Below are 227,508 nucleotides of genomic sequence, written 5' to 3' on the forward strand. Positions count from 1 at the left end.
CTTGATTTTGGCCAGGGTGTCGGTGGCTTGGGCGAATGCGCTGCCTGCAGCCAGGGCGGTCACGGCAACCGCGAGCAAATGCTTCTTCATTGGGATCTCCTTGTGTGAAACGAAAAGGGGGGGATTTTAGAGATTTACCCGGCCCGCACGGGCCGGTGGGCAAAAAACCAAAAAGGGAACCACGCGACCAGCGATATTAGTCAGAACGGGACCTGGTCGGTAGGGTATTTCCAGAAGTCCCGCAACAGATAGCTGACCGGAAGGTTCAGCGTGGTGCTGTTGGGGGGAATCGGTTTGGCAAACCACTTCTCATATATGGGGTAGATATCCCGGCTGTTGATGAGGCGACGCATCTCCTCGTCCACCAGCTTCTTGAATTCGGGATCGTTCTTGGGCAGCATGATGGCCAGCGGCTCGGTGGTCATGAAGCGACCCACCACCTTCAGGGCGCCCGGGTTCGGCCGGCCTGCGGCCAGGCCATAGAGCAGCACGTCGTCCATGACGAAGGCATCGGCCTCGCCCTTCTCCACCATCTCCACGGCCTTGGCGTGGTCTGGCGCCTCCAGGATGGTGATGCCCATCAGGCGCTCGCGGTTGGCCTGGTCGGCCGCCTTCAGCGGCGTCGTGCCCTTGGTGGACACCAGCTTCTTGCCGTTGAGGTCTTCGACCTTGTCGATGGTGCTGCCCGATTTCACCAGCAGGCGGGCCCCGGTGATGAAATGCGGCACGGTGAAGGCCACCTTCTGGCGCCGTTCGGCATTGTTGGTGGTGGAGCCACACTCCATGTCGGCCTTGCCCTGCTCGATCACGGCAATGCGGTTGGCCGGGGTGACGGCCAGGAACTCGACCGGCATGTCCTTCTTTCCGGTCTTCTTCCTCACCACCTCGGCCAGGCGCAGGCACAGGTCCACGGCATAGCCGACCGGCTTGCCACTCTTGCTGTCGATGTAGGAAAACGGAACCGAAGACTCCCGGTGCGCAATCACCAGCTTGCCGCCGCCGCTGACGCGCTCGAGCACCCCCTGGGCAGACGCCGCGGATGCACAGCACAGGGCCGCAAGGCCCCACGCCAATCCCCAATGCTGAACTTTCATGCGGTGTCTCGGTAAGTAGGAAGTGGAATCAGATCTGCAATCTTCGTGCCACCCTGGCTCCAAAGAGACTACATCGCCATCGCTGATCCAGCAATGGGGGCGACTGTACGTGTCGTTACCATGAAACTCCAATGCCGTTTGCGCGGACAACTATGCAAACTGTTTATATCCGTATTTACCCTAGGCATGGCCCTGCTCAGCCGACCTGCGCCTGCAGATAGGTCCACAGGGCCTGGGCCGTGCCCTTGGGCGCCTCCTTGCCCGAGGGCTTTTCGCGGTAGGCACGCACGTCCATGGTCATCTGCAGGCCTTCCGTGTCCGCCGGGGCGGCACTGACCAGCTTGCGCGTGCGCAGCTCCTTCTTGACCGCGCTGTGGGGCAGGAAGGCCACGCCGTGGCCTTCGAGCGCCATGGCCTTGAGGCCTTCGGCCATGTCGGTTTCATAGACCCGGTCCAGGTGGATCGGGGTGCCCGACTCCTTGAGGATCAGCTCCGTCACCCGCCCCAGGTAGGCGCCAGGCGCATAGCCCAGGTAGGGCAGTGGCTGGCCCACGCGGCCCGGCAGCCGGAACAGGGGCTGGCCGTCGGCATCGGCCTTGGAATACGGGGACAGCACCTCCTGGCCCAGGCTCACCATCTCATAGCGATCGGAGTCGAGCTGGAACGGCTGCGAGGGATGGTGGTAGGCGATCAGCAGGTCGCAGCCGCCTTCCACCAGGCGCATCACGGCGTCGTGCACGTTCAGCGCGATGAGCCGGCTCTTGAACGGGCCGAACTTGTCGTGCAGGCTCGACACCCAGGCCGGGAAGAAGGTGAACGCCAGCGTGTGCGGCACGGCGAACTCGATCATGTCCTTGCCCGCACTGGTGTGCGCGCGCAGCATGGCCCGGGTGTTCTGCAGCGCCTGCAGCATCTCCAGCGCCTGGTCGTACAGGGTCTTGCCGGCCGGGGTCAGGCGTGTGGGGTAGGAGCTGCGGTCCACCAGATCGGTGCCGGCCCAGGCCTCCAGGGCCTGGATGCGCCGCGAAAAAGCGGGCTGCGTCACGTGCCGCAACTGGGCAGACCGGCTGAAGCTGCGCGTTTCCGCAAGACTGACGAAATCTTCAAGCCACTTGGTTTCCATCGGTGCATTATCGGTGGCGGCCCCGCAGCGTGCCGGGCTGTCATGGAAAGCCTGTACAAGGGTTTATCCATAGCGCACCATTGGTGTGCACACATAGCAACGCACCGCATAATAGGGAAAGTTGCGTCCAAAGCGCGCTCCCGCGTCACGGCCCCAGGTGCACAACACCGGCGGGCAGAGCGACCGGCCCCGTCCTGTTTGTTCTCCTGTACCGCCGCTCCGATGTCCTCCACCCCTCCCCAAGGGCCGGTGACCGACGCCTCCGTGCCCGTCGCCGCCCCTGACTCCGACGAACCCCGCTCCCTGCGCATCGAGGACTGGCTCACCGTCATCGTGATGGCCGCGCTCGCGCTGATCACCTTTGCCAACGTGCTGGTGCGCTACTTCACCAGCTCTTCCTTTGCCTGGACGGAGGAGATCTCCGTCTTCCTGATGATCGTGCTGGCCCTGGTGGCGGGCTCCGCCGCCGTGGCGCGCGACCAGCACATCCGCATCGAATACTTTGCCGAAGGCGGCTCGGCCGCCCGCCGCAAGCGCCTGGCGCAGCTGGGCGCCGTGGCCGTGGCCCTGCTGTTCGGGCTGATCGCCGTGCTCAGCGTGCGCGTGGTCTGGGACGACTACCGCTTTGGCGAGACCTCGCCAGGCATTGGCGTACCGCAGTGGTGGTATTCCATCTGGCTGCCCCTCATCTCCGCGCTGATCGCTGCGCGGGCCGTGGGCCTGCTCGTGCGCCGAAGCCGCGAAACACCGGCGTCCGACGACCCCGCCAGGGACGCCCAGCCATGATCGCCACGCTGCTGTTCGTGGCCTTCCTGGGCCTGATGTTCGTGGGCGTGCCCATCGGCGCCGCCCTGGGCCTGGCCGGCGCCGCCGCCATCGCCCTGGCCAATGCCGACAGCCAGTGGTTCGGCCTGCTGGCCGTGCCGCAGAACTTCTATGCCGGCCTGGGCAAGTACCCGCTGCTGGCGATCCCGATGTTCGTGCTGGTGGGCTCCATCTTCGACCGTTCGGGCGTGGCCTTGCGCCTCGTGAACTTCGCCGTGGCCATCGTCGGGCGCGGCCCGGGCATGCTGCCGCTAGTGGCGATTGCCGTGGCCATGTTCCTGGGCGGCATCTCGGGCTCGGGCCCGGCCAATGCCGCCGCCGTGGGCGGCGTGATGATCGCTGCCATGTCGCGCGCGGGCTACCCGCCCTCGTTCTCGGCCAGCGTGGTGGGGGCCGCGGCCGCCACCGACATCCTGATCCCGCCGTCGGTGGCGTTCATCATCTACTCGGTACTGGTGCCCGGCGCCTCTGTTCCCGCCCTGTTTGCCGCCGGCATGATTCCCGGCATCCTGGCCGGCATCGCGCTGATCGTGCCCGCCGTGTGGATGGCGCGCAAACACAAGATGGGCGCGCTCGAATCCACCATGCCCCGCCCGCCGTTCTGGAAGAGCCTGCGCGAAGCCCTGTGGGGCCTGGCTGCGCCGGTGCTGATCCTGGGCGGCATGCGCGCAGGCTGGTTCACCCCGACCGAAGCCGCCGTGGTCGCGGTGTTCTATGGCCTCTTCGTGGGCATGGTGATCCACCGCACGATCAAGGTGCGCGATCTGTTCCCCATCCTGCGCGAATCGGGCGAGCTGTCGGCGGTGATCCTCATCGTGGTCTCGCTGGCGGGCATTTTTGCCTACTCCCTGTCCACGCTGGGCGTGATCGACCCGGTGGCCAAGGCCATCGTGAACTCGGGCCTGGGCGAGTACGGCGTGCTGGCGCTGTTGATCGTGCTGCTCATCACCGTGGGCATGTTCCTCGACGGCATCTCCATCTTCCTGATCTTCGTGCCGCTGCTGCTGCCCATCATGCAGCACTACCAGTGGGACCCCGTCTGGTTCGGCGTGATCCTGACCCTCAAGGTGGCGCTGGGCCAGTTCACCCCGCCGCTGGCCGTGAACCTGATGGTCTCGTGCCGCATCGCGGGCGTGCGCATGGAATCGACCGTGCGCTGGGTCGGCTGGATGCTGTTCGCCATGTTCCTCGTGATGGTGCTGGTGATCGCCTTCCCGCCCCTGGCCCTGTGGCTGCCCGCCCGCCTGGGCTACTGAGCCCGGCCGAATCTGCCCCCTACCGTAGTACCGACAACGATCCCAAGGAGACTGAAACCATGAAATTGCGCACCTTCCTGACCTCTGCCGTCGCGGCTGCAGCCGCCCTGGCCTTCACCGCACCTGCCGCCATCGCGCAGACCGCCTACAAGAGCGAATACCGCATGTCCCTGGTGCTGGGCACCGCCTTCCCCTGGGGCAAGGGCGGCGAGCTGTGGGCCAACAAGGTGCGCGAGCGCACCCAGGGCCGCATCAACATCAAGCTGTATCCCGGCGTCTCGCTGATCCAGGGCGACCAGACGCGCGAGTTCTCGGCGCTGCGCCAGGGCGTGATCGACATGGCCGTGGGCTCGACCATCAACTGGTCGCCCCAGGTCAAGCAGCTGAACCTGTTCTCGCTGCCCTTCCTGATGCCCGACTACGCAGCCGTGGACGCGCTCACCCAGGGCGAAGTCGGCAAGAGCATCTTCGCCACGCTGGACAAGGCCGGCGTGGTGCCGCTGGCCTGGGGCGAGAACGGCTACCGCGAGATCTCCAACTCCAAGAAGGCCATCAAGACCCCCGAGGACCTCAAGGGCCTGAAGATCCGCGTGGTGGGTTCGCCCCTGTTCCTGGACACCTTCACCGCCCTGGGCGCCAACCCCACGCAGATGAGCTGGGCCGACGCCCAGCCCGCCATGGCCAGCGGCGCCGTGGACGGCCAGGAGAACCCGATTGCCGTCTACATGGCGGCCAAGCTGCACACCGTGGCGCAAAAGCACGTGACCATGTGGGGCTACATCAACGACCCGCTGATCTTCGTGGTGAACAAGGACATCTGGAATTCCTGGACCCCGGCCGACCGCGAGATCGTCAGGCAGGCCGCCATCGACGCCGGCAAGGAAGAGATCGCCATCGCCCGCAAGGGCATGGTCGAGGCCGACAAGCCCCTGCTCAAGGACATTGCCGCCAACGGCGTGACCGTGACCCAGCTCTCCCCCGCCGAGCGCGAGGCCTTCGTGAAGGCCACGCGCCCCGTGTTCGAGAAGTGGAAGGGCCAGATCGGCGCCGACCTGGTGACCCAGGCCGAAAAGGCGATTGCCGCGCGCAAGCAATAAGCGCATAAGTACATACCGGCAGCCGATAAGGGCGGCCCGCACAATCCAAGGCGCTCCCTGTGACAAGGGAGCGCTTTTTTGTGGGCGGCCGCCTGCTGGCCCGATGCTTGCAAGTGCCGCCCCAGTGCGGGGGAACGCATCTGCCTGGGAAAAAACCCGCCGACAGGCTCTGGCTTTGCCAACTTTATCGTGCGTACACATATGGCCCCCACAATGCCTTCAACTCTGACTCACCGTCCCCCATGCCGTTCCTTCTGAATGCCATCCGCCCGGCTGCCACGGGCTCGCTGACGCTGGCTTCCTCCCCTGCCCGCCCCGCCCGTCCCATGTCCCGGCTGAACCCGGCCTGGGTGCGAAGCTGCATCGCGGCCCTGTGCATCGGCGGCCTGGTGGCCTGCTCCGGCAAGGACCAGCCGGCCCAGGCCGGCCCCGGCAACAAGCCCGCAGGCGAACCGGCGGTGGGCGTGGTGGTGTTGGCCACCGAGAGCCAGACCCTGAGCACGGAGCTGCCGGGCCGCACCGCGGCGTTCCAGAACGCCGATATCCGCCCGCAGATCAACGGCATCATCCAGAAGCGGCTGTTCACCGAAGGCGCACTGGTCAAGGCCGGCCAGCCGCTGTACCAGGTGGACCCGGCCACCTACGAAGCGGCCCAGGCCAGTGCCCAGGCGGCCCTGGCCAAGGCGCAGGCCACGGCGCGCACGGCCCAGGTCAATGCCAAGCGCAATGCGGAGCTGGTCGAGATCGATGCCATCAGCCGCCAGGTCTTCGACGAAAGCCAGGCCGCGGTGCAACAGACGCAGGCCGACGTGGGCGTGGCGCAGGCTGCGCTGGACGCTGCACGCATCAACATGCGCTACACACGCCTGCTGGCGCCCATCTCCGGGCGCATCGGGCTATCGTCCGTGACGGCCGGTGCCCTGGTCACGGCGAACCAGGCGAATGCCCTGGCCACCATCCAGCAGCTCGACCCGATCCAGGTGGACATCACGCAGTCCAGCTCGGACCTGCTGCAGTTGCGCAGACAGTGGCAAGAGGGCAAGTTCACGCGCGTGGATTCCAACCAGGCCAAGGTGAAGCTCATTCTGGAAGACGGGTCCACCTATGAAAAGGAAGGCACGTTGCAGTTCACCGGCACCGCCGTGAACCCGACGTCCGGCGCGATCACCCTGCGGGCGACCTTCCCCAACCCCGACCACCTCCTCATGCCCGGCATGTACGTGCGCTCCCAGCTGGCCACCAGCGTGGCACCGCAGGCGCTGCTGCTGCCCCAGGAGGCCGTGATCCGCAACCCCGCCGGCGAGCCCAGCGTGCAGGTGGTGGGCGAGGACAACAAGCTCACCAAGCGCCCGGTGGAACTCGGCCAGGCCGTGGGCAACCGCTGGCTCGTGATCTCGGGCGTCAAGGCCGGGGAAAAGGTGATGGTGGACGGTTTCCAGAAGGCCCGAGTGGGCCAGACGGTCAAGCCCACGGTGGTCAAGCCACGTGACAAGGCTGCGCCCGCGGCGGCCACGGCCTCATCGGCCGCAGCCAGTTCCTGAGGTGCGCGCTGCGCGCACCGCCCCACCCGACCGACCTGCGACCCCACCCCGACGCTGATCCATGGCCCAGTTCTTCATCAACCGCCCGGTCTTCGCCTGGGTGCTGTCCATCGTCATCATGCTGGCGGGGGCGATGTCCATCTTCACGCTGCCGCTGGAGCAGTACCCCGACATCGCGCCACCGCGCGTGACCATCAACACCACCTACACCGGCGCCTCGGCCGGCACGGTCGACAACTCGGTGACCCAGGTGATCGAGCAGCAGCTCAAGGGCATCGACAGCCTGCTGTACATGGGCTCGACCAGCGACTCCGCAGGCCGCTCGCGCACCACCCTGACCTTCGCCCCCGGCGCCAACATCGACGTGGCCCAGGTGCAGGTGCAGAACAAGCTGCAGGCGGCCATGAACCGCCTGCCCGAGGCCGTCAAGAGCCGCGGCGTGTTCGTGAACAAGGGCGGCCAGGACTTCCTGGTGACCTATGTGTTCACCTCGCCCGATCCCACCGTGACCCAGGTGGCCATTGGCGACTACATCTCCAGCAACGTAGTCGACGTGATCGCCCGCCTGGACGGCGTGGGCGACGTGACCGTGTTCGGCACCTCCTATGCCATGCGCATCTGGATCGACCCGGCCAAGATGGAGAAGTTCGCGCTCATGCCGTCGGACCTGATCAATGCGCTCAATGCCCAGAACGCTCAGGTCTCGGCCGGCCAGCTCGGCCAGCAGCCTGCCCCCGCAGGGCAGATGCTCAACGCCACGATCACCGCTCGCACCAAGCTGCAGACAGTGCCCGAGTTCGAGAACATCGTCCTCAAGTCCGGCACCGATGGCTCGGTGGTCACCATGGCCGACGTGGCCCGGGTGGCGCTGGAGGCGGACAACCTCACCGTGAAGTCGCGCCTGAACGGGCAACCGGGCGCCGGTATCGGCATCGTTCTGGCCGACGGCGCCAACGCCATGGACGTGGCCGACGCCGTGGCGCGCAAGATGAAGGAGCTCGAGCCCTTCTTCCCCGACGGCATCAACGGCGTGGTCAGCTCCGACTCCACGCCCTTCGTGCGCGCCTCCATCGAGGAGGTGGTCAAGACGCTGGCCGAGGCCATGCTGCTGGTGGTGATCGTGATGTTCATCTTCCTGCAGAACTTCCGCGCCACGATGATCCCGGCCATCGCCGTGCCCGTGGTGCTGCTGGGCACCTTCGGCGTGCTCTCTGCGCTGGGCTACTCGATCAACATGCTGACCATGTTCGCCATGGTGCTGGCCATCGGCCTGCTGGTGGACGATGCCATCGTGGTGGTGGAAAACGTCGAGCGCGTGATGAGCGAGGAAGGCCTGCCTCCGAAGGAGGCCACGCGCAAGTCCATGAAGGAGATCACGCCGGCACTGGTGGGCATCGGCCTCACGCTGTCGGCGGTGTTCATCCCCATGGCCTTCTTCACGGGCTCCACCGGCGTGATCTACCGCCAGTTCTCGATCACCATCGTCTCGGCCATGGCGCTGTCGGTGTTCGTGGCCCTGACGCTGACACCGGCGCTGTGCGCGACCCTGCTCAAGCCCATCGAGAAAGGCCACCACGCAGCGCACGACGGCCCGCCGCGGCGCGGCCTGCTGGGCCTGAACGACCGCTTCTTCGCCTGGTTCAACCGCAGCTTCGACAGCACGGCCAACCGCTACCAGCGCGCCGTGGGCGGGCTGCTCAAGCGCAGCCTGCGCATGGTGGTCATCTACCTGGTGATCCTGCTCGCCGTGGCCTTCCTGTTCAAGAAGCTGCCCACCTCCTTCCTGCCCAATGAGGACCAGGGCTTCGTCTCGGCGATCATCACGCTGCCCTCAGGCGCCACCGACGAGCGCCTGGGTGTGGTGCTCGATGAGATCAAGGACTACTTCCTGGCCAAGCCCGAGGTGCTGCGCGTGAACTCGATCGCGGGCAACAACGGCAACCAGAACTCGGGCAACATGTTCATCCGGCTCAAGCCCTGGGCGGACCGCCCGCTGCGCAGCCAGTCCGCCGAGGTCATCGCGAGCCAGGCCACCAAGGACCTCGCCAAGATCCGCGACGCCCGCATCTTCGTGACCCTTCCTCCCGCCGTGCGCGGCCTGGGGTCGAGCGCGGGCATCAATTTCATGATCAAGGACCTCAACGGACTGGGGCAGGACGCCCTCGTCGCTGCCAAGGACCAGTTGATCGAGCTGACCCGCCAGAACCCGATCCTCACCAATGTGCGGACCACCAACTTCGACAACACCTCGGAGCTCAAGGTCACCATCGACGACCGCAAGGCTGCGGCCCAGGGGTTGTCCACGGCGGACATCAACGGCGTGCTCTCCAGCGCCATGGGCGGCACCTATGTGAACGACTTCGTGCACCAGGGCCGCGTCAAGCGCGTGTATGTGCAGGGCGATGCGCCCTACCGCATGCTGCCGCAGGACATCGGCCACTGGAGTGTGCGCAACCGCAGTGGCGAAATGGTGCCCTTCTCGACCTTTGCCAGCACCTCGTGGACCAACGGCCCGCCCCAGCTCATGCGCTACAACGGCAGCCCCGCCCTGGAACTGCAGGCCGAGACCGCGCCAGGCGCCAGCTCGGGCGACGCCATGGTGGCCATCGAGGAAATCATGAAGAAACTGCCGCCCGGCATCGGCATGGAGTGGACGGGCGCATCGCTGCAGGAGCGCCGCTCGGGCTCGCAAGCGCCGCTGCTCTACGCCGTCTCCATCCTCTTCGTGTTCCTGTGCCTGGCGGCCCTGTACGAAAGCTGGAGCGTGCCGTTCTCGGTGATGCTGGCCGTGCCGCTGGGCGTGATCGGGGCCCTGCTGGCCACCTACACGCGCGGCATGACCAACGACGTGTACTTCCAGGTGGGGCTGCTCACTACCGTGGGGCTGGCGTCCAAGAACGCCATCCTGATCGTGGAGTTCGCGGTGCAGCTGCAGGAGCAGGGCAAGAGCCTCTACGACGCCACGGTGGAGGCCGTGCGCATGCGCCTGCGCCCCATCCTCATGACCTCGCTGGCCTTCGGCTTCGGCGTGCTGCCCCTGGCCATCGGCACGGGCGCGGGCGCGGGCGGCCGCCAGGCCATCGGCACCGGCGTGCTGGGTGGCATGGTCGCGTCCACGGTCCTGGGGCTGTTCTTCGTGCCGGTGTTCTTCCTGCTGGTGCGCTCATGGTTCGCCTCGCGCAAACCCGTTCCACCCCAGCTGCCTGCCGAGGTGAAGGAGGTGCAGGCATGACCGTGCAGACCCCCCTCGCAGCCCGATCTGGATCAGCTGTTTCCTACGGCATGCATAAAGCCCTGCTGACCCCGCTGTGTGCCCTGCTGCTCCTGGCCGGCTGCACCAACCTGGCCCCCGGCTACGACCGCCCCGCGGCCCCGGTGCCCGCCGCCCTGGACAACACCGCCACGGTCGCGGACGCCAGCGCGGCCACCTATGCCCCGCTGGGCTGGGATGCCGTGGTGCAGTCCGGGCAGTTGCGCGACGTGATCACCCTGGCGCTGCAGAACAACCGCGACCTGCGCTCCGCGGCCCTGGCCATCGAGCGCGCCCAGGCCCAGTACGGCGTGAGCCGCGCCGACCGGCTGCCCAGCGTGGGTGGCACGGCCCAGGGCAACCGCACGCGCACCGCCGCCGACCTGACCACGGCCGGCCGCTCGCAGATCGGCGAGCAGTACAGCGCGCAACTGGGCATCACCAGCTACGAGCTCGACTTCTTCGGCCGTGTGCGCAACCTCAACGAGGCCGCCCTGCAGGAGGTGCTGCGCGTCACCGACAACCAGCGCAGCGTGCAGCTGAGCCTGGTGGCCGAGGTCACCAGCGCCTGGCTCAACCTCGCCGCCGACCAGGCGCGCCTGGAGCTGGCGAAGGAGACCCTGCGTTCGCGCGAGGCGTCGTACTCCCTGACCGAGCGCACGCACCGCCTGGGCGGTACCTCGGGCCTGGTGCTGGCGCAAAACCAGACCACGGTGGACAGTGCGCGCGCCGACGTCGCCGCCTTCACCAGCCAGGTGGCACGCGACCGCAATGCGCTGCAGCTGCTGGTGGGCTCGCCCGTTCCAGCCATATTGCTGCCTGCGGTGCAACCCGCGCCCGCTGTGCCGACAGCCGCCAAGGTGCCGGACGAACGGCGCAGCGAGCGCGTCACCCAGGCGGCCGCACCCGTGCCCATGCTGCGCGAAAGCGCCCTGCAACTGCTGGCCGTGCCCGCGCAGATCCCCTCGAGTGTGCTGCTCACGCGCCCCGACGTGATGGCAGCCGAGCGCAGCCTGCAGGCCACCTATGCCAACATCGGCGCTGCGCGCGCGGCCTTCTTCCCCAGCATCTCGCTCACGGCCAGCGTGGGCACGGCGAGCACCGAGCTCTCGGGCCTGTTCGGCAGCGGCAACCTGCTGTGGAGCTTCGTGCCGCAGATCCGCCTGCCGATCTTCGACGGCGGCCGCAACCAGGCCAACCTGGACGTCGCCCAGGCCAACCAGCGCATCGCCCTCACGCAGTACGAGAAGGTCATCCAGACCGCCTTCCGCGAAGCGGCGGACGCACTCGCCGAGCGCGCCACCCTGACGGACCGCATAACCGCGCAGACCTCGCTGCTGGCCGCGACGGAACGCGTCTACGCCCTGTCCGAAGCCCGCTTCAAGGCCGGTGCCGACAACTACCTCACGGTGCTCGACGCCCAGCGCTCGCTGTACGCGGCGCAGCAGACCTTGCTGAGCCTGCAGCTGGCCGAGCAGACCAACCGCATCACCTTGTACAAGGTACTCGGCGGGGGCTGAGCCCCCGACGACCTGTCCATTGCTGGTGGGGGCCGACTCAGATGGGCGATACCGGTGCCTCGCCCGCGAGGTGGCGGCGCGCGTTCTCGACAAAGCGGTCCACCGAGGCCTGCACCGCTTCGGGTGACCAGCCGCCCACATGGGGGGTGAGCACCACGCTGGGCAGATCCAGCAGCTCGGCCGGTGGCGCGGGCTCGCTCTCGTACACATCCAGGCCCGCGCCCGCAATGCGGCCGTCACGCAAGGCGCTGGCCAGCGCCGCGGTATCGATCACGCTGCCGCGCGCGATGTTGACCACATAGCCGCGCGGTCCCAGGGCAGCGAGCACCGAGGCGTTGACCAGGTGCTTGGTGCCCGGGCCGCCGGGCGTGGCCACGACCAGGAAATCCGCCCATTCGGCCAGCGCTGTCACATCGCCGAAGTAGCGGTAAGGCACATCGCTGCGCTCGCTGCGGTTGTGGTAGCCGACCTGCAGGTCGAAGCCCAGCGCGCGCTGCGCGATCTTCTTGCCGATGGTGCCCAGGCCGACGATGCCGATGCGCTTGTGCGACACATTGGGTGGCAGCGGCAAGGCCGTGCGCCACACGCCCTGGCGGGTGGCGACGTCGAGTTGGGGAATGCCGCGCACGGCGGCGATCAACAGGCCGAAGGCGTGGTCGGCCACGCAATCGTCGTTGGTACCCGCACCATTGGCCAGCACGATGCCGCGCGCCTTGGCATGGGCCACGGCGATGTTCTCGTAGCCCGCACCCAGCGCACAGATCAGCGTGGCGGCCGGCAGCGCATCGATCTGCGCCGGCGTGATGCCGATGGAGCCGATGGTGAGCACCACGCGCACGCGGCTGCCATGCTCGGCAATGGCCTTCGCATGCTGGGCGGCGTCGGGCGCGTAAACCAGCTCGAAGGTTTCCGACAGCTGGGCGCAATGTTCCTCGGCAAGGAATGAGAGGGCAAGCAGGACAGGTTTCATGGCAGTGGAATCAAAAGGAAATCAAAAGCGATGGTTGTCGTGGCTGGAGGCAAGGTTCATGCCGCGGCGTCGCTCTGCTGCAGCGCCCACATGCTGGCGTAGCGCCCGCGCTGGGCCAGCAGTTCGGCATGGGTGCCGCGCTCGATGATGCGGCCGGCGTCCATGACCAGGATCTCGTGCGCATCGACCACGGTGGACAGGCGGTGCGCGATCAGCAGCGTGGTCTTGTTCTGGGCGGCACTTTGCAGCTCGGACTGGATGGCGCGCTCGTTGGCCGAGTCGAGCGCCGAGGTGGCCTCGTCGAAGATCAGGATGGGCGGGTTCTTGAGCAGCGTGCGGGCGATGGCCACGCGCTGCTTCTCGCCGCCCGAGAGCTTGAGCCCGCGCTCGCCCACCATGGCCCCATAGCCGGCCGGCGTGCCGGCGATGAAGTCGTGGATGCGCGCCGAGCGGGCGGCCGCTTCCACCTCGGCCTGGCTGGCGCCTGGGCGGCCGTAGGCGATGTTGTAGGCGATGGTGTCGTTGAAGAGCACCGTGTCCTGCGGCACGATGCCGATGGCCTGGCGCACGCTGGCCTGGGTCACCGCGCGGATCTCCTGCCCGGCGATGGTGATGCGCCCCTGCTGGATGTCGTAGAAGCGGTACAGCAGCCGCGCCAGGGTCGACTTGCCCGAGCCCGAGGGCCCGACCACGGCCACCGTCTTGCCGGCGGGGATTTCGAAGCTCACGCCCTGCAGGATGGGCCGGCCGGCGGCCAGGCCCTCTCCCTTGCGCGTGTCGTAGGCGAAATGCACATCCTCGAAACGCACTGTGGCCTGGTCGAGGCCCGACAGCGGCAGCGCACCGGGGGCATCGGCCACCTCGCGCTCCTTGTCCATCAGCACGAACATCTTGTCCAGGTCGGTCAGGCTCTGCTTGATCTCACGGTAGATCACCCCGAGGAAGTTGAGCGGTATGTACAGCTGGATCATGAAGGCGTTGACCATGACCAGGTCACCGAGCGTCATGCGCCCGTCGACCACACCCTGCGTCGCGCGCCACAGCATGGCCACCAGGCCGATGGCGATGATCAACTGCTGCCCGGCGTTGAGCATGGACAGCGTGGTCTGGCTCTTCAGGCGCGCATGGCGCAGCCGCTCCAGGCTTTCGTCGTAGCGGCGCGCCTCGAAGCCTTCGTTGTTGAAGTACTTGACGGTTTCGTAGTTGAGCAGCGAATCCACCGCCTTGGTGTGCGCGGCCGAGTCGAACTCGTTGGCCTCGCGCCGGAACTGCGTGCGCCACTCGGTCACCAGCACGGTGAACAGGATGTAGAACGCCAAGGCCGCCAGCGTGATCCAGGCAAACCACGCGTCGAACTTGACGGCCAGCACGGTGAGCACCAGGGCCACTTCGACCAGCGTGGCCACCACGTTGAACAGGGTGAAGGAGATCAGCGACTCGATGCCGCGCACGCCGCGCTCGATGTCGCGCGTCATGCCGCCGGTCTGCCGCTCCAGGTGAAAGCGCAGGCTCAAGGCATGCAGGTGCTCGAAGGTCTGCAGCGCAATCGAACGCGCGGCACCCTGCGTGGCCTTGGCGAACACCAGTTCGCGCAATTCGCTGAAGATAGAGGTGGACAGGCGCAGGGCGCCGTAGGCCAGCAACAGCCCCACCGGCACCACCAGCAAGGTGGCCGGCTCGCCCAGCTTCAGGTCCATGGCATCCACCAGGGTCTTTAGCAGCACGGGCACGCCCACGTTGGCCATCTTGGCGCCCACCATGAAGACGATGGCCGCGACCACACGCCACTTGTACTGCCACAGGTAGGGCAGCAAGCGGCCGATGGTGGCCCAGTCGGAGGGAGGGGTTGCAGCGGCCAAAGCCGGTGCCTGGGCAGGGTGGGGTTCGCCGACAGGGCGCATGGGGGACAATTCCGGTTGTTGTTTTTACCGACCCGGCTGGCGCCTGGGTGGTTTTCTCGGGGCGTGCCCTGGAGTCCACCCGTGGTGTCCCCCAGCATCCGTGCCAGCCCCAACCGAGATTGTGCCCATGTCCGAGAATTTCAGCCCACCCGCCGCCCAATTGCCCACCGACAAGGAACTGGTGCTCAAGGTCATCCCCATGCCGGGGGACACCAATGGCAATGGCGACATATTCGGCGGCTGGGTCATGGCACAGGTCGACCTGGCCGGCTCCGTGCTGCCGGCGCGCTACATGCAGGGCCGCATGGCCACCGTGGCGGTCAACGAGTTCATCTTCAAGCAGCCCGTGCGCGTGGGCGACATCCTGTCGTTCTTCTCGTCGATCACGCGCGTGGGCAACACCTCGGTCACCGTGCAGGTGGAGGTATATGCCGAGCGCTTTGCCGACCAGGGGCGCTACGTCAAGGTGACGGAAGCGCGCCTGACCTACGTGGCCATCGACGACGAAGGCCGTCCGCGCCCCGTGCCGCGCCCGAAGAAGGAAGGCGAGTAGTCAGCAGACAAGAAAGACCGACCGGGCCCCGGCAGGGCCCCGGTCGTCCGCAGGCGGTCGTTCAGGCCGCCAGCGCGGTCGGTTCGGCACGCACCGGCTGCTGCGCAGGCAGCGCGCTGCGCAATGCCGACGAGGCGCTGCCCGAGCCGATGCCGGATTCGATCTCGCCAGCGAGCTGGCCGCCCTCTTCCACCACCAGCTTGCCGTAGCGGATCTTGCCATTGACCTTGCCGGTGCTGTAGATCACGAGCTTCTGGCGCACGGTAAGCGTGCCATTGAACTCGCCATGGATTTCGGCGATATCGATCTCGGCCGAGCCGCGGAAGGCCCCGTGCTCGGAGATCTGGATCACGCGCGAGTCCATGGTGGCCTCTACCGTGCCTTCGACCACGAGGGTGTCGCAATCGGTGATTTCCACGCCCTTGAGCTTGATGTTGGGGCCCACCGTGAGCTTGCTGCCGGTGGAATCCGCGGCCGACGACGGCTTGGCCAGGGCCGGGCTGACCGGTGCCGATGCCGGCACGGCACCGCTGGCGGACGAACTGGCCACCGGGCTGCTCAGGCCGGTGGAGTTGGAAGGACTGTGGCGGGGCTGAAACGACTCGGGTTCACGCTTGCCAAAGAAGGGGTTTTGCACGGCCATCGGTACTCCTTGAAAAGAGATTTCATCGTAGGAGTCCACCTACGTGACGGATGCGTGCATTGCGCAAGAACGGTAACCAAACGGTTCATCCGTAGCATGCGCTTGCAATGTTTGCGGGCACTCACATCCGGCGCATTACATCCTCGACGGGATATCCTGCTTTTTTCGATCCCGCATCAGGAGACGATGTAGGCCGCCGCCCCTGCGGACATGATCTCCCCGTTCGGCCCCTTGAACTCCATGCGCGTGGTGGCCACGCGCGAGCCCAGGCGCAGCACCTCGGCGTGCAGCGTGAAGTGGCTGCCGATGCCCGGGCGCAGGTAATCGATGCGCAGGTCGATGGTGCCAAGTTTGGCAAAGCGGTGCAGACGCTGCTCGGGCGCTTCGTCCATGTGGCGCCCGCCGATGGCCGCCATCACGGCCAGGCCGCCCATGGCATCGAGCCCGGCGCTGATCACGCCGCCGTGCACGCGGTTGTACGCATAGTGGCCCACCAGCTCGGGCTTCATCTCGATGCGCCCCTCCACCCGGTCGGGGTGCAGGGCGGTGATCTTCAGGCCCAGCACCTGGTTGAAGACGATCTTTTCCTCGAAGATGGATTTCAGGCCGGCCACGAATTCGGGCTCGAATTCCTGCGGCAGTGCGGTGCTGGTCTTGCTCATGGTGTTCCTGTTCGGTGTCTCCGTGCGCTCTGCAATGGATAGCGGGCCATGCCATCCAAGTAAGCATTTCAGGCCATTTTCAATCAAAACTTTCCATGCCGCCCCTGGCCCGCGGTGAAGCGCTCCGCGCCCTGCAGCGCATCGGCCAGGCAGGCCCGCCCGCCCTGCCACTCCTGCAGCAGCGCTTCGGCCAGCGGCAGGCCCTCTTGTGCGAAGGCACTGGCGCGGTCGGCCCGCAGCGTGGCCTGCGGAAAGGCGGCGATCGCGTGTGCGAGTGCCAGCGCGGCCGCCAGCGCCTGGCCGGGTGGCACCACGCGGTTGCACAGGCCCATGCGCAAGGCCTCGGGGGCCTCGACCTTGCGGCCCGTGAGGATCAGATCGAGCGCCTGCGACAGCCCGATGAGGCGCGGCAGGCGCACCGTTCCGCCGTCGATCAGCGGCACGCCGAAGCGGCGGCAGTACACGCCGAAATAGGCGCCCTCCTCCATCACACGCAGGTCGCACCACAGGGCCAGCTCCATGCCGCCGGCCACGGCCGCACCGCTGACGGCGGCCACCACGGGTTTGGACAGCTGCAGCCGGCTCGGGCCCATGGGAGCGGCGGGGTCCGGTGCGCCGGCCGCATAGTCGAGCGATTGCGCCAGGGCCTCGGGCGACGTACCCTCGGCCTGCTGCCGCGCGCCCGATTGCAGGTCCCAGCCCGCGCAGAAGTGGCCACCCGCGCCATGGAACACGGCCACGTCGGCCGTGTCGTCGCGCTCGAACGCCAGGAAGGCCGCGTGCAGCGCACGGGCCGTCGCCGCATCGACCGCGTTGCGCACCGCGGGCCGGTGGAGTGTCACCAGCGTGACACGGCCTTGCTTTTCTACCTCGATGGACATGGACTCCTCCACGCGCCGCATAGGACGCAACCCTTATTGCGCGCCCCCTGGCAAAGGGACAACATGCGCGGTGCCCTGGCAGTGCCTGCACTCAGGGTTAGCCCCGAGTGCGGCAGGGGCCGCGCGCAGGCACCATTATTTATGCAAAGCAATTGCTTTGTATAAATATTCCGGAGGGCCAGTGTGCAATTCGTGCAACTGTTGATCAGCGGTATCGCCCAGGGGTGCATCTACGGCCTGATCGCGCTCGGCTTCGTTCTCATCTACAAGGCCACGGAAACCGTGAGCTTCGCCCAGGGCGAGCTCATGATGCTGGGCGCCTTCTGCGGCCTGGCGCTGATGACGGTGCTCGGCTTTCCCTTCTGGGTGGCGGTGCTGGCCAGCATCGCAGCCATGGGCCTGTTCGGCACCGTGCTTGAGCGCGCGGTGATCCGCCCCATCCTGGGCCAGCCGGCCTTCTCCATCGTCATGCTGACCATCGGCATCGGCTACGTACTGCGCGGCCTGGTGACGATGATCCCCGCCATCGGCACCGAGACCCACACCCTGCCCGTGCCCTACAAGGATCTGTCGTTCAAGCTTGGCGCGCTGGTGCTCAACGCCGAGCAGCTGGCCGTGATCGGCGCCACCGGCGTGCTGTGTGCGCTGTTGTTCGCACTGTTTCGCTACAGCAAGCTCGGCATCGCCATGCAGGCCTCGTCGCAAAACCAGCTGGCGGCCTACTACATGGGCATTCCCGTGCAGCGCCTCAACGGCCTGGCCTGGGGCCTGGCCGCCGCCGTGGCGGCGGTGGCCGGGCTGCTGCTGGCGCCCATCACCTTCGTGCACGCCAACATGGGCCTGATCGGGCTCAAGGCCTTTCCGGCCGCCGTGGTCGGAGGCTTCGGCAGCCTGCCGGGTGCCATCGTCGGCGGCCTGGTGATCGGCATCGTGGAGTCGTTCTCGGGCTTTTACCTGCCCGACGGCTTCAAGGACACGGCCGCCTACATCGTGGTGCTGGTCATGCTGATGGTGCGGCCCAACGGACTGTTTGGCGAAAAGCTCAGAAAGAAAGTCTGACCCCATGCGCTTTCTTTTCAAGACTTCCTACGAGCAGGACCTGCGCCTGGCCAAGCACGGCGGGCATGTGTTCTGGTACGGGCTGCTGTGCCTGGCCCTGGTGGCGGCGCCCTGGGTGGCGCCCGAGTACTGGTTGGCGCAGCTGACCTTCGTGCTCATCTACGCCATCGTCGGCCTCGGACTGATGCTGCTGGCGGGTTTCACGGGGCTGTTCTCGCTCGGGCATGCGGCCTTCCTGGGCGTGGGGGCGTACACGCAGGCGGTGCTCACGGGCATGGGCTGGCCGTTCGCACTGTCGCTGGCATGCGCTGCGGGGCTGTCGGCCGCGGTGGGGGTGATCGTGGGCCTGCCGGCACTGCGGGTGAAGGGCATCTACCTGGGCATGGCCACGCTGTCCTTCGGCTTCATCGTCGAGGAGGTGTTCGCGCGCTGGGAGTCGGTCACGGGTGGCAACTCGGGCAAGCACCTGGTGCCACCCGAGATCTGGGGCTTCAAGTTCGAATCCACCGAGTCCTTTTACTTCCTGTGCCTGGTGATCGCCGTGGTCAGCACCCTGGCCATCCTGAATCTGCTGCGCTCGCCCACGGGCCGGGCCTTCGTGGCCATCCGCGATTCGGAGATCTCGGCGCAGAGCATGGGCATCCATCTGGCGCGCTACAAGACGCTGTCGTTCTCGTTGTCGGCGGCGTTGGCCGGCATCGGCGGCGCGCTGTACGCGCACAAGCTGCAGTTCATCTCGCCAGACCAGTTCAACATTTTGCAGTCCATCGACCTGCTGCTCATGATCGTGATCGGCGGGCTGGGCTCGGTGCATGGTGCCTTCCTGGGCGCCATCTTTTTGATCTCCATGCCGCAGCTGATCTCGCTGGGCAAGGACTGGCTGCCCGCCGCCATCGGCCAGGCCCCGGGCCTGCAGGCCGTGGTCTACGGCGCCGTGCTGATCCTCTTCGTGCTGTTCGAGCCCATGGGCCTGTACGGCCGCTGGCTCAAGGTGCGCACCTGGCTGCAGCTGTTCCCGTTCTACCGCAAGGGCCTGTTCAAGCGGCAGAAGTCCTTCCAAAAATCGGACAGGCTGAAATGACCGACGACATCCTGCTCAGCGCCCAGAACCTCAGCGTGCGTTTCGGCGGCGTGCTGGCCGTGAACAATGTGGGCTTCGAGGTGCGCCGCGGCGAGGTGTTCACCCTGATCGGGCCCAATGGCGCGGGCAAGACCACGGTGTTCAACCTCATCAGCCGCATCTACACGCCCACCGCCGGCACCATCCACTATGCAGGCCCGGACGGCCTGCTGCCGCTGACCGACCAGCCGCCGCACAAGGTGGCCGGCCTGGGCATTGCGCGCACCTTCCAGAACATCGAGCTGTTCGAGCACGCCAGCGTGCTGCACAACCTCTTGATCGGCCGCCACACGCGCCGCGATACCGGGCTGTGGGCCGACCTGCTTTTCACCCGCCGCGTGCGCGACGCCGAGGTCCGCGCGCGCGAGAAGGCCGAGGAAATCATCGACTTCCTGGACCTGCAGCACTACCGCGACACGCTGGTGGCTGGCCTGCCCTACGGCGTGCGCAAGGTGGTGGAGCTGGCCCGGGCGCTGTGCACCGAGCCGCGCCTGCTGCTGCTGGACGAGCCCTCCTCGGGCCTGAACGTGGAGGAGACCGACGACATGGCCTTCTGGATCCAGGACATCCAGCACGAGCTCGGCATCACCGTGCTGATGGTGGAGCACGACATGTCGCTGGTGTCCAAGGTATCGGACCGGGTGCTTGCCATGAACCAGGGCGAGGTGGTGGCCATGGGCACGCCGCGCGAGGTGCAGGCGCACCCCGGCGTGATCGAGGCCTACCTGGGCACCATCGACGATGTGAGCAACCTGCGCCGCCCGGCGGGCAGCGCATCGGCAAGGATGGCACGATGACCGTCATTCCGTTCCCCGGCCCATCCGGCCCCGGCAGCACCGCAGAGGGAACGCCGCTGCTGCGCCTGCAGAACGTGGAAAGCGCGTACGGCCCCATCAAGGCCATCCGCGGCGTGAGCCTGCAGGTGCAGCGCGGCGAGATCGCGGCGGTGCTGGGCAGCAACGGCGCGGGCAAGACCACCATCCTCAAGACCATCTCGGGCATCATCGACCCGCGCCGGGGTTCCATCGAATTCCAGGGCGCCCACATCACGGCAAACGATCCGGCCGCCATCGTGCGCCGGGGGCTGGTGCATGTGCCCGAGGGGCGCGAGGTGTTCGCACTGCTCTCAGTGCGCGACAACCTGCTCATGGGCGCCTACACGCGCAGCGACGCCGATGCGGTGGCCCGCGACCTGGAGCTGGTGTACGCCTACTTTCCCATCCTCAAGGAACGCGCCACGCAGGACGCTGGCCTGCTCTCGGGCGGCCAGCAGCAGATGCTGGCGATCTCGCGCGCACTCATGGCCAACCCCGAACTGATCCTGCTCGACGAACCCAGCCTGGGCCTGTCGCCCAAGCTCACCAAGGAGATCTTCGAGATCGTGGTGCGCATCAACCGCGAGCGCGGCACCACCATCCTGCTGGTGGAGCAGAACGCCAACATGGCACTCAATGCCTCCGACTACGGCTATGTGCTGGAGAACGGCCGCATCGTGATGGAAGACAGCTGCGAGCGCCTGCGCGAGAAGGACGACATCAAGGAGTTCTACCTGGGCATGAAGGACGCCGGCGTGCGCGGCGAGCGGCGCTGGAAAAAGAAGAAGAACTGGAGGTGACCGGCATGTCCAATCTATGGGACCTCTCCCACATCCAGCCGGCCGGCACCGACGTGCTCGCGGGCGACACCATGGCCGCCATGTTCTGGAATGGCGTGGCGCAGCGCGGCCCCAAGGTGTGGCTGCGCCAGAAGCAGTTGGGCATCTGGAAGAGCTGGACCTGGGACCAGACCGCCGACGCCGTGCGCGAGATCGCGGGCGGCCTGATGGCGCTGGGCTTTGCTCCAGGCGACTGTGCGTCCGTGCTGTCGAGCACCAACATCGAATGGGTGCTGGCCGACCTGGCCGTGCTCAGCTGCGGCGGTGTCTCCAATGGCATCTACCCCACCGACGCGGCCAGCCAGGTGCACTACCTGTGCGAGGACTCGCGCACCAGCGTGCTCTTCGTCGAGGACGACGAGCAACTGGACAAGGCACTGGAAGTGCGCGCGCAATTGCCGCTGCTGCGCAAGATCGTGGTCTTCGACATGGAAGGCCTGCGCAGCCTCTCGGACCCGGGCATCATCAGCCTGCAGGCCCTGCGCGCGCTGGGCCGGGACTGGAACGCGCAGCACGCGGGCGCGCTGGAGCGCCGCGTGCAGGGCTGCAAGCCCGAGGACGTGGCCATCCTGGTCTACACCTCGGGCACCACCGGCAAGCCCAAGGGCGCCATGCACACCCATGCTGCGCTGGCCTACACCGTGCGCGGCTACAACACGCTGATCTCGCGCACCGAGGACGACGAGGCCATGTGCTTTTTGCCGCTGTGCCACATCGCCGAGCGCATGGGCGGCGAGTACTTTTCGCTGTACACCGGCTCGCGCCTGAACTTCGTGGAGAACCCGGACACCGTGCCCGAGAACGTGCGCGAGATCGCCCCCACCGTGTTCACCGCCGTGCCGCGCGTATGGGAAAAGTTCTATTCGGGCGTGATGATCGCGCTCAAGGAGTCCACGAAGCTGCAGCAGGCGGCGTACGCCTGGTCCATCGGTGTGGGCACGCGCATTGCCGAGCAGGTGCTGGCCGGGCAGCCCGTGGGCGCCGGGCAGAAGCTGCAGTTCCAGCTGGCACGATGGCTGGCGCTGGACAACGTGCGCAAGCTTATCGGCATCCACCGGGCGCGCTTTCTGGTCACGGGTGCGGCACCGATCTCGCCCGACCTGGTGAAGTGGTACCTGGCGCTGGGCGTACCCATGCTGGAGGTGTGGGGCATGACCGAGACCTGCGGCGCCGCCACCGGCGTGCCGGCCAGCCGCATCAAGCCCGGCTCCATCGGTCCCGCCGCGAGCTACAACGAGGTGCGCGTGGACCCGGCCACGGGCGAGATCCAGGTGCGCGGCCCGAACGTCTTCAAGGGCTACCTGAACCAGCCCGAAAAGACGGCGGAGACCATCTCCCCCGACGGCTGGCTGCACACCGGCGACGTGGGCGTGATCGACGCCGACGGCTACCTGCGCATCACCGACCGCATGAAGGACATCATCATCACGGCCGGTGGCAAGAACATCACTCCGAGCGAGCTGGAGAACGAGCTCAAGTTCAGCCCCTACGTGACCGACGCGGTGGTGATCGGCGATGCGCGGCCCTACCTCACGGTGATCATCATGATCGACCAGGAGAACGTGGAGAAGTACGCGCAGGACAACGACGTGCCGTTTTCCAACTACGCCAGCCTCACGCGCGCCCCTGAGGTGCAGGCCCTGATACAGGCCGAGCTGGACCGCGTGAACACCCGCTTCGCGCGCGTGGAGCAGATCAAGAAGTTCTTCCTCCTGGACACGCAGCTTTCTGCCGAGGACGAGGAGCTGACCCCCACCATGAAGCTCAAGCGCAAGCTCGTGCAGCAGAAATACGCGGCCCAGATCGAGGCCATGTACCGCTGACCCGCCCATAGGGAAAGTGCTGGTGCCCGGTACCGGGCATCGTTCTATAACGACGAATCCGATCCATCCAAGGAGACGTGCCATGAAACTTCATCACCTCGCTGCGCTGGCCACCGTGGCCCTGGCCGGCACCGCCGCGCAGGCCCAGACGCAGGGCGTGGCCAAGGACAGCATCACGCTGGGCTCCATCCAGGATCTGTCGGGGCCGCTCGCGGGCTTCGGCAAGCAGGTGCGCCTGGGGATGATGCTGCGCGTGGACGAGGCCAACGAGCAGGGCGGCGTGAACGGCCGCAAGATCGACCTCAAGGTCGAGGACTCGGGCTACGACCCCAAGAAGGCGGTGCTGGCGGCGCAGAAGCTCGTCAACCAGGACAAGATCTTCATGATGGTGGCGCACATCGGCACGGCGCAGAACCTGGCGGCCATGCCGGTGCAGTTCAGCAAGAACGTGATCAACTTCTTCCCGGTGACGGCCGCGCGCGAGATGTACGAGCCCTTCCACAAGCTCAAGTACTCGTTTGCCGCCACCTACTACGACCAGATCCGCCTGGCCGCACCCAAGCTCATCAAGGAAAAGGGCGCCAAGAAGATCTGCACCATCTACCAGGACGACGAGTTCGGCCTGGAGGTGATGCGCGGCGGCGAGGCGGCCCTGAAGGCCATGGGCATGGACTTCACCGAGAAGACCTCGTACAAGCGCGGCGCCACCGACTTCTCGTCCCAGGTGGCGAAGATGAAGGCCGCGGATTGCGACTTCGTGGTCCTGGGCACCATCATCCGCGAGACCATCGGCACCATCGGCGAGGCGCGCAAGACCGGCTTCAACCCCACCTTCCTGGGTTCGAGTGCGGCCTACACCGACCTCATCCACAAGCTGGGCGGCAAGCCCATGGACGGCCTGTACGCCACCATGACGGTGCAGCACCCCTACTTGGACGAGGCCTCGCAGCCCATCCGCTTCTGGGCCACCAAGTACAAGACCAAGTTCAACGAGGACCCCACGGTGTTCTCGGTCTACGGCTATGGCGCCATCGACGCCTTCATCCGCGCGGCGCAGAAGGCCGGCACCTCGCTGACCACCGAAAGCTTCATCAAGGCCATGGACACCATGGTGATCCCGCCCGACATGTTCGGCAGCGCCGAAGCGTCCTACGGCCCGCAGAAGCGCCTGGGCAGCGACCTGTCGCGCCTGTCGCAGATCCAGGACGGCAAATGGAAAGTGGTGTCGGACTACGTCAAGTGAACGGCACCTGAAGCGCAGCCGGGCCGCCCTTTCGGGGCGGCCTTTTTCTTGGTGCCTGTCCATGGCAGAATTTTGAAAAGCACCCGCTTTGCAAAATAACACCGGAGACGAACACCATGATCGAACGCACCCTCTTCAGCGCCGACCACCAGGCCTTTGCCGAAAGCTTCGCGCGCTTCCTCGACAAGGAGGTCGCCCCCCACCACGCAGCCTGGGAGGAACAGGGTTACGTGGACCGTGCCGTATGGGCCAAGGCAGGCGAGAACGGCTTTCTGTGCATGAGCCTGCCCGAGGAATACGGCGGCGCGGGCGCCGACCGGCTCTACTCGGTGGCCCAGATGGAGGCCATCGCGCACGCGGGCTTCACCGGCCTGGGCTTCGGATTGCACAGCGAGATCGTGGCGCCCTACGTCCTGCACTACGGCACCGAGGACCAAAAGCGCCGCTACCTGCCGCAGCTGGCCAGCGGTGCCATGGTGGGCGCCATCGCCATGAGCGAGCCGGCTGCCGGCAGCGACCTGCAGGGCATCAAGGCCACGGCCGTGAAGAGCGCCGACGGCTCGCACTATGTGCTCAACGGCAGCAAGACCTTCATCACCAACGGCTGGCATGCGGACCTGGTGATCGTGGTCGCCAAGACCGACCCGGCGGCGGGGGCCAAGGGCACCAGCCTGTTCCTCGTGGAGCGCGGCATGCCGGGGTTCGAGAAGGGCCAGCGTCTCAAGAAACTGGGCATGAAGGCGCAGGACACCTCCGAGCTGTTCTTCACCGACGTGAAGGTGCCCGCCGAGAACCTGCTCGGCGGCCCTGCCATGGAAGGGCGCGGCTTCATCTGCCTGATGGAGCAATTGCCCTGGGAACGGTTGCAGATCGCCATCACCGCCGTGGCCGCCTCCCAGGCGGCCATCGACTGGACGGTGGACTACGTCCAGCAGCGCAAGGTCTTCGGCCAGCCCGTGGCCGCCTACCAGAACACCCGCTACACCCTGGCCGAGCTGCAGACCGAGGTGCAGGTGGCACGCGTCTTTGTGGACAAATGCTGCGAGCTCATCGTGGCCGGCCAGCTCGACACCGCCACGGCCAGCATGGCGAAGTACTGGACCAGCGACCTGCAGTGCAAGGTGATGGACGAGTGCCTGCAGCTGCACGGCGGCTATGGCTACATGTGGGAGTACCCCATCACCCGCGCCTACGCCGATGCCCGGGTGCAGCGCATCTACGGCGGCACCAACGAGATCATGAAGGAAGTGATCACCCGCGCGATGGGGCTGGGCAAGTAGCCCGGGCCGCAGCCTGAAGCTGCGCTTACAGCAGCCAGGTCTCGCGGATCTCTTCGGGACTGAGCTTGCGCGGGGCCGGTGCAGCGCCGCGCACCTGCAGCCAGTCGCGCACGCCGTCGCGGCCGCTGAGGCCACGCACCAGCAGCACCCCGGCGGCGAGGCCGCGCACGGCGGCCGCACTGCGGCTGGGCGCCATCAGCGCGGACACGGCCAAGCCCGCGCCAGCGGCCAGGGCCAGGTGGTGCTCGAGGAAAAAGCCGGAGCGCGCGTCGTCGTATTCGATGGCGTCGCGCGCCAGGCGCTGCAGGGATTCGGAAAGGGTTTTTGCCATTGTTCTGGTGGGGGCGGTCAATAAGCAGCCCCGTTTTCGCAGGATAAGGCCATCCAGGCCCAGCCCACAAGAATCTGTTCAAAGACGACAGGATAGCGCGTTGCCAGCGCCTTTCCTTGCAGGCCGATTCCTACAAAAGCCGCTTACCAAATCCCACGTGCTGTTACATGGCAGCCGCCTAAATTGGAAGTCAGGCGGCCTGCGTGTGCGGGTGCCAAAAACGGTGTCCTTATCGCGGGAGACTTCCATGAGGCATGCACGGCGCAGCAGCACTTCCCCCTGGCTCATTGCCGCCATCGGCGGCGCGCTTTTCGGCGTCGTGTGCGGCGTGGCGCGAGCGCAGGCCCCTGCCGACGTATCTCTGCCTTCCTCCAGGTCCGTCCTGCCCTTCACCCAGGCCGGCTATGTCGGCCTGTCGGGCGGGCGCTCCCGGTACGACCTGTACGCGGGGCCGACCGGGCTGGCCTACGACGACAGCGATACCGCCTGGAAGCTCAGCACCGGCGGCTACTTTCACCGCAACTTCGGCGTCGAGGTGGGCTACCTCGATTTCGGCCGCGCTTACCGGCTCGATGGCCGGACCAAGGCCCGGGGACTGAACCTGAGCCTGGTGGGGCGTGCCCCCATCGGCGACCGCCTGGAGCTGTTTGCCAAGGCCGGCACCACCTACAGCCGGACCTTCACGTCCGCAGAGCCCGTCTATGGCCTGCGCACCGGCAGGAACAGCGGCATGGGCCTGTCCTTCGGCCTGGGTGCCAGCTGGGGCTTCACGCCCAACATCGCCGCCGTGCTGGAGTGGGAGCGCCACCGCCTGCACTTCTCGGACGACACGGCACCCGCCGACCTGGCCACCGTGGGCGTGCGCTACCGGTTCTGAGGTGGCCCGACGGGGGCGCACCCAGCGCCCTCCGCATGTGCCCTGTCCGGGCCCTTGCGGGCGCCATCGTCCACCTTACCCTGCCCGATCAGGCTGCTCGTAGTGGTCTTCCCACCGCAGCGGGTTGGACACGCCAGGTTCGCGCCAGACGAAGAACAGCGTGGCAAGCACGATCAGCGCCGCCATACCCATGAACGGCCCCAGCAACCAGAAAGCCACCAGCACCGCGAGCAGGCCCCCGGCGCTGAAGCGGATCGCGTGCTGGTCCATGGGCCCAGGCCCGGCGCGCGCTGGGGTCGGCATGGCTTTGCCGTCCGACGAACCTGCCCCGCTGCGCTGGATGCTGTTGCTCATGGTTCACCTGGATGGAATGTGGGATGGATGAGGCGTGCCGCAATGAGTTTCGAAGGCTTTGTGTACGCCGGCCGTCAGCCAAACCGGGGAGCCGCTGCCATCCTGCTCCTACACCAGGAGGACCGCGCGTCTGGTCAGGTGTCACCATTTATACAAAGCAGGTGATCTGCATAAAGCCGTCCCGCCCTATACTGCGGCGACAAACTGGAGACACGCCATGACACAAGCCTATGTGTTCGATGCCATCCGCACGCCGCGGGGCAAGGGCAAGAAGGACGGCAGCCTGCACGAGGTCAAGCCCATCAGTCTGCTCACCGGCCTGCTGGCCGAGCTGCAGCGCCGCCACCGCTTCGACACCGCTGCGGTGGACGACATCGTGATGGGCATCGTCTCGCCCGTGGGCGAGCAGGGCTCGGTGTTGCCCAAGGTGGCGGCACTCAAGGCGGGTTGGGACTTCCGCGCTTCGGGCCTGCAGGTCAACCGCTTTTGCGCGTCGGGCCTGGAGGCCGTGAACCTGGCCGCGCAGAAGGTGCGCTCGGGCTGGGAAGACCTGGTGGTGGCCGGTGGCGTGGAGAGCATGAGCCGCGTGCCCATCGGCTCGGACGGCGGCGCCTGGGCGCAGGACCCGGACACCAACTCGGCCACGCTGTTCGTGCCCCAGGGCATCGGCGCGGACCTGATCGCCACGCTCGATGGCTTCACACGCTCCGACGTCGACGCCTATGCGGTCGAATCGCAGCGCCGGGCCGCCGCCGCGCGCGCGGCCGGCTACTTCAAGCAATCGGTGGTTCCCGTGCAGGACTTCCTGGGCCTGCCCATCCTGGAAGAGGACGAGTTCATCAAGCCGCAGACCACGCTCGAAGGCCTGGCCGCGCTCAAGCCCTCGTTCGAGCAGTTGGGCGGCATGGGCTTCGACGCGGTGGCGCTGCAGCGCTACCCGCAGGTGGAGCGCATCCACCATGTGCACCATGCGGGCAATGCCTCGGGCATCGTCGATGGCGCCGCAGCGGTGCTGATCGGCAACGAATCCGCGGCCACGGCCCATGGCCTCACGCCGCGCGCGCGCATCGTGGCCACCGCGCTCAGCGGTGCCGACCCGACCATCATGCTCACCGGCCCCGTGCCGGCCGCGCGCAAGGCACTGGCCAAGGCCGGCCTGGACATCGGCCAGATCGACCTGTTCGAGGTCAACGAGGCCTTTGCCGCCGTGCCCATGCGCTTCATGCGCGAACTGGGCGTGCCGCACGACAAGGTCAACGTCAACGGCGGCGCCATCGCCCTGGGCCACCCCCTGGGCGCCACGGGCGCCATGATCCTGGGGACGCTGATCGACGAGCTGCACCGCCGGCAACTGCGTTACGGCCTGGCCACGCTGTGCGTGGGTGGCGGCATGGGCATTGCCACCATCGTGGAACGCGTGTGATGACGACGACGGAGAACACCATGCAGACCATCCGCTACGAACTCCTCGATGCCGCCGACGGCAAGGTTGCGCTGATCACCTTCGACGAACCGGACTCCAGCGTCAACACCATGTGCCGCCAGTGGCAGGCCGACCTGGGCGAGGCCACGGCGCGTGTCGTGGCCGATCGCGCCCAGCTCAAGGGCGTGGTGCTGGCATCGGCCAAGACCAGCTTCTTCGCGGGCGCCGACCTCAAGGCCACCATGCGGCTCACGCCTGCCGATGCGCCCACCGCCTTCGGCGAGATCGAGCGCATGAAAAAGCACTTTCGCACGCTGGAAACCCTGGGCATCCCCGTGGTCAGCTGCCTCAACGGTGCGGCCCTCGGCGGCGGCTGGGAGGTGGCGCTGGTGGGCCACTACCGCATTGCCGTGGACAACCCGCGCATCCAGTTCGGCCTGCCCGAGGTGACCCTGGGCCTGATGCCCGGCGCCACGGGCATCACCAAGATGACGCGCCTGCTCGGTCTTATGGGTGCCCAGCCCTACCTGCTCGAAGGCCAGCTCTTCAATCCGCGCGAGGCGCTGGAGCTGCAGCTGGTGCACGAACTGGTGGCCACGCCCGAGCAGCTGCTGCCAGCAGCACTGTCCCGCATCGCGACCCATCCGCACTCCGTCCAGCCCTGGGACGACAAGAACCACAGGATGCCCGGCGGCACGCCCGCCAACCCCAAGGTGGCCGGCGCACTGAGCGTGGCACCCGCCATGCTCAAGAAGACCACGCGCGGCCGCTACCCGGCGCCCGAGGCCATCCTGGCCACCATGGTCGAAGGCGCCCTCGTCGACTACGACACCGCGCTGCGCATCGAAAGCCGCTACCTGGCCCGCCTGATGACCGGCCCCGTGGCGCGCAACATGATCAACACGTTCTTCTTCGACATGAATGCGATCAAGAGCGGCCAGTCACGACCCGGCAGTTCCCCGCGCTACAAGCCGCAGAAAGTCGGCATCCTGGGCGCCGGCATGATGGGCGCAGGCATCGCCTGGGCCCAGGCCAGCCGGGGCATTGCCACCGTGCTCAAGGATGTGAGCCAGGAAAAGGCCGAGGCTGGCAAGGCCTACAGCGCCCAGCTCTCGCAGGCACGCGTGGACAAGGGCCGCATGGAGGCCACTGCGCAACAGACACTGCTCGCCAGGATCACCCCGACCGCCGATGCCGTCGACCTGGCCGGCTGCGACCTGGTGATCGAAGCCGTGTTCGAGAACCGCGAGCTCAAGGCGAACGTGACGCGCGAGGCCGAGCCCCAGCTCGCCGAGGGTGGCTTCTTCGCCAGCAATACGTCGACCCTGCCTATCAGCGGCCTGGCGCAGGCCAGCCGCCGGCCCGCGAAATTCGTCGGCATCCACTTCTTCAGCCCGGTGGACAAGATGAAACTGGTGGAGATCATCCGCGGCCAGGCCACGGACGACGAGACCGTGGCGCGTGCCTTCGACTACGTGCAGGCCCTGGGCAAGGTGCCCATCGTGGTCAACGATTCGCGCGGCTTCTATACCAGCCGCACCTTCGGCACCTACGTGATGGAGGGCGCGGCCCTGCTCGGCGAGGGCGTGCCTGCGGCGCTGATCGAGAACGCGGCCATGCAGGCCGGCATGCCCGTGGGGCCGCTGGCCGTGCTCGACGAGACGGCGCTGACCCTGAGCGTGCACGTGCTCGACCAGACGCGTGCCGACTATGCGGCCGAGGGGCGCACCTACCTCGCCACGCCCGGCGAGCTGCTCGTGGAGCGCATGGTCAAGGAGTTGAAGCGCCCTGGCCGCGCGGGTGGCGGCGGGTTCTATGACTACCCCGCGGGCGGCAAGAAGCAGTTGTGGCCTCAGCTGCCGTCGCTGTTCGGGCGCCCCGCCGACACTTCAAGCCCCTTGAGCGTGCAGGAGATCCAGGATCGCTTGCTGTACCGGCAGGCGGTGGAGACGGCACGGTGTCTGGCAGAGGGGGTGCTCACGAGCGTGCACGATGCGAACATCGGGTCGATCTTCGGAATCGGGTTTCCGGCGTGGACCGGGGGGGCGATGCAGTTCATCTATGGAACGGGGGTGGAGGCGTTCCTTGCGCGGGCAGATGAATTGGCGCAGAGGTTTGGGACGGGGTTTGCGCTGGATGCTGCGGCGCGTGATGCGATTGCGCGGTTTCAGCCTCGGTACTGAGTGCTGCGTGCAGTGGCCCAATCGATCAATTTGCTTCATTGAAGGGCGGAGGCCGGGATGTGCGCCCGGCGGCGCACCTTCTTTCTTTTGCGTCGCCAAAAGAAAGAAGGCAAAGAAAAGGCGACCCCGCTGCCCGTGTCCCCCTCGCACTGCGTACGAGGGGGCAGCCTGCGATGCTCGAAGCTGGGGTGCGCCTCGCAACTCACTGCGTTCCCCCTTCGGGCGAACTCCGTTCAGACATCTGCGGCGAGTCAGATGACGAAGCGCGTGTGTCCTTCGGCACACGCGCCACCCCAGCTTCTGCGCTTCTCGGCACGGTCAGAAGGGGGTGGATACCAACACGGGCCATTGCTTCGCTCGGCCTGTGGTCCTTCGCTGCGCTCGGCTCGCCAGCGCGATCGCGCCAGTTTCGTCGGCAGCGCGCAGCGCGAACCGACCCCAGGCGCAGCTGCGCAGCAGCCGGGTGGTACCCGGTCCCCACCCCTTCTGGATGCGCCGAGAAGCGCAGGGCCTGGGGTGGGTGCGTGTGCCGAAGGACACACGCACTTCGTGATCTGACTCGTCGCAGCTGTTTGAGCGGAGTTCGAAGAACGCAGCGAGTTCTGCGACGCCACCCCAGGACCGAGCACCGCAGGCTGCCCCCGTTCGCCCGACAGGACGAACGGGGGACGCAGACTGGGGGTCGCCTTTTCTTGGCCCACCTTCTTTTGGCGACGCAAAAGAAGGTGGGTGCGCCGCCGGGCGCACATCCCGGCTCCCGCACTCAGCTAAGGCATGCGGTCATCATCGCGCCGACGACCGCACAGCAGGCTCAAGAAATCAAACCTTGCTGAAGTCAGGCTTGCGCTTCTCCATGAACGCCGAGAACGCTTCCCGAGCAGCCGGCTCCCGCAGCATGCGCCCAAAGCTCGCGCCCTCCTCGCCCATGCGCTCCAGCACCGGCTGCGTCTGCCCCTTCTTCATCAAGCGCTTGGTCTCGATCAGCGCAGACAAGGGCTTGGCCGCCAGCTTCTTCGCCTGTGCCTGCGCCACACCATTGCATTCCGTGGGAGGCACCACGCGATTCACCAGGCCCACTTCCAAGGCCGCTTCGGCCATGAAAGGCTCGCCCAGCAGCAGGGCCTCGGCCGCACGGTGGTAGCCCATCATCTGTGGAACCAGCAGGCTCGACGCCGCCTCGGGGCACAGGCCCAGGTTCACGAAGGGCATGGAAAACGCCGCGTTGTCACCGGCGTAGACCAGGTCGCAGTGGAACAGCAAGGTCGTGCCGATGCCCACGGCCGGGCCGCAGACGGACGCGATGAGGGGCTTGGGGAAGGCGGCGATGCCGTGCAGGAAGCGGAACACGGGCGAGTCCTGCGTGGCGGGCGGTTGCTGCAAGAAGTCACCGATGTCGTTGCCGGCGCTGAAGATCGCCACATCGCCCTGAAACACCACCACACGCACGGCAGCGTCCGCCTCGGCGGCAACCAGTGCATCGGCCATGGCGGCGTACATGGTGGTGGTAATGGAGTTCTTCTTGTCCACCCGGTTGAAGGTGATGGTGGTGACACCGGCTTCAGTGTGGACGAGGATGTCTTGGGTGGATGCAGTCATGGCTGGAATCTCGGGGGTTTGGGATGATGAATCGGGCATCGAAGGACGGATGATGCGGCAGGCGAAGGATGCTGGTCCCCTGCCGGCCTTCCATCCATCATTCCTTGTAGTAAACGATCTGGTGGCTCGTGGCCAGCATGGTGCCGGCCTCGTTCCACAACTGGGCGGTCTGGTCGAAGAAACCGTTGCGGAACTCCTGGCCGCGGGCCTGGCCCAGCAGGTGGCCGGTGCCAGTGGCCTCGAGCTGCTCGGCACCGGCATGGAAGTACACGGTGATGGACACCGTGCCGGCCGGCACGCGGCGCGCGCGGCGCAGCCAGACACGCGGGTAGAACACATCGGCCAGGGCGGCGAGCGACAAAAAGTCCAGCGGCCGCGGTGGCGCATCGCGCATCCACAACTGCGTGGTGCTGTGGTCGCCACTGCCATCCCAGGTATTGGGGATGGGGCCTTTCAAAGGGCGCATTTCGTAGCGGTTGATCCACTCCACCCCCTGCCGGGCAATGGGCGCCAGCTCGGCAGGCGGCGTCACCTCGGGCATGGGCAGGTCGCCCACACTCCAGGTCTCGCGGCGCACGGCCGTCACTGCCGTGCCGGTGGTGGTGACCACCAGCGCACCCTCGGCATCGGCCTGCAGGATGGACAGTGTCCAGTGCTGGGTGGAGCGGTTGGTGCGCACGGGCACGGCCTGGATGGTGAAGGCGCCCTCCACCAGTGCGCCCGCATAGTTGACCGTGAGCGACAGGGGGTCGCCGAGCCGGTCCGGGTGCTGCAGGATGGCCGTCAACAAGGTGGCTGCCGTGACACCGCCGAACGGGCCGACCATGTTCCAGTAGCCAGGATGGGTCTGCCCCTGGTACTGCCCCGGGACATCGGCGCTGGCGGACAGCTGCAGGGCCTCGTCGAGCGGGTGGGGGGCGGCGGCGGCAGCAGGAGGGTTGTCGCTGCCTTGCGGGGTCTGGGTGCTGCGGGTCATGCGCTGAGTGTGCCGCGAATTGCCGGACTACACCGTCGTGCCGGTGACTGTTGCCGCAGCGCTGAACCCGGACAGCAGGGCCGCCGCGCGCGGCCACAGATTGCCGCTGAACTGGTCGCGAAAGAAGCCGAAGTGCCCGATGCGGCGCACATGCAGGTCTGCCGGGGTGATGCTCTCCACGCGGCGCTCGGTGTTGGCATACAGGTTGACGAGGTTGTGCGTGCCGCGCAGCGTCATGAGCTCATCGTCGCTCATCGACAGGGCCAGCACCGGAAAGCGCACCGCCCCATAGCTTTGCGCCACGGCAGCCCCTTCGGCCCCCACGCTGTAGGCGGGGTTCAGGCACCAGCGCCGCCACTGCAGGATCACGCCGGCCGGCAGATCGCCGACCTTCTTGAGCGTGCGCCCGGGAAAGTACCCGCACAGCCGCGTGGCCAGCGGCACCAGTACCCACCAGAAATACGGCACGATGCGCTTGAGCTGCGGCGCATTGTCGCGCCAGTAGCCACTGCCTGCGGCAATGCTGAGCAGCCCGTCGACCTGCGCCGGGTTGCGCAAGAGCCCCGGCAGCTGCGCCCCCAGGCTGTGCCCCAGCAGGTACAGCGGGGACGCCGGTAGCGCAGCCTTGGCCGCTGAAATCACGGCCTCGTAGTCCTGCGCCCAATCGAACAGATCCGCCTTTACGGCCCGCATAGGGCCCTGCAGCGAATCCCCATGCCCGCGGTAATCGAACGTAGTGACCCGAAACCCCTGCTGCGCCAGCCAGCGCGCAAACGCCTCGTAGAACGCCTGCCGCACCCCCATGGCCCCGCCGATCACGACACTGGCGCGCGCGGCGCCAGCCCCACCTTCGGGTTCGTACACGCGCAGCGCCAAAGACACCGCGTCCGTCACCTGCAAAGTCTGCTTGTCCATGTTCGTCTCCTGTAAAGACCGATCTGCGCCGGCTCGATGGAAAACACTTCAAACAATCCCGCTCTTCACACCCCGCCCTCAAGGGCGTAGCGAGCGGGATGAGCTGCTAGGCGAACGGAGCACAGGAACCGCAACGTATTTCCTGTACGTGAGGATTCCGAGCACCGCCCAACGACGCCTGAAGGCCGCGCAGTAGCCTCAAACAGATTCAAATATGCCGGCGGCGCCTTGGCCCATGCCTACGCACATCGTGACCATGCCGTACTTGAGCTTGTTGCGCTTGAGCGCATGCACCACCGTGGCCGAGCGGATCGCGCCCGTCGCACCCAGTGGGTGCCCCAGCGCGATCGCGCCGCCCATGGGGTTGACCTTGGAAGGGTCCATGCCCAGCGTGTTCATCACCGCCAGCGACTGCGCCGCAAAGGCTTCGTTCAGCTCGAACCAGTCGATGTCCTGCTGGTTCAGGCCCGCATAGCGCAGGGCCGCCGGGATCGCCTCGATCGGGCCGATGCCCATGATGTGCGGCGGCACGCCCTTGGAGGCATAGCTCACGAAGCGCGCCAGCGGCGTCAGGCCGAAACGCTTGACGGCGGCCTCGCTGGCCAGGATCAGCGCACCGGCGCCGTCGCTGGTCTGCGAGCTGTTGCCGGCGGTGACGGAGCCGCGCGCGGCGAACACCGTCTTCAGCTTGGCCAGGCCTTCGAGCGTGGTGTCGGGGCGGGCGCCCTCGTCCAGGCTCACGGTGCGGCTCTTGGCGATCGACTCGCCGGTTTCCAGGTTGGCCGTGCGGTCGGTCACTTCGATGGAGGTGATCTCGTCGGCGAAGTAGCCGGCCTGCTGGGCGGCCAGGGCCTTCTGGTGCGACTGCAGCGCGAACTGGTCCTGCGCATCGCGGCTGACCTTCCACTGCTGGGCCACCTTCTCGGCCGTGAGGCCCATGCCGTAGGCAATGCCCACGTCGCCTTCGCGCTCGAAGATCGAGGGCGACAGCGAGGGCGAGTTGCCCATCATGGGCACCATGCTCATGCTTTCCACACCGGCAGCGATCATCACGTCGGCCTCGCCGACGCGGATGCGGTCGGCCGCCATCTGCACGGCCGACAGGCCCGATGCGCAGAAGCGGTTGACGGTGATGCCGCCCACGCTGGTGGGCAGGCCGGCCAGCACGGCGCCGATGCGCGCAACGTTCAGGCCCTGCTGGGCTTCGGGGATCGCGCAGCCGCAGATGATGTCCTCGATGGCCTTGGGGTCGAGACCGGGCGCCGCGGCCAGCGCTGCCTTGAGCGTGGTCGCCAGCAGGTCGTCGGGCCGGGTGTTGCGGAAGAAGCCGCGGTGCGAGCGCCCGATGGGCGTGCGCGTGGCAGCAACGATATAGGCTTCCTGGACTTGTTTGGCCATGGTGGTGAACTCCTTCAATTCTTGGCGGGGCGGCTGGAGGGAATCCAGGCCCACGTAAATGCACATTCGACCGGCTCGGCGCCAGCCTCATCGGTCACGGTGACGGTGACCTGGACCTCGCCCTTGTCGCTGGCCTGCATGGCCGCGCGCTGCTCGGCGCTGAGCACGGCCACGGCCTTGAGGCCGCCCGTGGCGCGCTTGCGAAAGGCCATGCTGAACTCCTTGGCCAGCGGCAGGCAGTCGTCGCGCACGTTCATGCCCACGACCATGCCGGTGGCCGTCTCGGCCAGCAGGTTCATGGCCGAGGCGTGCACGCCAGCGATGTGGTTCTGCACGCGGCGCTCGTTGGCCAGGTGCACCTCGACCCGCTCGGGCGTGAGCGACACGAACTGCACTCCGGCCGTGCCCGTGAAGGGCACGGCGCGGCGCAGGATGATGTTCTGCACGAAGCCGCGCATGAAGGCCGGGGCTTCGTCCAGCCGCATCAGCGAGCGCTGCAGCTTGTTCGGCGGGCGGGTGGTTTCGCTCATGGTGGACAAGGGCTCTGTCAGTTGCGCACCGGCTTGCCGGTGGACAGCATGCCCAGGATGCGCTCCTGCGTCTTGGGGTGCTCGATGAGGGCGCAGAACGCCTTGCGCTCCAGCGCCATCAGGTACTCCTCGCTCACCAGGGTGCCGGCATCCACGTCGCCGCCACAGACCACTTCGGCGATCAGGCCGGCGATGTGGAAGTCGTGCTGGCTGATGAAGCCGCCGTCGCGCATGTTGACCAGCGAGCCCTTGATGGTGGCGATGCCGCTGCGGCCGGCCACCGGGAACAGCCGCTTGGCAGGCGCGCGCCAGCCGCCCTTGGCCAGGGACCTGGCTTCGTTGATGGCCACATAGAGCAGTTCGTCCTTGTGCGGCACGATCACGTCGCTCTCGAGCAGATAGCCGAGCTTGCGCGATTCCAGCGCGCTGGTGCCCACCTTGGCCATCGCGGCAGCCGTGAAGCCTTCGGTCAGGAAGGGCAGGATGTCCTTGCCCGTGGAGGTAGCGGCGTTCTCCGCCGCGCGGCGCGCGATGTAGGTCAGGCCGCCGGCACCGGGCACCAGGCCCACGCCGACTTCCACCAGGCCGATGTAGCTTTCCATGTGCACCACGCGGCGCGCCGAGTGCACGGCCAGTTCGCAGCCACCGCCCAGCGCCAGGCCGCGCACGGCAGCGACGACCGGCACGTTGGCATAGCGGATGCGCAGCATGGTGTTCTGCAGTTCGGCCTCGGCCCCTTCGATGGCGCTCACGCCGGCCACCATGAAGGCGGGCAGCATGGCCTGCAGGTCGGCGCCGGCGCTGAAGGGCTCGTCGCCCGACCAGATCACCAGGCCTTCGTAGTCCTTCTCGGCCAGGTCCACAGCCAGCGTGAGGCCTTCGGCCACGTCGGGGCTGATGGCGTGCATCTTGGTCTTGATGCTGGCGATCACGACGCCGGTGCCGGGAGCGCGGTCTGCACCCTCCAGCGTCCACACGCGCAGGGAATCATCCTCATGCAGCGTGGTGCCGGCGGTGGTGAAGTCGGGCAGCGAGGTCTCGCCCAGCAGCTTTTCGGGGAAGTGCTGGCGCTCGTACACCGGCAGTGCGCGGCGTGCGATGAACTTCTGCGCCGATGCGCTCCACGAACCTTGGGCGGTGTGCACGCCACCGGCCTCGGCCACGGGGCCCTTGAACACCCACTCGGGCAGCGGCGCCTTGGACAGCGCCTTGCCGGCGTCGATGTCTTCCTGGATCATCTTGGCCACGTCGAGCCAGCCGGCTTCCTGCCACAACTCGAAGGGGCCCTGCTTCATGCCGAAGCCCCAGCGCATGGCCTGGTCCACGTCGCGCGCGTTGTCGGCAATGGTGGCCAGGTGCACGGCGGCGTAATGGAAACTGTTGCGCAGGATGGCCCAGAGGAAGCGGCCTTGCGCGCCTTCAGAATTGCGCAGCAGGCGCAGGCGCTCGGCGGCAGGCTTCTTGAGCATGCGGCCGTACACCTCGTCGGCCTTCTGGCCGCCAGGCACGTACTCTTCGCTCTCGAGGTCGAAGCGCAGCACGTCGCGGCCGAGCTTCTTGTAGAAACCGGCCTTGGCCTTCTGGCCCAGGTTGCCCAATTCCAGCAGCTTCTTGAGCACGGCGGGGGTGCCGAAGCTGGCGTAGAACGGGTCGCTGCTCTCGTCCAGGTTGTCCTGCAGCGTCTTGATGACGTGGGCCATGGTGTCGAGGCCCACCACGTCGGCAGTGCGGAAGGTACCGCTCGATGCACGGCCAAGCTTCTTGCCCGTGAGGTCGTCCACCACGTCGAAGGAGAGGCCGAAGTTCTCGACTTCCTTCATGGTCGCCAGCATGCCGGCAATGCCCACGCGGTTGGCCACGAAGTTGGGGGTGTCGTGCGCGCGCACCACGCCCTTGCCCAGGCCACTGGTGACGAAGGCTTCGAGCTGGTCGAGCACCTCGGGCGAGGTGGTGGGCGTGTTGATCAGTTCCACCAGCACCATGTAGCGCGGCGGGTTGAAGAAGTGGATGCCGCAAAAACGCGGCTTGATGCTCTCGGGCAGGGCCTCGGAGAGCTTGGTGATCGACAGGCCCGAGGTGTTCGATGCCACGATGGCATGCGGCGCGACGAAGGGCGCGATCTTCTTGTACAGGTCAAGCTTCCAGTCCATGCGCTCGGCGATGGCCTCGATGATGAGGTCGCAGTCGCGCAATTGCTCCAGGTGCTCTTCGTAGTTGGCCTGGCCGATCAGGGCGGCGTCGTCCGCCACGCCCAGGGGCGAAGGCTTGAGCTTCTTGAGGCCTTCCACGGCCTTGGTGACGATGCCGTTCTTCGGGCCTTCCTTGGCCGGCAGGTCGAACAGCACCACGGGCACCTTGACGTTGACCAGGTGCGCAGCGATCTGCGCGCCCATCACGCCCGCGCCGAGCACGGCGACTTTCTTCACTTGGAATCTTGACATCGGTGTTTCTCCATGAGGACGACGGCGACGCGGCGCCCAGCCCTCGTTGTTGCCTGCACCCGGCGTGGCCGGTGCATGCGGTTGTCTTGTTTACTGCACCCGCACCCAGGTCTGTGTGCGGCCGAAGGGGCCGAAGGAGCCGCGCACCTCGAGCTTCTTGCCGCCCTCGACAGGCGTCATGCGCAGCGTGTAGTTGCGGCCGTTCTCGGGGTCGAGGATCTTGCCGCCCTCCCACACGTCCTTGCCTTCAGCCTTCTTGGCACCGCGGATCAGCTCCAGGCCCACGAGCGGCTTGCCCTTGCGGTCATCGCTGCACTCGTCGCAGACCTCGTCGGGCTTGGCGTCCTTGGACAGGCGCTTTTCGAGCACGCCGTTCAGGGCGCCACCGCCCGCATCGCGGATGCGGATCTCGGCCTTGGCCTCGCCGGTCTTGTCGTCGATGTTGCGCCACAGGCCTTCGGGCGTCATCTGCGCCCAGGCCGGTGCCGCGGCGGCGGCGAACAAGAGAACGGCTGCGGTGGTTGCTGCATTGACCATGGTGGTGGCTGCTCCGTGGCTGAGGGGTCGGGATCCGCTGGCGGGGGCGCCGATCAGGCCAGGGCCAGGTCGGTGTCCATCAGCACCTTGCTGCCGGCGCGGGCCGTGCGCATCAGCGTCGCCGTCTCGGGGAAGAGCTTGGCGAAGTAGAAGCGCGCGGTCTGCAGCTTGGCGGCATAGAAGGGGTCGGTGTTGCCGGCGGCGATCTCGCGCAGGGCCACCTGGGCCATGCGGGCGAACAGGTAGCCGAATACCAGGTGGCCGGCCACGCGCAGGTAGTCCACGGCGGCAGCGCCCACTTCGTCGGGGTTCTGCAGGCCCTTGAAGCCGATCTCGGTGGTGAACTTGGTCATCTGGTCGGCCAGGTAGGCGACGGGGTTGATGAACTCCGCCATCTTCTCGTTCACGCCTTCTTCTTCCACCAGCTTGCCCACCAGCTTGCCGAACTTCTTGAGCGAGGCGCCGTTGTTGCCCAGGATCTTGCGGCCCAGCAGGTCGAGCGACTGGATGGTGTTGGTGCCTTCATAGATCATGTTGATGCGGTTGTCGCGCACGTATTGCTCCATGCCCCATTCCTTGATGAAGCCATGGCCGCCGAAGACCTGCATGCACGCATTGGTGGCGATGTGGCCGTTGTCGGTGATGAAGGCCTTGACGATGGGCGTGAGCAGGGCCACGAGTTCCTCGGAGTCCTTGCGCACCTTTTCGTCGGCGTGGCCGTGGGCCTTGTCCAGCAGCAGCGTGCAGAAGATCTGCAGTGCGCGGCCGCCTTCGGCGTAGGCCTTGGCCGTGAGCAGCATCTTGCGCACGTCGGGGTGCACGATGATGGGGTCGGCTTCCTTGTCCTTGGCCTTGGTGCCCGACAGGCTGCGCATCTGGATGCGGTCCTTGGCGTAGGCCAGGGCATTCTGGTAGGCCACTTCGGTCAGGCCCAGCGACTGGTTGCCCACGCCCAGGCGGGCGGCGTTCATCATCACGAACATGGCGGCCAGGCCCTTGTTGGGCTGACCCACCAGCGTGCCGATGGCGCCATCGATGGCGATCTGCGCCGTCGCATTGCCGTGGATGCCCATCTTGTGCTCCAGGCCGGTGCAGAAGATCGGGTTGCGCTCGCCCAGGGAGCCGTCGGCCTGGATGTTGAACTTGGGCACGACGAACAGGCTGATGCCCTTGCTGCCCTTGGGCGCATCGGGCAGGCGGGCCAGCACCAGGTGGACGATGTTGGCGGCCATGTCGTGCTCGCCAGCCGAGATGAAGATCTTGTTGCCGGTGATCTTGTAGGTACCGTCGGCCAGGGGTTCGGCCTTGGTGCGCAGCAGGCCCAGGTCGGTGCCGCAATGCGGTTCGGTCAGGCACATGGTGCCGGTCCACTCGCCGCTGGTGAGCTTGGGCAGGTACAGGGCCTTCTGTGCGTCGGTACCGTGCGCGTGCAGGGCTTCGTAGGCGCCGTGCGACAGGCCTGGGTACATGGTCCAGGCCTGGTTGGCCGAGTTCATCATCTCGTACAGGCACTGGTTGAGCACGAAGGGCAGGCCCTGGCCGCCGTAGGCGGGGTCGCAGGAGAGCGCAGCCCAGCCGCCTTCGACGTACTTGGCGTAGGCGGCCTTGAAGCCCGTGGGGGTCTTCACTTCGTGGGTGGCCTTGTCCAGCACGCAGCCTTCGGTGTCGCCGCTGATGTTCAGCGGGAAGGTGACCTCGGCAGCGAACTTGCCCGCCTCTTCGATCACGGCATTGATGGTGTCCACATCCACCTCGGCATGGGCCGGCAGGGCCTTGAGTTCGTCGCTGACCTTGAGCACTTCGTGCATGACGAATTGCATGTCGCGCAGGGGCGGCGTATAGCTGGGCATGGGGTTACTCCTTGGAGATGGTGGTTTGGTTGGAAACTTTGCGGCGTGCAGCAGCGGGTGCGGCTGCGGCCACCGGGGTGCGTGGTGCGCTGTAGCGCGCCAGGATGTTCTGAAAGCCCGTGACGGAGCGCGCCATGGAGCCGGGGGTGCGCAGGAAGCGCGCTTCGTAGTGCAGTGCGAGGATCAGGCCGTGGATCTCGAAGAGCATCTGCTCCTCGTTGGTGTCCGGGCGCAACTCGCCGCACTCCTTGCACTGCTCGATGGCGCGGCGCATGGCGGCCAGCCAGGTGAGGACCGAGCTGGCCAGCGCGTCGCGCACCGGGCCGTTGCGGTCATCGAATTCGACCGCACCGCTGATGTAGATGCAGCCCGAATCGATCTCGATCGAGGTGCGCTTCATCCAGTTGTCGAACAGCGCGCTCAGGCGCGCCACGCCGCGCGGCGCCGACATGGCGGGGTAGAACACCTCCTGCTCGAAGCGGGTGTGGTATTCGCGGATCACGGAGATCTGCAGTTCCTCGCGCGAGCCGAAGTGGGCGAACACACCCGATTTGCTCATGCCCGTGACATCGGCCAAGGCGCCGATGGACAGGCCCTCGAGCCCGATGTGCGTGGCCAGGCCCAGCGCCGCCTCGACGATGACCGCCTTGGTCTGCTGGCCTTTTTGCAGGGCACGACCCGTGCCGGTGCGGGGGCGCGGGATGCGGGTGACCGGAGTAGAGTCGGGGATGGCGGGCATGCGGGCAAATAAAAACGAACGTTCGTACTATTCTGCAGCAAATTTGCCCGCCCACCAAAGGCCTCTCCAAAAATAGGGAGACCGTACCAAAACTTTGTTGCATGGCAGCGACCCGCCGCGCGCGGGGGCTGGAGAGAAGCGCGCAGGCCCGGGCGGCCTGCGGCAAAAGGGAGCCGCTAGGGCCGGCTCCTAGCGCGCAAACACATTCACTCTTAGAGCATCAAGGCCAGGCTGGCGTCCAGGTGCTCGCTGGGCATGCGGCGAAAGCCCGAGCGCGCATAGCGCTGCAGCCGCCCCAGCGCGAAGGCTGTGAGCACGCTGGCAGCCACCTGGGCGTCCACGGTCGGCGTGGCCGAGTCCGCATTGGCAGGCCGCAGGCACTGGCGCAGCGTGGACTCGATGCGGTCGAAGAACTGGTTCATGCGCTGCTGCAGGCGCTCGTGCTCGAACACCAGGGCATCGCCGACCATCACGCGCACCATGCCGGGATTGCGCTCGCCGAACTGCAGCAGCACGGCGACGATGCGGGCCGCCTGGCGCCGACCCACGTCGGCGGGCTGGGCCGGGTCGGGAACCTCTCGGCCGGTGATCTGCTGCACCAGGGCGAAGACCGACTGCTCGATGAAATCGATCAGGCCCTCGAACATCTGCGCCTTGCTGGCGAAGTGGCGGTAGAGCGCGGCCTCGCTGACGGACAGGCGCGACGCCAGCGCCGCAGTGGTGATGCGCTCCGCTCCCGGCTGCTCCAGCATGGTGGCCAGCATCTGCAGGATCTGCACCCGGCGCTCTCCGGGCTTGGGCCGTTTGCGCGCCGCAGGGCTGTCTTCTGCGTCGGCAGTGCTGGCTGGCTCGGGAAGCGGCGAAAGATCGGACATGCGCAAGAAAGGAATGGAGGGCATGCAGGGCTGGCGGCCCGGCGCCCTGGGGGCCGTGGTCCCTGCCACCTGGACGCATGCCGGGTCTCGGCATGCCCCGGGCTTGCGGCAGGGCGTAAATCATGTGTGGAAATGATTCTCGCACAGGCCTCGGCGCCCGCCGCCGTACTGCGCAGGCTACAGCGGAAACACCACAGTCACCATCAGGCCGCGTCCCTGCGCCCCGGTGCCCAGGGTCAGCGACGCACGGTGCACACGGGCGATCTCATCGGCGATCGCCAGGCCCAGGCCCGTGCCCTCGCCCACCGTGCCCGGCACCCGGTAAAAGCGCTGCATCACCCGGGTGCGCTCGGCGTCGGGCACGCCCGGGCCATCGTCCTCCACCTGCAGGAAAACCCGCGGCGGCCCGCTCTTGCCCTGGCGCATGCCGCAGCGGATGGTGACGATGCCCGAGGGCGGTGTGTACTTGATGGCGTTGTCCACCAGGTTGGACAGCAGCTCGCGCAGCAGCCAGCCGTGACCGGTGACGTGCACGGGCTGCACCTCCAGGCCCAGGTCCAGGCCCTTGCCGGTGGCGGGGTCGAGAAAGGTTTCCAGCAGGGTCTCGCACAGATCCTTGAGGTCCACGCGCTGGGGCTGCTGGGCGTCGAGGCTGCGCGCATCGGCCCGCGACAGGGCAAGCAACTGGTGTGCGAGCTGCGAGGTACGGCGTGTGGCGTTGCGCAGCTTTTCGATCTGGTCGACACCCAGCACGATGGCGCCCTGCGTACGCCCGTCTGTGGACACCGGGCCCTTCTTGTCATGGCCGGACGGCGACTGCCGCTGGGGCGCCGCCGCCTTGGCCATCATGGCCCAGGCTTCGACCTGGGCCTGCAGCCCGGCGAGCGGGGTGCGCAACTGGTGGGCGGCATCGGCCACGAAGCGGCGCTGGCCCTCGGCCTGGGCATTGACCAGGGCGAACAGGCGGTTGAGCGAATGCACGAGCGGTCGCACCTCGGAGGGCGAGGCGGCTTCGTCGATGGGGCTCAGGTCGCGCGGCGAGCGGTGCTCCACCGCCTCGGCCAGGTCCACCAGCGGTTTGAAGGCCTGGCGCACCGCCCAGTGGATAGCCAGTGCGGCAGCCGCCACCAGCACCAGGTTGGGCAGCAGCACGCGCAGCAGCAGTTGCTGGGCCCATTGCTGGCGCGGGTCGGAACCATCGGCCAGGGCCACCACCATCTCGCCGGCCCCGGTCCGGCCGCGCTGCACGGCCACGCGGTAGGTCACGCCGCTGTATTCCATGCTGTGGAACTCGGGCGCCTGGGTGGTGGGCACCGCGCTGTGCACCCAGTCGTCGCCCAGCAGCAGCTTGCCCGACGGGTCGCGCACGCTGTAGCCCGAGAAGCCGGCGTTCTGCCGCAGGAAGTCCTCCAAGGGAGGGGCCAGCAGCAGCAGGGGCGGGTCGTTGTCGCGGATGGCCGGCGCCAGCACCGAGTCGGACAGGGCCGGCAGCAGGCGCAGCAGGCGCTGGTCGTGCTGGCCGGCGGCCTCGTCCGCCGACCGGTAGTCCAGCCAGACCCCGATGGTCGCCAGCACGCACAGGGGCAGCACCAGCAGCAGCAGCAAGCGGTTGCGCAGGTCCGAGGTCATGGCCCGCAGTCCGGGCCGTCGCACAGGAGGGATCCGGGTTTCCATGGTCAGGGCCGCGAGAAGAAGAAAGGGGGAGGTTTCAGCCGGCCTGGAGTTCCAGCCGGTAGCCAAACCCCCGGATCGAGCGCAGTGCCACGCCGTGCGGCTCGAGCTTGCCGCGCAGGCGGGACACATACACCTCGACCGCGTTGGGGGTGATTTCCTTGTCCCAGCCGGTGAGCGCCTGCAGCAGCTTGTCCTTGCTGGCGGGCTTGGGCGCATTGATGAGCAGGTACTCGAGCACCGTCCACTCGCGTGGGCCGAGTTCGATGACCTGCTCGCCGGCGTCGGAGCGCACGCTTGCGCGCCGGCCCGCGGTGTCGAGCTCCAGCGGGCCGAAGCTGAGCACGGCCGTGGTGGCGGCCTGCGAGCGGCGCAGCAGGGCCCGCAGGCGGGCCAGCAGCTCAGGCAGCTCGAAGGGCTTGACCATGTAGTCGTCGGCCCCAAGATCCAGGCCCTGCACCCGGTCATGCAGGGCGTCGCGCGCGGTCAGGATCAGCACCGGCATCGAAGGGCTGGCCATGTCCGGGCGGCGCAGGCGCCGCGTGAGCTCGAGCCCATCCATCGCGGGCAGGCCGATGTCGATGATGGCGGCGTCGAAGGATTCGACGCGCAGGACTTCTTCCGCGCGTTCGCCGCTGCCTACCCAATCGACTGCATAGCCGGCATCGGACAACCCCAGCTTGATGCCGCTGGCCACCATCACGTCGTCTTCGACCAGCAGCAGTCTCATTCCATCACCAGGTTCAGTGGCTGCGGATCATCGTGCCGTAGGCCTGGTCGGTCAGGATTTCGAGCAGCATGGCATGCGGCACCCGGCCGTCGATGATGTGCACCGCGTGCACGCCGGCCTTGGCGGCGTCCAGCGCACCTGCGATCTTGGGCAGCATGCCGCCGGAGATGGTGCCGTCGGCAAACAGCGCGTCGATCTCGCGCGCCGTGAGGTCGGTGAGCAGGTTGCCCTGCTTGTCCAGCACGCCAGGGGTGTTGGTCAGGAGCATCAGCTTCTCGGCCTGGAGCACGGTGGCCAGCTTGCTGGCAACCACGTCGGCGTTGATGTTGTAGCTTTCGTTGTTCTCGCCGAAGCCGATGGGGCTGATCACGGGGATGAAGGCATCGTCCTGCAGCGCCTTGACCACGCTCGGGTCGATGGAGAGGATGTCGCCCACCTGGCCCACATCGTGTTCGATGCTCGGGTCCTTGGAATCGAGCAGCTTGAGCTTTTGCGCCCGGATCATGCCGCCGTCGCGCCCGGTCAGGCCAACGGCCTTGCCGCCGGCCTGGTTGATCAGGCCCACGATGTCCTGCTGCACTTCGCCAGCGAGCACCCACTCCACCACTTCCATGGTCTCGGCATCGGTCACGCGCATGCCCTGGACGAACTCGCCCTTCTTGCCCAGACGGTTCAGGGCCGTCTCGATCTGCGGCCCGCCACCGTGCACCACCACAGGGTTCATGCCCACAAGCTTGAGCAGCACCACGTCTTCGGCGAAGTCGGCCTGCAGGGCCGGGTCGGTCATGGCGTTGCCGCCGTACTTGATGACCATGGTCTTGCCATGGAACTTGCGGATGTAGGGCAGCGCCTGGGCCAGAATTTCAGCCTTGTCGCGGGGCGCAATCGAGAGAAGATCAGTCATGGGGGCGTGCCATCAGGAGAAAACGAGGATGCGCAAATTGTGCCGCATTCGCGGGCCGGTCTTGCAAGCATTACCCGCGCGGAGCCCAAGAAACTGGCCCGGCCCTACCAGCGCTCCCGCGCAAGGGCCGCCCCGCCGCGCCGGGAGCGTCCCCCTCTGGGGGGGATGGCGCGAAGCGACTCAGGGGGGATCATCTCCTCAACCAATCCGGCACCTTGAACCGCACGATGGCCAGGTAGGCCACGACGTAGCTGATCACGAAAAGCCAGCAGAAGCCCATCAACACCAGGGTGTTGTTCCAGAACAGGATGGCAGGAACCACGGTGAGCAGGGTGAAACCCCACAGGTAGGGCGAGGTGCGGTTGTTGCGCATGAGCACGCGGCGCGACTCGTCGTCGTGGAACACGCCGCGCACGATGCGCCGGTAGATCAGCTGGTGGAAGTGCAGCGCATCGGCCACCCCAGGGGACACCCCCCGCACCGCCTTGCGGTAGATCGAGAAGACCGTTTCCCAGACCGGGTAGATCAGGAGCAGCATGGGAAACCAGGGAGAGACATCGGCATTGCGCTGTACCAGGGAGATACTGGCCAGGGCAATGACGACGCCCCACACATAGGCCCCACCATCCCCTGCAAACAGCATGCCCCGCGGGTAGTTCCAGACCAGAAACCCTCCCGTAGCGGCTGCCGTGGTCACCAGCAGGGCCGCCAGGGAACGGTCTCCCACCTGCAGGGCCACGTGGGCCAGCGCGAGGCAGACGATGATGGCGACCATGCCGGCCAGGCCGTTGTAGCCGTCGATGATGTTGAAAGCGTGGGGCAGGCCCGCCACCGCCAGCACCACGATGGCCAGGCCCAGCCAGGGGCAGGCCGACAGCAGCATGTCGACCCAGGGCAGGCCGATGCGCGGAACGGAAAGATCCAGGAGGAAGATGGCCAGCAACCCTGAAGCGCCCGTCAGGGCCAGGCGGTAGCGCACGGCCAGTCGCTGGGTCATGTCCTCGGCAATGCCGCCGAGCACCGCCGGCAGCAGCACCAGCAGCCAGCTGCCGACCCACCACCCCAGGCGCAGGGAACCGGGGTCTCCCAGGAAGGACTGCAGGATGCCCAGGCCCCAGGCGCTTGCCAGGCCCAGCAGCAGGGCAGCGCCTCCCAGGCGCGGCACATCCCCCATGTGGAAGCGCTGTGGCATACCGTTTCCATAGGCTGACGCATGTCCCCGCACCCAGCGTACGACGAACCCTGCAGCCATCGCCGCCACCAGAAAACCCACCACGGACAACCAAATCATGAGGCGCCAATCGTAACTGCAGGGCCTGTATCGGCAAGTAACCTCATGTACCCCTGCGTGCGGCTGGTCACACAAAAAGCGCCAAGGGGCAACAACACGAATGCATCTCGATTGCATTCATATACCCGAGCACCCTCCCCACCCCTGGCCGCCAACGACCTGGAGAAGCCGTTCGAGGCAGTGGCGCGCGCCCGAATCAAAGGGCCAGCCAGGCGTTGATCTCCGTCACGCTGGCAGCACGCTCGTCCCCAGCCAGGGACTGCAGGCGCAGGCGCGACGCCACATACAGGTAGCGCGCCTGGGCCAGGTCGCGCAGCGCCGTGGTCTTTTGCTGCTCGGCGTTGAGCACGTCCAGCGTGGTACGGGCACCGGCCTTGAAGGACATCTGGTTGGACAGCACGGCCTGCTCGGCCGAGCGCACAGCCTGCTCCAGGGCACTGATGCGCAGCACGCCCTCGGTCATGCCGCGGAATTCGCGGTGCACGCGCACACTGAGGTCCAGGCGCAGGGCCTCCAACAGCTCGCGGGCCCGCTCGGCACTGGCCACGGCCTGGCGCACGGTAGAGTTGACATAACCGCCGGCATAGATCGGAACCGTGAGCTGCAAGCCAATGGACTTGTTGTCATAGCGCGAATTCACGTTGGTCACGCTGTCGCTGCTGTTGCGCGACCACTGCGCGACGGCATCGAGTGTAGGCTTGTGCCCCGCCTTGGCCTTGTCGATCTCGAAGGTCGCGGCCTCCAGTCGCGCGCGCAAGGCCTTGACGTCGGGGCTCGCCTGCTCGGCACGGGCAATCCAGTCATCCACCAGGTTCGGCGTGGGCGCCCCAGGGGTGAAACGCGCCAGGTCCAGCCGCGCAAGGGTTCCCACCGGCTGCCCCGTGATGGTCTCCAGCTTGCGGCGGGTGAACTCCACGTTCTGCTGGACCTCCAGCTCCTGGGCATAGGTCAGGTCCAGCCGTGCCTGTGCTTCGTCGATGTCCGTGCGGGTGCCGCTGCCTGCCGCAAAACCTTTCTTGGCCGCATCGAGCTGGGTGGTGTAGGTACTCTTCTGCGAGCTGATGAGCGCCAGCTGCTCCTCGGCCAGCAGCGCCTCGAAGTAGGCTTCGCCCACGCGCACCACGAGGGTTTGCTCCGCGCTTTCCAGCGTGGCATCCGCATCCTGCACCACGGCCTCGGCTTGCTTGACCAGCGCGCCAAGGAAGGGGCGGTACAGCGGCTGGCGAATGGTGAGTGCCTGGTTGCCGCTGTAGTACTTGTTCTCCGTGGTGACGGGTTGACCCAGAGCGCTCTGGGTTTCGCTGGTGAGGTCGTTCTTGTTGCGACCCGCAGAGAAAGAGACGTTGGGTAGCCGCTGCGCCTTCGCCTGCGGCAGTTGCTCGCGGCTGGCATCGGCTGCCGCGCGCGAGGAGCGGATGGTCGCATCGTTGGCCAGGGCGGCCTCATAGGCCTGGCGCAGGTCGATGGACCAGGCCGGCGCCGCCGCCAGCAATCCGGCCACTGCAGCGGCCAGAAGGCCCAGACGGGCTACCGGCCCGCGTCGGGTGCTGCCCGCAGGCAGGATGGCATGTCGTTGCGGGGTCATGGCTTTACTCCTCGGTCATGGACGCAGCCAGCCGCTTGGTCAGCGGATGCAGCAGGTAGGTCAGCATCGAGCGCTCGCCCGTCTTGAAGATGACTTCCACGGGCATGCCCGGTTGCAACTGGCGCTTGCCCAACTTCTTCATGCCTTCCGGCGTCACCTGGATGCGCGCCAAGTAGTAGCTCACATTGGTCTGCGGCTCGACCAGCAAGTCGGCGGAGATGGACGCCACCTTGCCGTCCACCACCAATTGGGGCGAGTGGGCGAAGGAGGAGAACCGCACATCCACCGGCAGCTCAGAATGCACGCGGTCGATCAGGTGCGGGGCCACATGCGCCTCCAGCAGCAGCGAGGCATCTTTGGGCACAATGTCCATGAGCTTTTGCCCGGGTGCAATCACACCGCCCACGGTCTGGATGGCCAGACTCACCACCTGGCCAGAGGCTGGCGCCTTGATCTCGGTGCGCCCCAGGTCGTCGGTGACGGCATGCAGCTTTTCATTGTCCGAGAGCACTTCGCGGCTCACTTCAGCCAGACTGCTCTCGACTTCCTTGCGATATTCCTGCTGGCGCGACAGGGCGCGCTGGCGCAACTCACCAATGGTGCGGCGCGCGCGGATGGTATTGCCCTGAAGATCGGCAATCCCCGTCGTGGAGTCGGCGACCATGCGCTCCATCTCCAGTTGGCGGTTGCGTGGTGCATAGCCTTCCTTGACCAGACCACGCAGATTGCTCAACTCTTCATTGATCAGCGACAACTGGCTCTTGCGGCTGGCCAGCATGCCGTCATAGGCCTGCAGCAGGCCTTCCTGGCCCTGGATGCTTTCCTCAATGGATTGCAGGTCGGAACGCAACAGGCTGCGCCGCGTCATGAACAGCTGCTCTTGGTTCTGCATCTGCTGGCGGATGAGCGGGTCGGAGCCTGCGGCCTGCAGGTCGGCATGGAAACTGATACTGGCCAGGCCGCCCTGCTCTGCCAGCAGGCGCCCCTGCATGGCGCGCAGTCCCAGGTAGCGTTGGCGCACAGACTCGTAGTTGGCCCGTGCCACGGCCGAGTCCAGGCGGATCAGCAACTGACCTTCCTTCACCTCATCGCCTTCGCGCACCAGCACCTCCTTGACGATGCCGCCACTCAGGTGCTGTACCGCCTTGCGCTTGGTGTCGATGGCGACGATACCGGCAGCCGGCACCCCTTCATCCAGAGGAGCCAGAGACGCCCACAGCAGGAACCCGCCAAAACCGATGGCCAGCGCCCACAAGCCCATGCGCCCGGCACGGCCGGGGTCCCCGGCTGCGGGAAGCGCCACGGCTTCGTTGCCGTCCAGCGATGGATCCGGCTTCTTATTCAAAGGAAACAATGATTTGACCATGTCAGTACCCGACAGAAAGAGGCATCAATAAAACGGAGTGCGGCGTTGGCGCCGCGCTCATACGGGCGCGGGCTGCAGCCCGCCCGATGTCGCAGCCGGAGGCGAAGACTGCGCAGCTGCAGCGGCGGCATGGCCCGCGCGCAGGGCGTCGAGCACCGCGTCACGCGGCCCGTCGGCCACCACAGCGCCGTCCTGAAGGACCAGCAGCCGGTCTGCAACGGCCAGGATCCCGGGCCGGTGGGTGATCAGGAATACCGTGCACCCCTTGGACTTGAGTTCCTGCACCGCGCGAACCAGGGCGGCTTCGCCCACGTCGTCCAGGTTGGCGTTAGGCTCATCGAGCACCACCATCACCGGGTCGCCATACATGGCCCGCGCCAGGCCCACGCGTTGGCGCTGGCCGCCGGAGAGGAGGTTGCCCGCCTCGCCGATGGGCGTGTCATAGCCCTTGGGAAAGCGCAGGATCATTTCGTGCAGGCCCGCGCTACGCGCTGCGGCAATGACTTTTTCGGGGTCGACCTGCCCGAAGCGCGCAATGTTCTCGGCAATGGAGCCCTCGAAGAGCTCGATGTCCTGCGGTAGATAGCCCAGGTACGGCCCCAGTTCCATGCGGTCCCAGCCATCGAGGGGCAAACCATCGAGCAGCACCTCGCCCGACGCACCGGGCCAGATGCCCATCAGGCAGCGCGCCAGGGTGGACTTGCCCGACCCCGAAGGGCCCAGGACAACGGTCACCGTTCCCGCTGGGGCTGCCGTACTCACGCCCTTGAGAATGGGCAGCGGCCGACCGGGAGCCGTTGCCACCAGCCCGCGCACCAAAACATCCCCCTTGGGCGCGACACGAGACAGTGCGGCATCACGTTCGGGGTGTGTGCGCAGCAGATCCTCCAGGCGCTCGAAAGCGCTGCGCGCACCGATGAAGCTGCGCCAGGTGCCGACCAGCATGTCGATGGGCGCCAGTGCACGCCCCATGAGCACGTTGGCGGCAATCATGCCGCCCGGCGACAGCTGGCCGTCGATCACCAACAAGGCGCCAATACCAAGTGCAAGCGACTGCTGGCTGTAGCGAATGAGCTTGCTCCAGGCACTGATACGGTGCGTGAGCGCCTGGGCTTGGCCATGCAACTCCAGGGCCTTGGCATGGCGCTTGGCCCAGTGGGGGCGCAGGTTGTGCACCATGCCCATGGACTCCAGCGCCTCCGCATTGCGCAGCTTGCTTTGCAGATAGGCACCCGATTCCGATGTGGCCTTGGATGCGGCTTCCGATGGCGCTACGGTGTGGCGGTGGCCAAACCATGCCAACGCACCCTGGATCGCTGCGAAGACCAGCGCCGCATAGCCCAGCACGGGGTGCAGAAAGAACAGCACGGCCAGGTAGATAGGAGCCCAAGGAATGTCGAAGAACGCCAAAATGCCATTGCCCGTGAGGAACTGGCGGATCTGGATGAGGTCCATGAATGCGCGCACCACCGAGGCCCCGGTCTGGCTCAGGCGGGCCTCGAAACTGGCGTTGAAGACACGGGTGCTGAGCACCCCATCCAGGCGCAGGCCGGCATGCACGAGCACGCGCGATCGCATCCACTCGGCAAACGCCATCACGATGAAAAAGAACAGCGTGATGAGCGACATGACGATCAGGGTCAGTTCGCTGCGGCTGGACATGACGCGGTCAAAGACCTGCAGCATGTACATGGTGGGCGCCAGCATGAGCACATTGGCCACCATGCTGAAGATGCCAACCACGATGAACTCCCGCCGGAAGGTCCACAGCGCCTCGGTGAGCTCGCTGCGGTGGAAAAAACCAGTTTTCTTCATGAATGGACTCGCGTGGATATCAGGATGCAGCCAGCGCAGGCGCCGAACCTTGCGGCGTTGCCTGCCGTGCTTGTGCCGCCTGGGCCTGCTGTTGTGCAGCCTGGTTCAAGGCTGCAATGACCTCGTCGCGCGGTCCGAAGACCTGCTGCAGTCCGTCGCGCAGCACCAGCATCTTGTCGGCCACGGCCAGCACGCTGGTGCGGTGGGTCATGATGACGAAGGTGGTGCCGCGCGCCTTGGCCGCCTGGATGGCCTGCGCCAGCGCCGCATCGCCCTGTTCGTCGAGACTGGAATTGGGTTCGTCCAGCACCACGAACACCGGGTCGTCGTAGAGTGCGCGGGCCAGCCCCACCCGCTGGCGCTGGCCACCCGATAGCCGGGCACCATCGGAACCCACGGGATTGTCGTAGCCGTGCGGCAGGGAAAGGATGAACTCGTGCAGGCCGACCGCGCGGGCTGCAGCTTCCACCTTGACCATATCGACCTTGCCAAACCGGGCGATGTTCTCGGCCAACGTGCCTTCGAACAGTTCCACGCCTTGGGGCAGATAGCCCATGTACGGGCCCAGTTCCGCCTTGTTCCAGGTGTACACGTCAGCGCCGTCGAGCCGTACCTTCCCCCCGGCCGCAGGCCACAAGCCCACCAGCAAACGGGCCAGTGTGGTCTTGCCCGAGGCCGATGGCCCCACCACCACCAGAACTTCGCCGGGATTCAATGCGAAAGCCACTCCGCGCAGGATATGGGCAGGGTTGCCAGGCGCCGATGCAATCAGCTGCTCGACCTGGAGCGCGCCCCGTGGTGCAGGCAGGGCCATGTTCACCGAAGCAGCAGGCAGGGCTGTCAGCAACTGGTCCAACCGCATCCAGGCATCCCGCACGTTTACGACCGTCTGCCACTGCGTCACCACCTGGACCAAAGGAGCCAGCATGCGCCCGCCCAGGATGGATGCGACGATCATCATCCCCGCGCCGCCATTGAGTTCGTTGCGCAAAAGCAGCCAGGCACCCAGCCCCAGCAGCAGCGAACTCAAGGTGTTCTGCACGAACTTGGAGAGCGCCTGAAAGCCGCCTGCGCGCTCGGACGCCAGCGCCTGCAAGCGCAGGAAATCGCGCTGCTTGTTCTGCCAGCGCTTGTGCGTGTCGCGCAGCATGCCCATAGACTCGATCACCTCGGCATTGCGCAGGGCGCCGTCGGCATACTGCTGTGCAGCAATCGAACTGCCATTGGCCTGCATCAGCGGCGGCTTGGTGGCACGCTCGTTGAACCAGGCCACGATCACCTGCAATACCCCGAAGGCGAGCGCCGCCCATCCCAACACCGGGCTGATCATGAACAGGAGCACCATCATCACCAGTGCGATAGGGGCCTCCATGACGGCCAGCAGTGCTGGAGAGTACAGAAAGTCGCGCACCATCCGGAAGTCATTCAGCGGCTGCTGAGATCCCCCGGGCAGGCGCTTGAGGCTGGCTTCGAAGATGGCGCCGAAGACACGCCCGCTCATGCGGTGATCGAGCTCTACGCTGGCAGAGCGCATCACCTCGCTGCGCGCCCATTCCAGCACCTCCATCAGCACGTAGGCCCCCAGCACCAGCAGCGTGAGCATCACCAGCGTAGTGTGGTTGCGCGTGTTTACCACCCGGTCATAGACTTCCAGCATGTACACGGAAGGCGCCAGCACCAGCAGACTGGAGAAGACGCTGAACCAGCCGGAACGCACGAAAAATGGCCTCAGCGAGGAAATTGCCTGACGCAGTTCAGAGGGAGGGAGGTTGGGTTTCATACTGTCTCGTGGACCATGATGTATTCGGGGATCTCGCCGTCGGGCATGGCCTGGTCAGAGGCCAATACAGCGCCGTTGGATTCGCTGCCCAGTAAAAAAGACAATTCATAGACGCCATCAGCCCGCCGCGACAGGACGATTTCGCGCAACTTGCGCGCGTGAAAGCTCTCTTCGTCCGCTGGACGCAGCGCCAGCTGGAAGCGCATGCGTCCGTCCAGCGTGAACATGGACAGCTGACCACCCTTGACGCTCAGGGTGTGGCGGTCAAAGTACACCGGGCAACTGTCTGCAAACTGCAACAAGGGCAGCGGCTTGTCGCCCAGCCGCGAAAGATGGAAGGGGCTGGCCGGGTGCTGAAAGATCAGGCGCCCCGTGCGCGATACCGAATAAATGGCATTGCACACCATCTGCGAGCCCATTTCCGGGAACTGCTCGCGCAACGGGCGGTAGGTCAGGTGGTGCAGCGCCACACGATTCCATGTCCGGGTCTGTTGCACCACGGGCGAAATGGCATTGCACACCCTGGAAAAACCCACCTGCAATGCACGCAGCCGCTCCACCTGCTCGGGTGTGGCGTTGAGCGGAATGCGCAAGAGAGAATTCATATAGGAAGCGGAGTCTACCAGTTCCTATATGAATTTTTTCACCGACACCCCAGGCACCCGTCTTGTCGGAGTGATCCGAATCACAGGCAGCAGAAGATGCAGCCCGGATTGGGGCTGCCACAGGCGGAGAAAGCCGGCTTCAGGGCGCCCGGGGCCCGGCCGGGTCAGGTGTAGTCAAGACCCCGCGCGCTCAGCCCCACCAGATCGATGTGGGCGGCATTGATGTCCAGGTTGGCCACCGCCACCGTGAATGACGCATTGGTGTAGGCACCTGACCGGATCAGGCCGGCCAGCGACTGCACGGTGGCAGCGTCTGCGGAAGCCCCCACCACGTTGCCGAACAGCAGCGCCACCACCTGCTCCGGCGTGGCCGAGGCGCCCAGCAACGCATTCAGGCCCAGTTGCGCCAGTTGCAGCTGCGACGCACCCGAGTCCACCACGCCCAGCACCGCCCCCACGAGTTCCCGGCTGGAAAGCCCCGCCGGGCCGACCAGCGCGCCCAGCAGGCGCGCTGTCGTGCCCGCCGCGCCATCGAGGTCCAGCGCCACGGAGCGGTCGGCAAAGCGCACGCGCTCGATCTGCAGCAAGGTGTCGGTACCATCCCGCCCCGCCGTCCCATCGGCCAGTTGCCAGCCCCCGTCCTTGCGCGTCAGCGAATAGCCACCCCGGGCACCCTGGGCCACGAGGGTGTCCACGCCCCCGGCGCCATTGAAGGCCTCATTGGCCTGCGTGCTGGTGAATACATCGGGGCCCGCCGTGCCGCTGGGCTGGCTGGAGAAATTCAGCGTCGGGCCATTCGTGGAATTCATGCCCCAGGTGCCGCCCAGACCGTCCCGCCCGTAGATCCAGTCCAGGGCCAGCAGGTCGAAGGCCTGGAAGGTGGTCTTGTAGGGGCCGGCCCGCGTGTACGACATCACCGTGTTGTTGGTGTTGTCCTGCGAAACGGGCAGCGGCCTGGCGGAGTCAAAAGGGTGCGCCAGCCCCAGCGCATGCCCCACTTCGTGCAGCAGCACCTCATACCCGGCGCCGCCTGCCGTGGGCTGGTTGTTGATGCCGGCATGCTCCACGTTGTCCAGGTAGACCACCGATTCCGCGTTGAGCCGGGTCAGCGTCTGGCTGCCGTTGTAGCTGTAGTTGTAGAACGTGGACGCCAGCCCGGCCGTCGACGCCCCTGGGATATTCGTCGCGACGAAATGGAGGTCCGCCTGGGCGGAACTGCCCACCTCGGTGAAGGTAATGCCAGTGACCGCCGCGGCATGCTGCAGTATCTGCCGCGTGGCCTGCTGTTGCGCCGTATTGAATGCGGTGATCGCACGTCCCGCATCGGTGGCGGCAACGCTGCCGGGGCTGGCATCGAAGGTGTAGTACAGCACCTTGCGGCCATCGGGAAAGAAGTTCCACGGCGATGGGTTGTCCAACAGGGCGTCGGCCTGCGGGTTGCCGGAGTACACGACATTCTGGAGATCGGAAACGGTGGCCATGGTCGGGCTTTCTTCTTTCAGGCAGCCCCATCCGCCGAGACCCCATCCATCCCGCCCCTACGGACGGGCAGTGAATTGGGGTCGAAAAACGGATCTGGCCGCGGGACAGACAGGTGCCGCACCACTTTATCACCGGAGCCCGTTCGCAACCGATATGGAAAACCAATGGTCGCCACTTTGCAGTGGGCTGCCGTTATCAACCGCCCCGCATGGCAGGTCACCAAGAAAAACGCCGCCCACCCGCAATGCGGGCCGGCGGCGTCGCGCGGCTTTCGGTTCCTTACTTGCCAGCAGGCTTGTCAGCAGCGGACTTGTCCTGCGGCGGCGCGGCCTTGCGAAGCAGGTTTGCGAGGTCGCTGCGCATCTTTTCCGGGTCAAGACCGGATGGCGAGGGCGTGGGGGTTTGGTTCGGTGTGTTCATGCCTTTACCTTATCACCGGCACTCCTGCCCGCTGCCATTAACCCTGCAAATGTCTCTGTTAAGCAAGGATGCCAGTGCCTGCAGGCGGCCCATCTGCCGCATGCGCAGCAGCGCCAAAATGGCCTGAAGAGCGCATGCAACCGTGCTTTTCTGCTATCAAAGTCACACTCGCGTGAACCGACCTCGGAGGGCGGGGCCTTACATACGCTCACCTCTCATACCTCCGCGATGCAATGCCGCGCGCCAGGGGCACCCGCGCGCGGCAGCGGCTTCACCCGCCTACTTGGCCAGGTTCCGGAACGTCGAGGGGCTTTCCGCCTGGCCCAGCCCGGTGCCTTCGGCAATCGGCAGTTCGCGGGCCACGCTGCCCGACGATACATTCGCCATCACCGAGTTGACCGGCGCCACGCCCACCGAGCCATCGGCCAGCACCGTCAGCTCGTACACCGTCCAGACATTGTTGGAGCCGGTGTAGGGCGCCGCCGGCGGCGTGAACGTGTAGGCCTGGCCATTGGAGAGCTCCAGCCGCACGTTGGCATTCGATGTGCCCAGGTTGCCCGAGCCCGCATAGTGGTGCACCGAATAGCGGTAGACGCCCGGACGCAGTGCGCCAGCCCCCGCACTGCCCGTGCTGGCCGTAGGCGGGCAGGTCACCGTCTCTGGCCCGTAGGAGGAGATGTCATCCACGTCCAGCGCACACATGTCGCCCGCATTCTTGCCGGCAAAGTACACATGCCAGCGCGCAGCCCCGCTGGCCGAAGGCCCTGTCAGGTGCGAATCCAGGTCGCGCGGGTTCTCACCCCAGGTCAGGATGGTGCGGAACTGGCCGGCAACCAGACCTCCCGCACTGCCACTGGCTGGCGACAGGGCCACTGCCACCTGGTTGGGTGCGGCGCAGTTGAGCAGCACGGTCTGGTTGGCGGGCGAGTAGTTGGGCGCCGTCGTGGTCACCGTGAAGAAGCCCTGCGCCAGCCCCGCGAAAGAGGCTACGCCCTGCGCATTGGTGGTGGCCGAGCGCGTGCCCAGCGTGACCGACGCGTTGGCCAGGGGGAGGTTCGCGCCCCGCAGCGCATCGAACACCGTCACCTGGGCTGTGGCGCACTGCACCGCGCCCGACCCACCGGTCTGCTGAAGGCCCACAGGCACCAGGTGCAAGGTGGCCGGATCGAAGCGGAACAGGATGTTGTAGTTGGACTCCACCGTGGTCGTGGTGCCAGGCTGCTGCGGGTTGGCCACCGGCACCAGCAGGCGCAGGTTTTCCAGCAGCACATCCGTCTGGTTGACGCCCGCGCCCCGGGTGCCGGAAAAATCAATGACCTGTGCCTGCACCCCCAGCACCAGGGTGGCGGATGCGGCGGCGACGATGGCGCCACGCGCCCAGCGGGCGATACCGAATGTGTTCATGAAACCTGCCTCTCGTTGGATGGAACGCGAAGCGTAGGGCATGTGCACAAGCGTCCCCAAAACCACTCCCTCACCAAAGAACGCTTTTAAAGACAGTTGGCAGCCAAAGAAGCAAATAGGCCAACGAACCATTCATTTTCTGCTTCCGGCTGTTTCAACTTGATGGACGAATCAACGATTGGGAACAATTTCGGCCGCCGCGCAGGCCAAACCGCCCTGGCGACCCGGCTTTGGACCACTCCGACAGGGGTCAGTATTTTCACAAAGCACCCGCTTGCTAAAAATAAAACCCTTTGCTATCGTGCAGCCCATGGAATCCCCTGCAACCCGGCGCAAACGTCCCGCCGCCCCCAAGGCCCCTGTGCCCCTCACGGCGCCTGCTGCCCGCGCCCGCAAAGCCCCGGCAATTGCTGCCAATGAACCCCGGCGCCCACGCGGTCGCCCGCGCAAGACTGCGGAAGAAGTCGATGACGGCAACCGCCGCCGCAAGCTCATGGACGGGGCGGCCAGGCTGTTTCTGACCAAGGGCTTTGCGGCCACCACCACGCGCGACATCGCGGCGGCCGCAGGCATGCACAGCGGCTCGCCCTTCTACCACTTCGAAAGCAAAGGGGCCCTGCTCCACGCCGTCATGAACGAAGGCATGGTCATGGCTTTGCAAAGCCAGCAGCAGGCGCTCGCCGCGCTCCCCCCCACTGCCACGCCACGTGAACAACTGCGGGTGCTGATCCGCCACCATTTCGAGATCCTGCTGGGCCCACGCAGTGGCTTCATCCCGGTGATGCTGTACGAATGGCGCTCGCTGACGCCCGCACAGCGCAAGGGGATAGCCCGCGTCAAGGACGCCTACGAGGCCGCCTGGATGCCCACGCTCGAAGCGCTGTCCCGGCAGGGCACGCTGCAGGCCGCCCCCCGCCTGGCACGCCTGTTCCTTTTTGGCGCCCTCAACTGGGCCGTGCAGTGGTTTGCCCCCAAGGGCGGCAAGTCGCTGGACGAGCTGACCGGTGAGGCGCTGGCACTGTTCATACGGGAGGCGTGAGCCATGTACCAGAGCGTGTTTGCACCAGGTCTTTTCGCAGGATGGGTGGCCATCGTCACCGGCGGCGGCTCGGGCATCGGCCGCTGCACGGCGCACGAGCTGGCCCGGTTGGGTGCGCAGGTGGTGCTCGTCGGGCGCAAGGCCGAGAAGCTCCAGGCCGTGCAGGCCGAGATCACGGCCGACGGCGGGCAAGCCTCCTGGCATGCCTGCGACATCCGTTCCGAGGAGGCCGTGGGCATCGTCGTGCAGCAGGCCCTGGCCGAGCACGGCCGCATCGACGCCCTGGTGAACAACGCGGGCGGCCAGTTCATGGCGCCGCTGGCCAGCATCTCCGCCAAGGGCTGGGAGGCGGTGCTGAACACCAACCTGACCGGCGGCTTCCTGATGGCGCGCGAGTGCCACCGGCAGTGGATGCAGGCCCAGGGCGGCGCCATCGTCAACATCGTGGCCGACATGTGGGGCTCCATGCCGGGCATGGGCCACAGCGGCGCGGCGCGCGCCGGCATGGTCAGTTTCACCGAGACAGCCGCCCTTGAATGGGCGGGCAGCGGCGTGCGCGTAAATGCCGTGGCACCGGGCTACATCGCATCGAGCGGCATGGACAACTACCCGCCCGCCGCCGCCGACATGCTGCGCGCCATGCGCCACACCGTGCCGCAGGGGCGCTTCGGTACCGAGGCCGAGGTTTCGGCGGCCATCGTCTTTTTGCTCAGCCCTGCTGCCAGCTTCATCAGCGGAACCACCGTGCGTGTCGACGGCGCCCGCCCCCAGGCCCGCCTGGGCTGGCCCATGCAGGTGCCCGACGCCGCAGCGCAGCAACGGCCTGCCGTGCGGCCGTTCGAGGGCTTCCACCGCGCCCAGGTGCCGCGCGTGTTTGCAGCCCAGCCGCAGCAACCGCCGGAGGCAGCGCCATGACCGTCTTCGCCTCGCGGTTCAATGCCTTGGCGCCCGACGCGCAGCGGCGGCGCAGCGCCCAACTGGCGCGCCTGGACGCCCTGCGCGCCCTCGAGGACCGCGCCGCGGCCGCTTCGGCCCGCTCGCAACCGCAGTTCGACAAGCGCAACCAGTTGCTGCCGCGCCAGCGCGTTGCGCTGCTGCTCGATGCCGGCACGCCCTGGCTGCCCCTGGCCACGCTGGCGGGTTACCTGCAGGACACCAAGGACCCCGCGAAGTCCGTTCCCGGTGGTGGCATCCTCGCCGGCATCGGCACGGTGTCGGGTGTGCGCTGCATGGTGGTGGCCAGCGACTCGGGCATCGAGGCCGGCGCCATCCAGCCCATGGGCCTCGAGAAGATCCTGCGCGTGCAGGAGATCGCGCTGCACAATCGCCTGCCCTTCGTGCACCTGGTGGAGAGCGCGGGCGCCAACCTCATGCGCTACAAGGTGGAGGGCTTCGTGCACGGCGGCAGCCTGTTCCGCAACCTGGCGCGGCTGTCGGCGGCCGGCATTCCGGTGATCACGGTGCAGCACGGTTCGGGCACGGCAGGCGGTGCCTACATGCCGGGGCTGTCGGATGTGGTGATCATGGTGCAGGGGCGCTCGCGCGCCTTCCTGGCCGGGCCGCCGCTGCTCAAGGCCGCCACGGGCGAGATCGCCACCGAGGAGGAGTTGGGCGGTGCCGAAATGCACACCAGCATCTCGGGCCTGGGCGAGTACCTGGCACAGGACGACCGCGAGGCCATCGGCATGGCGCGCGCCGTGGTGGAGGCCTCCGGCTGGGCCAGCATGCGCCCGGCATCCGCAGCCCCGGCGCCGACCCTCAATGCCGAGGACCTGCTGGCCCTGATGCCCGACGACCTGCGCCAGCCCGTGGACATGCGCGAGGTGATCGCGCGCATCGCCGATGGCTCCGAGCTGCTCGAATTCAAGGCCCGCTACGGCATGGCCACCGTGTGCGCCCAGGCGCGCATCGATGGCCGCCCCGTGGGGTTCATCACCAACAACGGCCCCATCGACGTGGCGGGTGCCAACAAGGCAGCGCACTTCATCCAGTGGATGTGCCAGCTCGGCCACCCCATCGTCTACCTGCAGAACACCACCGGCTACATGGTGGGCAAGGACAGCGAGCAGGGCGGCATGATCAAGCACGGCAGCAAGATGATCCAGGCGGTATCGAACGCCACCGTGCCGCAGATCACCATCCAGTGCGGCGCCAGCTTCGGCGCCGGCAACTATGGCATGTGCGGGCGCGGCTATGCACCGCGCTTCCTGTTCAGCTGGCCCGGCGCCAAGACCGCCGTGATGGGCGGCGAGCAGGCCGCGCGCACCATGCAGATCGTGACCGAGGCAGCGCTGGCGCGCAAAGGCATCGCGCCCGACCCGGCCGAGTCGCAGGCCCAGTTCGACAAGATCGTGGCCATGTTCGAGGCGCAGGCCGACGCCTTCTACACCAGCGGCCTGCTGCTGGACGACGGCGTGATCGACCCGCGCGACACACGCGCCGTGCTGGCCCTGTGCCTAGCCACCTGCGCCGACGCCCAGACACGCCAGGTGCACCCCATGCAGTTCGGGGTGGCACGCATGTAGACCCCTTTCCCCTTTCTTGCACTGGTCCACACAAAAATCAACGGAGACACACCATGCAGTTCACGCACGAGCACCGCGAGATCCAGAAGACCCTCAAGCGCTTCATCGACGAGGAGATCAACCCCCATGTGGACGAGTGGGAGGCAGCCGAGATCTTCCCGGCGCACGAGGTCTTCAAGAAGATGGGCAAGCTTGGCCTGCTGGGCCTGTGCAAGCCCGAGGAATACGGCGGCTCGGGCCTGGACTATTCGTACTCCGTGGCCATGGCCGAGACACTGGGCCACGTGCACTGCGGCGGCGTGCCCATGGCCATCGGCGTGCAGACGGACATGTGCACCCCGGCGCTGGCGCGCCACGGCAGCGAGGAGCTCAAGCGCGACTTCCTGGCCCCAGCCATCGCAGGCGACACGGTGGGCTGCATCGGGGTGAGCGAGCCCGCAGCGGGCAGCGATGTGTCCGGCATCAAGACCACGGCGCGCAAGGATGGTGACGACTACGTGATCAGCGGCCAGAAGATGTGGATCACCAACAGCCTGCAGGCCGACTGGATGTGCATGCTGGTCAACACCGGCGAGGGCCCCGTGCATCGCAACAAGAGCCTGGTGATGGTGCCCCTGCGCGACGGCCCCGGCGGCCAGCTCACCAAGGGTGTGGAAGTGGCGCAGAAAATCCGCAAGATCGGCATGCACAGCAGCGACACCGGCCTGCTCTACTTCGACGAAGTGCGCGTACCCCAGCGCTACCGCATCGGTGCCGAGGGCCAGGGTTTCATCTACCAAATGCAGCAGTTTCAGGAGGAGCGGCTGTGGTGCGCCTCCAGCACGCTGGAATCGCTGACCAACTGCATCGGCTGGACCATCGAATGGGCGCAGGAGCGCAAGCTCTTCGGCGGTGCGCTGGCCGACCAGCAGTGGGTGCAGTTCAAGCTGGCCGAGCTCAAGACCGAAGTGGAGGCCCTGCGCGCACTGACCTACCGCGCCTGCGAACTCTACGTGGGCGGGCAGGACGTGCTGGAGCTGGCCTCCATGGCCAAGCTCAAGGCCGGGCGCCTGAACCGCGAGGTGCCCGACACCTGCCTGCAGTTCTGGGGCGGCATGGGCTTCACGCTGGAGAACAAGGTCTCGCGCATGTTCCGCGACGGGCGCCTGGCCTCCATCGGTGGCGGGGCCGACGAGGTGATGCTGGGCATCCTCGCCAAGACCATGGGCATCGCCAAGCGCCCCACCGCCCACTGAACCAGGACACAGCATGCCCGACGCCCTGCTGATCGACCGCGCGCCGCTGGGCAGCGGCCTTTTCCTGGAGACCTGGACCCTCAATGACCCGGCCAGCCGCAATGCGCTGACCGATACCATGGTGGACGCCCTGCTGAGCGCTTGCACGCGTGCGCGCAACGATGCCGCGCTGCGCGGCGTGGTGCTGCGCGGCGCGGGCGGGCACTTCTGTGCGGGTGGCAGCCTGGGCGGCTTTGCCAAGGCCATCGGCCAGCCGCTCGGTGCGGGCGTGCCCGATCCGCTGGTGCCGCTGAACCGCCGCTTCGGCACGCTGCTGCAGGCCTTGTGCGGCCTGCCCCAATGGCTGGTGATCGCGGTGCAGGGTGCAGCCATGGGCGGCGGCCTGGGCCTGGCCTGCTGCGGCGACCTGGTGCTCGCGGATGCGGATGCGCAGTTCGGTGCGCCCGAGGTCACGCTGGGGCTGGTGCCTGCGCAGATCGCACCCTTCGTGGTGCGGCGGCTCGGGCCGGCGGCGGCCCGGCGCTGGCTGCTGTCGGGCGCGCGCAGCGGTGCGGCTGCCGCGCAACAGTGTGGGCTGGTGGATGAAGTGGTCGACGGCGCGATGGACGAAGCCGTGCAGGCAACCATCCAGCGCCTGGCGGCCACTGCGCCCCAGGCGATTGCCGCCACCAAGCACCTGCTCCTGCAGGTGCAGGGCACGCTGCCCTTGCCGGCCCTGCTGGACGACGCCGCCCACCTGTTTGCCCATGCCTTGCGCGGGCCTGAGGCCCCAGAGGGGCTCGCCGCATTCACGGCCCGCAAGGCCGCCCCCTGGAGCGTGGTGGCATGAAAAAGATACTGATCGCCAATCGCGGCGAGATCGCCCGGCGCCTCGTGCACACGGCACAGGCCATGGGCATTGCCACCGTGGCCGTGTACTCCGACCCCGATGCCCAGGCCCTGCATGTGCGCGAGGCCACCCAGGCCGTGGCACTGGGCGGCAGCGCCAGTGCCGACAGCTACCTGCGCATCGACAAACTGCTCGCGGCAGCACACGCCACGGGCGCCGACGCCGTGCACCCTGGCTATGGCTTTCTCAGCGAGAACGCCGAGTTCGCGCAGGCGGTGGTGGATGCCGGCCTTGCCTGGATCGGCCCGCCGCCCGCCGCCATACGCGCGCTGGGCAGCAAGGCCGGCGCCAAGGCACTCGCGCAGGCCCAGGGCGTGCCCTGCCTGCCCGGCTATGCGGGCAGCGACCAGGGCGATGAACGCTTTGCGGCCGAAGCAGACCGCGTCGGCTTTCCGCTGATGGTGAAGGCCGTGGCCGGCGGCGGCGGGCGCGGCATGCGGCTGGTGACCGAGGCCGCGCAGTTGCCCGCAGCATTGGCCAGCGCGAGGTCGGAAGCGCTGGCAGGCTTTGGCTGTGGCGACCTGTTGATCGAGCGCGCATTGCTCAGTCCACGCCATGTGGAGGTGCAGGTGTTTGCCGATGCGCACGGCCACTGCATCCACCTGGGCGAACGCGATTGCTCGGTGCAGCGGCGCCACCAGAAGCTGGTCGAGGAATCACCCAGCCCCGCCGTGGATGCCGCGCTGCGCGAACGCATGGCCGCCTGCGCGGTGGCGCTGGCCCAGGCGGCAGGCTATGTGGGTGCGGGCACCGTGGAGTTTTTGCTCGATGAAGACCAGCCCGGCGCCTTCTTCCTCATGGAGATGAACACCCGCCTGCAGGTGGAGCACCCGGTGACCGAAGCGCTCACCGGTCTGGACCTGGTGGAGTGGCAGATCCGCGTGGCACGCGGCGAGCCCCTGCCCCTCAAGCAGGACCAGGTGGCCTTGCAGGGCCATGCCATCGAGGTGCGGCTGTGCGCGGAAGACGCTCACTTCACGCCGCACACAGGACGGGTGCTGCACTTGGGCACACCGCAGGCCACGGCCTTCCAGCGTGCTCCGCTGGGCGGTCTGCGCTTTGACCATGCGCTGGAAGAAGGCACTGAGGTCACGCCCCACTACGATGCCATGCTGGGCAAGCTCATCGTGCATGCCGCCACACGCGGCGATGCCATCGATGCGCTGGTGCGCGCACTGCACGGCACCTCGCTGCTCGGGCTGCCCAGCAACCGCGACTTTCTGGCCGCCTGCCTCGACCACCCGCAGTTCCGCGCCGGGCAGGCGCGCGTGCCCTTCCTCACGGAGAAAGGCGATGCCCTGCGCGCGTCCCTGCGCCAGCAGCAGCAGGCCGCCCTGCTGCCCGGCGCCATGGCGGCCCTGTTCCCGCCCCGCGCCACCACCCTGCCCTGCAGCTTTGCGCGCCCCATGCGGCTGCGCCACCAGGGTGAGGTGCAGCCGATGGCCGTGCGTGAGATGGGCCAGGGGTGCCTGCACATCGAACAGATGGCTGGAGAAGAATCCATCGCCATCCAGCTGGTCCCGCAGCCCGATGGCCGCGTGCAATGCACCCTGGGTGGGGTGACGCATGCCGTGCGCACGGTGGCAGTGGGGCCGCACCGCTGGCACTGGCAGACCGGTGGTGCAGACGGCTGGGTGGAAGACGCGTCATGGGAGCCTGCCGCACGCGCAGGCGCAGCCCACGGCGCGAACGAACTGCGAGCCCCCTTCAACGGCCGCGTGGTGGCAGCGCCCGTGGCCGTCGGCGAGGCCTTGCCGACAGGCGCCACGGTGGTGGTGCTCGAATCCATGAAGCTGGAACACAGCCTCACCTGCCCTGCCGCCGTAACGGTGGTCGAGCTGCTGGTGGCGCCCGGCCAGCAGGTTGCACCGGGCCAGGTGCTGGCGCGCTTTGCGGCGCAGGAGGCGTAAGGCCATGCCGCTCCCAACGAAAGACGATGGCCTGCGCGCCGACCGCGCAGCCCTGACCGACACGGTCACGCGCTTTGCCCGCACCGAGATCGCCCCGCATGTGGATGCCTGGGACGCGGCGGGGGAGTTTCCCCGCACGTTGTACCGGCGCGCGGGAGACCTGGGCCTGCTGGGTCTGGGCTACCCCGAGCAGTACGGCGGCACGCCCGCCAGCTATGCGCTGCGCCTGCCGCTGTGGCAGGCCTTGTGCCGCTACGGCACCAGTGGCGGCGTGCTGGCCAGCCTGCTCTCGCACAACATCGGCCTGCCACCGGTGCTGGCACATGGCAGCGATGCGGTGCGCGATGAGGTGATACCGCCCGTGCTGGCGGGCGAGCGCATCGCGGCCCTGGCCATCACCGAACCTGGCGGCGGCTCCGACGTGGCGCAGCTGGCCACCACCGCGCGGCGCGAGGGCGACGAGTATGTGGTCAACGGCGAGAAGGTGTTCATCACCTCGGGCATGCGCGCCGACTGGATCACCGTGGCCGTGCGCACGGGCGAGGCCGGCAGCCGGGGCAGCGGCGGCATATCGATGCTGCTGGTGCCGGGCGACAGTGCCGGCCTGTCGCGCAGCCCACTTTCCAAGATGGGCTGGCTGTGCTCCGACACCGCGCACCTGCGCTTCGACAACGTGCGCGTGCCCGCGCGCTACCTGCTGGGGGCCGAGGGCGATGGGTTTCGCACCATCATGGGCAACTTCAATGGCGAGCGCTTTGGCCTGGCGGCATCGGCCCTGGGGTTTGCGCAGGCCTGCTACGACGAGGCCCTGGCCTGGGCGCGCCAGCGCAAGACCTTTGGAGCGCCGCTGGTGGCACACCAAGTGATACGCCACAAGCTGGTGGACATGCAGATGCGCATCCACTCCACCACCGCCTGGCTCGAATCGGTGGCCGCGCAGGCCGATGCAGGCCACACCGGCGCCGAATGGGTGGCCCAGGTCTGCCTGCTCAAGAACCACGCCACGCAGACCATGCAGTTCTGCGCCGACCAGGCCGTGCAGATCCTGGGCGGCATGGGCTACATGCGCGGCACTGTGAGCGAACGCATCTACCGCGAGGTCAAGGTCATGATGATCGGCGGCGGTGCCGAAGAGATCATGAAGGACCTGGCGGCCCGCCAGCTCGGAATCTGAGGACACCCACCATGACGACGACCCACTCCGACAAAGCCATCATCACCTGCGCCATCACCGGCGTGCTGACCGATCCCACGCAGCACCATGTGCCCGTGACGCCCGAGCAACTGGCGCGCGAGGCACGCCGCGCGGTGGATGCCGGCGCCGCCGTGGTGCACGTGCACTTTCGCCAGCAGGAGGCGGGCAAAGGCCACCTGCCCTCGTGGGACCCGCAGGTGGCGCGCGACTGCGTGCAGGCCATGCGCGAGGAATGCCCCGGCCTCATCATCAACCAGACCACCGGCGTAGTGGGCCCGCACTACCAGGGCCCGCTCGACTGCCTGCGCGCCACCCGGCCCGAGATGGCGGCCTGCAACGCCGGCTCGCTCAACTACCTCAAGGTGCGCAGCAACGGCACCTGGGCCTGGCCACCCATGCTGTTCGACAACCAGCCCGCCAAGGTGAAGGACTTCATCGACGTGATGCTGGAGACCAACACCCTGCCCGAATTCGAATGCTTTGACGTGGGCATCGTGCGCTGCGTGGAGATGTACGTGCAGACCGGCATGTACACCGAGCGCCTGCCCGAATACAACTTTGTCATGGGGGTCGAGTCGGGCATGCCGGCCGACCCGGACCTGCTGCCCATCTTGCTCAGGCTCAAGATCAAGGACGCCCCCTGGCAGGCCACCGTGATCGGCCGGCAGGAGATCTGGCCCGTGCACCAGCGTGTGGCCGAACTGGGTGGCCACCTGCGCACCGGGCTGGAAGACACGTTCTACCTGCCCGATGGCAGCAAGGCCACCTCGAATGGCCCGCTGATTGACCAACTGGCCCAGGTCGCGCGCGATGCAGGCCGCAGTGTGGCCTCACCGCAGGAAGCGCGGGAGCTGCTGGGCCTGCACACCGCCACCGCTTGATGGGGCTGGCCGGCCGCCAGCGGCCCGGCAGCGACACACACCTCCCTCAGGCCAGCAACGCTCCGGTGTCGACACCGACCAGTTGCACGGCTGCAGCAGCGTCGGCCGGCTGGTGCTCCACGGCGGAACTCCAGCCTGCACTGGCTGCGAAGGCACCCTTGGGCGAAGGGCTGCCGTTGGCCGAGTTGGTGGAGTACATGTACGACTCGGCAACCTCCTTGGCCCAGGCCGCGGCGGGGGCGTTGAAGACCTCCATGTCGCCGGTGGCATGCTCCAGTCCCAGCAGGATGTGGCCCAGTTGCACGGCAACGATGCCCACATTTTCCTTGCCCACGGCGTCCAGGTACGAGAGCAGCGCGCCCTGCACGCCCAGGTTGGACCCCAGGCCCATGTTGGTCGCGATCTTCAACGCCAACTCCCCCGACGTCAGGTTCTGGTAGTTCGAACCGAACTGAAAGGCATAGTCCAGCCAGCTCTGGGGGGTGGAGCCGGCAGCCATCTTCTGCTGGTAGAAAGTCGTGCTCGAAGGGGATTGGTCGTTGAACGCACGGTTCAGGATGGTGACTTCAAGTTCTGCAGAGAGGGCGACGGCCACAAACAGCTCCAACAATAGGGAAATGTGCAGAGCATAGAGCCTATGTGCCAATGGATTCAAGAAAACATTGCTCGCCAATTTGGGGCATGGACATTTCCTCGCTTGGTCACCCCAACCCTCGGAGGTGGGCTTTTGTAAATGCTCCGTCCTGCCCCCCGCTCTGACCTAACCCACCAACCCTCCCAGGATGGCCGAATTGCCAATCGCTACCCCGCGCGTTCCCGGCGGAGTGGCAGCTCGCCGGTCGAAGGCCGGGCCGCTGAACGACTGTGTCGATACGAACTTTCCGGCCGTCGCTACACGCACCAGGGCACCGGGCACCGCAGGCTCTTGCGCGATACCCAGGATGGAATACGCCTGGGGCGTAGAGACGAAAAGACGCGCTGCTCCAAACGAAGAGTTGCCCATATTGACCCCAACCACCAGCCCGTTGGAAAGAACCTCAAACCACGCATAGGACAAGGCATAGCCGAGCGAGTCAACAGTGATGCCCTCTGCCACCGTCAACTCCGTGTTCCAGGCAATCAAATGGGTAGTGAATGCGCCCGCCAGGTACACTGCCATCAGCGGCCCGGTGCCCGCTCTGTCAAAGAACATGAAGGGTGTGTTACCGGGCACTGAAGACTGTCGCAGGCAGTTGCCTGCATTGTCGTATTCATATAGCTGCCCTGCCACCGTCAGCCAGAAACCGCCAAGCTGGCGCGGACAGATACACACGGTATTTGGCATTCCCGCAGCGCCTGTGGCAGCCAACACCGCAGAGAGAAAGTTGCCTGCAGCGTCGTACAGACGTACGGCAGCGCTGGTATTGCTGGCGGGATCAACAAAGACCAGATTGCCATTGCTCAGTTCCATGGCATTGCGCTCGGCGGGACTCACGGAGCGATTGGGGGCACCCGTTGCCAGCGTGTTCAATACCCCTTGCTGCGTGCCATTGGCCGCAAAGCGTGCAAACTTGTAGGCAGTCGCGGCCGTGTACCGGTAATAGTGCAGTACAAAACCGCCCGACGCCAGTGCCAGCACACCTATGTGCGTGGGCGATGACCCCGCCTCCGCCACGACCTCAGCGCCCTGCAGCGCACCTGCCGCGTTGAAGCGTTTGAAAGCGAAATCATTGGACCCGTTTTTGCCATAGGCCACCACCACGTCACCCCCGGTCAAGGTGACGACGTTCCAATTGGATATGTCGCTGCTCGCCAGAAGGGCCACAGTCACCTCGGGTGCCACGACTGCCCCGGTGGCCGCCGAATGGATTGCCAGCTTGAGCGTTGCACCCTCGACCCACACCACGGCCATACTGTCGGCGCCTGCCCGCGCGAGGCGAGCTCCCACAACCCCAGTCGCCGCCGCCACCCCCACCCGAGATGACAAAGGCACTCGGAGGGGGCCGTAGATACGCAGGTTGACCCCAGTGTCCGACTGAGAGCCGTTTCCGCTATACACCACCGCAAAATTGCCATTGTCCAGGGCGACTATCGAGCGGAATATCTGCGCGTTGAAACCGCTGCGCCCCCATGCAGTGCCACTGGCCTCCACGGCCGCCGGTGGTACCAGCGCAGTCACCCCGCTGGCAGAGTTTTGCAAGGCCAGCGGCACACCGTCGGCGGCGCGCCGCACAAACCCACCCGATCCCAGCTTGGCATAGTCGCCAGCGGCCAATGCTGTTTCGGCCATGACCGTTACCACCTGGTTTTGCGCATCCACACCCGATACGAGATGACGTCCCATGCTGCACATTTCCTTTCCAGGGCATTGCCCGCAACCCGGGCACACCGCCCGTAAGGCAATGTCCGCGAGGGCGCGTTGCGTTGAAAGGAGGGGCATATATGCGGCACCGGGCCCAAGGCCCGATTTTGCTGCCCGCCATGCCTGGCAGGCGCGCAGGCGGGTCGGCTACGCCCTGACACAGCGTCTCGGTCAGATCACCTGCAGAGCCTTCAGCATGGGCACCTGCTTCTGTGCGAAGGCATTGGCCATTTCCGCCAGCTCGACCAGGTTTTCTTCCGGGGTTTCCAGCGCCTTGCCGGACTTGACCAACTTCTGCCCTTGCAAGCTCAGAATCTGCCACGCCAGTTGGGCCCACTCGGCCGGTTGCTTCTTGCCCTGGGCCAGCGCCAGCAAAAAGAACTGGTGCGTACGGCTGACTGCAATGCCACCGCCCGTCACCGGGCTGGCCAGAAAGCCCACATCGTTGCTGCCCCGCGATTGGTTGGCCAGCCAGGTGTTGAGCTTGTCGGTGGCCTTGCGCAGCTTGGGCGCCACCGCGTCGTCCTGCGCGGGGGCCAGGTGCCCGGCGCCAGCCAGCACCATCACGCTCTGCTGAATTTGCGCAAAACTGATGCCCTTGCCCTGCAACGCCTGCTCAATTTGCCCCAGAGTGCGCGGCTTGTGGTCGGCCAGCAGGTCGAGCAGGGGGGCATAGATCGCTTCAGTCAGCGTGACCTCGCCCACCCCGCCGGTCATCTTGAGGGACACGTCCGGGCGATAGGCTACCAGCACCACCTTGATCAGGCGCAGCGCTTCGGCCTGGTCAATGGCATTGAGCTTGCGCGCGCCCTTAACCCAGTAGTCACGCCGAAACTGCTGGTTGACGATGAAATCCCGCGTGCTCTCGCGCAGGTTGGCATCGGGAATGTTCTTCAAAAACTGCTGCTGCTCGGCATTGAGGTTGAGCGCGTCGACCTGCTCCGAGGGGTGGGCCGTGCAGGCAAATTGCAGCTTGGCGGGCTCCAGCCACTCGGCCATGGTGGCAAAGTGCATGGGTACCCAGTCGCGGTTGAAATACTCGTGCGCGAGGTACTGCTTGGGCATGGTCTTGAGGCGGGTCATGCGGTCCGCGATACTGGTGTTCACCCGGCTGTAAAGCGGGTTGGTGGCCAGCAGCTTCTCGGCAAAATCCACTGCTCCGTCGATGCGGTTCAGGGTGCCATTGCCCTCGGCCCCCATCACGGCCGCATGCTGCGACAGCAGGTGGCGCATGGGCGCAAAGGCCGCCCAGCCGGGCAAGGTGTTGTAGCTGATGTACAGCACACCGCCCACCTTTAGGCGAGTGCGGATGAACTCCACAATCACGGCCCGGTTTTCGTCACTGATCCAGCTCCAGATGCCATGCAGCCCGATGTAGTCGAACTGCGGCAGGTCGGTGCGGCGGGCAAATTCATCAAAGGCCTGGTCGTACAGCCGTGCGCCGGAGCCCGACACCGCGGTCAGTTGCTGTGCGTAACCGGCTTGCGCCGGATTGAAGTCGGTACCATGCCACTCGACCACGCTGGCCGCCGCGTGCATGCCCACGCTCAGGCCCTGGCCAAAGCCGAGCTCGCAGGCCGTGCCCACTTCGGGGAACACCAGGCCCTGGTTCAAGAAAGCCAGTTTGACCCGCAGCGGGTTGAGTTCGGGATAGTAGCCGTAGGTATAGCCAATGTCGGCCACATAGCCGGCGGTCCAATCTGACATGCGGTGCCTCTCCTTGTTGAAGCTCGCATTTTTACATGTCCCCTCATCGCTCCACTGCAGCGTGTAGCAGCGAGGCTCGCGCGGTCACCATTGCGTGCATGGGTTCGTCAGGCAAGCGAAGGGAATGCAGCTTGGAGCCCCTGACGGTGGCGTTCGAACATGCGTGTGAAAGCCCCCTCCACCGCACGGGTGAAGCCGGCCTCGTCCATCAGGGCGCTGGCCTCCAGCTGTTCACGCAAGGTGGCACGCACCTGGACCAGCCGTGGCAGGTCGCTGGCCAGTGCCACCACCTTCTCTACATACTCTGGCACAGTATGGGCCACCCATTCGGGTCGGCCTGCGCCGTGCAGGATGGCCGAGCCCAATCGCCCCACCCCTGGTCGGCCGCTCAGCGTGACATAGGGCACACCCATGTACAGCGACTCAAGCAGTGTGGTGCCGCTGTTGTGGGGAAAGCAGTCCAGCGAGATATCCACACCGCGCAGCACATCCCAGGGCGGGCTGTGAAAGCCGCAGACAACACGTTCGGGCGCAACCCCCAGCGCTGCAACCCGCGCCTGGGTCTGGCGCGCCAGTTCGGCATCGCGCATGTTCTTGCTGTCGATACGCAGCACCGACCCGGGTACGCGCAGAAGAACCTGGGCCCAGGCAGCGAACAGATCGTCGTTGAAGCGAATCGAGCGGCTCAGCGTGGCAAAGGTCACATGGCCGGTCGCTAGCGCCGGCAGAGGCCCCGGGTCCCCCATGCATGGCGCCGGCCGGTAGGTCAGAAAAGAGCGCCCCAGCCGCCAGGGCCGCTCGGCAAAGTACACATCGTCCGGCACGGGCACGGCATGCGCGTCGGTCAGAAAGTAGTCGATCGCGGCAAAGCCCGTGGAGGATCCGAACCCCAGCCAGCTCACCGACACCGGTGCCGGCTTGAGTGCGAACACATCGAGCCGGTTGCCTCCCGTGTGGCCCGAGAGGTCCACCAGCACGTCGACCCCGCTGGCGCGCACCAGGTCAGCCACCTCATGCTCGGTCAGGCCCTTGATGAAGTGCCAGTGGTCCACCATGGTTTGGTAAGCCGGCAATACCTCCGCAGGGCCTGAAAGATTGGCAAAGGCCGATACCTCGAAGCGCGTGTGGTCGTGGTGGGCCAGCAGGGGCTGCAGGAAAAGCCGCACCGGGTGCTGCGTGAAGTCGGCCGACACGTAACCGATATGGATGCGCCGGTCTGGGCGCTCCGACAGGGGGGGCACTGCAGCGGCAGGTGATGGCGGCGCAGCACCAAAGCAATGGGCCGCGAACGCCTGATACTGCTCCAGGATCTGCTGCGGGGTTTTGTGCGGGTGGTTGTTCAGCGCAAACAGCCATTTGCCCCAGTATTTGCGCTCGTACGGTCTGGCGGCCAACACCTGTTGGAACAGCGCCTCGCTCGCCGCATGCTCGGCCAGGGTGGCATGCAGGGATGCCAGCTCGACCATGGCGTCCAATCGCTGATGCTCCGTTGCTCCCGGAGATGCCACGGCTTCGGAGAGGTAGCGCCGCGCCTCTGCCAGGGCCTGGGTTTCATGGCACAGCTGCCCCATGGCCATGAGCCCCGTGGCATTGCCTGCTTCGATCGACATCGCGTGCCGGAAGGCCGCCACTGCCTCGTCAAGCCGGCCCTGTGCGCGCAGCACGTTGCCCAGATTGATCCAGCCGCTGACGTCGTGCGCCAGGAGCGCCAGCTTGCGGCGTATCAGCGCCTCGGCCTCGGCCAGCAAGCCCAGGTTCTGGCTGGCAATGCTGAGGTTGTTGAGCACCATGGTGTCCTCGGGTTGCAGCGCGAGTGCCTGCGACAACGCGGCGTGGGCCTGACGGTGCGCCCCGAGCTCCATGAAGACGGCTCCCAATGCCGACTGCACCTGTGCGGGCGGGTGGCCATGGGCCAAGGCCTGCGCCAGCGGTGGCTGTGCCTCGGCATACTGGCCCAACGCCATGTGGGCAATGCCCAGATGGAACCACGCTTGGCCAAAACGCGGAGCGAGGTGGACCGCCTGCCCAAAGGCTTTGTGTGCCGGCTCGAATCGCCCCTGTGTGTAGAGCACATCGCCCACCTTGTTGGCAAGCACGGCAAGCACCGCCTGCGACTGGCCTGTGGGCGGCGCTACGGCTGACACCAGTTGCAGCGCGTGCTGAAAGGCCACCAAGGCCTCGTCCAACTGCCCCAAGTGGCGGCGCACATCACCCAGTGTGGTCCAGGCCTGTGCATCGCCGGGCGCCAACTCGCATACCCGCTGGGCTGCCTGCAGGGCCTGGGTGCCATGGCCCAGCGCGAAGGCAGCGCGCACCACCCAGCCCCAGGCCATGGCGTCCTGTGCGTGCTGCGCCACATGCGCCTGCGCCTGGCCCAGGCACTGTGCAAACGCGCGCTCCTGAAATAGCTGCGCAAGGCGGGCGTGGATCGGATGGGCGGCGGTGGACGACATGGGCTGGAATCAAACGGCGAGGGAGCACAGCGTACCAGCCTCAACAACAAACACCGGGCTACGGCTTCAGAGCCACCCATGAAAAAAGTCCCCCAGGCTTTCGCCTGGGGGACTTTGCAGAAAGCGGCTTGCAGTGGTTCAGCGAAACGCCAAGCCTTGCATGCTGCCTTCTTGACCTATTAGGCCACGGTCCACGAAGCGCCCGACAGGGTCGCCACACCGGTCAGCTTGATCAGGCTGTCGTCTACGGTCAGAGCAGCGGCAGCATCGTTCACCAGAATGTAGGTGTCAGCGCCGTATTGGAACGCGATAGCCTTGGAGGCACCAGCGGTGGTAGCAGCCAGTTGGGCGGCGGTCAGCAGCGTCGACGATGCGGCGATGTTGGCCAGTTGCGTGCCGGTAGGAGCAGCCTTGGTCGTGGCAGCAGCCGCGGTCAGGTTGACCACGTCAGTACCGCTCACGAAGTCGGTCACTTCCACAGCGGACGAGCCCAGCTTGGCAGCCGTGCTGATGTCCAGATCCTTGGCGCCAGCGCCAGCCAAAGCGGTGATGTTCAGCGTGTCGGCGCCAGCACCCAGGGTGATCTTGTTGGCAGCTTGTGCGTTGATGTTGACCGTGTCAGCGCCATCGCCAGCAACCAGGGTCACCTTGGCGTCCAGCGTGCCGGTGATGTTGAACGTGTCAGCGCCCACGCCGCCGGTGATGGCCACAGCCGTCGTGCCGGTGGTGGTGAACGTCAGGCCCAGGGCCTTGGTCAGTGCCGATGCGTCGATCACGGTGGCGTTGGCAGCCGTCACGGTGGTGGTCAGGCCTTGGTCGCCAGTGATGACAATCTTTTCAGCCAGAGCAGCCGTGATGTTGGCAGCGTTAACGGTCGTGGCAGCCACGGTACCGGCCGTGCTCTTCACGTTCAGGGTTTCGATGTTGGTGACGATGACGTCATCAGCGCCGGTCGCATCAGCGAACACGATGCTGGCGGAGTCAGCAGCGCCAGTAGCACCTGCGAAGTTGACGGTCAGAGCACCACCAGCAGCGGAGTTCTGGATACCAACGGTGGTTGCCAGGTTCACGCCAGCGAACGTAGCGGCACCAGCAGCGACGTCAACCCACAGCTCGGTCAGGCCGGTAGCGCCGGTAGCCGTGAACTGGGAAGCAGCACCTGCAGTGACGAACACCTTTTCGATGTTTTGCAGCGTAGGAGCAACCGTAGCGGCAGCTGCCAGCGTGGCCTTCAGCGTGTCGACGCCAGCGCCGCCGTCAACCACGTCGGTAGCCGACAGGAAACCAGCGGTGGTTGCCAGGATGGTGTCGTTGTTGCCGGTGGTCTTGAACTTGGCTTCCGAAGCGGCTGGCGAGATGAAGTCGTCGCCGGCAGTCAGGGCCAGGGTCACGCCGGTCACAGCGGTGTCGGTTGGGCCGACAGGCGATGCGGTGGTGTTGGCTGGGTTGGCCGAGTAGGTGTACGAAGCGGTCACTTCGTTGTTCCATGCCACAGCAGCTGCAGCGAAGCCAGCTTGGTCGCCAGTGGCGTTTTCCAGGTTGGCAAGGATTTCGCCCAGTTGCATTGCAACGATACCGACGTTGGCCTTGCCCACTTGAACCAGGTAGTCCTTCAGTGCGGTCTGCAGAGCAGCGTTAGGCAGCACGCCCAGGTTCGTCAGCAGCTTGGTCGACAGTTGGTCTTCGGTCAGGCTGGTGAAGCCAGAGCCGAACGACAGAGCGAACTGGGTGGCGCCGACCGAGGTGGCTTGGGCCACTTGGTTGTTGTACACAGAGTTGGCAGGAGACTGGTCGTTGAACGCGCGGTTCAGCATAGTCACAGTCGCGTCGACACCAAAAATTTGCTTAGGCATTTGAAACTTCCTATTAACAGTTAAAAAATGAAAACAAGTTGCTAAAGCAAGGCCAGCCCGTCTAGTGCACCACGCTTACCTGCCGTGCGTGCCCGTTCAGCCCCATCTTTACAAGTTTGCTCTGGCATTATCACACGCACTTTTAAAAAAATGCCAGTGGTCAAGAGCAATGCCTAGCCAACTTGGGATGAAGTGTAGCAAGCATCCCACCGGACGGGGCGTGACGCGGATCACAAGTACCGTGCGCTTGTGAGCGACGCCGGTCTGAGCCTCCCGATGTTGCAGCAGGCCAACATTCAGGGGGATCTTCTACAAAAATCATTGGCTGACGACCAATAAGCCTGTTTCGCCCGACACCTTCTGGCGCGCAGGCTTTGGCCCGTGGCGCTACCACTGCCCGCGAATGGCGATGTAGGGCCCGCTGCTGCGGATGGCGAACAGGGACAGGTTGGCGGTCTGCTTGAAGCCTTCGAAGCCGAACACCGCCACGGCGCCCGGCGCAAGGCTGGGCAGGGGGTGCTGGTACTCGGCGCGCAGGGACAGGCGGGTGGTGTTGCGCACGCGCCCGTTGTCCAGGATGGCGCTGTAGGCGGTGGTGTCGCGGTTGTGGCCCAGTTCTGCGTCCAGGTACCAGCGGGGCCCCAGGTGGGTGGCGGCGCGCAGGCTGTACTGCTGCTGGCGGCCACCGGGGCGGGTGGCATCGGTGGGCGAGTCGACGCCAGCGCGCACGCCGATCTGCCACTGGCTGAATGCCAGGCCCGCGCCATCGGCCAGCACCTGCTGGGGCTGTGCATTGCAGCTCCACAGCACGGCCAGGCCCACATAGCGGCCCGACAGCACAGGGTTGCTATATAGATTGCGCAACTGCGCCTCGGCACCCACCCGGGTGTTGCATATTGCCGACAACCCTTGCGGGCCCAGTGGGCCCGAGCCATTGGTCGGCATGTATTTGTCTTGCAGTTGCAGGCCCGTGCCCAGATGAAAGCTGGCGTAACGTGTGCCACCGCGTGTGTGCAGGCTGGCCACCGCAGCGCCGGTGTAGTGCTGCAGCAAGGTCGTATCACCGGCAGAGCCGATTTCACCCGCCAGGCGGGAGTACTCGCCGGCGAGTTCGGCTTGCGTGGTTCCGGTCTGCGAGGCCCGGGGGGCAGAGCGGGCCAGCACGGCGGCAGCCACCTCAACGCGCTGGCCGTCGGCCCATTGGCGCGCCAGGTCCATGCGCAGGTCAGCACGGGTGTAGGCGCCGGGGCGGGGCAGGCTGCTCTCTTCCACTGGCAGGGTGATGTTGCCGGTGGGCAGTGTCAGCGTGAGGCTGGTGATGCTGGGGGCGCCGAGCAGGTTGCTGTCGCGCCCCAGCCGCAGCCCGGCGTGGCGGCGCCATTGCCAGCCGGTGCTGGCACGGCCCGCGGCCGCATAGCGCTGCTGGGCCTGGGCCAGGCTGGCGCGCAGGGTGTCGGGCAGGTCGGGGCGGGCCAGCCACTGGCCCAGCAGCTGGGTGGCGCTGAGCAGGTCGCCCACGCCAGCCAGTGCCACGGCGTAGTCGAGCCCGGCCTGGATCTGGTCGGGAGCGAGCATGAGCGAGCGCTCCAGGTGCTCGGCAGCTTCGTCGTAGCGGCCTTCCTTGTTGAGCAGGGCACCCAGCTGGGCCAGCCATTCGGGCACGCGCTGGCAGGTGATCACATAGGGGGTCAGGCGGTCGGCGGGCGTGCCGTCGGGCACCGGGATGCACACGGCAGCCACGGCCGCCTCTGCAGCGCTGGGTTGTGCACCGGCTGGTGGAACCTGGGGGACATTGAACGCGGGCGCTATCTCCTGGGCCGGGGCTGCCAGGGGAGGCAGGGCCTTGCCCGGCCTTGCGGCGGGTGACGCCGGGGACTGTGCCTGCGCGGCTGTTGCCGCGCACATGGCCATTGCAAGCAGCCACACCGTGCGGGGCATTGAACCCGAAGGGGCGGATGCTGCGCAGGCTTCGGCAGGGAAATGGTAGTGCCGCCTACGCTGTGCCATGGGCTGTGAGTTGGGCCGCCTGGCTGTCTCCCGGTTCAGGCGGGTGCTCGGCCGCCAGGGTGTCCAGGGGCACAGCATATATATGGTGGGGTACGCGCAGGCCTTCCAGCAGGAAGGTGCCCATGGACTGCAGGTGCTGCGTTTCCGGCGCGCCGCGGCCATCGGTCCGCGCCCCCAGGGAGAACTGTCCACCCAACTGCGCCGCCATGCCCTCACCCACCAGGATGGGGTGGGCGAGGTCCACCGTCAGGTCGACCAGGCGGCTGGCAATGGTGATGGTGCGGCCCATGACCGTGTGGGTGCGGCGGCTGGCCAGGCCGAAAGACCCCACCATGGCGGGGCCGGTTTCCAGGCCCAGACCCAGGCTCAGCGGCTCCAGGCCGGCGGGGGCGGGGTCGGGCAGCAGCTTGAAGGATTCCGTGAGCAGGTCGAGCGCGGCGGCGACCGCCTGCCGTGAATGGACCTGCGCGTGCTGGTCATCGGCCGTTGAAGGCGGGGGCACATCGTCCGCACCATTCCACACGGCGACGACGGCATCGCCCTGGAAGGACTCGATGACGCCACCGTGCGCCTGCACGATGCGGCTCGCGGCAGAAAAGAAGGCGTGCAGCACGGCTGCGGCCTCTTCCGGCGGACGGGCTTCGCAGTAGGCCGAGAAATTGCGGATGTCTGCCAGCAGCACGCTGACCTGCCGCGTGCTGGCGCGGATGGCGCTCGATGGCGGCTGCAGCGCCAGTGCGGCCGCCACGGGCGCCGGCAGGTAGCTGGCCAGGTGCTGGTAGAGGCGGTCCCGCTCGCTGCGGCTGCGGGCATGCTCGATGGTGCCGGCAAACACCCCGGCCAGCAGTACGAAGACGGCTGGCAGCAGCCAACCCACCCACACATCGGCCAGCCACAGTGCCAGGGCATGTGCCACCACCAGCGCCAGCGCATAGGCCAGGGCGGCCACGGGCAGCAGGTATACCGGCATGCGCAGCATGGGCGAAGGCGTGGGCGCCTGGGCGTCGCGCGCAGCCGCCCCCCCCTGCCCGGCCAGCCGCACCAGCAGCCACAACAGCAGCGCGCCCAGTGCGGCGGCGATCGCCTGCAGGGGCAAGGCGGCGCGCGGGGTATAGGGTGTATGCCCGTCCACCAGGGCGCTCAGGATCTGGGCGTGCGCAAGCAGCCCGGCACTGGCACCACTGTAAGGAGTGGCGATGGTGTCGTTCATGCCGAAGGCGCTGGCACCCACCAGCACCCAGGCGCCGGTCATGATGTCGGTCGGCACACGGCCCGCCAGCACGTCGGCGGCAGGAATGCTCACGAAACTGTCGGGGTGCAGGCGCCAGGCCACCCGCATGTTGCCCCGCTCATCCAGAGGCAGTGCGGGCAATGCCTGGCCGGCGCTGCCCAGGGTCCAGGGTGCGTCCCACCAGCCGCCGCGCTGCAGCAGCAGGCTGGTTTCGGAGGTGGCGCGCAGCAGCGAGGCGATGGCCAGCGAGGGGTAGGACTTGCCTTGCCAGCAGATGATGGCCGGCTGGTGGCGCACCACGCCATCGTCTGCGATGCGGGGACTGATGTGGCCGGTGCGCCCTTGGGGCATGTCACCGAGGGCCGCCAGCGCGGGAAAATTGGACAGGTGCCCCAGGGCTTCCGAGAAGGGTGCCGGGCAGCTGGCCCAGTCCAGTGCACCCGCGGGCTGACCCACGCGCGGCGCCGCCTGCTCGCTGAGCTGCGGCAACCCCGTGCCGGGGCCGGATGCGCCCAACGCAAAGACCTGGGCAAGGACCGGGCGGTGCTCTGCCACTGCGGCGAGCAACGACGCGTCATCGTCACGTGGGTCGGTGAAGACCACGTCCAGGACTTGCTCGCGCGCGCCCATCTGGGCGATCTGCTCGATCAGGCGCGCCTGCGTGCTGCGCGGCCAGGGCCAGGGGCCGACTTCGGCAAGCGATTTTTCGTCAATGTCGACGACGAGGACACGGCGCTCCTCGGTCTTCTGGGAGCCCAAGCGCCAGACCCAGTCCCCCACCCGCTCTTCAACCGCCTGCAGTGCAGGGCCGAAGAGCAGCGATAGCAACAGGCTGACAATGGCAGCGGCCGCCAGTCCTGCCAGCAGCGCCCGGTGTCGTCCTACCGGACGTCTGTCCGCTGGCGGCTGGCGTGGCGTCAATCAGCGCCCCCAAAGGGTTACGCCGCTGAGCGAGCCCTGGGACAGGGGTTTCTCGAAGGCATAGGCAGCCTCGGTGCCGTTGGCATTCAGGTGGCCCGTGAGGTTGGCATTGGATGCGGTGGGGACGAACTGCCCTGTGGCATTGACATTGCCCGATGCCTGGATGTTCTGCGAGCCCACGCTCTTGCTGGCCATGTACAGCGAGGTATTGAACAGCGAGCGGCCGAAGTCCACCTGCAGGGCCCCGCTCTGCACTGCCACCGCCTCGATGGCGGTTTGCGCATCCTTGTAGAACTGGGCGCTGGCATTGGCCAGGCGGAAGTTGACCACCCCTTCCTGGGGCAGCTTGCCCTGGGCGTCCGGATTCTGGAAGAGCGCGTAGGACGGGTTGCCGATCACCCGGTTCCAGCCCGATTTCAATGCGGTTTCGTAGTCCACCACGAAGCTGTCGCCCTCGGCGCGCGAGGTCCAGGGGTTGCGTGCCCATGCCAGCTGGGTTACCTGGGGTGGCAGCACCGGCACCGAGGGTTCGACCACGGAAGGGGGCGGCGCAGGGGTGGGAGCCGGTGCGGGCGCAGGGGGTGGTGGCGGCGCGACCGTCACCGGGGGTTCCGGTGCCGGCGGGGGCGCCACAGGCGCCACTGGTGGGGTATAGACGGCCACTTCCACCGCCTTTTGCTCGCTCGTGAGCGACTTGACGGGTGTAGGCTCGGCGCGCAGGTCGTCCAGCGTCTGGGGTTGCGCCTTGTCGGTGCGCGCGGTGATTTCCACGGCACGGGCATTGCGTGTCACGGCGTCGGTGGCCACCAGCAGGGGCGTGGCATCACGGCGGCTGTACTCGAGGATCTGGCCCTTCATGTCGTCCGACAGCAGCTTTTCGTGGCCGCTGATGCAGGGGCCGACACTCGCGCCGCAGCCATTGTTGGCCAGCGGGGTGAGCGTGATGGCGCCGGTGTAGACCGAGGCAGCCGTGCGTTCCATGTCCGATCGCACGACGAAGTCCGTGCCTTTGACGCCAATGGCGGCCACGGGCGTGTTCAGGCGGAAACGCTCGCGCGCGGCCTCGCCCCAGCTGCCGGTGATGGAGCGCACCACGCCTTCATCGAGGCGGAACTTGATGGCCCCCAGCTGCGGCTGCTGCGCAGAATGGCTGTAGCTTTCGATGTGCAGGCGGCTGGCCGGCCGCACGCTGAGGCGACCACCGTCCACAAAGCGCAGGTGCACATGGCCACCGGCCTTGGTTTCGATGCGGTCGCCGACACGCACGGCGGCGCCACGGTCCAGCACGCGGCTGCTGCCGTCTTCCTGGAGAATGGCGGCCGCCCCGATGACAAAGGTGGCTTCACCCACGACAGCACCCAAGGGTTGCCCGGGTGTAGAGGCAAGCGCGAGGCCACCCATCCCCATCAAGGGGAAGGCTAGGCAGGCGGCAATGGGGTGCAATCGGTGGTTCATGGTGTGCCTTTCGGACAGCAGAGAATGCCTGGCGGCGCCAAAACAGGCGCAGGCCAGGAAATAGCTCTGGTCCCTATTTTCGCTCATGTCTGTTTCACAGTGTGTGAGCACGGTCACACACCACTTGCCGCAGCACTGGCAATATGCTGGGAGCGTTGCCAGTGGTGTAATGCCGCAATGCGCTGCTCGGCGCAGCCCGGCAAACATCCCATGGGTGCATGGCACGATCCAACCCTGGATCTGCATCTCCTGGCGCCCGTTGGGCGCCGTTTCAGCGGCTTCGTATTATCGGCTCAAGCCGCGTTTTTCCCTATCTATGCCCGTTTCCGTTCAGTTGTTGAGCCAGTTCCCTTTGCTGCAGCCGTTGGCGCGCGAAGCCCTGGAACCACTGTCGGCACGCATGGCGCTGCGTTCTTTTGCCCGCCGGGCCATGGTGATGGGCAAGGAAAACCCGACCCAGGAGCTGGGTTTTCTGGTGGAAGGACGGCTGCAGGGGGTCGATTTCACGGTGGACGGCCGCAGCGTAGGCATGTATTTCGTGGATCCGGGGGACTATTTCGGCGAGCTGGCCCTGGTGGATGGCAAGCCGCCCTCGGAATTCGTCATTGCCGCGGTGAAATCCACGGTGGCATTTCTCGACGGTGCCGCAGCACGCGAGCTGATCCTGGGGCACCCGGCGCTGGCACAGGCCGTGATGACCCGGCTGGCGCAGCGGGTGCGCACGGTGATGGCGCAGCGCACGCTGCTGAGCCTTCCCAACCCCTTTCAGCGGCTTTGCGTATTGCTTTTACAATTGCCGCAGCGCCCGGTCGACGGGGTGGCCGAGGTCGCACAGGCCCCCACCCACCAGGAGTTGGCCATCATGATCAACGCCAGCCGGGAGACGGTTACACGGGCGTTCCAGGTGCTGTTCCTGCACAAGGTGCTGGTACGGGAAGGCAACATCCTCAAGCTGATGCAGCCTGAGCTCATGCGCGATATTGCAGAAGGACGCGCGGACCCTCCCAAAGCCTGACACCTCCTGCCATGGGCGCCCCCACCGGATCGCCGCTGGCGCTCTCCCTCGTTTTACGGTTATTGCCTTGAGATTCCTTCTGTCTTATCTGTGGCCCTGGCGCCATCTGTCCCTGGTGCTGCAACTGGCGCGCCGCGAAGTGCATGCTCGCTACCGGCAGTCGTGGCTGGGCATGGTGTGGGTGGTGCTCACGCCGTTGCTGATGCTGGGGGTCTACACGCTGGTGTTCCGCCACGTCATGCGTGTGCGCTGGCATGGTGGCGTGGACGAAGGCAATCTGGCCTTTGCGCTGCGCATCTATGCGGGCCTGGCCGTGTTCGGCTTCTTCGCGGAGTGCGTGAACCGCTCGCCCAACCTGGTGCTGGAGCAGCCCCACCTGGTCAAGAAGGTCGTCTTTCCGCTGGAGATCATGCCCTGGGTGAACGCGGCCAGCGCCTGCGTGGGTTTGGCGGTGTCAGCGCTGCTGCTGGTGGGCATGGCGGTGTTGAGCGGCCATGGACTGACCATCACCGCCCTGGCATTGCCCCTGGTCTGGCTGCCGCTGCTGCCGCTGGTGCTCGGCCTGGGTTGGTTCCTGGCCGGAGTGGGCACTTATGTACGTGACGTGGCGCAGCTGCTGGGCATGGTGGTCGCTGCATTGATGTTCCTGAGTCCGATCTTCTTTCCGGTGGAGGCCCTGCCCGAGGCGGTGCGCCCCTGGCTGCTGCTCAACCCGCTGGCCTGGGTGATGACGGGCACGCGCGAGGTGCTGCTCAATGGCCGTTGGCCCGACTGGCAGGCCCTGGCCGTGTTGTTGGCCGCCTGCACTGCCGTGGCAGCGGCAGGCGCAGCCTTCTTCCACAAGGTTCGCACGGGGTTTTCCGATGTCGTTTGATAGCCCTGCAGACACCCTCCAGACCCTGGCCATCGAAGCCCGCGGCGTGGGCAAGCGGTTTTCACTGTTCTCACAGCCCAGCGACCGCCTCAAGCAGCTCCTGTGGGGCCGTTACAAGCAGTACAGCCGGGATTTCTGGGCACTGCAGGATGTGAGCTTCGATATCCGCCGCGGCGAAGTGGTGGGTCTGGTGGGCCGCAACGGCGCCGGCAAGTCCACGCTGCTGCAGATGGTGTGCGGCACGCTCACCCCCACGCACGGCACGTTGGCAGTGCGCGGGCGGGTGGCCGCGCTGCTGGAACTGGGCGCCGGTTTCAGCCCCGATTTCAGCGGGCTCGAGAATGTGTACATGAACGCCGCCATCCTGGGCATGGGCCGGGCCCAGGTGGACGAGCGACTGGACAGCATCCTGGCGTTTGCCGACATCGGCCAGTTCATCCACCAGCCGGTCAAGACCTATTCCAGCGGCATGTTCGTGCGCCTGGCATTTGCCGTGGCCACCAGCGTGGACCCGGACATCCTGGTGATCGACGAGGCGCTCTCGGTCGGCGATGGCGCCTTTGCACGCAAGTCCTTCGACCGCATCATGGACATGAAGGACCGGGGTGCGACCATTCTGTTCTGCTCCCACTCCATGTACCACGTGCAGGCCCTATGCTCGCGCGCGCTCTGGCTCGAGGGCGGGCGCATGCGCATGTGGGACGAAGCACCCAAGGTGACTGCAGCCTACGAGACCTCGCTGGTGATGGAGGACGCACCCCTCAGAGAGGGCGACGCCAGACCAGCCCATGCGGATGCCGCCACGAATGCGATGGCAGACAGCTTCGAGGCCGACTCCCTGGCCCACGGCGCCAAGGTGCGCAAGGCGCCCGACGGCACGGCCGTGATCACCGATATCCAGGCACTGGCCGACGGCGTGGCCGGGCGCGAGCTGGCCATCCACTCCGGCCGCACGACGCTGGAGTTGCGCGTGCAGTTCGACAGCGACCCGGCCCTGCCCTGCCCGTCGGTGGCCATCGGCATTGCCCATGCCAATGGCACGGTGGTGGCCAGCGCCGGCAGCGCCAACGACGGCGTGGAGCTGTCCCGGGACGCCGTTGGCTCTGGCATCGGCACCCTGACACTGCCAAAGCTGCCATTGCTGCAGGGCGACTACACCATCTCGGTGATCCTGGCGTGCGAGCGTGGCCTGCACCCGTATGAGATCGTGGAGCGCGCCATCACGCTGCGCGTGGTGCAGACCGGGCTGGAGCAAGGCCTGGTGAGCCTGCCCCGCCAGTGGACAGCCAAGGTGGCGGCATGAACGCAAGATCCTGGTACGCAGTCAACCTGGGCCCCGCCGAATCACCCGAGGTGCGTGCCCTGTTTGCCCAGGTGTTCGGCTCCAGCATGAGCGATGCCCTGTGGCAATGGAAGTACGCGGACGGCCGGGGCCAGGCCACCGGCACGCGCGACCACGAAGGCAAGCTGATCGCACACTACGGCGGCACGGCCCGCACACTGCTGTGGGACGGCAGGGAACGCGCCGCGGTGCAACTGGGCGACGTGATGGTGATGGAGCAGGCGCGGGGTGTGCTGTCGCGCAACGGCGCCTTTGCCACGGCGGCCCAATCGTTCTTGCAGCAGCACATCGGCGCGCAGACCCGCTTTGCCATCGGCTTCGGCTTCCCGAACGAGCGCGCCGCCCGGCTCGGCAAGGCACTGGGTCTTTATGAAACGCTGGGTGAGGTCCTTGCCCTCGCGTGGCCCAGCCCGCCAGCCGGCCACAACGGCGGCAAGCTTCGCCTGTGGGCAACAGCGCCGCTGGACTGGACAGACCCGCACACGCAAGGCCGGCTGGACACGCTCTGGCAGGCATTGCGCAGCGACGCGCAAGGCTTTGTCTTGCCCCGGCGCGACGCCGACTGGTGGCGCCACCGTTTCGCCCGCCACCCCGACGGGCCTTACCAGGCCTGGTGGGTGCGCCACCGGCTCACTCGGCGCATCCTGGGCGCGGTGGTCCTGCGACCGGGCCCTGGCACCTGGGAAATCGTGGACTGGCTGGCACCCTTGCGCCACACCGCAACCGTGCTGGTGGCTGCCCGCGCCCTGGCGGCCTCTGCCGGCGCAACGGCGCTCACCGGGTGGTTCAGTGCACCGCTGGCGGCGCGACTGGGCGCCATGCCGGCACTGGCGGACGCCAGTTCGCAACTGGCATGCACCAACTGCGTGACGGTAGCCCGCGACCCTGCGATCACCGGCGATCTGCTCCAACGCCCCTGGTGGCTTACCGGAGGGGATACGGATTTTCGCTAAGCTTGGCCCTTGAGGCCTGCGCGCAGCCATCGGCCCTCTGTTGGCCCCTGCGCTGATTTCCACGATGATGGACAAGAGCCCCCTGCACTGGGCCCGTGCCAATCCTTTTTACCGAATTTTATGAACAGCGCACACGAAGTTTCAGATTTTTACGCACAGAACCGCGATTACTGGATCGCTCTGGGCAGCAAGGCCGCCGCAGCGCCCACCGTGATGCTCAACTTCGGCTATTGGTCGGATGGCGTGAACCACCTGTACGAGGCACAGCAGTCGCTGGTGCACCGCATCATCGCCTCCATTCCCAAGGACGGTGCCCAGGGGGTGGAAGTGGGCTGCGGCATCGGCGGCATCAGCATCAACGTGCTCAAACAGTTGCCGAACGCGCGCATGACGGGTGTGGACATCGCCGAAGGCCAACTGGCCCTTGCGCAGGCCAATGCCAAGGCCCATGGGGTGCTGGACCGCTTCCAGGCGCAGCAGGGCAATTCCATGGCCTTGCCGCTGCAGGACAACGCGTTCGACTTTGGGCTGTGCATCGAGTCCTCGTTCCACTACGACGACAAGCCCTCGTTCTTCGGCGAGATCTTCCGCACCTTGCGGCCGGGGGGCTACGCCGTGGTGGCCGACATCACCTGCTCGCGCGTGGAAGGTGTGCGCTTTCGCCAGGGCAACTACTACGAGAGCGCGAAGACCTACCACGCGCTCATCCGCGATGCCGGCTTCGAACTGGTGTCGACCGAAGACATCGGACCGCAGGTGTATGGCCCGCTGTACCACCACGTGCATGAATTCAATGCCGGCCAGCCCGGCAACCGCAGCCGCATCTCCAAGTACTGGTCCCTGGTGCTGAACAACTACCGTGAACTCGCCCAGGACGGTGACATGGGGTACCACATCTTCGTGTTGAAGAAGCCGGAAGCCCCGGCACCAAGCCGTTGAAGCAGTTTCCGCGCTGGCTGTCGCGGGGCGTGGCGCGGCTGGACTACGGCCTGGTGCTGCCCCTGCTGGCGCGGCTGCCGCGGTGGCTTGCCCGCCCGCTGTGGATACTGCGCGGCTGCATCAACTATGCGATGGACTGGGACTGGCGCACCTTGTCGCTGGGCCACGGCTATGTGCGCGAGGCCACGCAGCACGCCATGGCGCAATTGCGCCTGCAGGCCCAAGAAGGCACGCTGCCGCGCCGGCTGACGCTGCGGCGCTTCGTATGCATGTCGCGCGAGGAGGTCGAGGCCGCCAGGCTGAGCCATCTGGACCGCAAGAACATCCAGGCCAGGATCATCGGGCTGGAAGCGCTGGTCAAGGCGCGCGACAGCCAGCAAGGCGTGGTGCTCATGACGGCGCATTTCGACAGCCTCTACGTGGGCCTGGCGGCACTTGCCGAAGCCGGCCTCACGGTCAACCTCATGTCCACCAAGCTCACGGACGATGCCATGGTGCCGCCCGCCATCAGCCAGCACTTTGCCACCAAGGCGGTGGCACTGAACCGGCTGCTGGCCCCCGGGCGGGTGACGCACTTCGAGGACAGCATGCGCTTTTTCGTGAGCGCGCTGCGCCGCGGAGAGATCGTGGTCATCGCCTGCGATGGCCCCTCCACCTCGCAGGACCGGTCGCAGCCCGTGGACTTTCTGGGCGCACAGCGCCGGATGGCGTCGGGCCCGCAATTTCTGGCCCGGGCGGGCCATGCGCCGCTGGCGCTCTACACCTGCCAGGAGGGGCCGGGAGGGCACTTCACAGTGGAGGTCACCGAACCCGTCACCCTCGAAAATGGCGGCTTGCAGCAGGCCTACTCGGCACTCGAACGCCATCTGCTGGCCCATCCCTGGCAATGGTGGGCGGCCGACCTGTACCGCACCTACGTGGCCGCCGAGGCCACGGGCGCATGATGGCGGCTGGTGCCGCTCCAAGGATTGTTGACCGTGTCTGATTTTCTGTTTGTCAGTGCCGTGAGCAGCTTCGACATCGTGCGCGAGCGCTTGTTGGCGTCCCCCTGCATGGCGGCCGGCCGGCAGCCGCTGGTGCTGCGCTGGAACGCCCCGTCCGCAGCCCAGGCGTTCAACGCCGTGATGGACTCCCGGCCCACACAGGAGTGGGTGGTGTGGGTGCACCAGGATGTGGTGCTGCCCGGGGGCTGGGACAGCTTGTTCGCCCAGGCCATCGCACAGGCAGAGCAGCAGCTGGGGCGCCTGTCCGTCGTCGGAACCTACGGCGTGGTGGGTGCAGGAGCAGCCGCCGTTCACGCAGGCCACGTGCTGGACCGCGGCCAGGTGCTGCGCGGCGCGGCACCCCTGCCCTGCCTGGTGGACAGCCTGGACGAACTGCTGGTGGCCGTGCGCAGCGACAGCGGCCTGCGCATGGACCCGGCGCTGGGTTGGGATTTCTACGCCACCGACCTGGTGCTGCAGGCCCAGGCGGCGGGCTTGCAGGCCGCCGCCGTGGATGCGTTTTGCGAACACTGGTCCAACACCCCGCAGCACCCGCCCCTGTCCCGCCCCACGGCGCAGCGCATCGCGCGCAGCGGAGCGGCGTTCGAGGCCAAATGGGAACAGCAATTCCCCCTCACAACCACCTGCGTGGCCATCCACCAACGTGGTGACGTGCGCGCCCTGGCGCAGTCGATGCTCGCAGCAGATGCGCAGCCCCTGGACCAGGACGCGCCATGACACCCATCGCACTGGTCATCGTCTCCACCGCATCGAGCCCGCTGTCGTCGGAAGAATTCCGCTACGGCTGGGACCAGTTGCACCGCATGTTGCCCGCGCCCACGGTGTGGCAGGAGATGCCCGAGCCGGCCAGTCCGCAGGCGTGGAGCCAGGCGCTGGAGCGGGCATCGGCCGCCGCACCGCTGGAAGAAAATGCCCGCGTGCTGCTGCTGCGCCATGGCCATGTCATGGTGGGCCCCGACGTGCTGGACCGGCTGGGCCGGGCGCTCGACGGTGTGCAGGGTACGCCCACGGCCGTACACGCATTCGACCCGGGCTTTCCGCCTGCCCTGGCCCCCGACTACTGCACCGTGCGCGGCATGGAGCGCTACCTGGAGCAACTGGGGACCAGCGAGCTCCCGCTGCTTGCAGACAGTGGCCAGCATGTACCACTGGTGACGCTGACCACCGTGGCCGCCGTGCATGCCGGCACCGTGCGCAGCCACGCCCGGTGGGTGCCCGGTGCCTTCGTGCACGACTTCGCCAGCTACCACCAGGCACGGCGCGAAGACATGCTGCCCCTGCTGCCTGCCGGCGTGGCCCGCATGCTGGACGTGGGTGGCGGAGAGGGGGGCTTCCTGCAGGCGGTCAAGGAATTGCGCGGCAGCGAAACGCATCTGGCCGAGTACTCCGAGGAGGCCTGCCGCACCGCGCGCACCCAGGTGGACCATGTGTGGCAGGGCGACTTTCTAACCCAGCCGTTTGCCGGCTTGCCGAACCAGGGCGACGGCGCATTCGACTGCATCAGCTTTCTGGATGTGCTGGAGCATGCCAATGACCCACAGGCCTGGCTGGCCCGTGCCCGCAGCCTGCTGGCGCCAGGTGGATCGGTCCTCATCTCCATTCCCAACGTGGGCCACTGGGGGGTGGTGGCCGATCTGATCGAAGGGCGCTGGGACTACTGCCCGCTGGGCATCCACTGCGTGACCCATGTGCGCTTCTTCACCTGGAAGACCCTGCAGGATTTGCTGGCGACTGCAGGCTTCCAGGTAGAGCACCTGGAGCGCGTGCAGGTGCCAGCCCCCGAGGACTGGGCCCGACACTGGGCCCAGAGCCCGCGTTTGAAGGCGGATCCAGAAAGCTGGAATACCTATGCCTTCCTGGTGCGCGCCACGCCCCTCCAGGAGGGTCCATGGGCCTGAGCTGCTGCGCCATTCTGGTGAACTACCGGGATGCCGCCGAAATTGTGGCGGCCGTGGAATCCGTGCTGGCCGATGCGCCCGGCATAGAGGTGCGCGTGGTCGACAACAGCGATGACGACAGGGAATGGGCCTTGCTGCAGTCGCTGCTGCCGCCGTCCGTGCACTCCCACCGCGCTGACGGCAACATCGGGTTTGGCCGCGGCTGCAACCTGGCCGTGCAGGCCTCGTCCGCCGACTGCTTTTTCCTGGTGAACCCCGATGTGCGCCTGGTCAAGGGATGTACCGCGGCATTGGTGGATGTGCTGGCCCGTGACGCCAGCCTGGGAGCGGTCGCACCGCGGCAGTTCCTGGATGCAGCCCTGCAATGGCGCCTGCCGCCCAGTTGGTTGCCTACCGCCGTGCGTGCATGGGCCACGGAGCGTGCCCGCAGGGAGCCCGCCATCCGGGACCGGGTCCGCCACGCCACGGGGGCCGAGGCCTTGCGCGCCTGGCAGGCCCGGCACACACCATTGCGCCAGCGGGCGCTGTCGGGCGGCGCGGTCATGGTGCACCGCCGTGTTCTGGACGCGGGGGGCAACCTGTTCGACCCGCGTTTCTTCATGTACTTCGAGGACTCCGACCTGTGCCTGCGCTTGCGCCGCCAGGGCTGGGGCATTGCCATGGCGCCCGAAGCGCAGGCGGTGCACGCCTGGCGCAATGCACCCCACAAGCAGGGCATGATGGAAGCTGGGGCCGCCATCTATTTCGGCAAGCACTATGCAGGGGATCGCTGGCTTCACAAAGCACACCAACTGCAGCACGTGCCGCCCGGTCCGTTGGGAGACCTGGAGCAACCGGGCCTGCGAACGGCCGAAGGCATCGAGCTGGAAGTACCCACAGCACTCCAGCAGGGCTGGGTGCTGGAGCTGAGCCCCGATCCCTTGCGGCAGATCGGCGTCGGGCACCTGGGAACTGGAGCACGGGCATTCGCCTCCTACCAGACGCTGGCGCATTTCGGAGAAAGCGCGGTGTTTGCGCGCTTGCGCAGCAGCTGCCAGGAGCGCAACGCAGGGAGGAGCGAAGTGCTGGCCAGGTTCCATCCGCCCTATGGTCCACCCCAGGAGGCAGGAGCGCACCCATTGGCCTGAGTGACACAGGCTCGCGGCAGGACGACACATCCTGTAGCGCAGAGGCCACCCGCCACTCTGCGAAAATCCAGCCCACGGACGAGGACATGCAGCAATACTGTCCTGCGCCTTGTCGTCGCGCAACACTTCCCTGCGCCATCCGCCCTGCCGGGCAGGTCGCTGCAGCATCACTTGTTTTCCGCTGGGCCCGCCTGGCATTTCGATTTCTTGGGAGTGAGTACATGCCTACTCTTGGTTTCCTTTCTGCCCCTGCGGGCCAGCCATCGCCATGCACCTTGGCGCTGGCGATGGCCGCAGCAGGCATCGCCCTCAGCGGGCAGGCATGGGCGCAGGCTCCACAGGGCACAGCCCCCGGGGTGCCGGTGCGCCCGGCGCGTGCGGCAGCGGTCCCAGCTGCCCCTGCGCCTGCCGTTGCGGCTCCGCTAGCTGCAAGTCCCGCCCCCACCTACATGGGCGCGGCCAACCCTTTCGATGCCCAGCGCAAGGCATGGCCGGACCGCGTGCCGCCCGTGCCGCCACCACCACCGCCACCGCCACCTGCCGTGGTCACCGACCAGGATCTGCAGTTGTACGGCGTGGTGATTGCAGGCAGCGTCAAGATGGCCAATGTGCGCCTGGGGCCACGCTTCGCCAGCGCCGCCACGGAGGGACGCCCTTTCTCGACCTTCCGTGAAGGGCAGGCGCTGGGCGAGTTCACCCTGAGCCAGGTCCACCCCACCCACGTGGTGCTGTCCGCGCCCGGGGGACAGCAGAGCATCTATTTCACCAAGAAGATGGACAGGGCGACCGGCCCTGGGGCACCCGCCCCTGTGGCCCAGAGCCCATCGCCCGTTCAAGGCGCCACGCCCGTGGTGCAGGCACCCGCCGGAGATCCGGCAGCCGCCCAGGCGGCTGCCGCTGCACCCACCTCCCCTCCGGGTGCGGGCACCGCCCAGGTGGCCCAGCAGCAGGCAGCAGCAGCCCCGGCCCCCGCGCCGGCTGCGAACTCACCGAACGCGGCCAACACGGTGTTCAACAGCCTCTCCGAGGCACTGAATGCAGCGCGCAACAATGCCAACATGCAGCAAAACCAGGGCGCCAACCCCTTCCAGGTTCCCACCGTAAGGCCATGAACCCATGCCGCGCGCTGCTCCCAAGGGGCTGTGCGGGGCCTGCAGCACTTCAGCGCCTTAGTCGGCCTGGGCGACCTGCCCCGTCCGTCATTTGCGCGCCCCCAAAGAAAAAGGCCCCGAAGGGCCTTTTTTTGTCTTCGAAAGGCTGCGCCTTTACCAGATCTTTCCTTTGCTGATGAAGGAACCATTGCTGTTCTTGTAGCCGAAATAGATTTCGACGTTGAATGCACGCAAGTCATCAGTCGTCAAGTCGAACGACGGCGAGAACTTGAGGCTGGTTGCTGAGGGGATCTGGCTGGAGTACGCAACCGTCTCGGGATTCGGCAAGACCAGTTGGGCCCACGAGTCGGCCTTGCGGAAGAACCAGACGTCCGTCGTGAAGAAGAGGCCATTGGCAGGAATGCGCGCGGCAATCCAGACACTGGTCTTTTCACTGGCGGCCACCGCGGTACTGGTCTGCTCCAAGGTGATGTCGAGCTTGAGGGGCTGACCGGCCGCTGACACCATGGTGGTTGTAACCGCCCCAGCCGTAGGGGCGGGAGTCGTCGGCGTCGTCGGAGTCGTAGGGGTGGTCGGCGTCGTCGGAGTCGTGGGGGTGGTCGGCGTCGTCGGAGTGGTCGGCGATGCAGCATCCACGGGATCCGGGAACGGGCTGGTGGTCCAGGAAATCTTGGCGTAACCGGCCGCATACTTGGGCATGTCCACGTCAATGGCGCCCTGGTAGTCGTAGAGCGCGGCGCCGCTCAGCTGGCGCACATAGAGCCACTTACCTTGGTCAGTGCTGCTGCGGTTGGCATCGAGCTGGCCGCCCACGAAACGCAGGGTGCCGCCACCATCGTGCACGACGAAGTGGTCGACATCTTCATTGACCAGGCGCCCAAACGAGGTGTCGATGCGCTCATTGACCTGGGCAATCGAGTACTCGGAAGCGCTCAGGGGTGCGACGCGGGTTGGCTCCTTGCCGTAGCGCAGCACGAAGGCCGACTGGGTGCCTTGGGCAGCATAGCCCGAGAACAGGAATGAACGGGAGCCTGCGGGGATATAGACCTTGAACTCCTGGCTTTGCATCTGGAAGCCAGTGAACTCGGGAAGGGAAAGGGAACCACCACCAGGGAAGGCGCAGCCGCCGGTGCCAAAGCCGATTGCGCAACCTGTCACACCCGCAGGATCGTACTGCGCCTTGAAGCCCACCTTGGTATCAAAGGGGTAGACGAAGGTGCCGGGTGCCGGAGGAAGGGCGATTTTGTGCGCAGACTGGTGCATCGACACAAAATTCGCGGCCTGGGCGAATGTGCCCATTGCAGCCAAAAAAATAACAATTAGATACCGCATTGCATCCACCCAAAAAAAAAAGGCCGCGAGCTCTCGCCGGCGGCCTTTTTACTAAAGTCGCAACTTCTTAGTTAGAAGGAGCGTAGTGCCACGTGACTTCTGGGCCAATCGTGTTGATGTAGGTAACGATGCCAGGACCGCCGGACTTGCCCAGGTTCACAGAAGGAGCCGAGGTTTGGCCAACGGAAACCGTTGGGTTGGCGTAGCGGACGTTAGCCCAGCCAGCGGTGAACGAACCCACGCTGATCTGGCTGCCGAAAGCCAGCCAGTCGTGTTCGAACACGCTGGTGACCGATGCGGCAGGCAGAGGCGAGATGTTGAACGCTGGGCCGGTGATGCGGTTTTCGCTGTAGTCGAACACGTCGGCGGAGATAGCGACCTTCGTGGCGAAGGGGTACTGGCCGCTGATGACGTTACGGTACGTCAGCTTCGTGGGGAACGTGAAGGAGACCAGCGAAGACTGGCTGCCACCAACAACGTAAGGCACGACGAACGAGGTCTTCCACAGTGCGTCTTCGATGTCAGCAACCGTAGCTTGCGAACGTGGAGCGCCCAAGCTGGAGTCAACACCGATGTTTTGCTTGATGCGGTTGTTGTAGTCAGCCAGTGCCAGGGTAGGCAGCGAAGCGTTTTGGCCGTTCAGCGGGTTGGAGATGGTCAGGAAACCAGCCAGCACGTTAGGCGTGTTGGTGTCGGCAACCACAGCTGGAGCGGCGTCAAATGCAGCCTTGATGGCAGCCTTGGACACGCCAGGAGCGTTAGGAGCGATGTCGAATGCTTGCGATTCGATGATCGTGATGTAACCAATGTTGGTCAGAGGCGAACGGCCTTCGCCAGCACCGCTCACGATCACTGCTGGGGTAGCAGCGGACGCGAAGTTGTTGGAGTTAGGCAGCAGGATCGAATCGTCGCTGGACGTCACGACCGAGCGGGTCGTTTGGCCATTGGCACCGGCAGCTTGGCTGGCCAGGGTACCGACCCACACGTCGCCAGGCGACAGGTAGATCAAGAAGTCAAGACGTTCTTCGGAGCGCTCGTTGTCGTGAATCACGACCTTGGCAACCACGGATTGCGTCAGGCTCGTGTTGATAACCTTCAACTCACTTTGCCATCCCCCACCGATGAAATACGAGGGAGCGACCAGCAAATCACCCAAACCAGCGTGATTCACGGTCACAGCGTTTGCAGCACCAGCAGCGAGCATGGCGCCCATTGCTACAGCAAGAAGTTTCTTCTTCATCACAGATTTCTCCATAAAAATTAAAAAAAGCACCTGAGCAAGCCCACACTCATAGCTTTACAAGTTTACACCAGATACTTCAACAATCCGCCCCGCGTACACAATCTAGACAAGCGGACTCTATGGACTGTTGATTCGCATCCTACACAATCGCCCCCCGGTTTGAGCAGGGGGGCGTAGATAAAATGTGTTTGGTGTCACAACTAGGGCGATGGATGTTGCAGCTCTGCAACAAGCGCCCGTTGTCCTTTTCCTGCGCCCGACACGGCAAGCCTGCGGCCTGCCCCCTCGCCACACAGTGGGCCAGCGGCACGACCATCCTGACAGCCCGGGAGGCGTTCTGCCCGACCTTGCAGGCGATCCATGCCACGGCCCTATCATCAACGCGACTTCAGGACGGAGTCGAGGTTGACGTGCTTCCACTGCCCGTCCACCTCCAGCCAGATATCGGAGTCGCGGACCGTGACATCGGCCTTCTTGCCGGTCGGATCGGCCAAGGCCCTCTCCACGTCGAGGATGACATGCTTGCCATCCAGGGTCACATCATGCACCTTGAAGGATTTCAGGGTCCAGGCCTTTGCGTGGTAGTCCGCATAGAACTTTGCATCCGTCCGGCCGGGGTCGATCCCATGCTCCAGCTCGTAGCGCAGGCCCCAGTTGCGGTCCAAATGGGCTTGCCAATAGCGCTTGAAATTGGTAAGCACGCCCATCTGCGCCAGCTTCGACTCCAGAGCCGCAGACTCGAAAACGACGTTCAGCGGCTTGGACTGGGTCAAGGCCGTACTCGGCGCGGCTGTCGCGCTGCCTGCCGGCTGCGAGGTAGCGCAACCGGCCAGCCATGGCAACACCGCAAGCATGGCAGCGGCAAGCGTGATGTTTTGTGCAAAATTCTTCATGCGTGTCTCAAGATAGTGTGGAAGTTCAATGAGTTGCCGGTGGGCGACTCGTGGGGGATACAGGCTCCTGCAGCGCGTGAAAGAGCACCAATGGGATATGGGCGACCTGCTGATAGTTCACATTGACGATGCGGCCCGCACCATTTCCGCGCAACGCCTCGGCCGCCAGCAAAACGAACGGCGCCGAGACCGCGAACGAACTGTCGGTCTGCGGAACCGGCGCGCTCTGACAACGCACGGGAGGCATCACATCGTCGCGCCCCAGGACGGCATCGTAGTCTGCCATGATGGCCTCTGTGCCAGGACGCATCTTGGCGAGCGTGAACATCTCCTGCAGGGCATTGAAGGAGAGCGTGGTTCCTTCGTGCAGCACCAGTCGGTACTGGCCGCGCCAGGGGTACAAGCCCTCAGGATCGGTCCGGGTAACGATGGTCAGCCGTGAATCCAGCCGGGCAAAGTCCTCCATGGCCCTGCGCACCGCAGGTGACTGATCGGGGTGGCCCAGCAACAGCAACTCCCAGCCCGAGTAAGTTTGGCGCACCAGCGAGAAGAAGGTGGCGGTGAGCGCCGCCACATCGAATGGCCGCACCACGGCCGAGACGAAGGGTGCAGCCACCGCCTGGGCGGGGGCTGCCTGAGCGCTCTGCACCGCGCCTGCACCAGACAATGAGCGCCAGCCATCGCGCATGAACCGCCACATGCCTGGCGGCACCACGGCGCGCACCATGTTCTTGGCATGGAACAGGGCATGCGCCCGCCGCCCGGCACTCAGGGGCGCCTCTTCGCCGGCATCGGCGATCAGGCGGTAGTACTGCGCCATATAGCGCGACTGGTCGTTGGCGAGCAGATGGTGCTCGCGCACCGTGGTCAGCTCCGAGCGCAGGCGCTCCAGGTCCGTGCGCGCGGCGGCCAGCTTGCGGTCCAGATCCGTGGCCACGACCGGGGACACGCCCTCCATCGCAGGGGATGCGGACGACGGCAAGGTCTTGGGCGGGTTGATCGCACGAATCGAAACCCCTGCCGCCAATGTCCGCAGGTGGTGTTCAGGCAGCGCGCCGAGCGCATCCATGATGGCGGCGTCCTGCGGCTGGGCAGCACCCGTGCCGGAGCGCTGCAACGCATCGACCACCTCGCCCAGGGGCGTGGTGCGCAGCAGCGCCGCCGCATCGGCGGGCAGGCGGTCCAGGTAGACGCCCAGGAACCAGCTCAGCGACCACCGCGGGTGCTGGTGGGGCTCCACCCCGCTCCAGCGCAAGTCGAACTCGCGGAACCACTCGCGCAAGCCCGTCTCGGTCGCGTTGTAGAAGTGGTGGGGATAGCCATGCTCCGGCTGAAGGAAGGCGGTGTCGATCTTGACCACCCCACCCGGCTTGAGTACGCGGCGGATCTCCTCGACCGCAGCCTGGGGGTACTGCAGGTGCTCAAACACCGCTTGGCTGATCACCGCCCCAAAAGTATTGTCCCGGAACGGCAGCCGGTCGGCGGAGCCGACCACGTCGGTCATCGGGTAGCGGAAGATGTCGATCTGCACCACGTTGTCCCAGCGCTGCAGCTTGCCGCCTGCGCCCAGGTCCAGCACCCATTCGTCCCGGTGCTCTTCGATGATCCTGAGCGATTCCAGGCTGTAGGGGTGGCGCGAGACCGGATCGTCCACCGATGCCTCGCCCGTCCCCGCCTCCTCGATGGTTTCCGGCAACAGCACGGGCACCCCATTGCGCAGCGGGTAGGCCGTGCTGCACCCACCACACACCATCCGGCTCTCATGCTGGTTCAGTCGTGAGCCGCAACGCGGGCAGGCAAGCAGCGGCAACAGGGAATCAAGTCGGCTCATACGATGGATTCAAGGAAGGAAACGGTCACGTGGCAAAGGGTGGCGACGAGCGCCGCGTCAGACAACCCGGGGAGGCCAGGCCAGCGAGAAGTCTTCGGCGTCGATGGTCAGGTTGGGGTTGTAACAGGGGTCGTTGGCCAGCAGGGCGGGCCAGCGGGTCTGCAGGATCTTCACTTCCGAGTTGAACCGCTTTTGCTTCTCCGGCGTGTCCTCGTAGCCGCGCGAGACCGACTCGTGGTGGATCAACTCGGCATACGGCGTCCAGTGGTTGCGGTAACCTGCTTCACGCACACGCAGGCAGAAGTCCACGTCGTTGAAGGCCACGGCCAGGGTTTCATCCAGGCCGCTCACCTCTTCATAGATCGACTTGCGCAGCAGCAGGCAGGCCGCCGTCACGGCCACGAAGTCCTGCGCCAGCACGGCGCGACCCATGTAGCCGTGCTGGCCGCGCGCCAGCAGCTTGTGCGCATGCCCCGCCACGCCGCAGACCAGCACCACGCCCGCGTGCTGGATGCGGCCATCGGGGTACCACAGCCGGGCGCCCACGCAGCCCACGCCGGGCTCCAGGGCCGGGCCGACCATCTCGTCGAGCCACTCGGGGTGGGTGGCCTCGATGTCGTTGTTCATGAGCAGCACGAACTCGCCGCGCGTGGCCTCGTGTACCGCCCGGTTGTTGATGGCCGAGAAGTTGAACGGGCCGTCGTCGCGCAGCACCCGGATCTGTCCCGAGGCCGTGCGCTCGGCCAGCAGTTGCAACGAAGCGGCTTCGTCGCTGCCGTTGTCCATCACGATGATTTCGTAATTGGGATAGCGGGTCTGCACCAGGCTGTCCAGGCACTGGCGCAGGATCTTCTCGCCATTGCGGGTCGGGATGACGATGCTCACCAGCGGCGGGTTGGCCGGAATGCCCCAGCGCACGCGGTACATGCCCGAGGCCTCGGGCGCCTCCAGCACCTCGCCCTGCAGGCCGCGGCGCTGCAGGTGCTCCTGCAGCGCCCGCCGGCCGGCCTCGAAGGCATAGCTCTTGTTGCCGTGGCCCGAGGCCGTGCTGCCGGTTGCCGTGCGCCAGTGGTAGAGGATCTGCGGCACATGGAGCACGGCGGTCGCGTCCACGCTGTCGATGGCGCGCAGTGCGAGGTCGTAGTCCTGCGCCCCTTCGAAGCCCACGCGTGGGCCGCCGAGTTCGCGCATGAAATGCGCGTCGTAGACCGCGAAGTGGCACATGTAGTTGTGCGAGCGCAGCAGGCCCAGGTTGAAATCGGGCTTGAAGTAGGGATCGAAGCGCCGACCTGTCTGGTCGATCTTGTCCTCGTCGGAGTACAGCACCTTGCCCTGCGGGTTGCGCGCAAAGGCCTGCATGGCGCGCAGCAGCGCATGCGGCGTGAGCTCGTCGTCGTGGTCGAGCAGGGCGATGTACTGGCCCTTGGCCAGGGCTATGGCCGTGTTCGTCGCCGCCGAGATATGCTGGTTCTTTTCGTGGAAGGCCAAGCGGATGCGGGGCTCCTCGGCGGCTGCCGCCTCCAGCAGCGCGCGCGTGCCAGCCTTGGTCGATGCATCGTCGCAGATGCACAGCTCCCAGTGCGGGTAGACCTGGTTCTTCACCGAGGCAATGGCGCGGCCCACGTCCTGCGGATCGGGGTTGTAAACCGGCATGATGATGGAGACCAGCGCCTTGCGCGGCAGGTCGGCCGCCTCGGCCACCAGGCGCGAGAGCTTGACCGGGTCCATGGTGTCGTATTTCGCCACCCAGTCGGCATAGCTGCGTGGTGCGGCACCGGGCACGGCGTCCGGCATGGGCGCCCCGGTATCCAGGGCTTCCGACCCATGGCCAGAGCCATGCAGCATGCGCCGCAGGCGCTGGCGCACGCCCTGCACACCCTGGGTGCGCAGGACCGACACCGTGCGCTTGACCAGGTGCGGCAGGCCCACACCCCGGCTGCGGGCCACCGAATAGGCCGCCACGACGCTCCGGGCGTAGCGCGGCAGCCGGACCACCAGGCGCAGCGGGCGGGTGATCTTCCAGGAGCGCGAGCCCGTCACCAGGCGCAACTGGTGCTGCGTGCCGTCCAGCATGGTCTGCAGGTTGTGCGCATGGTTGCGTGCCAGGGCGATCTCCGCCCCCAGGGCGGCGGCAGAAGCCTCCAGGGAGCCGATGTGCGCCTGGGCATCGGTGTACAGGCTCAGCACGTTCGCGCCATGCTGGTGGGCCAGGTCCCGCTCGCGCACCACGGCATGGAGTTCCACGATGGTGGCATCGCGCTCCTGCTGCACCACGTCGCGCGCGGCGCAGGCCAAGTCATGCGCCTCGCCCAGGTGGTGCGCATCCTGGCGCGCCTTGTCCGCTGCCTGCATGGCGTCCATGGCGCGCTGCTGCTGGTCCATCAGGTCCTGCGTCAGCCGTTTCACGTCCTTGCCGCGTTCGGCCAGTTGCGACAGCACGCTGCGCCGCGACAGTGAGCGCGTGACCAGCTCCTCGAAGGTCTGCTTCGACTGCAGCACCTGCCACTTGGCATAGAGCTGCGCCGTGGCATCGGCTGCGCGCTGGCGATCGGCCTGCACGCCCTCGCCTGCCCCGGCATGGATGCGGTAGGCCGCCGAGACGCCGGGTACAAATTCGAACGGCGTGCGGCTTTCCACCTGCAGCCAGAAGTCCCAGTCCTCGTACAGATCGAAGCGCTCGTCGAAGGCCGCGCCGCCGGCCTGCACCAGGCTGCGATGGAACAGCACCGAGTGAATGGGCATGAAGTTGCCGTAGCGCAACTCGCCCGAGGCGTAGGGGAACTGGAAAATCTCGCCCACCGGCTCGCTCTTCGCATCGACGCACTCCACCGCCGTGTGCACCGCCTTGACCGTGGTGCTCTGGCGTACGGCCAGCACCAGCTTGGCGATGTGGTCCGGGTAGAACCAGTCGTCGTCGTCCAGGAAGATGAGGTATTCGCCCGTGGCCGCCGCCATGCCGGCATTGGCCGCCAGCGCGCGGTTGAGCTTCTTGCCCTGCGACACCAGGCTCACGGGCACCGGTCCCCCGGCCCACTGCGTGCCGGGCAGGCCATCGCCGGCAGCATCCACCAGCACGATGTCCAGGTGCGGGTAGGTCTGCAGCGCCACGGAACCAAGCGCCTTGGCCAGCGTGGGCCGGCCCATGGTGCGCACGATGACCGATACCAGCGGCATGTCCTGCGGGAGCACGGCCACGCCGCGGCCCAGCAGGCGCTGCTTCTCGCCCTCGATCAGCAGCGGGCCGCCGGCGCGCAATTCAGCCGAGGTGTAGCTTTCGAAGGCCTCGGCATACTCCGCGGCCGGGAACAGCGTGAGCGCGCGGAAGCGGTTGAGCGCGGAGATGAAGCTCGCATAGGGCAGCTTCTTCTCCTGGCTGGCAAAGACCTGCATGGCCTGCTGCTTGAGCGCCCACACAGGGGTGATATCCAGCAGCCGATTGGGCCGCAGGGGGGCACTTACTTCATACAGGTGCAGGCTCACGCCTTCCAGGCGGCGCACCGCCTCCAGGGCGCTCAGGGCCGTTGCGCGGTGGTCGGGGTGCAGCTCCCAGGGCGAAGGGGCGTACACCGCATCGGCACCGGTTTCGGCGATCACCTGGGTGATGCGGCCCACCAGGGCTTCGCCGTAGCTGATCTCGCGGTCCGGCAGGCCCCAGCACTGGGGCGGCGGCAGGCCCAGCACGCGGGCCGCCTCAGCGCTTTCAGACAGGCGGGTTTCGGCATAGCCTTGCCCGGCCTCGCCCTGCTCTCCGTGGCCGCCCGCCGTCAGCAGGATCACCTGGACGGAGTGCCCGGCCTGCAAGTGCCCGGCGATCGCACCGCCGCATCCGAACACCTCGTCGTCTGGGTGGGGCGCCAGTACGAGCACGCCACCTGGGGCAGGAGGCACAGGGGAGGCGTGGTAAGGAATGATCTCAGCCTCGCTAGGGTGCATGTTGTGCATTCAGATCAGGAAAAGGAACGTGGGGACAGTCTGGAGCGCGTGGAAACCGGGTGCATCCGCAAAAAAGGCGCACACACGACAATGCGCAGCCTTCGTTGCCGAAGGGCCGCGGCGGTTGCCAGGGCTGAGACCAGGTCTGTGGGATTTTTTGCCAGCCGACCGCCTGGGCGGGCTGCTGGGCAGGTCTGCAATTCTATATTCTGTCGTATGCAGCTCTGATCGTGCGCAAATCCGTTCCGATGCAACGGATTGTTGCCCTGCCAATCGATTACAACGGCTGTTTTTTGCGCAGCAGCGTGATCGCGGAGACACCCCGCCTGCCTTCAGGGCGTCACACGCGCGAGCGATCCTGGGCATCGGGCCGGCCCACCAGGCCCTGCCAGCCGCCGCGCCCCACCGCCGCCCAGCGCGCCAGCCGCTGGTCGGGCAGCAGCGCCTGGAGTGCCACCTTGCGCAGCAGCGGCGCGACCAGGTGCCTGCGCCAACCTGCCGGAACCTCGCGCGAACGCAGCAGCCACAAGGCATTGCGCACCTGGAAGTACACACGCGCCGGCGCATGCGCGAGCACCCTGCGCCCCAGCACCCGAACGCCCGCCCGCCCAATGGTGTGCACCATCGCCACATCGCCGGTCTGCACCACCACCAGGCCGCGGTGCCGCGCGCGCCAACACCACTCGGTGTCAACCAGGTCGATGAACCAGTCGGCGCGAAACGGCCCCACAGCAGCCAGGGCCGGCGCCGCGACCAGGCAGCCGGAAGTGATCACATGGTCCACCGCTGCGGCCGGGCCAGGCACCAGGGCACTGGACGCCACCAGCCCCCCCCGCCCATCCACCCGGGTCACCGGCAGGGGCGCGCCCGTGGCTTCATCCACCACGGCCGCGCCCAGCGCCGCCCAGGTCGCATCGGCCTCGCGCGCCCAGATGCCCAGCAGCTGCGGCACATAGCCAGGAGGTGGCAGGGAGTCCTGGTCGAAGCTCAGCAGAAAATCGTAGCCCTCCGCCAGCACACGTCCTCGTGCGATCTCCAGCGCAGCGCCCATGCCCAGGTTGCGGGGCGCGCGGTACCACTGCACGCCCTGCATCTGATTCCAGGGGGCGGCCTGCGGGTCGATGGTCTGGCCGTTGTCGATGACGAGCAGGCCCGCCACGTCCGGCAGCAGGCGCTCGATCAGGGCCGCCAGCCGGTCCGCCTGCGGCAGGTAGGCGACCACGCAAGCCAGCACACGCGGGCTCATGGCGTGCCGCCCCCGCTGCGGACGGTGTCTGCGCAGCACAGCGCCTCGTAGGCGTCGGCGATCGCCTCCCAGCGGTAGCGCGCCGACTGCACCAGTTGCGGCCCCGGCACCCAGGCCGGCAGCGCCGGGTGCTGCAGCTGCGCCATGAGCGACGGCACGTCGGCAAAGTAACCGCACCCACCCGCCAGCGTATGGCGGTTGAAGCTGCAGTCGAAGGCGAGCAGCGGCCGACCATAGGGCAGCATTTCCACCAGGGAAGGGTTGGTGCCCCCCACGCTGTGGCCGTGCAGGTAGATGTGGCAGCAGGCGCGCAGGGCGGCCAGCGCCCGGGGGTCGAACAGCGAGTCGATGAACCGGATGCGCGGCTCGCCCTGGTAGCGGGCCTGCAGCTCGCGTCCGAGCGGCGTGCCGCCGAAGTTGCCCACCACCACATACTGGGGCTGGGGCGAGGCCAGAAAGGCCTGCAGCATCTCGGCAATCTGGTTCTCGGGCTCGATGCGGGCCACGGTCAGCAGGTAGCCGCCCGGTGCCAGGCCGAAGCGCTCGCGCACCAGGGCCTGGGCCTCGGCTGCGGGCAACTGCTGCACATGGTCGCAGCCATAGGCAATCACGGTGCTGGCGCGGCCGTACCGGGCCTGCACCATCTCGGCGATGGCCTGGTTGTCGCTCACCACCACGTGGGCATGGCGCACGGCCAGGGCTTCACTGCGCGCCAGGAACCAGCGCTTGAAACCGGTCCACTTGTCGCGCCGGGTCTCCAGCCCGTCCACATTCACGATGATGCGGCGCCGGCCAGCCAGGCGCCGCAGCCAGGGCATGAAAATGCCGCCCGAGACACCCATCACCAGCATGGCATCCGACTGGCGCCAGCAGAGCAGGAAGTTGAGCAGGTCGTACGGCACGGACCACAGGCCGTTGGCACGCAGCGGCAGGTAGCGGTGCACCAGACCCGCCTGGGGAACCGCCCGCTCTGTGCGCCCGACCGAGGAGCCGAACACCTGCACGGCATGGCCACGCCGGGCCAGCCGTGGCGCCAGTTGCTCCACGCAGGTCTCGAACCCGCCGTAGCGGGCCGGCATGCCATCGGTGCCGATGACGGCGATGCGCAGTGCCTTGGCGGCCGCACCCTTCACGGCCTGGCACTCCCATGGGCAGGGCGCAGCAATTGCAGCAACAGGAAGATGCCCAGGGCCCGCCGCCGCAGCGTGGGTGCCGACACCAGGGCATGGAAGGCCAGGTGCAGGGCCGTACGCAGGCGGCTGTGGCCGGCCCAGGGCCGAGACAGCCACACCGGCCCCGCTGCTGCGCTGGCAGCGGGCACCAGCCCTGACGAGGGGGCCCGCGCCCAGGCCATGGCCTGCACCAGCACGCGTTCGGCCAGCTGCATGCCGCGCTGCAGCTGCTCACCCAGCCGGCGCTCGCGCGATGCCCCCAGCAGGTTGGCACCGTGCTGCCGGTACAGCGACAGGGCTTGCGGCACATAGACCAGGCACTGCATGCGCTGGGCCACCAGGGCCACGGCCCAGTCGTGCATCACATAGGCATCCTGCCCGGGCAACCGGGCCATCAGCGCCAGAAAGTCCCCGGAGAGCAGCAGCGTGTGCCCGACCACCGGGTTGGTCAGCAGCAACCGTCGGGGATCGAGGTCGCGCGGCACGGCGTACGGGTTGCCGGTGTAGAAGCTGGGCTGCAGAGGGGCGAGCGCCTCGTCCACCACCTGCACGTCATGGAACAGCGCCCAGGGCCGGGGCCTGTGGGCCGCTGCCTCCAGCATGGCAGCCACCTTGCCGGGCAGCCAGACGTCGTCCTGGTCGGCCAGGAAGATACTGTCTGCCGCATCGACGCGGGATGCCAGATAGCCGATGGCACGCAAGAAGGACATCGCCGGCCCGGGAGCGTCGCCGAGCCAGTGCAGCTCAAGGGGGGCGCCCGGCTGGGACGCCAGCTGGCTCAGCACGGCCCGCGTGCCGTCGTCGGACGCATGGTCGAAGACGTGGATCACGTCCACGGCGCGGGACTGGGCGCGGACCGAGGCAATCTGCTGCGCAATGAAGCGGGCCCCGTTGTGGCTGCACAGGAGCACATGCAGGGTCATGCCGGACTTTTCAGGTGCGCCAGGGGCCGCCGTCAGCGGGTGGCGGCAACAGCAGCGAAGACTTCCGCGTTCTCCAGGGTCAGGCCCTGCTGGTCCTTGGCCGACAGCAGCGGGTTGGCGCCGATGTCGGGCCATTCGATGCCGATGGAAGGGTCGTTCCAGATGATGCAGCGCTCGTGCGCCGGCGCGTAGTAGTCGGTGGTCTTGTACAGAAACTCCGCCGTCTCGCTGAGCACCAGGAAGCCGTGCGCAAAGCCCGGCGGCACCCACAGCTGGCGGTGGTTGTCTTCGCTCAGCTCCTCACCGACCCACTGGCCGAAGGTGGGCGAGCCCTTGCGGATGTCCACCGCCACGTCGAACACGGCACCACGCACCACGCGCACCAGCTTGCCCTGGGGCTGCTGGACCTGGTAGTGCAGGCCGCGCAGCACGCCGCGAGCGCTGCGGCTGTGGTTGTCCTGCACGAAATCGTGGTCGGTACCGGTCGCCTCGTTGAAGGCGCGCTGGTTGAAGCTTTCGAAGAAGAAGCCGCGCGCATCGCCGAACTTCTTGGGTTCGATCAGCACGACGTCGGGAATGGCCAGTCGGGTTGCTTGCATGGAATGAATTTCAGGGAATCAGTAGATCTTTTCTTTGAGCACGCGCATCAGGTACTGGCCGTACCCGTTCTTGGTCAGCGGCTGCGCCAGGCGCTCCAGTTGCGCGCTGTCGATCCACTGGCAGCGCCAGGCGATCTCTTCGGGGCACGCGATCTTCAGGCCCTGGCGGTGCTCCAGCGTGGCGATGAACTGGCCGGCTTCGAGCAAGCTCTCGTGCGTGCCGGTATCGAGCCAGGCGTAGCCCCGGCCCATGATCTCCACGTTCAGCTGGCCGCGCTCCAGGTACAGCCGGTTGAGGTCGGTGATCTCGTACTCGCCGCGGGCCGAAGGCTTGAGGCCCTTGGCCAGCTCCACCACCTGGTTGTCGTAGAAATACAGGCCCGTCACCGCATAGCTCGACTTGGGGACCTTGGGCTTTTCCTCCAGCGACAGCACCTTGCCGTTGGCGTCGAACTCGGCCACGCCGTAGCGCTCGGGGTCGTGCACATGGTAGGCGAACACGGTGGCGCCATCGGTGCGCTCGGCCGCGCTGCCCAGCAGTTCGTGGAAGTCGTGCCCGTGGAAGATGTTGTCACCCAGCACCAGCGCGCTGGGCGCTCCCGCCAGGAAAGACTCGCCGATCACGAAGGCCTGCGCCAGACCGTCGGGGCTGGCCTGCACCGCATACTGCAGGTTGATGCCCCACTGGCTGCCATCGCCGAGCAATTGCTCGAAACGCGGCGTGTCCTGCGGGGTGCTGATCACCAGGATGTCGCGGATGCCCGCGAGCATCAGCGTGCTCAGCGGGTAATAGATCATGGGTTTGTCGTACACCGGCAGCAATTGCTTGCTGATGGCCAGGGTGGCCGGGTGCAGCCGGGTTCCGGAGCCTCCGGCGAGGATGATGCCTTTGCGTGCCGTCATGGGGTATTTTTCAGAGAATCTCGGTGAGCATGCGCGCCACGCCGGCCTGCCAATGCGGCAGGGTCAGGCCGAAGGTGCTGCGCAGCTTGGTGGTGTCCAGGCGCGAGTTGTGCGGGCGCACGGCTGGCGTGGGGAAGGCGCTGGTCGGCACGGGAGCGACTTCCTTGGCGACGATCTTTTCACCCACCGGGTGCTTCGCGGCCAGGGCCAGCACGAACTTCGCGTACTCGTTCCAGTTCGTCTCGCCGGCTGCGACCAGGTGGTACAGGCCCGCGTCCTCGGGGTGCCGCTGCAGGTGGCGAATGGCGTGGGCCGTCACATCGGCCAGCAGGTCGGCACCGGTCGGTGCGCCCCACTGGTCATCGATCACCGTCAGGCGCTCGCGCTCCTGGGCCAGGCGCAGCATGGTCTTGGCGAAATTGCCGCCGCGTGCGGCGTAGACCCAGCTGGTGCGCAGGATCAGGTGCTTCGCGCCGGACTGGGCGATCAGCTGCTCGCCTTCGAGCTTGGTACGGCCGTAGACGCTCAAGGGGGCGGGTGCATCGGACTCCACCCAGGGGCGGCTGCCGCTGCCATCGAACACGTAATCGGTGCTGTAGTGCACCAGCCAGGCGCCAAGCTTCGCGGCCTCCTGCGCGATGGCGCCAGGGGTCGTGGCGTTCAGCGTACGGGCGAAGTCGACCTCACTCTCGGCCTTGTCCACGGCGGTGTGGGCCGCGGCGTTGACGATGACGTCGGGGCGCAGGGCGCGCACCGTTTCGGCCACGCCAGCAGGGTTCGCGAAGTCACCGCAGTGCTCGGTGCTGTCGAAGTCCAGCGCCGTGACCGTACCCAGCACGGACAGGCTGCGCTGCAGTTCCCAGCCGACCTGGCCGCCCTTTCCGAAGAGCAGGATGTTCATGCGCTGGCGTCCGCAACGGCTGCGGGCTCCTGCGCATACTGGGTCTGCACCCAGTCACGGTAGGAACCGGTCTGCACGCTGGCCACCCAGTCGGCATGCTCCAGGTACCACTGCACGGTCTTGCGGATGCCGGTGTCGAAGGTCTCGGCGGGCTTCCAGCCCAGCTCGCGCTCGATCTTGCGCGCATCGATGGCGTAGCGGCGGTCGTGGCCCGGGCGGTCCTTCACATAGGTGATCTGGGTGCGGTAGCTCTGGCCATCGGCGCGGGGGCGCAGCTCATCGAGCAGGCCGCAGACCATGTTCACGATCTCGATGTTGGGCTTCTCGTTCCAGCCGCCCACGTTGTAGGTCTCGCCAGGGGCGCCGGCTTCCAGCACGCGGCGGATGGCGCTGCAGTGGTCCTTCACGTAGAGCCAGTCGCGCACCTGCATGCCATCGCCGTACACCGGCAGGTTCTTGCCGGCCAGGGCGTTGACGATCATCAGCGGGATCAGCTTCTCGGGGAAGTGGTAGGGCCCGTAGTTGTTGCTGCAGTTGGTGGTGAGCACCGGCAGGCCGTAGGTGTGGTGCCAGGCGCGCACCAGGTGGTCGCTGGCGGCCTTGCTGGCGCTGTAGGGGCTGTTCGGCTCGAAACCGCGCGTCTCGGCGAATGCCGGGTCCGTGGGTGCCAGCGATCCGTACACCTCGTCGGTGGAGACATGCAGGAAGCGGAACGCCGCGCGCTCGCCCTCGGGCAGTGCGCTCCAGTGGGCGCGCACCGCCTCCAGCAGGCGGAACGAACCGACGATGTTGGTCTGGATGAAGTCCTCGGGCCCGTGGATGGAGCGGTCCACATGCGATTCGGCCGCAAAGTTGACCACCGCACGCGGCTTGTGCTCGGCCAGCAGGCGGGCGACCAGGGCGGTGTCGCCGATATCGCCCTGCACGAAGACATGGCGGGCATCGCCCTGAACGCTGTCCAGGTTGTGCAGATTGCCCGCGTAGGTGAGCTTGTCGAGGTTGACGACGGGCTCGCTGGAGGCAGCGAGCCAGTCAAGAACGAAGTTGGCGCCGATGAAACCCGCGCCGCCGGTAACCAGAATCATAGGGTGGGCTGTGTGAAATGCCTGCTCGGCAGAACCCGCGATTATCCCACCCCGCCCGGTTACCCGGTAACAGAGTTCAACACGGGCCGGCCGGGGCGGGTGGAAAGGCCATCAGAAATGGATGCCGCGCATCATCTGTTGCAGCGCCACCGCTTCGGCCGACAGCTGCGGCTTGGCGTCCTTGGCGCCCTTGGCAGCGGTGGAATCCGGGAACATGCGAAAGCTGGTGTTCATGGTGATCTGGGCCACGCGCGGCACCAGTGCATGCAGGATCTGCCCGGTGATGCCCAGGCGGGTGGCAATGCGCACCGGCTTGAAGATGCAGGCCTGGGCGATCATGTCGGCCGCCTCCTCGGGGCTCAGCGTGGGCACGTTGTTGTAGATCTTGGTCGGTGCGATCATGGGCGTGCGCACCAGCGGCATGTTGATGGTGGTGAAGGTGATGCCCTGGTCGGCGAACTCGCTCGATGCGCAGCGCGTCCAGGCGTCCAGCGCCGCCTTGCTGGCCACATAGGCCGAAAAGCGCGGCGCGTTGGTCAGCACGCCGATGGAGCTGATGTTCACCACGTGGCCCTTGCGCTTGGCCACCATGCCGGGCAGGAACCCCATGGTCACGCGCAGGCAGCCGAAGTAGTTGAGCTGCATGGTGCGCTCGTAGTCGTGGAAGCGGTCGTAGCTCGACTCGATGGCGCGGCGGATGGAGCGGCCCGCGTTGTTGATCAGGAAGTCCACGCCGCCGTGCTTGTCGATCAGGAGCTGCACGAAGCGGTCGCAATCGGCCATGTCGGCGATGTCGGCGGCATAGGCGATGAACTCGTAGCCCTTGGCCCGGGCTTCGGCGCAGGCCTCGTCGAGCTTGTCCTGGTCGCGGCCGCAGATGATGGTGGTGGCGCCCGCCTCGGCAAACTTGTGCGCGGCCGCCAGGCCGATGCCCGAGGAGCCCCCCGTGACCAGCACCACCTTGCCACCCGCCGTGCCCTTGAGGCTGCGGTCGATGAACAGCTCGGGGTCGAGGTTGCGCTCCCAGTAGTCCCACAGGCGCCAGGCATAGTCCTTGAGGTTGGGGCAACTCACGCCCGAGCCCTTGAGCGCCGCCAGGGTGTCGCGGCAGTCGAAGCGCGTGGGGTAATTCACGAAGGTCAGCATGTCCTCGGGCAGGCCCAGGTCCTTCAGGACCGCATTGCGCACGCGGCGCACGGGCGCCATGGCCATCAGGCTCTTCTTCACGCTCTTGGGGATGAAGCCCAGCAACGCGGCGTTGATGAACAGGTTCATGCGCGGCGCACGGGCAGCACGGCTGAAGATGTCGAGCACGTCGCCAACACGGTAGCCGACCGGGTCCACCAGGTGGAAGCACTTCTTGCCGATGTCCTTCTGGTGGCTGATGACATTGAGCGCGTTGACCACGAAGTCCACGGGCACGATGTTCACGCGCCCACCCTCCAGGCCCACGGTGGGCATCCAGGGCGGGAGCAGCTGGCGCAGGCGCTGGATGAGCTTGAAGAAGTAGTAGGGGCCGTCGATCTTGTCCATCTCGCCGGTCGTGCTGTCGCCCACCACCATGGCCGGACGGTACACGGTCCATGGCACCTTGCAATCCTGGCGCACGATCTTCTCGCTCTCGTGCTTGGTCTGGAAGTACGGGTGGTCCAGGCCCTCGGCCTCCTCGAACATGTCCTCGCGGAACACGCCCTCGTACAGGCCCGCAGCGGCGATGGACGAGACGTGGTGGAAGTGCCCGGCGTCGATGGCCTTGGCCAGGTCGACCGTATTGCGCGTGCCCTCGATGTTCACGGCCACCTGGGTTTCCTCATCCGCCCCGAGGTCGTAGACCGCGGCCAGGTGGTAGAAGTGGTCGATCTGGCCCTTGAGCTTCTTCACATCCTCGGAGGCCACGCCGAGCTTCTTGGCCGTGAGGTCGCCGAACACCGGCACCGCCCGCGCGGCCGACACGCCCCAGTAGCTGCGCAAGTCGGCCACCTTATCGGCGCTTTCCTTGCGGATCAGGAAGTGCACCACGGCCCCCTTGCGCTCCAGCAGCTTCTTCACGAGCCGCTTGCCAATGAACCCCGTCGCTCCCGTCACGAAATACTGCATGAAAAAACTCCTGTGAGATCTGTTCATTCTTGCCCAAGCGCATGGCCGGTGGATTCAGCACAAACCCGCGCAGCCCGGTGGCCGACCAGCATGGCCTGCTAGAGGCCACGCTCTACGTTTTTAGGAGCGCGCGCCTACACCTGGCCTGCCACGCGGCGTACAGTTCGGCCATGCGCCAAAGCCGCCCGGCACTGGCAACCCCAACCACCCACCCGCATACCGGAGGCCCCATGGTCAAGAAACTGCAGAAACTCAGCGCCGACAAGAAGAATGGCAATGCCCAGCTGTCGAGCACCGTCAAGGACTCGGCCCAGCAGATCTGGCTGGCGGGCCTGGGTGCCTTCTCCAAGGCCCAGGAAGAAGGCGGCAAGGTGTTCGAGTCCCTGGTCAAGGAAGGCCTGTCCATCCAGCGCAAGACCCAGGCCGTGGCCGAAGAGAAGATCTCCGAAGCCACCAGCCGCGTGACCACCATGGCCAGCGACATCGGCACCAAGGCCCAGGGCCAGTGGGACAAGCTCGAGAACATCTTCGAAGACCGCGTGGCCAAGGCCTTGTCCAAGCTCGGCGTGCCCTCGGCGCGTGACCTGGAAGCCCTGACGGCGCGCGTGGACGCACTGACCAAGGGCACCGGCAAGGCAGCCCCGGCCAAGGCACCTGCCAAGGCCGCAGTGAAGGCAGCCGCCCCCGCGAAGAAGGCAGCCGCCAAGAAGGCAGCCGCCCCCCGCAAGGCTGCAGCCAAGCCTGCCGCCAAGGCCGCTCCTGCCAAGAAGGCAGCAGCCCCCGCGAAGAAGGCCAGCGCCAAGGCCGCTGCGCCCGCCTCGGCAGCTGCCGCTTCCAACTGATCGCCCCCAGCCAATGGGCCGCCCCGACCGGCCCGTTGCTGCGAACGGCTGACACGCCCTGTGCGTGCCAGCCGTTTTTTCGTTGGCCTCCCTTGCCGCAGGGCATGGAAACCGGTTCTAAGGACATGCCAATATTGATGCAGTGCAGCATCAGCGCCTCGGTTAGAGTAGCCACCAGAGACATCCCAACACCGATCCAAAACGACGCGAAGAGGGCCCGCACACATGGTGAAAAAAGCGCCGCGACGCACCGCAGAACGCATCTTGGAAGTCACGCTGGACCTGTTCAACCGGTTCGGCGAACCCAACGTCTCCACCACCCTGATCTCGGCCGAGCTGCGCATCAGCCCCGGCAACCTGTACTACCACTACCCGGCCAAGGACGAGCTGATCAATGCGCTGTTCGACCGCTATGAGCAGTCGCTGACCGAGCTGCTCGCCGCCGCCGACGGGGTGCGCAACGTGGAGGACGCCTGGTTCTTCATGCACACGCTGTTCGAGCTCATCTGGCAGTACCGTTTTCTGTACCGCGACCTCAACGACCTGCTGTCCAAGAACCGGCGCCTGGAGACCCATTTCCAGGCCATCCTCAAGAACAAGACCCGCGCCGTGCGCGCCATGCTGGATGGCATGGGCCGCTCGGACGCGCTGCACATCGACACGCGCGAGCTCGAGGCCACGGCGACCAGCATGGTGGTGGTGCTGACCTACTGGCTGAGCTTCGAGTACGTGCGCGACCCGCGCCGCGCCCTGGAGCCCGAAAGCGCCCAGGCGGCCCTGCTGCGCGGCGCCCACCATGTGCTCAACCTGCTCATGCCCTACCTGGAAAGCGGGCAGCGCGCACACCTGCTGGAACTCGTTGGCGCCTACGCCGCCACCCCACCGGGCTGAGCGCCCAGGCGCCATCCCCCCAACACCCGACCCCAAGAACCACAGGAGACACACCATGGCCAAATGGACCCCTTTTCCCCATGCGGGTGACTACAGCTTCGATGCCACGAGCGTGAAGAAGCACTGGGCCCGGCTGCACAGCGGCGACGCCGAGCCCTGCCCCAAGGACGCGGCTGTGCTGCAGGCCTGGGCGCTGTTCCACAGCGGTGACTTCGAGAAAGCCACCGCCGCCGGCCTGGCCGCTGGCGGCCCCGGCATCACCGTGGCCAACAAGGCCACGGCCATCTACGCCAACTACCTCGAGCAGAAGGAAAAGACCCGCCTGGACCTGTTCACCCAGGTGGCCGAGCGCGCCGAAGCCCAGGCCGGTGACGACCCGAACAACGCCAATGCCTGGTACTGGCATGCCTACGCCCTGGGCCGCTACAGCCAGGGCATCAGCGTGGCCAAGGCCCTGGCCCAGGGCCTGGGCGGCAAGGTCAAGGAGTCGCTCGAGAAATCCATCGCCCTGGCCCCCAAGCACGCCGACGCCCGCATTGCGCTGGGCGCCTTCCACGCCGAGGTGATCGACAAGGTGGGCTCGCTGATCGGTGGCATGACCTATGGCGCCAAGAAGGACACCGGGCTCAAGCTGTTCCAGGAAGCCCTCAAGCTCAACCCCGGATCGGCCATCGCCATGGTGGAGTACGCCAATGCGCTGGTGATGCTCGAAGGCGACAAGAAGATGAAGGAAGCGACCCAGCTCTACGAGAAGGCCGCTGCCTGCGAGTCCGCCGACGCCATGGAGCGCCTGGACGTGGAAATGGCGCGCGCCGAGCTGGAAGACTGACGCCGCTGGGCGCCGCCCCGGCGCTCAGCCAGCAAAGCGCCGGGAGGCGATCTCCAACAGTCCGTCGAAGATCAGGTTGTCCACCAGCTCAAAGGGGCGCGTCATGCTCGGCGCCATCTTCCAGCCGGCGCCGCCGGTCATGATGCAGGCCGGCTCCTCGCCGCAGTGCTGGATAACATGCTGCACCATGCGCTCCACGGCGCCCGCGATGGCATAGGTGCCGCCGCTGGTCAGCGCATCGCTGGTGTTGGTGGGGAACATGCGCACGTCGCCCGTGGGCACATGAAGGCCGGCAGTGCCTGTTTCGAGCGCGCGCAGCATGATGCCGTGGCCCGGCAGGATCAACCCGCCCATGAAGCGCCCATGCGCGTCAATGCACTCCACGGTGACCGCCGTACCCACCATCACCACCACCAGCGGCCGCGCAGCCCCCTGGGCCAGCACATGGTGGCGCGCACCGATCATGGCCACCCAGCGGTCCGAGCCCAGGCGCGAGGGATGGTCGTAGCCGTTGACCAGCCCCGCCTCCTCGCCCGAGGACACCACCCACTGTGCGCCCACGTCCCACAGCTCCATCTGCTCCTGAACGCGGCGCTTGGCGGCGTCACCCGCCACCACGCAGCCGAGCATGCGCTGCGGCACCGGCAGGTCGGCCCAGCTGCCTTCGGCGAGCTTCTCGATGTGGTCCAGGAATTCGGCGCCGTGGGCCAGTAGCGTGGCCCCGGGGCGGTGGGCGTCGTACAGTGCCCATTTGAGGCGGGTGTTGCCGACGTCGATGGCCAGAAAAGTCATGCGGCGGATTATCCCGAGTTTTGGCCGGGCGCACCTGCCGCCCCCCATAACCCGTGCCATGCACGCCGTCGCACCGGGGACAGCCCGCGTGCGTCAATGTGAAAAATCGTGTCGCGCGCCCGTCTTACATTGCGGCGTCGCACTTTGCCGCTACAGTGGCCCTTCCTGTTTTGTGCAACCTTAGGAGATACGACATGGGTCTTTTCAGTTTCATCAAGGAAGCCGGTGAAAAGCTGTTCGGCGGCAAGGATGCGCACGCCGCCACGGCCGCCGCTCCATCGCAGGACGACCTCAACGCCACGGCGGCCAAGGCCATCGAGACCTACATCGGCACCCAGAACCTGGGCGCGACCAACCTGCAGGTCGCCTTCGATGGCAGCCAGGGCAAGGTCACCGTCAAGGGCGATGCCCCCACGCAGGCGGCCAAGGAAAAAGTCACCCTGTGCTGCGGCAACGTGGCCAGCGTCACCAGCGTCGAGAACCTGATGAACGTGACCAACCCCGAGCCCGAAGCCCAGTACCACGACGTGGTGCGCGGTGACACGCTCTCGGCCATCGCCAAGAAGTTCTACGGCGATGCCAACAAGTACCCCAAGATCTTCGAGGCCAACAAGCCCATGCTCACGCATCCCGACAAGATCTACCCAGGCCAGAAGCTGCGCATCCCGCCGCTCTGAGCGCACAGCGCTTCCCAACGAAAAAAGCGGGCCGCAAGGCCCGCTTTTTTCATGGTGCATGGTGCTCAGCCCTGTCGCCATGGCAGGCCTCTGAAGCGCCAGCCGCCTTTGCGGCCCCGATGCGCCTGGCCATCGGCATCCCCCTCGAACCCTTCGAGGATGTTGTAGGCCGTGATGCCCAGCTCGGTCGCACGCTTGGCGGCCGCCACCGAGCGCACGCCGCTGCGGCACAGCAACACCACGCGCCCACCCTCGGGCACAGCCAGGCGGATCTGTGCATCGAAATCGGGGTTCATGGCCATGCCGGGCCATTGCTTCCAGGCCACAGGCACGGCACCAGGCACCTGGCCCACCCATTCGCGCTCGGCATCGCTGCGCACGTCCACCAGCACGGCCTGGCCCTCCTGCACCCACTGCCAGGCCAGCGCGGGCGATACATCGCCGGCATAGCCTTCGGCCCCGCGCGGCGCCTGCAGCGACGCGCCATCGGCGTCCTGGCGCTGGCCCGAGTGCTGGTTGGCGGGCACGGCCTCGTCCATGCGGCGCGGGCGCGGCAGGTTGAGCGACTCCATCAACGCAACGAACTCGGCCTGGCTGCGGCCCGCCACGCGGGCGTTGCCGGCCTTCTCGGCACCGATGCTGCTGTGGCTGCGGCCCTGGTAGTCGTGGCCGGGCCAGACCGTGGTGTCATCGGGCAGCGCGAACAACACGCCCGTGATGCTGCGGTACAGCGCCGCGGCGTCACCCGACTGGAAATCCGTGCGGCCACAGCCGTTGATGAGCAGCGCATCGCCCGTGAACACATGGTTGCGCCAGCGGTAGGACATGCTGCCCGCCGTGTGGCCGGGCGTGTGCAGGGCCTCCAGCGCTTCACCGCCGAAATCCAGGGTGTGGCCGTGCTCAAGCTGCACGACCGCCGTGCCGATGTCGCAACCCGCCGGCACGGCCATCTGCGCCCCCGTGTGCTCGGCCAGGCGTGCGGCACTGGTGATGTGGTCGGCATGGGTGTGGGTTTCCACCGTCCAGCGCAGCGTGAGCCCCAAAGACTGCAGCACGGCCAGGTCGCGGTCGAGGTGCTCGTCCACGGGGTCGATGATGACCGCCTGGCGCGTGGCGGGGTCGTGCAGCACGTAGGTGTAGGTGCTGGAGGCGGGGTCGAAGAGCTGCAGGGGGATCATGGTGGGCGCGGGAATGGCGTTGTTGCTGCCATTGTGCCGCGCCCGGTGTCACCCTGCCCTGCGCGCGCTCAATCCCAAAGGGGGGCGGGCTCGTCGCGCAGGTGGTTGCGCAGGGCTGCATAGTCCGGGACGACGGTGGCCACGGTGTCCCAGAAGCGTGGGCTGTGGTCCATCACGCGCAGGTGGGCCAGCTCGTGCGCCACCACGTAATCGATCACCGCAGGCCGGTAGTGCAGCAGGCGCCAGTTCAGGCGGATGGAGCCATCGGCCTTGGCGCTGCCCCAGCGTGTCTGCGCGCTCGACAGGCGCAGGCTGGTCCAGCGCACGTCCAGCAGCGGCGCAAAGTGCTCCAGGCGCTCGGTGAAATGGCGCTTGGCATCGCGCATCAGCCAGGCCTGCACGGCATCGCGGATCTGCGCGGGCCCGGCGCTGTGCGGCAGTCCGATGTGCAGGCGCGAGGCCAGCGGCGCATCCGGATCCTCGGCCGAGGCGATGGCTTTGAGCTGCCCGCCGCGACCGCTGAAGCCGTGCGCAGGGTCGAGCACCACGGTGATCGGCCGGCCCAGGTAGGGCAGCACGGCGCCGTCGGCCCAGACGATGCGCCCCCCCTCCATGCGCTGCTGGCGCTCGCGCGCCTCACCGAGCTTGCGCAGGATCCAGTCGGACTTTTCGCGCAGCGCCGCATCGATGGCGCCCAGGGTCACCCAACTGGGGGCGCGCACCGACAGGCCATCGGGCCCCACGCTGAAACCGATGGTGCGCCGGCGTGCACGCTGCAGCGCATAGGCCACCACGGCATCGCCCAGCAGCAGTTCGCGTTTGGCCTCGGGATGGCGGAATTCGGCAGGCGACAGCAGCGAAGGCAGAGGGACCGCTGGCGGTCCCACGGGCCGGGGCGGTGGCGTGGCGGGCACCTTGGCAACCGGTGGCGGCGCGGCGCCAGGGGGCGGCGCGTCGAAGAAGTCCAGTGCCATCTGCACGAGCCGCTGCATCATGGGGGGCGTCCGATCAATGCGCGGTCAACAGGCAGTCAATGGACTGCGGGATAGGCCTCGGGGTCGAGGCGACGCATCTCGGCCTCGATCCACGCCTCGACCTCGTGCATCAGCTCTTCCGCTTCGCGCCCGACGCTGGAGATCGGCTTGCCGATGGACACATCCACCACGCCCGGGCGCTTGACGAAGGCCCGGCGGCCCCACACCTTGGCCGAGGTCACGGCAATGGGCACCACCGGCGCGCCGGTTTCGATGGCCAGGCGCGTGCCACCGGTCTTGTAGGTGCCCTTCTGTCCGCGCTCGATGCGCGTGCCTTCGGGGAACATGATGATCCAGATGCCCTTGGCCAGCAGGTCCTTGCCCTGCTGCACCACCTTGTTGAAGGCCTGGGCGCGCTGGCTGCGGTCGATGTGGATCATGTCCAGCCGGCCGATGGCCCAGCCGAAGAAGGGCACGTAGAGCAGTTCCTTCTTGAACACGTAGGCCAGCGGGTGCGGCATGATCGTGGGCATCAGAAAGGTCTCGTAGGTCGACTGGTGCTTGACCAGCAGGATGGCCCCGTCGTGCTCGCCCTGCGGCAGGTTCTCCATGCCCGACACCCGGGCGCGGATGCCCAGCAGCACACGCGCGCCGCTGATGCACAGCGACAGCCACGCGGCCGCGATGCGGTACAACGGCAGGCCGCGCACGCCGAACAGGGTGCCCAGCATGATGAGCAACGCATAGGGCATGACGGTGGTCGCCATCCAGAGCAGGTGAATGATGGAACGGATCAGGGCCATGGTATGAAGGTCTTGCGCTGCCCGCCGCGGCGCAGGCGCGGGGTAGCCATGAGGGTGTTGCGAAAGGTCAGACCGCCATCAGGGGAGCCGTCGGCAACAGTTGCTCGACAAACGCCGCCAGGCTGTCGTGCACCTGGGTGCCCGGGGGATAGCCCGGCGGCAGTGCCTGTCCCGGCACCAGGCCGGCCGCGCTGCCAGTGCACACCAGGTGCAGCTGCGCGCCCAGCGCAGCACCCGCCTGCAGGTGCGCCAGGCAGCTGCCCACCACCTGCACGTCGTGGCGCTCCACCCCGTAGCGGTCGCTGATCTGCTCCAGCAGACCCGGACCGGGCTTGCGGCAGGTGCATTCCTCCTCGGGCGCATGGGGGCAATAGAACACGGCATCGATGCGCCCGCCCACGGCGGACAGCTGCTTGTGCATCTTGGCGTGGATGGCATTGAGCGCCACCACGTCGAACAGCCCGCGCCCCAGGCCCGGCTGGTTGGTGGCCAGCGCCACATGCCAGCCGGCGTGGTTCAGGCGCGCGACGGCCTCGAGCGCGCCGGGAACGGCCGTCCACTCCTCGGGCGAGGTGATGAAATCCTCACCCAGCGGGTTCAGGGTGCCGTCGCGGTCCAGGATGGCGAGTTTCATGGGAATCCCCTTGTGACAGCCGCCAGCCTAGCAGGTCAGGCCGCCAGACGGGAGAGGTCGGCTACCCGGTTCATCGCGTCGTGCAGGCTCTTGAGCAGGCCCTGGCGGTTCAGGCGCAGGTCCATCTGCTCGGCGTTCACCATCACATCGTCGAAGAAGGCGTCGACCGGCGCGCGCAGCACGGCCAGCGTCTGCAGCGATGCGGTGTAGTCACCCGCGTCGAACTGGGCATTGGCCTCGGGCACGAAGCGCTGCAGCGCGGCATACAGGTCCTGCTCGGCCTTTTCCTGCAGCAGCTCGGGATTGACATGCGCATCCACCTCGCCGGCCTTCTTGAGGATGTTGGCCACGCGCTTGTTGGCTGCGGCCAGGGCCGGGCTTTCGGGCAGCGCGGCAAAGGCGCGCACGGCGGCCAGCTGCTTTTCGACCAGGGCCAGGCGCTGCGGGCGCAGGGCCAGCACGGCATCGACTTCCTGGGCGCTGTAGCCCTGCTCGCGCAGGCTGCCGGCCAGGCGGTCGTAGATGAAATCGGCCAGCGCGGCCGAGGCATCGGTGATCTTGTCGCCGAAGGCGGGCACGGCACCGGCCAGCAGCGCGCCCATGTCCAGCGGCAGGTCCTTCTCGACCAGCATGCGGATCACGCCCAGTGCATGGCGGCGCAGCGCGAACGGGTCGCGGTCGCCCGTGGGCAGATTGCCGATGCCGAACATGCCCACCAGCGTCTCGAGCTTGTCGGCCAGCGCCACCACCACGCCGGCGCTGTTGCGCGGCAGCGTGTCGCCGGCAAAGCGGGGCTTGTAGTGGTCCTCGATGGCGTCCGCCACCACTTCGCCCAGGCCGTCGTTGAGCGCGTAGTAGCGGCCCATGGTGCCCTGCAGCTCGGGGAACTCGCCCACCATGTCGGTCACGAGGTCGGTCTTGGCCAGTTGCGCGGCCTGGTCGGCCTGCGCCACCAGCGTGGCGTCGCCCAGCTGTTCGGCAATGGATTGGGCGATGGCGCGCACGCGCTCCACGCGCTCACCCTGCGTGCCCAGCTTGTTGTGGTAGACCACCTTGGACAGGCCTTCGACGCGCGAGGCCAGCGTCTTCTTGCGGTCCTGGTCGAAGAAGAACTTGGCATCGGCCAGGCGCGGGCGCACCACGCGCTCGTTGCCGCCGATCACAAAGCTCGCATCCGTGGGGCTGATGTTGCTCACCACCAGGAACTGGTGGGTGAGCTTGCCGGCCGCGTCGAGCAGCGGGAAGTACTTCTGGTTGGCCTTCATCGTGAGGATCAGGCACTCCTGCGGCACGCCGAGGAATTCCTGCTCGAACGCGCAGGTCAGCACGTTGGGGCGCTCGACCAGGGCCGTCACTTCGTCGAGCAGGGCGTCGTCTTCGATCGGGCGGGCGCCATTGCCCACCTTGGCGGCTGCGGCGGCCAGTTGGCGCGCGATCTCGGCCTTGCGGCCTTCGAACGAGGCGATCACGGCGCCATCGCCCTGCAGCGTGGCAGCATAGCTGTCGGCGTCCTTGAACACCACGGGCGACACGGCCGCCTCGAAGCGGTGGCCCTGCGTGCTGTTGCCGGCCGACAGGCCCAGTGCCTTCACGGGCACCACGGTGCTGCCGTGCAGCGCCACCAGACCGTGCGCGGGGCGCACGAAGTTCACGCTGGTCCAGCCGGGCAGTTCGCAGTCGGACTCGAGCTGGTAGCTCATGACCTTGGGGATGGGCAGCTTGGCGAGGGATTCCAGAAGCGCCTTCTGCAGGCCCTCCTGCAGCGTGGCACCGGGCAGCACGCTGTCATAGAACAGGGCCTCGGCCTTGCCATCGGGGGCGCGCTTGAGCGCGGCCACGGCGGCTGCAGGGTCGGACACGTCGGCGCCCAGGGCCTGCAGCTTCTTGAGCAGGGCCGGCGTGGCATTGCCGCTGGCATCGAGGCCCACGGTCACGGGCATGAGCTTTTGCTGCACGGCCTTGTCGGCGGCCTTGTCGGCCACGGCCGTCACATGCGCGGCCAGGCGGCGGGGCGAGGCGAAGGCGGTCACGGTGGAGGCCGGCGTGGCCAGGCCCAGGGCCTTGAGTTGCTCGGCCAGCACGCCGGCAAAGGCGTCGCCCAGCTTCTTGAGCGCCTTGGGAGGCAGCTCTTCCACGAACAGTTCGACCAGGAGGTTTTGCGTTGTCGTCATTTGTCAGGGGCTCCGGCGGGTTCAGGCGGTCTTCTTGGCCATTTGCTCCACCCATTCGCGGGGGGCCATGGGGAAGCCCAGGCGCTCGCGGCTCTCGTAGTAGCTCTGCGCCACGGCGCGCGCCAGGTTGCGGATGCGGCCGATGTAGGCGGCACGTTCGGTCACGCTGATGGCGCCGCGCGCATCGAGCAGGTTGAAGCTGTGGGCGGCCTTGAGCACCTGCTCGTAGGCCGGCAGGGCCAGTTGCTGCTCCATCAGGTGCTTGGCCTGCTTTTCATGCGCGTTAAAGGCGGTGAACAGGAAGTCGGCGTCGCTGTGCTCGAAGTTGTAGGTGGATTGCTCCACCTCGTTTTGCTTGTAGACATCGCCATAGCTCAGCTTGGAGCCATCAGCTCCCTCGGTCCAGGTCAGGTTGTAGACGTTGTCCACGCCCTGCAGGTACATGGCCAGGCGCTCCAGGCCGTAGGTGATCTCGCCCGTGGCGGGTTTGCAGTCGATGCCGCCCACCTGCTGGAAGTAGGTGAACTGCGTCACCTCCATGCCGTTGAGCCAGACCTCCCAGCCCAGGCCCCAGGCGCCCAGGGTGGGGTTCTCCCAGTCGTCTTCGACGAAGCGGATGTCGTTCTTCTTCAGGTCGAAGCCCAGGGCCTCCAGCGAGCCCAGGTACAGCTCCAGGATGTTGGACGGTGCGGGCTTCAGGACCACCTGGAACTGGTAGTAGTGCTGCAGGCGGTTGGGGTTCTCGCCGTAGCGGCCGTCCTTGGGGCGGCGGCTGGGCTGCACGTAGGCCGCCTTCCAGGGCTCGGGGCCGATGGCGCGCAGGAAGGTGGCGGTGTGCGAGGTGCCGGCACCCACTTCCATGTCGTAGGGCTGCAGGAGGGCGCAACCCTGCGCGTCCCAGTAGGACTGCAGCTTCAGGATGATTTGCTGGAATGTCAACATGGCGTCTGTGGCGCTGGCGGACCAGGGCCGGGCATTAAGGGGGAATGGAAAAAGGCCGCTGCGCAGAGGCGACCCTTTGCGCACGCAAACCGGTGATTTTACGGCGCTGCAGCACGCCTTCGCTCGCAGGCCCTCGGCAGGCCGCTCCCGGACACGAAAACACCGCCCCAAGTACAAAGGCCGGGGCCCTTTTGGAGCCCCGGCCTTTCCAACCGATTGCGCAAGCTGTCTGTCTGCCGGTGCGCACCGGTGACTGCCCGCAAGGGCAGCCGGTCGGCGCACGCGTGGTGCGCCAATTCAAGAAATCAGTACTCCCAGAAGATGCGCTGAAGTTCCTTGCTGTCGTTGGTCTTGGTCAGGGCCACCATGGCCAGGATGCGGGCCTTCTGCGGGCGCAGGTCGTGGGCCACGACCCAGTCGTACTTGTCGTCGGGTTGTTCGGCATTGCGCAGCACGAAACCGTCGGGCACGCGGGCCGCGCGCACCACCTGCACACCCTGGGCGCGCAGCGCCTGCAGGGCAGGCACGGCCTGTGCGGCGACCGAGCCGTTGCCGGTGCCGGCGTGGACCAGCGCCTTCACGCCGGCCTTGCCGTAGGCCTCGATGCCGGTGGTGTTCATGTTGCCGTAGCCGTAGACGATGTCGACCGCGGGCAGGGACTGGATCTCGTCGATGTTGAACTCGGACGCGGCCGTGTGGCGCTTGACCGGGGCACGGAACCAGTAGTTCTTGCCTTCCACCACCATGCCCAGCGGGCCCCACTGGCTCTTGAAGGCCTCGGTCTTGATGTTGATGGTCTTGCTCACGTCGCGACCGCTCTGGATCTCGTCGTTCATGGTGACCAGCACGCCCTTGCCGGCCGCATCCTTGCTGGCGGCCACGCCCACGGCGTCGTACAGGTTGAGGGCGCCGTCGGCCGACAGGGCCGTGCCGGGGCGCATGGAACCCACGACCACGATGGGCTTGGAGGTCCGCACCACCAGGTTCAGGAAGTAGGCGGTTTCTTCGAGCGTGTCGGTGCCGTGCGTGATGACGATGCCGTCCACGTCGGCCTGCTTGGCCAGGGCCGAGACGCGCTTGCCCAGCTGCAGCAGGTGCTCGTTGGTGAAGCTTTCCGAGGCGATCTGGAACACCTGCTCACCCGAGACACGGGCCACGCTCGCCAGCTCGGGCAGGCCGGCCAGCAGCTTGTCCACCGGCACCTTGGCCGCGGCATAGGTCGCACTGTTGGCGGCCGAGGCGCCAGCGCCGGCAATGGTGCCGCCGGTGGCCAGCACCACGACATGGGGACGGGCCGCCTGGGCCATGGCCATGGCCGATGCGGCCGAGAGCAGCAGGCCGGCAAGCCAGCGGTGCACGGGATGGGAAATGCGCATGACGGGAATCTCCAGACAGTTGTTTTGAAGAGGGTTGCCGCGCTTGGTGCCGCTGGCGCCCTCACCCGCTCGTTGGCGGTGCCGGATGGTATGAGAGACTTGCGCACACCGACAGGGAATAATCAGCCACCCCCTGTGAATTTCAGTTATACCCATGAACCTGCGCCAACTCGAGGTCTTCCAGGCCGTGCTGCAAACCGGCAACATGAGCGCAGCGGCGCGCCTGCTGTGCATCACCCCCTCGGCCGTGAGCAAGGCCGTGGCGCACACCGAGCTGCAGCTGGGCTACCGCTTGTTCGTGCGCACGCCGGCCGGCCTCACGCCCACGCCCGAGGCCCAGGTGCTGGCAGCCGAGTCCACCGGCATCCACCGCCAGCTCGACGCACTGCGGCGCACGGCGCGCAACCTGGGCACCAGCGACACGGGGGACGTGCGCTTGGCGGCCATTCCATCCATCACGCACGAGTTTTTGCCCCGGGTGCTGCAGGAGCACGCGCTGCGCTACCCGCAGGTGGGCGTGGAGGTGCGCACCATCCACCAGGACCAGATGACACAGGCCCTGCTCACGCGCAGCGTGGACTTCTGCCTGGGCTTCTACAAGCACCCGCACCCGCAGGTGCGCAGCGAGCTGCTGGTCAGCGGCCGCATGTACCTGGCGGTGGCGCAGTCGGTGTGGACGCGCGCGCCGCGCGCCGTGACACCGGCCGCCCGGCTGGCCCAGGTGCCGGTGATCCGGCTCGTGGGCGACGATCCCATGCGCCAGTCCATCGACGAGATCGCCCAGCGCCTGGGCACGCCCGCCGGACCCGGGTTGCAGGTGCAGACCTCGCGCCTGGCACTCGACCTGGTGCGCCGGGGCATGGGCTGGACCGTGGTGGACTTCCTCACCGCCACCCAGCTCGATCCGCAGGCCATGGTGGCCGTGGAACTGCACGAGTTGCCGCCCATGTCGCTGTACAGCTACCACGCCCGCGCCCTGCCCCCGGGCCTGCCGGCCACGCGCATGCTGGCCATGCTGCCGGGGCTGTTGCACCAGGCCCTTTCGGCAAAGGCGGCATGAAAAAACCCGCCCATCCCTCGCAGGATGGCGGGCTGCGCTGAAAACCGCGCGGGTCAGTTATCCCAGCGGCGCAGGACCAGGCTGGCGTTGGTGCCGCCGAAGCCAAAACTGTTGGACAGCGCCGTGCGGATCGGCGCGTCGCGCGTTTCGCGTACCAGGGGCATGCCCTCGGCAGCGGGCTCCAGGTTCTCGATGTTGGCCGAGCCGGCGATGAAGCCCTGGCGCAGCATCAGCAGGCAGTAGATGGCCTCCTGCACGCCGGTGGCACCCAGCGAGTGGCCGGTGAGCGACTTGGTGGACGAGAACGGGGGGATGGCATCTCCGAAGACTTCGCGGATCGCGCGCAGCTCGGGAACGTCGCCCACGGGCGTGGAGGTGCCGTGGGTGTTGATGTAGTCGATGGGGCCGTCCACGGTGGCAATCGCCTGGCGCATGCAGGCAATGGCGCCGTCGCCCGAGGGGGCGACCATGTCGGCACCGTCCGAGGTGGCGCCGAAACCGACGACTTCGCCCAGGATGGTGGCGCCGCGCGCCTGCGCGTGCTCCAGGCTTTCGAGCACCACGGCACCGCCGCCGCCCGACAGCACGAAGCCGTCGCGATTCGCGTCATAGGCACGCGAGGCCTTCTCGGGCGTGGCGTTGTAAGCGCTGGACATGGCGCCCATGGCGTCGAACAGCAGGCCCATGCCCCAGCTGACTTCTTCGCCTCCGCCGGCGAACATCACGTCCTGCATGCCCCAGGCGATCTGCTGGGCGGCCGCGCCGATGCAGTGGGCCGAGGTGCTGCAGGCCGAGGTGATGGAGTAATTGATGCCCTTGATGCCGAAGTTGGTCGACAGGCAGGCGGACACGGTGGAACTCATGCAGCGCGTGACCTGGTAGGGCCCCACGCGGCGGATGCCCTTGCTGCGCAGAATGTCGGCCGCCTCGATCTGGTTGGCGGGCGAGCCGCCGCCCGAGCCCATGATGAGGCCGGTGCGCGGGTGCGAGACCTGCTCGGGCGTGAGGCCCGATTCGGCGATGGCATTGGCCAGCGAGATGTGCGCATAGGCCGCTGCATCGCCCATGAAGCGCAGCTGCTTGCGGTCGATCAGCTCTTCGAGGTTGATCTGCGGCACACCCGCCACCTGGCTGCGCATGCCCAGCTCGGTGAACTGGGGCATGGCGCGGATGCCGGGCCGGCTTTCGCGCAGCGATTCGGTGACGCTGGCACTGTCATTGCCAATGCACGAGACGATGCCCGTGCCCGTGATGACCACGCGTTTCATGCTGCCTCCCCTGGGGCTGCACCGGCTTCCTCGCGCTTGAACAGTCCCACGCGCAGGTCGCTGGCGACGTAGATTTCCTTGCCGTCGGCATACAGGCGCGCATCGCCGATGGCCATGACCAGTTTGCGCTTGATCACGCGCTTGATGTCGATCTCATAGGTGACCAGCTTCACGTCCGGGCCCACTTCGCCCGTGAACTTGACTTCGCCGGCGCCCAGGGCGCGGCCCTTGCCGGGCAGGCGCAGCCAGGTCAGGTAAAAGCCGATCAGTTGCCACATGGCGTCCAGGCCCAGGCAGCCGGGCATGACCGGGTCGCCCTGGAAGTGGCAAGCAAAGAACCAGAGGTCGGGACGCACATCCAGCTCGGCGCGGATCCTTCCCAGCCCGTGCTCGCCACCATCGCTGTCGATGTGCGTGATGCGGTCGAACATCAGCATGGGCGGCAGCGGCAAACGCCCGCTGTCGGCGTCGAACAGCCGTCCCTCGCCCGAGGCGATCAGTTGTTCGTAGGAAAAGGAATCAGCCATTTTCAGTCGTGCTCCAGAACAGCGGCCACACCGCTTCAAATCATCGTTGTATGCAAAACAAGCCCCCGCTTGCGGGCTCTATTATCAAGGCACGGGGCAACCCTGCCAGCGATTGGCCTGCCAGGGCGCTCGGGCACCCGGCCAGGGCTGAGCTGGATCAAGCCCCGGGCCCCTGGAAATCACCGGTTTTCCCGGTTGCGCGCCACTGCGGCGAAGGCAATGATGGCAAGCGCCAGCACCGCCAGCGGGACCAGGCCCCAGCGCGACACCCAGAAAGCATAGGGCGTGATCGCCCAGCCCTGCTGCGCGTCCACCCCCCGGCCCTGCACCGAGCCGAGCAGCACGCCGCGCGTGTGGCGTGGGAGCTGGTGCGTGACCACACCCCGGTGGTCGATGATGGCCGTGGCGCCGGTGTTGGTGGCGCGCACCATGGGCCGCTCGAACTCCAGCGCGCGCATGCGGCTGATGTGCAGGTGCTGGTCGATGGCCACGGTGTTGCCGAACCAGCCGATGTTGCTGAAATTGACGAACACCGTGGGGGCGCCGGCCGGATCGGCAAAGCGCACCCCCAGTTCCTCGCCAAACAAATCCTCGTAGCAGATGTTGGGGGCGATGCGCTGCCCTGCCCAGGCGAATGGCGCCTGGCCCAGGCCGCCCCGGTTGAAATCACCCAGGGGGATGTTCATCATCTGCGTGAACCACTTGAAGAAGGGCGGGATGAACTCGCCGAACGGCACCAGGTGGTGCTTGTCGTAGCGGTAGGGGGCGGTCAGGCCAGGACGGGCACCCAGCACCGAATTGGTGTAGCCCTCGCTCTCGTCCCCCAGCGGAATGCCCAGCAGCACGGCCTGCGAGCCGCTGCCATAGCGCCGGGCGATGCCTTCGAGGTAGCCCGGTATCAGCTGCTGCGGCAAGAGGGGAATGGCGGTCTCCGGCGCCACGACCAGCGACGCGCTGGCGCCGTCGAGTTGCTCCCGGTACCACTGCAGGGCCAATGGCACGCCCGAGCCGGGCTGGAATTTCTCGTCCTGCGGGATATTGCCCTGCAGCAGCGCCAGTTGCAACGGCGCGGGCGCGCGCGCCGCCGGCGTGTGGCACAGCTCCACGGCACAGTGGCGGTCCACGGCGGCCAGGCCCAGCAGGGCCAGCCCTCCCGCCACCAGGGCCCAGGCACGCAGGCTGCGCAGGTCGCTGGCGCGCAACTGCACCAGCAGCATGGCGATCACGGCGGTGACGAAGCACAGGCCGTAGACCCCGACATAGCGCGCCAGCGCCGCCAGCGGACCGTCCACATGGGCATAGCCGCCGGCCCCCCAGGGAAAGCCGGTCCAGAGCCAGCCGCGAGCCATCTCGGCCAGCGTCCAGAGGGCCGCGAACAACAGTGCCGCCCCGGCCCGGTGCACCACCGCCAGCCGGCAAAAGGCGCCGATCGCGATCGCGTAATAGCTGGCCAGAAAGGCGGCCAGCCCGAGGATGGCGGCCACCGTGAGCGGCGCAGCCAGCCCGCCATAGGTGTGCATGGAGATATAGAGCCACCAGAACGTGCCGCACAGCCAGGCCGTGGCGAACGCGAAGCCCAGCAGCGCCCCGTGGAGCCATGTGGTGGCTCCTGCGCGCACCTGCCAGGCCAGCACGGCCAGCGATGCGATCTGCAGCCACCACTGGGGCTGACCGTTCCAGGGCAACGCCAGCGAAGCCGCCTGCGAAAGCCCCGCCACCACGGCGATCAACAGCGGCAAGGTGATTCTGGATCCCTGCGTCCCGCGCTCAAGCCCCATCAGTCGCCAGCCTGGCTCTCTTCGATCCGCGACACCTTGAACCAGCGCACGGCGCCGCCCTTGGTGTGCAGCACCACGAAATGCAGGCCGCCGAGCTGCACATGCTCGCCGCGCCTGGGCACATGGCCCATCTCATGGGCAATGAGGCCGCCGATGGTGTCGAAGGCCTCCTCGCGGTCGCTGCCCTGCAGCGTGACCCCGAAGGACTCGGCCACGCGTTCGATGGGCGTGTCGCCGCTCACGCGGTAGGTGCGGTCGGCCAGGGCAAAGATGTCGCCCGCATCCTCGGGGATGTCGAACTCGTCCTCGATCTCGCCGACGATCTGTTCGAGCACGTCTTCGATGGTGATGAGCCCTGCCACGCGGCCGAACTCGTCGATCACGATGGCCAAATGGTTGCGGTTGCCGCGGAACTCGCGCAGCAGGTCGTTCAGGCCCTTGCTCTCGGGCACGAACACGGCCGGGCGCAGCAGCGCGCGGATATTGAGCTCGGGCGCCCGCTGCAGCTTGAGCAGGTCCTTGGCCATGAGGATGCCGATGATGTTCTCGCGCTCGCCCTGGTACACCGGAAAGCGCGAGTGGGCCGTGGTGATCACCAGGTACAGCAACTCGTCGAAGGGCGCGTCGATGTTGACGAGGTCCATGCGCGGCGCGGCCACCATCACATCGCCCGCCGTCATGTCGGCCATGCGGATCACACGTTCGAGCATCACGCGGGATTCCGCGCCAATGACGTCGTTGTCCTCGGCTTCGGCCAGCGTCTCGATCAGTTCTTCGGTCGAGTCCGGTCCGGGGTGGATGAACTCGGCGACTTTCTGCAGGAAGGTGCGCTTGTCTTCCTTTTCGGGCAATCGCCCGGGGTGCGGGTCAGACACTGTCTTGGAGTGCAGGACGTGCGGTAGTGGATCAGGGGCTCTAGGATAGCGGATTGTTGTGACAGCGCCTGTCGTCCGGGCGGCCATCGCCCGGTACGGGCCCGCCTAAGCGCCGCCGTCCGGCCTATTCGGCGGACTGGTGGCGTGCATGTTGCACGCCGCTGCGCACTTCCTGCACACCGGCGAGGAAGTCCCAGAACTGCTTGGCCTGGCGCTTGAGCTGGTAGTCCACCTCGGCGAACTGCTGCTCGACCAGTTCGGCCATGCGGGTGTCGAGACTGGCGGGGGCGATCTGCAGGTAGGCCTCGGACTCTGAGCCATCGCGGCGCACCTGCGCACCCGCATTGCGGGCGATCTTGAGCATGGCGGTGTTTTCGGACAGCGCGTGGATGAACACCATGTTCACCCCCTCGTTGCGGGCATGCATCACGGCGCGCTCGAACAGGCGTGCGCCGAAACCCCGGCCCCGGGCCTGCTTGAGCACGGACACGCCGAATTCGGCGCAGTGCTTGTATTCAGGGTGCTCGGAGAATGCCAGGTGCGCCATGGCAATCAGTTCGAGGCGGCGGTTGTAGATGCCGAAGATCTCGTCGCGGTTGAAGTCGAGCTGGTCCGCATAGCGGCGGATCTGCTCGTCGTTGGCCGCGTAGCCAAAGCGCAGGTAGCGGTCGGCGGGCTCCAGCCGCAGCAGGTGGGCCGTGATGCGCTCGCGGTACGAAGGGCCGAGCGAACGGATGGGAACCATCAACGGTGCAGACATGGTGTCCTCGCTCTCATGCGGGCGCCCCGTGACCGGGCGCAGCATTCCCCGGCCTGCGTCCCAGGATGCCTTGAGCCAGTCTTTGGTAGCGATCATGCCTCCGAATATAAGGGTTTTCCCTAGGAATTTCCAGTGATTTTTGCTGCACCGCAGCAAAATAGGGAGGCACGTCGAATTCCTTCAAAAATGGCGAAACTTGTTTACCAGCGCCCGCCAATAGCTCTCAGTTCCATAGCAGTTGATGGGAAGTACAGGGCATGACACCACGCCACCGAGGCACCTGCTGGCCCTGAAGCGCCACGTTAAGCCTCCCGCGCGCGGGATGCAATAGCAACAGCCCTGGCCATGCGGGATTGGTGGCCGCGAACAGGTTCTAAGGGCCGGAAGCCCCCTCCGCCTGCGGTGGACTGGCCGGCAGCAGTTGTACCGGCGCGGGGTCCGTCGCGGGCCCGCCACAGGCGGGCGGCATGCCCAAGGGCTCGCCCCGGTCATTGCCGCGCGCCTTTTCGAGCACGCTGGCACGGTCCACGGACAGGGCCACGGAATCCCCCAGCTGCAGCAGCGCCCGATCCAGGCCCTGGGTCTCGGACAGATCCAGTTGCCCGGCACGGGTATCGACCCGCAGCGAGCGCATGCGGGCGGCGTTCACCTCCAGCGCTGCCGTGCCCCGGCGCGTGCGTTCCGCGCACTGGGCCACGTCCTCGGCCAGCGCGGGCGTGGTTCCGGACGCGCAGGGCCGGCACTGCGTGGACCACAGGTCCAGGCGCCCGATGGCACCGCGCACGGCGATGGCCTGCCCGACCACCTCCAGGCGCTCCACGGGAGTCCGCGCTTCGATACGGGCGCGTGCAAGCGCCAGGTGCCGGAACTGGGCGGGCAGCACGATCTCATCCATCCACACCGTCGATTTCCCGTGTCGCCTGGGCGGCACACCGGCAACCGCCGGAACTTCGGTCCAGCGCAGGACCAGCATGTCGGCTTCCCGGCGGGCGGTCAGCTCCGGGAATTGCGCAGGCAGCGTGTCCGGGTCCTCGCCCTCCCCCCGCCGTGCCCGCAGGGTGATGCGCACCTCGGGTGCCTCGTCCAGCACCACGCGCACCGCCAGCCGCTGGGCATTGCCGCCCCCCTCCTCCAGCCGGAGCCCGGTCACGCCCTCCAGCGCCGGGGCCGGGATCGCGTAGGCGATGACGGTGGGTTCGGGTCGTTTGAAACGCTCCATCCCGCTCAAGGCCAGCAGGGCCCAGAACAGCAGCAGGGTGGCCAGGAAGAGCCAGCGCCCGCGCCGGGGCAGGGCGTGCCGTCGCGTCGCAGTGGCACTCACAGCAGCTCCTTTTCCTGGAGGTGCACATAGGCCTGCAACCACAGCAGTGCCGGCAGGCCGATCCACAGGAGTGCGTTGACGGCATGGACCGCCGCATCCAGGGGCACCGAGCGGCGCGCCGACCACCATGCAAAAAGCACCTCCCCACGCACGCCGGCCATGGAGCACAGCAGCGCCGTGAGAACGAACAGGGCAAAGCCCAGCGCGAGGGTCTTGAGCAGCGAGGCCCGTGCGTAGTACAGCGAGCCGGCCACGGCAAACGCCTGCAGGGCCCAGACCGCAACCAGCCAACCGGTTTGCTGGGGTACCGGCATGGCCTGCCTGGCGGCCATCTTCAGCAGGGGCACGAAGAGCGCATAGTCCTCGGGCTTGAAGGACTGCGGCTCCAGGGCGGAGCGCGCCGCGATGGCGATCTGCTGCGCCGGCCAGGAGATCGCCAGAAACAGCAGGCTGTAGGCCAGCGGGTAGGCAATGGCCACCACCACGATGCACAGCAACCATTTCTCGAACGCCGAGGCGGGCCGCATCAATGCCAGCAGGGCCGACTCGCGTTGCGCCATGGCGCCGAAAAAGCGCCCGGCAAACACGAAACCGGTAAGGAACAAGCCGCCAAAGTACAGCGCCGCCTGCACGGTGGTCTGGAAAGCCGCAAAGCCCGACACCCCCAGCAGGAACAACAGCAGTGCGACGTAGAGCATGCCGCTCACCAGCATATGCGCCAAGTACTGGGGCCGCTGCTCGGCCCAGTGGGCACGCGCCAGACGCCGCCAGCGCGGCCAGGACAAGGTGGGCGACTCGGGTCCACGCACAGGGATGAATTCCATGGTCATGCCTGCTCCAGGTCCGGGCTGGCATGCTGCGATGGCGCCAGCGCCGCCAGCATGCCGTCGCGGTTGAGGCTCAGCGCCTTGTACAGCAACTCCAGCTGCACGGCGCCCTCTGCCGACGGCGCCTGCGCATCGGATCGGGAATGGCGTGCCACATAGGCGATCTGCTGGCCGATGCTTTCCTGGTAGAGCAGGTCCTGCGCGGCGGGCAGGTCCTGCGCACCGCTGGCCACGCCGGTGCGCAGCACCCCGGCGAGGTCGGCCATGCGCGCCGACAGGGCCAGCTGGCCCTCGTCGATGAACCAGATGTGGCTCAGGATGCTTTCGAGGTCATGGGCCTGGTGGGTGCTGATGAGCACGGCGCGCTCGGCGTGCTCGGGCCGCTGCACCAGGCGGCGGAACTGGCCGCGGCCCACGATGTCCAGCCCGTTCGTCGGCTCGTCCATGAGCAGCAGCGGCGTGCCCGTGGCCAGCGCGAAGGCGATCGCGGCCTTTTTCTTCTGCCCCAGGCTCATGGCCTCGAAACGGCTGGCGGTGGGTACCTCGAGCTCGGCCAGGTATTCCCCGAACAGGGCCTTCGAGAAGCGCGGATAGAACACGCCCTGGGTGTCCGCCAGCTGACCCGTGGTCAGGTTGGGCAGGTGGAATTCCTCGGGCACGATGTAGATGCCGGCGAGGAAATCCGCCGCCCGCTGGCGCGGCACCTGGCCCAGCACCTGCATGCGGCCGCCCCAGGGGGTAAGCAGCCCGCACAGGAGCTTGAGCAAGGTGGACTTGCCACTGCCGTTGCGCCCGAAGACGCCGTAGATGCCGGGCTGGTGCACCTGGGCGGAAAAGCCCTGGTAGAGCGCGTTGCGGCCATAGCCGAAGTGCAGGTCGTCGATGGCGATCATGGGTGGCAGTCCGGCCTTTCATGCACGCAGGCGCAGGGCCACGGCGCGCGCATTGTCACACGGGCACTGCGGTGGTCGCCTTCACGCGGTCCAGCACGAAGCTGGTCTTGCAGTCCTGCACGCTGGGGTGCTTGAGCAGCGTGTCCATGATGAAGCGGCTGTAGTGCGCCATGTCAGCCACCACCACGCGCAAGAGGTAGTCCATTTCGCCGGTGAGCGAGGCGCACTCGACCACCTCGGGCCAGGTCTGCACGCTGGCGCGGAACACGTCCATGGGGTTGCGCTTGTGGCTTTCGGTGTGCTTTTCCAGGCGCACGTTGAGGTAGGCGGTGAGCCCCAGGCCCACGGTCTCGGGCGGCACCAGGGCCACGTAGCGCGCGATCACGCCCGCGTCCTCGAGCCGCTTGACCCGGCGCAGCACGGCGCTGGGCGAGAGCCCCACCTGCTCGCCGATCACGTCGTAGGTCTCGCGGCCATTTTCCTGCAACCGGCGCAGTATGGCCCGATCCAGCTTGTCAAGTGCGTTGAAAGCAGTCATTGCGCAGGATTTTACGAAATTGCCGGGCACCGCGATGGCCCTTCACCAAACTCGGGTATGTCCCGATAGTGACACAGGGGGCTGCCAACGAACAATGAATACCGCAAAAACGAACGGTCGTTCTTTTTTGCGAAAACCAAAAATATCCATCAACGGAGACAAGCACATGACCGGTTTCTTTGGCCGCCTTCTGCGGCGACTCGCGCTCGCCGCTACCGCTTCGACACTGCTCCTGGGGGCCAGTGCCCATGCACAGGCCGGGTACACGCAGACGCGCTACCCCATCGTGCTGGTGCACGGCCTCTTCGGTTTCGATTCGGCGCTGGGCGTGGACTATTTCTACGGCATCCCCGACGCGCTGCGCCAGGGGGGCGCCAAGGTCTATGTGGCCCAGGTCTCGGCGGCCAACAGCACCGAGGTGCGTGGCGAGCAGTTGCTGGCCCAGGTGAAGAACATCCTGGCCATCACGGGTGCGGCCAAGGTCAACCTGGTGGGCCACTCGCATGGCGGGCCCACGGCGCGCTACGTGGCCGGCGTGGCCCCGGGCAAGATCGCCTCGGTGACCTCGGTGGGCGGCGTCAACCGCGGTTCGCGCGTGGCCGACATCATGCGCGGCGTGGCGCCCGCGGGTTCGGTGTCCGAGACCATCGCCAACGGCGCGGCCTCGGCGCTGGTGGCGCTGATCAACCTGACCTCGGGGGGCTCGGGCCTGCCGCAGATGCCCACGGCAGCGCTCGACTCGCTGACCACGGCCGGCTCGGCCGCCTTCAACCGCCGCTTCCCGCAGGGCGTGCCCACCGCAGGCTGCGGCAACGGGGCCGAGTTGGTCAATGGCGTGCGCTACTACTCCTGGACGGGCACCAAGACCCTGACCAATGTGCTCGACGCCAGCGACGCCCTGCTCGGCGTGCTGGGCCTGGTCTTCGGCGAAGCCAACGACGGCCTGGTCTCGGCCTGCTCCTCGCGGCTGGGCACCCACCTGGGCGACTACCGCCAGAACCACCTCGACGAGGTGAACCAGCTTGTGGGCCTGCGCGACTGGTTCTCGACCGATCCGGTCACCCTGTACCGCCAGCAGGCCAACCGCCTCAAGGCTGCCGGCCTGTAATTTGCGATGATGGCCGCCATGGACCGCCTGCCCCGCCCCGCCGTGACCGCCATTGCCCTGGCGCTGCTGGTCGCGGCCGTGCTCGGGTGGCGGGCCTGGCGGGCCGAGGCGAGCCAGGACACCGGGCCCGGCTCAGGCACGGCAGCACCTGTGGCAGGCGCTGCTCTGCCCGCCCGCAGCACGGCATCGGCAGCGCCCGCAGCGCTGGCCGCCGCTTCGGCCGCCTCACTGGCGGCAGGGGGCAGCGACCCCTTGCTGGTGCCCGGCCTGCGCCACACGCTGGAAGCCCTGATCGCCGATGCCGGCGAAGCCAGCGACCCAGAGGCCCTCAAGAAACGCCTGGCGCAGCTGGTAGGCGAGCGTTTCCCTGCCGCGCTGGCCACCCGAGCCCTCGCCCTGGCCGAGCGCTACGTGGACTACCGCGTGGCGCTGGGCGCCTTGTCGGCCCCCCGCGATCCCAGCGATCCGCGCGCACTGCGCGAGGCCATCGAGGCGCGCCAGAAGGTCCGGCAGCAGCACTTCCAGGAAGAAGAGCACGACGCCCTGTTCGCGCAGGAGGCCGAACTCGACCGCTACACCCTGGCGCGCCTGGAGATCGCGCGCAACACCCAGCTCTCGCCGCAGGAGCGCGCCAGCGCACTGCGCGCCGCCGAGTCCGAACTCGCGCCCGAGCGCCGCGCCGAACGCGCCGCCGCCACGGCCCACCTCGATGCGGCGGCCCAGACCGCGGCCTTCAACGCCCAGGGCGTGGGCGATGTCCAGCGCCACCTGGCGCGCAGCGCACAGTACGGCGAGCAAGCAGCCCACGCCCTGGCCCAGCTGGACCGCGACGAGCAGCACTGGCAGAACCGGCTCGACGAGCTCGGCCAGGCCCGCGCCCGGCAGGGCGAGGCCGCCGCGCAGGCCCTGCGCCAGCAGCTGTTCTCGGCCGAAGAGCTGCAGCGGGTGGACGCCGCACTGGCCCTGCGCGCCCTGCAGGCCCCGGGTTCGCGCCCCTGACGCGGCATCCCCAGGGGCTTTGCCTGCCATCGGGCCAGCGCGCGCCCAGCACTGGGGAACACCCACGCGGTAACAAAGGGTAAACCCTGTACAGATGCCTATACTGCGCATTCCCGGAAATCAAGAGGATCCCGATGTCGCTCCGTAGCACCTTGTTCAGCGTTGCCTTGGCCGCGGCGGCCACCGCCGCCCTGGCGCAGACCCCGTCCGCCCCGATGACCATCGTGGTGCCCTACCCTGCAGGCGGCCCGCTGGACACCTCGGCCCGCATCATCGCGGAAGGCGCTGCCGCACAGCTGGGCGCCGTCAAGGTGGAAAACAAGCCCGGTGCCGGTGGCGGAACCGGTGCCGATCTGGTGGCCAAGTCGCCAGCCGGCAGCAACCAGCTGCTGATGGGCGCCGTGGCCACCCATGCCGTGAACCCCTGGCTGTACAAGAACTTCCCGTACAACCCGATCAAGGACTTCAAGCCCATCGCGCTCGTGGCCCGCACACCGAATGTGCTGGTCGTGAACGCCGAACAGGCCGCCAAGCTGGGCATCAAGACCACGCCCGACCTGGTGCAGTACCTCAAGAAGAACCCCGACCAGGCCAAGTACGGCTCGGGCGGCAACGGCAGCATCGGCCATATCTCGGCCGAGATGTTCAAGTCGCTCACCAACACCAGGATGGGCCACACCCCCTTCCAGGGATCGAACCCGGCGCTGGCCGCGCTGCAATCGGGCCAGGTGCTGCTGGTGTTCGACAACCTCGCGTCGGCGCTGCCGCACATCCGCTCGGGCAAGCTGCTCGCGCTGGGCGTGACCACCCTGAGCCGCAACGATGCGCTGCCCCAGGTGCCCAGCATCAACGATTCGGTCCAGGGCTTCAATGTGTCGACCTGGTTCGGTCTGTTCGCCCCGGCGTCCCTGCCGCAGGCCGATGCGCAGCGCTATGCGGCGGCGTTCACCGCGGTCATGCAATCGCCCGCCGGCAAGGAAAAATTCAAGCAGATGGGCATCACGCCCGAAGAACTCACGCTCGATGGCTTCGCGCAGTTCGTGCGCTCTGAAAACAGCAAGTACGAATTCCTGATCCGCGCCGCCAAAATCAAGATCGAGTAAGCACCGGGCAAGCTCAGCCCCTGCCGATCTCGGCCAGGCAGGCGCTGATGACCTCGGGGTGCAGCGCCATCTCCACGTGCGCCGGGCCATCGAGGAAACGGTTGTCCGCACCCACCAGGGTCGCGGTGCTGGCCGGGAAGACGATGTTGTCGCAGTTGGAGTACCAGCACACGAAGCGCTGGGCACGCCCCTGCGGCTCCACGCTCAGCAGCCCCTTCACCCAATCGCCCGCCAGGCTCATCTGGCGGCCGTTGACGGCACGGCTGAAGCGCCCGAGCCAGGTGCCACCATGCGGCGTACCCAGGGTCAGGATGCGGTGCACACGCGCATCGGCCGCATGCGCGCGCAGCCAGGCACGTGCCGCCAGGCCGCCCATGCTGTGGCACAGCAGCACCGGCGCCATTCCGGTGGCGGCCGTCACGCGCAGCACGGCGTCCTCGATGATCGCGGCATAGTCGTCGATGGAGCCCATCACCGGCTCCAGGTTCACCGCCACATGGGCATGGCCCTGTGCGCGCAGCGGCCCATGCCAGGGCAGCCACAGCCCCCGGTTGCACATGAAGCCATGCACCAGCACCACGCCGCGGCGCCCCGTGGCCTGCGCCGGCAGCCAGTCCCCCACGGCCTGGTGGCGAAACGGCTGGCGCCAGCAGAACACCACCAGGGCCACCCAGACCTCGGCCCACCAGGCGCGCACCACCTGTGCAGCGCGCGCTCGGGGCGCGCCATCGCCCCGGTTGAGGTGGTGCATGAGCACGAACTCGATGGCCATCACCAGCCAGAACAGGGCCAGTGGCAGCAGCGCGCCGGCCAGCGCCCGCACGGGGGATTGCGGCCACTGCCAGGCCAGCCAGGCGGTCTCGGCCAGTGCCAGGATCAGGAGGAGGATTTTTTGCCAGCGCGCAATCATGGTTTGCAATGGAGTTGTTTCCGGTCAACGCCGGCTGTTCAAGACCATTTTGAACAGGGTCTAATGGCATGCCTGCATTGTGCGGCCACACGAGAGGGACCTATGGACGCGGCCCAGACCATCCGCGACAGCATTGCCGATGTCAACGCCCTGCGCCTGCACCGCACGGGGGACGCCCCCCTGGGGGTCGCCGTAGCGACCATCAAGACCCTGCAGGCGCGCCGCTTTGCGGGCACCTATGCGGACCTGATGGCTTCGCCCGCGTTCGGCCCCGCGGCGCGCTTTTTTCTGGAAGAACTCTACAGCGACCGCGACTACACGGCGCGTGACCAGCAGTTCGGCCGCATCGCAGGCACGCTGCAGACCATGTTCCCGCGCCCCGTGGTGGACACGGCCGTGGCCCTGGCCGTGCTTCATGCCCAGACCGAGAACCTGGACCAGGACATGGGCCGCGCCTGGCTGCAGACCGGCACGGCCGAACCCGAGGCCATGCGCTACACCACCGCCTGGCGCGCCGTGGGCCAGCGCGCCGGGCGCCAGCAGCAACTGGCGCGCGTGCTGGCCATGGGCCGCGACCTGGCGCGCCTGACCCGGGCGCCCGGCCTGCGCACCATGCTGCGCATGATGCGCGGGCCCGCCACCGCGGCCGGCATGGGCGCGCTGCAGCAGTTCCTCGAAGCCGGGTTCGACACCTTCGGCCAGCTCGCGCGCCAGCGCGGCGCGGTGGAGCAGTTCCTGGCCACCATCGAGCAGCGCGAGGAAGCCTTGATGCGCCTGCTGTTCGAGGGCGACGCTGTCACCTCGGGGACCGAACTGGCCCGCACCCTAGGACAAGCCCGGTAGCCGGTTTCCTGCCTGCACTTCCACAATCTGTGCCCATCTATCTACTGGTGTGCACAAGGAAAACGCATGGAAAAGATCTGGCTCAAGAGCTACCCACCGGGCGTCCCGCATGACGTGAAGCCCGAGCAATACCGCTCTGTGGCCCATATGCTGGAGGAATCCTTCCGCAAGAATGCATCGAACCCGTTCTCGGTCTGCATGGACCAGTGGATGTCGTACGGCGAGCTCGACCGCCTATCCGGCGCGCTGGGCGCCTACCTGCAGGGCCTGGGGCTCGAGCCCGGGGCGCGCGTGGCCATCATGCTGCCCAACGTGCCCCAGTTCGGCGTGACCATGGCCGCCGTGCTGCGCGCCGGCTACACCTGCGTGAACGTGAACCCGCTGTACACCGCACGCGAGCTGCAGCACCAGCTCAAGGACTCGGGCGCCACGGCCATCGTGATCCTGGAGAATTTCGCCCACACCCTGGCCGAGGTGATCGACAACACGGCCGTGCAGCATGTGGTCATGGCCTCCATGGGCGACCTGCTGGGCTTCTGGTTCGGCCACTGGATCACCTTTGCCGTGCGCCACCTGGCCAAGATGGTGCCGGCCTACGACCTGCCGCTGACCAACGGCCGCAAGGTCGTGCCGTTCAAGAAGGCGCTGGCCCTGGGCGAGCGCCGCACCCTGGCCCCGAGCCAGGCCACGCTCGACTCCATCGCCTTCCTGCAGTACACAGGCGGCACCACCGGCCTGTCCAAGGGCGCGGTGCTCACGCACCGCTGCATCGTGGCCGCCACGCTGCAGGCCGAGGCCTGGTTCACCCCGGCACTGTCCAAGGTGGGCGACCTCAGCCGCGCCAACAGCGTTGCCGCCCTGCCGCTGTACCACATCTTCGCGCTCACGCTGTGCCTGCTGGCCATCCGCCAGGGCTCCAGCCTGACGCTGATTCCGAACCCGCGCGACATCCCCAAGTTCGTGGCCGAGCTCAAGAAGCGCCCCTTCCACATGCTGCCCGCCGTGAACACCCTGTTCAATGCACTGCTGCAGAACCCGCAGTTCCGCGCGCTCGACTTCTCGCACCTGTGCGTGTCGCAGGCCGGGGGCATGGCCGCCTCCGAGGGCACGGCCAAGCAGTGGCAGAAGGTCACGGGCAACACCATGATCGAGGGCTGGGGCATGAGCGAGACCTGCGCCATCGGCACCAACAACCCGGTGACCAACACCGAGTTCAGCGGCAGCATCGGCCTGCCGCTGCCGGGCATCGACATCGCCATCAAGGACGATGCAGGCAACAGCCTGCCCCAGGGCGAATCGGGCGAGATCTGCATCCGCGGCCCCAACGTGATGACCGGCTACTACAACCAGCCCGAGGAAAACGCCAAGGCCTTCACGGCCGACGGCTTCATGCGCACGGGCGACATCGGCATCATGGACGAGCGCGGCTACACGCGCATCATCGACCGCAAGAAGGACATGATCCTGGTCAGCGGCTTCAACGTCTTCCCCAACGAGCTCGAACAGGTCGTCTCGCTGTGCCCCGGCGTGGTGGAGTGCGCGGCCATCGGCATCCCGGACGAAAAGCAGGGCGAGGCGATCAAGATCTTCGTGATCAAGAGCGACCCGGCCCTGAGCGAGGAGGACGTGGCCCGCTTCTGCCAGGAAAACCTCACCGGCTACAAGCGCCCCAAGTACATCGAGTTCCGCGACGAGCTGCCCAAGAGCAATGTGGGCAAGATCCTGCGGCGCGAGCTGCGCGTGCCCACGGCCTAGACGCCCCGGCCGGCGCCGGCCGCACCACCTTTTCCACGGCGCCCAGGCGCCCTTTTTTTTGGGGGCGCCAGGGCCCGATCGGCTACGCCACGGCAGGTTCCAAGCTGCCCCCAGACTCCGAGAATACAGGGTTAACACCGATTAGCAAACGTTTGCGCAAACGATTGCGGACGATATGATCGCCGGGCGACACCGCACTGGCCCGGCATGCCGCCGGCGCTTTCGCGCAATTTCGCGCGGCTTTTCGGTGGCCGTGCCTTGCCCACCATTCCAACAGGAGACACCATGCAGTTCACCCGCCGTTCCGTTCAGACCGCCGCCGCCATTGCCGTGCTCGGCGGCATGCTTGCCAGCCCCGTCTGGGCGCAGGACAAGCCCAAGATCGCCCTGGTCATGAAGTCGCTGGCCAACGAATTCTTCCGCACCATGGAAGACGGCGCCAAGGCGCACCAGAAGGCCCACGCCAGCGAATACACGCTGGTGGCCAACGGCATCAAGAACGAGACCGACACGGCCGCCCAGATCAAGATGATCGAGCAGGCCGTGGCCCAGAAGGTCAGCGCCATCGTGCTGGCCCCGGCCGATTCCAAGGCCCTGGTGCCTGTGGTCAAGGCCGCCGTGGACAAGGGCATCATCGTGGTCAATATCGACAACCGCCTGGATGGCGATGCCCTGAAGGAAAAGAACCTCACCGTGCCCTTCGTCGGCCCGGACAACCGCGCCGGCGCCAAGCTGGTGGGCGAGCACCTGGCCAAGTCGCTCAAGTCGGGCGACAAGGTGGGCATCATCGAGGGCGTGTCCACCACCTTCAATGCGCAGCAGCGCACCCTGGGCTACAAGGACGCCATGCAGGCCGCCGGCATCACCGTGGTGGGCGTGCAGTCGGGCCAGTGGGAGATCGAGAAGGGCAACACCGTGGCCGCCGGCATGCTGCGTGAGCACCCCGACCTCACGGCCCTGCTGGCCGGCAACGACAGCATGGCGCTGGGCGTGGTGGCCGCCGTCAAGGCCGCGGGCAAGACCGGCAAGGTGCAGGTGGTGGGCTATGACAACATCGGCGCCATCAAGCCCATGCTGGCCGATGGCCGCGTGCTGGCCACCGCCGACCAGTACGCCGCCAAGCAGGCCGTGTTCGGCATCGAGCTGGCGCAAAAGGCCATCGCCGCCAAGACGCCCCAGGCCCAGTTGCCCGCCGAGGTGAAGACCGAGGTGGTGCTGGTCACCAAGGGCAGCAAGTAAAAACCCAACCGCCGGACGACATGGACCGACCGCTCCCACCGCCGCCCGCCGCACCGCTGCTGTCCATAGCCGCGGTGGGCAAAGATTACAACGCCACCGTGCTCGACGGCATCACGCTTGCGCTCAACGCGGGCGAGGTGCTGGCGCTCACGGGGGAGAACGGCGCGGGCAAGAGCACGCTGTCCAAGATCGTCTGCGGGCTGGAGCCGGCCACGCGCGGTGGCATGCGCCTCGCCGGCGAGACCTACGCGCCCGCCTCGCGCCGCGAGGCCGAGCGCCTGGGCGTGCGCATGGTGATGCAGGAGCTGGGCCTGGTGCCCACGCTCACCGTGGCCGAGAACCTGCTCATGGGCCGCCTGCCGCACCGCGCGGGCTGGCTGCAGCGCGATGCGCTGCACACCGCTGCACGCGCGCAGCTGGCCAAGATCGGCCTGGACAGCATCGACCCCGCCACCCCCGTCTCGCAGCTGGGCATAGGCCAGCAGCAGATGGTGGAAATCGCGCGCAATCTGCAGGACGACACGCGCATCCTGGTGCTCGACGAGCCCACGGCCATGCTCACCCCGCGCGAGACCGCCTACCTGTTCGACCAGATCGCGCGCCTGACGGCGCGCGGCGTGGCCATCGTCTATGTGTCGCACCGCCTGGAAGAGCTGCGCCGCATCGCCGACCGCGTGGCCGTGCTGCGTGACGGCCGCCTGGTGGATGCACGCCCCATGGCCGGCCTGAGCGAGGACGACCTCGTGCAGCGCATGGTGGGCCGCTCCGTGAGCGACCTCGAGCACCGCCCGCGCCGCAAGGCCGGCCCGGTGGTGATGAGCGCCCAGGGCATGGGCCGCGGCACGGCGGTGCAGGACGTGAGCCTGGAGCTGCGCGCGGGCGAAGTTTTCGGCGTGGCGGGACTGGTGGGTTCGGGCCGCACCGAACTCGTGCGCCTGCTGTTCGGCGCGGACCGCGCCGACCGGGGCAGCGTAACGCTGCACCCCGATGCATCCACTGCGGGTGGCGCCCCGCACGTGCTGCCGCGCGGCTTTGCCTCGCCGCTGCAGGCCATTGCCGCTGGCGTCGGCCTGGTCACGGAAGACCGCAAGTCCCAGGGCCTGCTGCTGGCCCAGCCCATCCGCGTCAACGCCACGCTGTCCGACCTGTCCGCGATCTCGCGCGCGGGCTGGCTGCAGCGCGCCAAGGAAAACCGCCTGGTGCAGGGCTTCGTCCAGACCTTGGGCATCCGCTGCCGCAGCCCCGAGCAGGCGGTGGGCACGCTGTCGGGCGGCAACCAGCAGAAGGTGGTGTTCGCGCGCTGGCTGCACCGCGAAGGCCTGGTGCTGCTGCTCGACGAACCCACACGTGGCGTGGACGTGGGCGCGCGTGCCGAACTCTATGGCGAACTCGATCGCATGGCCGCCAGCGGGCGCGCCCTGCTCATGGTCTCGTCGGACCTGCGCGAGCTGATGGCCATGGCCGACCGCATCGGCGTGATGAGCGCCGGGCGCCTGGTGGCCGTGTTCGAGCGCGGCCAGTGGTCCGAGCAGTCGCTGCTGGCCGCTGCATTCTCCGAGCCGGGTGGCCGCGAAGCCCCTGGCCATTCTTCCCCTTCCACTCCCGCCACCGCATGAACGCCCCCGCATCCCCCGCCGCCATGGCACCCCGCCCCACGCCCGCCTGGCGCAGCCAGCTCGGCACCTACCTCGGGCTGCTGGCCGTGCTGGCGGGCATGGTGGCGCTGTTCTCCACCCTCTCCGAATACTTCTGGAGCGTGGAAACCTTCGTCACCATCGCCAACGAGATCCCGGCGCTGGCCGTGATGGCGGTGGGCATGACCTTCGTGCTCATCATCGCCGGCATCGACCTGTCGGTGGGATCGGTGATGGCGCTGTCCGCCGCCACCTCGGCCGCGGCCATCGTGCAATGGAAATGGAGCGTGCCGGCTGCCGCGCTGCTGGCGCTGGCCACGGGGCTTATCTGCGGCACGGTGACCGGGGCTGTCTCGGTGGCCTGGCGCCTGCCCTCCTTCATCGTCTCGCTGGGCATGCTCGAAGCCGTGCGCGGCGGGGCCTATGTGGTCACGGACTCGCGCACGCAGTACGTGGGCGACGCGATCTCGTGGCTGGCCGCCCCCATGTTCGGCGGCATCTCGGTGGCCTTTCTGATCGCGCTGGTGCTGGTGGTGGTGGCGCAGCTGGTGCTCACGCGCACGGTGTTCGGCCGCTGCGTGGTGGGCATCGGCACGAACGAGGAGGCCATGCGCCTGGCCGGGGTCGACCCGCGGCCCCTGCGCGTCATCGTGTTCGCCGTGACTGGCCTGCTCGCCGGCCTGGCCGGTCTGATGCAGTCCGCACGGCTGGAGGCGGCCGATCCCAACGCCGGCACCGGCATGGAGCTGCAGGTGATCGCCGCGGTGGTGATCGGTGGCACCAGCCTCATGGGCGGGCGCGGCTCGGTGGTGAACACCGCCTTCGGCGTGCTGATCATCGCGGTGCTGGAAGCGGGCCTGGCCCAGGTGGGTGCCAGCGAGCCCAGCAAGCGCATCATCACGGGGGTGGTGATCGTCGCGGCGGTCATCGTGGACACCTTGCGCCAGCGGCGCGCGGCGGCCTGACCCCCCATATCCCCACGAATTCCCTGTTTCCAGATTTTCTCCATGGCTACTATCAAGGACGTTGCGCGGCATGCCGACGTATCGGTCACCACGGTGTCCCACGTGGTCAACGGCACACGCCACGTGAGCCCCGAGGGGCGCGCGCGCGTGGAAAAAGCCATCCGAGAACTGGGCTACGTGCCCAGCGCCATTGCCCGCAGCCTCAAGAGCAACAACACGCGCACGCTGGGCATGCTGATCCCCAACAGCTCCAACCCCTACTTCGCCGAGATCGTGCACGCGGTCGAAGACCGCTGCTTCGGCGCAGGCTACAACCTCATCCTGTGCAACACCAATGACGAGGCGCACCGCCAGGGCAGCTACCTGCAGGTGCTGGCCGAGCGCCGCATCGACGGGCTGATCGTCGTCTCCACCGGGCACGACGCCACACTGCCCACGCAGCTCGCGGGCCTGTCCATCCCCACCGTGCTGGTGGACCGCGAGATCGAACTGGCCGAACAGCAGCCCTGCGACCTGGTGGAGACCGCCCATATGCAGGGCGGCCTGCTGGCCACGCGCCACCTGCTGTCGCTGGGCCACCGGCGCATCGCCTGCATCGGCGGGCCCGAGGGCATTGCGCCCAGCGAGCAGCGCATCGCCGGCTGGCGTGCCGCGCTGGCCGACGCCGGATGCGGCACCGGTGACGGCCTGCTGTGGCACGGCAACTTCACCAGCCAGGGCGGCTACGAGGCCATGCACGCCGTGCTGCGCGCGCAGCAGCCGCCCACCGCCGTCTTCGTCTGCAACGACCTGATGGCCATGGGCGCACTGTGCGCAGCCCACGAGCGCGACCTGCGCGTACCCGAGGCCCTGTCCATCGTGGGTTTCGACGACATCGAACTCACCGCCTTCACCAGCCCGCCGCTGACCACCGTGGCCCAGCCCAAGCAGCGCATCGGCGCACTGGCGGTGGACATGCTGCTCGAGCGCATCGACGGCAAGCGCCAGGACGCGCGCAAGGTCATGCTGCAACCCGAGCTGCGCGTGCGCGCCTCCACCGCACAGGCACAGCCATGACGGGAGCGACGGAGCACAACGACACCCCCACCATCGCCGTGGTGGGCAGCCTCAACATGGACCTGGTGCTGCAGGTGGCCCAGGCCCCCGGGCCCGGCGAGACCGTGCTGGCCCAGGCGCTGCACCTGGTGCCCGGTGGCAAGGGCGGCAACCAGGCCGTGGCCTGCGCGCGCCAGGGCGCCCGGGTGCACCTGTTCGGCCGCGTGGGCGACGACGCCCATGGCCGCGCGCTGCGCGCGGGTCTGGACCAGGACGGCATCGCCCATGCCGGGGTTCAGACCGACCCGACCGAGACCACGGGCGTGGCAGCCATCACCGTGGAGGCCACGGGGCAGAACCGCATCGTCGTGGTGCCGGGCGCCAATGGCCGCTTCGCACTCGACACGCAGGCGCTTGCCGCCGTGCTGGACCAGGCCCACAGCCTGGTGCTGCAGTTCGAGACCCCCTTGCCCCAGGTGCTGGCCGCCGCGCAGCAAGCGTTCGCCGCCGACTGCCGGGTGCTGCTCAACCCCTCGCCCATCCAGCCCCTGCCCACCGGCCTGTGGCCCCTGGTGCACACGCTGGTGGTCAACGAGGTCGAGGCCGCCGCCCTGGCCGGCACGGCCGTGGAGACCGTGGCCGATGCCGCCGTGGCCGCGCAGACGCTGCGCGGCCTGGGGCCGGCCCAGGTGGTGGTGACGCTGGGCGCCGCGGGCGCCGTGGCCGCCGACACCCTGGGCAGCACACACCACCCCGGCATGGCCGTGCAAGCCGTGGACACCACCGCCGCGGGCGACACCTTCCTCGGTGCGCTGGCCGTGGCGCTGGCGCAGGGCGGGCCGCTCAACGCCGCCGTGCGCGAGGGCATCCGCGCCGCCGCCCTGTGCGTGACGCAGGCGGGGGCACAGCCCTCCATCCCCACCCGGGCCGCCGTGGCGGCAAGCCCGCAACCACCCGACTGGATTCCGCTGTGAAACGTACCACCCTGCTGCATGCCGAGCTCTCCCACGCCATTGCCTGCCTGGGCCACGGCGACATGCTGGTGGTCGGCGACGTGGGCCTGCCCATTCCGCCGGGCCCGCGGCGCATCGACCTGGCGCTGACGCCGGGCATTCCAGCCGTGGCCGACGTGCTGGCCGCCGTGCTGGCGGAGATGCAGGTCGAGCGCGCCGTGATCGCCACCGAGGCCGTGGAACGCGCAGGTGGTGCCCTGCCCGGCTGGTGCACCCTGCCCGTGGCACCCGAGGCGCTGCCGCACGAGGAATTCAAACGCCTGTGCCGCGAGGCCCGCGTAATGGTGCGCACGGGGGAATGCACGCCCTACGCCAACGTGATCCTGTGCGCCGGTGTGACGTTCTGAAGCAATCTGCGCGGCAACGCACGGGTTTTGGATAACCCGGCAGGCGCTTGCGCTGGGTTAGGCTGGCAGATCGCAGCAGCGGGCCACCCGCTGCGCCATGCCATCTGCCAGTCCCTTCCCGATGTCCACGCCAGCCTCTGCCACGCCCTTTCTGCCCCCTGAAATCGCCGTGCTGGAACGCGGCTGGCTGTCGGCCAACAACATTCTGTTCATCGGCCACCATGACACGGCCGTGGTGGACACCGGTTACTGCAGCCATGCCGAGCAGACAGTGGCGCTGGTGCAGGCAGCCCTGGGCGGCAGGCCGCTGGACCGGGTGCTCAACACCCACCTGCACAGCGACCACTGCGGCGGCAACGCCGCACTGCAAAAGGCCTGGCCGCGCGTGCTCACGTCCATACCGCCCGGCCAGGCCCGGCACGTGCGCCAGTGGGACGCCTATGCCCTGAGCTACACGCCCACCGGCCAGCAGTGCCCGCCGTTCCGTGCCGACACCCTGCTGGACCCGGGCTCCTGCGTGCTGCTGGGCGACCGCACCTGGCAGGTGCATGCCGCGCCAGGGCACGACACGCATTCCATCGTGCTGTTCGAACCGCGCGATGCCATCCTGATCTCGGCCGACGCGCTGTGGGAGAACGGCTTCGGCGTGGTCTTCCCCGAACTCGAAGGCGAGGACGCCTTTGCCCAGGTGGGTGCCACGCTCGACCTGATCGAGCGCCTGGCCCCGCGCACCGTGATACCGGGCCACGGCCCGGTGTTCGCCGATGCGCCGCGCGCCATCGAGGGCGCACGCCGCCGGCTCGACGGCTTCGTGCGCAACCCGCCCAAGCATGCGCTCTATGCTGCCAAGGTACTGCTCAAGTACAAGCTGCTCGAATGGCAGCAGATCAGCCTGGCCGACCTCCGGTCCTGGACACAGGCCACGCCCTACTTCGGCATGCTGCACAACCGGCATTTCGCTGACCAGGCGGAGGGCGAATGGCTCGCCGGCCTGATGGACGAACTGGTCCGCTCGGGAGCCGCCATGCGCCGGGGCGACATGCTGCACAACGCCTGAAGACTCGCAGGCCGCGCCTGCGCGCCCTGCCGCACCTCGGCATGTTGCCACGGTGCCACATCGGGCCACTTTTTGGCCAGCCCACGGGCTCCGTTGCAGCCAGATGCAACCATTGTCAAATGATAATTGTTATCATTTGACATTCCTGCAAGCCTTCTGCATGTTCGGCTGCGCGGGTTCTCAGCCAGCCAACACCGACCGACACCCGCGGCAGCAGCAGCTTTTGCCGCGCGCTCCTGTATGTAGTCCCTGTAGCCAGCCAAGTTCCGGTTTCTCACTCCTACGGACCTTTCATGGCGCACAACACTACATACATCAAGAGCCGCAAACACCCCGCCGCGGGCGCGCGCGTCACCCCCGTCGGCATGGCTGCAGCAGCGGCCCTCGTGGCACTGGGCATGCCCGTCCAGGCACAGACCGCCTCCAGCGCCACCCTGCCGGAGGTCAAGGTCGAATCGGCAGGCGATGCGGGTTACAAGGCCGGCACGGTCTCCTCGCCCAAGTTCACCCAGCCGCTGCTGGACACACCCCAGACCATCTCCGTCGTCAAGGAGCAGGTGCTGCGCGAGCAGGCCGCCTCGACCCTGACCGAAGCCCTGCGCAACACCCCCGGCGCCAGCACCTTCTTCCTGGGCGAGAACGGCAACACCAGCACCGGCGACGCGATCTACATGCGCGGCTTCGACAGCTCCAGCAGCATCTTCGTCGATGGTGTGCGCGACTTGGGCGCGGTCTCGCGCGACGTGTTCAACATCCAGCAGGTGGAAGTGGTCAAGGGCCCGGCCGGCACCGACAACGGCCGCACGGCCCCCACGGGCGCCATCAACCTGGTGAGCAAGCAGCCCACGCTGGAAAACAGTTTCGCAGCCTCGCTGGGCGCGGGCAGCGCCTCCTACAAGCGCGGCACGGTGGACTGGAACAAGGCCCTGGAAGCCTACCCCGGCGCCGCTTTCCGCCTGAACGTGATGACCGAGGACTCCGGCGTGGCCGGCCGCGACCTGGTCAAGAACAAGCGCTGGGGCGTGGCGCCCTCGCTGGCCCTGGGCCTGAACTCGCCCACCCGCGTGTTCCTGAACTACCTGCACGTCAAGCAGGACAACATGCCCGATGGCGGCGTGCCCACCATCGGCCTGCCCGGCTACACCTCGCCGGATGCACTGGCCCTTGCCAACCGCCGCCCCTTCCTGAACACCGCGGCGCGCGTGGATTCGAGCAACTTCTATGGCACGACCTCGGACTATGCGGACGTGGACATGGACATGGTCACGGCGCGCATCGAGCACGACTTCGCCTCGGGCACGAAGCTGCGCAACACCACGCGCTTCGGCCGTACGCACAACGACTACCGGCTGACGGCCTTCATGGGCGGCGGCTTCCCGGCCACCGGTGCGCTCACGGCCGCCTCGGCCCTGCTGGCCACGCCGAACCCGAACGATCCGTCCACCTGGACCGTGACGCGCAACCTGCCGACCAACGTCAACCAGGTCAACAAGATCGCCGTCAACCAGACCAGCCTGACCACCACCGTGAACACCGGTTCGGTGCAGCATGACCTGGCGGCCGGGCTCGAGCTGTCGCGCGAAGAGCAGACCAACCTGGGCTACTACGGCCAGGGCTTTGCCAGCGTGAACACCACGTATGCGCCGGCCGGTTCGCTGCCTGCGGCCAACCTGTACAACCCCAACCCGAACGTGGCGGGCTTCAACCGCATCGCCAACGGCGCCTGGTCCAAGGGCGTGACCAACACCGTGGCCGCCTACCTGTTCGACACCGCCAAGCTGTCGCCCGAGTGGCAGGTCACGGGCGGCCTGCGCGTGGACCGTTTCAAGACCGACTTCGACGCCGTGACGCAGGGCGCGCTGCCAGCCGGCGTGCTCACACCCTCGTCGGTCAGCCTGTCGGACACGCTCATCGGCGCCAAGCTCGGTGTGGTCTACAAGCCTGCCAGCAACGGCAGCGTGTATGCGCTGTATGCCACCTCGGCCCAGCCCCCGGGCGGTGCCAACAACCAGCTGAGCGCAGCCGCCAACAACGCGGCCAACCCCAAGTTCGAGCCGCAGAAGGCCAAGACCATCGAGGTCGGCACCAAGTGGGACGTGCTGGGCGGCCGCCTGGCCCTGGCCGGCGCGGTGTACCGCACCGATGTGTCCAACGACATCGAGACCGACCCGACCAACGCCGCCAACTTCGTGCAGACCGGCAAGAAGCGCGTGCAAGGACTGGAGCTGACCGCCATCGGCGCCATCACCAACGACTGGTCGCTGAGCGCGGGCTACACCACCATGGACACCAAGGTGCTCAGCGGCGCGCCCAAGACGGCCGATGGCAGCACCGCGCTGGCCTACACGCCCAAGAGCGCCTTCTCGCTGTGGACCACCTACCGCCTGCCCTTCGGCGTGACGATCGGCGGCGGCGCACGCTATGCCGGCAAGCTGCTGCGCGGCACCGACGGCGCCGTGGGCACGCCTGCCTACACCGAGGCCTACTGGGTCTTCGATGCCATGGCCTCCTACCGCATCAACAAGAACCTGGACATCCAGCTCAACGTGTACAACCTGGCCGACAAGGACTATGTGGCCGCCATCAACAAGAGCGGCTATCGCTATACGCCAGGCATCCCCCGTTCGGCACGCCTGACGGCCAACTTCACGTTCTGATCGAACGCAAGATGACCGCCTGAAAGCTGCCTACCATCCAAGGGCCCCGGCAACCCCGGGGCCTTCCCGTTTCTGGAGACATTTGCCATGATGCTGCACATCCCCAACGTCCTCACGCCCGAGCAGGTGCGCGCCATGCGCGCGGCCATCGATGCTGCCGACTGGGTGGACGGCCGGGCCACCGTGGGCGCACAGGGGGCGCGGGTCAAGCACAACCGCCAACTGCCCGAGAACTCGCCCGTGGCGCTGGAGCAGGGGCGCCTCATTCAGCAGGCGCTGGCCGCGCATCCCCTGTACTTCGCCGCTGCGCTGCCGCTGCGCACCGTGCCGCCCCTGTTCAACCGCTACGCGGGCGGCGAGACCTATGGCCTGCACGTCGATGGCGCCATGCGCCCCCTGCCCCACGGGGCGGCGCTGCGCACCGACCTGTCGTGCACGCTGTTCCTGTGCGAACCCGAGGACTACGAAGGGGGCGAGCTGGTGGTGGTGGATACCTATGGCGCGCACGAGGTCAAGCTGCCCGCGGGCGACCTGATCCTCTACCCCTCGACCAGCCTGCACCGCGTGGAGCCGGTCACGCGCGGCGAGCGCGTGTGCTCGTTCTTCTGGGTGCAGAGCATGGTGCGCGACGATGCGCGCCGCGCCATGCTGTTCGAGCTGGACCAGACCATCCAGAAGCTGCGGGGGCGCCTGGGCGAAACCGAGGAAACCGTGGCCCTCACGGGCCAGTACCACAACCTGCTGCGAATGTGGTCGGAAGTCTGAAAAGGAACGGCCCCCGAGGGGGCCGTTCTGCTGCTTACGGCAGATCCTTGTTCACCTCGGGCGCGGCGGCGTCGCGCGGGCCGATCGTTCCCAGGCGGCCCTTGAGCGACTGGGGCTGGCCGGTGAGCATGGCGGCATAGTTGGTGGTGTTGGCGAGCACCTTCTTCACGTAGTCGCGGGTTTCGCCGAAGGGCACGTTCTCGGCCCAGATGGCGGCGTCGAGCACCGGGCCGTTGCGCCAGTTGCGCGGCCGGCCGGGGCCGGCGTTGTAGGCGGCTGCAGCCATGGGCATGGAGCCCGCGAAATCATCGAGCGCGAGCTTGAGGTAGGCCGTGCCGATGGCGATGTTGGTGTCGCGGTCGTTGATCTGGTCGGCCGTGAAGTTGTTCATGCCGATCTTCTTGGCCGTCCAGCGCGCCGTGGCGGGCATCACCTGCATCAGGCCCGAGGCGCCCACGTGCGAACGCGCATCCATGATGAAGCGGCTTTCCTGGCGGATCAGGCCGTAGACATAGGCCGGGTCCAGCCCGATGCCGGTGGCGCGCTCGACCACGGCGGCGCGGAACGGCGTGGGAAAGCGCTGGCTGGTCTCGATCACGCTGCGCGTGCGCTCGCTGGTGTTGATGCAGCGGTCCCAGACCTCGCGCGCGCAGGCGAAGTCGGCGGCGGCCAGCAATTCGCGGTCCGGCATGCCCCCTGGCACATGCAGGTTGGTGGCGTAGTTCCACTCGCGCACGCCCTCGGCGCGCAGGCCCAGGAAGATCGCGTACAGCCCGCGGTTCAGGCCCGGGTTGGCGCGCGCAGCCGCTTTTTCCTCGGGCGTGAGCGGGGTGGGTGCCGGCGGCATGGTGATGCGCTGGCCCAGTTCCTCCGTGGCCAGTTGCTCGTAGAAGCCGCGCGTGCTGGCAATGCCTTCGAGCAGCTGGCGGGCTTCGGCGCGCTCGGCCTCGCTCGGTTTGCCGGCCAGCAGGGAGCGGGCCTTCCAGTACACCCAGGTGCTGTCCTGGCGGCCTTCCTCGCTCATGGCATCGATGGCCTTGCGCACCACCTTCCACTGGCCGGCGCGCAGGGCGGCGCGCACCTTCCAGCCCAGCAGGTCATCGTTGAGGTCGGCATCCCGGGTGATCTTGGCGAAATGGGCGTTGGCTTCAGTCGACAGCTTCTGGGCCAGTTGCTTGCCGATCACGCCCCAGACCCAGTTGCGCTCCTCGGGCGAGAGGTGCACGCCCCACTTGCCGTCGAGCTGGGCCGCGGCGTTGTCCGGATCGCCGGCGGCGAGCTTGATCAGGGCCAGCGTCACCAGCTCCTGTCGCACCTGGCCCCGGGCCGTGGCACGGGCCGTGAGGTACTTGGTGGGTGCGTCCATGAGCTCCTTGACCTGGGCCACGGCATCGGGGGCGACGATCTCCACCGCATTGCGGGCCACGCGGGGCCGGTTGGCGTCCACCGCGAAGCGCGCCTTGCGCCAGACGTCCAGGGCGCTGATCTTCTTGGTCGCGTAGAACTGGCTGGCCGCATGGGTGCAGCCATCGTCGGCATCGCGCAGCGCGTACCAGCTGCGCTTGATGTCCTCGGCGGCCCCGGGCTGGGGGCTGCCCTTGATGTCGTCGATCAACAGCGCATAGCAGCGCACCTCGCGGTCGTCGGACATGCGGTAGCTCGGGTGCTGCTCGGCGAACTGCGCCCAGTCGCGCCGCTGGCCCAGCAGCAGCAGCCAGTCATTGCGCATGCGGTCTTCCTGGTAGCTGCCGGCATAGCGCTGCATGAAGGACTGGATCTCCGAGGGCGGTGCCTCGCCCAGGCGCAGCTTGAGCTCCCAGTAGCCGGCCCAGGGCTCGAGCACGTGGCCGCGCGCGGCGGGCAACAATTGCTCGAGTTTCTTGCGGTCGCCACGCTTGAACGCCTGCTGCATCTCCAGCAGGGTATCGTCGGCCTTGGTTTGCGCCTGGACAAGGGGCGCGGCAGTGGCCAGCAAGGCGCTGACCAGCAGCGGTGTCAGAATCTGAGTCAATTGCATGGGGGAATTATCTGATGGACAAAGCAGCCCTGCGGCGCGCCTTGATAGAAGAACGCCTGAATTTGCCAGATCGGTTACATCGGGCCGATTTGTTACAGCAAGTGATGCGCATCTGGCTGGTGAACCGGCCCGACACGGTAATCGGCGCCTACTGGCCCATCAAGGGGGAGTTCGACCCGCTGCCCGCCCTGCACCGCTGGAAGGAAGACGGCGAGTTGCTGGACGAGCCACAGCTGCGCCGCATCGGCCTGCCGGTGGTCAACAAGCAGCACAAGACCCTGACCTTCCACGCCTGGTACCCCGGCTGCCCGATGGAAGAGGATGCCTACGGCATCCCCAAACCCAAGGACACCGAGGTCATCGTGCCCACCCTGCTGTTCGTGCCCTGCGTGGGCTATGCGCCCGGCGGCTACCGGCTGGGCTATGGCGGCGGCTTCTACGACCGTACCCTGGCCACGCTGCAGCCCAAGCCCTTCACCGTGGGCCTGGGCTTCACCAATGGCTACCTGGACGAGTTCGAGCCGGAATCCTGGGATGCGCCGCTGGACGCGATCCTGAACGACAACGGGGTGGTCTGGCCTGTCTAGGCGGCCCCCCTGAGGCGCTTCGCGCCTTCCCCCCAGGGGGACGCGCCACCCCTGGCCTGGCAAAGCCAGTTCAACGGTGGCCCTGGCATGGGTGTGCGCCCTTTTTCATGGCCGGTGACGAATTGGCCCCCAAAAAGGCTCAGCCTGCCTGCAGTTCCGAGGCGAATGCGTAGCAGTCTCCGCCTTCGGGGCGGCGCTTGCAGGTGTACATGGCGCTGTCGGCGGCGCGCAACAGTTCGGCCAGGGTACTGCCATCCGCGGGGTGGCAGGCGATGCCCAGGCTCATGCCCACCACCAGGGAGCGGCCTTCGAAAGCCAGGGGCTCGGCGGCGCAGGCGGCCATGCGCCGGGCCATGGCGGCGATCACCTCGCGCGGCGGGCTGCCGGCGATCAACACCGCGAATTCGTCACCGCCCAGGCGCGCCACCAGATCGCCCGCGCGCAGCTGGGTGCGCAGGCGGCGCACCATGGCCACCAGCACGGCGTCGCCCGCGGCGTGGCCGTAGGTGTCGTTGACGCCCTTGAAACCATCGAGGTCCAGCAACAGCAGGGCAAAGGGCTGGCCGGCGCGCACGGCGGCCTCGCCATGGCTGGTCAGGCCCGCGCGGTTGGCGGCGCCGGTGAGCGCATCGGTGCCCAGGGCCTCGACCAATTCCTGGGTGCGCACGGTCAGCGCTTCCTCGGACCGGCGCAGCAGGCGCACCCGGGAGGCCATGGCCGCCGCGAAAACGATGGATTCGGCCACCAGCACGGTCTGCGTCATGTCCATCTGCTGGGGTGTCCAGGCCACCCAGCCCCAGCTGGCGACGATGATGGCGCAGATGCCCAGGAGCAGGATGGTGACCCCCAGGCTGTACAACACGGCCGGCCAGTAGCGCCGCCGCATGGCCAGCACGGCGCCCACCGTGAGCACCACGGTGGAGGCCACCACCGAGGCCTGCACCAGGCGGAAGAGCCACAGCGGATGGGCCCCAAGAAGGCCATAGACCGCCGCCAGCGCCAGCGCGGCCACCATGGCCAGCACCACCTTGTCCACGCGCGGTGCATAGTCCGCCAGGCGCAACAGGCTGCGGCCGAACATCAGCTTGGAAATGGCCCACAGGGGCGGCGCCATGCTGTAGAAGAAGCCAGCGGCCGCGGGCCAGTGGGCGAACGGGTAGCGCAGCGTGTGCCCGTTGAAGCCCGCGAGCGCGAGCAGCGCGCCGATGCACGACACCAGATACCAGGCATAGATGCTCTCGCGGAACACCAGCAGCATCACCGTACTGAAGACCGCCAGGCCCATCAGCAGGCCATAGCAGACGCCATCGAACATGCGCTTGTCCTGGGTGTCCTGCAGGTAGTCCGCGAGGTCCCAGACACGGGCTGCGTAGAAGCGGGCAAAGGTCGATTCGACCCGGAAGTACACGGTGTACACCTGGTCGTCGGGCAGCCTGAAGCGCCAGGCCATCTGTTCCGAATCCGCCGGGCGCGTGGCCCAGGGGTGGCGCATGCCGGTCACCACGGGCTCGGCCAGCGCACGTCCCTGGGCGTTGTAAGGGCCGTAAAAGCGCAGTTCGTGCGTGGACACGGTGGGCACCAGCAGCAGAAACTCGCGCAGGGCATCGGCCGGGTCGGCCAGTTGCAGGCGCACACGGAACCAGAGCACGCGGTCCGATTCGGCGCCCTTCAGGGGATTGTCCGGGTAGGCGAAGCGGGCCTCGTGCTCCGGGGTGCGCACCTGTTCGATGTCCAGCGTGCGGCCCTTGTCCTCGAACATGCCCATGAACGGCACGATGGGCATGCCGCCAGCCTTCACGGAGAGGGAGGCCGGCACATCGCGCTCCGCCGCCGCCTGGGCACCAGCGGGCAGCACGGCCACCAGCGTCAGCAGGCACAGGGCCCTGAAGAAAAAATACAAAAAAGACGACGACCGCATCAACGACACCGACCCAGAGGGGTCGAAAGAGAGCACTGCCCGCAAAACCATCGATTGTGCCGCACCACCCCGTTTTCAAGCGTTGCAAAAAAGGGGACAAGTTCGGCTTTGATGCATGAATTGCATCAAAAGCCCTTTGATCGGTCATTGATGCAGGCTCCTGGGGAGCGTTAGCATGGAAGTCTTGCCTCCCTTTGCAATCACCATCCGAGTGCCACCATGCCCAAGCTCTACATCGGTAACAAGAATTACTCCTCGTGGTCCATGCGCCCCTGGGTGCTGCTGCGCCAGGCCGGCATCGACTTTGAAGAAATCCGCGTGCGCTTCGACAGTTTCGAAGCCGATTCGGAGTTCAAGCGGGCCATCGGCCCCGTGAGCCCCACAGGCAAGGTGCCAGTGCTGGTGGACGCGGACCTGGTCGTCTGGGACACCCTGGCCATCGCCGAGTACGTGGCCGAAACCCATCCCGACAAGAAGCTTTGGCCTGCGGACGCCAAGGCGCGCGCCCGCGCCCGCAGCGTGTGTGCCGAAATGCACAGCGGCTTCACCGCCCTGCGCGGCAACTGCCCCATGAACGTCGAGGCCGATCTGGCCGAGACCGGCGCGCTGATCTGGCGCGACAAGGCCGCCGTGCGCGCCGACGTGGAGCGCCTGGTGGCCATGTGGAGCGCCCTGCTCGAAGAGCATGGCGGCCCGTTGCTGTTCGGCGAGTTCACCATTGCCGACGCCTACTTTGCCCCGGTGTGCATGCGCCTGCACAGCTACGCCCTGCCCCTGCCACCGCAGATCGCCGCCTACGTGCAGCGCGTGCGCGCCCTGCCCGGCGTCAAGGCCTGGATCGACGATGCCCTGGCCGAGAAGGATTTCCTCGACTTCGAGGAGCCCTACCGGCTGCGCCACGTTTGAGGAGCAGCGCATGGCCGTCACCATCTACCTGCGCTACGTGCTGAACACGTCCAAGCTCAAGGAATTCGAGCACTACGGCAAGCTGTGGATCCCTCTGGTCGAGAAATTCGGCGGCCAGCACCACGGCTACTTCATGCCCAGCGAGGGCGCCAACAACATCGCGCTGGCGCTGTTCACCTTCGAGAGCCTGGCGAGCTACGAGGTCTACCGCCAGCGGTCCATGGAAGATGCTGACTGCCAGGCGGCCTTTCGCTATGCGCAAGAGACCGATTGCATCATCAGCTACGAGCGCAGCTTCTTCCGGCCGGTGTTTTCCTAGAAGCGGCCTACCGGAACTGCTTGCGCAGCAGCGCCCGGTGGCGCGCGATGTGCGCCAGTTGGACCTGGGCGACGATGCCGCCGAGGTCCTCGCCATCGCCATTGAGCACTGCATTGGCATGGCGCATGGCGCGGGCCACCACCTCGTCCTCGTCCACGCCCTGCTGGGCCGCCAGGTCCAGCGCGACGCGCTTCATGGCGCGCTGCGACAGCATCCACATGGCACCAAAGGAATCCCAGGCCGCGGCGGTCTCCTTGAATTTGTCGCGGTCGGCCAGGATCTCGTTGAGCGGCTTGGCCAGGATCTCCTGCAGGGTCTCCAGCTGGGCCTGCATCGCCTCGAACTGCGCTTCGCGCTGCAGGGCCTCGGCCGCGGCATTGGCGGCAGCATCGGGCGGCGTGGGCACGGGAATGCTGCCGTCGGGATTGGGTTGCGCGATGGTGAGGGACGAGGAGATGGACATGGCGCCGACCGTGGGCTGGTGAGGGACGCACTATACGGCCTGACAACGTATTGGCGCTCTTGCCGGCCGCTCCCCTACACTGCCGCCATGCAAATCTACATGGTAGGGGGCGCCGTGCGCGACGCGCTGCTCGGGCGCCCCGTGAATGACCACGACTGGGTGGTGGTGGGCGCCACGCCCGAGCAGATGCTGGCCGAGGGCTACCTGCCCGTGGGCCGCGATTTCCCGGTCTTCCTGCACCCGGAGACGCGCGAGGAGTATGCGCTGGCGCGCACCGAACGCAAGAGCGGGCGCGGCTACCGCGGCTTCGTGGTGGAAAGCTCGCCCGAGGTGACGCTGGAGGAAGACCTCTCGCGGCGCGACTTGACCATCAATGCCATCGCCCAAAGCCCCGAAGATCCGAAAACCCTGATCGATCCGTACCACGGCCAGAAGGACCTGCAGGCGCGCCTGCTGCGCCATGTGACCGATGCCTTCTGCGAAGACCCGGTGCGCATCTTGCGGCTGGCGCGCTTCGCCGCGCGCTTCACCGACTTCAGCGTGGCGCCGGAAACCCTGGAGCTGATGCGACAGATGGTGGCCGAGGGCGAAGTGGACCACCTGGTGCCCGAGCGCGTGTGGCAGGAACTCGCACGCGGGCTGATGGAAGCGAAACCCTCGCGCATGTTCGAGGTGCTGCGCGAGTGTGGCGCCTTGCAGGTGCTGCTGCCCGAAGTGGCACGCCTGTGGGGCGTGCCCCAGCGCGCCGAGCACCACCCCGAGGTGGATACCGGCATCCACCTGATGATGGTGCTGGACATGGCGGCGCGGCTCGATGCGCCCCTCACCGTGCGCTTTGCCTGCCTGGCGCACGACCTGGGCAAGGGCACGACACCCGTTGACGTGCTGCCACGCCACATCGACCACGAGCGGCGCAGCGCCGAGCTGCTGCAGGACCTGGCCGAGCGCCTGCGCGTGCCCGTGGACTGCCGCGAGATCGCCGACGTGGTGGCGCGCGAGCACGGCAACATCCACCGCAGCGGCGATCTGGCTGCCGCCCCACTGGTGCGCCTGCTGGAGCGCTGCGACGCGCTGCGCAAGCCAGGCCGGCTGCCCGACATCCTGTTGGCCTGCGAATGCGATGCGCGTGGCCGCCTGGGCATGGAAGACAACCCCTACCCGCAGCGCCCGCGCCTGCTGGCCGTGCTGGCCGCCGCGCAGTCGGTGGTCACGCGGGAGATTGCAGCCAAGGCCGCCGCCAAGGGCCTGAGCGGTCCGCAGGTCGGCGACCTGATCCACCAGGCACGCGTACAGGCCGTGGCGCAGTGGCTGGCCGCCAACCCTGCCTGAGGGCCTGGGCTACCAGCGCAGCAGGCGGGGCCCGAGCACGGCGCCCAGCGCCGTGGGCAAGGCCATGCCAGCCAGGTACCACACGGCGATGAAGGGAGAGGCCATTTCGGGGCAATGCAGCGCATAGACCAGCGCCCCCAGTGCACCCGACAGCAGGCCGGCACCCGCTCCAGCCCAGCCCAGGCGCGTGGGGGCCGCACCCTTCAAGGCCCAGAAGCTGGCGATGAAGGCCGGAACCGACAGCAGCGCGATGTTGAACGGGCAACTGCGCCAGGTGCTGCCCAGGATGAGCGCCATGCGCTCGGCCGGATCGGCCTGCGACAGGGCGCCCGCCGCCATGCCCCACAGCAGCAGCGGGGGCACGGCCAGCAAGGCCGCTGCACGGCCCACCGCCATGCCCGGGCGCGCCATGCGGCGCAGCAGGGCGATACCGGCGGCAGCCAGCGCGGCGGCAAACACCAGCTTGCCCCAGAACATGGGCAGGCCCATGGTCTGCACCAGATCGTACCGCACGCCGAACACCGCGGCCATGAGCACGGCCGCCCCGGCGATGCCTGCGACCGAGGCCACGGCAAAGCGGCGCTCGATGGCCCGGGCCGGCACCGGCCCGGCATCGGTGGCCAGCAACTGGATCAATTCTTCGGTTCTCATGCCATTCCCCTGATCTTGGCGGCCAGGGCCTTGAGTCCCCGGTGCACGCCGATTTTGACTGCCGATTCCGACAGCCCCGTGAGTTGCGCCGTCTCCACCACCGACAGGCCTTCGAGCTTCACATGCACGATGGGCAAGCGCTGGCGGTCCGGCAGCGTCTGCAGCAACTGGCCCAGGTCACGCCGGGCCTGGGCCGCATCGCTGTCGCTGGTCGAGAACATCTCGTTAGCATCGTCCAGCGGGTCGTTGAGCCCTTCCTTGACCCGGTGCGAGCGCAGCCAGTCGATGAGCTTGTAGCGCGCGATCGCATGCGCCCAGGCCGTCACCGGCATCTCGGGCCGGTAGGTGTGGCGCTGGTTGTGCACCGCCAGCAGCGTCTCCTGCACCAGGTCCTCCACCTCGTCGGGCCGCTGCGCCAGCCGGCGGCGCAAAAAGGCGCGCAGGTGGGCACTCAGCTCCTTGAGGAAGCGCTGGTAGGCCGCTGCATCGGCGTCCAGCCCCAACAACAGCAAACCGCGCAGCCTTTCTTCGATGTCCATGCTCTCTCCCTGACAGGTATTCGCAACCACGGGCCGCCCGGTTACAGCGGGGCAGAAAAATTTGTTGTGCTCTTTTTTTGTGGCCGGTGTAACCCGCCCGCCTGCCACTGCGAATTACAACGCAGATCGGCCGCCACGGTGCGCACCGCACAAGCACTCCGGTCTGCATGTTCGTACCAACACTTTTCTATTTTTCGGAGAACCCGCCATGACTTCACGCACCCTCAGCCTCGGCGCCCTGGCGCTTGCAGCCCTTGCATCCGGCGCAGCCATCGCACAGACCAAGCCCGCCACGGATGCCGCAGCCAAGCCTGCCATGGAGAAATGCTATGGCGTGTCCATGGCCGGCAAGAACGATTGCGCCGCAGGCGCCGGCACCACCTGTGCCGGCACCTCGAAGGTGGACTACCAGGCCAATGCCTGGAAGTTCGTGCCCGCCGGCACCTGCGCGTCGATCAAGACGCCCAAGGGCATGGGCTCGCTCACGCCCATGAAGAGCTGATCCAGCGCACTTGCCCAGCACTATGCCAACGCATCCCACCGCGGGCCTGGGGCTCAAGCCCCAGCACTACACCGAGGCTGTGCAATGCACCGACCCCGGCCTGTGGTGGGAGGTTCACCCCGAGAATTACCTGGCCGACGGCGGCCCGCGCCTGGCCTGGCTCGAAGCCATCCGTGCGCGGCATCCGGTGGCCCTGCACGGGGTGTCGCTGTCGCTGGCGGCCGATGCGCCGCCCGATGAAGGCCACCTCGCACGGCTGGCGGCACTGGCCCGGCGCATCGAGCCGGTCATCGTCTCCGAGCACCTGGCCTGGTCCACCTGGCGCGGCCACTACCTGCCCGACCTGCTGCCATTTCCGCGCACCCATGCGGCGCTGGCACGCATAGCTGCCAACATCGCGCGCACGCAGGACGTGCTGCAGCGCCCCATCGCCATCGAAAACCCCACGCACTACCTGCACATCGAGGGCCATGACTGGTCCGAGACCGATTTCCTGACCGAGCTGGTGCAGCGCACCGGCTGCCGCCTGCTGCTGGACGTGAACAATGTGCATGTGAGCGCCCACAACCTGGGCAACCACGCCGAGGACTACCTCGATGCCTTTCCCCTGCATGCCGTGGCCGAGATCCACCTGGCCGGCCACCAGGCCGACCCGTCGCTGGGCAACGCCCTGCTGATCGACAGCCACGATGCACCGGTGGCCGATGCCGTCTGGCGGCTGTACCAGCGCGTGATCGCAGCCACCGGCCCGCTGCCGACCCTGATCGAGCGCGACGACCAGTTGCCGGCGTTCGAGGTACTGCTGGCCGAGCGCAACCGCGCCCATCGGGCTCTGACCGAGGCCCTGCCATGCAATTGAGCACATTCCAGGACGGCTTGGCCGATGCGCTTTTGCCCGGCACCGGCGGCCCCATGCAGGCTGCAGCATGGCTTTCGGCCCTGCAGTCGCAACCCGGCTTCGCCGTGTACCGCAACACCGTGCGCAAGGCCTGCATCGATGCGTTGCAGGCCAACTACCCCACCGTCTGCGCGCTGGTCGGCGAAGACTGGTTCCGTGCGGCGGCAGACCGGTTTGTTCAGGAGAACCCGCCGGAAGACTCCCGGCTCATGGCCTATGGCCAGGGCCTGGCGGAGTTCTTGCGCAGCTTCGGGCCGGCGGCCGGCCTGCCCTACCTGCCCGCGGTGGCCCACCTGGACCGCTGCTGGACCGAAAGCCACCTCGCGGCCGATGCACCCGTGCTCGACGCAGCTTGGCTGGCCTCGCAGCCGCCCGAAGCCCTGGCCGGCCTGTGCCTGGCGCCGCACCCCGCCGCGCGCTGGGCCTGGAGCGAGGACCATCCGGCCAGCGAACTCTGGCAACGCCAGCGCGAAGGCACGCCCATGGAGGCTGAGCTGCCCTGGACCGGCGATGGCGCCCTGCTCACCCGCCCCGAGGCGGCCGTGCAATGGACCCTGCTGTCGCGCGCGGGCGTGGCCTTTCTGGACGCCTGCACCGCGGGCCTGCCGCTGGAGCTTGCCGCAACCCAGGCGCTGCAGGCAGAGCCCGAAGCCGACCTCACCGCACTGATGGCGCAGTTGCTGCAGGCCGGCGCCCTGTGCGCCCCATCCCACCTTCCCGAGAACACACCATGAACACCACGCCCTATCCCCAGGCCACACCCACGGCACCCTCCACCGGACCCCGGCATTGGTTGGGCCGGCTGGCCGATGGCATGGCATGGCTCACGCCGCACAGCCTGCTGGCCCTGGTCAATCGCCTGGGCATTGCCGCCATCTTCTTCCTGTCGGCGCGCACCAAGGTCGAGGGCTGGTTCACCATCTCGGACAGCGCCTACCTGCTGTTCCGCGAGGAGTACAAGCTGCCCTTGCTGCCGCCCGAGCTGGCCGCGCAGATGGCCACCGTGGCCGAGCATGTGTTCCCGGTGCTGCTGGTGCTGGGCCTGTGCACGCGCCTGTCGGCACTGGCGCTGCTGGGCATGACGCTGGTGATCCAGGTTTTCGTCTACCCGGATGCCTGGCCCACGCACCTGTCATGGGCCGGGCTGCTGCTGTACCTGGCGGGGCGCGGTGCCGGCAGCATCTCGCTGGACCACGCCCTGGGCGTCCGCTGAGGAGCCGGTTGTTGATTCAATGCGCTCGCGCCACCCGGGACGCATGGAAACTGGCGCGGCCCAAGCCAGCGCCCCCGCGCAAGGGCCGCCCCGCCGCGCTGGGGGCGTCCCCCTCCCGCATTGCGCAGCAATGCGAGAGAGGGGTGAAGGCGCGAAGCGACTCAGGGGGTGCTCACTTCAGGCCACGCTGCGCACCCAGCGCGCGATGTCGCTGGCGTTCATAGAACCGGAGACGCGAGCGGCCTCGCGCCCTTCCTTGAAGACGATCATGGTCGGGATGCTGCGGATTCCGAAGCGGCCCGCGATCGCCTGGTGGGCCTCGGTGTCGAGCTTGGCCAGTTGCACCTGGGGTTCCAGGTCGCGCGCGGCCTGGGCGAAGGCCGGTGCCATCTGCAGGCAGGGGCCGCACCAGGGTGCCCAGAAATCCACCACCACCGGCAGGTGGCTGCGGCCGATGTGCTTGTCGAACGAGGTGCCGTCGAGTGCCACGGGCGCACCGGCAAACAGGGGCTGGTGGCAACTGCCGCAATCGGGGGCTTGCTCCAAGTCGGCGCGCTTGACGCGGTTGGTGGTGTGGCAGTGGGGGCAGACGATGTGGGGTGATGCTTCTTCGGTCACGCGAAAATCTCCGTGGAGCACGCCGCAGCGTGCGCTGGGCGGGTGGTGCTGCTTGTAAGACAAATGGCCATTTTCATCTTGTGACAATGGGGATGCAGCGCGCGGTTTGCAAGCCCCCATTGCGCGCAGGCCCAAGCCTGGCGCGGCTTCGCGGCGCGAACGGGGCGCTGTCGAGGTGCCCGCACAGCATCTGTGGCACGCTGGCAAGGCACCGACCCGTCTGCTAAGGTGCCGCCACATGCAGCTGCTCCCATCCCTGACACCAGCCCATGCGCTTTTCCTTGATTTCGACGGCACCCTCACCGAGATGGCGCCCCGGCCCGAGGCCGTGCGCATCTCCTCGGGCCTCGTACCCACCCTCGCGGCACTGAGCACGCACCTCGATGGCGCACTGGCCATCGTCACAGGCCGGCGCGAAAGCGATATCGACCATTTCCTGGACCCCTTGTGCCTGCCCGTGGCCAGCGAGCACGGATCGCAGTACCGCCTGGCCGACGGCTCGCGCCCGGCCATCGCCCCGCCCAACCTGGAGCCCGTGCTGCAGGCCGCCACGCAACTGGCCGTGCAGTACGCCGGCCTGCTGGTCGAGCCCAAGCGCGCCAGCGTGGCCCTGCACTACCGGCTGGCACCGCACCTGGAGGACCTCTGCCGCGAAACCATGCTCACCGCACTGCGCAAGGTGCACGGCCTGGAACTCATGGAGGGCAAGTTCGTGTTCGAAGCCAAGCCCCGCGGCGTGGACAAGGGCCAGGCCATCACCGACTTCATGACCCAGCCGCCGTTCGCCGGCCGCGTACCCGTCTTCGCGGGTGACGACGTGACCGACGAAGCCGGCTTTGCCGCCGTGCATGCCCTGGGTGGCTGGGGCATCAAGGTGGGCGAAGGCCCGACGCAGGCACACCACCGCTGCATGACGCCGGCCGCATTGCGCGGCTGGCTGTCGGCGGCACGAACCTCCTGGGAGCGCGCACGATGACGACCACGAACGACCACAACACCGCAGCCGTGGACCCGCAGCAGGGCTCGCTCAACCTGGGCATGATCGGCAATTGCGCCATCAGCGCCCTGATCGACAACCATGCGCGCATGGTCTGGTGCTGCCTGCCACGCTTCGATGGCGACCCGGTCTTCAACGCCCTGCTGCAGCCGGGCGACGAGGGCAGCCACTTCGCCATCGAGATCGAGGACATGGCGTCGGCGCACCAGTGGTACGAACCGAATACCGCCATCCTGCGCACGCAGCTGTTCGACAAGGCCGGGCATGGCGTGGAGATCACCGACTTCGCGCCGCGCTTCTTCAGCCGCTCGCGCTTCTTCCGGCCCATGACGCTGGTGCGCCGCGTGCGGCCCATCCAGGGCTCGCCGCGCATCCGCGTGGCCATCAAGGTGCGCTACGACTGGGGCCAGAGCGAGCCCCAGATCACGCGCGGCAGCAACCACATCCGCTACGTGGGCGGCAGCATGGCGCTGCGCCTGTCCACCGACGCACCGGTCTCGCACGTGCTCTCGGGCCAGCCCTTCGTGCTCACGCGCGAGCACAACTTCATCCTGGGCGCCGACGAGAGCCTGCTCGACGGCATCGCCGACACGGCGCGCCTGTTCGAGCAGGAGACCACCACCTACTGGCGCGGCTGGAGCCGGGCCCTGGCCGTGCCGCTGGAGTGGCAGGATGCGGTGATCCGTGCGGCCATCACGCTCAAGCTCTCGCTGTACGAGGACACGGGCGCCATCGTGGCGGCCATGACCACCAGCATCCCCGAGTCCGCCCACAGCGGGCGCAACTGGGACTACCGCTACTGCTGGCTGCGCGACGCCTTCTTCGTGGTGCGCGCGCTCAACAGCATCTCCGAGGTGGGCACGATGGAGGACTACCTGCGCTGGCTGAGCAACGTGGTGGTGGATGCCGGCAGCGGCCACATCCAGCCGCTGTACGGCATCGGCCTGGAGCGCGAGCTGCCCGAATCCATGATGCCGCAGCTGGCCGGCTACCGCGGCATGGGCCCGGTGCGCGTGGGCAACCAGGCGGCCGAGCATTTCCAGCACGACGTGTACGGCAACATCGTGCTCGGTGCCGCCCAGGCTTTCCACGACCACCGGCTTCTGCACCGCGCGGGCCTGGGCGAGTTCACGCGGCTCGAGCAGGTGGGCGAGAACGCGGTGCGCGTCTACGGCCAGCCCGATGCGGGCATGTGGGAGCTGCGCACGCGGGCGCGGGTGCACACCTCCTCGGCCCTCATGAGCTGGGCGGCCTGCGACCGCCTGGCCAAGATCGCCACCGCCCTGAGCCTGCCCGACCGCGCCGCATACTGGCACGGCCATGCCCAGCGCATGCAGGAGGAGATCATCACCAAGTCGTGGAGCGAATCGCGCCAGGCCTTCGCCGAAAGCTTCGGCGGCAACGAGCTCGACGCCAGCGTGCTGCTGATGGCCGAGGTCGGCCTGATCGACCCCAAGGACCCGCGCTTCGTGAGCACGGTCGAGGCTATGGAAAAAAGCCTGTGCGACGGCCCCTACATGCGCCGCTACGAGGCCGCCGACGACTTCGGCAAGCCCGAGACCGCCTTCAACATCTGCACCTTCTGGCGCATCGACGCGCTGGCGCGTATCGGCCGCAAGGACGAGGCACGGGCCATCTTCGAGACCATGCTCGCCGCACGCAACCCGTTGGGCCTGCTGTCGGAAGACACACACCCCGAGACCCAGGAGATGTGGGGCAACTTCCCGCAGACCTACTCGATGGTGGGAGTGATCAACGCAGCAGTGCGCCTGTCGGCCAAGTGGGACAGCGTGATTTGAACACCGGTCGCGGCCCTGTCCCACAGGCCGCGCCGCCATCCGCAGGGATGATGGCGGGATGAGTCGACTTGTTGTGATATCGAACCGCCTTGCCGATCCACGCAAGGCGGCTGCAGGCGGCCTGGCCGTTGCGCTGGGCGAAGCCCTCAACCAGACCGGAGGGCTCTGGTTCGGCTGGAGTGGCACCGTCGTCGAAGGCGGCACGCCAGGAGAAGGCGAACTGCACACCCGCCAGGCGGGGCCCGTGACCCTGGCCACCGTGGACCTGTGCCGCGAAGACCATGACGCCTACTACCAGGGCTACAGCAACAGCGTGCTCTGGCCAGTGTTCCATTACCGGCTGGACCTGGCCGATTTCAACGCCAGCTACATCGCGGGCTACCGCCGCGTCAACCAGATGTTCGCGCGCAAGCTGCTGCCGCTCTTGCGCGACGACGATGTCATCTGGGTGCACGACTACCACCTGATCCCGTTGGCTGCCGAGCTGCGCGCCATGGGATGTCGCCAGCGCATCGGCTTCTTCCTGCACATCCCCATGCCGCCGCCGCTCATCATGGCGGCCATTCCGCAGCACGAGTGGCTGATGCGCTCCTTGTTCGCCTACGACCTGGTGGGCCTGCAGAGCGAGGCCGATGTCTCGCACTTCACGCGCTATGTGCGCAACGAGGGCAGTGCCGAGGAAGTGGGCGCCCAGCGGCTGCGTGCGTTCGGCGGCACGGTGCAGGTCCAGGCCTTTCCCATCGGCATCGACGTGGACGAGTTCACGCGCCTGGCGCAGGCGCCCGACGCGGTGGAAACCTACGAGAACATGCGCGACGAGTACTCGCGCCGGCGCCTGCTGCTGGGCATCGACCGGCTCGACTACTCCAAGGGCATACCGCACCGCGTGCGCGCCTACCGCGAGTTGCTCGACCGCTACCCCGAAAACCGCAACAGCGCCACGATGATCATGATCGCCTCGCCCTCGCGCGACGACGTGCATGCCTATTCGGACCTGCGCCAGGAGCTCGAAGGCCTGTGCGGATCGGTCAACGGCGACTATGGTGAACTCGACTGGATGCCGGTGCGCTACATCCACCGCACCGTGGCGCGCAAGCGCGTGCCCGGCCTGTGCCGCGCAGCGGCCGTGGGCCTGGTGACGCCGCTGCGCGACGGCATGAACCTGGTGGCCAAGGAATACGTGGTCGCACAGGACCCCGAAGACCCCGGCGTGCTGGTGCTCTCGCGCTTTGCCGGCGCGGCCGAACAGCTCAAGGAAGCCCTGCTCGTGAACCCCTACGACACCCAGGGCACGGCAGACAGCATCCAGCACGCGCTGCAGATGCCGCTGACCGAGCGCCAGGCGCGGCACGGCAAGCTCATGGCGCGCATCCGCGAGCACGACGTGCACTGGTGGCGCAAGGCCTTCCTGGCCGCGCTGCAGACCGCGGGCGACTGATCAACCGTCCTTCAGATGAATTTGGCGATCAGGCTGGCCACGAAACTCAGCAGCAACGTGGAGGCAAGGGGGATATCCCACTCGCGCCCCCGCCACCGGAAGCGCAGGTCGCCCGGCAGCCTGCCAAAGCCGATGCGCCGCAGCATGGGCGAGAGCCAGCTGATGAACATCAGCGCAAGAAAGACGACGAGGAACCAGCGGAACATGCCCTGAGTGTAGGGCGTGCGGCTTGTCCTGACCTCAGCGCTGGACGCCCCAGCGGCGCACGGTCAGCCGCTCCAGCGTGTGAAAGCCCAGGCTCTCCACCGCCAGGCCGATCAGGATCACCAGCACCAGGCCCGCGAACACCTTGTCGGTGTAGAGCTCGTTGCGGTTCTGGAAGATGTACCAGCCCAGCCCCCCCTTGCCCGATGAGGCGCCGAACACCAGCTCGGCTGCGATCAGTGTGCGCCAGGCAAAGGCCCAGCCGATCTTCAGGCCCGACAGGATGGAGGGCAGCGCGGCCGGCACCAGGATCTGCAGCACGTAGCGGATGCCGGTGAGGCCGTAGTTGCGCCCGGCCATGCGCAGCGTCTCGGGCACGGACTGGAAGCCTGCGTAAGTGTTGAGCGCCAGCGGCCACAGCACCGAGTGGATCAGCACGAACACCAGGCTGCCCTGCCCCAGGCCGAACCACAGCAGCGCCAGCGGCAGCAGCGCGATGGCGGGCAGGGGGTTGAACATGGAGGTCAGCGTGGACAGCAGGTCGCGCCCGAACTGGGTGGACACGGCCAGCGTGGTGAGCACAAAGGCCCCGAAGATGCCCGCGAGATAGCCCTTGAGCAGCACCGACAGCGAGATCGCCGTCTTGGCGATCAGCTCGCCCGAGGCCAGGCCCTCCACCAGCGCCCTGGCGGTCTGCAGGAAGGTGGGCAGCAGCAGGTCGTTGTCCTGCCAGCGCGCCACCACCTCCCACAGCACGGCCAACACCGCCAGGATCACGAGCTTGCGCACCCAGGCCTGCTGCCAGATGCGCGCGGCCAGCGGCAGCGGCTGCACGGGCGCAATGCCGCCCAGCGGCTCCAGGCTGCGCTCGAACTCGGGGCGCACGGGAGGGGTCAGCAGGGAGGCGCTCATACGGAAATCTGGAAGGGCAGCGAACCCGCAGGCCGCTGTGGGGGGATGAGCGGCACACCATCACGGCGGCCGGGCGCCAGGGCTTCGGCATCGGCCTGCACCGATCCTGGCACGGCACCGGCGGCGGGCTCGTCGAACAGCAGCCGGTGGATGCGCTGGGCCGTGGCCTGGAACTCGGTACCGCCCAGGCTGTGCAGCCCGAACTGGTGGCTGTTGACCTCGGCGCGCAGCCGCCCCGGATGCGGCGAAAGGATGGCGATGCGGTTGCCCACCACCAGCGCCTCTTCGATGGAGTGCGTGACGAAGATCAGCGTGAAGCGGAACTCGTCCCACAGCGAGAGCAGTTCCTCCTGCATGCGCCGGCGCGTGAGGGCGTCGAGCGCGGCAAAGGGCTCGTCCATCAGCAGCACCTGGGGCTGCATGGCCAGCGCGCGCGCAATGGCCACGCGCTGCTTCATGCCGCCCGACAGCTGGTGCGGGTGCACGTCGGCGAATTTCGACAGGCCCACCTTGTCGATGTACAGCGCCGCGCGCTCGGCCGCCTCCTTGCGGCTCACGCTGCGCGAGGCCAGCAGCGGGAACATCACGTTGTCGCGCACCGTCTTCCACGGCGGCAACTGGTCGAACTCCTGGAACACCACCACCCGGTCGGGCCCGGGCCGCGTGACGGCGCGGCCGTCCAGCAGGATCTGGCCCTCGCTGGGCGCGATGAAGCCAGCAATCGACTTGAGCAAGGTGGACTTGCCGCAGCCCGAGGCACCGAGCAGCACGAAGCGGTCGCCCGCATGCACGTCGAAACCCACGCGGTGCGTGGCACGCACCACGCGCTCGCGCGTGCGGTAGTCGATGCTCACACCCTGCACCTGCAGCAACGCGGCGCCTGGCTGGGTGGACACGGGGGCGGCACGGCCCTCGCCCGCAGCCTGGCCCAGCGCCTGCGCCTCGGCCTCCAGCGCCGTGCGTTCGCTCTGCAGCGGCGGCGAGAAAGGGCCCAGGCGGATGGTGTGCTCGCTCATGCCAGGAGGCCCACTCAGTTGCCCGACGCCGTGTGCGCGTCTTCGAAGAAATAGTCCTTGAGCGCGGTCGGCTGGTTCTTGATGGCACCCACGCGGTGCAGGAACTGGCCCATGCCCAGCGTGTTTTCGGGGCGCACCTTGAACTGCACCTCGGGGTTCTGGATGATCTTGAGCAGCAGGCCCCGGTCGGTGTTGCCGCCCGATACCTTGAGGTAGATGTCGGCCGCCTTCTCGGGGTTGGCGGCGACGAACTTGGCGGCCTCGTCGAGCGCATCGACGAAGGCCTTGTAGGTCTTGGGGCTCTCGGCGCGGAACTTCTCGGTGGCGTAGAGCACGGTGGCCGATGCCGGGCCGCCCAGCACGTCGTACGAATTGAGGACGATCTTCGCCTTGGGGTTGCCGGCCAACTCCTGCTCCTGGAAGGGCGGGTTGCCGAAGTGGCCCGTGATCTCGGTGCCGCCCTTGATGATGGCCGCCGCCGCATCGGGGTGCGGCAATGCCACCTGGTTCTTGTCCAGGCGGTTGAACTCCTTGTCGCCCCAGAGCTTGGCCGAGGCCATCTGCAGCACGCGCGACTGCACCGAGACACCGACGGCCGGCAGCGCGATGCGGTCCTTGTCGGTGAAGTCGGCAATGGTCTTCACGGCCGGGTTGTTGCTCACCAGGTAGTAGGGAAAGTTGCCCAGCGAGGCCACGCCCTTGACGTTCTGGCGACCCTTGGTGCGGTCCCACAGCGTGAACAGCGGGCCCACGCCGGCACCGGCGATGTCGATGTTGCCCGACAGCAGCGCATCGTTGACGGCCGAACCGCCCGACAGCTGCAGGAACTCGACCTTGATGTCCACGCCCGCGGCCTTGCCATGCTTCTCGATCAGCTTGTTCTCCTGCGCCACGTTGAGCAGCAGGTAGACGATGCCGAACTGCTGGGCGATGCGCAATTGCCCTTCGGCCGCATGGGCCGTGGCGCTCAGCCCGCCGGCCAGCAGCCCGGCGGTGGCCAGGGCGGCGATGGTCTTGCGCACGAGGCGGCGGCGGGTGGTCTGGAACATGGTCATGGGATCCTGTGTGGTCAGAAATAGAGACGCTGCAAGCGCTTAGGGAAGCCCCGCCTCAGAACGGCAGGTCGCCTTCGATCGTGGTGCGGTACAGCTTGCGGCGCTCGCTGTCGGGCGTGCCCGCCGCCAGGTGGGTCACCGAGCGGTTGTCCCAGAACACCAGGTCGTGCGGCTGCCACTGGTGGCGGTAGGTGAATTCGGGGCGCACGCTGGCGGCGAACAGCTCGGCCAGCAGGGCCTGGCTTTCGTCCTCGGGCAGGCCGACGATGCGCGTGGTGAAGTGCTCGCTCACGAACAGGGCCTTGCGGCCCGTTTCGGGGTGGGTGCGCACCACGGGGTGGATGGAAGGCGCCACCTCGTCGATCTGCGCCTGGGTGAGCTTGGGGCGCCAGGGGCTGCGCGCGCGCAATTCCTCGTACTTGGCCAGGTAGCTGTGCTCGGCCTTGAGCGGTGCAATGCGCGCCTTGAGTGCCTCGGGCAAGGCGTCGTAGGCGGCATGCTGGTCAGCGAACAGGGTGTCCCCGCCCTCGCCCGGCAGCTCCTGCGCGTGCAGCAGCGAGCCCAGGCTGGGCTTGTCCTTGTACGACAGGTCCGAGTGCCAGTAGTGGCCCGCATCGCCCAGGCCGATGGGCTGGCCGGCGGCATCCTTGATGTTGGAGACGATCAGGATCTCGGGGTGGCCCGCGAGCTGGAAGTTCTTGAGCACATGGATCTGCAGCGGCCCGAAGCGGCGACTGAAGTCGACATGCTGCTGCGGCGTGATGCGCTGATCGCGGAACACGAGCACATGGTGGTCCAGGTGCGCGCGGTGGATGCGTGCGAAATCCTCGCGGCCCAGCGGGCGCGACAGGTCCAGGCCCAGCACCTCGGCCCCCAGCGGACCGGCGGAGCCGGCCACTGGGCGGATCACCAGGCCTTGCGGCGCCGCATCGGCATCGACCGTGGCGGATGGGGAAACGGAAGCGGGGGACAGAACAGCCGACATGGAAAACCTCGTGGGAATGGGGCGTGCATGCCCTGAGGTCTGGACTTTAGGTGGCGCGGCTTATTCTGGGAACGAATGTTTTCTCAGTTGTTAACAACAAAAACAGCTAAGGCTGCATTTGCAGGCATGTGGCACATCGCTTGCAAGCGCATGCCATGATTGCCAACGGCCCATCCATCCACTGACCGATGTCGGCGACCTACCACCACACCATCAACAGCCACCGCTGGCTGTTCGACGACCTGCGCGAGCTCATGGCCAAGGCCACGCCCGCGCGCTCGGGCGACACGCTGGCAGGCATTGCGGCCGGCTCGGCGGTGGAGCGCATGGCCGCGCGCATGTGCCTGGCAGACCTGCCGCTGTCCCGCTTTCTGAGCGAAGCGCTGGTGCCCTACGAGACCGACGAGGTCACGCGCCTGATCATCGACACGCACGACGCTGCGGCCTTTGCGCCCATCGCCCACCTCACCGTGGGCGGGCTGCGCGACTGGCTGCTGGCGGCCGACACGGCGGCGCTCACCGCCGTGGCACCCGGCCTCACGCCCGAGATGGCCGCCGCCGTGAGCAAGCTCATGCGCAACCAGGACCTGGTGGCCGTGGCGCGCAACTGCCGGGTGGTCACGCGCTTTCGCAACACCATCGGCCTGCCGGGCCACCTGGCCGTGCGCCTGCAGCCCAACCACCCCACCGACGACCTGCGCGGCATCGCGGCCTCCATGGTCGATGGCCTGCTCTATGGCGCAGGCGACGCGGTGATCGGCATCAACCCGGCCACGGACAGCATCGCCGCCCTGACCGGCCTGGTGCACATGCTCGACGGGGTGATCTCCACGCTGCAGATCCCCACGCAATCGTGCGTGCTCACGCACGTGACCAACACCGTGCAGATGATCGAGCAGGGCGCGCCGGTGGACCTGGTGTTCCAGTCCATCGCCGGCACCGAGAAGGCCAACGCGGGCTTTGGTATCCACCTGGCCCTGCTGCGCGAGGCGCGCGAGGCCGCACTGTCCCTGAAGCGCGGCACGCTGGGCGACAACGTGATGTATTTCGAGACCGGCCAGGGCAGCGCCCTGTCTGCCGACGCCCACCACGGCGTGGACCAGCAGACCTGCGAGGCGCGGGCCTACGGCGTGGCGCGCGCCTTCTCGCCGCTGCTCACCAACACGGTGGTCGGCTTCATCGGGCCAGAGTACCTGTACGACGGCAAGCAGATCATCCGCGCGGGCCTGGAAGACCATTTCTGCGGCAAGCTGCTGGGCGTGCCGCTGGGCTGCGACGTCTGCTACACCAACCATGCCGAGGCCGACTCGGACGACATGGACACGCTGATGACGCTGCTGGGCGTGGCGGGACTGACCTTCATCATGGGCGTGCCGGGGGCCGACGACATCATGCTCAACTACCAGAGCACCTCGTTCCACGACGCGCTGTACCTGCGCGAAGTGCTGGGCCTGAAACGCGCGCCCGAGTTCGATGCCTGGCTGCAGCGCATGCAGCTGGCCGACGATGCGGGCCGGCTGCTGCCCGCAGCACAGCAACAGGCCGCCATCGCGCAGCTGCGGCAGATCGGCATGCGGGCATGACCCACCCCGCCCCCACCACCGGCCCGCTGCCCGACCCCTGGGACGACCTGCGCGCCCATACCGCTGCCCGGCTGGCCCTGGGCCGTGCCGGCACGGCCATCCCCACGCGCGAACTGCTCGACTTCGGCCTGGCCCATGCGCAGGCACGCGATGCCGTGCACCTGCCGCTCGACGCCGATGCGCTGGCAGCCCAGCTCGCCGGGCTGGGCTGCACCACGCTGCGGGTGGCCAGCGCCGCACCCGACCGCCCCACCTACCTGCTGCGCCCCGACCTGGGCCGGCGCCTGGACGCAGCCGATGCACGGCGGCTCGGCGATGCACCACAGGCAGACTGCGACCTGCTGCTGGTGGTAGCCGACGGCCTCTCGGCCCTGGCCGTCGAGCGCAATGCCCTGCCGCTGGTACAGGCCATCGTGCAGGATGCCCCGCAGGGCTGGCGCATCGGGCCGGTGGCCATTGCCACCCAGGCGCGCGTGGCGCTGGGCGACGAGGTGGGGGCGCTGCTGGGTGCGCGCCTGGTGGCCGTGCTGATCGGCGAACGCCCGGGCCTGAGCTCGCCCGACAGCCTGGGCATCTACCTCACTTGGCACCCCCAGGTGGGCCGCAGCGATGCAGAGCGCAACTGCATCTCCAACGTACGCCCCGAAGGCCTGGCGCCCGCGGCTGCGGCCGCGCGCCTGTGGTGGCTGTGCGTGGAGGCGCGGCGCCTGGGGCTCACGGGCATTGGCCTCAAGGACCGCAGCGATGCAGTCACCCTGCAGGCCGAGCCCTCCGGCAGCCACCTGACCGGCGGCTGAAACGCGGCGAAGGACCCGCACCCTCCTCCCAACTTTTGCTGCTTTCGATATTGCCGAATGTTTCGGCAGCTTGGATATCGGTTTTCCTTGCTTCGCAGGCCTGGCGTGCATGCGCAGAATCCAGCGCTCCCCCCCACCGCTGGAGCCTGCCCGTGAGCGAAACCTCGTCCCCATCCAACATCGACACCTCTTTTGGCCAACTCCGCATCCGCCGCGTGGCGGGCAGCCTGGGCGGTGAAGTCCTGGGCCTGAAGCTGTCGGGCGAACTGGACGACGCTACCGTCGCCGATCTCACGGCCGCGCTGGTCCAGCACAAGGTGCTGTTCTTCCGCGGCCAGACGCACCTGGACGACGCCAGCCACCAGGCCTTCGGCGCCCGCCTGGGCAAGACGGTGGCCCACCCCACGGTGCCCTCGCCCACCGGCACGCGCATCTTCGAGCTCGACGCCTCCAAGGGCGGTGGCCGCGCCGACTCGTGGCACACCGACGTGACCTTTCTCGACGCCTTCCCCAAGTACGGCATCCTGCGCGGCGTGAAGATCCCGGCCTATGGCGGCGACACGGTGTGGGCCAACACGGCGGCCGCCTATGCGCGCCTGCCCGAGGACCTCAAGCGCCTGGCCGACGGCCTGTGGGCCGTGCACAGCAACGACTACGACTACGGCGCCGAGCGCGTGGTGGTCGAGGAAGAGCGCCTGAACCACCACCGCAAGGTCTTCGTCTCCGCCGTGTACGAGGCCGAGCACCCCGTGGTGCATGTGCACCCGGTGTCGGGCGAGCGCGCGCTGCTGCTCGGCCACTTCGTCAAGAAGATCGCTGGGTTTTCGAGCACCGAATCGGCGCGCATCTTCGAAATTTTGCAGAACCGCGTGGTCCGCCTGGAGAACACGGTGCGCTGGCAATGGCAGCAGGACGATGTGGCGATCTGGGACAACCGCGCCACGCAGCATTTCGCCATCAACGACTACGGCAACCAGGCCCGCCTGGTGCGCCGCGTCACCGTGCATGGCGACCCGGCCGTGGCCGTGGACGGCCGCAAGAGCCGCACGCGCACGCGCCCCGAAGCCACCAACGACGCGCAGATCGACACCTTGATCACGGCCACGGCCTGACCCCACGGAACCATCCCCATGACGCAACGACGCCAACTGCTCCAGGCCGCATCGGCCCTGGGCGCCACCGCCCTGCTGCCCGGCTTTGCCCACGCCCAGAGCGGCGCCAAGAAGTTCCAGGGCGTGACCCTGAACGTTTCGACCTTCAGCGCGGCCTATCCCAAGCTGCTGCAGCAGTTCCTGCCCGAGTTCGAGGCGCTCACGGGCGCCAAGGTGAACTTCGACGCGCCCTCGTTCCCGGTCTACAACCAGCGCGCCGATCTGGAGCTGTCCACCAAGGGCTCGGCCTACGACGTGGTCAACGTGACCTTCATCTACTCGAGCCGCTGGATCAACTCGGGTTGGCTCACGCCGCTCGACGACTTCATCAAGAACCCCAACCTCACGCCCGCCGACTGGGACGTGAACGACTTCCTGCCCGGCGCCCGCGCGCCCGAGACCGGCAAGGACGGCAAGCTCTACGGCATTCCATGGACGGCCGAGGCGCTGTTGTCCGCATCGTCGCGCTTCGACCTGGTGCAGCAGGCCGGCCTGGCCTATCCCGACACCACGGACGACCTGGTGAAGGTGCTGCGCGCCGTGAACAAGAAGGAGCGCGTGGCGGGCTTCGTCTCCGACAGCCACTACGGCTGGACCTTCGTGCCCTACCTGCACGCCTTTGGCGACGACGTGTTCCGCAAGGCGCCCGACGACCTGTACCCCACGCTCGACACGCCCGAGGCGATTGCCGCGGCCGAGTACTACGCCAGCCTGCTGCGCGAGTTCGGACCCGATGGCGCCATCACCTACACGCCCGACCAGGTGACCCAGGCCCTCAAGCTCGGCCGCGTGAACTTCACCGATGCCGGTCAGTTGCACCTGGCGCAACTCGGTGACGCAGCCACCAGCAAGACCATCAAGACGCTGAAGTTCGGCCAGGTGCCCAAGGGGCCTGCCGGGCGCTTCCCGGGGACGGCCGTGCACGGTCTGGGCATTCCGACCGGTTCGAAGAACAAGGAAGCCGCCTGGGCCTTCATCCAGTGGGCACTGTCCAAGCAGACCACGCGCAAGGCGGTGGCCGCAGGCTACGGCTCGCCGGCACGCCGCTCGGACATCGACTCCAAGGAGTTTCGCTCCAAGCAGATCATCAACGGCAACGACCTGGCACAGTTGGCACTCGACTCGATCGAGCTGGCCTCCAAGACCGGCCACATGAAGTACCGCACGGTGTCGGTCTACCCGCAGGTGGACCAGCAACTCAACAAGGCGATCGCGCTGATCGCCTCGGGCCAGGCCAGCGCCAAGCAGGCGCTGCAGCAGGCCCAGGCGCAGTCGATCACCGAGCTCAAGCGCGCCGGGCAGAACCTGTGACGGGCCGGCCGTGAGCACCCTGACCGCCCCACCCGGCGTGGGCTGGGAGGCCGCGCGCCGGCGCGCCTTCCTCTGGGGCCTGTTGCCTTCGCTGGCGGTGCTGCTGATCATCACGCTGGCGCCGGCCACGGCACTGCTGGTGGCCAGCTTCACGCCGCTGAGCCTGACCGACGCGGCTGCCACCTTCCACTTCAAGGACCCGCTGGTCAACTACCGCCACCTGCTGGAGGACGAGCGCTTCCTGCGCTCCATCGCCACGCAGCTCAAGCTGTCGGTGTCCAGCGTGGCGCTGCAGCTGGCGGTGGGCCTGGGCCTGGCGCTGCTGCTCAACGGGCGCTCGAAGCTGCTGGGCGCCACGCGCACGGTGTTCCTGATCCCCATGGTGCTGCCGCCCATCGTGGTGGCGCTGATCTGGAAGATCATGTACACGCCCGACGTGAGCCCGCTGCACCGCGCACTCGAAGCCGTGGGCCTGCCCGTGCGCTCGCTCATCGCCAACCCCGACACGGCCCTGTGGGCCATCTCCATCGCCGATACCTGGCAGTGGTTCCCGTTCACCATGCTGATGGTGCTGGCCACCTTGCAGATGGTGCCCGACGAGCCGCTGGAGGCGGCGAGCCTGGACGGTGCCAACCGCTGGCAGCTGTTCATCTACATCGTGTTTCCCTACATCCGGCCGGTGCTGGTGGTGTGCGGGCTGTTCCGGCTGATCGACAGCTTCAAGGCCTTTCCGCTGATCTATGTGCTGACCGACGGCGGCCCGGGCACGGTGACCGAAGTGACCAACTACTACGGCTTCATCCAGGCCTTCAACTTCTCCTACTGGGGCTATGCCAGCGCCATCGCGATGGTGATCCTCGCGGGGGTGTTCGCGCTCAGCTGGCTGGTGGGCCGACTCGGATGGAACGACCATGACAAGCGCTGACGCCACCCTGCCCCTGCCGACACCACCCGCTGCGGCAAACTCTGCCGCCTTGCCGCTGCCCGCCACGCGGCGCGCGGGCTGGCTGCGCCGCCATGCGCGCGGCCTGGTGGCCATCGCCCTGCTGCTGGTGGTGATGTCCCCCTTCCTGTGGCTGGTGCAGTTGGCTTTCAAGCCGAGTGCGGAGATCTTCGAGGACAGCCTGCTTTTCATGCCCACGCTGGAGGGCTTTCGCAGCCTGCTGCAGGGCAACTTCCTCAAGTCCTTCTGGAACAGCCTGGCGGTGAGCACCCTGTCCACCGCGCTGTCGCTGCTGATCGGCGTGCCGGCCGCCTATGCGCTCACGCGCTGGCAGTTCAAGTGGCGGCGCCATGTGGCGCTGTGGATTTTGGTGACGCGCATGGCGCCGCCCATCGCCTTCACCATCCCGTTCTTCCTGGCCTACCGCTGGCTGGGCCTGCAGGACACCATCGCCGGCCTGGCCATCGTCTACCTCACGTTCAACCTGGCCATCGTGATCTGGCTCATGCAGACCTTCTTCGAGGCCGTGCCCACGGCCCTCGAAGAGGCGGCCTACATCGATGGCTGCGGCGTCTGGCAGGCCTTCTGGCACATCACGCTGCCGCTGGCATCGCCCGGGCTGGCGGCCACGGCCGTGCTGTGCTTCATCTTCTCGTGGAACGACTTCTTCTACGCCCTCATCCTCACGCGCACCAACGCCGTCACCGCGCCCGTGGCCATCGTCAACTTCCTGCAGTACGAGGGCTGGGAGTGGACCAAGATCGCCGCCAGCGGCACGCTGGTGATGTTCCCCGTGGTGATCTTCACGGTGCTGGTGCGCACCTACCTCGTCCGCGGCCTGACGGCTGGCGGCGTCAAGGACTGACTGACATGGCAGCGCTTTCCCTTCACCAGATCGTCAAGCACTACGGCAGCACGCCGGTGATCCACGGCGTGGACATCGCCATCCAGGACGGCGAATTCGTCGCCCTGGTCGGCCCATCGGGCTGCGGCAAGTCCACCCTGCTGCGCGCCATCGCTGGGCTCGAAGCCATCAGCAGCGGCGAGATCCGCCTGGGCGGGCGCGTGATCAACGACGTGGCCCCCAAGGACCGCAACATCGCCATGGTGTTCCAGAACTACGCGCTGTACCCGCACATGACGGTGGCGCAGAACCTGGGCTTCTCGCTCAAGCTGCAGGGCGAGGACAAGGCACAGATCCAGCGCCGGGTGGACGAGGTGGCCGCCATCCTGGGCCTCGAAAATCTGCTCGCCCGTACGCCGCGCCAGCTTTCGGGCGGGCAGCGCCAGCGTGTGGCCATGGGCCGCGCCATCGTGCGCCAGCCCGATGCCTTTCTGTTCGACGAGCCGCTGTCCAACCTGGACGCCAAGCTGCGCGTGCAGGTGCGCACCGAGATCAAGGCCCTGCACCAGCGCCTGCGCACCACCACCGTCTACGTCACGCACGACCAGGTGGAGGCGATGACGCTGGCCGACCGCATCGTGGTGCTCAAGGACGGCGTGGTGGAGCAGGTGGGCGCGCCTTTGGCCCTTTACGACCGGCCAGCCAATGCCTTCGTGGCAGGCTTCATCGGCTCGCCGGCCATGAACTTCATTCCCGGCCGGCTGCACCTGGACGGCGCGGCACGCGTGGTGACCGACGATGGCCTGCACCTGCCGCTGGCCCAGGCACCCCAGGGACGCCACGGCGACAGCGTGCTCTACGGGGCACGCCCCGAGCATTTCGCGCTGGAGGCCAGCGGCGACGGCCTGCCTGCCCAGGTCAGGGTGGTGGAGCCCACGGGATCCGAGACGCAGGTCGCCGTGCGGCTGGAAGGCGGGCAGGACATCCTCGCCGCCTTCCGTGACCGCATCGACGTGCGGCCCGGCGATGCGCTGTGGCTGCGGCCCGTGGCGGCGCAGGCGCACCTGTTCGACGAGGCCAGCGGCGCACGCCTGAATTGAAATTCACCCCCTGAGTCGCTTCGCCTTCACCCTTCTCTCGACCCGCTGCGCGGATCGGGAGGGGGACGCTCCCAGCGCGGCGGGGCGGCCCTTGCGCGGGAGCTCTGGCCTTGGCCGTGCCAGTTTCGTAGCCTGCGGGTTGCGTTCAGCGCTTGGGGATAACCGACATGGGCGTCAGAGGCGGTGCGAGCGGTCGCCCTGGGCAAAGCCCACGGGCTCCCAGGCCTCGCCCGCGCCCAGGGCGATGACCTTGAACAGTTCGCCCATCTCGTGCTCCATGATGAGCTTGGCAGCGGTGGCGCGTTCCAGCGGCGGCAGCTCCACCATGCGCTGCGCCAGCCCGCAGTTGATGAGGAAATGCGCCTGCGTGGTGTAGCCCAGCACCTGCAGGCCGGCGTCCTGCGCGGCCAGTGCGATGGCGGTGAAGTTGACGTGGGCGGTGATGTCCTTGCGCCCCACCTCCACCAGCGGGTCGCTGTCGGCCAGGTGGCCCTGGTGGCACATCACGGTGCCCATGTGGCGCTGGGGGTGGTAGTACTCACTCTCGCCAAAGCCGTAGTCCAGAAGGAAGGCCGCGCCGCGCTGCAGGCGGTCGGCCAGCATGCCCACGAACCCCTCACCCTGGGGATGGACCTCGGTCAGGTAGTCCTGCGGGCCTTCCACCTCCACCGGCGGGCGCAGGTCGGTGGCCTGGTCGGCCCAGGTGAACGCGCCTTCGTGCAGCGCCACACCGCGCTCATGCCACACGCCGCCGTGCTGGCCTCCGTGGCGGGCCAGCAGCTTGACGGGCATGGCGTCCAGCACCTCGTTGCCCACCACCACGCCTTCAAAGCGCTCGGGCAGTGCATCGAACCAGCGCACTTTGTGCGCGTGCGCTGCCAGCAGCGTCTGCTGGCGCGCGCGCAGGCTGCCCGAGAGGTCGACGATGGTGTAGCGCTGCACCCGGTCGCCCAGGGCGTCGAGCAGCTGCAGCGCCAGCGCGCCCGAGCCGGCGCCGAACTCCCAGACCTCGCTGGTGCCGGTCTTCTCGAAGGCCTCGGCCACCTGCACGGCCAGGGCCTGGCCGAACAGCGGCGTGAGCTCGGGCGCGGTCACGAAGTCGCTGCCGGATTCGGGCAGCAGGCCGAACTTGGTGGAATCGTTGGCGTAGTAGCCCAGGCCGGGCGTGTACAGGGCCAGGGCCATGAACTGGTCGAAGCCGATCCAGCCACCGGCGGCGGCAATGGCATCGGCAATGTGCGCCGTGAGGGCGGTCGTTAAACTGTCGGGTGTTTTCGTCGTCACGGCCCGCATTGTCCCTCATGCCCTCTTCTCCCCGCCCCCGTACGGTGCTCGTCACCGGTGCCGCCAAGCGCCTGGGCCGCAGCATTGCGCTGGCGCTGGCAGCCGGCGGCTGGCAGGTGGCCGTGCACTACCGCAGCTCCGAGCAGGATGCCATCGACACGGCGGCAGAGTGCGCACGCCTGTCCTCGGCCCAGAGCGCACATTTCGACGGCGACTTCGACGACGAGGCCGCCGTGCGCGCCCTGGTACCGCGCGTGGTGGAGCGCTTCGGCACGCTCGACGCCGTGGTCAACAACGCCTCGCTGTTCGAGCACGACAACGCTGCCACGCTGGGCTTTGCCAGCCTGGAGAAGCACCTGCGCAGCAATGCCGGGGCCCCGGTGCTGCTGGCGCAGGCCCTGCACGAGCACCTGCAGGCGCGCGCGGCGGCCGGCGAGGCCGATGCCCAGGGCGCCGTGGTCAACCTGCTCGACCAGAAGCTGTGGAACCAGAACCCCGACTTCATGAGCTACACGCTGTCCAAGGCGGCGCTGGAAGCGGCCGGCACCATGCTGGCCCTGGCCCTGGCGCCGCGCGTGCGGGTGGTCGGCGTGGCCCCGGGCCTCACGCTCACGAGCCACATGCTCAGCGACGAAAAATTCGCCCAGCTGCACGCCCTGAGCCCGCTGGGCCGCTCCTCCACCCCCGAAGACGTGGCCGCCACCGTGCGCTTTGCGCTGGAGAACCGATCTCTCACCGGCACCACGCTGATGGTGGACGGCGGGCAGCACCTGATGAAATTCGAGCGCGATTTTTCGTTGATGTGAGCACCCACCCGCTCACGCAGGAAACCCCATGACGACCACCCACGCCACAGGCACCCAGATCCTCACGCTCACCGGTTTGCGTTTCGACGCCAACCTGGGCATCCTCTCGCACGAGAAGACCGCCCCCCAGCCCATCCAGGTGGACGCCGAGCTGAGCCTGGGCGCCCAGCCGCTGACGCCGCGCGACGACGACATCCTGCACGTGCTGGACTACCGCAAGGTGCGCCAGATCATCATCGACGAGTGCCGCGCCGAGCATGTGAACCTGCTCGAAAGCCTGATCGGCAAGCTCGCCAACCGCCTGATGCAGCTGCCCGGCGTGCTGGGCGTGCGCGTGAAGATCGCCAAGCTGGAGATCTTCGACGACTGCGAAGTGGCGATCCGGATCGAGACCGGGCAGTGGTGAGCTGAAGCCCGCCGGCCCCGGCGCAAAAAGAAAGGGCCGTGGTCGATGACCACGGCCCTGTCAGGGTTCAGAGAAGCGGCCTTTGCGCCTCGGCCAGCGCCTTCTGGGCCTCATCGAGCTTGGCCTTGCGCGCAGCGATCTTCTTGGCATCGCCCTTCTTCTCCGCTGCGGCCAGGCTTTTCTCGCGCTCGGTCACCTTCTTCGTGGCCTGGCGGATCTGTGCATCGCGCTCCTTGGCCAGCCAGGCATCGGTGCAATGCGCCTTGTTGCCGCGCAAGGCCTGCTTGAGCCCCGCGACCTCGCGGTTGCGCCCTTGCGCGGTGGCCTCCGCCAGCTGGGATTCGATGCGCGCCTGCTTGGCGGCGCAGGCGGGCGAGGCATCTGCCGCCAGCGCGGGCACGGCATGCAGGGCCAGGACACAGGCACAGAGCACGAGTGGTTTCATGGCAGCTCCCTCATCGGTAGTTGGAAGTTGCCATCCTAACCCCAGGTTTCCTCAATGGAGCCTGGAGTTGCGGGGCAGCCTCTTCGCCAGCCATTCGTGCACGTCCGCGCGCACGTTGCGCCCGTCGAGCAGGAAGGACTCGTAGCGGCTGGGCACGTAGGGCAGGTACAGGAGGCGCATGCCGGCCTCCTCGGGCAGGCGGTCGGCCTTGTAGCCATTGCAGCCGGCACAGGCCGCCACGAGGTTGGTCCACGAGGTGGGGCCGCCGCGCGACTGCGGCACGATGTGCTCGCACTGCAGCACCTCTTCGCCGAAGACACCGCCGCAGTAGGCGCAGGTATGGCGGTCACGGCATAGCAGGCGGCGCTTGGTGAGCCCCGGCACCACGTCAAAGAGGTTGATCCGGGACACGCCACGCAGGGCGATGATGGGCGCGATCTGAAGCACCGACTGCCGGCCCGTCGCCGCGTTGTGCCCGCCACGCAATGTGGCCAGGGCTTCGAGGCCGGCATCCCAGGCGATGGCACCGCTGGCGTAGTGCACGGCGGCCTGCTCGAGCGGCATCCACGACTGGGGCGTGCCCTGCAGGTCCAGCTGCAGCACGCGGGGCGCGGGCGCCTGGGGCTTTCGGTAAAGGGTTTCGGGTTCGGTGCGGGGCATGGGTGCTTCCTTTCTTGCTTGGCAATGGAGGGCGCAGCCGCCCAGCCAAGCGCACGCCCCGTTTCAACAACAGTCAGTCAATGGCAGATGGGGCCGTCCATCGGCAATCGATGGAGGCCCTGGTGGATGCGGTGGGACAGGCAGCGGGCGCACGAGCGCGCACGCCGCTACCACTCGCCGACCTCGCGCACGCGCTGGTCGAGGTCCATGTGCTCCAGCCTGCGGGCGGCAGGAGCAGCGCGGACGGCCGCAACGGGCAGCCGGGCACGCATGGATGCCAGGCGGGCCAGCCAGCCGGCGAGGCCGGAACGGCGCCGCTGGACGCCAGGGGAAAAGGAATGCTGGATGGCCATGGTGGTCTCCTGAAGGGTGATTGGATGGATGGAATGGGGTAGGTGGGTTGAGGAAAGGGGGGCAGACCGGGGAGGGATCGAACCTCCGAATGGCGGAATCAAAATCCGCTGCCTTACCACTTGGCGACCGGTCAACAAAAGGGAAAAGGGAGGGAGCCGCAGACAGGAGTCGAACCTGCAATCCCCGGCACGAAGACCAGGCGCCCCAATCCGACAGGGCTGCTACGGCATGCCTGGCCATGGCCAGGAAAAAGATTGGCACGCGCGGAAGGAGTCGAACCCTCAACCGTCGGATTTGGAGGCCGGTGCTCTGCCAGTTGAGCTACACGCGTAGAAAGCGAAATATCGGGCACTCCTGCCGGAGCGCATCTCCATTTCGGTTGTGTCTTCACGCGACCGCGGCTCCGATGAAACCGCGCATGCACGTCGCTGCACTGGGTGATCAATCCCAGCACATCCCGCCGGGCCGCGCATGCGGCCGGGTCCGGCGGTGAAAGCAAAGGCACACCCGAAATGGAGAGAGGCTTGGGGGTGCGTCGCACGCCGGCCTCTCTGCTTTCGATGGGCAGGCCGGCCACGGCTCCGGTGGAGCGTGGCCGCCTGCAGCAAACTGTTAAGGAACGGAGGTCCCCGGTGGGTCGATGCCCTGGGGGCAGCGCAAGCGCTGCGAAAAAGGTGGAAAGGAAAGCGGCAATGAAAAAGGCCCGGAACCACCTGGTTGCCGGGCCTCTGCTGGAGAGATCGGGAGGGAGAACGCTCTGGGGCTACTGCCTTGCGTTGCAACCTCCGCCCGGTGGTGGAGCGGTATCCTCGAAACCATTGCCCAGCCACTGCGGCTGGTTGCCATTGCCCTGCAAATACGCACTGGACGCCATGCGCTGCTGCGATGCCAGTCGTTTGGCCAGGGATGGCATGGACGCCGAATGCGCATGGAACAGCGACGACCCGCGCACGGCCACAGCGCCCTGGCAGGGGCGGCGGAAGATGGCGGTGCGGGCGGCGTTCACGGTGGGCTTTCGGCGAAAAGGTGGTTGGGTGCTTGGTAGTGAAAAGGACAAGCTGTCCTGATGGATGGAGAATGTAAATAGTCTTTACGCTGCGGTCAACACCCGGCACAATCTTTTTTCGCGTTTGTTGTTTTTTTCCTTGTGACCCTTCCCCCCCTCACCGTCCTGCGCCGCACCAACGTGCTGGCGCTGCACCGCCTTTTCCTCGAAAAAGAGATCGCTGCCGGCAAGCCGGCCAAGGGGCTGGACCAGGCCTTTGCCGCATCGCTCGAGATTTCCCCGAGCATGTGGAGCCAGATCAAGAGCTCCCGCCCCATCGGCAACACGCTGGCGCGCCAGATCGAGCGCCACGCGCAGATGGAGCTCGGCTGGCTCGACGCCGAACATGCCACCGAGCACCCCGACCCTGCCGAGGAGCGCTTCCTGGCACTGGCACGCGAGGCATGGCGCCAGGCCAATGCCCAGGGCAAGCGCGACCTGCGGCTGTGGCTGGCCGAGCGGGCCGGGCCTGAAGCGGGTACGGCCCCTGGCGGCGGGGCCCCGGAAGCGGGAAAATAGCGCTCCAGGCGGGGCCCCGTTCGCACTGGAGAGCCCGCCCCAGCCCATGGGCGGGCGGTTTCACCGACAATTGGGGGCTATTTCCGTCTTTTTTTGGCCCCAGTGCGTGCGCCCCCCATCCGGGCGCCGGTGGCCACCGCTTTAACCAGACCCCAGAGTCCTTTCCATGAGCGCAGTGATGAACGAACCCCAACGGGCCGGCTGGACCGCCGAGCCCCCCGAACTGGCAGACGCCGGCGCCGATGCGGCCGCGGCTGCATCGGGCCCTGCGCGCCTGAAGATCGAACGCGAGGCCCACAAGCTCGAAAAGCGCCTCTGCCGCGAGGTGGGCAAGGCCATCGTCGACTTCAACATGATCGAAGAAGGCGACAAGGTCATGGTCTGCATGTCCGGCGGCAAGGACAGCTATGCCCTCCTGGACATCCTGCAGAAGCTCAAGGCGCGCGCGCCCATCCACTTCGACATGGTGGCCGTGAACCTGGACCAGAAGCAGCCCGGCTTTCCCGAGCATGTGCTGCCCGAGTACCTGGCGAGCACGGGCGTGCCCTTCCATATCGAGAACGAGGACACCTACAGCATCGTCAAGCGCCTGATCCCCGAGGGCAAGACCACCTGCAGCCTGTGCAGCCGTCTGCGCCGGGGCATCCTGTACCGCGTGGCCGACGAGCTGGGCTGCACCAAGATCGCGTTGGGCCACCACCGCGACGACATTTTGCAGACCCTGCTGCTCAACATGTTCTTCGGCGGCAAGATGAAGAGCATGCCGCCGAAGCTGGTCAGCGACGATGGCCGCCACGTGGTGATCCGCCCCCTGGCCTACGTGACCGAGAAGGACACCACGCGCTGGGCCGCGCAGCGCAATTTCCCTATCATCCCCTGCAACCTGTGCGGCAGCCAGGAGAACCTGCAGCGCAAGCAGGTGGGCGAGATGCTGCGCGAGTGGGAGAAGAAATTCCCCGGCCGCGTGGAGAACATGTTCAACGCGCTGCAGAACGTGGTGCCCTCGCACCTGCTGGACGGCAGCCAGTACGACTTCAAGAACGCGCGCGCCACCGGCGTCGCCAGCGAGCACGGCGACAAGGCCTTCGACAAGGAAGAGTTTTCGGCGCCAGCCACCTCGTTACCAGGTGTGCAGGTGGTGCAGCTGTCGTGAACTGCGGCGGCAGGAGCACACTCCAAGGTGGATTGACCCATCCTGGGAGACACCTATGACCCGTCGCTGGATTCCCGCATTGCTGCTCTGCGCCGCTGCAGCCACCCTGGCCGGCTGCAGCACCACCCGCGTGGTGGAAGGCCAGGTGCAGAGCTTCTCCACCCTGGCGGCCGTGCCCAGCCCGGCCACCTACCGCATCGAGCGCCTGCCCTCGCAGCAGACCCCGGCGTTCGACGCCATCGCCGCCCTGGCCGAACAATCGCTGTCCCGCGCCGGCCTGCAGCGCGACGATGCCGCGCCGCGGCTGCTGGTGCAGATCGGCGTGCAGGCCGGCACCGTGCCGCGCTACGACCCGTACTGGCCCTATGGGCCTTATGGGTTCTACGGCCCCTACCGAGCCTATGGCGGCTGGGGCTATGCCGGATGGCATGGCCGCGGCTGGGGCGTTGGCGGACTGTGGCGCATGGGTGAGCCCACGCCGTTGCACCGCCGTGCGGTGAGCCTGGTGATGCGCGATGCGACCACGCAGGCCAGCGTCTACGAAACCTCGGCCGTGCACGAGGACATCTGGGTGGCCGACCCCGCCGTGTTCAGCATCCTCTTCGACGCGGCGCTCACCGGCTTTCCCAAACCCTCCGGCGGACCCCGCCAGGTGCGCATTCCCTTGCCGCCCCCACCCTGATCCCACCTGAATGCAAGCCACCCGCATCATTGCCGTACGCCATGGCGAAACTGCCTGGAACGTCGACACCCGCATCCAGGGCCACCTGGACATTCCCCTGAACGAGACCGGCCAGTGGCAGGCCCGGCAACTGGCCCAGGCGCTGGCCGGCGAGGCCATCGACGCCATCTACGCCAGCGACCTGCAGCGCGCCTTTGCCACGGCCCAGGCCGTGGCCGACGCCACAGGCGCGCCCATCACGCCCGAGACCGGGCTGCGCGAGCGCAGCTTCGGCCACTTCCAGGGCCGCACCTTCGCCGAGATCGAGGCCGAGCTGCCCGAGGACGCACGGCGCTGGCGCAAGCGCGACCCGCACTACACGCCCGAGGGCGGGGAGTCGCTGGTGATGCTGCGTGAGCGCATCGAGCGCACGGTGTTCGCGCTGGCGGAAAGGCACCCTGGCGAGCAGGTGCTGATGGTGGCGCACGGTGGCGTGCTCGACGTGCTCTACCGCCTGGCCACGCGCCAGGAGATCCAGGCGCCGCGCACCTGGCAGCTGTCCAACGCGGCCATCAACCGCCTGCTGTGGACCCCCGACGGCCTGACGCTGGTCGGTTGGGCCGATACCCAACACCTGGACAACGCGGCCCGCGATGAAACCTTTACCTGAAGCCCTGCGGGCCAGCATCGGCATGCGGGTGGACCTGATCGACACCCCGGCGCTGGTGGTGGACCTCGACGCGATGGAGCGCAACATCCAGCGCATGGCCGAGTTCGCGCGCAAGCACCGGGTGCGCTGGCGCCCGCACGCCAAGATGCACAAGAGCGCCGAGCTCGCCCTGCTCATGCAACAGGCCGGCGCCCAGGGCGTGTGCGTGCAGAAGGTGGCCGAGGCCGAAGCCCTGGCCGCTGGCGGCGTGAACGACATCTACATCAGTAACCAGGTCGTGGCCGCCCCCAAGCTGCTGCGCGTGGCACGGCTGGCCGCTCAGTTGGCGGCACGCGGCGGGCGCCTGGCGCTGGCGGTGGACCACCCCGAGGGCATCGAACGCCTGGCCGAAGCCATGGCGCTGGCGGGCAGCGACGCCGGCATCGACGTGTTCGTGGAAATCGACGTGGGCCAGGGCCGCTGCGGCGTGCCGCCGGGTGACGAGGCCGTGCCGCTGGCCCAGGCCATCGTGCGCCACGTCCCCCGCCTGCGCTTTGCCGGGCTGCAGGCCTACCACGGCCGCGCCCAGCACCTGCCGGGCATGGCCGAGCGGCGCGAGACCATTGCCGGCGTGGTGCGCGCAGCCGCCTACACCCGCCACCGCATCGAGGCAGCGGGCATTCCCGTGCCCCTCGTCACCGGATCGGGCACGGGCACCCTGGTGCACGAGGCGGCCAGCGGGGTCTATGGCGAACTGCAGGCCGGCTCCTTCCTGTTCATGGATGCCGACTACGCGCGCAACGAGCGTGAGCCGGCGCAGCCGAGCTTCGAGCACGCGCTGTTCATCAAGACCCAGGTGATCTCCGTGCGCGACACGCATGCGGTGTGCGATGCCGGGCACAAGAGCCACGCCATCGACTCGGGCCTGCCCGTGGTGGCCATGCTGCCGCCCGAACGCGCGCTGCGCTACGGCAACGGCGGCGACGAGCATGGACTGCTCTTCACCGAATCGCCCAAGGCGCGGCTGCCGGCCCTGGGCCGCATGCTGTGGCTCATCCCCGGCCACTGCGACCCCACGGTGAACCTGCACGACTACCTGATCGGTGTGCGCGGCGGGCTGGCCCTGGGCACGGTGGAACGCATCATCAGGGTTGATGCCAGAGGCGCGCTGACCTGATTGGGGCAAGAATCGGCGAAACCCTGCATTCGCCCCATGAGCCCCAGCCAGATCATCGTCCTTGCCACACCCGTCTTCTTCGTTCTGATCGCCATAGAACTGGCGGTGGGCTACAAGCGCCAGCGCGTGACCTACCGCATGGCCGATGCCATCAGCAGCATCAGCCTCGGGATGCTGAGCCAGACCAGCGCGGTGTTCACCCGGCTGTTGCGCATCGGCATCTACACCGCCGTGTTCGAGCATGTGGCGTTGTGGCGCAATGATGCCTTCTGGCTGAGTGTGCCGGGCTGGCTGCTGGCCCTGGTGTTCTACGACTTCTGCTACTACTGGCTGCACCGCATGGGCCACGAATCGGCCGTGCTCTGGGCCGCGCACGCGGTGCACCACCAGAGCCAGGACTACAACCTCTCGACCGCGCTGCGCCAAACCAGCTCCGGTGCGCTGCTGGGCTGGGTGTTCTATGTACCCATGGCATTGGCGGGCGTGCCGCCGCTGGTGTTTGCCATCGTGGCGCTGGTGGACCTGCTCTACCAGTTCTGGGTGCACACCGAGCAGGTGGGGCGCCTGGGATGGTTCGACCGCTGGTTCTGCAGCCCCAGCAACCACCGCGTGCACCATGCGGTGAACGACGTCTACCTGGACAAGAACTACGGCGGCATCCTGGTCCTGTGGGACCGGATGTTCGGCACCTTCAAGGACGAGGATGACCGGGAGAAGTGCGTCTACGGCACGCGTGGCCTGCTCAACAGCTGGGACCCGCTGTGGGCCAATGCCCAGGTGTACGCGGGCCTGGCGCACGACAGCTGGCATGCGCGCAGCTGGCTCGACAAGCTCCGGGTCTGGATCAAGCCCCCGGGCTGGCGCCCGGCCGACGTGGCCGAGCGTTTCCCCAAGCCGGCCTTCGACATCGCCCAGGTGCCGCTGTACCACCCGCCCATGTCGCGCGCGCTGCAATGGTTTGCGGGCGTGCAGTTCGCACTCATGCTGGCAGGCGTGGCCGCCTTTCTGTGGCAGGCCGATACAGCGCCGCTGGTGGACAACGCGGTCTGGTTCACCACGCTGCTGGCCACGCAGTGGGCACTGGGTGCAGCGGTACAGGGGCGCATCGGCATGGGGATGGCGCTCGTGATCGAATCGGCGGCGCTGGCCACGGCCACCAGCGTGCTCGGGCTGCAGGAATGGCACTGGCTCTTCAAGCCGCTGACCATGGTGATCGCCATCGCCGTGGTCGCCGGGCATCTGCGCGCAGCCGTCCCGGGTGGCGGACTCGACCGGGCCGAGGGCCGCTGGCTCATCGCTGCGCTGGCCGGCTCGCTCGCGGGCGATGTGTTCCTGATGTTCGGCGGCTTCTTCATCCCCGGGCTGGTGAGCTTTCTGCTCGCCCACCTGTGCTACATCGTGCTGTTCCGCAAGGGCGTGCCGTGGTTCGAGCGGCGCGGCGCGCTGCTGGCCACGCTGGCCATCGGCGTGGGCATGTATGCCTTCCTGTGGCTCGGCGGCCTGCCGGTGGCCCTGCGCGGGCCCGTGGCGGCCTATGTGCTGGTGATCGCGCTCATGGCCGCCCAGGCCATCGGCCGTGCCTCCGTGCTCGGCGGGCGCGGGGCCTGGCTGGTCGCCATCGGCGCGGGCTTCTTCATGCTCAGCGATGCCACGCTGGCCACCAACCGCTTTGTGCAGCCCCTGCCGCTGGCCCAGCTGTGGGTGCTGGCCACCTACTACATCGCGCAGGTGCTGATCGTGGCCGGCATGCTGGACGGGGCCGGCGGCCCCCGCCGCAACCCGGTCAGCGAGGAAGGTCCTGCTGCAAGCGCTGCAGTGCCGCCGACGGGATATGCGACGCCCAGGCCATGAGCAAGGCCCCCAGCGCCAGCAGGAACCAGGCCATCAGCAACCACAGGAAGGTATCGGCATTGCGCTGGCCCGGGTGGGACTGCAGGTTCAGCGCCGCCACCTCTTCGAGCACCCCGGCGAGCCCCCGGCCCGCCACGTAGTGGTAGACCGCGCCGCCCAGCGCCCACAGGCCGACGAACATCAGCGCCAGGCCCATGCAGGCCAGCCCGGCGCGCGGTCGGCGCCCCACGAAGACGAACCATGCCGACAGACCGCCCACCACCACGGCCGTGCCCGTCCACCAGGGCTGCAGGTCATCGCGCGCGAGCGGCAGCACCCATTCCCACGCCCAGGGCAGCGGGGCCAGCAGCCACTCGGATTGCGGCGCCAACCCGGGCCAGGCCCCCAGGGCGCCCCACATGCCCGGCGCGCTCAGCAGCCACAGCAGCAAGGTGATACCCGCCAGCACGGCCGTGGCCGCGTAGGCCCTTAGCCGCCAGCGTTGGCAACGCTCGGACGCCATGGCGGGCCAGTGGCGCCCCGCCAGGTAGCTGGACCACGCTGCCGCCAGGCACCACGCGCTGGCCGTGCCCCCCACAGCCACCCAGCCGGGCAGGTCCTCGAAGCCCTCGAACATGAACACCGTGAGCTGGCCATAGACCACCCCGCCCAATCCGTAGAGCAGCATGGTGCCCACGACCAGGGCCAGGCCGCAGGAACCAACGAACCTGCGCCCAGGCGCGAGGGCATCCCACAGGGCCCGCAAGGCCGGCGTCCAGGGCATCCCAGGGCTCCGGCGCACGGGCGCCGCCTTGGTGGCGCTTTCGCGCAGTTGCTTGCGGCGTTTGCTGGAGCGTGCCATGGACGAACAGCCCCCGCCTGTCTTCAGCTTTCGAACAGGTCCTGCCCGCCGGTCTTGGGCGGCGTCACGCCCAGGTGCCGGTAGGCGGCCAGCGTGGCCACGCGGCCGCGCGTGGTGCGCTGCAAGAAGCCCTGCTGGATCAGGTAGGGCTCGATCACGTCCTCGATGGTGCCCGCCTCCTCACCGATGCTGGCGGCAATGTTGTCCAGGCCCACGGGGCCGCCGTCAAAGCGGTGCACCACGGCCTCGAGCAGCTTGCGGTCCATCACGTCGAAGCCCTGTGGGTCCACGTCGAGCATGGCCAGGGCGCGGTTGGCGATATCGAGGGTGATGCGGCCATCACCCTTGACATCGGCATAGTCGCGCACGCGGCGCAGCAGGCGGTTGGCGATGCGCGGCGTGCCGCGCGAACGGCGCGCGATCTCGAAGCCGCCGGCCTCGTCCATGGGCGCATTGAGCAGGCCAGCGCTGCGCTGCACGATGCGCGCCAGCTCCTGCGCGGTGTAGAACTCCAGCCGCGCAACGATGCCGAAGCGGTCGCGCAGCGGGTTGGTGAGCATGCCGGCGCGCGTGGTGGCCCCCACCAGGGTGAAGGGCTGCAGGTCGAGCTTGATGCTGCGCGCCGCCGGCCCTTCGCCGATCATGATGTCGATCTGGTAGTCCTCCAGCGCGGGGTAGAGGATTTCCTCGACCACGGGCGACAGGCGGTGGATCTCGTCGATGAAAAGGACGTCGTTCTTTTCCAGGTTGGTCAGCAGCGCGGCCAGGTCCTTGGGCTTTTCGAGCACCGGGCCGCTGGTCTGGCGCAGGTTCACCCCGAGCTCGGCCGCGATGATGTGGCTCAGCGTGGTCTTGCCCAGGCCGGGTGGGCCGAACAGCAGCACGTGGTCCAGCGCCTCCCCGCGCTTGCGCGCCGCGCCGATGAAGATCTCCAGCTGCTCGCGCGCCTTGGCCTGGCCCACGTACTCCTGCAGCAGCTTGGGGCGCAGGGCGCGCTCGATGGCCTCTTCCTGCGGGGAGGCGGGCGCGGCGGACACTACGCGCTTGGGCGGCGGTACGGGGGCAAAGTCGTCGGTCTGGATGGTCACGGTGGTTTTGTCCGGGGTCGAATGCCCGCGCGGGCGGGCCGACAGGAACTATATCGCCCGGGCGACGCCGCAGGGGTAAAGTAAGTGGGTACTGTGCCGATACATGACGCACACCATGAAACAGATGATGCCCGCGCCCACCCGCCTGCCAAGGCAGCTGCCCCTGCTGGCCGCGCTGGCCATCTGCGGCGGCGCCGCCTTTGACGCGACCGCCCAGACCACGCCGCCCCCGCCTTCCCGGGCCGCCAGCGGCACCATCCGCATCGAGAACCCGCAGGACAAGGCCACCCTGGCCACCCGGATCGACGAGGCCATCCAGCGCGCCAAGGCCAGGAATGACGCCCCCGCCACGCCGGGCGCGCGCAGGAAGGCCGAGCCGCTGCCCAGCGTGGAAGTGCGCATACCACCGGAACGCCCGCACAAGCCGGCCAAGGCCGAAGCGCCCCATCCCGCACCGCCCCGGCCAGCCCTGCAGGACCCTGGCGCCAGCCGCCGCTACATCCAGACGCGGGCGGCCGAGCTGGCCGCCGCCGCGCCGACAGCACCACCGCCACCACCCGCCGACCCGCGCACGGTGCGCTGGGACCATGGCAGCGGCGACAGGGGTCCCGTGGCCTGGGGCGGCCTGCACCCCGACTTCGCGGCCTGCAGCCAGGGCACGCGGCAATCGCCGATCCACATCACGAACCAGGACGTGGCGCTCGGCCCGGCCGACCCCTTGCCCTTCGGCAACCAGTTCTTCGGCGGCACGGTAGGGGACACCGGGCACGGCCTGGCGCTGGAGGTGGAAGGCGCCAGCATCCTGCCCCTGCGCGGAGCCCCCTGGCGCCTGGTGCGCCTGCAGTTCCGCCACCCGGCGGAGGAGCGTGTGCACCTGCAGAACTACCCCATGGCCACCGAACTGGTGTACCAGGGCCCGAGCGGCCAGATGGCCGTGGTGAGCGTGCCCATGCAGTTGGGCAGCCCCAATGCCTTCATCACCCGCATCTGGACCCACATGCCGCTGGACGCACAGGACCGCGTGCGCCTGCCGCAGCCGGTGCTCTCCGTGGGCGAGCTGCTGCCGCAGGACCGGCGCTACTACCAGTACGCAGGCTCCCTGAGCACCCCACCCTGCACCGAGGGCGTGCTGCGCATCGTGATGAAGACCCCGGTGAGTGTGGGGCTCGAACAGCTGCGCCTGCTGCAGCGCGTGTCGCCCCCCAACGCGCGCCCCGTGCAGGCCACCAACGGCCGCCTGGTACGCGAAGCCCAGTAACTATTTGGCCAGCGATTTGAGCGCCAGCTTGATGCCGTCGCTCACGCCCACGTCGGCCGGCAGCGCCTTCAATGCGGCGGCCGCTTCCTTGTCGTTGTAACCCAGGGCCAGCAGCGCCTGCAGGATGTCGGCCTGCGCGTCGCTGGCGGCGTGGCTGTACGCGCCACCCATGTCGGCACCCAGCTTGCCCTTGAGCTCCAGCAGCAGGCGCTCGGCGGTCTTCTTGCCGATGCCGGGCACCTTGACTAGGCGCCCCGCCTCCTGCAGCGTGATGGCCTGGGCCAGGTCGCCCACGCCCATGCCGCTCAGGATGGACAGCGCCGTGCGCGGGCCCACGCCCGAGATCTTGATCAGCTCGCGAAAGGCCTGGCGCTCCTCGGCCGTGGCAAAGCCGTACAGCAGCTGCGCATCTTCGCGCACGATGAACTGCGTGAGCAGGCTCACGCGCTCCCCCACCGAGGGCAGGTTGTAGAAGGTGCTCATGGGCACATTCACCTCGTAGCCCACCCCGTGGCAGTCCAAAAGCACCTCGGGGGGATTCTTCTCCAGCAGGGTGCCGGTCAATTTGCCTATCATTGATGTCCTTTGCCGTCGCTGGCGTGACAAGCAGCGCCGTCGCTCTTGCGTTCTTTTCCATTGCCTGACGGGAATTATCAGCGTGATCCTGCGCCACACCTTCACTCCCCACAACAACACCCGGCTCACGCACCTGTGCGGCCCGGCCGATGCGCACCTGCGCACCATCGAGGTGGCGCTGCAGGTGAGCATTGCGCACCGGCACGAACAGTTCAAGGTGGACGGCCCCAAGGCCAAGGCCACCCAGGCCATGGAGCTGCTGCAGGCCCTGTACGAGATGGCCGAGCGCCCGATCCCCGAGGACCACATCCAGCTCATGCTGGCGGGGGACAGCGAGCTGCTGGAGGCACCGGACGACGCCATCGTGCTCAACACGCGCCGCCCCGACCTGCGCGGGCGCACGCCCACGCAGAACCTGTACCTGCAGAACATCGCCACGCACGACATCACCTTCGGCATCGGCCCGGCCGGTACCGGCAAGACCTACCTGGCCGTGGCCTGCGCGGTGGATGCGCTGGAGCGCAGCAACGTACAGCGCATCGTGCTGACCCGCCCGGCGGTGGAAGCCGGCGAGCGCCTGGGCTTTCTGCCCGGCGACCTGGCGCAGAAGGTGGACCCCTACCTGCGCCCGCTGTACGACGCGCTCTATGAGCTGATGGGCAACGACAAGGTGCAAAAGGCCTTCGAGCGCAACGCCATCGAGATCGCGCCACTGGCCTTCATGCGCGGGCGCACGCTGAACAACGCCTTCGTGATCCTGGACGAAGCCCAGAACACCACGCCCGAGCAGATGAAGATGTTCCTCACCCGCATCGGCTTCGGCTCGCGCGCCGTGGTCACCGGGGACGTGAGCCAGATCGACCTGCCCAAGGGCGCGATGAGCGGCCTGGTCGATGCCGAGCGCGTGCTCAAGCGCGTCAAGGGCATCGCCGTCACCCACTTCACCAGCGCCGACGTGGTGCGCCACCCGCTCGTGGCGCGCATCGTGGACGCCTACGACGCGCCCCGCCGAGCCGCGGCTGCACGCACCCGCGCGTGATCCGGCAGACACCAGAGGAAAAGCCCGCCCCATGCCCTTGAACCAACTCTCCCTGTCGCTGCAGTTCGGCCGTTTCGACGGCGTCGCCGCGCACCGCGCTGTGCTGCCGCGCCACAAGGTCACGCGCTGGATACGCCATGCCCTGGCCACCGATGCCGAGATCACCGTGCGCATCGTCGACGCCGAGGAGGGCCGCCAGCTCAACCAGGACTACCGCCACAAGGACTATGCGACCAATGTGCTGACTTTCGACTACACGCAGGAGCCCGTGGTCACGGCCGACCTGGTGCTGTGCGCCCCGGTGATCGAGCGCGAGGCGAAGGAGCAGAACAAGAGCCTGGAAGAGCACTACGCCCACATGCTGGTGCACGGCGCGCTGCACGCCCAGGGCTGGGACCACGAGACCAGCGCGGCCGATGCCGACGAGATGGAGGCCTACGAGACGGCCATCCTTCAGGAGCTGGGCTTTGCCGATCCCTACGATGCCAAGCCCGTCGCACCCCACAAGGCGAAGGCGCGCAAGCGCTAGGAAGCTGCGTCCACCGGCTGCCACCACGACAGTGCGCGTTGCTGCGCACCCCACTGGACAGTGAAGTAATTGCCACCACCATTGGCGGGCTGGTCCCAGCGCCGCGAGATGGGATGGCCCGTGAGATGGCAGTACAGCAAGGAACCGACTGCCCCGTGCGAGACGATGGCAATGTCGCCCGTCGTGGTGTCCATGGCCGCGATGGTGGCCACGGCCGCAACGATCCGGGCCTGCGCATCGGCGGCCGTTTCCCAGCCGCGCACCGATTCGCCCGGCTGCGCAAAGAACACATCGGCCACGGACTCGAATTCCGCCAGGGGCAGGTAGCCGGTGGCGGAGCGGTCGTTCTCGCCCAGTTCGGCCATCGGCGTGAACGCCAGTTCGCAGTGGGCCGCCAGGATGGCCGCGCCATCGATGGCTTTTTGCTCGGTACTGCAGTACACGGCCGAGACGTCAGGCACCCAGGGCTGCGACAGGGCCGCTGCCATGCGCGCCCGCCCGCGCCCGGACAGGGGCCAGCGCGTGATCGGCATCTGGGGGCTGATCACCACGTCGGGGTGGCTGATGAAATGGATGGTGCGCATGGACTCTTGGCAAAAAGGGGGCCGGGTGGCGCAGGCGATGCCCGGCCAGCGCTGTTTTTAACGCAAAACACCTTTTACCCAGTGCAGGCACGGCCATGCGCCATGGCATCGCCACTCCCAGCACTGGCGCGCCCTCCCGGCCTTATTTCCCAGCGGGCACGGCCCAAGCCGGTCCGCATTGGAAGGCACCGTCGCCCCAAAAAGCCTGCCGCCCGCACCTAAGATGCGCGGCGCGCCGGCCCCAGACCGGCTTCTCCACGATGTGAAAGCCCCATGTTCGAAACCGCCCTGCTGCTCACCGCCGCCTTCGTGGCCGGCGCCCTCAACGCCGTTGCCGGGGGCGGCAGCTTCCTGACCCTGCCAGCCCTGGTGTTCACGGGTGTGCCGCCCGTGGTGGCCAATGCCACAGGCACCGTGGCGCTGCTGCCGGGCTACCTGGCGGGGGCCTGGGGCTTTCGCGAAGACACGGCCCCGCCGCCGGGCCTGTCGATGCGGCTGCTGGTGGCGCTGTCCCTGGCTGGCGGAGCCGCCGGCGCGGCCCTGCTGCTGGTGACGCCCGAGGCCACCTTCCGCCGCGTGGTGCCCTGGCTGCTGCTGGCCGCCACCGCGCTGTTCGCCTTCGGCCCCTGGCTGCGGCAGCGCCTGGCGGGTGGTGCGCCCTCCATCCCCAAGGCCGTAGCGGGTGTGCTGGCCGTGGCGGCTTACGGCGGCTACTTCAACGGCGGCCTGGGTATTCTTCTGCTGGCGCTGTTCGGGCTGCTGGGACAGACGAATCTGCATGCCATGAACGGGCTCAAGAACTGGGTCTCGGCGTTGCTCACGGCGATTGCCGTGGCCATCTATGCCGCTGGCGGCATGGTGCTGTGGCCTCAGGCCCTGGTGATGATGCTCGCCGCCACGGCCGGGGGCTATGGCGGGGCGCGCGTGGCACGGCACATTCCCGCACAGTGGCTGCGCGGCGGCATTGTGGCCACAGGGCTGGTGATGGCAGGTGTGTTCTTCTGGCGGCAGTGAACACGGGGCACCGGCAGGGCACCAGTGCCTTAAGCTCAAAGGGCTTTTCTTCACGTATCCATGCTGCTGCGCATCCTCTCCATCCTGTTCCCGCTGTTCGCCATTGCCACCCTGGGCTATGCCGTCGGGCGGCGCCTGAAGCCCAACCTGAGCACGACCAACGAACTCAACCTGGCGGTGTTCGCGCCGGCCCTGGTGTTCGGGGCCATCGCCAGCAAGGATTTCCGCGCCCAGGACCACCTCTCGCTGCTGGCGGCCACGCTGTTGCTGATGGTAGGCACCGGCGTGGTGGGATGGCTGGTGGCGCGCGCACTGCGTTGGGACCCCAAGACGCTGGTGCCGCCGATGATGTTCAACAACTGCGGCAACCTGGGCCTGCCGCTGGCGGTGCTGGCCTTTGGCCAGGACGCGCTGGCCCCGGCGGTGGCGATGTTCATCGTCTCCAACGCGCTGCAGTTCTCTTTCGGCATCTGGCTGTTGGACCACCAGGCACGACTGCGCACGGTGTGGGCATCTCCCCCCAACCTCGCGGCCATCGCGGGGCTGGTGGTGGGCCTGGCGGGGTGGGAGCTGTGGCCCCCTCTGCTCACGGCCATCCGCATGGTGGGCGACATCTCCATCCCGCTGATGCTGTTCGCGTTGGGGGTGCGCATGGCGGACTCGCGCATCCAATCCATCGGCTTCGGCCTCTTCGGTGCCGTGCTGCGCCCGGTGGCCGGCATGGCGATCGCCTGGGCCGTGGCCTGGGGCATGGGCCTGGCGTCGCGCGAGCAGGGCTTGCTGCTGGTGTTCGGAGCCCTGCCACCTGCAGTGATCAACTTCATCCTCGCCGAGCGATACCGGCAGGAGCCGGACAAGGTGGCCTCGATGGTGCTCATCGGCAATCTGGGCGCCCTGGTGTTCCTTCCCATCGCACTGGCATTCACGCTGCAGTAGCGACCTGGGTTCAGGCACGAAACGCAGGCCTTGCACACGGCGGATGCACCTTGCCCCTCGGCTCCCCGGGGGCACTGTCATGAAGGCGCAACGCGCAGCGCCGACAGTTGAATCAAATTGTTACATTGGTTCAGCAGCCAGTCCCTCCCATGACCGTTCGCCTGCGCATCACCCTGCTCATCGTCCTCACCTTCCTGGCGCTGTGCGCCATCGGTGGCTATGCGCTCTACCAGTCGTCCCGTGGCGCCCAGCAGGTGAAGGCCGTGACCGAAGGGGTCGTGCCCAGCACCATCCAGTCGGTGGAGATGATGGGCCAGCTCAAGGACGTGCACATCGCCACGATGGCCATGGTGTCCGCGCCCGATGAAGAGAGCGCCAAGACCACCTATGAGGCCTTGAGCTCGCGCAAGAGCGAACTCAAGCAAGCCCTGGCTTCGCAGATGCGCCAGGCCGACAGCGATGCCCAGCGCGGCCTGATCAAGGAGGCCGAGATGAGCCTGGAGAACTACTTCCAGGCCATCGACGACACCGCCAAGTTCAAGCTGGCAGGCCAGCAGGAAGCCGCCGAGGCCACCATGGCCGCCACCGTGGACCAGTACCTGCGCGAGCAGGGCCAGATGATCGAGGCCGTGCAGGTGGAAAAGCGCCGCGGCAAGGACCAGGCCATTGCCTCGCTGAACGCCAACCTGACCCAGACCACGACGACGCTGAGCGCCATCACGGTCCTCGCCGTCCTGGCCATGGGCGGCATCGGCCTGCTGCTGTACCGCCAGATCGTGCGCCCCATCGGCGAGATGGAGCGCAAGATGACCGAGATCGCCACCAGCCAGGACTTCTCGCACCGCGTGCCCGTGGCGCGCATGGACGAGATCGGGCGTTCGCTCACGGCCTTCAACCTGATGGTGGAAAAGATCCAGGAAAGCACCGAACTCGTGCGCCGCAAGACGGCCGACATCCAGGTCATGCTGCACACCATCCCGCAGGGCATCCTGACGCTGCAGGCCGGCGGTGTGGTCCACCCCGAGTACTCGGACCACCTGGCCAGCATCGTCGAGACCCGCGAGATTGCCGGGCGCAGCGTGGGCGATGTGCTGCTGAACCACACCGACCTGGGCGCCGATGCGCTGGCGCAGGCCACCACTGCCATCGACGCCTGCATCGGCGAAGACGAAATGAACTTCGAGTTCAATGCCCACCTGCTGCCCGGCGAGGTGAGCGCGAGGTTCGCAGGCGGCGAATCCAAGGTGCTGGACCTCACCTGGTCGCCCATCGCCTCGGCCGACGGCAGCATCGAGCGGCTGATGCTGTGCGTGCGCGACGTGACCGAACTGCGCGAGCTGGCACGCGCCGCCCAGGCACAGAAGCAGGAGCTGGCGATGATCGGCGAGGTGCTCGCCGTGCAGCAGGAGAAGTTCCACGACTTCGTGGACAGCTCGGCCTCCTTCGTGCTGCACAACCAGCGCCTGCTGGATGGTGCGGCCACCGATGCAGCGGCCCGCGCAGCTGCCGTGGCAGAGCTGTTTCGCAACATGCACACCATCAAGGGCAATGCCCGGACCTATGGCCTGCTGAAGCTGGCCGACGTGGCACACGCGGCCGAGCAGCGCTACGACGCACTGCGACAGGAGCTGTCGGGCTGGGACGGCGCAGCGCTGGGTGCCGAGCTGCAGGCGGTGCGTGCATCGCTGGAGACCTACGCGCACATCAACGACACCAAACTGGGCCGCAAGGGCCCGGGGCGCCGCGGCAGCGTGGAGAAGTACCTGATGGTGCCGCGCGAGCGCATCGACGAACTGCTGCAAGCGGCGGGCAGTGCCTTGCACGACAGCAGCGACCTGCATGCCACGCGCGCCCTGCTGGAACAGGTGCAGCATGCCCTGCAACTGCTGGGCACGCACACACTGCACGACGTGCTGGAGACGGTGGTGGCCTCGCTGCCCGACCTGGCGCAGGAGCTCGGCAAGGAAGCGCCCAGGGTCGTCATCACCGATGGCGGCGTCGCGCTGCGCGCCCAGGTGACCGACGTGCTGCGCAACACCTTCATGCACCTGCTGCGCAATGCGCTCGACCATGGCATCGAAGCCGCGCAGGAACGCGCCGCGCACGGCAAGCCGTCCCAGGGCAGGATCGAGATCGCCCTGCGCCAGGCGGGTGGCCAGATCACGCTGCGGCTGTCCGATGACGGACGGGGCCTGAACCTGGACCGCATCCGCGCCAAGGCCATCGCATCGGGCCTGGTGCCGGAAGACAGCGCCCTGGCGCCAGCCGAGACGGCGCAGCTGATCTTTGCGCCCGGCTTCTCCACGGCCAGCGAGGTGACTGCCATCTCGGGACGCGGCGTGGGCATGGACGCAGTGAAGGCCTTCATCGAATCCGTGGGTGGCAGCATCGCGCTGGAACTCCTGCAGGGCGGGGCTTCTGCGGGCCACGCACCCTTCCAGACCGTGATCCACCTGCCCGCCCAGTACGGCGTGGCACACCGCGCCCCGGCCGAGCGCGCCGAGAAGGAAGCGCAATGATGGAGACACTGATTCTTCTGTGCGGCTGCGCCCTGGGCGCCGTGGCCGGCTGGTGGCTGTGTGGCCGCACGCTGCGCAAGGCAGCCTTGCAGACCGAGGACGTCGGCAGGGATGCGCAATGGGAGGTGGAGAGCGAGAACGCCCGCCTCCAGTCCCAGGTCGATCTGCTGCACGACGCGCTGCATCAGGCCCAGGCCCAGATGCTGGAAGCCACCGGGCAGTGGGCGCAGGAGCAGCGCCTGATCGAGCACAGTGCCGGCCAGCAGGCGCAGGCCGTGGTGCAAGGTGCCATGGGCCACAGCCAGACCCTGGCCAAGGCCCTGGCCGAGTTGCAGGGCATCAGCAAGACCTTCGAGCGCTGGCATGCCGACATGAGCAAGCTGGTGGCCCACAACAAGGACATGCACGAGAAGAACGACGAGTTCGCACGCATCGTGCGCCAGATGGTGATCGTGGCACTCAACGCCTCGATCGAGGCGGCGCGTGCAGGCGCCGCAGGCCGTGGATTCGCCGTGGTGGCCAATGAAATGCGCGCCCTGTCGGTCAACGCCGAGGCCTTGGCCAAGCACTACCGGGACAACCTCTACAAGAACGACCTGATCGCCACCACCACCTTCCAGGACATGCAAGCGGGCGGCAAGATGATCATCAATGCGTCCATGGGCCTGGAGCTGACCAACCGCAAGATCCAGGCCGCCCTGTGCGCCTGATGCCGAGCCCATGACCGTGAGCCAACGCGCCAGGGACAGCCTGGACCGGATGATGATCGAGGGCCTGCGCCAGAGCATGGCGCAGCAGCAGCCGCAAGCGCAGATCCGCACCGTGCCGGAGGTGGCGCAGGGGTCGCTCACGCACATGGCGGTGCTGTCGATCGCCTCCTACTCGTTTCGCATCATCGCGGCGCTGCACTTCGTTCACGATGCGCGCACGCGCGAATGGATTGCAGGAGTGACCGGGCAGGACGAGAGTGAACTGGGTCCGCAGCAGTTCATCGACGCCATCTGCGAGATCGGCAACATGTGCTGCGGCGCGCTGAACCGCGAGCTGGGCGCCTTCCACGACTGCCTGGGCCTGTCGACCCCGCAGATCCTGGACATCCGCAGCCTGCCGCACATGGCGCAGATCGGCACCGACCACCTGCAGCATTTCGAGATCGACATGCTCCCCGGCCTGCCGCTGTACGCCACGCTGTGCGCCCGGGCCTACACCCCCCTGGACTTCCACTGGCGGGCGCCCGAGGTGCAGGAGATCGCGGGCGAGCTGGAATTCTTCTGACTTCTTTCTCTTCTCAAGGACACCACCATGGCCAACATCCTCGTCGTCGACGACTCCAGCACCGTGCGCAACGAAGTCGGCGGCTTCCTGGGCAAGAACGGCTTCGACATCGCCTTCGCGGTGGACGGCCGTGACGGCCTGACCAAGCTGCAACAGGATTCACGCATCAAGCTCGTGGTCTGCGACGTGAACATGCCCCACATGGACGGCCTGACCATGGCCGAGAAGGTGCGCAGCGAGCTCAAGAACACCGGCGTCAACATCGTGATGCTGACCACCGAGAATTCGCCCGCCATGAAGGAGCGCGGCAAGGCCGCCGGCATCCGTGGCTGGATCGTCAAGCCGTTCAATGGCCCGGCCGTGCTCGGCTCGTTCCAGAAGCTCGTTGCCGCCTGATCCTGCCTACTGCGCAGGCGCGATGCGCAGCGGTATGGTGATCGGCCCGTCGTTGACGAGGTGCACCTGCATCTCGGTCGCGAAGCGGCCGGTGGCCACCACCGGGTGCAGGGCACGCGCCTGCTGCACCACGTAGTCGAACAGGCGGCGGCCTTCGTCGGGCGCGGCGGCCTGGGTGAAGCTCGGGCGGTTGCCACCCGTGGTGTCGGCGGCCAATGTGAACTGGCTCACCAGCAGCAGGCCGCCCGCCACATCCTGAACGCTGCGGTTCATCTTGCCGGCATCGTCGCCGAAGATGCGCAGCTTGAGCAGCTTGGCCAGCAGTTTGTCGACCTCGGCTTCGGTATCGCCGCGCTCGGCACACACCAGCACCAGCAGGCCGTGGCCGATGGCGCCCACGGTCTGGCCCTCCACGTCCACGCGCGCCTCGCGCACACGCTGAATCACACTGATCACGTCGTCACTTCCTTGGGTTCGGGTTCATGGAAAAGGGCTTCCACGTCGGTGGGCAGCAACTCGATGGTGGCACGCAGGCCGGGCACGGCAGACACCAGTGCCTGTTCCACCTGGCCGCGCAGCTGGGCCGCCTGGCCCAGCGTCCAGCTGCCGGGCACATGCAGGTGCAGGCCGACGAACTGGCGCTGGCCCGCGCGCCGCGTGGAGACATGGTCGAAGCGCAGGGCACCAGGCGCCTGGGCCACCACGAATTGCCGCAGCGTGGCCTCGATGGTGGCCTGGACCTCGGGCTCCACCGCTTCGTCCATCAGGCCCTGCGAGGACCGCCAGACCAGCGACACCCCCTCGCGCAGGATATTGAGCGCCACCGCGATGGCGGCCACGGCATCGAGCCAGAGCCAGCCCGTGATCGCCGCGCCCGCGATGCCCACGAGCACGCCGGCCGAGGTCCAGACGTCGGTGAAGAGGTGCCGCGCATCGGCCTCCAGCGCGATCGACTGGTGCACGCGCGATGAGCGCAGCATGAGCCAGGCCAGCACGCCGTTGAGGACCGAACTCGCCACCGAGAGCGCCAGGCCCCAGCCTACCTGCTCGATGGGCTGCGGCGCGAACAAGCGGTGCCCGGCAGCCCAGAGGATGCCCAGCGACACGCCGACGATGAGGATGCCCTCGAAGCCCGAGGAGAAGTACTCGGCCTTGTGGTGGCCGTAGGGGTGGTTCTCGTCCGCCGGCAGCTGGGCAATGGTGACCATGGCCAGCGCGAAGACCGCGCTGGCCAGGTTGACGAAGGACTCCATGGCATCCGACAGCAGGCCGACCGAGCCGGTCACGTACCAGGCGGCCGTCTTGAGCGCGATGGTGACCAGCGCCACGCCCACCGACGCCCAGAGCAGGTTGCGTGGCGTGAACCAGGGATGGAGAGAGGGAGCGGCAGCAGGCATGGCGAGTGGGGCGGTGCCCGATTACACCAGACCCCACACGTGCCAGAATCCGCCCCATGACCAAGGCATGGCATCACCGCCTCGCAGGATTGCTGTTGTGGGCCCTTGTGGCCGCCGCCGGTGCCGGCTGGCTGGCGCATGCGCGCGTGGAGCAGTTGCGTGCGGCCTTCGACACGGACGCGCGCATCGTGCACCGGCTGCTGAGCCAGCGCGTGGTGCAGCACGACGCCGTGATGGCCACGCTGGCGCTGCTGCAGCCCCCGGTGCCCGGCGCCGTGGCCGACACGGCTGCCGCCTCGACCCTGCCGCGCCTGCCCTCGGTCTACCCCCAGATCCTGGCCGTGCTGCAGCGCCCGGCCGGCGGTGCCTGGCCTGCCGCGCAGAAGGCCGCGCTCGATGCGGCCGAGGCCGCGTCGCGCCGCTCCGGCCGCGCCGAGATGGCCCTGGCCGACCTGGCCGCCGGTCGCTACCACCTGGTGCTGGCAGGCACGCCGGCCAGCTATGCCCTGCAGATCGACCTGGCGGCGACCGTGCCGCTGGAGGAATGGCCGATGAACCCGGTGACCAGCCCGGTGCGCGTGGCGCTGGACCGGGCCGGCCAGTCCTTCGTGGTGCAGCCGGGGCGCCGCCTCGACCGCATGGGCTGGCACTTCAACGTGCACAAGCTGCTGGCATCGCCGAGCCAGCCCCTGGACGTGGTGGCCGAACGCACCGTGACCCCGGCCGAGCTGCCCTGGTGGACCATGCTGGGCTGGTGCGTGCTCACGGCCGCCCTCTGGGCCGGTGCGCTGGCCTGGTGGCGCCAGCGCGTGGCGCGCCAGCGGGCCGAGGAGCTGCTGCGCCTGGGCCAGGTGGCCCGGCTCAACACCCTGGGCGAGCTGGCCGCCGGCATGGCGCACGAGCTCAACCAGCCCCTCACGGCCCTGCTGGCCAGCACCCAGGCCGCCAAGCGCCTGCTGGGCGAATCGCCGCCCGACCTGGACACCGCCTTCGACGCCATGGGCCGCGCCGTGGAACAGGCACGCCGCGCATCGGCCGTGGTGGGCCGGCTGCGCCGCCTGGTGGAGCGCCCCGACCTGGCCGGGCAGGCCCAGCCGCTGGCCCTGCCGGCCGCCGTGCAGGACGTGCTGCACCTGGTGGAGCCCGAGCTCAAGCAGCGCGGCGTGGCGCTGGACCTGGCCGCCGAACCCGACCTGCCCGCGGTGCTGGCAGAGCCCGTGGCCCTGCAGCAGATCGTGCACAACCTGGTGATGAATGCCCTGCAGGCCATGGAGCAGGTGCCGGCAGGCGAGCGCCGGCTGGAGCTGCACCTGGCCCGGCAGGACACGGGACAGGTGGCGCTGACCGTGCGCGACCATGGCCCGGGCATACCCGCCGAGGCGCGCGAGCGCCTGTTCGAGCCCTTCTACACCACGCGCGAAGGGGGCCTGGGCCTGGGGCTCACGCTGTGCGAAAGCCTGGCCCAGGCCATGGGTGCGCAGCTGTGGCTGGCGCCCGCGGCCGGCCGGGGCGCGGCCTTCGTGCTGGTGCTGCCGGTCACGGCGCAGGCGCCCGCGGCGGCGCACCCGGCTGCCCCCCTCCACACCCCCGTGCTTCCATGACCGACCTTGCCACGCCCCTGTCCCCGCTGATCCAACTGGTGGACGACGATGCCGCCGTGCGAGAGGGCCTGTCCCTGCTGATCGGCACCGTGGGCCTGCGCGTGCAGGCCTGGGCCGACCCGCTGGCCTTTGCCGCGGGCTTCGACCGTGCCGGCATCGGCGCCATCGTGCTCGACGTGCGCATGCCCGGCACCAGCGGGCTGGCCCTGCTGGAGCAGCTGCTGGCGCAGGGCGTGGACCAGCCGGTGATCATGCTCACCGGCCATGGCACGGTGGACATGTGCCGCCGCGCCTTCAAGGCCGGGGCCGCCGAGTTCCTCGAAAAGCCGGTGGACGACGAGGTGCTGCTCGAAGCCTTGCAGAACGCCGTGCGCCAGCACGTGCGCTCACGCGAGCGCCACCAGGCCGACCAGCAGGCCCGCGAGCGCCACGCCCAGCTATCGGCACGCGAGCGGGAGGTGCTGGGCCTGATCGTCGAGGGCCTGACCAACAAGGAGATCGGCCGCGCGCTGGAACTCTCGCCGCGCACGGTGGAAACCCACCGCGCCAACCTGTTTGCCAAGCTCGGCACCGAGTCGCTGGCGCAGCTGATACGGCGCTACGCCGCGCTGGTGGACAGCGCTCCGTAATTCTACGGAGGCGCGCGCGTAGCCGCACGAATGGTGCCGGCGGCCCGCATTTTTTACAGTTCTCCCACGGCCCGACACCCTGCCAGGCCGGCCTTCCACACCACCGGAGAACACACCATGCAACGCCACTTCAAGACCGCCGCCATCGCCCTCGCTTTCGTCGCCACCGCTGCCAGTGCCGAAGGCGTGCGCACAGAAAAGAACATCTCGCTGGACCTGGCCACGCAGATCGCCGCCCAGACCGTGGCCACCTGCACCGCCAACGGCTATGCCGTGACCGCCACCGTGGTGGACCGCGCCGGCACCGTGCGCGCCGTGTACCGCGCCGACAACGCCGGCCCGCACACCCTGGAAGCCAGCCGCCTGAAGGCCTACACCTCGGCCTCGGCCAAGAACACCACGCTGGCCATGATGGAAGGTGCGCAGAAGAACCCCGCAGCCGCCAACCTGGTCAACATCCCCGGCTATCTGCTGCTGGGCGGCGGCGTGCCGGTGAAGGTGGGCAACGAAGTGATCGGCGCCGTGGGCGTGGGCGGTGCGCCCGGCGGCCACCTGGACGAGCAATGCGCTGTGGCCGGCATCGCCAAGGTTCAGGACCAGCTCAAGTAAGCCTCAGGCAACCGACGGAGACAAAGCCATGGCCCACCGCACCGCCCCTTCATTCGCGAGCACGGCGCGTGCGCTGTGCGCCATCGCCGCAACCCTGGCCTGCGCTGCGCTGCAGCCGGCCCAGGCCCAGGTGCCGCCCAGCCCGACGGACATCGCCGCCTACCAGGGTGTGCACGCGGCGGCGGCCCAAGGTGACAGTGCCGCCCTGCAGCGCCTGCTTGCAGGAGCCGGCGCCGCCCAGGTCAATGCTCGCGACGCCCATGGGCGCACGCCCCTGCACGTGGCCACCTTTGCCCGCCAGCGCGAGGCCATCCGCGTGCTGGCCAAGGCCGGCGCCGGGCTGGACCTGCTGGAGAACGACCGCTACGACGCCGTGACGATCGCCGCCGTGGCGGACGACGAGGACACCCTGGCCCTGCTGCTCTCGCTGGGCGCCAGTGCCAAACAGGTGACCAGCCGCTACGACGGCACGGCCCTGATCGCCGCCGCCCACCTGGGCCACGATGGCGTGGTGCGCCAGCTGATCGCGGCCGGCGCCCCGCTGGACCATGTGAACAACCTGCACTGGACGGCATTGATCGAGTCCATCGTGCTGGGCAACGGCGGGCCGCGCCACCAGGCCACGCTCAAGGCCCTCGTCAAGGCCGGCGCCAGCCAGGCACTGACCGACCGGCAGGGCAACACGCCGCTGCAACTGGCGCGCCAGCGGGGCTACGATGCCATGGTGCAAATGCTCAGTCGGTAACGAGCCTGGCCTTGACGGCCTTGCCCTTGACCCGGCCGCTGTTGAGGCGGTCTGCCGCCTGACGGGCGATGGCCCGGTCCACCGCCACGTAGGTGGAAAACTCGTTGACGTTGATCTTGCCGATCTGTTCGCGGGTGTAGCCCATGTCGCCGGTGAGCGCGCCCAGCACGTCGCCGGCGCGGATCTTTTCCTTGCGCCCACCGATGATCTGGATGGTGGCCATGGGGGGCACCAGCGGCCCGCTGCCCGTGGGTGTGAGCTCGGCCAGCGGGTACCAGCGCGATTCGCGGCCCTGCAGCTGCTCGATCTTGCCCACGCTGCCCATCTCGTCCATGCTCGCCAGGTTGAGCGCCAGGCCCTCGGCATCACCCCGGCCGGTGCGGCCGATGCGGTGGATGTGCACCTCGGGGTCGGGCGTCACGTCCACATTGATCACGGCCGCCAGATTGGCGATGTCGAGGCCGCGCGCGGCCACGTCGGTGGCGACGAGCACCGAGCAGCTGCGGTTGGCGAACTGCACCAGCACCTGGTCGCGCTCGCGCTGCTCGAGCTCACCGTAGAGCGCCAGGGCGCTGAAGCCCTGGGCCTGCAGCACGGCGACCAGGTCGCGGCACTGCTGCTTGGTGTTGCAAAAGGCCAGCGAGGATTCGGGCCGAAAATGGTCGAGGATCTGCGAGACGGCGTGCAGCCGCTCGGAGTTCTTCACCTCGTACCAGCGCTGTTCGATCTTGCCTTCGGCATGCTGGGCCTGCACCGTGATCTGCTCGGGCGCCTTCATGAACTGCTGGCTGAGCTTGGCGATGCCCTCGGGGTAGGTGGCCGAGAACAGCAGCGTCTGGCGCTCCTTGGGGCACTGGCGCGCCACGGTGGCGATGTCGTCGAAGAAACCCATGTCCAGCATGCGGTCGGCCTCGTCGAGCACCAGGGTGTTGAGCGCCTCCAGGGAGAAGTTCTGCCGCTCCAGGTGGTCCATCACCCGGCCGGGCGTGCCGACCACGATGTGGGCGCCGTGCTCCAGGCTCACGGTCTGGCCGCGCAGCGGCACGCCGCCGCACAGGGTCACGACCTTGATGTTCTCTTCGGCCCGCGCCAGGCGGCGGATTTCGGTGGTCACCTGGTCGGCCAGCTCGCGCGTGGGGCACAGCACCAGCGACTGCACGGCAAAGCGGCGCGGGTTGAGGTTGGCCAGCAGGGCCAGGGCGAAGGCCGCCGTCTTGCCGCTGCCGGTGCTGGCCTGGGCGATCAGGTCCTTGCCCAGCAGGGCGGGCGGCAGGCTGGCCGCCTGGATGGGGGTCATCTGCGTGTAGCCCAGCTGCTGCAGATTGGCCAGCGTGGCGGGGCTGAGGGCCAGCGCACTGAAATCGGTGGCGGCTTGGTTTTCTTTGGAGGTCATGGGGGGATTATCCGGGGAGGGCCGCAAATGCCCTATTTGATGCCGCGCAGCATAGGTGCAACTACCTGCGCCAGCGCCGGATGAATCGGCTATAACGAAGACAGTGCAGGAACCGGGTGGTACATGCCAGAAACGATCAACGCAGCCAGCACCGCCGAGCAAGGCCGCTCCAGCGACCTGCTGTTGCGCCTGATCGCGGACTCCGTGCCCGCGCTGATGGCCTATTTCGACCTGCCCGGTCTGCGCTGCCTGTTCGCCAACCAGGGCTACGCGGCCTACAACGGCCATTCCACCGAATCCATCCTCGGCCTCACGGTGCAGGAAGCCATCGGCGACAAGGCTTGGCAGGCCATACAGCCCCATGTGGAGCGCTCCAGCCGGGGCGAGCACGTCAAGTATGCGCGCGAGCAGACCCTGCCCAATGGCGAGTCGCGCATGATCGAGGTGAATCTCATTCCGCATTTCGAGGATGCGCAAAAGCTCCGGCAGGTCGGATCCTTCGTGCTGATCACCGACATCACCGAGCGCTGGCGTGCCGAACGCTCGGTGCGCGAGAGCGAAGAGCGCATGCGCAAGTTCACCGAGGCGACGGACGAAGCCATCGTGTTCCACCGCGACGGGCTGATCTCCGACGGCAACGAGGCCTTGTACCGGCTCACCGGCTACGCGCTGCACGAGGTGGTGGGCCTGTCCATCTTCAACTTCATCAGCCCCGAATGGCGCGCCGTGGCGCTCGACTACACACGCAGCGGCCGCGAGGACCCTTACGAGGTCACCATCCGCCACAAGGACGGCCACGCCATTCCGGTGGAGGTGGTGGGCAAGACCATGCCCTTCCACCATGCGGACTACCGCATCGTGGTGGTGCGCGACATCACGGCGCGCAAGCAGGCGCAGGAGCGCGAGGCCTTCAATGCCCTGCACGACTCACTCACGCAACTGCCCAACCGGCGCCACCTGATGGACCGGTTGTCCCAGACGCTGGCCCGCCGCCAGGGCCGGTTGGCTGTGCTGTTCGTGAACCTGGACCATTTCAAGACCGTGAACGATTCGCTCGGACACCACGCGGGCGACCAGTTGCTGCGCGAGGTGGCCGACCGGCTGCGCCACTGCGTGGGAGAAGCCGACATGGTGGCCCGCTTGGGCAGCGACGAGTTCGTGCTGGTGCTCACCGGCATCCATGCGCCCGATGATGCGGCCCAGGTCGCCGACGCCGTGCTGCAGGCCATGCGCACCGTCTTCACGGTGGGCCACCTGCCGCTGACCATGTCGCCGTCCATCGGCATCAGCCTGTTCCCGGACGACGGGGCCAGCGGCGATGCGCTGCTGCGCTGTGCCGACGCGGCCATGCAGCAGGCCAAGGACAGTGGCCGCGGCAACCGGCAGTTCTACCAGCCCGGCATGGACCTGCGCGCCATGGAGGTGCTGCAGCAGGAGCGCCTGCTGCGCGAGGCCATCGCGGACAACGCCTTCGTGCTGCACTACCAGCCGCAGATCTGCCTGAAGGACGGTGCGCTGCGGGGCTTCGAGGCCCTGGTGCGCTGGCGCCACCCGGTGCGCGGCCTGGTGGGGCCCAGCGACTTCATCACCTTTGCCGAGTCGCGCGGGCTGATCACACCGATCGGCCGCTGGGTGCTGCACGAAGCCTGCCGCCAGCTCAAGGCCTGGCAGGACGAGGGCCTGGCCCTGGTGCCGGTGGCCGTCAACCTGTCAGCGCTGGAGTTCCGCCAGCGCGACGTGGCCGGCGAGATCGCCGCCGCCCTGGAGGCCACGGGCCTGGCGCCGCAGTACCTGGAGATCGAGTTGACCGAATCGGTGCTGATGCACCAGACCGGCCAGGTGCTCGGTACGCTGCAGGCCCTCAAGGACCTGGGCGTGGGCATTTCCATCGACGACTTCGGCACCGGCTACTCGTCGCTGGCCTACCTCAAGCGCTACCCGATCGACAAGCTCAAGATCGACCGGTCCTTCGTGATGGACACCCCGGGCAGCGCCGATGACGTGGCCATCGTCACCGCCATCGTGCAGATGGGCCGCAGCCTGCAGCTCCAGACCGTGGCTGAAGGGGTGGAAACCGCCGAACAGATGGCCCTGCTGCGCAGCCTGGACTGCGACCTAGCCCAGGGGCACCTGATCTCGGTGCCCATGGACGCCCCCGCCATCCGCCAGTGGCTCCTTGCGCACTCCACGCGGACGGCGGCCTGAACGCCTGCCCGGCGCCGCCAAGGGCCGATCGGGGGGCTTTCCCACGAATTTCTGATGCGCGGCAAGTGGCTGTCATGCCAGCCCCCCGCCGCATGTGGACAATAGGGCCATGCCCCTCATTCCCGACTTCATCGCTCCGACCCGCCACACCGACCCCGCCGAGGCCCTGGCCCAGGTGCAGCGCATCTACCAGCAGCAGATCGGCCACCTGCGCGAGGCCATGCACCAGTTCGTGTCCGGTGAGACGCCGGGGGGGCATGTGCGGGCCTTCTACCCCTTCGTGCGCATCCACACCGCCACGGTCGCGCGTGCCGATACCAAGCTGGCCTACGGCTTCGTGGAAGGCCCCGGCCGCTACGAGACCACGCTGACCCGCCCGGACCTGTTCGGCGACTACTACGCCGAGCAGTTCCGCCTGCTGCGCAAGAGCCACAACGTGGAACTGGAGGTGGGCACCAGCGCCCAGCCCATCCCGATCCACTTCTCGTTCGCCGAGCACGACCACATCGAGGGCACGCTGACACAGGAGCGCCGCATGCTGATGCGCGACGTGTTCGACCTGCCCGACCTGGCGGCCATGGACGACGGCATCGCCAATGGCACCTGGGCGCCGCGCGCGGGCGAGGCCCAGCCGCTGTCGCTGTTCACCGCGCCGCGCGTGGACTACTCGCTGCACCGCCTGCGCCACTACACGGGCACGGCACCCGAGTGGTTCCAAAACTTCGTGCTGTTCACCAACTACCAGTTCTACATCGACGAGTTCGTGCGCCTGGGCCATGCCGAGATGGCCAAGCCCGACAGCGAGTACGCGGCCTTCATCGAACCCGGCAACGTGATCACGCGCCGCACCGGCCTGCCGGCCGCCGAGGCCGACGCCCTGGGCGTGGCCCCGCCGCGCCTGCCGCAGATGCCCGCCTACCACCTGGTGCGCAAGGACCGCAGTGGCATCACCATGGTCAACATCGGCGTGGGCCCGGCCAATGCCAAGACCATCACCGACCACATCGCCGTGCTGCGCCCGCACGCCTGGATGATGCTGGGCCACTGCGCGGGCCTGCGCAACAGCCAGCAGCTGGGCGACTACGTGCTGGCGCATGCCTACGTGCGCGAGGACCATGTGCTCGACGAGGAACTGCCGCTGTGGGTCCCCATCCCGGCGCTGGCCGAGATCCAGGTGGCGCTGGAGCAGGCCGTGGCCGACGTCACGCAGATCGCCGAGGCCGACCTCAAGCGCATCATGCGCACCGGCACGGTGGCCAGCACCGACAACCGCAACTGGGAGCTTCTGCCCGACAACATGCCCCAGCGCCGCTTCAGCCAGAGCCGCGCCGTGGCGCTGGACATGGAAAGCGCCACCATCGCGGCCAACGGCTTTCGCTTCCGCGTGCCCTACGGCACCCTGCTGTGCGTGAGCGACAAGCCGCTGCACGGCGAGATCAAGCTGCCCGGCATGGCCAACCACTTCTACCGCGAGCGGGTGGACCAGCATCTGCGCATCGGCATGCGCGCCATCGAGATCCTGCGCGAAGGCGGCATCCACCGCCTGCACAGCCGCAAGCTGCGCAGCTTTGCCGAGGTGGCGTTCCAGTAAATCTCCCCTGCCGCAGGGCGGCACCCCCATGCCACTGGACTTTCTGACACTGATGGCGGTGATGGCCGCCAACCTGTTCATGATCTCGGCCACCCTGCCGCTGATCATGGGCCCCGGGGTGAGCCCCGCGGCCCGCCATGTGCAGGCCAGCATGCTGCTGCAGGCCACGGCCTGGGCCGCCATCATCGCAGCGGGATCGTGGTGGGACCAGGCCCTGTCCACCGTGTCGGTGGCCTGCAACGCGCTGGCGCAGTGGATGCTGTACCGCGCCCTGCGCGAGTGGCTGGGCGAGCGCCCCTTGAAGTCCTTGCTGCTGGTGCTGGTGGTGATCACCCCGCTGGGCTATGCGCTCGCGTTTGAAAACTATGCCTGGCGCGTGGGCTGGGCCAACCTGCTGATGGCGGCCATCCTGCTCATCGTGGCGCGCGCCACGCTCTACCCGGCGCACTATGCCGACCCGCGCTGGCGGCGCCTGCTGATGGCCTGCCTGGTCACCTCTGCAGCCTTCACGCTGGCGCGCGGCCTGCTGGGCGCCTTCACGGACCAGTACCCGAGCTTTCGCACCCCGCACCCCGTGAACCTGGCCGCCGCCGTGGCCACCAATGTGAGCCTGGTGCTGGGCACCGTGGCGGTGCTGGTGGCCTGGCGCTCCGAGGCCGAGCAGAAGCTGCGCGCGCTGGCCATGACCGATGGGCTCACCGGCGTGCTCAACCGGCGCGGCTTCACCAAGCAGGCCGAGAACATGCTTTCCCACGCCTGGCGCCACCACCTGCCGCTGACGGCGCTGGTGCTGGACCTGGACTACTTCAAGCAGATCAACGACACCCACGGCCATGAGACCGGCGACCGCGCCCTGAAACTCTTCGCCCGCCTGCTGGAGGAAACCTGCCGCACCGGTGACCTCGTCGGGCGCCTGGGGGGCGAGGAATTCGGCGTGCTGCTGCTGCACAACAGCGCGCCCGCGGGCATCGCCTTCGACCGCCGCCTGCGCACACGGCTGCAGGATTCCAGTGCCGCCGAACTGGGCTTCACGCTCGACTACAGTGCCGGCATGGCCGTGCTGCTGCCCGCCGAAACCCGCTTGCCCGACCTGATGGCGCGGGCCGATGCCGCGCTCTACCTGGCCAAGGCCCAGGGCCGCGGTCGCATGGTCGAGGCATGAGCGCACCCTGGATTCCGGTATCGCACACAATCGGTGCATGACGGATCTATTCGAAGTGCGCGATCTGCGCAAAAGCTATGGCGAGACCACGGTGGTCAACGACGTCTCGTTCGCGATCGCCCCCGGCGAATGCCTGGGCGTGATCGGCCCCAACGGGGCGGGCAAGACCACCACCATCCGCATGTGCCTGGGCCTGACCAACCCCGACAGCGGCAGCGTGCGCTTCTTCCCCACCACAGGCGCGGCCCCCCTGCACATGCCGCACGATGCCCTGGCCATCAAGGCGCAGATCGGGGTCGTGACGCAGTTCGACACGCTGGACCCGGATTTCACCTGCTACGAGAACCTGCGCGTGTTCGGCCGCTACTTCGGCATCAAGGGCCCGGCCATGGACGAGCGCGTGCCCCGGCTGCTGGAGTTCGCCGCCCTCACGCACAAGGCCAACGCCAAGCCGGGTGAATTGTCGGGCGGCATGAAGCGGCGCCTGAGTCTGGCGCGCGCCCTGGTCAACGACCCGCGCCTCTTGCTTCTGGACGAACCGACCACGGGCCTCGATCCCCAGGCCCGCCACCTGATGTGGGAACGCCTGCAACTGCTGCTGCAGCAGGGCAAGTCCATCCTGCTGACCACCCACTTCATGGACGAGGCCGAACGCCTGTGCTCGCGCCTGCTGGTGCTCGACCACGGCAGGAAGATCGCCGAAGGCCGCCCACGTGAACTCATCGCCCAGCACCTGGAGCCCGACGTGGTGGAGGTTTTCGGGGTGGGCGCGGTGGCCCTGGCCGAGGACGCCACGTTGCGCACCCTGGCGGCGCGCGTGGAGGTCAGCGGCGAAACCGTGTTCTTCTACACCCAGAATGCCCAGCCGCTGCTGCACGCGCTGGGCGCGCACCCGCACCTGCGCACCCTGCACCGGCCGGCGAACCTGGAAGACCTGTTCCTCAAGCTCACAGGGCGCCAGATCCGCGAGGACGGTTGAGCTAGTTTTCCCCGTTGCATGAGGTGCTGCACATCGGAGAAAACTGGCGCGGCTAAGGCCAGTGCCCCCGTGCAAGGGCCGCCCCGCTGCACCGGGGGCGTCCCCCTCCCGCATTGCGCAGCAATGCGAGAGAGGGGTGAAGGCGCGAAGCCACTCAGGGGGTGTTCACTTTCCGTGGCTTGACCTTGCTGGCGGCGAGCTTGGCGTTGTCGCGCGCGGTGTGCACATCGGCCGCACGTGCCAGGGCCACGCCCATGCGGCGCTTGGTGAAGCTCTCGGGCTTGCCGAAGAGGCGCAGGTCGGTGTCCGGCACACGCAGGGCGTCCTCCACGCCATCGAAGACGATGCCCACCGCGTCCACACCGCCATAGATCACGGCACTGGCGCCGGGGTTGCGCAGGCTGGTGTCCACCGGCAGGCCCAGGATGGCGCGGGCGTGCAGTTCGAACTCGCTCTGGTTCTGGGTGCACAGGGTCACCAGGCCGGTATCGTGCGGGCGTGGGCTCACTTCGCTGAACCAGACGTCCTGGCCCTTGACGAACAATTCCACCCCGAACAGGCCCTGGCCGCCCAGGTTGTCGGTCACGGCCTTGGCGATCTGGCGCGACTTTTCGAGCGCCGCCGGGTGCATGGGGTGGGGCTGCCAGCTTTCGACATAGTCACCGCTCACCTGCACGTGGCCGATGGGGTCGCAGAAGTGGGTCTCGATCTGGCCGTCGGCGCCCACGGCACGCACGGTGAGCTGGGTGATTTCGTAGTCGAAGTCGATGAAGCCCTCGACGATCACGCGGCCATGGCTCACGCGGCCACCGGCCATGGCGTAGTCCCAGGCGGTCTTCACGTCGTCCGGGCCGTCGATCTTGCTCTGGCCCTTGCCCGAGCTGCTCATCACCGGCTTGACGATGCAGGGGTAGCCGATGCCGGCGTCGATGGCAACCTGCAGCTCTTCGAGCGAGTTGCAGAATTGGTAAGGGCTGGTGGGCAGGGCCAGGGTTTCGGCGGCCAGCACGCGGATGCCTTCGCGGTCCATGGTCAGGCGCGCGGCGCGGGCGGTGGGGATCACGCGCACGGTGCCGGCGGCTTCCAGCTCTTCGAGCATGGGGGTGGCGATGGCTTCGATCTCGGGCACCACCAGGTGGGGGCGCTCGGCCTCGATCAGCGCCTTGAGCTGGGCCGGGTCGCTCATGGTGATGGTGCGGCGGTGGTGGGCCACCTGCTGGCCCGGGGCGTTGTCGTAACGGTCGACCGCGATGGTCTCCACGCCCAGGCGCTGCAGCGCGATCAGCACCTCCTTGCCGAGCTCGCCCGAGCCCAGCAGCATGACTTTGGTGGCATGGGGGGACAGGGGGGTTCCGAAGGTGGTCATGGCGGTGCTTTCGACAGAAGGTAGAAGGGGATGGGGCGATGCGGGCCGGCCCGTGGGTGCCAACTTTAATGCACCCGGAGGCGGCCCGCGTGGCGCAGAACTTGCAATACCGGGGACATGACCGTCCCGCCCTCCCCCGGCAACCCGCGCAGCCAGCCCGACTGGCACGCGCAGGAGCTGCTGCTGATGCGCGAGGTGATGCGCCTGATCGGCCGCAGCCTGGCACCCGGGCTGGTGCTGCGCGAAATGCTGCACCTGATGAGCGAGCTGCTGGGCCTGAACCGCGGGCGCATCGTGCTGGTGGACGCCACCGGGGCCGGCGCGCCGCGCACGGCATCCATCCAGCATGCCTACGGCCTGACCCAGGCCGAGGTGCAGCGCGGGCGCTATGCCTGGGGCGAAGGCATCACCGGGCGGGTACTGGCCTCGGGCCAGCCGGCCATCGTGCAGGACATCGATGCCGAGCCCCTGTTCCTGGCCCGCGCCGTGGAACGCAGCCAACTGCCGCCCGAGACAGTCGCCTTCATCGCCCTGCCCATCGAGCTCCACCATGCGCCGATCGGCGTGCTGGCCTGCCACCGCATCCGCAGCCGCCAGCGCCACCTCAACGACGACCTGGCCGTGCTGCGCGTGCTGGCCACGCTGGTAGGGCAGCTGCTGCAGCTCGAAGCCCTGGTGGCCGAGCAGACGCGCCAGCTGGAGGCGCGCAATGCCGTGCTGGCCAACGCGCTCAACACCAAGAGCGCACGCTACGGCCTGATCGGCAATTCGCCCTCGTTGCTGCAGGCGCTGGGCGAACTCGAACGCGTCTCCCAGACCCAGGCCACGGTGCTGCTGCTGGGCGAGTCGGGCACGGGCAAGGAGCTGTTCGCGCGCGCCGTGCACCTGGCCAGCGGCCGGCGCGACCGGCCCTTCATCAAGGTCAACTGTTCGGCCATACCGAATGCGCTGTTCGAATCCGAACTGTTCGGCTACGAGCGCGGCGCCTTCACCGGTGCCAGCACGGCGCGCGCAGGCTGGTTCGAGCAGGCCGACAGCGGCACCATCTTCCTCGACGAGATCGGCGAGCTGCCGCTGGCCATGCAGTCCAAGCTGCTGCGCACCCTGCAGGAGGGCACGCTGGTGCGCCTGGGCGGGCAACGCGAGGTGAAAGTCAACGTGCGCCTGGTGGCGGCCACCAACCGCGACCTGGCGCGCGAGGTGGAGGCCGGGCAGTTCCGCCAGGACCTGTACTACCGGCTCAACGTGATCCCGATCCGCCTGCCCTCGCTGGCCGAGCGGCGCGAGGACGTGCGCGCGCTGGCGCTGCACTTCGTGAGCCGCGCCAACCAGGCCCACCAGCGCAACGTCAACCTGGCGGTGGACGCCCTGGCGCGGCTGGAGGCCCAGCCCTGGCCCGGCAACATCCGCGAGCTGGGCAACGTGATCGAGCGGCTGGTGCTGCTGGCCGAAGGCACGCTGGTGACCGGCGCGGAGCTGGACCGCTTCCTGCCCGGCACCACTGTGACAGCAGCCATGCCCGCGCCAGCGGCGCCGCCACACCCGCCCGGCGAGCCCCCCCTGGTGCGCGACTACGTCCCGGCCCGTTCCCACACCGCACAGGCCTTGCAGGCCGCCCTGGCCGAGCACCACGGTAACCAGTCGCGCGCCGCCCAGGGCCTGGGGCTCACCCTGCGCCAGTTCAGCTACCGGCTGCGCAAGGCCGGCCTGCGCTGAGCCTGCGGCGGCCCCGCACTGTGTCGACAATTTGTCGACACAGTGTTCAAAGGGAGTGAAACATCCTGGGTTGTAGGACCCCGAGGATCGGCATTTTGCTATCTATTGAATAGCATCAAAACAAGCATTCAAAGTCTTCCTGGAAGATCGTCACGCCAATCGGGGCTGCTGGCACGGCTGTTGCGGTAAGGGAGGCAGGCCATCCTGCCCACCACCGCCTCGAAAGGTTTCCCATGAGCACCGATTCCGACGCCGTCCTGATCTCGCCCACCCAGCTGCAGGCCCTGCAGGCCGCAGAGCCTGTCGTGCTGATCGACACCCGTGACGCCGACACCTATGCCCTGGGCCACATCCCGGGCGCGGTGAACCTGCGCGAGACCTTCACCTTTCTGGCCACGTCCAGCCCCGAAGGGCTGCAGGAGCTCAAGGACACCTTTGCCGCGCACCTGGGGGCCATCGGCCTGTCGGGCGCCGAGACGGCCGTGTTCTACGAAGACGCACTCAACAGCGGCTACGGCCAGTCCTGCCGGGGCTACTACCTGCTGACCTGGCTCGGCTACCCCAAGGTCAAGGTGCTGAACGGCGGCTATTCGGCCTGGAAGGCGGCCGAGCTGCCCGTCTCCACCGAGGCCGTGGTGCCCGCGCCCGCCATCTTCCCGACCAGCCTGGCCACGGCCGACGTGATGCTGACCAAGGACGACGTGGCCGATGCCCTGGGCACGGACACCGTGCTGCTGGATGTGCGCGACGTGGACGAGTGGATCGGCGAGAGCTCCAGCCCCTACGGCCGCGACTTCGCGCCGCGCAAGGGACGCCTGCCGGGCGCCAAGTGGGTGGAGTGGTACCGCTTCATGAAGCCCTCGCCCCAGGGCCCGGTCTTCAAGTCGCCCGACGAGGTGCGCGCCGAATGCGCCACCGCTGGCATCGCGCCGAGCGACACGGTGTACCTCTACTGCTTCAAGGGCGCACGCGCGTCCAACACCTTCCTGGCGCTCAAGCAGGCCGGCTTTGCCGATGTGCGCATGTACTTCGGCTCCTGGAACGAGTGGTCGCGCGACGACAAGCTGCCCATCGAGAGCGGCCTGCCCCTGCTGCGCACGGCCAGGAAGCCGGCCCTGGCCCTGGCGGCCTGACCACCGGCCGGTGCAGCTGCACCGGCTCTCCCCCCTTCGGTTCTTTCATTCATCACGCCTCCAAGGAAAACCATGTCCACCGACCTGCTGGAACCCACCCCCCCCGTCACCACCATCCACACCGCGCTGCGCCCCATCGACCGCGACGGCCTCATGGCCTTTGCCGAGAAGGGCCGCAACAACCCCGCCAGCCGTGGCACCAACAAGGTCCACACGGTGATGGAAGGCCAGTACCGCTCGCTGAGCACGGTGGGCAAGCACACGCCGGTGGTGGTGGACGAGCCGTTGCACCTGTTCGGCCAGGACACGGCACCCGCCCCTGGCGAGATCGTGCTCTCGGGCCTGGGCGGCTGCCTGGCCGTGGGCATCACCGCCGTGGCCACCTGGAAGCAGGTCAAGCTGAGCAAGATCGAGGTCTTCATGGAAGGCGACATCGGCAACCCCGCCGCCTGGGGCGCCGGCGGCGCACTGCAGAAGCTGCCGCCCGAGATGGGCTTCCAGGCCATCCGCGTCAAGGTGCTGATCGAAGGCGATGCGCCGCGCGAGGTGCTCGACGAGATCGTGCAGCACGCCAATTTCTACTCGCCCGTGGCCAACAGCATGCGCAACCCGATTCCCTTCGAAATCAGCCTGATGGACTGACCCCTCCCCCGCGTCGCCAAGGACACCGCCCCATGAAACCCGTCGACCTCCCTCCCCAACTCCATCTGGAAGGCGCCCTGCAGGGCGACGCCTTGATAGCCGCCGTACGCACCATCGCCCAGGGCCCGCTGGCCGCGCAGGCAGAGGCCATCGACCGCGTGGGCTACTACCCGCGCGCCGAGCTGCAGCAACTGGGTGCCGTGGGCGCCATGGGGGTGCACCTGGACAGCACGGCCGGCCCGGCGGACTATGGCCTGGCCATCCGCGCCATGGCCGAGGTCTCGCGCGTCTGCGGCGCCACCGGCTTCATGCTCTGGTGCCAGGCGGTGTGCGGGCTGTACCTGCAGCAGTCGGGCAACCCGGCCCTGGTGGGCGAGGTGCTGCAGCGCCATGCCAGCGGAGCGGGCCTGGGCGGCACGGCGCTCTCCAACCCCATGAAGAGCTACGCCCAGATCGAAAGCCTGCTGCTCAAGGCCACGCCGGTGGAAGGCGGCTACCTCGTGAACGGCACCCTGCCCTGGGTCAGCAACCTGGGGCCGGACCACTACTGCGGCGCCGTGGCGGCCGTCGTGCAACCCGAAGGCAACGCGCCGCGCGAGCTGATGTTCCTGCTGCGCTGCGATGCCCCGGGCGTGGAAATGCGCGAGTGCCCGAGCTTCTCGGGCATGGAGGGCACGGGTACCTATGCGCTTCGGCTCAAGGACCACTTCGTCGGGGCGGAGCACACCATCGCCGACCCGACACGCCCGTATATCGCGCGCATCCGCGCGGCCTTCGTCATGCTGCAATGCGGCATGGCCGTGGGCATCACCCAGGGCGCCATCGACTCGATGTGGGCGGTGGAGGCCCAGCTCGGCCACGTGAACCAGTTCCTCGAAGACCGGCCCGATGCGCTGCAGGCCGAGCTCGACGCGCTGACCGCACGCGTGATGCGCCTGGCCGAAACGCCCTTCGATACCCGCACCGAATTCTTCATCGACGTGCTGGACGCACGCGCCCATGGAGCCGAGCTGTGCCTGCGTGCCGCCCAGTCGGCCCTGATGCACCAGGGTGCGCGCGGCTACCTCATGAGCTCGGAGGTGCAGCGCCGGGTGCGCGAATCGCACTTCGTGGCCATCGTCACCCCGGCCATCAAGCACCTGCGCAAGGAGATCGCGCGCCTGTCGACCGAGGAGATGCCGGCATGAGTGCCGCCGCCATCACCCATTCCGCGCTGGCCGACGACCCCTGGCTGCAGTACATCTGCCACGCCTGCGGCTACATCTACGACGAGGAACAGGGCGACCCCGATGGCGGCCTGCCGCCCGGCACGCGCTTCGCCGGCATTCCCGACGACTGGGCCTGCCCGCTGTGCGGCGTAACCAAAGGCGACTTCGAGCCCTACCTGGCGCCCAGCATGGAGGCACTGAAAGCCCAGGCGCGCAGCGGCATGGCGGTTTCACCCACCGCTGCACGCCACGCCTGGCCCGGCGTGGTCATCGTCGGCGCCGGCCGTGCCGGCTGGCAGGTGGCCGAGGCGCTGCGGGCGCTGGACGCACAGCGCCCCATCACGTTGGTGACCGACTGCAGCGGCGACCTGTACGACAAGCCCCAGTTGTCCATCGCCATGGCCAGGCACCTGCCCGCCGAGCAACTGGTGCGTGAGACCGGCCCTGCCGCCGCGGCACGCCTTGGCGTGCGCCTGCTGGCGCACACGCATGCCGTACGCATCGATACATTCCCCACCACCGCCGGGGGTACGCTGCGCACCACGCGCGGCCCGCTGCGCTACAAGCACCTGGTGCTGGCCCATGGCGCACGCGCCGCCCTGCCCCCGGGGCTTCCGGCCGCGCTGTGCTGGCGCATCAACCACCTGCAGGCCTACCAGCGCCTGCGCGCGGCCCTGGGCCATACGCCGCGCCGCGTACTCATCGTGGGCGCCGGCCTCATCGGCTGCGAGCTGGCCAACGACCTGGCGCTGGGCGGCCACAGCATCACGCTGCTGGATACAGAAGCCCTGCCGCTGGCGCGCTGCGCGGGCGAGGCCCGAGCCAGCGAGCTGCTGGCGGCATGGGGCCCATTGGCCATCAGCTTTGTTGGCGGCGTGTGCGTGGCCTCGCTCGAGACCCTGGCGGTGCCCAGCCCCGACGGCGCCCTGCAACTGTCCACCACCGATGGCAGGCAATTCACGGCCGACCAAGTGATCGTGGCTGCCGGCTTGCAGACCCCGCCGCGCCTGGCGCACAGTGCCGGCCTGGACTGGGACAACGGCATTGCCGTGACGCCACGGCAGCTGCAGACCAGCGTGCCAGGAATCCACGCCCTGGGCGACTGCATCACCATCGGCGGGCAGGCCAGCCGCTTCATCGAGCCGATTGCGCGGCAGGCACGCACCATCGCGGCAGCGATTGTGGGGGTGGACGGCGTGCCGTACGAGACCCGGCAAGCGTCCATCCGGGTCAAGACCAGCTCCTGGCCCATGAGCCTTTGACCGGCAAATCCGGGCAGAGGAAAAGTTTTCAGAATTTTTTCGCTTCCGTGCATCCAAACGGCGTTCTCGCGGGTAGTACCTGCAGCAGCCCAATTTTTTGTGGCTGCTGCCCGTTCAACCCATTGGAAGAAGAGGAACGCCATGACGACCACCCAAGCAACGATCTCCCGCCTCATCCCCCTCGCCGGCGCCATTGCCGCCGCAGCCCTGCTGACGGCCTGCGGCTCGATGATGGGCTCCGGCAGCGGGCCCATGTTCTCGCAGGACAGCCTGCCCGACACCGTGAAGGTGCCCGGCGGCAACAAGGTCGCCATGGAAACCGTGGGCGTGGGTGAGATCACCTACGAATGCCGCGACAAGGCCAACGCCCCCGGCCAGACCGAATGGTTCTTCGTCGGCCCCAAGGCGGTGCTCAACGACCGCGGTGGCAAGCAGGTCGGCACCTACTACGGCCCGCCCGCGACCTGGGAGTCGAAGGATGGCTCCAAGCTGACCGCCACCCAGGTCGCCGTGGCCCCGGCCGGTGCCGGCAACATCCCCTACCAGCTGGTCAAGGCCAACCCGGCCATGGGATCGGGCGCCATGACGGGCGTGACCTACATCCAGCGCGTAGCCTTGAAGGGCGGTGCCGCCCCCGCGGCCGCCTGCAGCGCGGCCAACAAGGGCGAGCGCCAGATCGTGAAGTACCAGGCGGACTACATCTTCTGGAAGGCCGCGTAAGCGCCTCTCCCTGCAGCGTGATGAGCGCAATCCCTTGGACTCCTGGGGATTGCGCGTGGATGCATGGCCCGGTGGGCTAGGATGCATCCACGCCCTGGGTGCGCGCACTGCGCCGCACGCAGCCATTCGACGACCGTGCCGAGCCCTTCGCAACCCGTGCCTGAAACCCCTGGCGATTTTGACTACGAAGCGGCCCTGGCCGCCTGCGCCGCCGGCGACCGCCAGGCCATGCGCCGGCTGTACGAGCACGAAGGCCCGCGCATGCTGGGCGTGGCGCTGCGCATCGTGCGCCAGCGGGCCCTGGCCGAGGACATCGTGCACGACGCCTGCGTGAACATCTGGAGCCGGGCCACGGGCTACGACGCGGCGCGCGGCAGCGCGCGCGGCTGGATCTACAGCGTGGTGCGCCACCTGGCGCTCAACGCCGTGCGCAATGCGCGCCGCCACGTCGATATCGATGAAGAAACCACCCACACCCTGGAGGCCGACATGTCCGTGCAGGCCTTCCATGATGCCGCCAGCAGCTTCGAGCTGAACACCAGCCTGGGCCGCCTGCAGCACTGCCTGGAGGCGCTGGAGCCAGCGCGCCGCAACTGCGTGCTGCACGCCTACGTGGAAGGCTGCTCGCACGGCGAGATCGCAGAGCGCCTCGGCGCGCCGCTGGGCACCGTGAAGGCCTGGATCCGGCGCAGCCTGAGCTCGCTGCGGGAGTGCATGGCATGAGCACGCCCTTCCCCGCAGACCCGCACGGCGACCTACAGGTGCTGGCCGGCGAGTACGTGCTGGGCACGCTGCCGGCCGCCGAGCGCCTGGCCGTGTCACAGCGCCTGGCCACCGAACCTGCACTGCAGCAGGCGGTGAGCGACTGGGAGGAGCGGCTGCTGCCGCTGACCCAGCTGGCCGAGCCCGTGCCGCTGCCCATGCACCTGGCTGCGCGCATCGAGGCATCGCTGCAGGGCACGCGCCAGCAGGCCGGGGCGCCGACCGCGCCCGCGGCAATGCCCGCGCGCAGCAGCTCCGGGGGCTGGTGGAACCACCTGGGCCTGTGGCGCGCGCTCGCAGGCTCCGGATTCGCCATGGCGGCCGTGCTGGCCGCGGTGCTGGTCACGCGCACCGCACCGGTGGCAGCGCCACCGAAATTCATGGTGGTGCTGGTGGCGCCGCAGGACAAGGCGCCCGGCTGGGTGGTGCAGGCCAGCTCAACCCGGCAGATCAGCCTGATCCCGCTGGGCGTGGCCGAGGTGCCGGCCGACAAGGCGCTCGAGTTCTGGACCAAGGCCGACGACTGGAATGGACCCGTCTCGCTGGGCCTGGTCCAACCCGGCCAGCCGCTGCAGATTCAGCTCGACAAGCTGCCGCCGCTGCAGCCCAACCAGCTCTTCGAGCTGACCCTGGAGCCGCCCACGGGCTCGCCCATCGGCAAGCCCACGGGGCCCATCCAGTTCATCGGCCGGGCGGTCCAGGTGCTCTGACCCTGCCCCGCGCACTGCCGGGGCTCAGTACTGCTTGTAGGGCAGGAACTTGCCCGAGAGGACCACATTCACGCGGTCGCCCTTGGGGTCGGCCTGGCGCTGGATGTCCATGCTGAAGTCGATGGCGCTCATGATGCCGTCGCCGAACTCCTCGTGGATCAGTTCCTTGATGGTCGTGCCGTAGACGCTCACGATCTCGTACCAGCGGTAGATCAGCGGGTCGGTGGGCACGGGCGTGGGCAGCGAGCCCTTGTAGGGCACGACCTGCAGCCACTTCTGCTCTTCGGCCGTGAGGCTGAAGATCTTGCCCAGCACCTTCGCCTGCTCGGGCGATGCGGTCATCTGGCCCAGGCACAGGGCGGTGGTCCATTCCTTGGATTGACCGACCTTCTTGGCAATGGCATCCCATTGCAGTCCTTTCGAGACCTTGGTGCTGATGATCTTTTCGGTGACGTCGTTGCGGTTCATGTTGGCTCCTTTGGGTTGGGACGTTGGAACAGGGGCAGAAATCCAGGGCATGGCACTCCCCGGCCGCCCGTGCAGGCGGCCCGACAGGGCGGTCCCTGGCAGGGGATCAGTGGGCCTTGGCCCGGGTCACCAGGAAGTCCACGATGTGGTTGCGCAGCGCGTAGTAGCCATCCAGGTGGTGCAGGCTGCTGCGCGTGCGTTCGCGCGGCAGCGGGTTCACCACCACCTCGGCGATGCCGCCGGCGCGGTAGCCCGCGGGCGACTCGTTGCCGTTGCTCATGAGCAGGATGCGGTCGGCCAGCAGGATGGCCTCGTCCACGTCGTGGGTGATCATGAACACCGTCTGCTGCGTCTGGCGCACGATGGCCATCAGCTCGTCCTGGATGGTGCCGCGCGTGAGCGCGTCGAGCGCGCCGAAGGGCTCGTCGAGCAGCAGCATCTTGGGCTGGATGGAGAAGGCGCGCGCAATGCCCACGCGCTGCTTCATGCCGCCCGACAGCTGCGAGGGCTTCTTGTCGATGGCCGGCGACAGGCCCACCAGGGCAACGAACTTCTCCACATGCGCATCGACTTGGGGCCTCTTCCAGTCGGGCCAGCGCGACTTGACCGCGAAGGCGATGTTCTGGCGCACCGTGAGCCAGGGCATGAGCGCATGGCTCTGGAACACCACGCCCCGGTCCAGGCTGGGGCCGGCCACCTCGCGCCCGTCCATGATGACGGTGCCCGAGGTGGCCGTGTCCAGGCCCGCCAGCACGTTGAGGATGGTGGTCTTGCCGCAGCCCGAGTGGCCGATGATGCAGACGAACTCGCCCTTGTCGAGCGTGAACGACACGTCGGCGAACACCGGCTTGGCCGGCATGTAGGCCTTGCTCAGCCGGTCGATCTGGAGGAAGCCTTGGGTCACGGAAGAGGCCTTTCGTTGCGGTGCGTCAGGGGCGGATGCAGCGGGGCGCTGGGCGACATCACTCCACATAGGTCACCACCTTCTGCAACTGGCCGAAGGCCAGGTCCAGGAGCATGCCGACCACGCCGATTACCAGGATGGCGAAGATCACGTTGGTCAGCGACAGGTTGTTCCACTCGTTCCAGACGAAGTAGCCGATTCCTGTGCCGCCCACCAGCATCTCGGCGGCCACGATCACCAGCCAGGCGATGCCCATGCTGATGCGCATGCCCGTGAGGATGGTCGGCGCCGCGGCCGGCAGGATCACCAGGAAGGCCTTGCGCAGCGGGTTGACCTGCAGCGTGGCCGAGACGTTGAGCCATTCGCGCTTGACCGAGGCCACGCCGAAAGCCGTGTTCACCAGCATCGGCCAGACCGAGCAGATGAAGATCACGAAGATGCCCGAGATCGACGAGTCCTTGATGGTGTAGAGCGCCAGCGGCATCCACGCCAGCGGGCTGATGGGCTTGAGCACCTGGATGAACGGGTCGAAGGCGCGGCGCAGCAGCGGCGACATGCCGATGATGAAGCCCAGCGGTATCGCCACCAGGCAGGCCAGGCCGAAGCCCAGCGCCACGCGGCCCAGCGAATGCGCCAGCTGGATGGCGATGCCCTTGTCGTTGGGCCCGTTGTCGTAGAACGGGTTGGAGACATGGCCCCACACCGTGGCACCCATCTCGCCAAGCGAGGGAAAGCCGCTGCTCTTGGTGGCGGCGCCTGGGTCCTTGCCCATCATCCTGGCGTATTCGATCTGCTCCGCCGTCATGCCGGCCGTGCTGTTGGCCGGGCCAGACGAGGCCGTGGCCGCGTACCAGATGCCCAGCACCGCCAGGAAGATCAGCACGGACAGCAGGCCCGCGCGCAGGTTGAGACTCTTGGACGGGGACATCTCAGGCCACCTTGCGGATGGGGAAGCTTTTTGCGTACTCCGCCGCCTTGGCGGCATCGAACTCGCGGCCCATGATCCTGAACTTGGGGTACGCGCCCTCGGGCACCTTCTGGTCCAGCGCCTTCATCTGCTTCTTGGCGTCGGTGATCAGGAAGACCTTCTCGGCGATCTGCTTGTAGTCCACGTCGCCCTTGACGTAGCCCCAGCGCTGCATCTGCGTGAGCATCCACACGGCCATGCTCTGCCAGGGCATGGGGTCGAAGTCGGCGCGGTCGGGCACGTTCTGGATCTTGCCCAGGCCATCGGCGAACTTGCCGGTGAGCACCTGGGTCAGCACGGCCTCGGGCTGGTTCAGGTAGGCCTGGGGCGCGATCACCTTGGCGATGAGCTCGCGGTTGGCCGGATCGCGCGCCATGGCAGCCGAGGTGAGCACCGCGCGGTACAGCGCGGCGAAGGTGTTGGGGTTCTTCTGGATGAATTCGGTGCTGGTGCCGAAGGCGCAGCAGGGGTGGCCGTTCCACAGCTCCTTGGTGAGCAGGTGGATGAAGCCGACTTCCTCGAACACGGCGCGCTGGTTGAACGGATCGGGGCCCAGGAAGCCGTCGATGTTGCCGGCGCGCAGGTTGGCCACCATCTCGGCCGGCGGCACCACACGCAGCTGCACGTCGGTGTCGGGGTTGAGCCCCGCCTCGGCCAGGTAGTAGCGCAGCAGGAAGTTGTGCATGCTGTACTCGAAGGGGATGGCGAACTTGAAGCCTTTCCAGTTCTTCGGGTCGCGGTTGTCCTTGTGCTTCAGGCTGAGCGTGATGGCCTGGCCGTTCACATTCTGGATGGTGGCCACGTTCATCGGCGTGGCGTTGGACCCCAGGCCCATCGAGATCGCCAGCGGCATGGGCGACAGGAAGTGCGTGGCGTCGTACTCCTTGTTGATCATCTTGTCGCGGATCAGCGCCCAGCCCGCCGTCTTGGTGACCTCCACGTTCAGGCCCTGCTTGCTGTAGAAGCCCAGCGGGTGGGCCATGATCAGCGGCGTGGCGCAGGTGATCGGGATGAAGCCGATCTTGAGATTGGTCTTCTCCAGCGCGCCTTTCTCCTGCGCCATGGCCTGCATGCTGGCCACTGGCAGCACGCTGGCGATGGCCGCCATGGCCGTGCCCTTGCCCACGGCCTTGATGAAGCGCCGGCGCACCGCATCCTGCGGGAACAGCGCCTTGACCAGCGTCGCCTCGATGAACTCGTTGCTGTAGGCCTCGAACTCGCTGCTGAGGCTGCGCTGGCGCAAGGTGGCGGCTGCGGCATCGGCAGACACCTCGGCATGGTGGTCAGCGGCCGTATGGTCGCGGCCGCAGCTGCACTTGAGCATCAACGGGCGGTCGGCATCGAAAGGCGAGAAGAATTCGGACATGGCACACCTCGGAGAAGTTGATGCCAGCCGCTACGCAAGGCACGGGCCAGTTGCCGCCCCCGGCGGCCTGCTGTCATGAATTCGCGGGTGCCGTGTCTACAGCGTGTAGGGCCAGCACTACAAACCGGGCGTGCAATGCCCGGAAATCACGGTGCTGGCGTGCCGCGCGCCAGCAGCGCCAGCTCCACGTCGTTGCGCGCGCCGGTCTTTTCGAGGATGCGGGCGCGGTAGGTGCTCACCGTGTTGGGCGCGAGCTTGAGCTGCGCACCAATTTCGCCCACGCTTTGCCCCGCCGTGAGCAGTCGGAACACCTGGTGCTCCCGGTACGATAGCGCGTCCACCCCGGCTGGCGTGCCTTGCTGGGCAGCGCGCACCACCCCGGTGCGCTCCACCGCACCGGCCAGCGCCTGGGCCGTGGCTTCCGTGAGGTAACGGCCGCCCGCCGCCACCTTGCGCACGGCAGCCACCATGTCGTCGGGATCGGCGCTCTTGTGCAGGTAGCCGGCCGCGCCCATCTGGATGCAGCGCACCGCGTACTGCCGCTCGGGGTAGGTGCTGAGCATCAGCACCGGCAGCACCGGCCATGCCTTGCGCAGGGCCTGCAGCACCTCCAGGCCATCCAAGCCGGGCATGGCGATGTCGAGCAGCACCAGGTCGACACCGGCCGCACCACCGAGCGCGGCCACCTGGTCGAGCACCTCCTGGCCGTTGGTGGCCTCGGCCGTGACCACGATGTCGGGCAGGCCGTTGGCCGGGTCGCCCAGCACCTGCTTCAAGCCCTCGCGCACGATGCGGTGGTCGTCGCCGATCAGCACGCGCACAGGGACACTCATGGCAGGGCCTCCAGGGGGATGCGCAGTTGCAGGCACGAGCCTTCGCCCGGCTCGCTGGTGATGTCGAGGTGCCCGCCGAGCTGCCGCGCACGCTCGCGCATGCCCATGACGCCGTAGGCCGTGGGCGCTTCCAGCGCCTGGCGCGTGGCGCCCACCCCGTCGTCCTGCACGCGCAGATGCAATTGCTGCCCCCGGGTATCGATGCGGATCGCGATGGCGCTGGCCTGGGCATGGCGCCCCACGTTGCTCAGCATCTCCTGGAAGATGCGGAACACCGCGATGGCGGCCGGCTCGGGCAGGTGCAGCGATCCGGGCAGGTCCATCTGCCAGTCGAGCTGCAGTTCTGCCGACTGTACGAATTCCTGCGCCTGCCATTCGAGCGCCGCCCACAGACCCTGGTGATCGAGGATGCTGGGGCGCAGGTCGGTGATGATGCGGCCCACGTTGTCCACCGCGTTCTCGATCAGGCGGCTCATGTTCTGGCACTTGCAGCGCATCTGCTGGCGCATGTCGCCCGCAGCCTCGGGGCTGCGCCCGCCCTGCTCGCCCAGGCGCTTGTGCAGCCAGTTGACGTCCATCTTGAGGGCCACGAGCAGGCTGCCCAGCTCGTCGTGCACCTCGCGTGCGATGCGCGTGCGCTCGTCCTCGCGCACCTGCTCGGAGTAGGCCGAGAGCTCGCGCAGCTGGCCCAGGGCCTGCGACAGCTCCTGCGTGCGCGCGGCGACGCGGCGCTCGAGTTCGTCGTTGGCGCGGGCCAGCTCGTCGTGCGCGCGCTGCAGTTCGCCAGCCGCGCGCCGGCGCTCGGTGATGTCCACGAAGGTGACCACGGCGCCCTGGACCTGGCCGGCCTCGACGATGGGGTGGCTCGAATACTCCACGGCGAAGGCCGAGCCGTCGGCACGCCAGAAGACCTCGCTGTCCACCCGGCATGGCAAGCCGCTGCGAAAGGCATTGAAG

206 protein-coding genes, 2 tRNA genes and 1 pseudogene (2 of these 209 cut by a window edge) are annotated in these 227,508 nt (G+C 67.6%); 105 read left to right on the forward strand and 104 right to left on the reverse strand.

What is annotated here, in order from left to right; translation table 11 throughout:
* From AC07PA_RS07215 to AC07PA_RS07225, 3 genes are all read right to left on the reverse strand, one after another.
* Window positions 1-90: the 5' end (the start) of an amino acid ABC transporter substrate-binding protein gene (locus AC07PA_RS07215; protein ID WP_007857318.1), read on the reverse strand. The gene continues 810 nt to the left of window position 1, outside the view; 90 of the gene's 900 nt are visible here — the first part of the coding sequence; its start codon is at window positions 88-90; the stop codon falls past the left edge of the window.
* Between the two features lie 110 nt (window positions 91-200).
* On the reverse strand, window positions 201-1,094 hold the full coding sequence (locus tag AC07PA_RS07220) for an amino acid ABC transporter substrate-binding protein (protein ID WP_494608581.1): 894 nt from the start codon (window positions 1,092-1,094) through the stop codon (window positions 201-203).
* Window positions 1,095-1,290: 196 nt separating this feature from the next.
* Entirely contained in the window at window positions 1,291-2,217 is a 927-nt protein-coding gene (locus AC07PA_RS07225) for a LysR family transcriptional regulator (RefSeq protein WP_007857316.1), read from the reverse strand.
* Between the two features lie 222 nt (window positions 2,218-2,439).
* On the opposite strand from AC07PA_RS07225, the gene AC07PA_RS07230 reads away from it, so the two are divergent.
* The 6 genes from AC07PA_RS07230 (at window position 2,440) to AC07PA_RS07255 (ending at window position 11,706) form a co-directional block, all read left to right on the forward strand.
* On the forward strand, window positions 2,440-3,003 hold the full coding sequence (locus AC07PA_RS07230; RefSeq protein ID WP_007857315.1) for a TRAP transporter small permease: 564 nt from the start codon (window positions 2,440-2,442) through the stop codon (window positions 3,001-3,003).
* Window positions 3,000-4,298 (forward strand): TRAP transporter large permease, encoded by a 1,299-nt coding sequence (locus AC07PA_RS07235; protein ID WP_007857314.1) that lies wholly within the window; start codon window positions 3,000-3,002, stop codon window positions 4,296-4,298. The genes AC07PA_RS07230 and AC07PA_RS07235 overlap by 4 nt, the downstream gene beginning before the upstream one ends.
* Before the next feature lie 59 nt (window positions 4,299-4,357).
* On the forward strand, window positions 4,358-5,395 hold the full coding sequence (locus AC07PA_RS07240) for a DctP family TRAP transporter solute-binding subunit (RefSeq protein WP_007857313.1): 1,038 nt from the start codon (window positions 4,358-4,360) through the stop codon (window positions 5,393-5,395).
* A gap of 242 nt (window positions 5,396-5,637) precedes the next feature.
* Window positions 5,638-6,936 carry an efflux RND transporter periplasmic adaptor subunit gene (locus tag AC07PA_RS07245; protein WP_494608580.1) on the forward strand — a complete coding sequence of 433 codons (1,299 nt, stop codon included), beginning with the start codon at window positions 5,638-5,640 and terminating at the stop codon, window positions 6,934-6,936.
* A gap of 61 nt (window positions 6,937-6,997) precedes the next feature.
* The gene (locus tag AC07PA_RS07250) at window positions 6,998-10,168 is read left to right on the forward strand and encodes an efflux RND transporter permease subunit (RefSeq protein ID WP_494608579.1); all 3,171 of its coding nucleotides are present in this window, start codon (window positions 6,998-7,000) and stop codon (window positions 10,166-10,168) included.
* A 50-nt stretch (window positions 10,169-10,218) separates the two neighbouring features.
* Window positions 10,219-11,706: a TolC family protein gene (locus AC07PA_RS07255; RefSeq protein ID WP_494608578.1), complete on the forward strand. Its 1,488-nt coding sequence runs from the start codon at window positions 10,219-10,221 to the stop codon at window positions 11,704-11,706.
* Window positions 11,707-11,743: 37 nt separating this feature from the next.
* Here the strand turns inward: AC07PA_RS07255 and AC07PA_RS07260 are convergent, their stop codons facing one another.
* Together AC07PA_RS07260 and AC07PA_RS07265 are read right to left on the reverse strand one after the other, a co-directional pair.
* The gene (locus AC07PA_RS07260; protein WP_494608577.1) at window positions 11,744-12,676 is read right to left on the reverse strand and encodes a 2-hydroxyacid dehydrogenase; all 933 of its coding nucleotides are present in this window, start codon (window positions 12,674-12,676) and stop codon (window positions 11,744-11,746) included.
* 56 nt (window positions 12,677-12,732) lie between these two features.
* Window positions 12,733-14,577, reverse strand: coding sequence for an ABCB family ABC transporter ATP-binding protein/permease (locus tag AC07PA_RS07265; RefSeq protein ID WP_007857308.1), 1,845 nt, complete (start codon window positions 14,575-14,577; stop codon window positions 12,733-12,735).
* A 127-nt stretch (window positions 14,578-14,704) separates the two neighbouring features.
* Here AC07PA_RS07265 and AC07PA_RS07270 point away from each other — a divergent pair, with 127 nt between their 5' ends.
* Window positions 14,705-15,130 (forward strand): acyl-CoA thioesterase, encoded by a 426-nt coding sequence (locus tag AC07PA_RS07270; protein WP_494608576.1) that lies wholly within the window; start codon window positions 14,705-14,707, stop codon window positions 15,128-15,130.
* A 61-nt stretch (window positions 15,131-15,191) separates the two neighbouring features.
* On the opposite strand, the gene AC07PA_RS07275 is transcribed toward AC07PA_RS07270, so the two are convergent.
* The 3 genes from AC07PA_RS07275 to AC07PA_RS07285 form a co-directional block, all read right to left on the reverse strand.
* Window positions 15,192-15,773 carry a bactofilin family protein gene (locus tag AC07PA_RS07275; RefSeq protein ID WP_494608575.1) on the reverse strand — a complete coding sequence of 194 codons (582 nt, stop codon included), beginning with the start codon at window positions 15,771-15,773 and terminating at the stop codon, window positions 15,192-15,194.
* 176 nt (window positions 15,774-15,949) lie between these two features.
* Window positions 15,950-16,435, reverse strand: coding sequence for a thioesterase family protein (locus tag AC07PA_RS07280; RefSeq protein ID WP_007857305.1), 486 nt, complete (start codon window positions 16,433-16,435; stop codon window positions 15,950-15,952).
* Window positions 16,436-16,518: 83 nt separating this feature from the next.
* Window positions 16,519-17,316 (reverse strand): crotonase/enoyl-CoA hydratase family protein, encoded by a 798-nt coding sequence (locus AC07PA_RS07285; protein WP_494608574.1) that lies wholly within the window; start codon window positions 17,314-17,316, stop codon window positions 16,519-16,521.
* A 183-nt stretch (window positions 17,317-17,499) separates the two neighbouring features.
* On the opposite strand from AC07PA_RS07285, the gene AC07PA_RS07290 reads away from it, so the two are divergent.
* The 7 genes from AC07PA_RS07290 (at window position 17,500) to AC07PA_RS07320 (ending at window position 25,495) form a co-directional block, all read left to right on the forward strand.
* Window positions 17,500-18,375, forward strand: a complete 876-nt coding sequence (locus tag AC07PA_RS07290) for a branched-chain amino acid ABC transporter permease (RefSeq protein ID WP_108016380.1) — start codon at window positions 17,500-17,502, stop codon at window positions 18,373-18,375.
* Between the two features lie 4 nt (window positions 18,376-18,379).
* Complete coding sequence (locus AC07PA_RS07295; protein WP_007862161.1) at window positions 18,380-19,456, forward strand: branched-chain amino acid ABC transporter permease; 1,077 nt, start codon at window positions 18,380-18,382, stop codon at window positions 19,454-19,456.
* Window positions 19,453-20,292, forward strand: a complete 840-nt coding sequence (locus AC07PA_RS07300; protein ID WP_494608573.1) for an ABC transporter ATP-binding protein — start codon at window positions 19,453-19,455, stop codon at window positions 20,290-20,292. Before AC07PA_RS07295 ends, AC07PA_RS07300 begins: the two co-directional genes overlap by 4 nt.
* Window positions 20,289-21,110 (forward strand): ABC transporter ATP-binding protein, encoded by an 822-nt coding sequence (locus AC07PA_RS07305; protein ID WP_494608572.1) that lies wholly within the window; start codon window positions 20,289-20,291, stop codon window positions 21,108-21,110. Before AC07PA_RS07300 ends, AC07PA_RS07305 begins: the two co-directional genes overlap by 4 nt.
* Before the next feature lie 5 nt (window positions 21,111-21,115).
* Window positions 21,116-22,972 (forward strand): AMP-dependent synthetase/ligase, encoded by a 1,857-nt coding sequence (locus tag AC07PA_RS07310; RefSeq protein ID WP_494608571.1) that lies wholly within the window; start codon window positions 21,116-21,118, stop codon window positions 22,970-22,972.
* An 82-nt stretch (window positions 22,973-23,054) separates the two neighbouring features.
* On the forward strand, window positions 23,055-24,215 hold the full coding sequence (locus tag AC07PA_RS07315) for an ABC transporter substrate-binding protein (RefSeq protein WP_494608570.1): 1,161 nt from the start codon (window positions 23,055-23,057) through the stop codon (window positions 24,213-24,215).
* 116 nt (window positions 24,216-24,331) lie between these two features.
* The gene (locus tag AC07PA_RS07320; protein WP_494655364.1) at window positions 24,332-25,495 is read left to right on the forward strand and encodes an acyl-CoA dehydrogenase family protein; all 1,164 of its coding nucleotides are present in this window, start codon (window positions 24,332-24,334) and stop codon (window positions 25,493-25,495) included.
* Between the two features lie 25 nt (window positions 25,496-25,520).
* Here AC07PA_RS07320 and AC07PA_RS07325 read toward each other — a convergent pair whose 3' ends face one another.
* On the reverse strand, window positions 25,521-25,826 hold the full coding sequence (locus AC07PA_RS07325; RefSeq protein ID WP_007862169.1) for a hypothetical protein: 306 nt from the start codon (window positions 25,824-25,826) through the stop codon (window positions 25,521-25,523).
* Window positions 25,827-26,073: 247 nt separating this feature from the next.
* On the opposite strand from AC07PA_RS07325, the gene AC07PA_RS07330 reads away from it, so the two are divergent.
* Entirely contained in the window at window positions 26,074-26,703 is a 630-nt protein-coding gene (locus AC07PA_RS07330; protein ID WP_494608568.1) for an outer membrane beta-barrel protein, read from the forward strand.
* A gap of 75 nt (window positions 26,704-26,778) precedes the next feature.
* On the opposite strand, the gene AC07PA_RS07335 is transcribed toward AC07PA_RS07330, so the two are convergent.
* A complete protein-coding gene (locus AC07PA_RS07335; protein WP_494608567.1) occupies window positions 26,779-27,057 on the reverse strand; it encodes a hypothetical protein in 279 nt (92 codons plus the stop codon).
* Between the two features lie 217 nt (window positions 27,058-27,274).
* Here AC07PA_RS07335 and AC07PA_RS07340 point away from each other — a divergent pair, with 217 nt between their 5' ends.
* Window positions 27,275-28,480 carry an acetyl-CoA C-acetyltransferase gene (locus tag AC07PA_RS07340; protein ID WP_145694673.1) on the forward strand — a complete coding sequence of 402 codons (1,206 nt, stop codon included), beginning with the start codon at window positions 27,275-27,277 and terminating at the stop codon, window positions 28,478-28,480.
* Window positions 28,481-28,500: 20 nt separating this feature from the next.
* The gene (locus AC07PA_RS07345) at window positions 28,501-30,663 is read left to right on the forward strand and encodes a 3-hydroxyacyl-CoA dehydrogenase NAD-binding domain-containing protein (RefSeq protein ID WP_494608566.1); all 2,163 of its coding nucleotides are present in this window, start codon (window positions 28,501-28,503) and stop codon (window positions 30,661-30,663) included.
* A gap of 819 nt (window positions 30,664-31,482) precedes the next feature.
* Here the strand turns inward: AC07PA_RS07345 and AC07PA_RS07350 are convergent.
* The 22 genes from AC07PA_RS07350 to AC07PA_RS07455 form a co-directional block, all read right to left on the reverse strand.
* Entirely contained in the window at window positions 31,483-32,259 is a 777-nt protein-coding gene (locus AC07PA_RS07350; RefSeq protein ID WP_007860889.1) for an enoyl-CoA hydratase, read from the reverse strand.
* A gap of 97 nt (window positions 32,260-32,356) precedes the next feature.
* Window positions 32,357-33,235: an acyl-CoA thioesterase gene (locus AC07PA_RS07355; RefSeq protein WP_494608297.1), complete on the reverse strand. Its 879-nt coding sequence runs from the start codon at window positions 33,233-33,235 to the stop codon at window positions 32,357-32,359.
* 27 nt (window positions 33,236-33,262) lie between these two features.
* On the reverse strand, window positions 33,263-34,150 hold the full coding sequence (locus AC07PA_RS07360; protein ID WP_494608298.1) for an alpha/beta hydrolase family protein: 888 nt from the start codon (window positions 34,148-34,150) through the stop codon (window positions 33,263-33,265).
* A 198-nt stretch (window positions 34,151-34,348) separates the two neighbouring features.
* On the reverse strand, window positions 34,349-35,548 hold the full coding sequence (locus tag AC07PA_RS07365; RefSeq protein WP_007860877.1) for an acetyl-CoA C-acyltransferase: 1,200 nt from the start codon (window positions 35,546-35,548) through the stop codon (window positions 34,349-34,351).
* A gap of 14 nt (window positions 35,549-35,562) precedes the next feature.
* Entirely contained in the window at window positions 35,563-36,078 is a 516-nt protein-coding gene (locus tag AC07PA_RS07370; protein WP_145694677.1) for a DUF4442 domain-containing protein, read from the reverse strand.
* A gap of 17 nt (window positions 36,079-36,095) precedes the next feature.
* Window positions 36,096-38,519, reverse strand: a complete 2,424-nt coding sequence (locus tag AC07PA_RS07375) for a 3-hydroxyacyl-CoA dehydrogenase/enoyl-CoA hydratase family protein (RefSeq protein ID WP_494608299.1) — start codon at window positions 38,517-38,519, stop codon at window positions 36,096-36,098.
* Window positions 38,520-38,609: 90 nt separating this feature from the next.
* The gene (locus AC07PA_RS07380) at window positions 38,610-39,056 is read right to left on the reverse strand and encodes a DUF2147 domain-containing protein (RefSeq protein WP_007860874.1); all 447 of its coding nucleotides are present in this window, start codon (window positions 39,054-39,056) and stop codon (window positions 38,610-38,612) included.
* A gap of 53 nt (window positions 39,057-39,109) precedes the next feature.
* Window positions 39,110-40,906 (reverse strand): acyl-CoA dehydrogenase C-terminal domain-containing protein, encoded by a 1,797-nt coding sequence (locus tag AC07PA_RS07385; RefSeq protein ID WP_494608300.1) that lies wholly within the window; start codon window positions 40,904-40,906, stop codon window positions 39,110-39,112.
* Window positions 40,907-40,910: 4 nt separating this feature from the next.
* Entirely contained in the window at window positions 40,911-41,645 is a 735-nt protein-coding gene (locus tag AC07PA_RS07390) for a TetR/AcrR family transcriptional regulator (RefSeq protein ID WP_007860871.1), read from the reverse strand.
* 212 nt (window positions 41,646-41,857) lie between these two features.
* Window positions 41,858-42,520 carry a nucleoid occlusion factor SlmA gene (gene slmA, locus AC07PA_RS07395; RefSeq protein ID WP_007860869.1) on the reverse strand — a complete coding sequence of 221 codons (663 nt, stop codon included), beginning with the start codon at window positions 42,518-42,520 and terminating at the stop codon, window positions 41,858-41,860.
* A 177-nt stretch (window positions 42,521-42,697) separates the two neighbouring features.
* Entirely contained in the window at window positions 42,698-44,149 is a 1,452-nt protein-coding gene (locus tag AC07PA_RS07400) for a sensor histidine kinase (RefSeq protein WP_007860868.1), read from the reverse strand.
* A gap of 79 nt (window positions 44,150-44,228) precedes the next feature.
* Complete coding sequence (locus AC07PA_RS07405) at window positions 44,229-44,921, reverse strand: response regulator transcription factor (RefSeq protein WP_007860866.1); 693 nt, start codon at window positions 44,919-44,921, stop codon at window positions 44,229-44,231.
* A 13-nt stretch (window positions 44,922-44,934) separates the two neighbouring features.
* Window positions 44,935-45,825 (reverse strand): acetylglutamate kinase, encoded by an 891-nt coding sequence (gene argB, locus AC07PA_RS07410; protein WP_007860864.1) that lies wholly within the window; start codon window positions 45,823-45,825, stop codon window positions 44,935-44,937.
* Between the two features lie 190 nt (window positions 45,826-46,015).
* Window positions 46,016-47,116, reverse strand: a complete 1,101-nt coding sequence (locus tag AC07PA_RS07415; protein WP_007860862.1) for an MraY family glycosyltransferase — start codon at window positions 47,114-47,116, stop codon at window positions 46,016-46,018.
* Between the two features lie 196 nt (window positions 47,117-47,312).
* Window positions 47,313-48,701, reverse strand: a complete 1,389-nt coding sequence (locus AC07PA_RS07420; RefSeq protein WP_494608301.1) for a TolC family outer membrane protein — start codon at window positions 48,699-48,701, stop codon at window positions 47,313-47,315.
* A gap of 4 nt (window positions 48,702-48,705) precedes the next feature.
* On the reverse strand, window positions 48,706-50,067 hold the full coding sequence (locus AC07PA_RS07425; RefSeq protein WP_494608302.1) for an HlyD family type I secretion periplasmic adaptor subunit: 1,362 nt from the start codon (window positions 50,065-50,067) through the stop codon (window positions 48,706-48,708).
* A 57-nt stretch (window positions 50,068-50,124) separates the two neighbouring features.
* Window positions 50,125-51,882, reverse strand: coding sequence for a type I secretion system permease/ATPase (locus AC07PA_RS07430; protein ID WP_494608303.1), 1,758 nt, complete (start codon window positions 51,880-51,882; stop codon window positions 50,125-50,127).
* A 19-nt stretch (window positions 51,883-51,901) separates the two neighbouring features.
* Window positions 51,902-53,662, reverse strand: a complete 1,761-nt coding sequence (locus AC07PA_RS07435) for a type I secretion system permease/ATPase (protein ID WP_007860856.1) — start codon at window positions 53,660-53,662, stop codon at window positions 51,902-51,904.
* Complete coding sequence (locus AC07PA_RS07440; protein WP_494608304.1) at window positions 53,659-54,255, reverse strand: hypothetical protein; 597 nt, start codon at window positions 54,253-54,255, stop codon at window positions 53,659-53,661. The genes AC07PA_RS07435 and AC07PA_RS07440 overlap by 4 nt, the downstream gene beginning before the upstream one ends.
* Window positions 54,256-54,431: 176 nt before the next feature.
* Window positions 54,432-55,748: a M12 family metallo-peptidase gene (locus AC07PA_RS07445; protein WP_494608305.1), complete on the reverse strand. Its 1,317-nt coding sequence runs from the start codon at window positions 55,746-55,748 to the stop codon at window positions 54,432-54,434.
* 280 nt (window positions 55,749-56,028) lie between these two features.
* On the reverse strand, window positions 56,029-56,169 hold the full coding sequence (locus tag AC07PA_RS07450; protein ID WP_157405917.1) for a hypothetical protein: 141 nt from the start codon (window positions 56,167-56,169) through the stop codon (window positions 56,029-56,031).
* A gap of 279 nt (window positions 56,170-56,448) precedes the next feature.
* Window positions 56,449-57,573: a carboxypeptidase regulatory-like domain-containing protein gene (locus tag AC07PA_RS07455; RefSeq protein ID WP_494608306.1), complete on the reverse strand. Its 1,125-nt coding sequence runs from the start codon at window positions 57,571-57,573 to the stop codon at window positions 56,449-56,451.
* A gap of 310 nt (window positions 57,574-57,883) precedes the next feature.
* On the opposite strand from AC07PA_RS07455, the gene AC07PA_RS07460 reads away from it, so the two are divergent.
* The 8 genes from AC07PA_RS07460 to AC07PA_RS07495 are packed head-to-tail and all read left to right on the forward strand — an operon-like array spanning window position 57,884 to window position 67,247.
* Window positions 57,884-58,612 carry a TetR/AcrR family transcriptional regulator gene (locus tag AC07PA_RS07460; RefSeq protein WP_007860845.1) on the forward strand — a complete coding sequence of 243 codons (729 nt, stop codon included), beginning with the start codon at window positions 57,884-57,886 and terminating at the stop codon, window positions 58,610-58,612.
* A 3-nt stretch (window positions 58,613-58,615) separates the two neighbouring features.
* A complete protein-coding gene (locus AC07PA_RS07465) occupies window positions 58,616-59,527 on the forward strand; it encodes an SDR family oxidoreductase (protein WP_494608307.1) in 912 nt (303 codons plus the stop codon).
* On the forward strand, window positions 59,524-61,137 hold the full coding sequence (locus tag AC07PA_RS07470) for an acyl-CoA carboxylase subunit beta (protein ID WP_494608308.1): 1,614 nt from the start codon (window positions 59,524-59,526) through the stop codon (window positions 61,135-61,137). The genes AC07PA_RS07465 and AC07PA_RS07470 overlap by 4 nt, the downstream gene beginning before the upstream one ends.
* A 53-nt stretch (window positions 61,138-61,190) precedes the next feature.
* Window positions 61,191-62,372, forward strand: a complete 1,182-nt coding sequence (locus AC07PA_RS07475; RefSeq protein ID WP_494608309.1) for an acyl-CoA dehydrogenase family protein — start codon at window positions 61,191-61,193, stop codon at window positions 62,370-62,372.
* A 13-nt stretch (window positions 62,373-62,385) separates the two neighbouring features.
* Window positions 62,386-63,201 carry an enoyl-CoA hydratase/isomerase family protein gene (locus tag AC07PA_RS07480; RefSeq protein ID WP_494608310.1) on the forward strand — a complete coding sequence of 272 codons (816 nt, stop codon included), beginning with the start codon at window positions 62,386-62,388 and terminating at the stop codon, window positions 63,199-63,201.
* Window positions 63,198-65,171: an acetyl/propionyl/methylcrotonyl-CoA carboxylase subunit alpha gene (locus AC07PA_RS07485; RefSeq protein WP_494608311.1), complete on the forward strand. Its 1,974-nt coding sequence runs from the start codon at window positions 63,198-63,200 to the stop codon at window positions 65,169-65,171. The genes AC07PA_RS07480 and AC07PA_RS07485 overlap by 4 nt, the downstream gene beginning before the upstream one ends.
* A gap of 4 nt (window positions 65,172-65,175) precedes the next feature.
* Window positions 65,176-66,345, forward strand: a complete 1,170-nt coding sequence (locus AC07PA_RS07490; RefSeq protein WP_494608312.1) for an acyl-CoA dehydrogenase family protein — start codon at window positions 65,176-65,178, stop codon at window positions 66,343-66,345.
* Between the two features lie 11 nt (window positions 66,346-66,356).
* The gene (locus AC07PA_RS07495; RefSeq protein ID WP_494608313.1) at window positions 66,357-67,247 is read left to right on the forward strand and encodes a beta-keto acid cleavage family enzyme; all 891 of its coding nucleotides are present in this window, start codon (window positions 66,357-66,359) and stop codon (window positions 67,245-67,247) included.
* A 46-nt stretch (window positions 67,248-67,293) separates the two neighbouring features.
* Here the strand turns inward: AC07PA_RS07495 and AC07PA_RS07500 are convergent, their stop codons facing one another.
* The 8 genes from AC07PA_RS07500 to AC07PA_RS07535 form a co-directional block, all read right to left on the reverse strand.
* On the reverse strand, window positions 67,294-67,842 hold the full coding sequence (locus AC07PA_RS07500; RefSeq protein WP_494608314.1) for a hypothetical protein: 549 nt from the start codon (window positions 67,840-67,842) through the stop codon (window positions 67,294-67,296).
* A gap of 165 nt (window positions 67,843-68,007) precedes the next feature.
* Window positions 68,008-69,570: a hypothetical protein gene (locus tag AC07PA_RS07505; protein WP_494608315.1), complete on the reverse strand. Its 1,563-nt coding sequence runs from the start codon at window positions 69,568-69,570 to the stop codon at window positions 68,008-68,010.
* Window positions 69,571-69,759: 189 nt separating this feature from the next.
* Entirely contained in the window at window positions 69,760-71,295 is a 1,536-nt protein-coding gene (locus AC07PA_RS07510; RefSeq protein ID WP_494608316.1) for a methyltransferase regulatory domain-containing protein, read from the reverse strand.
* 107 nt (window positions 71,296-71,402) lie between these two features.
* Complete coding sequence (locus AC07PA_RS07515; RefSeq protein WP_494608317.1) at window positions 71,403-73,748, reverse strand: tetratricopeptide repeat protein; 2,346 nt, start codon at window positions 73,746-73,748, stop codon at window positions 71,403-71,405.
* Window positions 73,749-73,927: 179 nt separating this feature from the next.
* Complete coding sequence (locus tag AC07PA_RS07520; RefSeq protein WP_494608318.1) at window positions 73,928-75,601, reverse strand: hypothetical protein; 1,674 nt, start codon at window positions 75,599-75,601, stop codon at window positions 73,928-73,930.
* A gap of 387 nt (window positions 75,602-75,988) precedes the next feature.
* A complete protein-coding gene (locus AC07PA_RS07525; protein ID WP_494655365.1) occupies window positions 75,989-77,341 on the reverse strand; it encodes a tetratricopeptide repeat protein in 1,353 nt (450 codons plus the stop codon).
* 253 nt (window positions 77,342-77,594) lie between these two features.
* Entirely contained in the window at window positions 77,595-79,760 is a 2,166-nt protein-coding gene (locus AC07PA_RS07530; RefSeq protein ID WP_494608320.1) for a CHASE2 domain-containing protein, read from the reverse strand.
* Window positions 79,761-81,110, reverse strand: coding sequence for a FecR family protein (locus AC07PA_RS07535; RefSeq protein ID WP_494608321.1), 1,350 nt, complete (start codon window positions 81,108-81,110; stop codon window positions 79,761-79,763).
* Window positions 81,111-81,531: 421 nt separating this feature from the next.
* Here AC07PA_RS07535 and AC07PA_RS07540 point away from each other — a divergent pair, with 421 nt between their 5' ends.
* The 10 genes from AC07PA_RS07540 (at window position 81,532) to AC07PA_RS07585 (ending at window position 91,479) form a co-directional block, all read left to right on the forward strand.
* On the forward strand, window positions 81,532-82,230 hold the full coding sequence (locus AC07PA_RS07540) for a Crp/Fnr family transcriptional regulator (RefSeq protein ID WP_158279151.1): 699 nt from the start codon (window positions 81,532-81,534) through the stop codon (window positions 82,228-82,230).
* Between the two features lie 67 nt (window positions 82,231-82,297).
* Window positions 82,298-83,104, forward strand: coding sequence for an ABC transporter permease (locus AC07PA_RS07545; RefSeq protein WP_007851915.1), 807 nt, complete (start codon window positions 82,298-82,300; stop codon window positions 83,102-83,104).
* On the forward strand, window positions 83,094-84,407 hold the full coding sequence (locus tag AC07PA_RS07550; RefSeq protein ID WP_494608322.1) for an ABC transporter ATP-binding protein: 1,314 nt from the start codon (window positions 83,094-83,096) through the stop codon (window positions 84,405-84,407). Before AC07PA_RS07545 ends, AC07PA_RS07550 begins: the two co-directional genes overlap by 11 nt.
* Complete coding sequence (locus tag AC07PA_RS07555) at window positions 84,404-85,399, forward strand: GNAT family protein (protein WP_007851919.1); 996 nt, start codon at window positions 84,404-84,406, stop codon at window positions 85,397-85,399. Before AC07PA_RS07550 ends, AC07PA_RS07555 begins: the two co-directional genes overlap by 4 nt.
* Window positions 85,400-85,519: 120 nt before the next feature.
* On the forward strand, window positions 85,520-86,338 hold the full coding sequence (locus AC07PA_RS07560) for a class I SAM-dependent methyltransferase (protein WP_494608323.1): 819 nt from the start codon (window positions 85,520-85,522) through the stop codon (window positions 86,336-86,338).
* Window positions 86,335-87,282, forward strand: coding sequence for a lysophospholipid acyltransferase family protein (locus AC07PA_RS07565; RefSeq protein WP_494608324.1), 948 nt, complete (start codon window positions 86,335-86,337; stop codon window positions 87,280-87,282). Before AC07PA_RS07560 ends, AC07PA_RS07565 begins: the two co-directional genes overlap by 4 nt.
* Window positions 87,283-87,315: 33 nt before the next feature.
* A complete protein-coding gene (locus AC07PA_RS07570) occupies window positions 87,316-88,059 on the forward strand; it encodes a hypothetical protein (RefSeq protein WP_494608325.1) in 744 nt (247 codons plus the stop codon).
* The gene (locus AC07PA_RS07575) at window positions 88,056-89,240 is read left to right on the forward strand and encodes a class I SAM-dependent methyltransferase (protein WP_494608326.1); all 1,185 of its coding nucleotides are present in this window, start codon (window positions 88,056-88,058) and stop codon (window positions 89,238-89,240) included. Before AC07PA_RS07570 ends, AC07PA_RS07575 begins: the two co-directional genes overlap by 4 nt.
* A complete protein-coding gene (locus AC07PA_RS07580; RefSeq protein WP_494608327.1) occupies window positions 89,231-90,367 on the forward strand; it encodes a glycosyltransferase family 2 protein in 1,137 nt (378 codons plus the stop codon). The genes AC07PA_RS07575 and AC07PA_RS07580 overlap by 10 nt, the downstream gene beginning before the upstream one ends.
* A 449-nt stretch (window positions 90,368-90,816) precedes the next feature.
* Entirely contained in the window at window positions 90,817-91,479 is a 663-nt protein-coding gene (locus tag AC07PA_RS07585) for a hypothetical protein (RefSeq protein ID WP_007851933.1), read from the forward strand.
* A 153-nt stretch (window positions 91,480-91,632) separates the two neighbouring features.
* On the opposite strand, the gene AC07PA_RS07590 is transcribed toward AC07PA_RS07585, so the two are convergent.
* From AC07PA_RS07590 to AC07PA_RS07650, 13 genes are all read right to left on the reverse strand, one after another.
* A complete protein-coding gene (locus AC07PA_RS07590; protein ID WP_494608328.1) occupies window positions 91,633-92,778 on the reverse strand; it encodes a hypothetical protein in 1,146 nt (381 codons plus the stop codon).
* A gap of 100 nt (window positions 92,779-92,878) precedes the next feature.
* Window positions 92,879-94,051: a hypothetical protein gene (locus AC07PA_RS07595; RefSeq protein WP_007851946.1), complete on the reverse strand. Its 1,173-nt coding sequence runs from the start codon at window positions 94,049-94,051 to the stop codon at window positions 92,879-92,881.
* A 380-nt stretch (window positions 94,052-94,431) separates the two neighbouring features.
* Window positions 94,432-94,947 carry a hypothetical protein gene (locus AC07PA_RS07600; RefSeq protein ID WP_494608329.1) on the reverse strand — a complete coding sequence of 172 codons (516 nt, stop codon included), beginning with the start codon at window positions 94,945-94,947 and terminating at the stop codon, window positions 94,432-94,434.
* 25 nt (window positions 94,948-94,972) lie between these two features.
* The gene (locus tag AC07PA_RS07605) at window positions 94,973-96,757 is read right to left on the reverse strand and encodes a methyltransferase domain-containing protein (RefSeq protein WP_494608330.1); all 1,785 of its coding nucleotides are present in this window, start codon (window positions 96,755-96,757) and stop codon (window positions 94,973-94,975) included.
* A 78-nt stretch (window positions 96,758-96,835) separates the two neighbouring features.
* A complete protein-coding gene (locus AC07PA_RS07610; protein WP_494608331.1) occupies window positions 96,836-100,666 on the reverse strand; it encodes a glycosyltransferase in 3,831 nt (1,276 codons plus the stop codon).
* A gap of 385 nt (window positions 100,667-101,051) precedes the next feature.
* A complete protein-coding gene (locus tag AC07PA_RS07615; RefSeq protein WP_494655366.1) occupies window positions 101,052-101,957 on the reverse strand; it encodes a glycosyltransferase family protein in 906 nt (301 codons plus the stop codon).
* Window positions 101,954-103,090, reverse strand: a complete 1,137-nt coding sequence (locus tag AC07PA_RS07620) for a DUF1972 domain-containing protein (RefSeq protein WP_494655367.1) — start codon at window positions 103,088-103,090, stop codon at window positions 101,954-101,956. Before AC07PA_RS07620 ends, AC07PA_RS07615 begins: the two co-directional genes overlap by 4 nt.
* The gene (locus AC07PA_RS07625; protein WP_494608333.1) at window positions 103,087-104,052 is read right to left on the reverse strand and encodes a glycosyltransferase; all 966 of its coding nucleotides are present in this window, start codon (window positions 104,050-104,052) and stop codon (window positions 103,087-103,089) included. The genes AC07PA_RS07620 and AC07PA_RS07625 overlap by 4 nt, the downstream gene beginning before the upstream one ends.
* Before the next feature lie 32 nt (window positions 104,053-104,084).
* Window positions 104,085-104,651, reverse strand: coding sequence for a dTDP-4-dehydrorhamnose 3,5-epimerase (gene rfbC, locus AC07PA_RS07630; RefSeq protein ID WP_007851962.1), 567 nt, complete (start codon window positions 104,649-104,651; stop codon window positions 104,085-104,087).
* Window positions 104,652-104,669: 18 nt separating this feature from the next.
* Window positions 104,670-105,554, reverse strand: a complete 885-nt coding sequence (gene rfbA / locus AC07PA_RS07635; RefSeq protein ID WP_007851963.1) for a glucose-1-phosphate thymidylyltransferase RfbA — start codon at window positions 105,552-105,554, stop codon at window positions 104,670-104,672.
* 10 nt (window positions 105,555-105,564) lie between these two features.
* Window positions 105,565-106,455 (reverse strand): dTDP-4-dehydrorhamnose reductase, encoded by an 891-nt coding sequence (gene rfbD, locus AC07PA_RS07640; protein WP_494608334.1) that lies wholly within the window; start codon window positions 106,453-106,455, stop codon window positions 105,565-105,567.
* On the reverse strand, window positions 106,452-107,540 hold the full coding sequence (gene rfbB / locus AC07PA_RS07645; protein WP_145694723.1) for a dTDP-glucose 4,6-dehydratase: 1,089 nt from the start codon (window positions 107,538-107,540) through the stop codon (window positions 106,452-106,454). Before rfbB ends, rfbD begins: the two co-directional genes overlap by 4 nt.
* Before the next feature lie 111 nt (window positions 107,541-107,651).
* Window positions 107,652-109,637 carry an SDR family oxidoreductase gene (locus AC07PA_RS07650; protein ID WP_494608335.1) on the reverse strand — a complete coding sequence of 662 codons (1,986 nt, stop codon included), beginning with the start codon at window positions 109,635-109,637 and terminating at the stop codon, window positions 107,652-107,654.
* Between the two features lie 230 nt (window positions 109,638-109,867).
* On the opposite strand from AC07PA_RS07650, the gene AC07PA_RS07655 reads away from it, so the two are divergent.
* From AC07PA_RS07655 to AC07PA_RS07665, 3 genes are all read left to right on the forward strand, one after another.
* On the forward strand, window positions 109,868-110,479 hold the full coding sequence (locus AC07PA_RS07655) for a phasin family protein (protein WP_494608336.1): 612 nt from the start codon (window positions 109,868-109,870) through the stop codon (window positions 110,477-110,479).
* Between the two features lie 225 nt (window positions 110,480-110,704).
* Window positions 110,705-111,370 carry a TetR/AcrR family transcriptional regulator gene (locus AC07PA_RS07660; protein WP_007851973.1) on the forward strand — a complete coding sequence of 222 codons (666 nt, stop codon included), beginning with the start codon at window positions 110,705-110,707 and terminating at the stop codon, window positions 111,368-111,370.
* A 55-nt stretch (window positions 111,371-111,425) separates the two neighbouring features.
* The gene (locus tag AC07PA_RS07665) at window positions 111,426-112,199 is read left to right on the forward strand and encodes a tetratricopeptide repeat protein (protein ID WP_007851974.1); all 774 of its coding nucleotides are present in this window, start codon (window positions 111,426-111,428) and stop codon (window positions 112,197-112,199) included.
* A 24-nt stretch (window positions 112,200-112,223) separates the two neighbouring features.
* On the opposite strand, the gene AC07PA_RS07670 is transcribed toward AC07PA_RS07665, so the two are convergent.
* A complete protein-coding gene (locus tag AC07PA_RS07670; protein ID WP_494608337.1) occupies window positions 112,224-112,991 on the reverse strand; it encodes a type III pantothenate kinase in 768 nt (255 codons plus the stop codon).
* Window positions 112,992-113,185: 194 nt separating this feature from the next.
* On the opposite strand from AC07PA_RS07670, the gene lysM reads away from it, so the two are divergent.
* Entirely contained in the window at window positions 113,186-113,668 is a 483-nt protein-coding gene (gene lysM / locus AC07PA_RS07675; RefSeq protein ID WP_007851976.1) for a peptidoglycan-binding protein LysM, read from the forward strand.
* A gap of 65 nt (window positions 113,669-113,733) precedes the next feature.
* Here lysM and AC07PA_RS07680 read toward each other — a convergent pair whose 3' ends face one another.
* The 8 genes and pseudogenes from AC07PA_RS07680 to AC07PA_RS07715 form a co-directional block, all read right to left on the reverse strand.
* Window positions 113,734-114,225, reverse strand: coding sequence for a rhodanese-like domain-containing protein (locus AC07PA_RS07680; protein ID WP_369751434.1), 492 nt, complete (start codon window positions 114,223-114,225; stop codon window positions 113,734-113,736).
* A gap of 120 nt (window positions 114,226-114,345) precedes the next feature.
* Window positions 114,346-114,846, reverse strand: a pseudogene (locus tag AC07PA_RS07685) (MBL fold metallo-hydrolase); the annotation flags it as partial.
* Window positions 114,847-114,914: 68 nt separating this feature from the next.
* Window positions 114,915-115,841, reverse strand: coding sequence for a M48 family metallopeptidase (locus tag AC07PA_RS07690; RefSeq protein WP_494608338.1), 927 nt, complete (start codon window positions 115,839-115,841; stop codon window positions 114,915-114,917).
* Window positions 115,842-115,876: 35 nt separating this feature from the next.
* Window positions 115,877-116,623, reverse strand: coding sequence for a lysophospholipid acyltransferase family protein (locus AC07PA_RS07695; protein WP_494608339.1), 747 nt, complete (start codon window positions 116,621-116,623; stop codon window positions 115,877-115,879).
* 67 nt (window positions 116,624-116,690) lie between these two features.
* Window positions 116,691-117,257 carry a D-glycero-beta-D-manno-heptose 1,7-bisphosphate 7-phosphatase gene (gene gmhB / locus AC07PA_RS07700; protein WP_007851981.1) on the reverse strand — a complete coding sequence of 189 codons (567 nt, stop codon included), beginning with the start codon at window positions 117,255-117,257 and terminating at the stop codon, window positions 116,691-116,693.
* Window positions 117,258-117,292: 35 nt separating this feature from the next.
* Window positions 117,293-119,428 (reverse strand): glycine--tRNA ligase subunit beta, encoded by a 2,136-nt coding sequence (gene glyS, locus AC07PA_RS07705; RefSeq protein ID WP_494608340.1) that lies wholly within the window; start codon window positions 119,426-119,428, stop codon window positions 117,293-117,295.
* A gap of 21 nt (window positions 119,429-119,449) precedes the next feature.
* Window positions 119,450-120,370, reverse strand: a complete 921-nt coding sequence (gene glyQ / locus AC07PA_RS07710) for a glycine--tRNA ligase subunit alpha (protein WP_007851987.1) — start codon at window positions 120,368-120,370, stop codon at window positions 119,450-119,452.
* Between the two features lie 305 nt (window positions 120,371-120,675).
* Window positions 120,676-121,746: an asparaginase gene (locus tag AC07PA_RS07715; protein WP_007851989.1), complete on the reverse strand. Its 1,071-nt coding sequence runs from the start codon at window positions 121,744-121,746 to the stop codon at window positions 120,676-120,678.
* 154 nt (window positions 121,747-121,900) lie between these two features.
* On the opposite strand from AC07PA_RS07715, the gene AC07PA_RS07720 reads away from it, so the two are divergent.
* A complete protein-coding gene (locus AC07PA_RS07720; protein WP_007851992.1) occupies window positions 121,901-122,806 on the forward strand; it encodes a LysR family transcriptional regulator in 906 nt (301 codons plus the stop codon).
* Between the two features lie 53 nt (window positions 122,807-122,859).
* On the opposite strand, the gene fabB is transcribed toward AC07PA_RS07720, so the two are convergent.
* The 9 genes from fabB to AC07PA_RS07765 form a co-directional block, all read right to left on the reverse strand.
* Complete coding sequence (gene fabB, locus AC07PA_RS07725; protein ID WP_494608341.1) at window positions 122,860-124,074, reverse strand: beta-ketoacyl-ACP synthase I; 1,215 nt, start codon at window positions 124,072-124,074, stop codon at window positions 122,860-122,862.
* Window positions 124,071-124,601 (reverse strand): 3-hydroxyacyl-[acyl-carrier-protein] dehydratase FabA, encoded by a 531-nt coding sequence (gene fabA, locus AC07PA_RS07730; RefSeq protein ID WP_007851999.1) that lies wholly within the window; start codon window positions 124,599-124,601, stop codon window positions 124,071-124,073. Before fabA ends, fabB begins: the two co-directional genes overlap by 4 nt.
* 179 nt (window positions 124,602-124,780) lie before the next feature.
* Complete coding sequence (gene lnt, locus AC07PA_RS07735) at window positions 124,781-126,379, reverse strand: apolipoprotein N-acyltransferase (protein WP_494608342.1); 1,599 nt, start codon at window positions 126,377-126,379, stop codon at window positions 124,781-124,783.
* Window positions 126,379-127,254 (reverse strand): CorC family transporter, encoded by an 876-nt coding sequence (locus AC07PA_RS07740; RefSeq protein ID WP_007852006.1) that lies wholly within the window; start codon window positions 127,252-127,254, stop codon window positions 126,379-126,381. Before AC07PA_RS07740 ends, lnt begins: the two co-directional genes overlap by 1 nt.
* A 124-nt stretch (window positions 127,255-127,378) precedes the next feature.
* Window positions 127,379-128,110 (reverse strand): GNAT family N-acetyltransferase, encoded by a 732-nt coding sequence (locus AC07PA_RS07745; protein ID WP_007852008.1) that lies wholly within the window; start codon window positions 128,108-128,110, stop codon window positions 127,379-127,381.
* A 277-nt stretch (window positions 128,111-128,387) separates the two neighbouring features.
* Window positions 128,388-129,335, reverse strand: a complete 948-nt coding sequence (locus AC07PA_RS07750) for a hypothetical protein (RefSeq protein WP_494608343.1) — start codon at window positions 129,333-129,335, stop codon at window positions 128,388-128,390.
* Entirely contained in the window at window positions 129,332-130,159 is an 828-nt protein-coding gene (locus tag AC07PA_RS07755) for a hypothetical protein (RefSeq protein WP_494608344.1), read from the reverse strand. Before AC07PA_RS07755 ends, AC07PA_RS07750 begins: the two co-directional genes overlap by 4 nt.
* Window positions 130,160-130,161: 2 nt before the next feature.
* Window positions 130,162-131,055, reverse strand: coding sequence for an ATP-binding cassette domain-containing protein (locus AC07PA_RS07760; protein WP_494608345.1), 894 nt, complete (start codon window positions 131,053-131,055; stop codon window positions 130,162-130,164).
* A 55-nt stretch (window positions 131,056-131,110) separates the two neighbouring features.
* On the reverse strand, window positions 131,111-131,593 hold the full coding sequence (locus tag AC07PA_RS07765) for an Lrp/AsnC family transcriptional regulator (protein ID WP_494608346.1): 483 nt from the start codon (window positions 131,591-131,593) through the stop codon (window positions 131,111-131,113).
* Between the two features lie 166 nt (window positions 131,594-131,759).
* On the opposite strand from AC07PA_RS07765, the gene AC07PA_RS07770 reads away from it, so the two are divergent.
* The 3 genes from AC07PA_RS07770 to AC07PA_RS07780 all read left to right on the forward strand — a co-directional run bounded on the left by AC07PA_RS07770 (window position 131,760) and on the right by AC07PA_RS07780 (window position 134,803).
* The gene (locus AC07PA_RS07770) at window positions 131,760-132,701 is read left to right on the forward strand and encodes an esterase/lipase family protein (protein WP_007852022.1); all 942 of its coding nucleotides are present in this window, start codon (window positions 131,760-131,762) and stop codon (window positions 132,699-132,701) included.
* An 18-nt stretch (window positions 132,702-132,719) separates the two neighbouring features.
* Window positions 132,720-133,700, forward strand: a complete 981-nt coding sequence (locus AC07PA_RS07775; protein ID WP_494608347.1) for a lipase secretion chaperone — start codon at window positions 132,720-132,722, stop codon at window positions 133,698-133,700.
* 134 nt (window positions 133,701-133,834) lie between these two features.
* Window positions 133,835-134,803, forward strand: a complete 969-nt coding sequence (locus tag AC07PA_RS07780; RefSeq protein ID WP_007852025.1) for a Bug family tripartite tricarboxylate transporter substrate binding protein — start codon at window positions 133,835-133,837, stop codon at window positions 134,801-134,803.
* A 13-nt stretch (window positions 134,804-134,816) separates the two neighbouring features.
* Here the strand turns inward: AC07PA_RS07780 and AC07PA_RS07785 are convergent, their stop codons facing one another.
* Window positions 134,817-135,713 (reverse strand): esterase/lipase family protein, encoded by an 897-nt coding sequence (locus AC07PA_RS07785; protein WP_494608421.1) that lies wholly within the window; start codon window positions 135,711-135,713, stop codon window positions 134,817-134,819.
* Between the two features lie 102 nt (window positions 135,714-135,815).
* On the opposite strand from AC07PA_RS07785, the gene AC07PA_RS07790 reads away from it, so the two are divergent.
* The 11 genes from AC07PA_RS07790 (at window position 135,816) to AC07PA_RS07840 (ending at window position 149,023) form a co-directional block, all read left to right on the forward strand.
* Window positions 135,816-136,556, forward strand: coding sequence for an FFLEELY motif protein (locus tag AC07PA_RS07790; protein WP_494608348.1), 741 nt, complete (start codon window positions 135,816-135,818; stop codon window positions 136,554-136,556).
* A gap of 66 nt (window positions 136,557-136,622) precedes the next feature.
* Window positions 136,623-138,311, forward strand: a complete 1,689-nt coding sequence (locus AC07PA_RS07795) for an AMP-binding protein (RefSeq protein WP_494608349.1) — start codon at window positions 136,623-136,625, stop codon at window positions 138,309-138,311.
* 285 nt (window positions 138,312-138,596) lie between these two features.
* Complete coding sequence (locus tag AC07PA_RS07800; RefSeq protein ID WP_007856559.1) at window positions 138,597-139,550, forward strand: sugar ABC transporter substrate-binding protein; 954 nt, start codon at window positions 138,597-138,599, stop codon at window positions 139,548-139,550.
* A 20-nt stretch (window positions 139,551-139,570) separates the two neighbouring features.
* On the forward strand, window positions 139,571-141,166 hold the full coding sequence (locus AC07PA_RS07805) for a sugar ABC transporter ATP-binding protein (protein ID WP_494608350.1): 1,596 nt from the start codon (window positions 139,571-139,573) through the stop codon (window positions 141,164-141,166).
* Complete coding sequence (locus tag AC07PA_RS07810; RefSeq protein WP_494608351.1) at window positions 141,163-142,149, forward strand: ABC transporter permease; 987 nt, start codon at window positions 141,163-141,165, stop codon at window positions 142,147-142,149. The genes AC07PA_RS07805 and AC07PA_RS07810 overlap by 4 nt, the downstream gene beginning before the upstream one ends.
* 42 nt (window positions 142,150-142,191) lie before the next feature.
* Entirely contained in the window at window positions 142,192-143,205 is a 1,014-nt protein-coding gene (locus tag AC07PA_RS07815) for a LacI family DNA-binding transcriptional regulator (RefSeq protein ID WP_007856555.1), read from the forward strand.
* On the forward strand, window positions 143,202-144,158 hold the full coding sequence (locus tag AC07PA_RS07820) for a ribokinase (RefSeq protein ID WP_494608352.1): 957 nt from the start codon (window positions 143,202-143,204) through the stop codon (window positions 144,156-144,158). The genes AC07PA_RS07815 and AC07PA_RS07820 overlap by 4 nt, the downstream gene beginning before the upstream one ends.
* Window positions 144,155-144,544: a D-ribose pyranase gene (gene rbsD, locus AC07PA_RS07825; protein WP_007856553.1), complete on the forward strand. Its 390-nt coding sequence runs from the start codon at window positions 144,155-144,157 to the stop codon at window positions 144,542-144,544. Before AC07PA_RS07820 ends, rbsD begins: the two co-directional genes overlap by 4 nt.
* 121 nt (window positions 144,545-144,665) lie before the next feature.
* A complete protein-coding gene (locus AC07PA_RS07830; RefSeq protein ID WP_145694950.1) occupies window positions 144,666-145,601 on the forward strand; it encodes an MBL fold metallo-hydrolase in 936 nt (311 codons plus the stop codon).
* Between the two features lie 293 nt (window positions 145,602-145,894).
* Window positions 145,895-148,258, forward strand: a complete 2,364-nt coding sequence (locus tag AC07PA_RS07835; protein WP_494608353.1) for a catecholate siderophore receptor Fiu — start codon at window positions 145,895-145,897, stop codon at window positions 148,256-148,258.
* Window positions 148,259-148,345: 87 nt separating this feature from the next.
* Complete coding sequence (locus tag AC07PA_RS07840) at window positions 148,346-149,023, forward strand: Fe2+-dependent dioxygenase (RefSeq protein WP_494608354.1); 678 nt, start codon at window positions 148,346-148,348, stop codon at window positions 149,021-149,023.
* Window positions 149,024-149,057: 34 nt separating this feature from the next.
* Here AC07PA_RS07840 and AC07PA_RS07845 read toward each other — a convergent pair whose 3' ends face one another.
* Entirely contained in the window at window positions 149,058-151,040 is a 1,983-nt protein-coding gene (locus AC07PA_RS07845; protein ID WP_494608355.1) for a lytic transglycosylase domain-containing protein, read from the reverse strand.
* Between the two features lie 14 nt (window positions 151,041-151,054).
* Between AC07PA_RS07845 and AC07PA_RS07850 the strand changes: the two genes are divergently transcribed.
* A complete protein-coding gene (locus tag AC07PA_RS07850) occupies window positions 151,055-151,627 on the forward strand; it encodes a 5-formyltetrahydrofolate cyclo-ligase (protein WP_007856547.1) in 573 nt (190 codons plus the stop codon).
* A gap of 139 nt (window positions 151,628-151,766) precedes the next feature.
* Here the strand turns inward: AC07PA_RS07850 and AC07PA_RS07855 are convergent, their stop codons facing one another.
* Window positions 151,767-153,527, reverse strand: a complete 1,761-nt coding sequence (locus AC07PA_RS07855; RefSeq protein WP_494655368.1) for a sensor domain-containing diguanylate cyclase — start codon at window positions 153,525-153,527, stop codon at window positions 151,767-151,769.
* 237 nt (window positions 153,528-153,764) lie between these two features.
* Between AC07PA_RS07855 and AC07PA_RS07860 the strand changes: the two genes are divergently transcribed.
* Window positions 153,765-154,451 carry a glutathione S-transferase family protein gene (locus AC07PA_RS07860; protein WP_494608358.1) on the forward strand — a complete coding sequence of 229 codons (687 nt, stop codon included), beginning with the start codon at window positions 153,765-153,767 and terminating at the stop codon, window positions 154,449-154,451.
* A 10-nt stretch (window positions 154,452-154,461) separates the two neighbouring features.
* The gene (locus AC07PA_RS07865; protein ID WP_007856544.1) at window positions 154,462-154,770 is read left to right on the forward strand and encodes an NIPSNAP family protein; all 309 of its coding nucleotides are present in this window, start codon (window positions 154,462-154,464) and stop codon (window positions 154,768-154,770) included.
* Window positions 154,771-154,777: 7 nt separating this feature from the next.
* Here the strand turns inward: AC07PA_RS07865 and AC07PA_RS07870 are convergent, their stop codons facing one another.
* Window positions 154,778-155,233 carry a hypothetical protein gene (locus AC07PA_RS07870; RefSeq protein ID WP_007856543.1) on the reverse strand — a complete coding sequence of 152 codons (456 nt, stop codon included), beginning with the start codon at window positions 155,231-155,233 and terminating at the stop codon, window positions 154,778-154,780.
* Between the two features lie 87 nt (window positions 155,234-155,320).
* Between AC07PA_RS07870 and AC07PA_RS07875 the strand changes: the two genes are divergently transcribed.
* Complete coding sequence (locus AC07PA_RS07875) at window positions 155,321-156,562, forward strand: multifunctional CCA addition/repair protein (RefSeq protein ID WP_494608359.1); 1,242 nt, start codon at window positions 155,321-155,323, stop codon at window positions 156,560-156,562.
* Between the two features lie 9 nt (window positions 156,563-156,571).
* On the opposite strand, the gene AC07PA_RS07880 is transcribed toward AC07PA_RS07875, so the two are convergent.
* Together AC07PA_RS07880 and AC07PA_RS07885 are read right to left on the reverse strand one after the other, a co-directional pair.
* Entirely contained in the window at window positions 156,572-157,213 is a 642-nt protein-coding gene (locus AC07PA_RS07880) for a DUF1109 domain-containing protein (RefSeq protein ID WP_494608360.1), read from the reverse strand.
* Entirely contained in the window at window positions 157,210-157,752 is a 543-nt protein-coding gene (locus AC07PA_RS07885; RefSeq protein ID WP_494608361.1) for a sigma-70 family RNA polymerase sigma factor, read from the reverse strand. The genes AC07PA_RS07880 and AC07PA_RS07885 overlap by 4 nt, the downstream gene beginning before the upstream one ends.
* 208 nt (window positions 157,753-157,960) lie before the next feature.
* On the opposite strand from AC07PA_RS07885, the gene AC07PA_RS07890 reads away from it, so the two are divergent.
* The 4 genes from AC07PA_RS07890 to AC07PA_RS07905 are packed head-to-tail and all read left to right on the forward strand — an operon-like array spanning window position 157,961 to window position 160,365.
* Window positions 157,961-158,254 carry a BufA1 family periplasmic bufferin-type metallophore gene (locus AC07PA_RS07890; protein WP_409957850.1) on the forward strand — a complete coding sequence of 98 codons (294 nt, stop codon included), beginning with the start codon at window positions 157,961-157,963 and terminating at the stop codon, window positions 158,252-158,254.
* A 22-nt stretch (window positions 158,255-158,276) separates the two neighbouring features.
* Window positions 158,277-159,113 (forward strand): MNIO family bufferin maturase, encoded by an 837-nt coding sequence (gene bufB / locus AC07PA_RS07895; protein ID WP_494608362.1) that lies wholly within the window; start codon window positions 158,277-158,279, stop codon window positions 159,111-159,113.
* A complete protein-coding gene (locus tag AC07PA_RS07900) occupies window positions 159,104-159,886 on the forward strand; it encodes an HvfC/BufC family peptide modification chaperone (RefSeq protein ID WP_494608363.1) in 783 nt (260 codons plus the stop codon). The genes bufB and AC07PA_RS07900 overlap by 10 nt, the downstream gene beginning before the upstream one ends.
* Window positions 159,883-160,365 (forward strand): DoxX family protein, encoded by a 483-nt coding sequence (locus AC07PA_RS07905; RefSeq protein ID WP_494608364.1) that lies wholly within the window; start codon window positions 159,883-159,885, stop codon window positions 160,363-160,365. Before AC07PA_RS07900 ends, AC07PA_RS07905 begins: the two co-directional genes overlap by 4 nt.
* A 177-nt stretch (window positions 160,366-160,542) precedes the next feature.
* Here AC07PA_RS07905 and trxC read toward each other — a convergent pair whose 3' ends face one another.
* Window positions 160,543-160,983, reverse strand: coding sequence for a thioredoxin TrxC (trxC, locus tag AC07PA_RS07910; RefSeq protein ID WP_145694756.1), 441 nt, complete (start codon window positions 160,981-160,983; stop codon window positions 160,543-160,545).
* Window positions 160,984-161,221: 238 nt separating this feature from the next.
* Here trxC and otsB point away from each other — a divergent pair, with 238 nt between their 5' ends.
* Genes otsB through otsA form a run of 3 tightly spaced genes read left to right on the forward strand, consistent with a single transcriptional unit; the run spans window position 161,222 to window position 165,217 of the window.
* Window positions 161,222-161,959, forward strand: a complete 738-nt coding sequence (gene otsB / locus AC07PA_RS07915) for a trehalose-phosphatase (RefSeq protein WP_145694757.1) — start codon at window positions 161,222-161,224, stop codon at window positions 161,957-161,959.
* Complete coding sequence (locus tag AC07PA_RS07920; protein WP_494608365.1) at window positions 161,956-163,779, forward strand: glycoside hydrolase family 15 protein; 1,824 nt, start codon at window positions 161,956-161,958, stop codon at window positions 163,777-163,779. Before otsB ends, AC07PA_RS07920 begins: the two co-directional genes overlap by 4 nt.
* A gap of 58 nt (window positions 163,780-163,837) precedes the next feature.
* Entirely contained in the window at window positions 163,838-165,217 is a 1,380-nt protein-coding gene (gene otsA / locus AC07PA_RS07925; RefSeq protein WP_494608366.1) for an alpha,alpha-trehalose-phosphate synthase (UDP-forming), read from the forward strand.
* An 11-nt stretch (window positions 165,218-165,228) separates the two neighbouring features.
* On the opposite strand, the gene AC07PA_RS07930 is transcribed toward otsA, so the two are convergent.
* The 5 genes from AC07PA_RS07930 to AC07PA_RS07950 form a co-directional block, all read right to left on the reverse strand.
* On the reverse strand, window positions 165,229-165,423 hold the full coding sequence (locus tag AC07PA_RS07930) for a DUF2905 domain-containing protein (RefSeq protein WP_145694760.1): 195 nt from the start codon (window positions 165,421-165,423) through the stop codon (window positions 165,229-165,231).
* Window positions 165,424-165,457: 34 nt separating this feature from the next.
* Complete coding sequence (locus AC07PA_RS07935; RefSeq protein WP_494608367.1) at window positions 165,458-166,333, reverse strand: ABC transporter permease; 876 nt, start codon at window positions 166,331-166,333, stop codon at window positions 165,458-165,460.
* Window positions 166,330-167,349: an ABC transporter ATP-binding protein gene (locus AC07PA_RS07940; protein WP_494608368.1), complete on the reverse strand. Its 1,020-nt coding sequence runs from the start codon at window positions 167,347-167,349 to the stop codon at window positions 166,330-166,332. The genes AC07PA_RS07935 and AC07PA_RS07940 overlap by 4 nt, the downstream gene beginning before the upstream one ends.
* Before the next feature lie 14 nt (window positions 167,350-167,363).
* The gene (locus AC07PA_RS07945) at window positions 167,364-168,398 is read right to left on the reverse strand and encodes an ABC transporter substrate-binding protein (RefSeq protein ID WP_007856527.1); all 1,035 of its coding nucleotides are present in this window, start codon (window positions 168,396-168,398) and stop codon (window positions 167,364-167,366) included.
* A 61-nt stretch (window positions 168,399-168,459) separates the two neighbouring features.
* Window positions 168,460-169,389: a TauD/TfdA dioxygenase family protein gene (locus tag AC07PA_RS07950; RefSeq protein WP_494608369.1), complete on the reverse strand. Its 930-nt coding sequence runs from the start codon at window positions 169,387-169,389 to the stop codon at window positions 168,460-168,462.
* A gap of 188 nt (window positions 169,390-169,577) precedes the next feature.
* On the opposite strand from AC07PA_RS07950, the gene AC07PA_RS07955 reads away from it, so the two are divergent.
* The 7 genes from AC07PA_RS07955 (at window position 169,578) to AC07PA_RS07985 (ending at window position 177,118) form a co-directional block, all read left to right on the forward strand.
* Window positions 169,578-170,972, forward strand: a complete 1,395-nt coding sequence (locus AC07PA_RS07955; RefSeq protein ID WP_494608370.1) for an ethanolamine ammonia-lyase subunit EutB — start codon at window positions 169,578-169,580, stop codon at window positions 170,970-170,972.
* Window positions 170,969-171,769: an ethanolamine ammonia-lyase subunit EutC gene (gene eutC, locus AC07PA_RS07960; RefSeq protein WP_494608371.1), complete on the forward strand. Its 801-nt coding sequence runs from the start codon at window positions 170,969-170,971 to the stop codon at window positions 171,767-171,769. Before AC07PA_RS07955 ends, eutC begins: the two co-directional genes overlap by 4 nt.
* 152 nt (window positions 171,770-171,921) lie before the next feature.
* Complete coding sequence (locus tag AC07PA_RS07965; RefSeq protein WP_035204312.1) at window positions 171,922-172,881, forward strand: TauD/TfdA dioxygenase family protein; 960 nt, start codon at window positions 171,922-171,924, stop codon at window positions 172,879-172,881.
* An 18-nt stretch (window positions 172,882-172,899) separates the two neighbouring features.
* Window positions 172,900-174,231: an ABC transporter substrate-binding protein gene (locus AC07PA_RS07970; RefSeq protein ID WP_494608372.1), complete on the forward strand. Its 1,332-nt coding sequence runs from the start codon at window positions 172,900-172,902 to the stop codon at window positions 174,229-174,231.
* Window positions 174,232-174,241: 10 nt separating this feature from the next.
* Entirely contained in the window at window positions 174,242-175,156 is a 915-nt protein-coding gene (locus AC07PA_RS07975) for a carbohydrate ABC transporter permease (RefSeq protein ID WP_007856520.1), read from the forward strand.
* Window positions 175,143-176,039, forward strand: a complete 897-nt coding sequence (locus tag AC07PA_RS07980; RefSeq protein ID WP_494608373.1) for a carbohydrate ABC transporter permease — start codon at window positions 175,143-175,145, stop codon at window positions 176,037-176,039. Before AC07PA_RS07975 ends, AC07PA_RS07980 begins: the two co-directional genes overlap by 14 nt.
* Before the next feature lie 5 nt (window positions 176,040-176,044).
* The gene (locus tag AC07PA_RS07985; protein WP_494608374.1) at window positions 176,045-177,118 is read left to right on the forward strand and encodes an ABC transporter ATP-binding protein; all 1,074 of its coding nucleotides are present in this window, start codon (window positions 176,045-176,047) and stop codon (window positions 177,116-177,118) included.
* 174 nt (window positions 177,119-177,292) lie between these two features.
* Here AC07PA_RS07985 and AC07PA_RS07990 read toward each other — a convergent pair whose 3' ends face one another.
* Window positions 177,293-178,411, reverse strand: coding sequence for a class I SAM-dependent methyltransferase (locus tag AC07PA_RS07990; protein ID WP_494608375.1), 1,119 nt, complete (start codon window positions 178,409-178,411; stop codon window positions 177,293-177,295).
* Between the two features lie 8 nt (window positions 178,412-178,419).
* Between AC07PA_RS07990 and AC07PA_RS07995 the strand changes: the two genes are divergently transcribed.
* Window positions 178,420-179,208: an SDR family oxidoreductase gene (locus AC07PA_RS07995; protein ID WP_494608376.1), complete on the forward strand. Its 789-nt coding sequence runs from the start codon at window positions 178,420-178,422 to the stop codon at window positions 179,206-179,208.
* 28 nt (window positions 179,209-179,236) lie between these two features.
* Complete coding sequence (locus tag AC07PA_RS08000; protein WP_007856513.1) at window positions 179,237-179,614, forward strand: dihydroneopterin aldolase; 378 nt, start codon at window positions 179,237-179,239, stop codon at window positions 179,612-179,614.
* Window positions 179,615-179,681: 67 nt separating this feature from the next.
* Here AC07PA_RS08000 and AC07PA_RS08005 read toward each other — a convergent pair whose 3' ends face one another.
* The 6 genes from AC07PA_RS08005 to AC07PA_RS08030 form a co-directional block, all read right to left on the reverse strand.
* The gene (locus tag AC07PA_RS08005; protein ID WP_494608377.1) at window positions 179,682-180,059 is read right to left on the reverse strand and encodes a DUF1090 family protein; all 378 of its coding nucleotides are present in this window, start codon (window positions 180,057-180,059) and stop codon (window positions 179,682-179,684) included.
* A 51-nt stretch (window positions 180,060-180,110) separates the two neighbouring features.
* Window positions 180,111-180,719 (reverse strand): HNH endonuclease, encoded by a 609-nt coding sequence (locus tag AC07PA_RS08010; protein WP_494608378.1) that lies wholly within the window; start codon window positions 180,717-180,719, stop codon window positions 180,111-180,113.
* 167 nt (window positions 180,720-180,886) lie between these two features.
* The gene (locus tag AC07PA_RS08015) at window positions 180,887-181,072 is read right to left on the reverse strand and encodes a hypothetical protein (protein WP_145694773.1); all 186 of its coding nucleotides are present in this window, start codon (window positions 181,070-181,072) and stop codon (window positions 180,887-180,889) included.
* Between the two features lie 62 nt (window positions 181,073-181,134).
* A tRNA-Gln gene (locus tag AC07PA_RS08020) sits at window positions 181,135-181,205 on the reverse strand.
* Window positions 181,206-181,328: 123 nt separating this feature from the next.
* Window positions 181,329-181,404: transfer RNA gene (locus AC07PA_RS08025), tRNA-Trp, on the reverse strand.
* A 432-nt stretch (window positions 181,405-181,836) separates the two neighbouring features.
* Window positions 181,837-182,079, reverse strand: coding sequence for a hypothetical protein (locus tag AC07PA_RS08030; RefSeq protein WP_494608379.1), 243 nt, complete (start codon window positions 182,077-182,079; stop codon window positions 181,837-181,839).
* Between the two features lie 141 nt (window positions 182,080-182,220).
* Here AC07PA_RS08030 and AC07PA_RS08035 point away from each other — a divergent pair, with 141 nt between their 5' ends.
* The 6 genes from AC07PA_RS08035 (at window position 182,221) to AC07PA_RS08060 (ending at window position 188,128) form a co-directional block, all read left to right on the forward strand.
* Window positions 182,221-182,637 (forward strand): hypothetical protein, encoded by a 417-nt coding sequence (locus AC07PA_RS08035; protein ID WP_494608380.1) that lies wholly within the window; start codon window positions 182,221-182,223, stop codon window positions 182,635-182,637.
* Window positions 182,638-182,803: 166 nt separating this feature from the next.
* A complete protein-coding gene (ttcA, locus tag AC07PA_RS08040) occupies window positions 182,804-183,790 on the forward strand; it encodes a tRNA 2-thiocytidine(32) synthetase TtcA (RefSeq protein WP_494608381.1) in 987 nt (328 codons plus the stop codon).
* Between the two features lie 55 nt (window positions 183,791-183,845).
* Entirely contained in the window at window positions 183,846-184,472 is a 627-nt protein-coding gene (locus tag AC07PA_RS08045) for a DUF4136 domain-containing protein (RefSeq protein ID WP_494608382.1), read from the forward strand.
* A 10-nt stretch (window positions 184,473-184,482) separates the two neighbouring features.
* Complete coding sequence (locus AC07PA_RS08050) at window positions 184,483-185,121, forward strand: histidine phosphatase family protein (RefSeq protein WP_494608383.1); 639 nt, start codon at window positions 184,483-184,485, stop codon at window positions 185,119-185,121.
* A complete protein-coding gene (locus tag AC07PA_RS08055; protein ID WP_494608384.1) occupies window positions 185,105-186,277 on the forward strand; it encodes a DSD1 family PLP-dependent enzyme in 1,173 nt (390 codons plus the stop codon). The genes AC07PA_RS08050 and AC07PA_RS08055 overlap by 17 nt, the downstream gene beginning before the upstream one ends.
* 36 nt (window positions 186,278-186,313) lie before the next feature.
* Complete coding sequence (locus AC07PA_RS08060; RefSeq protein ID WP_494608385.1) at window positions 186,314-188,128, forward strand: lysoplasmalogenase family protein; 1,815 nt, start codon at window positions 186,314-186,316, stop codon at window positions 188,126-188,128.
* On the opposite strand, the gene AC07PA_RS08065 is transcribed toward AC07PA_RS08060, so the two are convergent.
* Both AC07PA_RS08065 and ruvB read right to left on the reverse strand, forming a co-directional pair.
* A complete protein-coding gene (locus AC07PA_RS08065) occupies window positions 188,061-188,969 on the reverse strand; it encodes a hypothetical protein (RefSeq protein ID WP_494608386.1) in 909 nt (302 codons plus the stop codon). The genes AC07PA_RS08060 and AC07PA_RS08065 overlap by 68 nt on opposite strands.
* Before the next feature lie 23 nt (window positions 188,970-188,992).
* Window positions 188,993-190,057 carry a Holliday junction branch migration DNA helicase RuvB gene (ruvB, locus tag AC07PA_RS08070; RefSeq protein ID WP_007849548.1) on the reverse strand — a complete coding sequence of 355 codons (1,065 nt, stop codon included), beginning with the start codon at window positions 190,055-190,057 and terminating at the stop codon, window positions 188,993-188,995.
* A gap of 115 nt (window positions 190,058-190,172) precedes the next feature.
* Here ruvB and AC07PA_RS08075 point away from each other — a divergent pair, with 115 nt between their 5' ends.
* Window positions 190,173-191,315 (forward strand): carbonic anhydrase family protein, encoded by a 1,143-nt coding sequence (locus AC07PA_RS08075; protein WP_494608387.1) that lies wholly within the window; start codon window positions 190,173-190,175, stop codon window positions 191,313-191,315.
* Here AC07PA_RS08075 and ruvA read toward each other — a convergent pair whose 3' ends face one another.
* Window positions 191,316-191,891 carry a Holliday junction branch migration protein RuvA gene (gene ruvA, locus AC07PA_RS08080; RefSeq protein WP_494608388.1) on the reverse strand — a complete coding sequence of 192 codons (576 nt, stop codon included), beginning with the start codon at window positions 191,889-191,891 and terminating at the stop codon, window positions 191,316-191,318.
* 82 nt (window positions 191,892-191,973) lie between these two features.
* On the opposite strand from ruvA, the gene AC07PA_RS08085 reads away from it, so the two are divergent.
* Window positions 191,974-192,930, forward strand: coding sequence for a PhoH family protein (locus AC07PA_RS08085; protein WP_494608389.1), 957 nt, complete (start codon window positions 191,974-191,976; stop codon window positions 192,928-192,930).
* A gap of 31 nt (window positions 192,931-192,961) precedes the next feature.
* The gene (ybeY, locus tag AC07PA_RS08090; RefSeq protein ID WP_494608390.1) at window positions 192,962-193,459 is read left to right on the forward strand and encodes an rRNA maturation RNase YbeY; all 498 of its coding nucleotides are present in this window, start codon (window positions 192,962-192,964) and stop codon (window positions 193,457-193,459) included.
* Here ybeY and AC07PA_RS08095 read toward each other — a convergent pair.
* Entirely contained in the window at window positions 193,456-194,043 is a 588-nt protein-coding gene (locus tag AC07PA_RS08095) for a histidine phosphatase family protein (RefSeq protein WP_494608391.1), read from the reverse strand. The two genes, ybeY and AC07PA_RS08095, sit on opposite strands and share 4 nt — an antisense overlap.
* 273 nt (window positions 194,044-194,316) lie before the next feature.
* Here AC07PA_RS08095 and AC07PA_RS08100 point away from each other — a divergent pair, with 273 nt between their 5' ends.
* The 6 genes from AC07PA_RS08100 (at window position 194,317) to AC07PA_RS08125 (ending at window position 200,183) form a co-directional block, all read left to right on the forward strand.
* Entirely contained in the window at window positions 194,317-195,057 is a 741-nt protein-coding gene (locus tag AC07PA_RS08100) for a sulfite exporter TauE/SafE family protein (RefSeq protein ID WP_494608392.1), read from the forward strand.
* A gap of 60 nt (window positions 195,058-195,117) precedes the next feature.
* Entirely contained in the window at window positions 195,118-195,993 is an 876-nt protein-coding gene (locus AC07PA_RS08105) for an AEC family transporter (RefSeq protein WP_494608393.1), read from the forward strand.
* Window positions 195,994-196,142: 149 nt separating this feature from the next.
* Window positions 196,143-198,512: an ATP-binding protein gene (locus AC07PA_RS08110; protein WP_494608394.1), complete on the forward strand. Its 2,370-nt coding sequence runs from the start codon at window positions 196,143-196,145 to the stop codon at window positions 198,510-198,512.
* On the forward strand, window positions 198,509-199,222 hold the full coding sequence (locus AC07PA_RS08115; protein WP_494608395.1) for a methyl-accepting chemotaxis protein: 714 nt from the start codon (window positions 198,509-198,511) through the stop codon (window positions 199,220-199,222). The genes AC07PA_RS08110 and AC07PA_RS08115 overlap by 4 nt, the downstream gene beginning before the upstream one ends.
* A 10-nt stretch (window positions 199,223-199,232) precedes the next feature.
* Window positions 199,233-199,787 (forward strand): hypothetical protein, encoded by a 555-nt coding sequence (locus AC07PA_RS08120; protein ID WP_494608396.1) that lies wholly within the window; start codon window positions 199,233-199,235, stop codon window positions 199,785-199,787.
* 27 nt (window positions 199,788-199,814) lie between these two features.
* Complete coding sequence (locus tag AC07PA_RS08125; RefSeq protein WP_145694789.1) at window positions 199,815-200,183, forward strand: response regulator; 369 nt, start codon at window positions 199,815-199,817, stop codon at window positions 200,181-200,183.
* A 6-nt stretch (window positions 200,184-200,189) separates the two neighbouring features.
* Here AC07PA_RS08125 and dtd read toward each other — a convergent pair whose 3' ends face one another.
* Window positions 200,190-200,639, reverse strand: a complete 450-nt coding sequence (gene dtd, locus AC07PA_RS08130) for a D-aminoacyl-tRNA deacylase (RefSeq protein WP_494608397.1) — start codon at window positions 200,637-200,639, stop codon at window positions 200,190-200,192.
* Window positions 200,636-201,580 carry a cation diffusion facilitator family transporter gene (locus tag AC07PA_RS08135; protein ID WP_494608398.1) on the reverse strand — a complete coding sequence of 315 codons (945 nt, stop codon included), beginning with the start codon at window positions 201,578-201,580 and terminating at the stop codon, window positions 200,636-200,638. The genes dtd and AC07PA_RS08135 overlap by 4 nt, the downstream gene beginning before the upstream one ends.
* Before the next feature lie 56 nt (window positions 201,581-201,636).
* On the opposite strand from AC07PA_RS08135, the gene AC07PA_RS08140 reads away from it, so the two are divergent.
* The 4 genes from AC07PA_RS08140 to AC07PA_RS08155 all read left to right on the forward strand — a co-directional run bounded on the left by AC07PA_RS08140 (window position 201,637) and on the right by AC07PA_RS08155 (window position 205,164).
* Complete coding sequence (locus AC07PA_RS08140; RefSeq protein ID WP_494608399.1) at window positions 201,637-203,181, forward strand: sensor histidine kinase; 1,545 nt, start codon at window positions 201,637-201,639, stop codon at window positions 203,179-203,181.
* A complete protein-coding gene (locus AC07PA_RS08145) occupies window positions 203,178-203,810 on the forward strand; it encodes a response regulator transcription factor (protein WP_494608400.1) in 633 nt (210 codons plus the stop codon). Before AC07PA_RS08140 ends, AC07PA_RS08145 begins: the two co-directional genes overlap by 4 nt.
* 117 nt (window positions 203,811-203,927) lie before the next feature.
* Window positions 203,928-204,419 (forward strand): GlcG/HbpS family heme-binding protein, encoded by a 492-nt coding sequence (locus AC07PA_RS08150; protein WP_007860970.1) that lies wholly within the window; start codon window positions 203,928-203,930, stop codon window positions 204,417-204,419.
* 28 nt (window positions 204,420-204,447) lie between these two features.
* Window positions 204,448-205,164 (forward strand): ankyrin repeat domain-containing protein, encoded by a 717-nt coding sequence (locus AC07PA_RS08155; protein WP_494608401.1) that lies wholly within the window; start codon window positions 204,448-204,450, stop codon window positions 205,162-205,164.
* Here the strand turns inward: AC07PA_RS08155 and dbpA are convergent.
* Entirely contained in the window at window positions 205,154-206,557 is a 1,404-nt protein-coding gene (dbpA, locus tag AC07PA_RS08160) for an ATP-dependent RNA helicase DbpA (RefSeq protein ID WP_494608402.1), read from the reverse strand. The two genes, AC07PA_RS08155 and dbpA, sit on opposite strands and share 11 nt — an antisense overlap.
* Before the next feature lie 123 nt (window positions 206,558-206,680).
* On the opposite strand from dbpA, the gene AC07PA_RS08165 reads away from it, so the two are divergent.
* The 4 genes from AC07PA_RS08165 to AC07PA_RS08180 all read left to right on the forward strand — a co-directional run bounded on the left by AC07PA_RS08165 (window position 206,681) and on the right by AC07PA_RS08180 (window position 212,494).
* Window positions 206,681-208,762, forward strand: coding sequence for a putative bifunctional diguanylate cyclase/phosphodiesterase (locus AC07PA_RS08165; protein ID WP_494608403.1), 2,082 nt, complete (start codon window positions 206,681-206,683; stop codon window positions 208,760-208,762).
* Between the two features lie 109 nt (window positions 208,763-208,871).
* Window positions 208,872-210,353: an AMP nucleosidase gene (locus AC07PA_RS08170; RefSeq protein WP_145694797.1), complete on the forward strand. Its 1,482-nt coding sequence runs from the start codon at window positions 208,872-208,874 to the stop codon at window positions 210,351-210,353.
* A 28-nt stretch (window positions 210,354-210,381) separates the two neighbouring features.
* On the forward strand, window positions 210,382-211,515 hold the full coding sequence (locus tag AC07PA_RS08175; protein ID WP_494608404.1) for a GGDEF domain-containing protein: 1,134 nt from the start codon (window positions 210,382-210,384) through the stop codon (window positions 211,513-211,515).
* 37 nt (window positions 211,516-211,552) lie between these two features.
* Entirely contained in the window at window positions 211,553-212,494 is a 942-nt protein-coding gene (locus AC07PA_RS08180) for an ATP-binding cassette domain-containing protein (protein WP_494608405.1), read from the forward strand.
* A 154-nt stretch (window positions 212,495-212,648) separates the two neighbouring features.
* Here the strand turns inward: AC07PA_RS08180 and purT are convergent, their stop codons facing one another.
* A complete protein-coding gene (gene purT, locus AC07PA_RS08185; protein ID WP_007860978.1) occupies window positions 212,649-213,860 on the reverse strand; it encodes a formate-dependent phosphoribosylglycinamide formyltransferase in 1,212 nt (403 codons plus the stop codon).
* 117 nt (window positions 213,861-213,977) lie between these two features.
* Here purT and AC07PA_RS08190 point away from each other — a divergent pair, with 117 nt between their 5' ends.
* The 8 genes from AC07PA_RS08190 (at window position 213,978) to AC07PA_RS08225 (ending at window position 222,013) form a co-directional block, all read left to right on the forward strand.
* Window positions 213,978-215,576 (forward strand): sigma 54-interacting transcriptional regulator, encoded by a 1,599-nt coding sequence (locus AC07PA_RS08190; RefSeq protein ID WP_494608406.1) that lies wholly within the window; start codon window positions 213,978-213,980, stop codon window positions 215,574-215,576.
* A gap of 233 nt (window positions 215,577-215,809) precedes the next feature.
* The gene (locus AC07PA_RS08195; protein ID WP_145694800.1) at window positions 215,810-216,709 is read left to right on the forward strand and encodes a sulfurtransferase; all 900 of its coding nucleotides are present in this window, start codon (window positions 215,810-215,812) and stop codon (window positions 216,707-216,709) included.
* Window positions 216,710-216,781: 72 nt separating this feature from the next.
* Window positions 216,782-217,351: an OsmC family protein gene (locus AC07PA_RS08200; RefSeq protein WP_007860992.1), complete on the forward strand. Its 570-nt coding sequence runs from the start codon at window positions 216,782-216,784 to the stop codon at window positions 217,349-217,351.
* A 32-nt stretch (window positions 217,352-217,383) separates the two neighbouring features.
* The gene (locus AC07PA_RS08205; RefSeq protein WP_494608407.1) at window positions 217,384-218,538 is read left to right on the forward strand and encodes an acyl-CoA dehydrogenase family protein; all 1,155 of its coding nucleotides are present in this window, start codon (window positions 217,384-217,386) and stop codon (window positions 218,536-218,538) included.
* Complete coding sequence (locus AC07PA_RS08210) at window positions 218,535-219,821, forward strand: FAD-dependent oxidoreductase (RefSeq protein ID WP_494608408.1); 1,287 nt, start codon at window positions 218,535-218,537, stop codon at window positions 219,819-219,821. Before AC07PA_RS08205 ends, AC07PA_RS08210 begins: the two co-directional genes overlap by 4 nt.
* A gap of 141 nt (window positions 219,822-219,962) precedes the next feature.
* The gene (locus AC07PA_RS08215) at window positions 219,963-220,541 is read left to right on the forward strand and encodes a DUF3455 domain-containing protein (protein WP_145694803.1); all 579 of its coding nucleotides are present in this window, start codon (window positions 219,963-219,965) and stop codon (window positions 220,539-220,541) included.
* 156 nt (window positions 220,542-220,697) lie between these two features.
* Window positions 220,698-221,264, forward strand: coding sequence for a sigma-70 family RNA polymerase sigma factor (locus AC07PA_RS08220; protein ID WP_007861000.1), 567 nt, complete (start codon window positions 220,698-220,700; stop codon window positions 221,262-221,264).
* The gene (locus AC07PA_RS08225) at window positions 221,261-222,013 is read left to right on the forward strand and encodes an anti-sigma factor (protein WP_494608409.1); all 753 of its coding nucleotides are present in this window, start codon (window positions 221,261-221,263) and stop codon (window positions 222,011-222,013) included. The genes AC07PA_RS08220 and AC07PA_RS08225 overlap by 4 nt, the downstream gene beginning before the upstream one ends.
* 24 nt (window positions 222,014-222,037) lie before the next feature.
* On the opposite strand, the gene cynS is transcribed toward AC07PA_RS08225, so the two are convergent.
* From cynS to AC07PA_RS08255, 6 genes are all read right to left on the reverse strand, one after another.
* Entirely contained in the window at window positions 222,038-222,481 is a 444-nt protein-coding gene (gene cynS / locus AC07PA_RS08230; RefSeq protein ID WP_007861003.1) for a cyanase, read from the reverse strand.
* Window positions 222,482-222,587: 106 nt separating this feature from the next.
* Window positions 222,588-223,454 (reverse strand): ABC transporter ATP-binding protein, encoded by an 867-nt coding sequence (locus tag AC07PA_RS08235; RefSeq protein WP_007861005.1) that lies wholly within the window; start codon window positions 223,452-223,454, stop codon window positions 222,588-222,590.
* Window positions 223,444-224,313 carry a nitrate ABC transporter permease gene (gene ntrB / locus AC07PA_RS08240; RefSeq protein WP_007861007.1) on the reverse strand — a complete coding sequence of 290 codons (870 nt, stop codon included), beginning with the start codon at window positions 224,311-224,313 and terminating at the stop codon, window positions 223,444-223,446. Before ntrB ends, AC07PA_RS08235 begins: the two co-directional genes overlap by 11 nt.
* Window position 224,314: 1 nt before the next feature.
* A complete protein-coding gene (locus AC07PA_RS08245) occupies window positions 224,315-225,718 on the reverse strand; it encodes a CmpA/NrtA family ABC transporter substrate-binding protein (RefSeq protein WP_494608410.1) in 1,404 nt (467 codons plus the stop codon).
* 146 nt (window positions 225,719-225,864) lie between these two features.
* The gene (locus AC07PA_RS08250; protein WP_007861012.1) at window positions 225,865-226,551 is read right to left on the reverse strand and encodes a response regulator; all 687 of its coding nucleotides are present in this window, start codon (window positions 226,549-226,551) and stop codon (window positions 225,865-225,867) included.
* Window positions 226,548-227,508 carry the 3' portion of a sensor histidine kinase gene (locus AC07PA_RS08255; RefSeq protein WP_007861014.1) on the reverse strand. 251 nt of this gene lie beyond the right edge of the window, so 961 of the gene's 1,212 nt are visible here — the last part of the coding sequence; its start codon lies beyond the right edge, outside the window; its stop codon occupies window positions 226,548-226,550. Before AC07PA_RS08255 ends, AC07PA_RS08250 begins: the two co-directional genes overlap by 4 nt.

The organism is Acidovorax sp. GW821-FHT09B03, from assembly GCF_059418305.1.

Coding starts and splice junctions, on each gene's coding strand:
- AC07PA_RS07220 (WP_494608581.1), bottom strand. CDS start 1,094: ATGAAAGTTCAGCATTGGGGATTGGCGTGGGGCCTTGCGGCCCTGTGC.
- AC07PA_RS07225 (WP_007857316.1), bottom strand. CDS start 2,217: ATGGAAACCAAGTGGCTTGAAGATTTCGTCAGTCTTGCGGAAACGCGC.
- AC07PA_RS07230 (WP_007857315.1), top strand. CDS start 2,440: ATGTCCTCCACCCCTCCCCAAGGGCCGGTGACCGACGCCTCCGTGCCC.
- AC07PA_RS07235 (WP_007857314.1), top strand. CDS start 3,000: ATGATCGCCACGCTGCTGTTCGTGGCCTTCCTGGGCCTGATGTTCGTG.
- AC07PA_RS07240 (WP_007857313.1), top strand. CDS start 4,358: ATGAAATTGCGCACCTTCCTGACCTCTGCCGTCGCGGCTGCAGCCGCC.
- AC07PA_RS07245 (WP_494608580.1), top strand. CDS start 5,638: ATGCCGTTCCTTCTGAATGCCATCCGCCCGGCTGCCACGGGCTCGCTG.
- AC07PA_RS07250 (WP_494608579.1), top strand. CDS start 6,998: ATGGCCCAGTTCTTCATCAACCGCCCGGTCTTCGCCTGGGTGCTGTCC.
- AC07PA_RS07255 (WP_494608578.1), top strand. CDS start 10,219: ATGCATAAAGCCCTGCTGACCCCGCTGTGTGCCCTGCTGCTCCTGGCC.
- AC07PA_RS07260 (WP_494608577.1), bottom strand. CDS start 12,676: ATGAAACCTGTCCTGCTTGCCCTCTCATTCCTTGCCGAGGAACATTGC.
- AC07PA_RS07265 (WP_007857308.1), bottom strand. CDS start 14,577: ATGCGCCCTGTCGGCGAACCCCACCCTGCCCAGGCACCGGCTTTGGCC.
- AC07PA_RS07270 (WP_494608576.1), top strand. CDS start 14,705: ATGTCCGAGAATTTCAGCCCACCCGCCGCCCAATTGCCCACCGACAAG.
- AC07PA_RS07275 (WP_494608575.1), bottom strand. CDS start 15,773: ATGGCCGTGCAAAACCCCTTCTTTGGCAAGCGTGAACCCGAGTCGTTT.
- AC07PA_RS07280 (WP_007857305.1), bottom strand. CDS start 16,435: ATGAGCAAGACCAGCACCGCACTGCCGCAGGAATTCGAGCCCGAATTC.
- AC07PA_RS07285 (WP_494608574.1), bottom strand. CDS start 17,316: ATGTCCATCGAGGTAGAAAAGCAAGGCCGTGTCACGCTGGTGACACTC.
- AC07PA_RS07295 (WP_007862161.1), top strand. CDS start 18,380: ATGCGCTTTCTTTTCAAGACTTCCTACGAGCAGGACCTGCGCCTGGCC.
- AC07PA_RS07300 (WP_494608573.1), top strand. CDS start 19,453: ATGACCGACGACATCCTGCTCAGCGCCCAGAACCTCAGCGTGCGTTTC.
- AC07PA_RS07305 (WP_494608572.1), top strand. CDS start 20,289: ATGACCGTCATTCCGTTCCCCGGCCCATCCGGCCCCGGCAGCACCGCA.
- AC07PA_RS07310 (WP_494608571.1), top strand. CDS start 21,116: ATGTCCAATCTATGGGACCTCTCCCACATCCAGCCGGCCGGCACCGAC.
- AC07PA_RS07315 (WP_494608570.1), top strand. CDS start 23,055: ATGAAACTTCATCACCTCGCTGCGCTGGCCACCGTGGCCCTGGCCGGC.
- AC07PA_RS07320 (WP_494655364.1), top strand. CDS start 24,332: ATGATCGAACGCACCCTCTTCAGCGCCGACCACCAGGCCTTTGCCGAA.
- AC07PA_RS07325 (WP_007862169.1), bottom strand. CDS start 25,826: ATGGCAAAAACCCTTTCCGAATCCCTGCAGCGCCTGGCGCGCGACGCC.
- AC07PA_RS07330 (WP_494608568.1), top strand. CDS start 26,074: ATGAGGCATGCACGGCGCAGCAGCACTTCCCCCTGGCTCATTGCCGCC.
- AC07PA_RS07335 (WP_494608567.1), bottom strand. CDS start 27,057: ATGAGCAACAGCATCCAGCGCAGCGGGGCAGGTTCGTCGGACGGCAAA.
- AC07PA_RS07340 (WP_145694673.1), top strand. CDS start 27,275: ATGACACAAGCCTATGTGTTCGATGCCATCCGCACGCCGCGGGGCAAG.
- AC07PA_RS07345 (WP_494608566.1), top strand. CDS start 28,501: ATGCAGACCATCCGCTACGAACTCCTCGATGCCGCCGACGGCAAGGTT.
- AC07PA_RS07350 (WP_007860889.1), bottom strand. CDS start 32,259: ATGACTGCATCCACCCAAGACATCCTCGTCCACACTGAAGCCGGTGTC.
- AC07PA_RS07355 (WP_494608297.1), bottom strand. CDS start 33,235: ATGACCCGCAGCACCCAGACCCCGCAAGGCAGCGACAACCCTCCTGCT.
- AC07PA_RS07360 (WP_494608298.1), bottom strand. CDS start 34,150: ATGGACAAGCAGACTTTGCAGGTGACGGACGCGGTGTCTTTGGCGCTG.
- AC07PA_RS07365 (WP_007860877.1), bottom strand. CDS start 35,548: ATGGCCAAACAAGTCCAGGAAGCCTATATCGTTGCTGCCACGCGCACG.
- AC07PA_RS07370 (WP_145694677.1), bottom strand. CDS start 36,078: ATGAGCGAAACCACCCGCCCGCCGAACAAGCTGCAGCGCTCGCTGATG.
- AC07PA_RS07375 (WP_494608299.1), bottom strand. CDS start 38,519: ATGTCAAGATTCCAAGTGAAGAAAGTCGCCGTGCTCGGCGCGGGCGTG.
- AC07PA_RS07380 (WP_007860874.1), bottom strand. CDS start 39,056: ATGGTCAATGCAGCAACCACCGCAGCCGTTCTCTTGTTCGCCGCCGCC.
- AC07PA_RS07385 (WP_494608300.1), bottom strand. CDS start 40,906: ATGCCCAGCTATACGCCGCCCCTGCGCGACATGCAATTCGTCATGCAC.
- AC07PA_RS07390 (WP_007860871.1), bottom strand. CDS start 41,645: ATGCCCGCCATCCCCGACTCTACTCCGGTCACCCGCATCCCGCGCCCC.
- slmA (WP_007860869.1), bottom strand. CDS start 42,520: ATGTCCGATCTTTCGCCGCTTCCCGAGCCAGCCAGCACTGCCGACGCA.
- AC07PA_RS07400 (WP_007860868.1), bottom strand. CDS start 44,149: ATGACCTCGGACCTGCGCAACCGCTTGCTGCTGCTGCTGGTGCTGCCC.
- AC07PA_RS07405 (WP_007860866.1), bottom strand. CDS start 44,921: ATGAGACTGCTGCTGGTCGAAGACGACGTGATGGTGGCCAGCGGCATC.
- argB (WP_007860864.1), bottom strand. CDS start 45,825: ATGACTGATCTTCTCTCGATTGCGCCCCGCGACAAGGCTGAAATTCTG.
- AC07PA_RS07415 (WP_007860862.1), bottom strand. CDS start 47,116: ATGATTTGGTTGTCCGTGGTGGGTTTTCTGGTGGCGGCGATGGCTGCA.
- AC07PA_RS07420 (WP_494608301.1), bottom strand. CDS start 48,701: ATGACCCCGCAACGACATGCCATCCTGCCTGCGGGCAGCACCCGACGC.
- AC07PA_RS07425 (WP_494608302.1), bottom strand. CDS start 50,067: ATGGTCAAATCATTGTTTCCTTTGAATAAGAAGCCGGATCCATCGCTG.
- AC07PA_RS07430 (WP_494608303.1), bottom strand. CDS start 51,882: ATGAAGAAAACTGGTTTTTTCCACCGCAGCGAGCTCACCGAGGCGCTG.
- AC07PA_RS07435 (WP_007860856.1), bottom strand. CDS start 53,662: ATGAAACCCAACCTCCCTCCCTCTGAACTGCGTCAGGCAATTTCCTCG.
- AC07PA_RS07445 (WP_494608305.1), bottom strand. CDS start 55,748: ATGGCCACCGTTTCCGATCTCCAGAATGTCGTGTACTCCGGCAACCCG.
- AC07PA_RS07450 (WP_157405917.1), bottom strand. CDS start 56,169: ATGAACACACCGAACCAAACCCCCACGCCCTCGCCATCCGGTCTTGAC.
- AC07PA_RS07455 (WP_494608306.1), bottom strand. CDS start 57,573: ATGAACACATTCGGTATCGCCCGCTGGGCGCGTGGCGCCATCGTCGCC.
- AC07PA_RS07460 (WP_007860845.1), top strand. CDS start 57,884: ATGGAATCCCCTGCAACCCGGCGCAAACGTCCCGCCGCCCCCAAGGCC.
- AC07PA_RS07465 (WP_494608307.1), top strand. CDS start 58,616: ATGTACCAGAGCGTGTTTGCACCAGGTCTTTTCGCAGGATGGGTGGCC.
- AC07PA_RS07470 (WP_494608308.1), top strand. CDS start 59,524: ATGACCGTCTTCGCCTCGCGGTTCAATGCCTTGGCGCCCGACGCGCAG.
- AC07PA_RS07475 (WP_494608309.1), top strand. CDS start 61,191: ATGCAGTTCACGCACGAGCACCGCGAGATCCAGAAGACCCTCAAGCGC.
- AC07PA_RS07480 (WP_494608310.1), top strand. CDS start 62,386: ATGCCCGACGCCCTGCTGATCGACCGCGCGCCGCTGGGCAGCGGCCTT.
- AC07PA_RS07485 (WP_494608311.1), top strand. CDS start 63,198: ATGAAAAAGATACTGATCGCCAATCGCGGCGAGATCGCCCGGCGCCTC.
- AC07PA_RS07490 (WP_494608312.1), top strand. CDS start 65,176: ATGCCGCTCCCAACGAAAGACGATGGCCTGCGCGCCGACCGCGCAGCC.
- AC07PA_RS07495 (WP_494608313.1), top strand. CDS start 66,357: ATGACGACGACCCACTCCGACAAAGCCATCATCACCTGCGCCATCACC.
- AC07PA_RS07505 (WP_494608315.1), bottom strand. CDS start 69,570: ATGGGACGTCATCTCGTATCGGGTGTGGATGCGCAAAACCAGGTGGTA.
- AC07PA_RS07510 (WP_494608316.1), bottom strand. CDS start 71,295: ATGTCAGATTGGACCGCCGGCTATGTGGCCGACATTGGCTATACCTAC.
- AC07PA_RS07515 (WP_494608317.1), bottom strand. CDS start 73,748: ATGTCGTCCACCGCCGCCCATCCGATCCACGCCCGCCTTGCGCAGCTA.
- AC07PA_RS07520 (WP_494608318.1), bottom strand. CDS start 75,601: ATGCCTAAGCAAATTTTTGGTGTCGACGCGACTGTGACTATGCTGAAC.
- AC07PA_RS07540 (WP_158279151.1), top strand. CDS start 81,532: ATGCCCGTTTCCGTTCAGTTGTTGAGCCAGTTCCCTTTGCTGCAGCCG.
- AC07PA_RS07550 (WP_494608322.1), top strand. CDS start 83,094: ATGTCGTTTGATAGCCCTGCAGACACCCTCCAGACCCTGGCCATCGAA.
- AC07PA_RS07555 (WP_007851919.1), top strand. CDS start 84,404: ATGAACGCAAGATCCTGGTACGCAGTCAACCTGGGCCCCGCCGAATCA.
- AC07PA_RS07560 (WP_494608323.1), top strand. CDS start 85,520: ATGAACAGCGCACACGAAGTTTCAGATTTTTACGCACAGAACCGCGAT.
- AC07PA_RS07575 (WP_494608326.1), top strand. CDS start 88,056: ATGACACCCATCGCACTGGTCATCGTCTCCACCGCATCGAGCCCGCTG.
- AC07PA_RS07580 (WP_494608327.1), top strand. CDS start 89,231: ATGGGCCTGAGCTGCTGCGCCATTCTGGTGAACTACCGGGATGCCGCC.
- AC07PA_RS07585 (WP_007851933.1), top strand. CDS start 90,817: ATGGGCGCGGCCAACCCTTTCGATGCCCAGCGCAAGGCATGGCCGGAC.
- AC07PA_RS07590 (WP_494608328.1), bottom strand. CDS start 92,778: ATGGGCACATTCGCCCAGGCCGCGAATTTTGTGTCGATGCACCAGTCT.
- AC07PA_RS07595 (WP_007851946.1), bottom strand. CDS start 94,051: ATGAAGAAGAAACTTCTTGCTGTAGCAATGGGCGCCATGCTCGCTGCT.
- AC07PA_RS07600 (WP_494608329.1), bottom strand. CDS start 94,947: ATGAAGAATTTTGCACAAAACATCACGCTTGCCGCTGCCATGCTTGCG.
- AC07PA_RS07615 (WP_494655366.1), bottom strand. CDS start 101,957: ATGAGCCCGCGTGTGCTGGCTTGCGTGGTCGCCTACCTGCCGCAGGCG.
- AC07PA_RS07625 (WP_494608333.1), bottom strand. CDS start 104,052: ATGACCCTGCATGTGCTCCTGTGCAGCCACAACGGGGCCCGCTTCATT.
- rfbC (WP_007851962.1), bottom strand. CDS start 104,651: ATGCAAGCAACCCGACTGGCCATTCCCGACGTCGTGCTGATCGAACCC.
- rfbA (WP_007851963.1), bottom strand. CDS start 105,554: ATGACGGCACGCAAAGGCATCATCCTCGCCGGAGGCTCCGGAACCCGG.
- rfbD (WP_494608334.1), bottom strand. CDS start 106,455: ATGAACATCCTGCTCTTCGGAAAGGGCGGCCAGGTCGGCTGGGAACTG.
- rfbB (WP_145694723.1), bottom strand. CDS start 107,540: ATGATTCTGGTTACCGGCGGCGCGGGTTTCATCGGCGCCAACTTCGTT.
- AC07PA_RS07650 (WP_494608335.1), bottom strand. CDS start 109,637: ATGCAGTATTTCGTGACGGGAGCGACGGGGTTCATTGGCAAGCGGCTC.
- AC07PA_RS07655 (WP_494608336.1), top strand. CDS start 109,868: ATGGTCAAGAAACTGCAGAAACTCAGCGCCGACAAGAAGAATGGCAAT.
- AC07PA_RS07660 (WP_007851973.1), top strand. CDS start 110,705: ATGGTGAAAAAAGCGCCGCGACGCACCGCAGAACGCATCTTGGAAGTC.
- AC07PA_RS07665 (WP_007851974.1), top strand. CDS start 111,426: ATGGCCAAATGGACCCCTTTTCCCCATGCGGGTGACTACAGCTTCGAT.
- AC07PA_RS07670 (WP_494608337.1), bottom strand. CDS start 112,991: ATGACTTTTCTGGCCATCGACGTCGGCAACACCCGCCTCAAATGGGCA.
- lysM (WP_007851976.1), top strand. CDS start 113,186: ATGGGTCTTTTCAGTTTCATCAAGGAAGCCGGTGAAAAGCTGTTCGGC.
- AC07PA_RS07690 (WP_494608338.1), bottom strand. CDS start 115,841: ATGATGCAGCGGCTCGTGCAGATGGCACTGGACTTCTTCGACGCGCCG.
- AC07PA_RS07695 (WP_494608339.1), bottom strand. CDS start 116,623: ATGGCCCTGATCCGTTCCATCATTCACCTGCTCTGGATGGCGACCACC.
- gmhB (WP_007851981.1), bottom strand. CDS start 117,257: ATGAAACTCGCCATCCTGGACCGCGACGGCACCCTGAACCCGCTGGGT.
- glyS (WP_494608340.1), bottom strand. CDS start 119,428: ATGACGACAACGCAAAACCTCCTGGTCGAACTGTTCGTGGAAGAGCTG.
- glyQ (WP_007851987.1), bottom strand. CDS start 120,370: ATGTTGACATTCCAGCAAATCATCCTGAAGCTGCAGTCCTACTGGGAC.
- AC07PA_RS07715 (WP_007851989.1), bottom strand. CDS start 121,746: ATGCGCATTTCCCATCCCGTGCACCGCTGGCTTGCCGGCCTGCTGCTC.
- AC07PA_RS07720 (WP_007851992.1), top strand. CDS start 121,901: ATGAACCTGCGCCAACTCGAGGTCTTCCAGGCCGTGCTGCAAACCGGC.
- fabB (WP_494608341.1), bottom strand. CDS start 124,074: ATGAAACGCGTGGTCATCACGGGCACGGGCATCGTCTCGTGCATTGGC.
- fabA (WP_007851999.1), bottom strand. CDS start 124,601: ATGGCTGATTCCTTTTCCTACGAACAACTGATCGCCTCGGGCGAGGGA.
- lnt (WP_494608342.1), bottom strand. CDS start 126,379: ATGGGGCTTGAGCGCGGGACGCAGGGATCCAGAATCACCTTGCCGCTG.
- AC07PA_RS07745 (WP_007852008.1), bottom strand. CDS start 128,110: ATGATCGCTACCAAAGACTGGCTCAAGGCATCCTGGGACGCAGGCCGG.
- AC07PA_RS07755 (WP_494608344.1), bottom strand. CDS start 130,159: ATGGAATTCATCCCTGTGCGTGGACCCGAGTCGCCCACCTTGTCCTGG.
- AC07PA_RS07760 (WP_494608345.1), bottom strand. CDS start 131,055: ATGATCGCCATCGACGACCTGCACTTCGGCTATGGCCGCAACGCGCTC.
- AC07PA_RS07765 (WP_494608346.1), bottom strand. CDS start 131,593: ATGACTGCTTTCAACGCACTTGACAAGCTGGATCGGGCCATACTGCGC.
- AC07PA_RS07770 (WP_007852022.1), top strand. CDS start 131,760: ATGACCGGTTTCTTTGGCCGCCTTCTGCGGCGACTCGCGCTCGCCGCT.
- AC07PA_RS07775 (WP_494608347.1), top strand. CDS start 132,720: ATGGACCGCCTGCCCCGCCCCGCCGTGACCGCCATTGCCCTGGCGCTG.
- AC07PA_RS07780 (WP_007852025.1), top strand. CDS start 133,835: ATGTCGCTCCGTAGCACCTTGTTCAGCGTTGCCTTGGCCGCGGCGGCC.
- AC07PA_RS07785 (WP_494608421.1), bottom strand. CDS start 135,713: ATGATTGCGCGCTGGCAAAAAATCCTCCTCCTGATCCTGGCACTGGCC.
- AC07PA_RS07790 (WP_494608348.1), top strand. CDS start 135,816: ATGGACGCGGCCCAGACCATCCGCGACAGCATTGCCGATGTCAACGCC.
- AC07PA_RS07795 (WP_494608349.1), top strand. CDS start 136,623: ATGGAAAAGATCTGGCTCAAGAGCTACCCACCGGGCGTCCCGCATGAC.
- AC07PA_RS07800 (WP_007856559.1), top strand. CDS start 138,597: ATGCAGTTCACCCGCCGTTCCGTTCAGACCGCCGCCGCCATTGCCGTG.
- AC07PA_RS07805 (WP_494608350.1), top strand. CDS start 139,571: ATGGACCGACCGCTCCCACCGCCGCCCGCCGCACCGCTGCTGTCCATA.
- AC07PA_RS07810 (WP_494608351.1), top strand. CDS start 141,163: ATGAACGCCCCCGCATCCCCCGCCGCCATGGCACCCCGCCCCACGCCC.
- AC07PA_RS07815 (WP_007856555.1), top strand. CDS start 142,192: ATGGCTACTATCAAGGACGTTGCGCGGCATGCCGACGTATCGGTCACC.
- AC07PA_RS07820 (WP_494608352.1), top strand. CDS start 143,202: ATGACGGGAGCGACGGAGCACAACGACACCCCCACCATCGCCGTGGTG.
- AC07PA_RS07830 (WP_145694950.1), top strand. CDS start 144,666: ATGTCCACGCCAGCCTCTGCCACGCCCTTTCTGCCCCCTGAAATCGCC.
- AC07PA_RS07835 (WP_494608353.1), top strand. CDS start 145,895: ATGGCGCACAACACTACATACATCAAGAGCCGCAAACACCCCGCCGCG.
- AC07PA_RS07840 (WP_494608354.1), top strand. CDS start 148,346: ATGATGCTGCACATCCCCAACGTCCTCACGCCCGAGCAGGTGCGCGCC.
- AC07PA_RS07845 (WP_494608355.1), bottom strand. CDS start 151,040: ATGCAATTGACTCAGATTCTGACACCGCTGCTGGTCAGCGCCTTGCTG.
- AC07PA_RS07850 (WP_007856547.1), top strand. CDS start 151,055: ATGGACAAAGCAGCCCTGCGGCGCGCCTTGATAGAAGAACGCCTGAAT.
- AC07PA_RS07860 (WP_494608358.1), top strand. CDS start 153,765: ATGCCCAAGCTCTACATCGGTAACAAGAATTACTCCTCGTGGTCCATG.
- AC07PA_RS07865 (WP_007856544.1), top strand. CDS start 154,462: ATGGCCGTCACCATCTACCTGCGCTACGTGCTGAACACGTCCAAGCTC.
- AC07PA_RS07870 (WP_007856543.1), bottom strand. CDS start 155,233: ATGTCCATCTCCTCGTCCCTCACCATCGCGCAACCCAATCCCGACGGC.
- AC07PA_RS07875 (WP_494608359.1), top strand. CDS start 155,321: ATGCAAATCTACATGGTAGGGGGCGCCGTGCGCGACGCGCTGCTCGGG.
- AC07PA_RS07880 (WP_494608360.1), bottom strand. CDS start 157,213: ATGAGAACCGAAGAATTGATCCAGTTGCTGGCCACCGATGCCGGGCCG.
- AC07PA_RS07885 (WP_494608361.1), bottom strand. CDS start 157,752: ATGGACATCGAAGAAAGGCTGCGCGGTTTGCTGTTGTTGGGGCTGGAC.
- AC07PA_RS07890 (WP_409957850.1), top strand. CDS start 157,961: ATGACTTCACGCACCCTCAGCCTCGGCGCCCTGGCGCTTGCAGCCCTT.
- bufB (WP_494608362.1), top strand. CDS start 158,277: ATGCCAACGCATCCCACCGCGGGCCTGGGGCTCAAGCCCCAGCACTAC.
- AC07PA_RS07900 (WP_494608363.1), top strand. CDS start 159,104: ATGCAATTGAGCACATTCCAGGACGGCTTGGCCGATGCGCTTTTGCCC.
- AC07PA_RS07905 (WP_494608364.1), top strand. CDS start 159,883: ATGAACACCACGCCCTATCCCCAGGCCACACCCACGGCACCCTCCACC.
- otsB (WP_145694757.1), top strand. CDS start 161,222: ATGCAGCTGCTCCCATCCCTGACACCAGCCCATGCGCTTTTCCTTGAT.
- AC07PA_RS07920 (WP_494608365.1), top strand. CDS start 161,956: ATGACGACCACGAACGACCACAACACCGCAGCCGTGGACCCGCAGCAG.
- otsA (WP_494608366.1), top strand. CDS start 163,838: ATGAGTCGACTTGTTGTGATATCGAACCGCCTTGCCGATCCACGCAAG.
- AC07PA_RS07930 (WP_145694760.1), bottom strand. CDS start 165,423: ATGTTCCGCTGGTTCCTCGTCGTCTTTCTTGCGCTGATGTTCATCAGC.
- AC07PA_RS07935 (WP_494608367.1), bottom strand. CDS start 166,333: ATGAGCGCCTCCCTGCTGACCCCTCCCGTGCGCCCCGAGTTCGAGCGC.
- AC07PA_RS07940 (WP_494608368.1), bottom strand. CDS start 167,349: ATGAGCGAGCACACCATCCGCCTGGGCCCTTTCTCGCCGCCGCTGCAG.
- AC07PA_RS07945 (WP_007856527.1), bottom strand. CDS start 168,398: ATGTTCCAGACCACCCGCCGCCGCCTCGTGCGCAAGACCATCGCCGCC.
- AC07PA_RS07950 (WP_494608369.1), bottom strand. CDS start 169,389: ATGTCGGCTGTTCTGTCCCCCGCTTCCGTTTCCCCATCCGCCACGGTC.
- AC07PA_RS07955 (WP_494608370.1), top strand. CDS start 169,578: ATGTCGGCGACCTACCACCACACCATCAACAGCCACCGCTGGCTGTTC.
- eutC (WP_494608371.1), top strand. CDS start 170,969: ATGACCCACCCCGCCCCCACCACCGGCCCGCTGCCCGACCCCTGGGAC.
- AC07PA_RS07970 (WP_494608372.1), top strand. CDS start 172,900: ATGACGCAACGACGCCAACTGCTCCAGGCCGCATCGGCCCTGGGCGCC.
- AC07PA_RS07980 (WP_494608373.1), top strand. CDS start 175,143: ATGACAAGCGCTGACGCCACCCTGCCCCTGCCGACACCACCCGCTGCG.
- AC07PA_RS07985 (WP_494608374.1), top strand. CDS start 176,045: ATGGCAGCGCTTTCCCTTCACCAGATCGTCAAGCACTACGGCAGCACG.
- AC07PA_RS07990 (WP_494608375.1), bottom strand. CDS start 178,411: ATGCGGGCCGTGACGACGAAAACACCCGACAGTTTAACGACCGCCCTC.
- AC07PA_RS07995 (WP_494608376.1), top strand. CDS start 178,420: ATGCCCTCTTCTCCCCGCCCCCGTACGGTGCTCGTCACCGGTGCCGCC.
- AC07PA_RS08000 (WP_007856513.1), top strand. CDS start 179,237: ATGACGACCACCCACGCCACAGGCACCCAGATCCTCACGCTCACCGGT.
- AC07PA_RS08005 (WP_494608377.1), bottom strand. CDS start 180,059: ATGAAACCACTCGTGCTCTGTGCCTGTGTCCTGGCCCTGCATGCCGTG.
- AC07PA_RS08010 (WP_494608378.1), bottom strand. CDS start 180,719: ATGCCCCGCACCGAACCCGAAACCCTTTACCGAAAGCCCCAGGCGCCC.
- AC07PA_RS08015 (WP_145694773.1), bottom strand. CDS start 181,072: ATGGCCATCCAGCATTCCTTTTCCCCTGGCGTCCAGCGGCGCCGTTCC.
- ttcA (WP_494608381.1), top strand. CDS start 182,804: ATGAGCGCAGTGATGAACGAACCCCAACGGGCCGGCTGGACCGCCGAG.
- AC07PA_RS08045 (WP_494608382.1), top strand. CDS start 183,846: ATGACCCGTCGCTGGATTCCCGCATTGCTGCTCTGCGCCGCTGCAGCC.
- AC07PA_RS08050 (WP_494608383.1), top strand. CDS start 184,483: ATGCAAGCCACCCGCATCATTGCCGTACGCCATGGCGAAACTGCCTGG.
- AC07PA_RS08055 (WP_494608384.1), top strand. CDS start 185,105: ATGAAACCTTTACCTGAAGCCCTGCGGGCCAGCATCGGCATGCGGGTG.
- AC07PA_RS08060 (WP_494608385.1), top strand. CDS start 186,314: ATGAGCCCCAGCCAGATCATCGTCCTTGCCACACCCGTCTTCTTCGTT.
- AC07PA_RS08065 (WP_494608386.1), bottom strand. CDS start 188,969: ATGGCACGCTCCAGCAAACGCCGCAAGCAACTGCGCGAAAGCGCCACC.
- AC07PA_RS08075 (WP_494608387.1), top strand. CDS start 190,173: ATGAAACAGATGATGCCCGCGCCCACCCGCCTGCCAAGGCAGCTGCCC.
- ruvA (WP_494608388.1), bottom strand. CDS start 191,891: ATGATAGGCAAATTGACCGGCACCCTGCTGGAGAAGAATCCCCCCGAG.
- ybeY (WP_494608390.1), top strand. CDS start 192,962: ATGCCCTTGAACCAACTCTCCCTGTCGCTGCAGTTCGGCCGTTTCGAC.
- AC07PA_RS08095 (WP_494608391.1), bottom strand. CDS start 194,043: ATGCGCACCATCCATTTCATCAGCCACCCCGACGTGGTGATCAGCCCC.
- AC07PA_RS08100 (WP_494608392.1), top strand. CDS start 194,317: ATGTTCGAAACCGCCCTGCTGCTCACCGCCGCCTTCGTGGCCGGCGCC.
- AC07PA_RS08105 (WP_494608393.1), top strand. CDS start 195,118: ATGCTGCTGCGCATCCTCTCCATCCTGTTCCCGCTGTTCGCCATTGCC.
- AC07PA_RS08110 (WP_494608394.1), top strand. CDS start 196,143: ATGACCGTTCGCCTGCGCATCACCCTGCTCATCGTCCTCACCTTCCTG.
- AC07PA_RS08115 (WP_494608395.1), top strand. CDS start 198,509: ATGATGGAGACACTGATTCTTCTGTGCGGCTGCGCCCTGGGCGCCGTG.
- AC07PA_RS08120 (WP_494608396.1), top strand. CDS start 199,233: ATGACCGTGAGCCAACGCGCCAGGGACAGCCTGGACCGGATGATGATC.
- AC07PA_RS08125 (WP_145694789.1), top strand. CDS start 199,815: ATGGCCAACATCCTCGTCGTCGACGACTCCAGCACCGTGCGCAACGAA.
- AC07PA_RS08135 (WP_494608398.1), bottom strand. CDS start 201,580: ATGCCTGCTGCCGCTCCCTCTCTCCATCCCTGGTTCACGCCACGCAAC.
- AC07PA_RS08140 (WP_494608399.1), top strand. CDS start 201,637: ATGACCAAGGCATGGCATCACCGCCTCGCAGGATTGCTGTTGTGGGCC.
- AC07PA_RS08145 (WP_494608400.1), top strand. CDS start 203,178: ATGACCGACCTTGCCACGCCCCTGTCCCCGCTGATCCAACTGGTGGAC.
- AC07PA_RS08150 (WP_007860970.1), top strand. CDS start 203,928: ATGCAACGCCACTTCAAGACCGCCGCCATCGCCCTCGCTTTCGTCGCC.
- AC07PA_RS08155 (WP_494608401.1), top strand. CDS start 204,448: ATGGCCCACCGCACCGCCCCTTCATTCGCGAGCACGGCGCGTGCGCTG.
- dbpA (WP_494608402.1), bottom strand. CDS start 206,557: ATGACCTCCAAAGAAAACCAAGCCGCCACCGATTTCAGTGCGCTGGCC.
- AC07PA_RS08165 (WP_494608403.1), top strand. CDS start 206,681: ATGCCAGAAACGATCAACGCAGCCAGCACCGCCGAGCAAGGCCGCTCC.
- AC07PA_RS08170 (WP_145694797.1), top strand. CDS start 208,872: ATGCCCCTCATTCCCGACTTCATCGCTCCGACCCGCCACACCGACCCC.
- AC07PA_RS08175 (WP_494608404.1), top strand. CDS start 210,382: ATGCCACTGGACTTTCTGACACTGATGGCGGTGATGGCCGCCAACCTG.
- AC07PA_RS08180 (WP_494608405.1), top strand. CDS start 211,553: ATGACGGATCTATTCGAAGTGCGCGATCTGCGCAAAAGCTATGGCGAG.
- purT (WP_007860978.1), bottom strand. CDS start 213,860: ATGACCACCTTCGGAACCCCCCTGTCCCCCCATGCCACCAAAGTCATG.
- AC07PA_RS08190 (WP_494608406.1), top strand. CDS start 213,978: ATGACCGTCCCGCCCTCCCCCGGCAACCCGCGCAGCCAGCCCGACTGG.
- AC07PA_RS08195 (WP_145694800.1), top strand. CDS start 215,810: ATGAGCACCGATTCCGACGCCGTCCTGATCTCGCCCACCCAGCTGCAG.
- AC07PA_RS08200 (WP_007860992.1), top strand. CDS start 216,782: ATGTCCACCGACCTGCTGGAACCCACCCCCCCCGTCACCACCATCCAC.
- AC07PA_RS08205 (WP_494608407.1), top strand. CDS start 217,384: ATGAAACCCGTCGACCTCCCTCCCCAACTCCATCTGGAAGGCGCCCTG.
- AC07PA_RS08210 (WP_494608408.1), top strand. CDS start 218,535: ATGAGTGCCGCCGCCATCACCCATTCCGCGCTGGCCGACGACCCCTGG.
- AC07PA_RS08215 (WP_145694803.1), top strand. CDS start 219,963: ATGACGACCACCCAAGCAACGATCTCCCGCCTCATCCCCCTCGCCGGC.
- AC07PA_RS08225 (WP_494608409.1), top strand. CDS start 221,261: ATGAGCACGCCCTTCCCCGCAGACCCGCACGGCGACCTACAGGTGCTG.
- cynS (WP_007861003.1), bottom strand. CDS start 222,481: ATGAACCGCAACGACGTCACCGAAAAGATCATCAGCACCAAGGTCTCG.
- AC07PA_RS08235 (WP_007861005.1), bottom strand. CDS start 223,454: ATGTGGAGTGATGTCGCCCAGCGCCCCGCTGCATCCGCCCCTGACGCA.
- ntrB (WP_007861007.1), bottom strand. CDS start 224,313: ATGTCCCCGTCCAAGAGTCTCAACCTGCGCGCGGGCCTGCTGTCCGTG.
- AC07PA_RS08245 (WP_494608410.1), bottom strand. CDS start 225,718: ATGTCCGAATTCTTCTCGCCTTTCGATGCCGACCGCCCGTTGATGCTC.
- AC07PA_RS08250 (WP_007861012.1), bottom strand. CDS start 226,551: ATGAGTGTCCCTGTGCGCGTGCTGATCGGCGACGACCACCGCATCGTG.